The sequence below is a fragment of the Geobacter sp. SVR genome, from assembly GCF_016865365.1.
In the GTDB taxonomy this organism is placed as follows: Bacteria; Desulfobacterota; Desulfuromonadia; order Geobacterales; family Pseudopelobacteraceae; genus Pelotalea.
Map to the genome: position 1 here is coordinate 3158439 of NZ_AP024469.1, position 230686 is coordinate 3389124.

Here is a 230686-nt window from a genome sequence, read left to right on the forward strand (position 1 = left end):
CAGCTGGATCTGGGGTTGTGAGCTCCCCTCCCCCTGCGTTCGTTCAGATAGCTGCCGAGCGCTGTTCCGGCTGCGGTCGCTGTGTGGCCGCCTGCAGGCAGCGCATCTTCACGCTTGAGCCCCGGGGGCGCCGCAAGCTGGCGGTGATGATAAACCGGAAGCCGTGCGACCGCTGCAAACGCTGCATTGAAAATTGCCCGACCGGGGCGCTTTTCACCGCTCCCTCCTGAAATCCCTCCCCTGCCGGAGCTGCTCCATCCAGAGACAGCAGCCAGCCTCACCGGGGGTATACGAGCCATCCCTAGCACAACACATTCCGCTTGCCATCAACATCGTCACATGTTATAAAATAATGCTTTTTCAATTCACACGCCCCGAACGAACCGGCGGTGTCCCTTGTGACGTGCAGGGATTTAGCGGGGCGGAGGAAAACCAAAGGAGAACACCATGTCAAGCATCAGTATGAAGGAACTGCTGGAAGCCGGCGTCCACTTCGGACACCAGACCAAGCGCTGGAACCCCAAGATGAAGCCCTACATTTTCGGGGCTCGCAACGGCATCTACATCATCGACCTCCAGAAGACCGTCCGCTACTTCAAATCCGCTTACAACTTCGTCAAGGAATCTGCTCAGGAAGGCAGCACCGTGCTGTTCGTCGGCACCAAGAAGCAGGCCCAGGATTCGGTCGCCGAAGAGGCGCTGCGCTGCGGCCAGTTCTATGTCAACCAGCGCTGGCTGGGTGGCATGCTGACCAACTTTGCCACGGTCAAGCAGAGTATCGATCGCCTCAAAAGGATCGATACCATGTTCGAGGACGGCACCATCGAAGCCTATCCCAAAAAAGAGCGCATGCTGCTTGAGAAGGACCGCGAGAAGCTCCAGAAAACCCTGGGCGGCATCAAGGGCATGCACAAACTCCCCAGCGTCCTGTTCGTCATCGACCCCAAAAACGAAGAAATCGCCGTCCAGGAAGCCAACAAGCTCGGCATCCCGGTAGTCGCCATTGTCGATACCAACTGCGATCCCGATCCGATCGACCATGTCATCCCCGGCAACGACGATGCCATCCGCGCTATCCGCCTGCTGACCTCCAAGATCGCTGATGCGGTCCTCGAAGGGGGCCAGGCCCGCAACGCAGCTCTTCAGGCCGATACGGAAGGGGCCTCTGAAGAGGCTGTCGAAGCCGAAGCCGCAGTAGAAGCCTAAACCGGAATCGGACCGCAGGGCATCAGCGCCGGGCGCACCGGCTGCCACTGGCAGACAAGCGCCCGGCATTGCCGTCCTGCGGTTATTTACCCATATACATCCCCTAACAATGGGGAAGGAGGATATAATGGCCATCACAGCTACACAGATTAATGAACTGAGAAAATCAACCGGCGCCGGCATGCTGGACTGCAAAAAGGCTCTCGAGCAGAATGACGGCGATTTCGAAAAAGCGGTCGACTTCCTGCGTACCAAAGGCCTGGCCGCTGCCGCCAAAAAGGCCGGCCGCGCAGCAACCGAAGGTGTTGTTGCCGCCTTTGTGTCGGACGACCTGAAAAGCGGTGTGCTGGTGGAAGTCAACAGCGAGACCGACTTTGTTGCCAAAAACGACAAATTCCAGGCTTTCGTGGCAGATATCGGCCGCCACATCCTGGCCACCTCCCCGGCTGACTGCGCCGCCATGCTGGAGCAGCCTTTTGTCGGCGATACCAGCAAGAATGTCCAGGCCTATCTGAGCGAGTCAATCGCCGTGATCGGCGAAAACCTCCAGATCCGTCGTTTTGTCAAATTCGACGTTCAGGGCAGCGGCCTGATCGGCTCATACATCCATGCCGGTGGCAAGATCGGCGTGCTGGTGCAGATTGACAGCCCGGCTGTCAGTGATGCCAACCGCGAGACGCTGCAGGCATTTGTACGCGACATCGCGATGCACTCCGCTGCTGCCGCTCCCCAGTATGTCAGCCGCGACCAGGTTCCGGCCGACGTCCTTGAGCGCGAAAAGGAAATCTATCGCGTCAAGGCCAAGGAATCCGGCAAGCCGGACGCTATCATCGAGAAGATCCTCGACGGCCAGATCAACAAGTTCTACGCCGAGATCTGTCTGAACGAGCAGGTCTTTGTCAAGGACACCGACAAGGGCATCGGCCAGGTGGTCAAAGAGGTCGGCTCCGCAGTAGGGGGCCCGGTCTCCATCACCCGCTTCGAACGTTTCGTGCTCGGCGAAGGGCTCGAAAAGAAAGAATCGGACTTTGCCGCCGAGGTGGCGGCAGCGGCCGGCCTCCAATAATCACTCAGCCGGCCGACTTGGCCGGCTTTTTTTTTACGGCTCCTGCGCGGGACATCCTGTTTCCGCGCAGGGCGCTGAATGCAGGGCCTCAGTGGCCTATTCGGAGAGGCGAATTCATGAGCAGGCCATCATTTACAAGAGTTTTACTGAAGCTGTCCGGCGAGTCGCTGGCCGGTGAACAGGGCTACGGGATCGATCCGCACACCATCAACGCCATCGCCAGCGAAATCCGGGATGTGGTCAACCAGGGAGTGCAACTGGCCCTGGTAATCGGGGGGGGTAACATTTTCCGGGGGCTGGCTGCCTCTTCCAAGGGCATGGACCGGGCCAGTGCCGACTACATGGGCATGCTGGCCACCATGATCAACTCCCTGGCCATGCAGGACGCCCTGGAGAAGGTCGGGGTCGCCACCCGCGTTCAATCGGCCATTGCCATGCAAGAAGTGGCTGAGCCGTACATCCGCCGTCGCGCAATGCGCCACCTGGAAAAGGGGCGGGTCGTGATTTTCGGGGCCGGCACCGGCAATCCCTATTTCACCACCGATACGGCCGCCAGTCTGCGGGCAATGGAGATCAACGCCCAGGTGATCCTCAAGGGAACCAAGGTGGACGGGGTCTACTCGTCCGACCCCAAGAAGGACCCTACCGCGGTCAGATACTCCGAGCTGACCTATATCGACGTGCTCAACAAGGGGCTGCAGGTAATGGATGCTACCGCCACCTCGCTCTGCATGGATAACAAGCTGCCGATCATCATTTTCGATCTGACCACCGAGGGCAACATCAAGAAGGTTATCAGCGGTGAAACAATCGGAACCATAGTTCAAGGAGAATAGAGGCCATGCCAAGAACCGTACTCGATGACATGAAATTGCACATGGAGAAATCCGTGGCTGTCCTGAAGAACGAATTCCAGAAAATCCGCACGGGACGTGCCTCAACCTCCATCCTGGATGCCGTCAAGGTCGATTACTACGGCAACCCCTCCTCCTTGAGCCAGGTGGCCACCCTGGCGGTTCCGGAGCCGCGTACCATCACCATCGCTCCCTGGGAAGCCAAGATGGTTCCCCTGATCGAGAAGGCCATTCTCAACGCCAATATCGGCCTGACCCCTTCCAGCGACGGGCGTACGATTCGTCTGAACCTGCCGCCGCTGACCGAAGAACGGCGCAAGGAGATCGTCAAGGACCTGAAAAAGAAGGCCGAGGAGGACAAGGTTGCCCTGCGCAACATCCGCCGCGACGCCATCGACCGCCTCAAAAAGCTTGAAAAAGAAAAGGCGATTACCGAGGACGATCTGAAAAGACTGGAAAAAGAGGTCCAGGATACCACCAAAAGCTTCGAGACCAAGATCGACGAAGCGGTGGCCCACAAGGAAAAAGAGGTAATGGAAGTCTGATGAAAAAACTCGACCCGGACAAATTACCGGTCCATCTGGCAATCATTATGGACGGTAACGGACGCTGGGCTCAACAGCGAATGCTTAAACGCGTCATCGGTCATCAGCGAGGAGCCGAGACTGTCAACATGGTCGTCGAACAGGCCTGGCAGCTGGGCATCAAGTATCTGACCCTGTTCGCCTTCTCGTCCGAAAACTGGTCCCGGCCGGCTATCGAGGTGAGGGCGCTGATGTCGCTGCTCAAGAAATACATCCGCCAGGAAACGGCGCGGATGATGCGCAAGAACATCCGCTACAACGTCATCGGCAACCGCAGCGACCTGCCCGATGACGTCAACCAGACGCTTGACGATGCGATTGCGCAGACTGCCGGCAATACCGGCATGCTCCTGACCCTGGCGCTCTCCTATGGCGGACGCCAGGAGTTGAGTATGGCTGCCGCCCGGCTGGCACGCGACGTGATGGCAGGCACGCTTACCCCGGAGCAGATAACCGTCGATACCTTCGGCACCTATCTGGATACCGGGGGATTGCCTGATCCCGACTTCCTGATCCGGACCAGCGGTGAAATGCGCATCAGCAATTTCCTGCTCTGGCAATTGGCCTACACCGAGCTGTATTTTACCGAAACCAACTGGCCCGACTTCACCATCAACGAACTGCACAAGGCGCTGGCCGATTTCCAGTCGCGCGAGCGACGATTCGGAAAAACCAGCGATCAGCTAACCAGGGGATCTCATCATTAAACGGGTAATCTCTGCGATCATCCTCCTGCCTGTCGTCATCCTGACCATCGTTAAAGGCGGCCCGCTGCTTTTTGCCATGCTGTTGGGAGTTTTCACCTTCATCGGCACCCACGAGTTCTATCGCATGGCCCTGCCTGCCAGGAATGCGGAATCGTGGCTGGCTGCCTCCTGCAGTGGGCTGATCATCTTCCTTCCCCTTCTCGGCGACAATCGCCTCCTGTTGGGCGCCCTCACCGCCTTGTTCCTGGTTTTCGCGCTGCTGTTCCTGTTCCGCATCAGGGACATCAGCGTCGCTGCCACGGAAATTGCCCATGCTAGCCTGGCATTCATCTACATCCCCCTTCTTCTGGTGCACCTGGTCCTGCTGAGGCAGACAGCCTTCGGCATCCAGTGGCTGCTCCTGATCATGCTGATCGTGATGACCAACGATTCGGCCGCTTACTACACCGGCAGTGCCTTTGGAAAACGCCGGCTCTACGAGAAAGTCAGCCCGAAGAAGAGCATCGAAGGGTCGCTGGGAGGACTAGCCGGCAGCATAGGCGGCACGCTGGTGGCGAAGTTCTCCTTTTTCCCGCAGCTGACCCTGACCGACGCCCTGCTGACTGCGGTTCTGATCGGCATTCTCGGCCAGACCGGGGATCTGTTCGAGTCCCTGCTGAAACGCAGCTTCGGGGTCAAGGATTCCGGCTGCATCATCCCGGGGCACGGCGGCGTGCTGGACCGTCTCGACAGCATCATCTTCGCGGCCCCGGCCACGTATTATTATGCGGTGTACCTGTTCGGCAGATTTTGACATGCCCACGGAGACAGTGAGAGAAGGGGTTCCGCCACGTTCCATCCAAAAGCCTGGGTATCCGGTACATGGCTTGTAACATTTTTTCTCCCTGTCACTATGCCTTTCTAGCAGATTTTTTGTAGCAACTTCGAGGGAATACCAATGAAACACCTTTCCATACTTGGAGCAACCGGCTCCATCGGCGTCAGCACTCTGGAAATCGTGGCCGCCTACCCTGAACGCTTTCGTGTGGTTGCCATGACCGCAGGGAAAAACCTGGACCTCTTCGCGCAACAGATCCGGCAATTCTCTCCGCGCATTGCAGCGGTGGCATCTCCCGACGATGTCGGCCGCCTGAAGGAGCTCTGCAGCGGTCTGAAGGTGGAGATTCTGGGGGGTATCGAAGGCCTGATTGCCGCCGCCACGGCTGACGAGACCGAGATGGTTGTCGCGGCCATCGTCGGTGCCGCAGGGCTTGTGCCCACCGCAGCCGCAATCCGCTGCGGCAAGGACATCGCCCTGGCCAACAAGGAAACCCTGGTAACCGCAGGTCATCTTTTCATGGACATGGTCAAGGAGTACGGCGTCAGGCTGTATCCGGTCGACAGCGAACACAGCGCCGTGTTCCAGTCCATGGAAGGGCACCGCAGCCAGGACATCAGCAAGATCATCCTGACCGCCTCCGGTGGCCCCTTCCTGAATGCTCCGACAGAGACCCTCGCCGGCGTCACGGTCAAGGATGCCCTCAACCATCCCAACTGGAGCATGGGCAGAAAGATTTCGATCGATTCGGCCACCATGATGAACAAAGGGCTGGAGGTCATCGAGGCGCGCTGGCTGTTCGACGTGCCGGTGGAGAAGATCGACGTCAACATTCATCCCCAGAGCATCATTCATTCCATGGTAGAATATATCGACGGCTGCGTCATTGCCCAGCTCGGCTCCCCTGACATGAAGGCGCCGATCGCCTATGCCCTCTCCCATCCCGAACGCGTTGCCACCGGCGTCAAGCCGCTCGACCTGACCCTGTTCTCCGGCCTGACCTTTTTCAGGCCCGATATGGATAAGTTCAGGTGCCTGTCGCTGGCCTACCGCGCGATCAATGAGGGTGAGAGCATGCCCGCGGTCATGAATGCCGCCAATGAAGTCGCCGTGGAATATTTCCTGGAAGGAAACATCGGATTCACACAGATTGCCGAGGTCATCGAAGGCACCATGAATGCGCATCAGGCTCATCGGGTGACCTCGATCGAAGAGGTTCTGCAGGCAGATCTCTGGGGGCGCACCATCGCACGCGAGATCTGCCGGAAACGGATAGCCTGATATGATGATCGTCTACGCCGTGATTGCCTTGGGTGTGCTGATTTTCGTGCACGAACTGGGGCATTTTCTGGTTGCGAAACTGTTCAATGTCAAAGTAGAGAAGTTCTCGCTCGGGTTCGGTCCCAAGCTGCTCGGCAAGCGGATCGGAGAAACCGAATATCTGCTGTCGGCCTTCCCGCTGGGGGGCTATGTCAAGATGTTCGGAGAGACCGGCTTCATCGAAGGGAGCGACGCTCCGGCAGCCATCGACCAGGCTGGAGAGCAATTCAAGGAGCAGGAACCGCGCGAATTGACGGAAGAGGAAAAGAAACGTTCATTCTTCCACAAGCCTCCCTTGGCCAGAATCGCCATCGTGATTGCAGGGCCGACCTTCAACCTGCTGTTCGCCTGGCTGGCCTTCATCGTGCTCTGCATGCTGGGCGTGCCGACTGTCACCCCCCGCATCGGCGAGGTACTGAAGGACAAGCCTGCAGCCATGGCAGGCATCCTGAAAGGCGATGTCGTCACCGCCATAGACGGCAAACCGGTAACCCGCTGGGACGAGATCGCCGAAAAAATTACCGCCAGCAAGGGGCGGCCGATCAGCCTGACGGTCAAGCGGGGCGCCGAAGAGGTTGGCTTCACCGTCACTCCGCAGCCGCGCGTCGCCCAGAACCTGTTCGGTGAGAAGGTCGAAGGTTTCGCCATCGGTGTGGCCTCGGCCGGCGAGGTCGTCGTCGAAAAGTTCGGGCCGGTACAGGCGCTGTCCAAGGGAAGCGACCAGACCTGGAAAGTGATCGATCTGACCATCATGTCGCTGGTCAAGATGGCCCAGCGGGTCGTGCCGCTGGATACGGTGGGCGGGCCGATCATGATCGTCAAGATGGCCGGAGAGCAGGCCTCGGCCGGCGGCTCGAGCTTTCTGGCATTCATGGCGCTGCTCTCGATCAACCTGGGGGTGCTGAACCTCCTGCCGGTGCCGGTGCTCGATGGCGGGCATCTCTTCTTCTACTTCTGGGAGTTGATCTTCCGCCGACCGGTCAATCCAAAGGTGCGCGAATATGCCCAGCAGGTGGGGCTGATGCTGCTGCTGGGGCTGATGGCCCTGGCATTCTACAACGATATCGTCAGGTACTTCACCGGCCAGGGATAGTGCCGGAAAACACCTGCGCGGGAAAAAGAAAAAGAGATAGGGACATGCACGTCTCTATCTCTTTTCTATTTTATGGTCACATTTCTTCTGCTATGCGTGGGAAGGAAACTTCCTCGCCAGATCGTTATCGATGACATAGACGCAGACTTCCCGGGCCCCCTGCTTGGTGTAGTGGTACTTGGGGGCGCACAGGTTGCTGATCAGAAACGACACGTCGTCGCGGATCCGTTTATCGTAGGAATTGAAGGCGGCCGTGTCGTAGTCCTTGATGGCCCGGCGGAAGTTGACGTTGTCCAGGAACGGTTCCAACACCTTCTCCTTCAGGCTGTGAAGGTAGCGTTCGTGCAGCGACTGGTACAGTCCGGTCTGGCGGGGATCGATCCCCTCGGCCAGTATCTCCTGGGTCAGGGTGCGCGAGGCGTATTCCTTCTGGGTCTCCCGACGGAACGCCAGCCGGGCGTCCGCATCAACGGCCGGGCCGATCAACCGCCCCTCGATGGCGCTCAGAAACTCGTCCGTAATCTCCAGTTTATCGCCGGTGAAACGGCAGACCGCCACGGAACCGGACTCGAAGTTGACCGCAAACATGTAGTTCAGAAGATCCCGGCTAATCTGCTCCTCATTGTAGTAGTACAGCGATTCCTTCACCTCCTGCAGCACCGCATAGTCATAGTTCCTGATCAGCGAATCCAGGAAGCCGGGGGGCAACATCTCGTTCAGGTCGGTGCGCCACTTGGTGAAGAACGAATTGAGGTTGGACATGGAGATCAGCTTGTCCTTGCGGGCATAGGCAGCATAAAAGTCGCCGAAGATCCTGATCGAATCGCGGCCGGAAAAGCCGGTCACCCCTTCGTACTCGGACTCGTCGATGATCCGCCGCCGCCGTTTGGCGCTCAGGCGCTTGCGATCCTCTTCCGAGAGCCAGGAGGGGAGATACCCGGTATAGAGCTCCATCTTGAGAAGCTGCAGGTGCTCGTCGCAGTACTGCTCGTACTTGCGCGGGTCGCTGATCCAGTCCAGCATGGCGTCCGAATGGGTACCCATCCGGGTTGAAATGATCGTGCGGGCGAAGTTGTGCAGCACCCGGGGAATGAAGCTCTCGTCGATATGCTTGCCAAAGGTGTTGCGATAGATCTCCACCTCGGTGTTCAGGTCCATGACGTAGGGGATATTGATGAACTCGATCCGGTCGCTGAAGGACTGGAAACCTTCGATGTTCTTTTCGTCCTCCGGGTTCATCAGGGCGATGAACAGCGACTTGACGTTCTCCTCCACATCCTCGACCTTGTGAATCCCCTCGCTGATGATGTTGTGCAGTTCCAGCAGACGCTGGGCGTTGTGGGACTTGACATCCATCAGGGCATAGATGCCGTTGTTGGTCTTCGCCAGACTGGAATAGAGATACCTGACCGCATTGCTGTCCCCCAGCAGCGAGTCGATCTTGCGCTGGAGATGCTCGTTGCCGCTCACATCCTGTTTCATCTGCCGGTCACCCGGAGTGAACACCGTGATGCCCTCCCCCACCCGCCGATTAAAGCGGTAGGGGCGCGCATGGATCATGCGATAGATGTCGAGGGAAGTGGAGACGTTCCTGATCAGGGCATCGAACAGGGAACTGCAGATGGTGCAGGGGGTATCGCTCAGCACCCAGTCATATTCCTTGTGACTGAAGAGCCTTTCCCTGAACGCCTCGTTGTCATGGAACAGGTCGCTGAAAAAGGAATGCCGGTCCTTTTTGGGAATCAGCAACAAGGGATTGTCATGTGAGGGACAAGGCACATCGATATAATCCCCGCTGCGGCTCAGAGAGTTCTTTATCTCGGCCAGGTCGGCCTGCCCCAGTTCGTATTCGTCCAGAAGACTCGACAGCCGGTCCACGAATGAGGAAACCTGGGTGGCATTGATCCGCGCCAGGACCCGGCGATCCAGCCTCCACACCACTTCGTAGCGCGTACCCGCCTCGCTGTTCGAGTACTCTTCGAATTTCATGAGCAGATTGTTCAAAAAGGTGCTCTTGCCGGAACCGGGGGGACCTTCGAAGATATAGATCTTGTTCTGCCGCACGCTGCTCTTCATGGCCTCCACATGGTTAACCAGCCGGTTGGCGAACAACCGGTCCGCAAAGAAGGGGCGGTCGGTACCGTCGACAAACAGGCTGCGGCAATCGTAGCTGACGTAGTTGATCGACTCCGGGTCTTCCGGGTATTCGTCGCGGCCGATCCCCACATGGGAGCGGATCATGTCGTGAAAAGCCTGGAAGACATTGCGCACAACCGACTCAGGCCGCTCGGTCAGTACCTCCAGAAACTCGTCGAAGGAGATGCTCTGGCTCTGCTCGCGCTCGCTGATCTTGCGGTTGAGATTCGCTATGGCCCGCTCCACGTTGGTCATAATTCACCGATACAGGCTCAAGCCTGCCCAATTTTCTTTCTTGTCAGCACCTTTCCCTCCATCGAATAGATCACCCGTTCCCAGGTAATCGCCTCCTGCGGGACTTCCTCATGGCTTCCCGAGGGTTGCGGCACGAGTCTGGCGTCGGTGGTTTCCAGATGCACCGGCCGTCCCCACAGGTACTCGATGCCCATCATGGTATTGGCGATGTATTCCCGCACCAGTTGCTTGCCTTCGAAGGTGTGCTTCAGATGGAGCTCGCCATCCCCCTCTCCGGCCGGCTCCACGGTGATGACCGGGGGATGGTAGAGCGTATCCCTGACCATCCTGCTGTAATCCTGGGCCTTCCTGGACTTGACGTAGTATTGCCAGACCATGCGCTGACGGTCCAGGCGCTTGCCGGCCACAAAAAAACTGTGCCGGTCCAGAAACTCCTGGTCCAGGAAGTTGCTGACAAAGAGGTGGTCGCTCAGATTTTCCCGTACCCTGAAGATGGTTTCCAGTCCATCGGGACGCTTCTGGTCGTAATCCTCACGCTTCTTACGGTCCAGGACGCGCTCGAAATCATAGGAGAGTCGCCCCTTGTCCGCCTGTTCCTCGATGTAGCTGAAAAGCCGCATGCCCAGGGCATAGGGATTCATGCCCACCCTCGGCATGGAGGTGACGCCGGCGTGAACCCGGGCAAAATCGATCTCATGCCCCTTGATGCGGTCGTCCTGCAGAAACAGCTTTTCATGCCAGTAGCTGGCCCAGCCTTCATTGAGAATCTTCGTACGGATCTGGGGCTGGAAGAAGATCGAGGTTTTGCGGACTATTTCCACGATCGACTTCATCCACTTGTTCTCGTCCCGGTTCAGGAATTCGGACCGGTCCAGCAGATACCGGAGCAGGTCGCGCCGGGTGGTGGGGCGTACCTGCTGGTCCCTGACGAAATAGCTTTCCAACTCGGGAAAGCGCCGTTCGGCGTCGGCGAAAAAGGTCTTCTCCGCCAGGGGTGCGTCGAACCGCTTCAGACAGTCGTTGTAGCGGTTGACCTCCTTGATGTACTCGCTGATCGGCAGCTTCTTGACCACTTGCAGGAACTGGTCGAAATAGTAGTTGAGCCGGGGTGAGCAGCCCCCTTCCGACGGGGTGAACAGGGCCGACAGTTCGCCGTGAAAATCGACCAGGTTGTCGATGCCCCGGGCGAATTCGATCACGTAATCGACCCAGTGCCCCTTTTCGGCGCGCAGTTTGGCGATCACCCGCTTGTCCGACAAGGCCTCGCCGTTGAAGTCGTAGTCCCAGGTGTGGCGGAAATTGAGATTGTTCTGAAAAAAATCGATGTGCCCCAGCACGTGATAGAAAATCATCACGTTCAGCCAGTCGGGGTTGTTGTCGTTGTAAAACGAGATCGGCGGCCGGGTGTTGATCACCGTTTCATAGGGATTATGCGGATACAGTTCGTACTTGCCCTTCTCGCGCAGCACCTCGACGTCATGGACCCAGTAATCGTACAGGGTCGGAATCATCACCTTGGGTCCCAGCTCCAGCAGGTCGCGGTTGGTGACGATATACTCCAGGCTCTCGTCGGTGAAGCGCAGACCAGCCGCCCGGGCCCGCTCCTTGCAGCCTTCCATGATAGCTTTGGTATGCTGGTTAATCAGTTCCATACGAGTTATCCCGGTTTTCTTCTGGAGTGGTTATTTTTCGTCCTGGCCAGGCTGTCGAGGGATTGCGCGGAGGCGTAGCAGCGCTACGCCGCACAAGGGATCCCGAAGATTTACGCCGCCAGGGCGGAAAAGAGCCGCTCCTCTACGAGATCAACCTCTTGATCCCCTCTATCAGCCTCGGCTCATCCGCATCCTCCTGCATCACATCCATCCTGATCAGATTGGCCCGTTCCTTCAGCAACCCCGAGTCCTCCAGGTAGCGTGCCACCTCGGTAATACCGGGCTGGCCAAAGCCGTGCTCCGCGACGGTGACACCCACCCGGCTGACATAGGCAAGCATCTTCTCCAGCTCGGGAATGGCCAGTTGGCCGCGGGAATCCCAATCGTCGCCATCGGTGCCGTGGAAAACATAGATGTTGTAATCGTTGGCCAGGTTTCCCTTGGCCACCATCTCATTCACCAACTGATAGGCGCCAGCGACCTGGGTGCCCCCTGCCACGCGCGAATTGTAGTAGGTGTAAAAGTCCGGCACCTCCTTGGCCTCGGTGTCGTGGAGGATGAAGCGGCACTCCACCTGGCCGGCGTACTGGTACAGGAGCCAGCTGTAGATCAGGATATGCTGGGTGACCACCAGATCGGTCACCTTGCCGGCCATGGAGCCGGAATAGTCGCGCAGAAAGAAAACCATGGCCTGGGGCTCGTAGTCCTTTTCCTGCGAAAACACGCGGTAAACCTTGTCGCGCGGGGCAATCATGAAGCGTGACGGATCGATGTCTGCCACATCGGGAATGTTGCCCAAGGCGCTGTTGGTTTCGATGATCCTGCGCAGGGTCGCCTTCTTGTCGAGGATCTGACCCACGCCGCGGTTCCTGTCGGTCAAGTCGTAGGTATAACGGGTGAAGGAGACCTTCTTGCCCTTCTCCTTCAGGTTCGGCAACTGGAACTGTTCGGTCAGGGTCTTGCCCAGCTCGTAGGCCGAAGATTCGATCTCGTGTTTCTCCCCCTCCCCCTGCCCCGGGCCGGCACCCGGCTCTTCCCCTTCCTGCCGGGCCTGTTGTTCGCCGAACACCTCCCCTTCCTGTTCATCGCCGGTTCCCCCTGAAGCACGCCCCTCATCTTCTTCCGGCTGAACGCTGGGGTCATGGTAAAATTTCTCCTCCACCGTGGAGGGGACCACCACGGTGACCGCCCCCTGGGCGCCCCGTCTGGCCTTTACCAGCCGGCCGAGCTGGATCTTGCGCGGGAAACCGTCCTCTTCGCGCTGGCGGTCGCGCTCCAGCAGCTCATCCAGCGATTTCATCAGCCCCACGGTGCCGTACTGCGGGTTGTCGGCCTGGCGCAGCACCATCAGGTCGTTGAAGGCATAAACGCTGCGGTCGAAGCCGGAGAACGGGCTGTCCTGTTTCGCAACGGGGGGCGGAAGCACGTGGTCGACGCCTGCCGTTGCCAGTTCGGCCCGCAGCCGCACCTCCCGCTCGGGAGACAGCCCGGCTGCCTTCAGCTCTTCCAGGTTTTTTTTTAGATCTTTTTCCATAGAAAATCCGGACACTCAGAAAACGCAGATTCTCGTCCCGGCAAGGCTTTCGAGGGAGGCCACGGAGGCGCAGTACCCTAAAGCGCTACGCCGCACACGGCATCCCGAAGACTTACACAGCCAAGGCGGAAAAAGCCGCGTTTCCCATCAGGTTTCGTCTTCCTGGGTGCAGAAGTATTCAATCGTCTTCTGCGCACAGGTCCGGCAATACCCCAGCTTGTTCAGCATGGTGTTGATCATCCGATCGTACAGCTTCTGGTTTTCCTCATTGGTGCGGTTGGCCAGAGCCCCGATCAGGCTGCCGGCACCGGCGATATCCGATTTCAGGCGTACATCCGTGACCGCCTTGACCAGTTCCAGGTTATCCATGAAGTCGTAGTTGGGGTCCACGGAGATTTTCTGGCCGTAGATCTTGCGGATCGAGGTGCGGAACGAATCGCGCTGTTCCTCGGTCTTCAGGCCGATACGCTCTTCCACGCTCCTGACGTAGCGCTCGTCGATCTTGAGCGCCCGCAGCTCGCCGGACTGGGGGTCCTTGTACTTCCACATCCGGTCCGGCCCCAGGTTCTCCGCATCGATCCCGATGATCATGTTGACGTAGTTCATGACATCCTTGCGGATGGCAAAGGGCTCATCCATGTAGGCGTTGAACATCTCGGTCATGATCCGTTCGCGGTAGAGCCCCTTGGCGATCTTCAGATCCTCCAGGTATTTGGCCCGATCATTGGTGTCGACCACATAATCCAGCACCACCCGCTCCAGGGACTTGAAAATGTCGTAGGCCACCATGCAGCGCCCTTCGTTGGTCTCGGAATTCTCCACCAGCAGCTGGACCGCCCGTCCCAGACTGCGGTGCCCCAGCCCCTTCTGGCCGAAACGCTTGGTGATATCGGGCTCCTGTCCCAGGGTATCGATCACCTCCGCCAGGGCCTTGATGCTTTTCTCCCCGGCGATCTCGCCGGCCGAAAGCTTCATGATCTCGATCGGGGTCAGCTTTTCCGAGCGCGGGAAGCGGGTCAGCACCACCCCTACTGAGGCGGCGTAGTTCAGGTTGGGGTCCTGGTGCAGGTCTTCGTTGGTCAGAGTCGTCTTGGTGTCGCTGCCGATGGCGTAGGAGGTCAGCCCTTCCTGCAGGCGGTAGTTGGTGTTATGGGAGACATAGCAGATCCGGCAGCGGTCCACGATCGGCGCCTCCTCCCGCTCCGCCAGGAAGCGGTTGAATTCGGAGTTGTTGCTGGTGGCGATGATCAGGGAATCGATCGGCCATTTGTAGCCGTCGATCTCGATGGCACGGTTCTGGATCACGCCCAGATACACCTGGACCAGGTCTTTCTTGTTCTTGAAGATCTCGTCCGAAAAATGAATGCCGCCGCCTGCCACGCGGGCCAGGGCGCCACGGCGCAGGTCGAAGCGGTAGGGGTTGTTGGTGTCGCTGATGTGCAGCAGCCGCTGGATCGATTCCTCTCCCAGCAGATCCACCGAAGAGGAGGTGATCTTGTCTTTGGCCGGATACTTGCCGGTGATGGTGCCCAGGCTTTCGCTCATCGGTACCGGGATCACCTCGACGTGATTGAACATGCGCTCGGGATCGTTGTCGCAAAAGGCGCGGATCTCGCTCCAGATATAGCCGCTGCAGGCCCCCAGCGGCCGGTAGTTCTGATAGAGGGTATCCAGCTGCGCTTCGCTGAAACCGCCCTGCTCCGCCAGAAAGCGGCGATTCTCGTCGTTTGTTTCAAAGAGGTTCATAGCCAGGATCATCGGATCTTCGTAGGTCTGGGAATCGATCACGTCGATCTTGCCGTAATGCCCGAGCTGGCTCAGTCCGGTATAACGGAAAGTGTAGCGCCGGTTGCGCGGCGTTGTCAGAAAGCCTCGGTACTGGGAACAGAGAAATTCAACGAAAAAGGTCTTGCCGTTGCCGGGCTCTCCCACCAGGACATAGGCCATCTCCTTGCTGGAGCCCCCTTCGGCGGCATCCTTCACGTAGGAGACGAAACTGTTGATCTCGTCGAACATGCCGATGGTATGCTTCCTGCCGACGCGGAAGATCTTGAAGTCGTAGGTTGTTCGGCCGTTGACCACTACCTTTTCGAAGCCAGCGCCCAGGATCATGCGGGCCACTGACTGGAATGCATTCTCGAAGACCCGTGTATCCGCTTGTACCGCGCTGATATGCTGAATCAGCTTCTCGTAGGCAGCCATGATGGTCCTCCATGCGTGTCTGATATCTCGTTACACCTACAATTATTACCTCTCTGTTTCTTTTGGCAAGGAAATAAAGCCGACAAAAAAGGTCGTATAAAACCTAAACATACATGTCCGACGTGGCTGACATGTCCCCCCATGGTGGGCAGCTCCGAAGGATGATGCGCCTTGCCTCGGGGAAAATTTCGGGATACAGTGAGGACGCTTTCCCGACTCCCGCATCCGAAAGACATGCCATGTATATCCTGAGTATCGATACCTCGACCGCACTGGCCAGTGTGGCGCTTGCAACGGAAGAAAAGGTGCTGGCCGAATCCCTGCTGCCTGCCGAGCGGTGCCTGTCGGCGCGGCTCGTGCCGGAAATCGAGCGGCTTCTGGCGATGGCCGGAGTGACTATCGGCCAGATCGACCTGTTTGCAAGCGCCATCGGCCCCGGCTCCTTTACCGGGGTGCGCGCCGGTGTGGCCACCGTACAGGGCTTGGCGCTCTCCACCGGTAAACCGTGCGCAGGCTTCTCCACCCTGGCTGCCCTGGCCATGAACCTGAGCCTCGTCTCCCGGCCGGTCTGCGCCCTGCTCGATGCCCGCAAGCAGGAGGTCTACGGCGGGCTTTACGACTGTTCCCTCCCCCTTCCCACGGCACTGATCGAGGACTGCGTCATGCCTCCGGCCACTCTGGCCGAAATGATCTGCGCCCACACCGCCGAACCGGTCATCTTCCTCGGTGAGGGCGCCCTGCGCTACCGCGACCTGATCGCCTCCCGGATGGGGGCGCAGGCCATCTTCGCCCCCTCCTCCCACCACGCCGGCCGTGCCGCCAACGGCATCCTGCTGGCCCTGGCCACATACCATGCAGGACGAACCGTTCCACCGGACAGACTGCTGCCGGTCTACATCCGCCCCTCCGAGGCCGAACTGGCCCGCCAGAAGAAACAATAAAAATCAGATTGAGATTAAGGTGAGGTTTCTGCGCTTGGTAGGAACTGCCGCAACAGGTGCATGGCAGTTGTCTTGAGAGTGAGAAGAGAAAACAGGCAATGTTAAGGCTGAGGTCAAGGATGAAGTTTCTCAACCTCAACCTTAACCTCAGCCTGCTTTTCTTTATTTTGGCGTATACACCTTCAGCAGTGCCTGTGCCATATCGGCCGGGCTGGCTGCCACACTGATGCCGCATTCCTCCAAGACCGCCACCTTTTCAGCAGCAGTACCCTTGCCGCCCGAGATGATCGCGCCGGCATGGCCCATGCGCTTGCCCGGAGGGGCAGTGCGGCCGGCGATGAAGGCGGCTACCGGTTTGGTCATGTGTTCTTTGACGAAACGCGCTGCTTCCTCTTCGGCGTTGCCGCCGATTTCGCCGATCATGATGACCGCTTCGGTGTTGGGGTCTTCTTCGAACATGCGCAGGCAGTCGATGTGGCTGGTGCCGTTGACCGGGTCACCCCCGATGCCGACGCAGGTGGATTGGCCGATGCCCAGGCTGGTGAGCTGCCAGACAGCTTCGTAGGTGAGGGTGCCGGAGCGAGAGACAACGCCCACTTTGCCCGGTTTGTGGATGTAGCCGGGCATGATGCCGATTTTGCATTCGCCGGGGGTGATGATGCCGGGGCAGTTGGGACCGATCAGGCGGGTCCCTTTGCCGGCCATGTAGTGTTTGACTTTGACCATGTCCAGGACCGGGATGCCTTCCGTGATGCAGCAGACCAGTTCGATGCCGGCGTCGACCGCTTCCATGATGGCGTCGGCGGCGTAGGGGGGCGGGACGTAGATGACCGAGGCGGTGGCGCCGGCTTTGTCGACCGCTTCTTTGACGGTGTCGAAGACCGGGAAGCCGTCGATGCTGGTGCCCCCTTTGCCGGGGGTGACGCCCCCTACCATCTGCGTGCCGTATTCGCGAGCCCCTTGGGCGTGGAACAGACCGGTGGCGCCGGTGATGCCCTGGGTGATGACTCTGGTGTGTTTGTCGACGAGGATGCTCATCAGTTGGCTCCTTTCACGGCTGCGACGATTTTCTGAGCCGCGTCGGCCATGCCGTCGGCGGTGACTATGTTGAGGCCGCTTTCGGCCAGCATCTGTTTGCCCAGGGCGACGTTGGTGCCTTCCAGGCGGACCACCAGCGGGACTTTGATGCCGACCTGTTTGGCCGCTTCGACGACGCCGGTGGCGATGACGTCGCATTTCATGATGCCGCCGAAGATGTTGACCAGGATGCCTTTGACGTTGGCGTCCGAGAGGATGATTTTGAAGGCTTCGGTGACCCGTTCGATGGTGGCTCCGCCGCCGACGTCCAGAAAGTTGGCCGGGTCGCCGCCGTAGTGTTTGATGATGTCCATGGTGGCCATGGCCAGGCCTGCGCCGTTGACCAGGCAGCCGATGTTGCCGGTAAGCGAGATGTAGGAGAGGTCGTATTGGGAGGCTTCGATTTCGTTGTGGTCTTCTTCGTCGTAGTCGCGCAGGTCGGCGATTTTGGGATGGCGGAAGAGGGCGTTGTCGTCAAAGCCGAATTTGGCGTCCAGGGCCAGGAGGTTGTTTTCGGCGGTGACCACCAGGGGGTTGATTTCTAAAAGCGAGCAGTCGCAGGCGATGAAGGTGGTGTAGAGCCCTTCCAGCAGTTTGACCGCTTTGTTGATCAGTTTGCCGTCCAGGCCGAGGCTGAAGGCGATTTTGCGGCACTGGAAGGGGGTCAGGCCCACCAGGGGGTCAACCGCTTCCATGAAGATTTTCTCGGGAGTTTTGGCAGCCACTTCCTCGATGTCCATGCCCCCTTCGGTGGAGGCCATGACCGTGACTTTGGAGGTGGCGCGGTCCACCAGCAGGCTGACGTAGAGTTCGTTGGCGATGTTGCAGCCTTCTTCCACCAGGACCCGTTTGACCAGTTTGCCTTCCGGTCCGGTCTGGTGGGTGACCAGGGTCATGCCCAGCATTTCGCGGGCCAGGTCGCGCACTTCGTTGGGGGTGCGGGCCAGTTTGACTCCGCCACCTTTGCCGCGGCCGCCGGCATGGATCTGGGCCTTGACCACCCAGGGGCCTTCTCCCAGGCGCTTGGACCATTCACGCGCGCTGGCGCTGTTGTAGATGACATGACCGTCGGGAACGGGTACGCCGAAACTCCTCAATATCCCTTTCGCCTGATACTCGTGAATATTCATGGCAACTCCTTGTTCCGGCTCGCCGGAAATAATGGCATTTCAACCGCAAAGACGGCCAGGGCCGCAGCGTCTCTGCACCGGCTCCTGAATCCGTGAATCCTTCCAGCCTTGACTCTCTCTCCTGCCTGTAGTTCCCGTTTTCCGGTATGGGAGCCATTTCGTCGCGACAAGGCGGCCTCGCCGGTACTTAAGCGCAGCCCTCATGCCCCCACTTCCGCTTCACTGCCACAGATTCATGCCAGCTCTGGTGGAATCACGGTTCCATAGAAAAAAAGCGAATAAAAGTCGACCCACTCCTGATAAACACAGTAAAATTTTAGTGAAAATAAAAATACTCCGCATTACTACCATGTTTTTTAATTATTGCAAAACATTTTTCGCCTTTTTCGGAAACACGTTTCCCCTGGTGAAACCAGAATCCACATCATTTAAAATTATTCATACAATCATTGACTCTCACTCCCAACCTGTTATGTTTAATGAAGATCGACATTGCCGTTCTTATTCCGTCGCACATGGAGAACACGATGAATATCCATGAATACCAGGCCAAGGAGATTCTGAACAGTTTCGGCATCCCGATCCCGCGCAGCCGGGTTGCGCTGACCGCGGACCAGGTGGAGCGTGCCGCCAAGGAGATGGGTGGGCATTGCGTGATCAAGGCCCAGATCTATGCCGGCGGACGGGGCAAGGCCGGGGGGGTCAAGGTTGTCCACCATCCCGAGCAGGCCAATGACGTGGCCAAGGAGCTGTTCGGCAAGAAGCTTGTCACCATCCAGACCGGTCCTGAGGGACTCAAGGTGCGCCGGATCCTGATCGAGGAAGCGGTGGAGATCGCCCGCGAATTCTATGTTTCCATCACGCTTGATCGCGAATCGTCGCGCTACTGCCTGATCGCTTCGGCCGAAGGGGGGGTCGAGATCGAGGAAGTGGCCCGCCGCTCCCCCGAAAAGATCCAGGTGCTGGCCATCGACCCCTTTATCGGGCTGCGGCCGCACCAGGCCCGCAAGATTGCCCTGGAATTGGGCCTCAGTGGAGTTGTCTGCGAGGACTGCGTAGACTTGCTGCTCAACCTCTACCGCTGTTGTCTGGAAAAGGACTGTTTTCTGGTGGAGATCAATCCGTTGGTGGTCACCAAAGCGGGCTGGCTTCTGGCCATGGATGCCAAGATGACCTTTGACGACAACGCGGTGTACCGCCACCGCGAATATCCCGACATGATGGACTACTCCCAGCTCGACCCGCTGGAGATTACCGCCGGCAAGTACGACCTGGCCTATATCAAGCTGACCGGCTCGATCGGCTGCATGGTCAACGGCGCCGGACTGGCCATGGCGACCCTGGATGTGCTCAAGGAGTACGGCGGCGAGCCGGCCAACTTCCTGGACGTCGGCGGCGGAGCCACGCGCGAGAAAGTAGCCGAAGCCTTCAAGATCATCCTGGAGGACAGCGACGTAAAGGCGATCTTCGTCAACATCTTCGGCGGCATCATGCGCTGCGACGTGATTGCCCAGGGCATCATCGAGGCCGCCTCGGAGGTGCACTGCAGCCTGCCGATCGTGGTGCGCATGGACGGCAGCCACGTGGAGGAAGGCAAGGCGCTGCTGCTGGGATCCGGGCTGAATATACAGATCGGCGAAAACCTCGGCGACGGCGCAGACAAGATCGTAAGAATGCTGAAAAAAACAGGTCGAGACTAGGTCGGGATTAGGAAGCTTTTTCTCAACCTCAACCTTAACCTCGACCTGGTCGACTGCAAGGAGACCACCATGTCCATACTGATCGACAAAAACTCCCGGGTCATCGTCCAGGGGATTACCGGGCGCAGCGGGCTGTTCCACACCAAGCAGTGCCGGGCCTACGGCACCAATATCGTGGCAGGCGTCACCCCCGGCAAGGGGGGCATCCACATCGATGGCATCCCGGTTTTCAATACGGTGGAGGAGGCGGTGCGCTATACCCGGGCCAATGTCTCGATGATCTTCGTTCCTCCCCCCGCAGCGGCCGATGCCATCCTAGAGTCCTGCGCCGCGGGGCTGGACTTGGCAGTCTGCATAACCGAAGGCATTCCGGTGCGCGACATGGTGCTGGCCCGGGCGGTCCAGAAGGAGAGCAGCACCCGTCTGGTCGGTCCCAACTGCCCCGGCGTCATCACGCCGGGAGAATGCAAACTGGGCATCATGCCGGGCTACATCCACACCCCTGGCAGGATCGGGGTGGTGTCCCGCAGTGGCACCCTGACCTACGAAGCGGTCAAGCAGCTCACGGATCTGGGGTTGGGGCAGTCGACCTGCGTCGGCATCGGCGGCGACCCGATTATCGGCATGAAGTTCATCGACACGCTGCAGCTGTTCAACGATGATCCGCAGACCGAGGCGGTCTTCATGATCGGCGAGATCGGCGGCGGGGCAGAAGAAGAAGCGGCTTACTGGATAAAAGAAAATATGAAGAAGCCGGTGGCAGCGTTCATAGCCGGTGTAACCGCACCGCCGGGCAAGCGCATGGGGCATGCCGGCGCCATCATCACCGGCGGCAAAGGCAGGGCGGCAGACAAGATCCGCACCCTGCAGGAGTGCGGGGTGGTGGTGTCCCCCAGTCCGACACGCATCGGCGAGACCATGCGTGAGGCGCTGCAGGCGGCGGGAAAACCTGTTGTCAGCGCACCGGCCAGGACCGGCACAAAGCCGGCCGTGAAAAGGTCAAAGAAATAGGCTCGGAATCAGCTCGAATGCAAAAGCCCTGTCTTCCCGTGCGGAAGGCAGGGCTTTTACATGAACGCCACCGACAGTGTGCATCAGACAGCTGGCGGCTTTTTCCTTGAACACAAAAATCACCTGCACGACCCGCCAAACATGCTATAGTCTGCCGCGCATTTCATCCCCTATCTGGAGTGACCTTATGAAAATCGTGATTCTGGACGGCTTCACCATCAATCCCGGCGACAATCCCTGGGACAGCCTGGCTGAATTGGGAGAGCTGGTGATATACGACCGCACTCCGCCCGAACTGAAGATCGAACGCGCCGCCGATGCCGACATCCTGCTGACCAGCAAGGTAAAACTCACGGCGGAGGTGATCGCCGCCCTGCCGAAGCTCAAGTACATCTCGATGCTGGCCACCGGCTACAACAATGTCGATGTGGCTGCCGCCGGGGCACGCGGCATTCCGGTCTCCAACGTGCCGGCCTATTCCACCGAATCGGTGGTGCAGACCGCCTTTGCCCTGCTGCTGGAACTGACCACCGGCGCCGGGCTGCACGACCGGGCCGTGAAGGAGGGGGAATGGTGCCGCAATCCGGACCACTCCTTCTGGAAACGGCCGATTATCGAGCTGGACGGCCTGACCCTGGGCATCGTCGGTTACGGCACCATCGGACAGGCCGTGGCCCGGGTCGGGGCGGCCTTTGGCATGCGCATCATCGCCCATGCCCCGCGCATCCCGGCCGATCCCGGTCCCACCCCGGTCAGTTTCGTCTCCCTGGACGAGCTCTTCAGCACCGCCGACGTGATTTCCCTGAACTGCCCCCAGACCGCGGACAATGCCGATATGGTCAACAAGCACACCCTCGGGCTGATGAAGCGCAGCGCCTACCTGCTCAACCTGGCCCGCGGCGGACTGGTGAACGAGGCTGATCTGGCAACGGCGCTGAAAGAAGGCACCATTGCCGGAGCTGGCCTGGACGTGGTGGCTGCGGAGCCGATGCAGCCGGACAATCCGCTGCTCGATGCCCCCAACTGCATCATCACCCCCCACATCGCCTGGGCCTCGGTGGCCGCCCGCAAGCGGCTGATGGAGATCGTCACCGCCAACGTGGTCTCCTTCATCAAAGGTGCGCCGATCAACCTGGTCAACCGGCAGCACTTGAGCTGAGCCGCTACGTCCAAAAAACGAATAAAAGCGAATAAAAAACGGGAGCCGACATCGCTCCCGTTTTTTTATTGCAGGTGATCGCGCCCCTGCCCTCATGCCTCGATCCGGGGCAGCTCGGGACGCTTGCGATTGGCGAACATCCGCAGCGCCAGGTACACCACCGGCAGTATTCCCAAGATGAAGAGCAGGTCGCCCGGCAGGCGCAGCCACTCGAACAGACGCACCAGCGGCTGGTTGAAGAACTCCGGTTCGCGCCCCTGCCAGTAGGAGGTGGCCAGGATCTTGTTCAGCTGGATCATGCCCACCGGGAACAGGTTGACGAACAGCATCCAGGCCAGCCCCAGGTTGGTGCACCAGAAGGCCAGCCCCATGGCGCGGTTGCTGGCTTTATCCAGGGGCAGGAAGTAGCGCGCCACGAACATGAAGAAGCCCAGGGACAGCATGCCGTAGACCCCCATCATGGCCCCATGGCCGTGGTTGGCGGTCCATTGGGTGCCGATCTCGTAATAGCTGACGATCGGCAGGTTGATCAGGAACCCGAACACCCCGGCCCCCAGGAAGTTCCAGAAACCGACCGCTATCAGGAACATCACCGCCCACTTGTGCGGGAACATGGCTCCGGTGGTGCTCAGCATGGAGGTACCGGTCCGGGCGCCCAAGCGCATGAAGTTCCAGGCCTCGTAGGTCAAGAGCAACAGCGGCACGACCTCCATGGCGGAGAAAAACGCACCAAAGGCCATGTGCATCTCCGGCGTACCGCTGAAATAGAGATGATGCATGGTGCCGAGCACCCCGCCGATCGAATAGAGGATAATGTCGAGATAGACGATGGTGGTCGCCACCCTCACCCGCACGACCCTCAGCAGCACGAACACGTAGGCCACCATGATGGTGGTGAACAGTTCCAGGAAATCCTCTACCCAGAGGTGCACCACCCAGAACCGCCAGAATTCCGTCTGGACAAAGCTGGTGTTTTTTCCGTACAGCATGCCGGCTGCGTAGAAAAGCGGTATGGAAATGGCGCTGTAAATGAACAGCCACGGCAGGTTGCCGGGATGTTCACCTTTCAGCCGTTCCTTCATGCCGCGCATCAGGATCACCAGCCAGATGACCATCCCCGCGGTCAGCAGGATCTGCCAGAGCCGTCCCAGGTCGAGATACTCCCATCCCTGGGACCCGATCCAGAACCACGCTTCGCCTGGAATCAATCCCTTGAGGCTGCCCGCCTCCCCTGCCATGCTGCCGACCACCACCACGGTCAGCGCTCCCAGAAGGATCAGGGCCAGCTTATCCTGATGGCGGGGCTCATGCCCCGCGACCATGGGGGTCATGAAGATGCCCATGGCCAGAAAACTGGAGGCCACGAAAAAGAGCGCCAGTTGCACATGCCACATCCGGGACAGGTTATAGGGAAGCATCTCGGCCAGAGACAGCCCGTAGAAGCCAGCCCGTTCCACGTGGTAGTGGGCGTTGATTCCGCCGAGAAGCCCCTGGCAGAGAAACAGGCCCGCCACGACCAGGAAGTACCAGGCCACGGTCCGCTGGGATGGCGTCAGCGCAACCTCTTCCGGGGCGCGCCCCGCGCCGGCCGGCGGTTCGTCCGCGGCATGCCAGCCGAGCCACTGGTAGCGGCCGGAGATGAACAGGATGATGCCCGATCCTCCCAAGAGCGCCACCAAGCTGAGAACGCTCCACATGAGGGCGCCCGGGGTCGGCCGGTTGCCGGCCAGCTCATCGGGGGGCCAATTATTCGTGTAGGAGTGGTCGGTGCCGGGACGCTGGGCAGCACTCAGCCAGGCGGCCCACGAGAAGTAGGCGGTGATCCTGCGGACATCCTCGGGGTCCTTCAGGTGAGGCCGCCGCAAACCCTGTTGCGTTTCAGGCGGGCCGAACCACTCGCGGTAGAACGGAAGCATCTGGCGGTAGGCAGCGGCTTGACCCGGCGAAAACACCAGGACCGAGCTGCCGCTGTCGTAGGCGTTGGTCCGTGCCTCCCGCCGCACCGTTTCGGCAGCCTCGGCCGGCGACAGCCTTTGCCCGGAGTAGTAAGCAAGTGCTTTCTCGCCGCTCTTGTGCAGGTACTGGGCAGTGAAGTCCGGGCCCAGATAGGCCCCATGGCCGAACAGCGTGCCGTACTGCATCAGACCGTACTTCTGAAAGAGATGCTGGCCGGCCAGGATGTCCTCGCCGGTATACAGCAGTGCTCCATCTGCGGCCCGCACTTCCCGGGGGATGGGAGGCTGGTCGGTGCCGGTCCTGACCGCCAGGTAGATCAGGATGGAAAAGCCGAAAACAAAGGTGATGACAGCGGTAAGGAGCCAGGCGGGGGAAAGCAGCATAGTCTTCTCGCGCACGTTCATGGCAGCCTCCGGCACAGAAATTAGTATTATTTAAACCCTAGCCTAATTGAGCCCGATGTCAAAAAGGCCGGTACTGTGGCAATCCCCCTTCTTGGTCTTGATGCGTGGAGGCTCATAGGATCTGGTCTTCGAAAAATTTCCCACAGTTCCCAGCCAACGAAAAAAGCCCGCCAAAAGCGGGCTTTCCAGCCAGAATCGGAGCGCCGCCCTCCCACCATCACCCAACCCGTGCGGGTAAACGGTTTTGAGCGATATCGGCCCCTGTCCGAATGCCGCTACTCACTCCACCAGCCCGGCTTTTACGGCAAACGGGTCCCATGCCGGGTCACGATGCGCGCTGTATTCGGTGAATCGCTCCAGCCAGGCAGCGACATCCTTGCCATACAGCCGCCCGATGACCGCCAGGCTCATATCCATACCTGCCGAGATGCCCGACGATGTGACAATTGTGCCATCGTCTATCCACCTTGCTTTCTTGACCCACTTTACTTTCGGCCCAGGCTTGACGGAGTTATTCCAGAACATCTTGTTTGTGGTGGCGAGGCGGTTGTCCAGGATGCCGGCAGCGGCCAGAAGCGATGCACCGTTGCAGACCGACATGACAAGTTCCGCTTTCCCTACCCGCGTCCGAAGCCAAGTAATTGTTGCGTGGTCCTGCAACAGCGGAATGATTCCCAACCCGCCGGGTACCAGCAGGTAGTCTAACTGCGGGGCATCGTCATACCCGAATTCGGCTATGGTTTTCGGTCCCTGATTTGAGGGGACTTCGCCCCGTTTAGCGGAGATCGTGACAATCCGTACGCCGGTTTTCTTCTCTGCGCCTCCCCATACCTTTGCCGGTATATGCTTGAGGTTTCCCCACATCTCCATGGGGCCATAGGCATCCAGCATTTCAAAGCCGGGAAAAATCAGTACTCCGATAGTTTTCTGTGTGAGTGCCGGCGTGGGCTGCAAATCAATCAAAGGCTCTTGCGCTGCAGGCGATCTATTCTCACCGGCGATGACGGGTAACGCCGATGCAAGCAGCGACAGGATAAGGAGGCATAGCATGATGCTTCGCATAGTGAGTTGTTTCATAGGACTCTCCCTGGTCTGATGTTATCCGGTCTCCGACCGGAATCTGTCCCGGTACTGGCCGGGGCTAATCCCGAAGCGGCGGGCAAATGTCAGCCTGAAGTGTTCGCCGGACTGGAAGCCGCAATCCCGGGCGACGGTTTCCATTGACTGGCAGGTTTCCTCAAGGAGCTTGACCGCTGCTTCAAGGCGAATTTGTTCGATGAATCGGGCAGGCGTCGCACCGACTTCGCGCCTGAAGACTCGGGCAAAATTGCGCAGGCTCATGGCAGCGTGCGCGGCCAGGGTTTCGTTGTCCAGGCTGCCCCGGTAATTGTCGCGTATCCACTGTATGGTCGGAGCCAGGGAGCCGCCTTCGCGGAACTGGGCTGAAAGGGACGTGCTGAACTGGGATTGTCCACCATGCCGCTTGAAATACAACACCATCACCCGCGCTACGCTCAGTGCCAGTGTCCGGCCATGATCTTCCTCCAGGAGTGCCAGCGCCAGATCAATCCCTGCCGTTATCCCGGCCGAGGTGTAAATCGAACCATCCTTGGTATGAATGGCATCTTCATTGACATCGACATGCGGATAAAAACGGCGGAGTTCCTCTGCTCTGCTCCAATGGGTTGTTGCCCGGCGGCCATCCAGTAGCCCTGCCCGTGCCAGGATGAATGCGCCGGTGCAGATCGACCCGACCCGTCGCACACCGGTGGCTGCCTGGCGCAGCCAATCCACCAGGTCAGCCGGTGCCAGTTCCGCCGACGGGCCGCCCGCCACAAGGAGCGTATCCATGCCGGAACAATCGCACCAAGCCTTATCGGCCAGAAGTCTGATTCCGGACGAGGTGACTATTATGTCATTTTTTGCCCTGGCCGCTGTTTCGATACGATAGAGGGGCTCCGTGCCGCCATTCTCCTTATGGATGTCGTTTGCAAGGGCGAACACATCCAACGGTCCGGTTATATCCAGAACCTCGGCCCCCTCATAGGCGACCATCGTCACAAGTCGTGATTTTGAGTTCTTGGCAGGTGTGCACACGTCACAACGTTTCATGTTGTAAGCCTAACGTGATACCCTGTATGGCACAATGACAAATAACACGATATTTAGGCCAAATATCTATCAGGCAGTTGAAATCAGCCTATTTAAGCTTTGCTGACTCTTGCAGCTCGCTTTCACTCCTGAAAAAACCGATCACGTAATTTAGTACTGCTGTTGTAATGTGGCACGGTGCTGATTCCCTGCAGGTTCTACATCGATACTTCTCCCGAAATCTCCGTTGCAACGCACAAAATATAGGGTCGGCTCCATTCCCTTGACACCACATCTTGCCCTGAGGCATAATTCAGCCTTCATTGAATTGCAGGAGGCAGTAACCCCCATGGAAACCCCCAACAGCAGCGTCGCGAGCGATACCGGCTCCGCCCCCCCCTTTGTCCATCTCCATCTCCATACCCAGTATTCGCTGTTGGATGGCGCCATCCGCCTGGAAGACCTGATCGCCAAGGCCAAGGCCCACAACATGCCTGCCGTGGCGATCACCGACCACGGTAACATGTTCGGTGCGGTCGAATTCTACCTCAAGTGCAAGAAGGCGGGCATCAAGCCGATCATCGGCTGCGAGGTGTACCTGGCCCCGGACTCGCGCTTTGCCAGGGATTCCAAGGGCATCTCCGACGCAGCCTACCACCTGGTGCTCCTGTGCGAGAACCTGGTCGGTTACAAGAACCTCTCCTACCTGACCTCGGCCGGCTACAAGGAGGGCTTCTATTACCGCCCCCGCATCGATCGCGAGTTGCTGGAAAAGCATGCCGAGGGGCTGATCGCGTTGTCGGCCTGCCTGAAGGGCGAGGTGGCCATGCAGTGCGGCCGCGGCCGGATGGATGAGGCGCTGGAGACGGCACGCTGGTACAGCGAGCTGTTTCCCGGGCGTTATTACATCGAGCTGCAGGAGAACACCCTGCCGGAGCAGGATGTCGTCAACAAGCGCCTGCTGGAGGTGGCAACCGAGCTGAACCTGCCGCTGGTGGCGACCAACGACTGTCATTACCTGAACCGCGAGGACGCCCGCGCCCATGAAGTGCTGCTCTGCATCCAGACTGGCAAGACCATGAGCGACCCGACCCACATGAAGTTTTCGGCCGACGAGTTCTACGTCAAGACCCCGGGGGAGATGGCGGCCGCCTTCAGCTACGCCCCCCAGGCCATCGCCAATACGGTGGCCATTGCCGAGCGCTGCAACATCGAATTGCCGCTGGAGAAGGAATACTATTTCCCGCACTTCGAACCCCCTCCGGGCCAGAACCACGACGACATGCTGGAACAGCTGGCCACCGAAGGGCTCAAGGAGCGGATGAGTACCATCCTGGCCAAGTACCCGGACATGAGCCTGGAACAGCAGCAGTCCTACTTCGACCGCCTGCGGATAGAACTGGACTGCATCCGCGCCATGAAGTTCCCGGCCTACTTCCTGATCGTGTCCGACTTCATCACCTGGGCCAAGAACAAGGGCATCCCGGTCGGTCCGGGCAGGGGCTCCGCCGCCGGTTCTCTGGTGGCCTACGCCATCAAGATCACCGACCTGGACCCCCTGCCCTACAATCTGCTGTTCGAGCGTTTCCTCAATCCCGAACGTATCTCCATGCCCGATATCGACGTCGACTTCTGCCAGGACCGCCGCGAGGAGGTCATCCAGTACGTTGTCGAAAAGTACGGCCGCGAGCGGGTCTGCCAGATCATCACCTTCGGTACCATGAAGGCCAAGGCCGTGGTGCGCGACGTGGGACGGGCTCTGAATATGGCCTACGGCGACGTGGACAGGATCGCCAAGCTGGTGCCGGATGACCTGAAGATGACGCTGGAGAAGGCCATCAAGCAGGAGCCGCAACTGAAGGAACTGGCCGACGCCGACCCGCAGGTGAAGGATCTGCTGGATACGGCCCTGTGCCTGGAAGGGTTGACCCGGCACGCCTCGACCCACGCCGCCGGCGTAGTGGTGGCCCCCAACCAGATGGAGGAGTACCTGCCGGTCTACAAGGACCAGAAAACCGGATCGATCAACACCCAGTACTCCATGAAATATGTCGAGATGGTCGGACTGGTGAAGTTCGACTTCCTGGGACTCAAGAACCTGACCGTGATCCAGAATGCCGTGCGGCTGGTCAAGGAGAAGAACCCTGACTTCGACATCACCCGCCTCAGGGACGACGACCAGGCCAGTTACGACCTGATCACCGCCGGTAACACCACCGGCATCTTCCAGCTCGAATCGAGCGGCATGAAGGAGATGCTGGTCAAGCTCAAGCCCTCCTGCTTCGAGGATGTCATCGCGGCCTGCGCCCTGTACCGTCCCGGTCCGCTGGGCTGCGGCATGGTGGACGACTTCATCGAGCGCAAGCATGGCCGCCAGAAGGTGGTCTACGATCTGCCGCAACTGGAGCCGATCCTGAAGGACACCTACGGGGTCATCGTCTACCAGGAGCAGGTCATGCAGATCTCCCGTACCCTGGCCGGCTATTCGCTGGGGCGCGCCGACCTGCTGCGCCGCGCCATGGGCAAGAAGGACCCCCTGGTCATGGCCAAGGAAAAGGAGCCTTTCCTGGAGGGGGCCAAGGCCCAGGGTCTCGACCCCAAAAAGGCCGAGGCTATCTTCGACCAGATGGCCAAGTTCGCCGAGTACGGCTTCAACAAGTCGCACTCGGCCGCCTATGCCCTGATCGCCTACCAGACCGCCTATCTCAAGGCCCATTACCCGGTGGAGTTCATGGCGGCGCTTTTGACCTGCGATATGGACAGCACCGACAAGGTCATCAAGAACATCGCCGACTGCCGTGAACAGGGCATCGAAGTGCTGCCACCCGATATCAACAAGTCCGGGCTCTCCTTCACCGTGGTGGGCCACTCGATGCGCTTCGGTCTGGGAGCGGTCAAAGGGGTCGGTACCGGGGCCGTGGAGGCGATTCTGGAGGCCCGCGGTGATGAGCCGTTCAAGGATATCTTCGACTTCTGCGAACGGATCGACATGCGACGCGCCAACAAAAAGGTGCTGGAGGCGCTGATCAAGTGCGGCGCCTTCGACTCCACCAAGGCCCATCGCGCAGCACTGATGGAGGGGCTGGAAGCGGCCATGTCCTACGGCCAGAAGATACAGGAGGAAAAGGCCAGCGCCCAGGTTTCCCTGTTTGGGACCGCCGAGGTGGTCAAGAGCAACGGCAATGGCGGCATGAAACTGCCCAATGCAGCGGAGTGGCACGACAAGCAGAAGCTGGCCTTCGAGAAGGAGGCCCTCGGCTTCCTGATTACCGGCCACCCGCTCGACCGCTACATCGACGACATCAAGCGGCTGGCCAGCAGCGAAATTGCCAGGCTGACCGAACAGGCCGACGGCAGCGAGGTGCGCGTCTGCGGCATCGTCTCCAGCCTGAAGGAGATAATCACCAAAAAAGGGGACCGGATGGGCTTCGTCACCATCGAAGACCTGACCGGTTCGGTCGAGATAACGGTCTTCTCGGATATCTACACGACAGCGGTCAGTCTGCTGAAATCCGACGACCCCCTGCTGATCACCGGCAAGCTTGAGCGGGGCGAGAAAGGGGCTAAAATTCTGGTACAGGCAGCCAAAGAGGGGGGCAGCGAATGGCAGCAGAAGAACCGCGGTCCTGCCGGCGACATCAAGCTCCTGAGCGAAGCACGCTCCCAGACCACCAAACGGGTGCTGTTCACGCTTCGGCTGGACGAGACACCGGCAGACCGGCTCGACACCTTCAAGGAGATCATCTCGCGCCATCCCGGCAGTGTGCCGGCCTGCATCCAGTTCCTGATCCCGGAACGCAGCCGCTCCACCCTGCCGCTTTCTCCCGATCTGAACGTAGCTGCCAGCGACGATTTAAGACTGGAAGTAGAGCGATTGTTCGGCTATAATGCCGCGACTTTTGAGTGAGAATAAAAATATCAAAATCTGCCGCAGAGGCGCCGAGACGCGGATAAACCTCTATTTAACTGGGATGAACAGGATAGCTGCCGAATAAAACCGATCAAGCAGGCATCGGTTTGTCGTGGGTAACTTGTTTATCCTTGTTAAATTTCATTTTCGTTTTTCTCCGAGTCTCTGTGACAGAAACTAAATTGAGGTGTCATCATGGCAACCCCTGTGTATATGGACTTTGAAAAACCTATCGCCGATTTGGAAAAGAAGATCGATGAGCTGAACCGGCTGGCGCTTGACGGACTGGATATCGGCTCCGACGTAGCTGCACTGCAGGGACGCGTCGAGCAGATGCGCGCGGAGATTTTCTCGAATCTCTCCCGCTGGCAGACCGCACAGGTGGCACGCCACATCAACCGTCCCTTTACGCTGGACTACATCAATCTGATGTTCACCGAGTTCACCGAGCTGCATGGCGACCGTAATTTCGGCGATGACCACGCCATAGTCGGCGGCCTGGCCCGTTTCGACGGCCAGCCGGTAGTGGTGATCGGCCACCAGAAAGGGCGCGACACCAAGGAGAAGGTCTACCGCAACTTCGGCATGCCCAATCCCGAAGGCTATCGCAAGGCGTTGCGCCTGATGCAGATGGCCGAGCAGTTCAAGCTGCCGGTGATCACCTTCGTCGATACCCCGGGCGCCTATCCCGGCATCGGGGCCGAAGAGCGCGGTCAGGCAGAGGCCATTGCCCGCAACCTGCGCGAAATGGCCAGCTTGCAGACTCCCATCGTGGTCTGCATCACCGGTGAAGGGGGCTCAGGAGGGGCTCTGGCCATCGCGGTCGGCGACCGCATCCTGATGTTGGAGCATTCGGTCTATGCCGTCATCTCTCCGGAAGGGTGCGCCGCCATCCTCTGGTCCGACGGCACCAAGGGAGCTCAGGCTGCCGAGGCCCTCAAGCCGACCGCCAAGGATATCATCAAACTGGGTGTCATCGACGAGATCGTGCCCGAGCCGATGGGAGGCGCTCACCGCGACCACGAGGCCACGGCAGCCAATCTCAAGGCGGCCATTGCCCGCCACCTGGACGAATTGAAAGCTCTGTCGCCGGAAGAACTGGTGGAGAAACGATACGAGAAATTCCGGGCCATGACCCGCTGCGCAGAGTAGACTCGGTTGGAGCCGAATACCAAGGGGCGGAGTTAAATCTCTGCCCCTTTTGTGTTTAGGCTCTCCGGGCAAGCACCGGCCCGGCATTAAACTTGGGGCACACGCGGTAACCAGGACAGGGGGCTGATCTTCATGCAAGAACGTCTGCAAAAACTGATTTCACAGGCCGGCATCACCTCGCGCCGGGCCGCCGAGGAGTTGATCCTGGCCGGCCGGGTCACGGTCAACAATACGGTTGTCACGGAACTGGGCAGCAAGGCGGACCCTGTCAGCGACCGTATCGCCGTGGACGGCAAACCGCTCCGCTTTGCTGCCAAGCGTTTGTATATCCTGCTCAACAAGCCTGTCGGCTATATGACCACCCTGGACGACCCCGAGGGGCGGCCGGTAATCACCGACCTGTTGAAGGATGTGGGTGAGCGGGTGTATCCGGTGGGGCGGCTGGACTACAATACCGAAGGGCTGCTGTTGCTGACCAATGACGGGGAGTGGGCCAACAAGCTGATGCATCCGCGCCACGAGGTCGTCAAGGAATACCATATCCGGGTACGCGGCAAGGTGCACCAGAGCCAGCTCGACCAGCTTGCCGGCGGAGTGGTGATCGACGAACGAAAAACGGCGCCGGCCGTGGTGAGCTTGGTCAAATCGGGCGAGCAGAACGACTGGCTTTCGATAACGATTCACGAGGGGCGCAACCGGCAGGTGCGGCGCATGTGCGAGGCGGTCAGCCTTTCGGTGGTGCGGCTCAAGAGGGTGCGCTACGGAACCTTGACGGTGGGAACTTTGAAGCCGGGGGAATTTCGTCATCTCACCGATGACGAGGTACGGAAGCTCGCCCTTCCCGCGCCGGCAACGGTTCAGCGGAGTAATTCCGTGAAACGGACACCGCCCCCCCGCACAAACCGGGAGAAAGACAAGGGGCGCCGGAGCCCCCGATAAACATCGTCAGGTGCAGCAGTTGCAGGAGAGGGTAACGTATCAGGGACTGTGAACCTGACCGTCGTGCCGCAGACCGGCCTACCGTTTCCCTTGGGCCTTTCGCAGAGACTCCTGGAACGATTCCGGGTTGAAGCCCTTTACCACTACTTCATCCTTCCCGCTGCCGATGACTATTACCGGCACTCCCTGACTCTTGTACTTTCCGGTCAGCTCCGCCATCGCCCCGGCATCCTGCTCCACGTCCCTATTGACGAAGGGGATATTGTTTTTGGTGAAATACTCCTTGGCCTCACGGCAATGAGGGCACCAGGCGACCGAATAGAGCGTGATCCGCGGATACTTGCGCGATGCCTCGGCCTTGGCCGGATCCAGCCTGCTCTGCCCCGGTTCCTGCGCTATCGACAGGGTGCTCCCTGCGATGAGCATCATGGCCGGCACTACCAGCAGTACGAACTTCTTCATGGTTTCCCCCGAAACAGAGGCATCGTGATACGCCCCGTGATAGGTTCCTCCCAGGAGGAACAGAGTCCAATAATCCGGCTCAAACACGCCGTACAAAGGCATTGACTTCTTGCAACTATACTCATACTTCTGTAGGATAACACCACTTTTGTACACTAAAGTTTACATTGGGCTCTCCCGTAAAAGGAATCATGGTTTTGGGTCTCCGTTACGCACATGAATCGGCCGGATCAACTCGGCTCTGGCCGCAGGGTAAAGGTAGTTCGGTTTTATGAGCGATGTGCTTTCCTTTTACCTTGATGACTCCGTGGTTCAGGTTGTAAATGCATCCGTTTCGGATGGCATGGTCACTGCCGTACATGAATACGGGACTTTTCCGCGCGAACAACTGGAAGCATACCTGACGTCCTGCCGGACCAAGACCTGCATCATCTGCTGCAATCCCGACCTTTTCTATCAGAACACCTTCAATTTCCCTCCTGCCGCTTCCAAACATTACGAAAGCCTGATCCCGCTGGAAGTACGGAAAGCGCTTCCCGACCTGCAGGATTTCACCTTTTTCCACCGCATCGTCGGCGAGGCCACCGTCGATGGCGTTATCATGAACAAGGTGGCTGTCTTCAGCTATACCGACGAATCCCTCTCTGAAAGTATATCCCTGTTCAACCGGTGCGGGAAAACAATCTCCACCATCTATGCCGCACCCTACCCCATTTTCAGGCTGGCTGCCGCCTCCTGCCCGGATGATCCGGACACGACGCGTCTGATCGTCGCTTCGTTGCCGAATGAAAAAATGATCCTGCTGAGCCTGCAGGGAGAACTCGCCTTTATCCGCAAGATCCCTTCCAGCGATGCCGAACTGCGCTCGGCCGACATACACAACATCAACATGACCATTGATTACTGTTTCCAGTCTCTCAGGGTCCGCCCTTCGGAAGCACTGCTGGTCAACCTGTGCGAACCGTCCTCCGAGCCGTCCGGCACGGTCGGCATCCCGCTCCGCGTCTCCCCTCTCCCCTCCCTGGCGGCCATTTCCCCGGAACTGGCGGAAAGCTATATTGCTCCGTTGGCCGCTGCCCTGCATCATACAATCGCACCCGCGCTGAGCGACATCACTCCGCCCGAGTATACCGCTTTCAAGATAGAAAAGACCCATTACACCATAGCCATAGCGGTTATGGTTCTGCTCTCCGTGCTGCTTGGCTGCCTGGCCTATACGCAGCGCACGGCAATTACGGACCTGAAATCGGCGATCGGCACCACACGGGGGCAACTGGTCAGGGCCGATAAAGAACTGGCTGCCTACCGAACGCTGGAGAGCGAAGCAAAACAGTGCGGCCGCCCCATTGAAAGCCTGAACAGGCTCTGCGCTGCCATAAACCCCGCGGCGGCCCTGGCCACACTTTCACGCTTCAATTCGCCGGCATGCACGCTGAGACAGGTGGCTACCCAGAAGGGAGACGGATTCATCGGCTTGCACCTGGAAGGAGACTTCCGCTCCGGCAACCTGGGCGAAACCCAGAGAGCCTATGAGGAGGCGCTGGCCCGGCTGGTCAGGATTCCCGGCTATTCGATCGCCTCAAGCTCCCTGGACATCAACAAAAAGAGCTTCGTCATCGAAGCCCGCTTCAACGGCGGCACGGGACAGTCCAAGTGAACCGTTACCATACCAGCCTTACAACACCCAAAATAAATTTCGTGCTTGTGACCATCCTTTTTCTGGTCATTTCCACGGTATGCGCCCTTCAGGAGCGGGAACGCAGAGCGCTCGACAAACAGCAGAAGGAACTGGTACGCGCCACGGAAGGTTTGCAGAGGATCGAAACGGCGGCTCGGGATTATCGCACTGCACTGGCACTCCTCAGATCGCACTATAGCGGGGAAGCCGTCAAAACCACCCCGGCCGGCCAGATCTATTCCCGGCTCGACGAGATACAGGCCCGTTACAGGCCTGACAACACCGTTTTCGGTGCCATCGAGAAAAACGACGGCAATGCGTCCCTGACCTATACGCTGAGCTTCACCAACCGGGATTACAGCACCCTGCTCGACACGATCAGCCAGTTGCAGCGCAATGTCTTTCCCTTCACCTCGGTGGACTCGGTCACCATTTCACAAAAGGAGCAGCAGGGGAAAGGCGCCGTGGTCTGCGACATCAGCGGCAGGATCACCTCCCTGGAGGGAGTCAAGCCATGAGCCTCAACAAGAGCATGGCTGCCATGCTGCTGGTTCCGATTGTCGGTCTGACTCTTCCTGCTACCGTTCTTCTCTGGAAAACGCGGGGCAACGGCCTGACCCGAACGGAAGAGGAGGTGCTGAAATTCTCCAGCCAGCCGCTGGTCGTGGCACGGCTTTCAGATGCCACCACGTACCACGGGGCAGAAAATCCGATCCGCCCGCCAAAGCCCGATCAGGCAACTCCGGCAGCCTTCCCGCCGGGCCCCCTACCGAAAGCGGACGGGACCAAGTCGGCTGAAACAGCCAAACAGGCGCCCGGCCCACACCTCTCCATGATCTACAGCGACAACGGATCAAGAATGGCCATCATCGACGGACAGGTACTTCGGGAAGGGGCAGTCGTCAACGGGCACACGATCGTAAAAATTGAAAAGTCAAAGGTACTTGCAAGAATTGCCGGAAAGGATTTATGGCTCTCCATCGAGTGAAACCAGTTCTGACAAAGCTCGCCCGACTGCTCTGCACGGCTTTGCCGTTCATGGCATCCGGCTGTTCCTCCCAGCAGTACGCCGTGGATTCGCGCGAATCGCTGATCAAGGAAAACATCCCCCGTTACGACGCTCCTGCTCCGGCGAAAGCGTACCGTCCCCCTGAGTTCGTCCCTCCCACCGAGGAGATTGTGCCGATCAAGACCAGGATGGTGAACATCGTGGTCAGGAACAGCGCCCTGGGAGATGTGCTGCACGTGCTGGCCGAAGCGAGCGGCCTGAATCTCCTGATAGACCGTGATGTGGCGCTCGACCAGCCGGTAACGCTCAGCCTGCGTAACGTCTCGGCGCAGGAGGCACTGAAAAGCATCTTTTCCAGTGTGGACTGCTTCTATACGGTACAGGGCAATGTGCTGAAGGTCGAAGCGGTATCCACCAGGGTTTTCGAGCTGGGGCACCCGGCGCTGGTAAACAACTACACCATGGACCTGGGAGGGGATATTCTCGGCGGGGCCTTGGTGACTGCGTCGGGTAGCAGCTCCGGCTCCAGCAACGTCAAGGGAGCGGTCACAACCAGCAGCAAGGCCGATGTCAAGGCGCACGACTTCTGGGAATCCCTGGAAAAGTCCCTGGACAACATACTTGGCAAAAAGGATGGTTCAGCAGCTCGGCCGGCAGACAACAAACCGTCCGTACCGAACAGCACCGGCACTGTCGACCGCGGATCGGCAGTATCGGGGGGACCGCAACAGACCGTCACCATCAACCGGCTGACCGGTACGATCATGGTCACTGCCACCCGCAAAGGAATGGAACGGGTGGAGCGGTATCTTGACAACCTTCGGAAAGTACTCAGCAGGCAGGTGATGATCGAGGCCAGGATCATCGAAGTACAGCTCAACGAAGGGCTGAACTTCGGTATCGACTGGTCGTTCCTGGACAATGTGAAAGCCCTGGGAGGGCCGGTCAACGCCGGTTTCGGAGCGCTGAACATCGCCACCCGCAGCTTCACGGCAGCCACCGATGCTGCTGCCGGGGCATCCCAGTTCCAGGTCGGGCTCAGCCGGGCCAATTTTCAGGCACTTCTGACGGCCCTGAAGACGCAGGGGGATGTCAAGACCCTTTCGAACCCGAAGGTCAACGTCATGAACGGCCATGCATCGATACTGACCGTCGGCCGGAACACCAGCTACATCTCCAAGGTAACCTCCACCACCACCGCCACCAGCGGCGCCACGCCGCTTACCACCTTCAGCGTAGACACCGGCAGCATCCTCTCCGGGATGATCATCGGCATTGTCCCCTACATTTCCGACAATGGGGAAATTTCCCTGAATGTCACACCGATAACCTCGGACCTGGTGAGTCTCGATGAGAAAGCCGTGGGATCGATCGGTAACCAGACAACCATCTCGATTCCGACGGTCGACCTGCGAGAGATGACCACTACCGTAAAGATGCAGGATGGCCAATTGGTGATCATCGGCGGCCTGATCGCGAGGAAAACCACCACCCATGACGAGAAGGTGCCCATTATTGGCGACATTCCCCTGCTCGGCAAACTTTTCACCCGCGTCAAGAACAGCGAGGCACGTTCGGAACTGGTGCTGCTCCTGCGGCCCCAGGTCGTAAGCAGCGAAAACGGTTGGCAGCAGTAGCATAGAACAGTTGCGGGAGTGCAGCAAAGGCGCAAACGCGTTCGATGCTCCATACCCGACAGCATACTGAACGAAAGGCGTAACCTTCATGGCAGCGGCTCCGATACGCATAGGCGACCTCCTGATCTCCAAGGGGATGCTCACCGAGAAGCAGCTCAAGATCGCCCTGATCCAGCAGCGCGTCACCGGCGCGATACTGGGCGATACGCTGATTTCCCTCGGTTTCGTTACGGCGCGGGAATTCGCCGAAACCATTGCCCATCAGTCCGGAGTGGAGTACATCGACCTGCGCGGTTTCAGCATTGCCGATGAAGCGCTGCGGCTGGTCCCCAAGGAAACGGCCCGCAAGAGCGGCTTCATTCCGCTCGAAATCAAAGAGGACATTCTCTCCATCGGCGTCACCAACCCCAGCAACATCGTGGCCGTGGATACCGTCCGCCAGCTTACCGGAAACACGCCCAAAGTCTACCTCGTGGACCAGGACGCCTACGGTGACAGCATTGAAAGCGCCTACTACTTTGTTGAGCACCCCGTGCAGCAACGGCTGGAGGAGATCTCCTCCAACCTGAAGAGTGGCGCCGCCGTCCAGAGCTCGATCATCCCCGAGCTGACCGATCTGCTCCTGATGAACGGCATCCGGAAGAAGGCGACCGACATCCATCTGACCCCCTCAAAAGAGGTACTGCACGTCTTTTTCCGCATCGACGGCGTGCTGACCTATGGCCATTGCCTGCCGCGCGCATTCCAGAGCCCGCTGGCCTCGCGCATCAAAATCATGGCCCACCTGGACATCGCCGAGCAGCGCCTGCCTCAGGACGGCGCCTATACCCTCGATTTCCTGAACAAGCGGTATGATCTGCGTATCTCCACCGTGCCGTCGATCTATGGCGAGAACATCGTTATCCGCGTCCTCTCCACCAGCGGTTCGCTGCTCAGCATGGCGCAGCTCGGTCTGAACGAAAGCTTGGTGGCAACCATGCGCAGCCTGTTCAACAAGTCGCACGGCATCATCCTGATCACCGGCCCGACAGGCAGCGGCAAGACCACCACGCTGTACTCCTGCCTGCGGGATATCGATCTGCTGGAACGCAACGTCATCACCGTTGAAGATCCGGTCGAGTACCGCCTGAACTTCGTTCGCCAGACCGAAGTCAACGAAAAGGCGGGCTACACGTTTGCCTCCTCGGCCCGCACCTTCATGCGCCAGGACCCGGATGTCATGCTCCTGGGGGAGATCCGCGACTCGGAAACCGCCCAGATTGCCGTCCGCGCCTCCATTACCGGACACCTGGTGCTCTCCACCCTGCACACCAATGACGCCGTCACCTCCATTCCCCGCCTGCTCGATCTGGGCATGGACAAGCTGCTGCTCTCCTCGTCACTGCTGGCGGTCGTGGCGCAGCGTTTGGCCCGCAGGATCTGCCTGCACTGCAGGGAGTCCTATACTGTTTCCGAAGCGGAGAAGGCCATGTTCAAAAGAGCTGGCCTGGATATCGAGACAGCATATCGTGGAGCAGGCTGCGAACAGTGCGGCGGCAGCGGATATGCGGGCAGAACTTCCATTGCGGAAATCATGATCATCAAACCCGAGATCAGGGAGATGATCTACGCCGGAGCCTCAACCGGCACGATATATCAGGCCGCGGTCAGGGGGGGCATGGCGCCACTGATGGTGGATGGCCTGAGAAGAGCCGCCGCCGGCCACACCACCCTTCAGGAGATACAACGGGTGTGCGGATGAGTTTTTTCGCCTACAGCGCGGTCGATGCCAATGGTCAGATGGTCAAGGGGACGCTCGAATCGGACGATCTCGACACTGCCTCACGCGACGTCGTTGCCAAGGGGCTCTACCTCATTTCCATCAAGGCAACCTCCAGCCAATTGGGATGGCTCCACAAAACGATGGCCTCGTTTCAGGTCAAACGGATGGAGGTCATCGAATTCGCCCAGAGTCTTGCGGTCATGTTGAAAGCCGGGCTGCCGATCCTGACCTGCCTGGAGGACATAATAGCATCCACTTCCAACAAGGCTCTCAGGTCGGCTATCCAGGACATCAGGCAGAAGGTGGAGCAGGGAGGTTCGGTTTCGGGTGCCCTGGCGGCACAGGGCCCTATCTTTCCCGGCACGCTGAAGACGCTGATAACGGTGGGTGAGGGCACTGGGCGATTGGATGCCAGCCTGCAGGAAGCGGCTGACCACCTGCTGCGGGTCCAACATCTGGCGGATGCCATCAAGAAGGCCTTGATGTATCCGGCCTTTGCCATCACGACCACACTCTCGGCACTGGTATTCTGGCTGGCGTTCGTGCTGCCGAAGCTGACCGGCACCATGACCGGCATGGGTGTCAAGCTGCCGGCCCTCACCCGGGCCCTGATATCAGTCAGCGCGCTGTTTCAGGCCCACTGGGGCACGATGCTGCTGGCGCTGCTCCTTTTGCCTATCGCATTCTACCTGTTGGGAAAAAACAAAAAAGCGCGCTACTACCGGGACTGGGCTGCTATCAAAATACCCATTGTCAGATTGATCGTGTACAACAAGCTGCTCGCTTCCTTTGCAGAGCAATTCGGCATACTGGTGGCAGCCGGCATTGCCATGGACCGGCTTTTCGATCTGCTGATCCCGTCCCTGGGCAACGAATATTTCGCGGTACGGCTGTTGAAGGCCAAGGAAAACATCCTGAACGGCAGTCTGATATCGGAATCGCTGAAGGAGCAGGAGATCTTTCCGAACTTGGTGTTGCGTATGATCAGCATCGGCGAAACCAGCGGCACCCTGGACACGCAGCTCAGGTTCCTCTCCGGCTACTATGCCAAAAAGCTGAACGACGCCACCGAAAGCCTGGGCAAACTGATAGAACCACTGGTAATGCTCGTGATAGGCGCGCTGTTCGCCGTCATAATCATGGGATTGATGCTGCCGATCTACGATCTGGTATCAAAGATGGGCAAATAAGACCAGCAGAAGGAACAACCCGAGGATGTCATCCAATTATCTCGATTTTTTCAACCTGAACGACGATCCGTTCCGTCTCACGCCGGATATCGATTACTACTACAACTCGCCGGAACACTCCACTGCGCTGCTGTCGCTGGAATATTGCTTCAAGGAGAAGGAGGGGTTCTGCATTCTGACGGGCGAGCCGGGTACCGGCAAGACCACCCTGATGCGCCTGTTCGTCGAAAAATGGAAGGACCGCGCCGAGATCGCCCTGATTATGACCCCGCGGCTCTCCCCGGAAGAATTCTTCCTGGCGGTGCTGGAAGACTTCAAGATCCCGTTTTTGAGCACCAGCAAAAACGACCTGCTGAAAGCTTTCCGAGACTTCCTGCTGATGCACGCCGCCAACGACCGCCGGGTGGCCATCATCGTGGACGAGGCCCAGCAGTTGCCCGACTCCACACTTGAAGAACTGCGGCTGCTCTCGAACCTTGAGACGGAAAAGGAAAAACTGCTGCAGATCATCCTGATCGGCCAGCCGGAGCTGGGAACAAAGCTCGCGAGCCCGTCGCTCAGACAGCTGAATCAGCGCATCACGGTGCGCGTCAAGCTCGAGCCGCTGAACAGGGAAGAGACTGCCGACTACATCGGCATCAGGCTGCTCCGCGCCGGCAACAGCGGTCCCCTGAACCAGAAAGCCAAGGACCTGATCTTTGAGATGTCCGGCGGCAAGCCTCGAAAGATCAACATGATCGCGACCCGTGCACTGATGTCCGCTTTTCTGGATGAAAGCAAGGAGGTCACGGTGACGCACGTCCGAAAAGGGGCCGCGGATGTCCTGGCACAGGAAAAGAATGAGCGGGAGGATGCTCCGCCCAGGGGACGCAGGAAAAAGGGGGGCCTGTTTTCCGCCAATCCGCGAAAAATAAGTTCACCGGCGCGTACGGTAGCGATGGTCATGGGGGCTCTGGTACTCGTCGCTGCGGGGTGGATCGGATACTATTTCGACTTCGGCTCCAACCGCCCCGCCGCATCGGGCCAGACACCTCCTGAACGGGCAAATGCCGTAGCGCTTCCGTCGCCGGGCAATCCGGCGGCACTGGCGGCAGGCAGGATCTCGTCCGGCAGGCAGCCCGTACAAGCCGCCAGAAGCAGCGCAAGTCGCCCCTGACCCGCGTACATGTGGCCAAATACCACCAAAAGGATCGATTTGATATTTTTAAATTTTAAATATCGTTCCGGCATGATAAAAGAACGGGCGCTCCTGTTTCTGCTGCCGGTTCTGCTGCTTCCGTCGACGGCACGAGCATTCTGCTTCGATGCCGCAGGAAGGGAGTACGGAATCAATCCGCAACTGTTGCAGAGTATAGCGCAGGTGGAATCGAACCTGAATCCCGCTGCCATCAACCGCAATAAAAACGGTAGTGCGGACTACGGACTGATGCAGATCAACAGTTTCTGGCTGAAAACGTTAGGGACCACGACCGGGGAGCTGCTCGGCAACCCCTGCTACAACGTGATGGCAGGCGCCTTTGTGTTGCGCGGATGCCTCGACCGCCACGGTGAAAACTGGCAGGCGATCGGTTGTTACAATGCGGCCAGCCGCCATAAACAGGCTGCCTATTCCTGGAAGATTTACCGCCAGCTCCTGAAGGGGAGCACGGCCAAAGCACCGCCGGCCGGCACCATCGAGCCGCCAGGAAAAGACCGGCCCCGCCCGCCGGTTTCATCACTGTGGGTATCGGTTATCGATACGGATCCGAAATAATACTGCTTGGTGGATACATGAGCGTTCTGGCTGACCTGCTTTCAAAGACAAAAAAGGCCGATCCCCTTGACGGAAAGGGTGTGCCTCCTACCCTTGTGCGTGCACAAAAGGATGGTGCCGCGCCTTCCCGTCAGAAAAAGCGGTTCGTCATCATGTCGCTGCTTGCCGTGGTTTCAATCCTGGTAGGCTTGTTTCTCCCCACCCAGATCAAGCGCCTTTCACTGCTTCTGAATGTCAAAACTGCAGTTACAATGCCTCAGCCGGTAAAGATGCCGCTCCCGTCCAGAACATCCCCGTCCAACGCACCGGAACAGATTGTTGAAGAGGCGCAGAAGGCCGCTGCAGCAGCTCAGGCAATCGGCAACCAGGCAGCTGGTACCGCGCCGGCGGGCGTTGCGGAGCCGGCTAGAAACCCCGCCCCCACCAATCCTCCAATCACATCGGTTGCAAGCAGTAACGCCCCCAAACAGCAGCCCTCTGCCAGAAAAGCCGGTCCGCGGCCCGTGGCGGCCGCAATCCCCCGTAATCGCACAGTTCAGCATCAGGAGAAGCTGCTTTCCGCTGCACCAGCGCCTGCGGTCAAAAAGGGGGAGGAAACACCGGGCAAGGCTGACACGGATGCCCGAGGCGCCCTGCTGTATGCGGCGCGCTCATCGGAGCAGGCCGGTGACTGGCGGGGCGCTCTGGCCAGTTATCGCTCGGCGCTGGAGATCGATCCCGACAATTACCGAATCATGAGCAATAGCGCCGCTGCCTACAACAAGCTGGGCATGTACGCCGACGGCGAACGGGAGGCCCGCCGGGCATTGGCCCGCAAGCACGATTACATTCCGGCCCTGGTGAATGCGGCCATTGCCTGTTCATCCCAGGGCAACGACAAGGATGCGCTGAAGTTTTTCAGTGCCGCTTCTGCGGCCGATCCGGGCAACAAAAGCCTGCTCCTCAACCTGGGCGTCATGCAGGAGCGGGCCGGCAACCTGGACAAGGCGCTGGAGTCCTACCGCAGGGGGGCTGCATTGGGTGAGCCGCAAGCCCTGTACGGCATAGGCAGGATAAACGACCAGAAAGGCAACAAGAGCGAGGCCATCACTGCCTACAAGGCGATCATGTTGCAGAAGAACGTCGATCCCGCCCTGAAGCGAGAGGCCAGGGACAGGCTCATGAGACTGGAAGAGTAGAGTGGATTAGCTATGGACAGACGTGACACAGAAATGATAGTGTCGGCCCTTCCTATTCTCATTAAAATACGCCATCAACAGACACGTCATCGTCAACTCTAACCGCAACACGAACGAAAGGAGCGAAAAAGAATGAAAGCATTGAATCCGGCAAAGAGGAAGTTCGGCAACAATCAGGGCTTCACGCTGATCGAAATGGCGATCGTTCTGGTGATCATCGGCGTGATCATCGGCGCGGTGGTCAAGGGGCAGGATCTGGTGGAGAATGCAAAGGCAAAGCAGTTTGCCAGCAAGCTTCAGGCATGGCAGATTGCGATCAACACCTTTTATGACAGGAAGGGGAGATATCCGGGCGACAGCGACAGGGATGGGATAATTGCAAGTAGTGACACCCTCACCCCCTTGGATGATATCAATAGCGCCAGCTTTTCCTCACCGCCAGAGACCTCCTTTTCCATCGGTGGTGTCACATTCTATGCAAAGCTAGGGAATGGCAATGGGAAAAATTATCTGGCCGTTTGCAAAGATGATACTTGCAACGGCACCTACACCCCGACCAATTCCAGTGATGCAACCGCCCTGAAGTTCTTTGAGAGCTTTGACACCTCTATCGACGGTAAAGCCGATGCAATCAACGGGACGATTCTAGGGTTGACGGGGGCATCAGCGACCGCACAACAGGCTAAGATTACCGGTGTAACCACCTCAGCCTCGAATGCCGATTGGCTAAACAGCAGCAACACTTTAAAAGGGCTCGCATACCAGATCAAGTAGATGCAGGCCGCAAGTCTCCATGAGGGGGAGGGGGAGGCTCATGCCTCCCCTTTTTTTGGGCATTACAAAGGTTCAGTGGACTCGTGTTGCAGACGCGCTTTAGACGCCCCCATGAAACATAATAGACTCCATTATCCGTTCATCCAACACCTGCTGCTCTGCATTATCGTGGTAGTGATCTACAGTCCCGCTTTCTGGGCGGAACCGTGCCTGCTGGACGACGTAGCCCTGTTGGAGTGGCTGCAGGGGGGTGGCCGGCTCGACCTGAAAAGCCTCCTGTTTCCGAATTCTGCCCATTTCACCTACTACCGCCCCCTGATCGGACTCAGCTACTGGTTTGACCAGACCTTCTGGAATGCTGCACCGTACGCCATGCATGCGGAAAACGTTCTTTTCCATATGCTGAACGTTGTCCTGCTGTTCTGGCTGATCAGGCTTTCTCTCCCGGATCGGGCCGGTTCCAATCATTTTGTCCCCCTGCTCGGCGCGCTCCTGTTGGCGGTGCACCCGATCGCTACCGAATCGGTGAGCTGGATCTCCGGCCGAACGGACCTGCTTGCCGGAAGTTGCCTGCTCGGCGCCGGCATCGCGCTCGTGGCCCGGCAGCGCAACCGTGACAACCGCCTGCTCCTGTTTGCCCTGCCGATGCTGGCACTGGGAATCATGACCAAGGAGGTCGCCTGGGGTTTTCTGCTGACGCTCCCCTTGTTTCTGGCCGAACCGTACGATTCCCGCACCCATACGCTTGGCGAGCTGTACCGGCGCTTTTCCCGGCTGGAGCGGTTGGGTCTCCTGGCCGCCGTTGCCCTCTGTTTTCTGCTGGCCGGACTGCTGCTGTCGTTCTGGCCGGTCCTGTTCCTGAGCATCACCCTCGGACTGTTCGTATTCCACCACAAGCCCCGCCGACAGCCACTCTCACGCCGGACGTTTGCCCTTCTGGCGGCGCTGGTAATCGGAGTATCCGCAGCGATTCCCTGCCTGGTGAAGCTGGGTCGGAGCCTCGGAGCGGGCGACTTCCATTCCACGCTCAGCCGCACCATTCTGATCACATCCCTTGACCTCGATAACTCAATAACCCTTTTCAGCGGCGCACTGGCCTTCTACATCAGGAAATTCTTCCTGCCCCTGCCACTCAACTTTGCCATTACCGATATCGCGCCGGGATACCTTTTCGCCGGAATTGCGGTTCTGATCCTGGTGGTTTTTCTCTGTGCCTGGCGCTCCCGGGCTGCGATTCTGTTCCTGTCCGGCCTGGCCCTGCTCCTGCCGGCCCTGCCGCTGGTGCACGCTGAAATCGCCTGGACCCCCTATGCCGAACGGTACATCTACATCTCGTCGGCCTTCTGGATCGCCGCCCTGGCAGTCGGTTTCTGCGCTGTTCAGCGCCCGTTCCTTCGCATGGCAGGCGTGGCGCTCTGTCTGGTGCTCATTCCCCTGGCGTCCCTGGCCACCTTTGGGCGTGCGTGCGTTTGGCAACACAACGTGCCCCTGTTCGCGGACACGGTCCGACAGTCGCCGGGCCATATCAAGTCGCGGGTACTCTACATGGCTGCCCTCTCCCGGTCTGGAAAACCGGCGGAGGCTCTGGAGCAGTTCCGGATTATCCAGAAAGCCGGCAGAGCACCGGTGAGATACGTCAATGACTTGGCCGAGATTCTCTGCAGGGATGGCCTGAGGCGCGAGGCGTACGAAGTCTTGGACGCTAGCCTGTCAAAGCCTCTCTCGGGCGGAAAGAAACATCCGCTGGACAATCCGGAGTGGCGGAGGCTGTACGCATTGCACGACAGTTTAAAACGTGAGTTTTCTCCCTGAAGTCCAGTCCAGGACTGCCTAAGAAATGACTGAAGCGCTTGTCGCCGATTGTTGATGTATGGTAATGTCTGGGCAATTGTTCCGGAGTGATTTTGATGGATCTGAGACACGCCGCATAGATGCTTTTTGTTTCGGCAGCCCGCCAAGAGGATTGAAATGACCCAACTGCATCGGCCAGATAAAACTGAAACACAGGTTATCGCCCCCATGCGTAACACCAATGGTTTCACTCTGGTGGAGCTGGCCATCGTCATGATCATCGTCGGCCTTTTAGTTGGCATGGGGTCCAGCATGGTTGGGGTGCTGACATCGGCCATCAAGGTGCGGGAGAGCAAGGAAACCCTGGAGGGGGCATCACAGTCGCTGACCAGCTATGCCGCCGGGAGCAACAATCTTCCTTCCGGTGCAACTTTTACCTCAACAGTGAAAAACCCCCAAGATGCCTGGGGCCGCGACATACTTTATCTGTACGACCCCAACCTTAATGCCGTTTCCCCCGCATCCCTCACCAAAGACACCATCTGCGGCAGACGCACGACAACACTTACACTCCAGACGCTTGATCCGGCCGCAACCATTCCCAACGTGGCATTTGTCCTCCTCAGCGCAGGGAGCGATGCCTCCGTGCAGACAACATTAAACACCAATGGAACGGTAACGGCAAAACTCGACGGAATCAATGTTACTTCCGGCAGCACCATTCTCCTGGGCACCAAAGCCAGTGCAGCCGGGAAAATAACAGTCGATGCCAGAACCAGCGACGACATCGTCCGCTGGGTAACGTTGGACGAACTGCGCAGCAAGATGGGCTGCCAGGGCGGACAGCTTAAGATCATCAACAACGAAGTACCTTTTGGAAACTATTCGACCCAGTATCTGGCGGCTTTCACGCCGGATGGCGGTACAGGTGGGTATGAGTGGCGGATACTATCAAAACAATTGCCCAGGGGCATTGCGTCGGCTCCTGCCGTTGGATTAGGCTGGAACACCGGCACATTTGCCAACACCAGTTCCTCAACATGGGGGGCCGCAAATACTCTCACCCTGAGCGGGTGGCCCCGTCCGTCCGGCAGCTACAGCCTCACCGTCATGGTCAGGGACAACAGCGGCAACAGTGCCTCCAAACCCTTTGTCTTCACTGTCAACCCTAACTAAATCATCGCTTAGAGGCGTAACCATGCCATTTTTTGCATGTGCTCGAAACCGGCAAGGCCTAGCTCTCCTGAATGTGGTCTTTATCTTTATCTTTCTGGGGGTGCTGATAGGAGCAGGATTAAAAATATATGGACCGATGGTGATGCGGGCAAAAATAAAGGACACAAGGGGGAGACTGGAAGATAATGCTCGAACGATCACCGCTTGGGCGGTTCAAAATGGCAGGCTCCCCACTGTGGCAGACCTTCCTAGTGTTTTCGGTCCCAATGGTCTTGCAGATGCCTGGGGGAGACAGGTTCTCTATTATACCGACACGAATCTGACCAACCTAACCACCGGCGGACTCTGCGGCAGAACCTCCTCAAATCTGAGCGATAGCGCTGCCCCGGGCGTATCTACCGCCTTTGCCCTATTCAGTTTCGGGGAAGATGCGACCCCCCAAACCAGAGTCGGTGCCGCGACTATCAGCGCATCCACCGCAGTAGGTACCGCGACGGTCATCACCACAGATCAAAATGACCTGTTCAGAATAGTCTCACTTGAAGAATTGAAAAGCAAGGCTGGCTGTTACGGCCCCACCGGCGGGCGGCTGAGTATTGTCAATAACGAACTGCCAAGCGTTTGCAGCGGCAGTTCAACCTATACGGCCACATTGTTCGCAAGTGGCGGAGTACCACCTTATACCTGGAAACCCGATAACGCCCCCGATTGGCTTGCATGTAACGGAGCGGCGTGCAGTGGTTCATTTATAGGACAGACGCTTGCTCTTTCCGTGGCATCTGGAAAATCGGCAATGCCGCCGGTTTCTAATCTTACCTTTACCCTTAGTGATTCAAACACAGCTTCGTCTACAAGAGTATTACCCATCAAATCTCCCGCATCCGGCTGCGGAGGCGGTGGAACCAGCTTCGAGGAATGGGTAAAAAAGAACAATGTGTTCGTTTATGGCACCACTTTCGTTTTTCAGGGCAACACGGTAAACGGGCCAAATGCCACGGCAGTGCTTACGGGGGGCTCGACCGACGCAAACTTTAACGGTGGCGCCAGCGTAGCGGTCAACACGGTTTATGTTAATGGAAGCGCGAAATTAAGCGGCGGCCAGAGTCTGGGATCAGGTACGAATCCCGGTAAAATCTATATAAACGGCGATCTTACCCTGAACGGCGGAGCGAACGTCTCCGGCACGGAAATATACGTCAACGGAACCGTAACGATCATCAACGGCACCATTTGCTTGTGGGACAGTTCCAACAAGATGTGCTTGAGTGACAGATCCAGCAAGATTTACATCCAAAATGATTTGAATTTCCCGAATGGTTCGCTGTATGGCGAAGTGTATGTCGGCCGCGACTTGTACATGTCGAATGGCTCCTTATATGGAAATATTCATGTTTACCGCAATATTGCTTCACTGGATTGGACGCCCAAACTGCAAAGCGCTTCATATGTTTATTACAAAGGCAGTATTCTCAGTAAACCCGCCGCATATACTGCGGATAACGCAAGATACATACCTGATTCCACTGTTCAACCCGTTGTACTGCCGACCATGACGCCAGGCTATACCCTTCCCCCCTTGAGAGACCCTTTAAGCTGGTATACGGAGCATGGGTACTATGCAACCAAAGGTAAACTCGCTTCAGAGAAAGAGTTTACCGCCGACCGGAAAAAAATATTCGCTGATGAGGATTATGTTTCCGAGTGCGGTGGTTGGATGATAAAGCCAGATCAATACACGGTCACGAATGCAATAGTGGTAAGCTCAGGAAATATTACGATATCTGCGGGCAGTTGCAAACTTACGGGAGTTCTCTTTGCGCCTACCGGCAAAGTAACCTTCGGCGGGACTTCGTTTGAAGGGCTGGTCCTAGCCAGGGACGGCTTTGAAGTCAAAAGTGGAGGCACTACAGTGACATTCAAAAACATCAGCGATTACATCAGCAGTTATGATGAATATCCATTTTAACAGCGCAAGCCACCCAGTCCGATGCTCAAATATCTGTTATTCATCATATTTTTTACCATCATGCTGTTCGGCTACCTGACACTCGCCATTCCACCGGAAACTTGTTACGATGAAGTACTCACGCGGGTCTGGCAAGGAAATGCGATCGTCTTCATTTGCGGGATTGGCAGCCTGTTTTGCCTGCATAGAATTTCCCGATAATGTCCTGCCTGTAACAACTCATATACAAATTAGATATTTAGCTAGCCAATAGTACAGAGATTATACGCCCATCCGGCTTTGGATCGTCTTACGATGCGGTATAATGCAATAGAAGGAGACGAACGAAAATGAGAACGAGAGTCGCCGAAATTCTATCGACCGGCAAGACCGGTCATGAATATGCCATCGCGGGCTGGGTGCGCTCGGTGCGCGCCTCCAAGGAGGTGGTTTTCATCACCCTCAACGACGGTTCCAACCTTCCCGGAATTCAGGTGGTGGCCGGCAGCCGGCTCGAAAATTTCCAGGAGGTAACGAAGATCCCCACCGGCGCCGCGCTGCGCGTCACCGGGCACTTGGTGGAATCCCCCGCTGTGGGCCAGCAATGGGAGTTGGCAGCCGAAACGATCACGGTGATTGGCACATCCGACGAAAGCTATCCCCTTCAAAAAAAACGACACACCTTCGAATACCTGCGCAGCATTGCCCATCTGCGCCCGCGCAGCAACACGTTCGGTGCGGTTTTCCGGCTGCGCTCGCGCCTGGCCCAGGCCATTCACCGCTTCTTTGCCGACCGGAATTTCCTCTATGTGCACACCCCGATCATCACTGCCAGCGACTGCGAAGGGGCCGGCGAACTGTTCCGCGTCACTACGCTGGATGCCGACGAAACCGATTTCAGCGAGGACTTTTTCGCTCAAAAAACCGGCCTGACCGTCAGCGGCCAACTGGAGGGGGAACTCTTTGCCCAGGCTTTCACCGATGTCTACACCTTCGGTCCCACCTTCCGGGCCGAGAACTCCAATACCGCCCGCCATGCTTCCGAGTTCTGGATGATCGAGCCGGAATTGGCCTTTGCCGATCTGGCCGATGACGCTGATCTCGCTGAAGAATTCGTGCGCTACCTGTGCCGCTTTGCGTTGGAGGAGTGCGTCGAAGACATGGCCTTTTTCGACAAGCAGATCGAAAACGGGCTGCTGGAGAGGATCAGGCGGGTAGCCGAGGCGGACTTCGCCCGTCTGGAGTATGGCGAAGCCATCGAGCGGCTGCAGAAGTCGGGCGCATCCTTCAATTATCCGGTGCAATGGGGGCTCGATCTGCAAACCGAGCATGAACGCTACATCACGGAGCAGATCATCGGAGGGCCGGCCTTCATCCTCAACTACCCCAAAGACATCAAGGCTTTCTACATGCGCCGCAACGACGACGGCCGCACGGTGGCCGCCATGGATCTGCTGGTGCCCAAGGTGGGCGAGATCATCGGGGGCAGCCAGCGCGAGGAGCGCCTCGATCTGCTTGAAGACCGCATGGTGGAGCTGGGAATAGCCCGGGAGCCGCTCTGGTGGTATCTGGAAAGCCGCCGCTGGGGCAGCTGTCCCCATGCCGGCTTCGGCCTCGGCTTCGAGAGGCTGGTGATGTACCTTTCCGGCATGGAGAATATCCGCGACGTGATCCCCTTCCCCCGAACTCCCCGGCACTGCGAGTTCTAGCTGCCGTCACCGATGTTCATCTACTGCCTTGAAATCCACCTCGCCCTGCCCTGCTTCTCGCTCAAGGAAAAGCGCGGTATTGTCAAAAGCATCACCGGCCGCGCCAGGAACCGCTTCAACGTTTCCTGCGCCGAAGTGGCGCGCCAGGACAATCCCCGCGTGGCGGTGCTCGGCTTCGTGACGATCAGCCCGGACAAGGGACTGGCGCGAACAGCACTGGAACGGGTAGAGGATTGGATCTACGAGGAATGGCCGGATGTGGAGATCACTGGCGAGGATATTTCTCTGGTCTGATCGCAGACTTGAGAGGCATTTCAGTCTTCACTCGCTACCCCTGCCTCTGCTCCTGCGTTTCCGGCATAAGAAACATTTCGTCGTAGGTGAGGCGGCATTGCCAACTGAAACGGAGTCAGCGACGATCGCGCCCCGGCATGACGCTCGCTTCGACTTCCATGCCTCACGAATTCAGGCTGATGTGTGAGAACCGGCAGCGTCCGGCGGCCAAAATACGGTTGTATTGACACCGCATCGGATTAAGGATATATTTAAAACTTATTTTCAAACACTTAGCGTTTTTTTCAATATAAAACGACCCTCGAATCGCCCGACAGGATATGCCGGAACATAACAGTAACAAACCGGAACAACATACGCTCACCCACATGAGCAAGTTGGGATCAAATCTCTTCGATTCAATCGACAGAAGGTTTTCCAATCCACGTACAGCCCGTCGCAACAGGTTTATCCTCCTTATCGCCACTGCGCTTCTGCTGACGTTCATCGTACTCCCCAACCAGCATTTCTTTTTTCAGGAGTTCAAGGTCGGAGAGATCGCCACCTCCGATATTCGCGCCACGCGCGACTATCTGGTGGAAGATCATGCGCTGACCGAGCAGCGGCGCAAAGAGGTGAGTAACAATGCCCCGGTCATCTACAACCTCAACGACCGGGTGCCGTACTACCTGACCGAGAAACTTCAGCAGACCGTGGCAGCCATTCGTTCGCAGCAGTCCAAAAATCCGCGGACCGGTTCGGAAGAATGGCGCAAACTGCTGTCCCCGGTTCTGGATACGGAACTGAAGGACCCGGAAATCCTGGCCGTCACCCGCATCAAGGATGACCAGGCGTTTCTGGATGACGCCGAAAAATTGCTGAACGATCTGTACCAGCACAGGATCGTGCTGGACGGTAAATCCTTCCAGACCGATGCGCGCCGGGGCATCGAGATCATCGATAACAGCGGCCATCTCGTCAGTGACGGCAACGCAGCCTCCGGCTACACCGAAATAGGTGAAGCGCGCAGAATGGTTGCAGAGTGGAAGTTCACCGGCCTGGGCAACCCCGGCGATGCGAGCCGGATAGCGGGTATCATAGCCCGGACTCTGCTGCCGAGCCTCTTCTATAACCGCGAGGCTTCCGAAGCCCGCAGCCAGGCCGCCATGGAGGCGGTCCGCCCGGTGCTCTTCAAGGTGCAGAAGGGGGAGATGATCGTCCGCATCGGCGAACGCATCAGCCCCGAGCAAGCCCACAAACTGCGGATCATCTTCCATGAGGACAGCACTGACCACCGCATCTTCACAATCGCCGGCTGCTTCGCCATGATCCTGGTGCTGTTCTACTTCCCGTACCGTTTCGCCATCAAGAACATCCGCAAATTCAACCCCAGCAACAAGGACATCCTTGTCCTCTCGCTGATGATCATCGGCAGCTTCCTGGTGTTCCGGACCGCCCTCCAGATAACCAACAACATCGGCCCGGTCTTTCCGTATATCGACACCAGCAATTATTTCTACCTGTTCCCCTTTGCCGCCAGTGCAATGATCGTCCGGATGCTGATCAACTCCGAAGTGGCCCTGGTCTACTGTGCCATCCTGGCGCCGCTGTTGGGGATCATGTTCAACAACAACATGTTCGTGGTCATCTACGCCCTGCTGGGGAGCATTATCGGCGCCCACGGCATGCGGCAGTGCGCCGACCGCAGCACCATCTACGCCGCAGGGCTGAAAATATCGGTGGTCAACCTGGCCATGGGACTGGCCTTCCAGACCTTCAGCAACACGCTCTTCAGCATTCAGACCCTTTACGTGGCACTGTTCGCCCTGGTGAGCGGGATGATCAGCGCCGGATGCGTTTCTGGATTCATACCGATTCTGGAAACGCTCTTCCGCTACACCACTGACATGAAGCTCCTGGAACTGGCCAACCTGAACTCGCCCCTGCTGCGCGACCTGATGGTCCGGGCACCGGGCACCTATCATCACAGCGTGGTGGTCGGCAATCTGGTGGAGGCAGCGGCCGAAGCGACCAACGCCAATCCGCTTCTGGCACGGGTAGCGGCCTATTACCACGATATCGGCAAGGCATCCAAGCCCCAGTATTTCATCGAGAACCAGACCGGCGAAGAGAACCGCCACGACAAGCTCTCCCCCAGCATGAGCGCCCTGATTCTGATATCCCATATCAAGGAAGGGACGGAGCTGGCCCGCGAAAAGCACCTGGGACAGCCGATCATCGATATCATCCGCCAGCATCACGGCACCGGGCTGATCAAATTTTTCTACGAGCGGGCCAGAAATCAGGCCGAGACGACCGGACAGACGGTGGAGGAAAAGGATTTCCGCTATCCGGGCCCCAAGCCCCAGACCCGCGAGGCCGGTATCGTCATGCTGGCCGACTGCGTGGAGGCCGCCTCCCGCACCCTGGTCAATCCCACGCCCGACCGCATCCAGGGCATGGTGCAGAAGATCATCAACAACATCTTCATTGACGGGCAACTGGACGAATGCGAGCTGACGCTCAAAAACCTGCACGACATCGCCCGGAGCTTCAATCAGATCCTGAACGGGATTTTCCATCACCGCATCGATTATCCCGAACCGGTGCACAAATCGGGTAGCGGAGCCCGCAAGCCGGCTGCAACCGAACAGAAAACGGCGGTCGACCAGCTCACCCCGAACAATGGAGGCAAAATAAGTGGAGATTCTGCTGAACAACCGCCAGAGACGCCACCGGATCGAAACCCGCCAGCTAAAAAAGGTGGCGGCGAGGATCTTAAGCGCCTTGGGATGTCCTGAGGAAACTGAACTATCCATCTCCATCGTGAGCGATGCGGCCATCCGCCGTATCAACCGCGATTATCTGGCCAAGGACAGGCCCACCAATGTGATCTCCTTTTCCCAACAGGAAGGGGAATTCGCCGGCATCAATCCGCAGGTCCTGGGAGATGTGATCATTTCGGCCGATACCGCCCTGCGGGAGGCCGAAGAGGGGGGCAATTCCCATTTCGAAAGGCTCTGCTTTCTGCTCTTGCACGGCATCCTGCACCTGTGCGGATACGATCACGAGCGGAGCGGAGAAACCGAAGCGTCCCGCATGCAAAAAAAGGAGCAGGAACTATTCAGAATCCTGGCAAAGGAAGGGTTGTTAAACCCGTCCGCTTCATAGATTCGGCCAACTGCGCCATCGAAGGTATTCTGCATGCAGCCCGCGCCGAAAAGCACATGCGCAACCACTTCATCGCTGCTGCTGTGGTGCTGCTGGGAGCCCTGTTCCTGCGGGTGACACCGATCGAGTTCGGCCTGCTGGCGCTCTCGATTCTGTTCGTGCTGTTTGCCGAGCTGGTCAATACGGCGGTGGAGGCTGTGGTAGACCTGGTGTCGCCCGATTATCACCCGCTGGCAAAAATCGCCAAGGACACGGCCGCGGGCGCGGTGCTGACCACGGCGGTGGGTGCCGCGATTGTCGGCTATCTGGTGCTGGCAAAATATGTATTACCGATGTACGGAAAGGTGCTCGGCATGTTCGGATCACCGGCAGAATTGGGCATAATCGTTTCGGTGCTGGTGGTGGTGATCGTCGTCATCATGATCAAGACCCTGACCCACAAAGGTACGCCGCTTCAGGGGGGAGTGCCCAGCGGCCATTCTGCGATAGCATTCTCGATTGCCACGGCGGTTTCGCTCAATACGCGCGATCCGCTTACCTCCCTTTTATCGTTCGGACTGGCAATAATGGTCAGCCACTCCCGGCTCCTGATGAAGATCCACAGCATGCGCGAGGTGGTTTTCGGCTCGTTCCTGGGAACCGCCGTTACCCTGATCGTACTGCTGTTGTTCAAAATCCTTGCCTTTTAGCTCCAAATCCGCGAAATATACTCATTCTAATATAGTCACCAAGACCCATTGGGGAGGATGTCCAGCTTGGAAGAAGGCAGTAGAAAGTCAGGTTTCATCGAGCTGATCAGCAGGTTCGTGAACGGACGTAAAAAAGTCACCACGGACGAGATCCACGATCTCATCAAGGCCAGCGAGGAAGAGGGGCTCGTCAACGAAGACGAGAGCGAAATGATCCGCTCCATCTTTTCGCTGCGTTCCACGGTAGCGCGCGAAATCATGATTCCCCGCACTGACATGGCCTGCGTGGCAGTCAGTGCCTCGATCGGCGAAATCCTGGACACGATAATTTCCTGCGGCCATTCGCGCATCCCGGTCTACGAAAACAACATCGACAACATCATCGGACTGCTGTACGCCAAGGACCTGCTCAAATACTGGGGAAAACGGGAGGAGCAGATCCGGGTGCGCGAGATCGTCCGGGCTCCCTTCTTTATTCCTGAAACCAAGGATCTCGAGCAGCTTCTGCAGGAGTTCAAGCGCAAGCACGTGCACTTGGCCGTCGTGATCGATGAGTATGGCGGCACATCCGGGCTGATCACCATCGAAGACCTGCTGGAGCAGATCGTGGGGGACATCCAGGACGAGTACGACCGGGAAGAGGCGCTGTTCTCCGTCAACAAGGATGGTTCCATCACCGCCGACGCGCGCATGCCGGTCGACGATCTCGAGGAACAGTTCGAAATCGAGATCGAGCGCGATAAATTCGACACCGTCGGTGGGTTGATCATTCATCTGACCGGCAAGATACCCGAAACCGACGATATCGTCGAAGGCAGCGGGCTGCGCTTCACCATAATCGACGCGGACGAACGCAGGATCAAGAAGGTCTGCATCTGCCGTCTGGACAGCACGGAGCGTGACAGAGCGTGATAAGCCGTTTTCTGCGTACCGATCTGCCGGCCTGGTTCGATCAGGCGGGCATGCTGGCGATTCTGTCCGGTCTGATGATCGCCTGTTCCTTTCCGAACGTCGGATTGTCCTTTCTGGCCTGGATAGCGCTGATCCCCCTCCTGATCGCCCTCGAAGGATCTTCCCTGCGGACCGCCTTCCGCATCGGCTTCACCTGCGGTCTCAGTGCCTACGCCGTCATACTGTACTGGATCAATATCGTCATCACCCATTACGGCCATCTCCCCTGGGTAGCCAGTGTTCCGCTCTATGTACTGCTGATGGCGTGGCTGGCCATGTTTTTCGGACTGGCCACCCTGGTGGCGCGCGCCGGCGAACGGATCGGCATTAAAACCGCCTTTTCGCTGCCGGTGGCCTGGGTAGCGGGCGATTTCATCCGCACCTTCCTGCTGTCGGGATTCCCCTGGGCCATGCTGGGTCACTCCCAGTACAGAACGCTGCCCCTGATCCAGATCGCGGACATCACCGGGGTCTTCGGCATTACCCTGATCATCGTGCTGGCCAACGTGGTGCTGTATCGCGTTCTGCGCGCCATTGCCGGCGCCGGGGTTCCCTACCCCGTCAAAAGTGCGCTGGTGCTGCTCTGTCTGCTGATCGCCACACTCCTCTACGGTTTCAGCCGCCTGAATCTTCCCGAGGCGCGGGATGTGAAACCGCTGCGGGTCGCCTTAATTCAGGGCAACATCGCACAGGACGTCAAATGGAATCCCGCTTTCCAGGAGCAAACCCTGGTCAGCTACGAACGTCTGACCCGCGAGGCGCTCAAAAACGGGGCCGATCTGGTGGTCTGGCCGGAAAGCGCCCTCCCCTTCTTTTTCCAGGACGAACTGCGCCAGGCCGAGCGGATCAGGGGGCTGGCGCGGGAGCTGTCTACCACCTTGCTGGTGGGCAGTCCTGCCCATGAGCTGCGCAACGGCAAGCGCACCTTCCTGAACAGCGCCTTTGTCATTTCACCCAAAGGTGACACCATCGGCAGAAGCGACAAGATGCATCTGGTGCCGTTCGGGGAATTCGTGCCATTGGGACGCTTCTTCCCATTCATCAGTAAGCTTGTGGTGGGAATCGGGGATTTTTCCCCCGGCGAACGGGTTACGCCGCTGCCGGTTAACGACACCCAGGTCGGGACCCTGGTCTGCTTCGAGGGGATCTTCCCGGAACTTGCCAGAGACTATGTCCGGGCAGGGGCGCGCATTCTCGTCAACATTACCAATGACGCCTGGTTCGGCCGTTCGTCCGCTCCGTACCAGCACCTCTCTATCGCCGTCTTCAGGGCAGTCGAAACCCGCACGCCCCTGCTACGTGCCGCCAATACCGGCGTAACCGCCATCATCGATCATAACGGCCATATCCGCACCATGACCCCCTTGTTCGAGGAGGCCTACCGTACCGGCGAGATACATCCCGGTACCGGAGATTCGCTCTATCTCAGGATGGGCGACGCCCTGGCCTGGCTGTGCGTGGCAGCGAGTGCGGGGATCGCGGCACTGGCGTGGTTCCGGCTGAAGAAGAACACGTGAAACCTGAAGTCCGCCACTGAGACACGGAGACACAGAGGAAAGCCTTAACGCCGGGAAGTAAAACCTTCCGATTTCACAAATTCCGAGTTCTCTCCCTCCGTGCTTCGTGACTTTTAAATGCCTGCGCAGAGAACATTCAGGAATCCCAACAAGCACCCGTTTTATCCTGCCGGTAAGAGAATTGGAGCTGTACCAGCCTGATTTTCCTCTGTGCCTCCGTGTCTCTGTGGCAGAATAGTTTTATCAATCCAAACTATCGAGGAGTATTCATGTTTCGCGAAGAAATAGCCCGCATGCAGGATCTGGAAGAACGTATCGTCAAGCTCCGGGGGTCTCTTTGACGTCGACACCAAGCGCGAATCGATCCAGGAGATAGAGTCCAAGATTGCCGCCCCCGGTTTCTGGGATGCGGTCGAAACCTCCCAGAACATTCTCCGGGAACGCACGGCACTGGAAAAGATCGTCCAGATGTGGGACGGCCTCAATCGGCAACTGGACGATGTAAAGGTCATGATCGAACTGGGCGTGGAAGCCCAGGACGAAGAGACGCTGGCTGAAGTGGCCGTCATGAACGCCCGGCTGCAGGAAAGCGTCGAGGCGGCCGAGTTCCAGCGCATGCTCTCCGGCACCCACGACCGCAACTCGTGCTTCATCTCCATCAACCCCGGCGCCGGCGGCACCGAGTCGCAGGACTGGGCCGAGATGTTGCTGCGCATGTACCTGCGCTATTGCGAGAAAAAGGGCTGGAAGACCTCCATCACCGACTACCAGGCAGGCGATGAGGCGGGCATCAAATCGGCCACCTTCAGCGTAACCGGCGAGTACGCCTACGGCCATCTGAAAGCCGAGGTCGGTATCCACCGGCTCGTGCGCATTTCCCCCTTTGACAGCAATGCCCGCCGCCACACCTCGTTCGCTTCGGTCTACGCCTTCCCCGAGATCGAGGAAGAGGACATCGACATAAAGATCGCCGAGTCCGACCTGCGTGTGGACACCTATCGTTCCGGCGGCGCCGGGGGGCAGCATGTCAATACGACCGACTCGGCGGTGCGCATCACCCACCTGCCGACCAACATCGTCGTGGCCTGCCAGAGCGAACGCAGCCAGCATCTCAACAAGGCTACCGCCATGAAGGTCCTGAGGGCCAAACTGTATGAACGGGAGCTGGAAGAACGCACTGCCAAGGCCTCCGAAATCGCCGAGGAAAAAAAGGAGATCGGCTGGGGCAGCCAGATACGCTCCTATGTCCTGCATCCCTACAAGATGGTGAAGGACTTGAGGACCGGCGTGGAAACGGGCAATCCCGATGCCGTGCTGGATGGTGCCCTGGAAGATTTCGTGGTGGCGTTCCTGATGGGAGTACGGCGGCAGGTGGGGGATGTCGACTAGCGGCGTGAGCGGGGGCTTTGCCTACGCTGACCTGAATGGCCGCAGGTTCCGGCGCATCTGCAAAGACCGCTTTCTGGAACAGTGGGGACGGCAGTGGGCCTGCCTGCTGTTCCGCCATTTTCGGGTGGCTGCATTAGAGCAAACAATAAAGCCGTCTGCTGAGACAGATCAGCAGACGGCTTTTTTCATGCTCGGGGAAGCGCCGGAAACCGTCGTAACTACGTTCTGAAACTCACTGAAGTGTGGGTGGATGCGATGATCTCCGTCAGGCGCGAGAAGTAGAGGGGAGGCGTCTGGTACACCACGCTGTTGGTGCTGTCCATGAACCTGATTTGCAGGTTGCCGCGGAAGTTGTATGAAAACAGTATATTCTTCATTCCAGTCGGTTTTTCGTTCGTGTGGTTCGCCTGCTGCCCGGACTGCCGCTCTTTTCGCGTCAAGGTGACGATATCCTCGGACTCGGATGCCTTTATTTCCCCGGCATCGCGGCCATAGGCAGCAGCAGGAGAGTCCGGTGCAGGCCAGGTAATGGCCGGCACTGCCGCTTTGAGCGCCTGTGATGAGGAAACACCCGAATTGTCGGCAATTGACGCCACAGTCTCTCCCCTTTCCCGAGTGAGAGCCCAGCGGAGAATTAAAAAATCTTTTATATAATAGAGCATGTCACAGATTTGTAAAGCTTTTTAACTAAAATAAATCAGCGTTTCGGCTTGCCACCCTTGCGGTACCGCCATTCCCGGAATCCGGGCAAAAAGTTCTTTACTCCCGGTTTCAAATTACGGATACTGTGACACCATACCCGCTGGAATTATGAAAAAAGATTGCCCGTGAACATGCTCGCCTTGAAAAGATCCGTTGTAATCACCGTATGCTGCATTCTTTTAGCCGCCCCCTCCATGCCGGAAGCGTCGGATCCTTCGTCAGGCATACGCCGCCTGGGATACGCCATCCAAATGGGCGCCTTTGCAGATGTAAAAAACGCCGAACGCTTCACCACCGCTCTTCAGAAAAAAGGCATTGAAGCCTTCTATTTCCGCAAAGATAACGGCATTTACGCTGTCCGGTTCGGTGATTTTCCCAGCAGGGAAAAGGCTCGTGCCGCGGCTGCCAGGCTGGTGGCGGACCATCTGATCGACGGTTACTATGTCGCCCCCCCAAACGAAGTGGTCTTCAAGGCTCCCAAGGAACCGGGCCTGCAAAAGTCTCCTGTCGAAGAGATCCGGCAGACCAGGGAACCCAAACGCACCGAGCAGCCCAGGAGCCCTGAGTCGGCCATCAAGCAGGCCAGGCACGGCGACCGCGATATGGGGGCCATTGCCGCCCGCACCGCCGAGCGGTTCGTCGGCATCCCGTACCGCTGGGGGGGGGACACGGTAGTGGACGGCATGGATTGCAGCGGCTTCGTTCGCGCAGTCTACAATCTTTGCGGAGTCAGCATCCCCCGCACCTCCCGGGATCAATTCAAAGCAGGCGAAGCGGTGACCAGACCTGACCTGCAGGATGGCGATCTGGTATTTTTCGGTGCGGCGGATGACAAGATCAATCACGTCGGCATCTATGTCGGCAATGGCAAATTCGTTCACGCCCCCCGCAGGGGCGAGGAAATTCGCATCACCCCCATTGACGAGTCCTATTTTGAAAAGCGCTTCGTCGGGGCACGCAGATACTTCTAAAGGCAGGAGTTGTACATGGCAGTGATCAAACCCTTCAAGGGACTTCGTCCCCCCAGAAAACTCGCAGACAAGGTAGCGGCGCTGCCCTATGACGTGATGAATGTCGAGGAGGCCAGAGCCATGGCCGCCGGCAATTCCGACAGTTTCCTGCACATTTCCCGGCCCGAGATCGACCTGCCGGCGCACATCGACCCGCACGATGAACCGGTCTATGTCCAGGGGCAGCGCAACCTGCAGGAGTTCATCGACCGCGGGCTGCTCGTCCAGGACGACCAGGAATGCTTCTATGTCTACCGCCAGAAGATGGGCATCATCGTCCAGACCGGCTTGGTGGTGTGCGCCAGCGTCGATGACTACCAGTCCGGAGTGATCAAGAAGCACGAGCATACCCGAGCCGACAAGGAAGAAGACCGCGTCAAACACATCGATTACCTGGATGCCAATGATGAACCGGTTTTCTACCTCTCGCGCAGCTGCAGCGAAGTCGAGGAGATCATTGCCGGCGTGATCGCCGCCGAGCCCGAATACGATTTTACGACCGACGACGGCGTGTCGCACACCCTCTGGATCATCACTGATTCGGCGATGATCGATCGCCTGGTGGACCTGTTCGGCGCCATTCCCCGTCTGTACGTGGCGGACGGACATCACCGCAGCGCCGCTGCCGGCCGCGTGCGTGAACTGCGCCGAGAAAAAAATCCAGGGCACAACGGACAGGAGGAGTACAACTTTTTCCTGACAGTGATCTTCCCCGAGAACCAGCTCAACATCATGCCGTACAACCGGGCGGTCAAAGACCTGCACGGCCTGGATGCGGACGGTTTCCTCGCGCAGGTGGCATCGGCCTTCGAGATTGTGCCCTCCGCCACTCCGGTCATCCCCTGCAATCGCCATCACTTCGGCATGTACCTGTCGGGCAGCTGGTATCACCTGCATGCCGCCCCTGACCTGGTCAACGAGTCCGACACGGTGGAGCGCCTTGACGTATCGATTCTCCAGAACAGCCTGCTGGCTCCTATCCTGGGCATAGGCAATCCCCGCACCGACACCCGCATTCATTTCGTGGGAGGCATTCGCGGCAATGATGAGCTGGTGCGGCTGGTAGACTCACAGGAATATGCGGTGGCATTTTCCCTGTTCCCCACCTCGATCGGCGAACTGATCGACCTGGCCGACCAGGACCAGATCATGCCTCCCAAATCGACCTGGTTCGAACCCAAGCTGCGCAGCGGATTATTCGTGCATCTGCTGTCCTGAGGCGAACTGTGCTGGAACGCGCGGCCGAGATAATCAGGAATGCCGAAGCCTTCGTCATCACGGCCGGAGCCGGCATGGGGGTCGATTCGGGCCTGCCTGATTTCCGCGGCGACCAGGGCTTCTGGAAGGCCTATCCGATGTACGCCCGGCTCGGGCTCTCGTTTGCGGATGCCGCCAATCCACAGCACTTCGAGCGCGACCCGGCCTTTGGCTGGGGGTTTTACGGCCACCGCACCAATCTCTACCGGGCCACCATCCCCCATCAGGGGTTCCACATCATCAGACGCTGGATCGAGTTGAACCAGGCAGCTTATTTTGTGGTGACATCCAACGTGGATGGGCAGTTCGGCAAGGCGGGATTCGCCAATGACAGCATACTGGAGGTGCATGGTTCGATCCACCACCTCCAGTGCATCAAGCCCTGCACCCGGGACATCTGGGACAACCGGGAGAGGATCGTGGTCGATCCCGCTACCATGCGGACCTCCTCGCTCCCCCGCTGCCCGCACTGCGGCACCGTCAGCAGGCCCAACATTCTCATGTTCGGGGACTGGTCCTGGTTGCCGGACCGTACCAGCGGCCAGGAGGCGCGCTTCGAGCGGTTCATGGAAGCTCAGGCGGGCAAACCCATGGCGGTGATCGAAATGGGGGCAGGAACGGCAATTCCGACCATCCGGGCCACCTCCGAGCGCCTGGGCTGGCAGCATGCCGATACCACGGTCATACGCATCAATCCGCGTGAGCCTGACATCAAACCGCCGCACATTTCACTGGCCTGCGGCGCGCTGGAAGGGCTGCAAAAGCTGGATGAGGCATTGCAGCACCAGGGTGGCAGGCAGAACTTTGGGCATTGACAGACGCCGTTCAGTCAGGTATTAAATTATGGTTCTTCCCCGTCCGATGGACATTTCGAAAAACATCGCCGTTTTAGCTCAGTTGGTAGAGCACATCACTCGTAATGATGAGGTCGTCGGTTCGATTCCGACAAACGGCTCCAGAACAACATCCGGCCACGTCCGGTAAAGTGCGAAGCCCCCTGAATTCAGGGGGCTTTTTCTTTTTTTGTTGTCCGGTAATATCCGCTTTGGTATGGTGGCATCCGTGGCAGATGGGGGCATTATTTGGACGAATACCCCCGCCAATGCATCACGATACCCCCACAAGGAGCCAGCCCATGCCGCTTACTGATGCCAAGGTCCGCAATGCAAAACCGTCTGCCAAGCCCGTCAAGCTCTCCGACTCGGCGGGGATGTATCTCATGGTTACGCCGGCTGGCGGTAAATGTTGGCGCCTGAAGTATCGCTTCAACGGCAAGGAGAAGACTCTCGCTCTGGGTATGTATCCAGAGGTTACGCTCGGGGACGCTCGGGAAAAGCGGGATGCAGCGAGGAAACTCCTCGCGAACGATATTGATCCTGGAGAGCAGAAGAAGAATCGGCGGGCCGCTGCATCTTTGGCATCTGCGAATACCTTTGAGTCAATCGCTCTGGAGTGGCATGAGAAATTCAAGCATGAATGGACGGAGGAACATGCCACACGTCTTCTCAATCGACTGAAGGCGAACGCTTTTCCCTGGATTGGGGCGCGACCGATCACCGAGATCGAGGCACCGGATATTCTATCGATCATGAACCGGGCAGAGAAAAGAAGCCTGGAGGTTGCTCATCGGGTCAAGACGTGCTGTGGTCAGATCTTCCGCTATGCAATAGCGACGGGACGAGCAAAGCGGAATCCTATCCCGGATCTTCAAGGCGCTCTCCCACGGGTGAAAAATAAACACTATGCGGCACCAACAGACCCGAAGACAGTCGGGCCGATGCTCCGCGCCTTCGAGGATTATGACGGCTCCGCCATTGTCAAGGCTGCTCTGCTACTGGCCCCCCTGCTCTTCGTGCGTCCTGGCGAACTCAGGGCGGCGGAATGGTCTGAAATAGACCTTGACGCTGCTGAGTGGAACATCCCCGCGGAGAGGATGAAAATGAGGGTTGTTCATCTGGTCCCCCTCTCCTCTCAGACAATCGAGATCCTGAAGGGACTCCAGCCATTGACAGGCCGGGGGCGGTACGTGTTCACATCCCATCGTTCTCCGCTACGGTGCATGTCGGAGAACGCCGTCAATGCGGCGCTGCGACGTATGGGATTCGAGAGGGACGAGATTACCGGCCACGGTTTCAGGGCGACGGCGCGGACAATCCTCGATGAGATCCTCGGTTTCCGGCCCGACATCATCGAGCATCAACTCGCGCACAAGGTCAAGGACCCGAACGGCAGAGCCTACAACCGAACGGCACATATCGAAACGCGCCGGAAGATGATGCAGACCTGGGCGGATTACTTGGACGAGCTCAAGGCTGCAGGAACTTGAGCAATGCCTTTGCCCGTTCCTCTGGTAAATCCCTGATGATCGCCCATAGATTGCGTTTCGTGGCGGTGACATACGACATGTCTACTAGGCCGGGGGGGATCGGCGTGTCTTCTTCTTTGTCATTTCTCAGCCATGCGACAGTTTTGCCGTAAGCCTGCCCGATCAACTCCAGGCTTTTGTGTGACGGCTCGGTTCTCCCCTCGATGTAACCGGTGACGGTATTGTGAGAGAGTCCTGTTTTTCTCACGACGGCATTGACGCTGCCGGCCTGAACAGCATTTTCCAGCAAGAGTTTCGTAACCCTCGGAAACGTCTTCTTTTCCTTCACCGCTCTCTCCTCGTCTTTTCCTGATGTTCCTCGATGGTCAGCCATTGCAAGTTCTCCACTGAATCGCACCCGCCCCGATGCAGGGGGGTTATGTGGTCTATCTCGTATCCCGTCCGTCCGCCGTTATATCCGGTCTGCTGTTTGAACTGGCGAACCACTGCCGCGCTCCGCTTGATCCGGCCATAATCGTCGCGGGGGATCGAAGCGGCGGAGGTGTAGCAGAGGAAGGCGACCAGTAAACTGATATGTATTTTATAACCCATTATCAGATATCGCTTTTTCAACACAGGCTTTATCATCGATAAATATGGATGCAAGCCAGTTCTTGTCAAATAATTCTGAAATAGGGTTTTTTTCCTTTTTATCCACCTTTTTCATTGCTGCATACGATGATCTTGTTCTTCCATTCTCAGACATCCATTCTAAGTGAATTAACTTGCCAGGATAAGTGACGTTGTATTCTGGCTTACCCCATTCTTTTTTTAGTATTTCATGGATCGCATTTGCTTCTGAATATTCCAAAAGTGGCCACATAATTTCAACCCTACAAAATTTTTTGTTGTAAAAATGATAAGTAATCATTCCGTTGTCAATACTTGCTACTCTGTCTCTAAGTTGCCCCGACTTACTATAAACATCCATTCCATGTTCTTTTTTGAGATGCAACATGTCTGGCAAAGGAGCATCGCCCCAATAAATGTCACGAAAGCCATCCTTAGGACCTGGGCTTGCCGCCATTGCATTACAACATAGTAAGTTTATTAATATAACAACTACAATGATTCGCATTTCATACCTCCTGTATTCCCCGGCACACCCGAAGTAAAATAGCTTGTTCATTAGAAAATAAAATAATATATAAGCTCTCATCTCACAATTTAACCCTCAGCGGCCGCGCCAGGAACCGGAGACGGTTAACCGCTCGGAGGGAACCCTTCAACGTCGAGGCACCGGTCACCAGGACGCAATACTCTATTTCCTTATCAGGGGGTGTGTATGTGTCCGAAGTGCGCCAAATCTCGGAAAGCTGCAAAAAACAACGAAATCAACATTGAAGCCCCTCCAGAATTATCATCAGATGAAAAAGCCCTCCTCAATCTTTTCCGCTTGAATCCTCTCCGTGTGCAGTCAGCTCTTGAAGCAGCTTTGCTTTCTCGGGACCGGTAAGTTTCCGGTAGTTTTCCAAAAGCATTTTTTCATCCCACGGAAGGCCGGCATTAGTCGGTCTTTTGTCGTTTTCTGTGCTCATTTCTAACGCTTTTCGTTCAATGTGAGCAGGGACCCTTCCTTCTGGCCGAGTGCGCCACTTTGATATCGTTGACCTATCTTTTAAGCCGAAGTGTGGCGCTAGGTCCTGGTCTTCTATTACCCCCAATAACCTCTTTAAATCATCAACAGTCATAAAAAACCTCTGCGTGAAAAAAAATCACAAATATCTTTACAAGTGAAAACAATTCACTTATAGTCACACCATCACATTGCCACGGAGGCGTAAAAACGGCGCACCTGTAGCGGGGTCGCCAAAGAGGGGCTTTCACCATAAAAGAAGACCCTTCTTCGACAATTGAAGAATTAGAGCGGCCACACCTTACAACACGGCAACACGACAATGCAACAAAAAAAGGGAGGTGATTGACTTGGACGTAGAAGCTACACGGCGGAAAAAGCTGGAACCTACGCGGAGAAAGCTGGAGGGATCGGGGAGAAACATCGCGGGCTGGGCTCGATCAAAAGGCTTCGACCCGGAGAGAATGCGGAATGTCTTTCGCGGACGATTTCAGATCAAGCCGGAAGAAGAGGACGCCCTCAAGGCTGACGGTCTGTACGTGGAGGGCGGGCCGAGTAAAGAACGTCGCAGTAGCGAAAGGCGGCAGTCAGCATGAAAAAGCCCCGCAACCGGTCCAGGGTCAACGGGGCATACCAACGAATCGAGGATACTATAATGAAAAACAAATTTACTGTCAACGGCTGGCAGGTCCTTTCAACGGCTGGCATCAAGCGCAGAGGTATCACAGAAGTCAAACAGATAAGACAGGCTATCGCTGCTGCGAATCTGGTCGATGATAAAGATTACCATATTCTCCGTCATGCTCGGTACGCCAATAGCTACTACTTCACTGCTTCGGCATCCCTCCAGGTTATCAAACATCTGAAGGCAAGCCCCGTCTCCGAAGCTGCTCCTCCCCCTCAGTCATTGTCCGGAATTCTTCGCGATGCCGCAGCTTGTGCCGCGCGCCTTGAGTCCCGGAAATCTGAGCTTGCCGCCTTGCTCAACTCTGCGCTGCTGATGCTTGGAGGAGATAGTCATGCAACTGCCTGAGACCGGGTTCCTGAGACTGCCCCAAGTCCTCGAACTCATTCCTGTCTCTAAAACTACTTGGTGGCAGGGCATCAAGGACGGCAGGTATCCCAAGGGCGTGAAATTGGGGCAGCGGATTACCGCATGGCGGGTAGAAGACATCAAGGCTCTAATCGAGGGTGCCAATCATGGCTAAGTATCAGCGCGGCCCGATCATCCCCGATCTGCAGACGCTCGTGTTCTGCCTGGAACATGGCGACCATATCTACCACGGAACGGCGATCCTTCCATCCTGCCAGCTTTTCACATGGACGTTCAATAAAATGCGCGAGAAGGTCCAGGCCGGAAAGCTTTTCTTTGCGGAAGTGCGCTCATGAATAACTGTTTCTCTCTGTTGGTTGTTCTCTGCTCTTACTGTGGCTTTGAGTACAGCCGGAAAGATGGACAAGGCGTCACAGGCGTTTCTCACGGCTCTTGTTCAGTCTGCCATGAGAGAGAGATGAGGACTTTAGGGGTGACTTTGGCGGAACGGATGGAGATCACGAATCAATTCGGGGGACTCTGTGAACAAGCGAGATAGGCAGGATGCGGAAATCATGATTGGCGCTCTCATGCTCATAACAATCATCCTGGCCGGCGCCTTTGGGAACTGGCTGGATGCTCGGGCAAAGGAAAAAGCAAAGGAACGTGAACGGCAGGAAGCGGCAGAGATCGCAAATGCTGAATATCTCATATCTGTCATGAGTGGCGGGAAACCATAAATGGAGGATGAAAAAATGAATATTACAACGCAGTGGCTGCAAGAAAAACGTGCTTGTCAGAGCGATATGACGTGGTTCAAGGAGCATTTCCCCCAGGGTGAAGCCGATTATCAACAGGTCCTTGATGCGCTGGCACAGGAGAACCGCGCAGATTATGCAAGCTGGTTGATCAACCAGGTGGGTGCCACTGATTCAGTGTTGGAGGTTGAAGGTGACATAAACCTGGAGTTCGGTTTGTTCTTTGCCGGCACCATCAAGGCCACAGGCTCTATCAGTGCGAAGGTGATATTGGCTGGTTGGGGCATCGAGGCTGGTTGGGGCATCAAGGCTGGTTGGGGCATCAAGGCTGGTTCGGGCATCAAGGCTGGTTCGGGCATCAAGGCTGGTTGGGGCATCGAGGCTGGTTGGGGCATCGAGGCTGGTTCGGGCATCAAGGCTGGTTGGGGCATCGAGGCTGGTTGGGGCATCGAGGCTGGTTCGGGCATCAAGGCTGGTTCGGGCATCAAGGCTGGTTCGGGCATCAAGGCTGGTTGGGGCATCAAGGCTGGTTCGGGCATCGAGGCTGGTTCGGGCATCAAGGCTGGTTGGGGCATCGAGGCTGGTTGGGGCATCGAGGCTGGTTCGGGCATCAAGGCTGGTTGGGGCATCGAGGCTGGTTGGGGCATCGAGGCTGGTTCGGGCATCAAGGCTGGTTGGGGCATCGAGGCTGGTTGGGGCATCGAGGCTGGTTCGGGCATCAAGGCTGGTTGGGGCATCGAGGCTGGTTGGGGCATCGAGGCTGGTTCGGGCATCAAGGCTGGTTCGGGCATCAAGGCTGGTTCGGGCATCAAGGCTGGTTGGGGCATCAAGGCTGGTTCGGGCATCGAGGCTGGTTGGGGCATCGAGGCTGGTTCGGGCATCAAGGCTGGTTGGGGCATCGAGGCTGGTTGGGGCATCGAGGCTGGTTCGGGCATCAAGGCTGGTTGGGGCATCGAGGCTGGTTGGGGCATCGAGGCTGGTTCGGGCATCAAGGCTGGTTGGGGCATCGAGGCTGGTTGGGGCATCGAGGCTGGTTCGGGCATCAAGGCTGGTTCGGGCATCAAGGCTGGTTCGGGCATCAAGGCTGGTTGGGGCATCAAGGCTGGTTCGGGCATCGAGGCTGGTTGGGGCATCGAGGCTGGTTCGGGCATCAAGGCTGGTTGGGGCATCGAGGCTGGTTGGGGCATCGAGGCTGGTTCGGGCATCAAGGCTGGTTGGGGCATCGAGGCTGGTTGGGGCATCGAGGCTGGTTCGGGCATCAAGGCTGGTTCGGGCATCAAGGCTGGTTGGGGCATCGAGGCTGGTGAGGATTACGGCATCTACGCAGGACTGAATATCAGGATCTCAAAGAAGTCAAAGTTTGCCTTGGTAGTCGCTAAGGTAGCCCCGAAAAACCTCTTGCTCGGCATATTCAAGGCTATCGAAGGGGGCGAGTGATGATACTTCAACCGAGCGTCGTGATGGCACGCGAAATAGTGCAGAAGATGTACCCTGGAATGATGGTGGCGGCAAGCTGTAACATTCTCGACGACAGCAATATTGTTTTCTGGTCGATTATAGTTTCGCGGATGGAGAAAGTCTCGTGTGACCGTTGTCAAAAAGCTAGGAAAGAAATGCTTGCTTCGACATATATCCCCCAGACTTTTGCAGATGCAGTAGAAGAGATCAACAAGCAGATGGCTAACCACAGCATTTTGCCGGATGAAATACACGAATTGGAGGTGTAGATAATGGCCTTACTACGTGAAGCATCAAATGAAATAGCATACGGCAAAGTCGGTATTATGGGATTTGCTGCCGCTGGGAAGACCCGTACCGCTACTGAAATTGCAATTGGGCTTCACAAGATGATCGGGAGCCAAAAACCAGTTGCTTTTCTCGATACTGAAACTGGTTCTGACTTTGTTCTGCCGTTGTTCCAAGCAGCCGGGATCAAAGTTCTTGTAGCGAAAGCCAAAACCTTTACCTCACTGATAGAGTTCATGCAGGAGGCGCAGCAAGCCGCTGATATCGCAATTGTTGACTCCATTACTCACATATGGGTCGAGATTCAGCAGGCTTTCCTGGACAAGATCAACAAGGACCGGCAGGCAAAAGGATACCGTAAAGTTTTTCGTCTGGAGTTTCAACACTGGAACCAGATCAAACCGGAATGGCGGCGATTCACTGACCTGTTTTTGAACTGTCCCATGCATGTCATCCTCTGCGGACGTGCTGGGTTCGAATATGACTACGAAGAGTTGGAACAAGGGGGAAAAAAGGAGCTCATCAAGGTCGGAACTAAAATGAAAGCCGAAGGAGAAATGGCTTACGAACCTTCTCTGTTGATCGAAATGGAGCGGTTCCAGATCAATCCTGAATACCAGAAAGAAGCAAAGACTCGGCAAGTAATCAACCGGGCCTTTGTTCTCAAGGACCGTAGCGATCTCTTGGACGGTCGGTCCTTTGACAATCCCACCTTTGATACTTTCCGCTCACATTTCGAGTTCCTGAACATTGGCGGTAATCATCGTCCAATAGACACAGCCGCTTCATCTGAAAACCTTTTTGACAACGAAGGCCGGTCTGATTGGGACCGAGAGAAGCACGAGAAGACAAAGGCGCTGGAGGAAATACAAGGATTGCTCACTTCGAAATGGCCAGGGCAATCTGCAGCAGAAAAGAAGGCAAAGGTAGATATGTTGGAATCGATTTTTGGCACTCGGAGTTGGACCACCATTGAGGACATGAAACTGAATCAACTCCTTGATGGAGTAGTTGCCCTCGAACAGAAGGTCCAAGAGGTGGAGTAATGCTGCAAAAAGTGAAGCCTATTCGGGATAAAGCCTATCTGGATTTTATCCGTAACCTGCCCTGCATCATTTGCGGCCATGTTGGTTCCGAGGCGCATCACGAGGCAACTATGGGCAATGGCACAATGGGTGGAAAGCCGGGTGATGATCGTACCTTGCCCCTCTGTTACAGACATCATGCTTTCGGCGGTACGGCAAGATACCCCGGCAGCAGGCATGGGATGGGTAAACTCGCGGGGCGTAGTTTTTGGGGACTTTATGACATCGATCCAGAAGCCTGGATAATTCGTCTTAACTCAGCTTTTCAAAAATCTATGGGCCGCGCAGTCGGGCAAAAATAGGGAGGGATAGCATTCTTGCTCGCTCCTGCCATAGCAAGGCGCGAAGCTGGCTGTCCGGATTGCGGTTTCTTCTTCGCATGCCCGAAATGTTCGCACACGATGGATCTGATAAATCAGGATCTCAATAAAAGAGAGGGCAATGGAAATGGAAACTGAGACGACTGTAACAACCGTGACTGAGAAGCATCCTCCGTGTGAAGAATGTCCTGACACCTGTTTCAACACGAACTGCGAAATGTTTTCAAAGGATGCCGATAGAGGCTGCACCCGCGAGTGGTTGGATGAATATATTCCCCTGGGCGCAGTCTGCGAAGACTTTGTAGGTATGACGGATGCCTCCGACTCGATCCCTGAGGCTTCGGAGGCGGTCAACACAGATCTTCCGACGTCGAAACCTTTCGAGTTCTCACTCCCTGTCTTCCTCACTGACGTAGAACTTGGCTGCTATTCGAAACTCCAGGCTGAACTATGGACCGAATGGGGCCGGCTCAACCAGGCGAAGAAGGATTCCGCCGCAGTCTACAAGAAGAAGATCGACGATGTTGAATCTCAGCTCGACGAAATCACCAGAATCGTCGAAGAGGGCAGCGAGGAGCGGCCGGTCATGTGCCTGTGGATGTATGACTACCCACAGAATGAGAAGATCCTCGTCCGCCTTGACTTCAACGAGATCGTCGAGCGAAAGACTCTCACGAAGGAGGAAATCGAGCGTTATCAGAATCCCGAGTTATTCGGCTCTGAGACAGGCGACCAAGCCATTGAAGCGGGGGATGTATTGCCGGATTCGAGTTCGGCCTCTGAGGGTGCCAAAATGAAAGCCGAGAGTATTGTTTCTTTATCTGGTTCTTCTACGCTTGGAGAAGAATCATTAAAAACATCGAGAGACATGGACGAAGATAAATGGCCTGCCCCCCCTGTTCAGAAAGAGTGCTGTCTCCCCAAAGACCGGCGCTTCCACCGGGACGGAGACATCCGAATCATGTACTGCACCATCTGTCAACGCGTGATCCTGAAAGTGGACATGTCAGTTGCACCTCCTCAACGGCTTCCGGTTGAGGATGGGGAACTCTTCGAGGGAGAAATAGCATGATCCTCGACTTCTTCGTACCGGGGGCGCCGGTCCCGAAAGGCAGCGCGAAGGCGTTTGTCGTCAAGAGCAAGGGCAGCGGCAAGCCTCGGGCGGTCGTGACCCAGGACAACGGCGACAAGCAAAAGCCGTGGGCGAGCGTGATCAGTTACTCGGCGCTTCAGGAAATGCGATCCGAGAAGCCAGCCTCTGGTCCGATCAGGCTGACGCTTTACTTCGTCATGCCGCGGGTAAAGGGTCATTACCGGACGGGGAAGAATGCTCATCTCCTGCGCGACGAGGCTCCCCTCTGGCACGTATCGAAGCCCGACCTGGACAAGCTCGTCCGCTGCGTAAAGGATGCTCTCACTGGTGTTGTCTGGAACGATGATAGTCAGGTCTGTGACATGCCCCATGTTCTTAAACGGTACGGGGATTACCCGGGCGTGAGAATCACTGTTGAAACGATATGACATCGGGCGCCGTGTGACAGGCGGTGTCCCTCTCAAGGAGCGGACATGAAACTCATCGACATCATACGGGACCGTATTCCCAGTGGGACATTCTGGATCGGTGCTTGTCCAATTATGCGGACGCGGGACGAGGCTCCTAATTTATGAGCCGTCCTTTCTTTTACAAGATAGAAGCTTCTGAATTCTTCGCGGAAACTTTGAAGTTTAAGTCCGACAAAGAACTCGGAAAATTCATACGACAGTTTGCAATTGATTTAGTGACTTGTTCGTCCAGTTCCCCATATAGCGATCGTATCATCCTGGAAGCTGTCGATTATATTGAAAAAAAGAGACGCGCAGGGAGCAAAGGGGGCAAGCAAAAGGCTAGCAGTGCTAAAGCATCGCTAGAGCAAACGGATAGCACTGGTCTAGCCAGTAGCAGTAACAATAGCAATACAGAAGCAAAAGAAGAAAACCATAACCTTTCTTCATCTGACGATGAAGGTAGCACATTCCTGTTTTCCGATCAGGAGCAAATCATTACCCGGAAGAAGCGGACTCTCAAGGGTGCACGCCTGGAGGCCTTCATGCAGTTCTGGAATGCCTTCAACTACAAGCACGGCCGGGCAGAGGCTGCAGACGCCTGGATCGATATTCCTCAACTGACCCGGACGTTGGTGGAAAAGATCGTAGACGCAGCAAAGAAGGAGTCCGCGAATCGACCGGATATGATCAGGCAGGGGAGAACTCCGAAGATGGCACAGGGGTGGATTTCTGCGCGTCGATGGGAGGATGAGGCTTCCGTTCTCAATGATACCGAAGAGAACGACTTCACCAGGGCGCTGCAGGCTTCGATGTCAGGGAGGGTATCGGCATGACAGAGAAATTTGCACGCGAAGGACTGAAGCATATTGGACTCTCCCATTTCGGATCTGAATGGCCGGAGACGGCAATCGCCAGTGTCCTGTCCGACCTCGAATCTCTGCCCGAGGAGGCAATGATCCAGGCTACCAAACGCGCCTTTCAGGAGCTTCCTCCTAAATTCCTGCCGGCGATCAAGAAGGTTGTCGATTTGGTGCATGAAGAGGCATCCAAGTTATTCGCAGCTCAAGGGGCAAAGGCTGAAGAACATTGGTCGAAGAACAAGGAACGCCGCGGCGAAGAGACAATTTTGAGCCGAAATCCGAATAGCAAGTTTATGGAGCATGCTCAAAAGGCTGTGTTGGTCATGATGGATCCTGACAAGACACGGGAGGAAAAGCTCGAAGTTTTTAGGGTTATGGAGCGGGCATATCCGGGCATTGGTTACGCTCATGAAGGTGCCAGACTACAAGCTCATTGGCAGACTGCGGAGGGGATATGAAAGGGCGCCATGCTCTCGCCTATATGCTCATCGAAGATGGGCGAATAGTGGCAATCCGCGATAAGGAACGTCGTAACCGGATCGATTATGACGACTGGGCCGAACTTGCCGTCACGATGATGATCTGCCCTCAAATTTATGCCACTGACGGATGGGAGATCGGGACGGAATGCCCGGTCTGCGAGGGTACAGAGACGACATCTGTCCGTTGCAGGGGAACGAGCCTATCGAATACTGCTTTGAATCACAATCCATGCTGTAACGGCTATGACGAGCGCCCATGCGGCGCATGCGAAAGGGGGATTAAGTGGGAAACGGAGTATTGAAACGCTATGTCGTTGGTTTTGTGTTCACGGAGAACCGGCAGGAGGTCGCGCTCATCCAGAAAGCTCGCTCCAGATCTGGATTTGAGTGGCAGATCGGCAAGCTCAATGGGCTCGGGGGAAAGATCCGAGACAATGAAGCGCCCCGCGACGCAATGGTACGGGAGTTCGAAGAGGAGTCCGGGATTCACATCATGTGGGACGAATGGGAGTTGTGCGGGAAGTCCGGAGACAGGCGGACTTATGAGGTTGTCGTCTTCAGGGCTTTCTCCGACTCGATTCTCGGTAAACTGGCGACGACTGACGAGGGGGAAGTCGCTCTCTACCGAGTGGTAGACCTTCCAGGTCTGCCGATTGTTCGGGCGCTTTCATGGCTCATTCCCTTGGTGCTTTATCAGGATCTCAAAATATTCAACGTGGAGGAGACATGAAAGAACTGATGACGACAACAGGAGATATAATCACCCAGGCTTATGACGCTGAAGGTTTAGCGCCTGAAGAGGGATGGTTTAAGCCGGTAAAGAACCCTTTCGTTCACGGTTGCTGCGACTGTGGCCTTGTCCATCAAGTGGAGTTCTGCTTCGTAGATAAAGGGGGTCATGAGATAGTTCTCGCGGAAGGCGATGGGATTGCACTTCGTTTTGCCAGGGATGCGGTAGAGACGGCGAACCTTCGTGCTCAAAAGGCAATGATTGAAGCCCGGAACGTATCACTCCCATTGGCCGCTGTCTCTGAGTTTCTTCACAATGAAGTGCCTATGGAGGCGGTTGAAATGACAACTTTCGACGGCGTTTTTATAACGGAGCTAGGTCGGATCGAACTTCTCAAACTGGTTGCTCTCTTGGCGGCTCAGGGGGGAACCGAGAAATGACATTTGACGCCAACAGAACCGGAACTGGCACGGCAGAGTGGGCTGAGGTTACGGAGAACATCTGTCGTGGTTGCCGGAACAACTGTCTGTACTGCTACGCGGCCCACAATGCCAACAGATTCAACCAGCGGGCACGGGCAGAATGGGGCCGCGAGGAGCTTACTAAACGCGCTGCCATGACCTCCTACCCTGCTCGTGAGGGTGTCGTGATGTTTCCGAGTAGCCACGATATAACCCCATTCAACGTGGAGCATTACTGTCGAGTAGCTGAATTGATCTTGAAGAAGGGCAACAAGCTACTGATCGTGTCAAAACCGAGTCGGGACTGCATCAGGCGTGTCATGGATGCACTGGAAAAGTGGCAAGAGCAAATCATGTTCCGCTTCACTATCGGTGCGACAACTCCTGCACTCATATCGTTCTGGGAACCTGGAGCACCGTCAGGCCTGCAGCGTCTGGGAGCATTGTCAGATGCCGCACATCGAGGATTCAGCACGTCCGTTTCGATTGAACCGATGCTGGGGGGCGTAGAAGAGACGCTGCGGGTAGTTGACGCAGTGCGGGTCTATGATCCTGAGACCATCTGGATCGGTAAGATGAACAAGATAAGATCGAGGGTGGATCTTGAGCACAGATGGGCAGTGTTGGAAGTTGAGCGGTTGCAAAGCGATACGGAAATCATGCGGTTGTATCAACTTCTTGACGGTCAACCGGATATACGCTGGAAAGACAGCATCAAGGAAGTCGTAGCAAAACACCTGGAGGTGCCGGAGATATGAGTAAGTTTCGGCTAATAAATGACCACTTCCAGAACTACAAACCCTATGCAATTCCAAAGGCGCAATTGGTTATTGCTGATATTCCTTACAACATTGGCAAAAACGCCTATGGCTCTAATCCTTCCTGGTACATCGATGGCGACAACGCCAACGGAGAGAGCGACAAGGCCGGAAAAGAGTTCTTTGATACTTAGCACTATAACGGGCCGCGTTTCAGCGGTGAGCGGAGCGATCCGCTGGTAACGTTGGTTAAATGAGCGAAAGGGAGGAAACAATGGGAATCAGGATGACGATAAAAGATACGGATGCAGTCACTTTAGAGGATCTACTGACACAGTTGCCGCACTCGGCAGCAGCGAAAGAAGCACGGGGCTATTCAAGGGAAATTGAACTGCTCAGGGATTTGGAGCGGAATTACTCGCATCAGTTGGCAGAGTTGGCCCGACTCTCCGATATCATCTGCTCTCATCTCTATACGGCAGGTACAGGCGGAGATGCCGAGGTCATGGAGGCTGTCACTGAGATCATGCAGTACGTTGATGCAGTTCGCCCTGGCAAGGGAGAAAAGGAAACCGCATGGGTCATGCACATCATTGGCCCTGACGATGTCATCCCGTGCAGAGGCGAATTTGACGCACTGCGAAAGGCGAACCAGCATAACAAGGCATTTGCAAAACTGATGGAAACCGACTCTTCGTCAAACGACCCGTACTGCGTTGCACTGGCAGAGTCCATTTAACAGATCAGCAGATGACCCGCCTTGGCTGTGTCCATCTGTCTGGTTAGTCAGGGGAATAAAAATGATACGAGTAGTTATGGCACCATTTGAGACATTTGCAGACCACCACGCACGATCAACCCACGATGATCCGTACAACGATGCTTTTATTTCTCATTGCCGGGAAAAAGCTGCTGAATACTCTGGGCTGTGCGGACCAACTCGTACCGCGCTATTGAGGGAGCTGAGGGAATCTCTCCCGTATCATTTTCGCAGCGTAGTTTTTGTCTGACTAACGGCCAGGGCGGTGAACCGCCGTCTTTTGGGCGGCTTCCAGCGTCCTGGTTATAGTGCGCTGCCAACTACGGAGTGAGGAGGAATATCATGCAAATGGCAAAGGCTACTAAAAAGGATATGGAAGTGATAGCAAGCCTCGCGGCCCTGCTGAACAGTGTTAACCGTGGCTCTTTTCCCCCTGGTGAAGATGGGGAATATCTGGAGAGTGACCCGGAAGATTTTGACGAGGATGACCCGGAGCATCACAAGGTATTTTATGACCGTATCATGGGGATGCTCGGCAGGAATCCGGGGACGGTGAACCGGGTGGTATTGGGCTTTCACACGCTCATGCACAACAATTTGGTTGACCCCGGCAAAGATCATCTTGCGCTGCATCCTGACCTGATCCGGGCAAAAGAGGTGCTGGCTGCCACGGAAACCGCAATCAGGGATTACCATTTTGCCTTGGACAGCCGGGAGCATGGCGGGGTGGCACAGGATAAGGCAATCAAGACCATTGAGGATGCGCTAAATCTTCCCTGGCGACAGGGTGAAGAGTTGGAGCGGCGGAAAGCACTATAACGGTTTTAGCTGTGCCGCCGCAGGGCGGTCAGCACCAGCGGTTTGTTAGAATCTGAATCGCGCTTGGCCGAAGGCCATGAGGTTGGTTATGACTGAACAACAATTGAAAACCTTATTTCTTCGTCAACGACAATCGCTTCCTCTGCGGATGGTCATTCAGATGTCGATCAGGCGTATTGTCGCATGGCGGGAATACTGGCAGGGTTTGGGCAAGGATGTCTATGTATCGCTGGGGGGGAAGGATTCTCATGCCCTGCTCAACTTGGTCCGCACCGTTTACCCAGACGTGCCGGGCGTGTTCGTGGACACCGGCTTGGAATACCCCGAAGTGCGGGAGCTGAACCGCAGAACACCGAATGTGATTATTCTTAAGCCGAAATTGACCTTTGCTCAAGTCGTGGAAATATACGGCTGGCCGGTGGTGTCGAAGAAAATGGCTCAGTATATCCATGAAATCCAGAATCCCACTGAGAGAAATAAAAACACAGTGAGGTTGAGAACTACAGGATTTCGAGCGAACGGTACTTTTTCACCCATGTCGAAGATCAGCGACAAGTGGCTGTACCTGAAAGACGCTCCTTTTAAAATCAGTAACGCATGTTGCCACATTATGAAAGTCAATCCGCTACGCAAATTTGCAAAAGAAGCAAACCTGATTCCGATCATTGGTACTACTTCCGATGAGTCAGACACGAGGGAGCACAATTACATCAGGTATGGATGTAACGCCTACAACACCAAATTCCCGGTATCAACCCCCATTATCTTTTGGACTGAGCAGCATGTCCTCCAGTATCTGCGGGAAAACGATATTGAAGTGGCGAGTTGTTACGGGCAACAGGTCCAGCGTACAGAATGCAAATGGATATTTACTGGAGTACAGCGCACCGGATGTATGCCGTGTGGTTTTGGGGGACATTTGGAACCCCGACCGAATCGGTTCGAAAGGATGGAGCAGACACACCCGAACATGCACAAGTACATCATGTACGGGCTTAACGGCAAAGAGGTATTTGATTATTGCGGGATACCTTGGAGGCAAGAACAAAGCTGTTTCGCCTTTTAGCGCGATTCAGATTCTAACGGGCCGGGAGTCCACCAGCGGGCAGAAAGGATAAAGAGATGAGCAATACAATGTTCCCCATCAATCATGCGCTGAACGGAGGCGATGACTGCCCGACTGAGTGCGGAGACTGGTTAAGCGACGTTGGTGCCGAAATTCACGCGAACAAACTCCGGCATGGCTGGAAAGTTACCACTTCGGAGGATTGGGAAGATCAGCACGAAATCCCCGCTGTTCTGGCCCTGATCCACTCCGAGGTTTCTGAGGCGCTGGAAGCGTTCCGCAAGAATGACCGTGCCAACTTTGAAGAAGAGCTTGCCGACATCGGCATTCGTTTGATCGGTCTTTCTCATGGCATGGGGATTGACCTCAAGACGGCAATTTTCGAGAAGGTGCGGCGGAATCGGGTTAGAGAGTATCGGCACGGCGGCAAGCGGGTATAGTCGCTTAACGGGCTACCAGTCACCAGCCAGGCCGTATGGTCTGGTGGAGTGGTCTGGTTAGAATCTTAAATCGACGCTGGCCGCAAGGCCATAGCCTCAAGGGGTGCAATCGAGGACATATATGGACAAACGAGATGTTACAGCCGAACTGGCTCCTCTGGAGGTTGTCGGGGTGAGAATAGCGCAAATACTCATGAGCCGTGCATACTGCGCGTGGGTGCCACAGTGGGCGTGGGAAATGTACCGCAACGACGCGCAGGCAATCGCCTCTGAATTGAGAAAGATCGGGATCACGGACGATATGGTCAGAGTGGAAGTAATGAGGCAAGCAGGGCGATAACGGCCATGGCGCTGACCCGTCCACCGGGCAGTTTCGGCGGTCGGTGGCCGGCGTCCTGGTTATATTTCGTAGGAGGGTGACGATGGAACCTAAAATGCAACTTTTCCATGACGAATGCCAGAAACCTTTTTCTGAGTTGCCCGAATTAAAAGCTGATGAAAGTGGGCGCACATGGTCATTCCAAGAGGGTGGCCGGGGTTTAGAGCGGGGGCAGTGGTCTATTTCTGTTTTCCGTGGCGAGATTACGGATATTTACCCGCTGCCGGAATCAATCAACTCCATTATCAATCTGGTGGAGAAGTGGGGGCAGGACAAGGCGAGAAACGCCATGAAAGCGGCGTTAGGATTATAACGGTTGACGGGTGTGCGGGGACCGCAGGCCCTCCACACCAACCGTCTGTTAAGCGCGATTTTAAGGGGGAAATATGAAGGTTGAAAAGAACACAAGCTACGTATTCAAATTTATGCTGTCGTCGGGTGATGGTGATGATTATCCAGGGTGTAAACTGACGGTTGCTTTCTGGCGCTGGCTCATTGTTTTTGGCCTGCCGCCGATCATTAAGCCGGACGTGTTCAAGGTTCGTGGGCAGTACAACTATGACCAGTACATCGAGCGCCGTTACGGGGTGTACCTGTTTGAGAACCATTTTAACATCTGCTACGGCAGGGGCGACGCCAATTTTCACAGGGATGAATTTGGACCGGAACAGCGGTGGAGTTGTTTTCTACCATGGAATGAATTGCGTTTTGTACGTCACAGCGTCTATGGCCTCCAGGGTGAGCATGTGCGAACGTTAGGCAAAGGAGAGCACACGTATGAAATGGGCGATGTAATCCCACGGGTTGTATTTCCATTTCGGGATTACGATGGCGAAGCGTTGAATGCAACAACATTCATCGAAGAACGTGAGTGGCACCGGGGAGAAAAGTGGTTCAAATGGTTGTCGTTGTTTTTCAAGCCAATGATCCGCCGCAGCCTTGATATTCAATTCAGTGGGGAAATAGGGCCGCGCAAAGGATCGTGGAAGGGTGGCACTATCGGCCACAGTATTGACTTGGAACCGGGGGAACTTCACGAGTCGGCTTTCCGGCGCTACTGCCAAACCCACAATATGACGTTTGACACTTAATGGTTAGCGGTTCACCCACGATCAATCCAACCATTGCAGTTTTTCAAATAGTTCATCAAAAGCGGCGCAACGATCAGCTTTGATTTGCTGGTTATCGCAATCGAGGTCAACCATGGAGAAACGAGCTGTGCGCGATACCCCCTGGCCCACAGCCCCTGCAACCAGTCGAAAGCCAGGTCAGGCGCCACATCAGAGAGTATGGGGACGAGTAGCAAATATCTCAGTTGCAAAAAACATCTTGACAATTTCTTATATTATAGTAGATGCTCAGCGCATAATTCTTCTATTGTAGAAGAAAAAGAAAATTCCTGCTGTTGCGTATGCCAAGAGGTGGCAACCATGAAACCTTCAAATGGGTAGAGACGTTAAGGCAGGTAATTAAGTAACCACTCCCGCAACGGGCGGGGTGTCCAAGACCGATAGCCACAATGGAGCGCATCGGCAATGAAAGAGCAAAAGCAGCAGACCACAAATCGACGTGGCAACAAGCAGGGGACTATCTCGGAAGAGGTGTCCCCTTCTGTCGTTGGTGCTCTTCCTCTGGAGAATGAGGGGCATGAGCGCTTCTGTCTGGAGATCCTGAACCGCAAACCGAACGTCCGTGCTTATAAACTCGCCTATCCTGATGCTGCTTATATGTCGGCTGCTGCTGCATCATCCGTCCTCTTAAAAGATCATAAAATACAAGAGCGCATTGCTTACCTCAAAGAAGAGCAGCGATCACGGCTCAGAATGTCCGCTGATGATGTCCTCATGGGCCTTGAGATGGCGGCTCGTCTCGACCCTGCGGATCTCTACAAAGATGACGGCTCACTCATCAATATCAAAGATATGCCCTACGAGGTGCGAATCTGTATTGAAAAGTTTGAGAGCGACTCGATCTTAGTTGGGGAAGGCAAGAACAAGAAGAACATAGGTCGCACGTCAAAGGTCCATTTCATCAGCAAAAAGTCTGCTCTTGAACTCCTCGCGCGTCATCACAAGCTCCTCACTGACAAGTTAGAGGTGAAGGTAACTAAATCCCTGGAAGATCTGCTGACTGAGAGTGAGAGGGAGGGCGAAGAATGACTCCAGCCGCCTCTCGTCTCCGGACTTGGAGAGAGAACCCTGTACAGTTCGTGTGGGACAACTTCAGGGTTGAGCCTGACGCATGGCAAAAGGAGGCGCTTGAGTATGTCGGAGGGGATTATAACCCTTGCCGGCGCTTGGGAATGAAGGCCTGCACAGGTCCAGGGAAGACAGCCGTGCTTGCTTGGATCGGTTGGCAGCGGCTCGCATGTTTCGGCCGGAAGAATGAACATCCCAAAGGGGCCGCGCTGTCAGAAACAAAGGACAATCTCAGGGATAACCTCTGGCCGGAGCTTTCACACTGGCAGAAGCGCAGCGAGTTCCTTATGTCTCAATTCACTTGGGGCAAGGAGCGTATATCATCAAATGACCATCCTGAGGACTGGTTTCTTTCCGCCCGATCCTTCGCTAAGGATGCCGACGAGAAGGCAATCGGTAATTCCCTTTCTGGTCTGCATGGATCTTTCCCCTTCATTTTGCTCGACGAGACAGGCGATCAGCCTCCCGCGGTAATCAAGAAAGCATCACAGATATTCACCGGAAATCCAGTTGATGCTCTGCTCGCGGCGGCAGGAAACCCGACGAGCATAGCAGGGCTCCTTTACGAGATATGCACTCACTCACGAGAGCAATGGAAGATCATCACCATCACGGCCGATCCTGATGACCCAAAGCGTACTCCTCGCGTGTCCGTAGAGCATGCTCGTGAAGAGATCCGTCTCAATGGCAGGGATAATCCGTGGGTAATGGCGACGATCCTGGGGTTATTCCCTCCCTGCGGGTTCAATGCCTTGGTAGGTGCCGAAGACATCGAGGCAGCGTTTAAGCGGCACTATCGACCAGATCAATACGATTTTGCAGCGAAGATTATCGGCGTTGATGTAGCACGAGAGGGGAATGACCGCTCTACGTTCTGTCCGCGACAAGGGCTTGTTGCCTTCAAGCCGCGGGAATTCCGCAACGCACGAAGCAATGTCTTGGGTACGTCTCTCGCTCAGGCTGAAGACAAGTGGAGCGCCGACGGAGTGATCGTTGACGGTACTGGCGGATACGGCTCAGGAGTGATCGACTTCGGTTCCAACATGGGGCGGACTTGGTTTGATTGCCAGTTTGCTGGCAAGTCTCCTGATCCGAAGTTCTTCAACATGAGAGCTTATATCCTATGGCAGTTCGCAGAGTGGATCAAGAACGGTGGAGCGCTCCCCTATATCCCGCAACTCCTCAAGGAAGCGCCGGCGATTACCTACACCTACTCAGGGGACAAGATCCTCATGAAGCCAAAAGAGATCATCAAGAAAGAAATTGGTGTTTCTCCTGATTACTTTGACGGGTATGCAACGACCTTCGCCTATCCGATCCAACCGAAACCGCGAATTCCGTCGAACATCCACGTCGGCTCCGCTGGCGACTACGATCCCGTTGCTCGTGCCGAAGAGTTGATGAAGCGATCCTCCGGCCGTGGCGACTACAACCCTTTTAACGAGAGGAGATGACGATGAAGTTCATCACAGGCGTCGCAATTGTAACCTGCTCCGGGGGAGCCCCCTCTCCTCCTCCGCCCCCTGCTCCTCCTCCTGAAGCTCAGGACGCAGGAGTCACGGCATCACGTGACAAAGAGCGTCGTCTCCGCCGTGCAGCTGCGAGCAATACCTTTTTGACATCTGGCACAACGACGACTCCGGCTGTTATCGGAACGAAGACCTTACTCGGGCAGTAATCAGGGGTGAATCATGGCAAAGACTGAAGATCAAATCATCCTTGAAAAATGCAACTCCCGTAACGCCGCTCTGAAACTGGAGCAGTCGTCTTTTATCACTCATTGGGAAGAGATCACACGATTTATATCACCACGATCAGCGCGGTATCTGCGGAGCGACAGGAACAAGGGCGAGAAGGTCAACCAGAACATCATCAACGAGACGGCGACGATTTCCTCCCGGACGCTTCAGTCTGGACTGATGGCCGGAATGTCGTCTCCCGCCCGCCCGTGGTTTGTACTCAGCCCTCCAGATCCGGGGATGAAAGAGTTCGGTCCGGTTAAGGATTGGCTCGACACGGTTACTCGCCTGATGCGCGACGTCTTCACTCGTAGCAACATCTATTCAGTGCTCCCTCGTGCCTATGGGCCCCTTGGCGATTACGGGACGGCAGCGTTCGGACTGCTGGAAGACGAGAAGGAAGTCGTCCGCGGGTACAACTTCCCCGTTGGTAGCTTCAAGATCGACTGCAGCTCTCGGGGCAACGTAGACACGCTTTACAGGGAATATTCAATGACCGTGCGTCAATTGGTCGAGACCTACGGGCTGGAGAACGTTTCGGTCGCTGTCCGTAACCTGTGGGACCGCAGCAGCTACGGCTCGTGGATTCCGGTTATCCACGCCGTTGAGCCCAACTTCGCACGGGAGACCGGGAAGCTCAACTCCAGGGACAAGCCTTTCATCTCTGTTTACTACGAAGAGGGAGCGGACCAGGGCAAGGCGCTGAGGATCTCGGGCTTCGACGAGTTCTCCGCTCTGGCACCGCGGTGGGCAGTCAACGGTGAAGATATCTACGGCTCGAACTGTCCGGGGATGCTGGCGCTCGGGTCGGTCAAGGCACTGCAGTTGGAGGAACGTCGCAAGTATCAGGCGCTCGACAAGTTCGTCAATGGCGCAGTCGAAGCAGACGCGATGCTTCGTAATTCGGGAGTTGACCTTCTTCCAGGTGGTGTGACCTGGCGGGCAAATATGGGGAACTCCCCTCATCCCGGCGTTCGTCGGATAGAGGAGATTAATCCGAACATTTTCGTCGTGTTAGGCGAGGACATCAAGGAAGTCGAGAATCGCATCCGGCGCTGTTACTACGAGGATCTGATGCTGATGATGGCTCAGTCCGACAATCCCCAAATGACGGCGCGGGAAGTGGAAGAGCGGCATCAAGAGAAGCTCCTTGTCCTCGGGCCAATGATGGAGCAGCAGAACGATGACCTCTTCGATCCGCTCATCGACCGGACCTTCAACATTATGCTTCGAAGGGGAATGTTCCCTCCTCCTCCTAAAGAGCTTCAAGGACAGCGTCTCCGCGTCGAGTACACCTCAATCATGGCCCAGGCTCAGAAGCTCATCGGTGTGGCGGCTGTCGAGCGTTTCGTCGGCTTTGTGGGTCAAGTCGCTCAGTACGACCCGACTGTTCTCGACAAGGTCGATCTTGACCAGACCGTCGATGAATACGGCGAGATGACCGGCGTCTCCTCAAAGATCATCGTTCCGGATGACGTCGTCCAGTCGAAGCGGGAGCAACGGGCGAAGGCTGAACAGGCACAACAGGCGATGGCAGCAATGCCGGCAGTCGCACAAGGCGCGAACGCGGTGAAGACTCTCGGGGAGACTGACACGGCAGAAGTAAGCTCGCTGATGAGGCTTATGACCGGGGGCGGGGCATGACCAGGGACGAGACAATCAACTTCCTTCGCAGGGAGCAGCAGATTGATGACATGAAGGCCGTCATGAGCACTCCAGAAGGTAGGCGTTTCATATGGCGGCAACTCGGAGAGGCGGGGGTTTTTCGTCCCTCATTCGTAGCAGGATCACCAGACACAACATCTTTCAACGAGGGTTCCAGAAACTGCGGGCTTCTCCTCCTGGCGGAGATCATGTCCGAAGCACCGGAGAATTTCCTCATCATGCAAAAGGAGGCAATTGAAAATGAGCGCAGAAACAAGAAGGAAACTGATCGTAACATTGGCCGCGGCGATTTTGACAACTGAGCCTGTTGTTGATCCACCTGCGGCAACAGATCCTCCGGTGACTGACCCGCCTGTAACTGATCCCCCGGCCGATGATCTGACGGCTCTCTTTACTCCCGAAGACATCCAGGCGAAGAAGAATCTCATCGCTGCGAACAAGGCAGAAGAAGAGCGTCTGGCGGCACTGACCGACGAGCAGCGAGCCGAAGAGGACCGCATCAAGGCGGAAGAGACGGCGAAAGATCAGGCTCCTGAGCAATACGCAGACTTCAAGGTTCCCGAAGGCATCGTCCTCGATCCGGCCATGATGGAGAAATTCGCTCCCCTGGCTAAGTCACTCAACCTGTCGCAAGAAAAGGCTCAGGGGCTCATCGACCTCGCTACAGAAATGCAACAGAGGACAATGGACGGAATTTTTGAGGCTCACGAGACCAGAAAGGCGACATGGCTTCAGGAGGCTCAGAATGATCCTGAGATCGGCGCGGACATCAAGCTGGGTCATGAAGGTTCGGCAGCCTATCGGGCGTTCAATACCATCGCCGCAAGTCATCCAGACATGAAGGCAATGGTCGATGAGACCGGAATCGGCAATCATCCGGCGTTTCTCCGTGTGTTCTTCCACCTCAGCAAGCATCTGAGGGAGGACACCTTCGAGATACCTTCAGGCGGCGGTGAAGGCGCGAAGGGATCGATCGCAAACTCGCTATGGCCGGGGATGAAATGAGAACGGTGTCCAATTCAAGAAAGGAGGGGGAGTCGCGGCGACCGGCCGCTTTGTAGCACAGGAGGACCGAAACCATTCACTATCGAAAGGAGTATCAAATGAAAAAGATGTTTATCAATGGGGCGGCAATCCTGACAACTGCAGCCGCCGGAGCAACAGCACTGACCCTTGCGGATTGGGCGAAACGCCTTGATCCGAATGGCAATGTCCCGAAGGTCGTCGAGATGCTGTCGCAGAAAAACGAGATCCTCGATGACATGCTCTTCGTCGAAGGCAACCTCCCGACAGGGCATCGCTCGACGATCAGAACCGGACTCCCGGACGTCGCCTGGAGGAAACTGAACTATGGCGTCCCTCAGTCCAAATCGCAGACCGTCACCGTTGACGACAACTGTGGGATGCTGGAAGCTCGCGGTCAGGTCGATTGCAAGCTGGCAAGCTTGAATGGTAATTCAGCAGCCTTCCGCCTGTCGGAAAACTCCGCCTTTTTGGAGGCAATGAATCAGGAAATGGCAAATACCGTCATCTATGGCGATACCGACGTAGATCCTGAGAAGTTCCTCGGGCTGATCCCCCGCTTCTCCGACATCGGCGCCGGAGCCCCTGCCAACGCGATGAACATCATCGACGGCGGCGGTACTGGCTCGGATAACACCTCGATCCTGATTGTTGCCTGGGGCGAAGACACCTGTCACGGGATTTTCCCGAAGGGCAGCAAGGCCGGTATCGTTCACCAGGATCTCGGAGAAGGCGACGCCTTCGACGCAGCCGGGAACCGTTTCCGCGCTCTGATGGACCTCTGGCAGTGGGACTGTGGGCTCGTTCTTCGAGACTGGAGATATGTCTCCCGTATCTGTAACATCGACGTCCCTTCGATCCGTACCGATGTTACCGCTATGAAACTGCTTCTCCGTAACCTGGTTGACGCTGAAGAGCGTATCCAGGACATGAACACCGGCAAGGTGGCGATCTACTGCAACCGCACCGTTCGCGCTGCTCTGCGTAACGCGATCATCGAGAAGATCTCAAACAACCTGACCAATGAAACCGTCGCCGGAAAGCGTGTGACCATGTGGAACGGAATCCCCGTCCGCTGCGTTGACAAGCTTCTTTTGACCGAAGCTCGTGTCGTTTAAACAGGCGCACAGCTTCTACGCTTGTTGTTGAAAGATGGCCACTCTTTCGAGGGTGGCCGAAATCAAAAAACCAGAAGGGAGCACTATCATGTTGAAAAAACTCAAGCTCTTCCTCGCGGGAGCAATCATCACAACAATCATCGACAAGTTCAATGAGTTCTCGGACTCCCAGGCGTTCACCACCGGGGCCAATACCTCGACCTTCTCCTTCGACACGAATGGCGCCGACATAGGTTCGGGGGAGGATCTTTATCTGGTGATCCAGGTTGACACTACCGTCACTTCCAACGGTAACGCGACCGTAAAATTCGGTTATGTCGAGGATGACAATGCTGATCTCTCCACAGCGACCGTCCTGCACGAGACGGCGGCTATTGGTAAAGCTACGCTTGTCGCCGGCTATCAAGTGCTCAAGATGAAGATCCCGGCCAATACGAAGCGCTATGTGGGCGTGGTCTACACCGTGGCGACTGCCGATCTGACCGCAGGCAAGTTCTCTGCCTTCCTGTGCAAAGACATCACCGATGCGAAAACCCGGATCTATCCGGCTGGTTACTCAATCTAAGCGTCTCATCACTTCAAGGAGAGGAGGTAGGTCATGCCGTTATACAAGGCAATCAAGGAGGGATGGGACGGCCGGAAGATCATCAAGCCGGGGACTATCTTTCCGTTCGACGGGCCGAAAGGGTCATGGATGGTGGAATGTGACTCGTCCGGCAAAGTAAAGGCTGGCGAAAAGGATCTTATTCCTGATCGTCCTGTCCGGGCTGGAGCTTCTCAGCCGAAGGGCTTAACCCGCGACGATCTCCGGAAGCAACTGAAGGATGCGGGGGTGAAGTTTCCCGCGACTGCCGGCGCTCCTGCTCTGGCGGAGCTTCTCAGAACTCATCAGGAGAAGGTTGCGGAGGCCGATTTCGAAAAGCAGAGTGCTGGCAAGTCATCTGAAAATCCTGACGGCGGCGCTCCAGGCGTAGGCAATCAGGACGTTATTTAACCGCTTCGGCGGTAACACTTCTGTAAAGGAGAGCATCATGAAAAAGCTGGCCTTTTTTACATTCCTGATAGTCCTGGCGGTGGCTGCGACTGTCTGCGCTCAGGGGAGAGTTGAGCATGACTTTGACAACGGTAATCCCATTGACGGCTTCGCCCCGCGGAGCATTACGGCTTACACCCACACTAAGGCTGCGATCACCATCCCGCTCACTGCTACCGGCGCGACGGCCGTCGCAAAATATTGCCTAAGTTCGACCGCTGCCGGAACCATCCAGATCAATGGTTCCGGGGATACAAAGGCGATTGCCGTCAATACCGATTACTGCCGCACGGTGCGTAAGGGGGTTACCTCTCTCGTCTTCACCGGGGCATCGTCGGCGGCAAAGACGATTACAGTCGAGCGACAGTATTGACCATTTTCACCTGTTGACCGGGTCCCGGAGGGCAACTTCCGGGGCTTCACTGAGCAGATGAATATCTACCGGAGGGGGCGAAATGGAGCATAAATGCGATAAGGAGAGGGAATTCGGGGAGATCACAACCACGCTCCAGTTTTTCCAGAAAGCAGAACAGCGCCGGGAGGCGAGAGAAGTGGAAATGGTCTCCACTATGAAGCAGATCGCTAGCCAGGGTGCAACCATCGCGGCTCATGCCGACACACTCGGCAAACATGACAAGTGTTTCGATGACCTCTTTGGTCGTGTTCATGTTCTGGAGACATCACCCACGGTTACACCTCTTCCGCAAGGCCCACCCGAAGACGACTCCATAGTGGTCCGGGTCTACAAGTCGAAAGCTGGCCCCTACATACTGGCGGTGCTAGTTGCCGGCTTCCTTGTCGGTGTGGGTACGAACATCGAAGCAGTCACAAAGATCGCGCTGAAGATCATTCCAGGTTAAAGAGGAGATCCCGATGAAGATGACGAGCATGGTTATGAAGGCAGAGAAAGAGGGCAAGTCGGATTGCTGCTGTTGTTCCGGTCCCTGTGGCTGCGAAGAGGGCAAGCCTCGTTATCCATGGGGGCTTCAGCTTACCCTTCAGAACGAGCAGCTTCAGGCGCTCGGATTGCCTGACATGCAGAAGGTAGGGGATACAATGACTATCCAGGCGATCGTAAAGGTCACAGGCTGTAGCGAGAATGAGCGCGAAGGCGCCGATCCTGAGCGTTCCGTCTCTCTTCAGATTACGGATCTCGGTCTCGAAGTGCCAGAGCAGAAAAAGTCACCGATCGACAAGGCAGCAACCGCGGCTGCTCTCTATGGTGGTAGCATGAAGGGCGGAGAGGGGGCTTAATCCCATGGCAAATGACGAAGTTGCAATCTGTAACAGGGCGCTCTCCCGAATCGGAGTCACAACGAAGATTCCCTCTCTTGACGTCCGGACGAAGGAAGCGATCGAGCTGAACGCCGTCTTTGAGGATGTCCGGGACGCTGTCCTTGCGGCTGCTCACTGGCCGTTTGCCCGGAAGATCATCGCGCTTCAGAAGACCGGAGAAGCTCCCTTCCGCTGGCTTTACCGATATGAGTATCCGAACGACTGCGTCGCTATTCGTTTCCTTTATCCTCCGATTTCGGGCGGCAGGGATGCCGAAGGTTTCAGGCTCGCTCTCCAGGAAAACCCAATCAAGTATGAAATCGGGCTCGACGAGAACAACGCTCAGACCATTTGCACGGATACAGACCTTGCGGTCATCGAGTACACGGCTCGCGTCAAGAACCCGCGCCAGTTCGACGCGAAGTTTTCCTCGGCCTTAGCTTGGGCTCTGGCTGCAGAAGTGGCGCTCCCCCTGGCGAAGACGCTCGATCACTCACGCAACGCCTTGGCTATGTATGAGAAGGAAATAAGCGAGGCTATTGCAAAGGCTCTGAACGAGGAGAGGAGCGATCCTCCCCCTGAATCGGAGTTTGTCCTGGCGCGACTTTAAACCGGGAGGGATTCAATGACTGCAGTAGCGCAACCGAGTTTCACCACGGGAGAGTTGACTCCAACGCTATATGGTCGGGTAGACCTGGCTCGATATTACACGGCGCTTAAAACCTGCCGGAACTTTGTTGTCATGCCGTTCGGTGGCGTCATCAATCGAGCGGGGACTCGGTTCATCGCCGAAGTGCTCGACTCGACAAAGGCGTCGCGACTGATACCGTTCGAGTTCTCATCAAGTCAATCCTATGCGCTGGAATTTGGTCATCTGAAGGAGCGGATCATCAAGGACGGCGGTCTTGTTCTCTGGCCGAGTGGTCCCTCTGAAGGAGATCCGGTCGAGGTAACTACCATTTGGCCGAGTACGGAGCTTTTCTTCCTCAAATACTCGCAGTCAGTTGACGTAATGACGCTCTGTCATCCCTCCTATCCCATTCAACAGTTATCGCGTACCGCACATCACCTGTGGGCGTTCAGTTCATTCAACAACGTCGATGGACCGTTTCAGGACATCAACATCACCCTTTCGAAAACCGTCAGGGTAAACGCCGTGACCGGGAACGTGACCATTACCGCTGCTGAGTCGATCTTCAACTCCGCGATGGTCGGGCAGATGTTTTACATCGAGCAGTCTCCGGAAGTGCAGATAAAGAAATGGGAGGTAAGTAAGGATGTCATGGTCAACGACGTCAAGCGAGCCGGCTCCCACTACTACCAGGCCTTGACGACCGGCACGACCGGGACCGTGCGGCCTGACCACACTGACGGGGCGGCATATGACGGCGATCCGGGCGTCTCCTGGCAGTATCTCCATTCCGGCTTCGGGATCATCCTCCTGACCGGCTTCACGACTGACAAGATCATGACGGGGACCGTGCTAAAACGGCTCCCTGAATCTGTCATGACGGGAACATCGTCCCGGAACATAACCGGCGCCACTACCGGGAGCGCTCCGATTCCGGGATCTGAGGGGGGGCCTGACACTCCGGCTGTTGATGCAGTAATTACCTGTCCCGCTCACGGCTTCTCGACGGGCGACACGGTCACAATCACGGGGCTCGTCGGCATAGCCGAATTGAACACGACAGCACAGATCATTGTATTGAACACCAACTCCTTTCAGTTTGTCGGCGTCTACGGTACGGGCGCGTATGTCTCGGGCGGAGTAGCTGCCAAAACAGTTACCGGCCAGGACTCTTATAAATGGGCGCTGGAAGCCTGGGGCGGTGATCAAGGCTATCCAGCCACAAATATCTATTACCAGCAGCGGCAGATGTTCGGGGCGACAACCAGGCAACCGCAAACCTCATGGATGTCACAGTCGGCTGGATTCACCGATTTCGGTCAATCGATCCCGCTGCTCGATGACGACGCGATCAGTTTCAGGTTGGTGGCCGACAAGATGCACGAGATCCGCCACTTCATTAGACTGAAGAGCTTGATCGCGCTTACCTCCGAAGGTGCTTGGGTCATCAACAAGGAGCAGGGTTCGCCTATCCCTGCGACCGATCCTCAAGAACAGGGGGGCTCCTCGCATGTCCGTCCGCTGAAGATCGGGAAGTCCGCGATCTACGTCGAGGAGAAGGGGGGCGCGATTCGCTCACTCGGGTACGAGTTCAACTCCGACTCATACGAGGGGAAGGATCTCACGCTGACTGGCTCTCACCTTCTGGAAGGAAAGCAGATTGTCGATTGGGCCTATCAAAAGGTGCCTTTCCGTTGCGTCTGGATTGTTCTCAGTGACGGCGGGCTCCTTGGGTTGACCTACCTCCCGGATCAGGATGTCGTCGGCTGGCATCGTCACGACACGGACGGGGCGGTCGAATCGATCTGTTGTGTCTCCGAAGGACAGGAAGACGCGATCTATGTCATCGTGCGGCGGATCATAAACGGCGTGTCGAAGCGGTATATCGAGCGGTTCGCCTCAAGATCATTCGAATCTATCGAGGATGCCTTCTTCGTAGATTGCGGTCTCACCTATGACGGGCGCGAAGCAGGAGCCGGCGTCGCCTTCACCCTCTCGGGTGGAGATGAGTGGAGCTACGAGGAAACCTTGACCTTTGAGACGACAACCGACTTCTTCGCCGGGGTTTCTGACGTGGGGGATGCAATAGTCCTACATGAGACACCAGACGAGGAAACATTGCTGGTGAATCCGGACGCTGTCGGACAGGCGCTCCGGCTGACGATACTCGAATACGTCTCCGCCCGAGAGGTGACTGTGCTTGCTGACCGTACCGTCCCGGCTGAGTTCCGCGATACTGCGACAACCGGCTTTCAGGTGGCACGGAATACCTTCTCCGGCCTCGATCACCTCCAGGGAAAGACAGTCGCGATCCTGGCGGACGGGAACGTTGAGGATCGGGCCGTCGTTGGAGCAGTGACAGGGGGCGTCGGGTTCGTGCTTGAGAATCCGGCGGTCGTCGTTCATGCGGGGCTCCCGATTGAGGCGGACGTCGAGACGCTCGACATCAACGTTCAGGGTCAGTCGATACAAGACAAGGTCAAATCGGTTCGCAGTGTCACGCTGCTGGTGAGAGACACCAGGGGGCTCCAGGCGGGACCGGATGCAAACAACCTGCTGGAACTGAATCCGCTTATGTCCGGGGGGTACGATCAGCCGGTTGCTACGGAGACGGGGCCGGTCAAGGCGAATATCATCTCGGATTGGTCGGACGGGGGACGGGTGCTCGTCAGGCAGTCGAACCCGCTTCCCGCGACGATACTCGCAGCAATCCCGGAGGTTGTCATCGGTGGAGCATAATATTCCAAAAAATATTCCGGTAATTATTCCGGCCTTGCCCGAACACGTCCGTTGCATCGCTGCGAACATGCGGCCGGCGGACGTTGCGGAGATAAGGGCGCTTGCCTGGGAGCCGGAGTCAGCGCTTCGGATCTCGCTGAGAACGTCTCTCGCTGCCTGGACGGGGACCGTTGACGGCGTTCCCGTCTGCATGTTCGGCGTCTGTGACGGAGAGATGGGCGAAGGGCGTCCGTGGATGATCGGGACGGCAGATCTAGAACGGTATGCGGTGATATTTCTTCGCCGCTGCCGCAAGCAGGTTGAGCGGATGCTCGACATCCGGCCGGTCCTGGCAAATTACGTCTCAGTCGATAACAATCGGGCTATTCAGTGGCTCACATGGCTTGGCTTCACTATCGATGCTCCGCTTCCGTGGGGAGCGCGTCGTCAACTCTTTCACCGTTTCGAGCTTAGGAGAACGACATGAGAGAGATCGCTCGGGAAGAGTGGAACTTCCCGGTCAGCGGCCGGGGCTTTGACAATCGCTATTTCGTGGCGGAAGGTGCAGGCGCGGAGATACACCTCCATATCCAATTCATCGACGGGAAGGACTTCGTTCAGTTGCATCTCTACGCTACTGGCAACAACCGGGAGGCGATCAGGATCATGCGTCGCGACCGGCCAGAGTTCATGACGATGCTCCGCTCCTGGGGGATTAAGACCTTCACCGCCATTCGGCCCGATACCGACGACATCAAGAAATGGATCAAGTTCCTCCTGCTCTCTCTGGAAAAGGACTTCAAGGTCGCGGACTTCAAGTGGAAGCAGAAGAATTACAAGGTAATCAGCGTGGAGGTGGACGATGGGGCTTGAAACAGCAACTCTTATGACGATCGCGGCAGTCTCGGCGGTGGCAGGAGCGGGAGTCTCCGCATACTCGATGTATGCGTCTGGAGAAAACCAGAAGGAAGCGGCTGACTACAACGCTGAAATGAGCAAACTGAAGGCCCAAGACGCCCTCCAGCGCGGGGCGATTGAGGCATCGGCAAAGCGGGAAAAAGCAAAGAGGGTCGCCGGGGCCCAGGCTGAAAGCATGGCGATGTCAGGCGTCGCAATCGATACCGGGACTCCTCTCGCTCTTCTGACTGAGACAGCCGGACTCGGGGAGCTTGACGCGCTGAGATCCGTGAATAATGCCACTCGGGAGGCGTGGGGGTATAAGGCCCAGTCCTCGCTTGACGAGTATCAGGGGAGATCGGCAGCTTCGGCCGGTCTGCTCAACGCAGGGGGAACGTTCCTCGGCGGCGCTTCAAATGCTTATTTCGGTTATCGCGCCGGCATGAAAGCAGCGGCGTAAGGGGGAGCGATGAAAAGGTTTATTCAAGGGGCTGCAATAATTACCACTCCGGAAGTTCCGCGGTATGACAGCGGACGCATTGAGCCGACCCAAGGCTTCAACACTCCCCGCGCTCAGGGTCTCGGGCCGGAAGCGTTCGGGGCGGGCATCGGACAAGGGCTCCAGCAATCGAGCAAAACCATGTTCGCAGTCGCCTCGGAAGAACGGGCAAAGGCTGACCGCACGGCAACGATTCAAGCACGCACAGCGCTCGACCAGGCGGAAGTTGATCTCCTTTATCATCCTCAAACGGGGGCGTTGGCGAAGCGCGGGAAAGACGCTTTCTCTTTGGAGGAGCCGACACTCAAGTCGTTTGATGAGAAGACAGCAGAAATAGAGGGGGGGCTTGCTACTCCTGAACAAAAATCCACCTTCAAGCTTCTGGCGGGACAGCGCCGCGTCGAGGTCGATAAGCAGATACAGCGGCACGTTTTCAGCGAGATCAAGACCTATGCCGATGAAGCGAATAAGGCGAGTCTGCAATCAACACTTGAGAACGTTGTCCGCAATTACCAAGATCCCGAGAGGATCGAACAGGAGCGCAAGTTCGGGCTGGCCGTCATCATGTCCGATACTGACAACAAGGGCCTCCCTCCTGAAGTCGTCAAGGCGAAAGTAGCCTCCTGGGAGTCGATGGTTCACAAGGGCGTAATTGAACGGATGTCGGTAGACAATCCTGTCAAGGCTCAGGAATATTTCGACGTGAACCGGGACAACATCATCCCCACGGATGCCGTCAAGATCGAGCACGCCTTGAAGCCGCTCGTTAAGGAGGTTGAAGTCAACGCGGCGGCCGATGATATCTTCCAGACAAACCCGACTGCGTCACGTGCGGATCTCGTCTCTGCAATTCGGGAGAGGTACAAGGGGAAGCCGTGGCTTCAGGAGGCGGAGGCAGAGGTCCGGCGCCTGTACGAAGATCGTGAGACGGCGACGAAGAAGGTTAAGAACGACGCAGAGGAAGCGGTCTATTCCTACATCGCGAGGGCGAAACTCGATGGGCGGGTTCCGAAGCTGAGCGACATCCCAGGTGACGTATGGGCAAATCTGGCAAAGGTTAATCCGGAGAAGGTAGGGAAGATCGCGGACGAGATCCGCTCGGCTCAGGAACACGCGACGGACCGGACTCGGGCGGAGCAGGACCGGCGGGACACGAAGGCCACAGTTGACAATCTGACGACCTGGGGACTGCTGAAGACCAATCCGGCGACGCTGCGAAGTACCAATCTCGACGCGCTACTCGCGCAAGGGAAGATCTCAAAGAGCCAGTATCAGGATCTCACGACCGATCAGCTCGCAATCAGGCAGGGCAAGGGAGAACACGAGGCGCTGCTCCTGAGCAACAAGGCGGCGGTTGACGGCGTTCTTCATTCGGTAGGTATCCGTGACGATCCGAAGAGCGAAGGGAAGTCAGAGAGGTACATGAAATTTTATGATGCTCTCAATAACCGGATGAAGGTTTTCGAGTTGGAGAACCAGCGCCGACCGAAACAAGATGAAGTCAAGACAATGGCGCGGGGGCTGCTGGCGGAGGTTTCTCAGGACGTCAACTTCTGGCCGATCGACAAGACAGTTCGGACATTTGAAGTTGATATTTCCAGAGTTCGGGTTCCTTCGATTGACCGGATTGAAATCATTCGTGCAATTAGGGCCAATCAATTGGGAATATCACACACCGTCCCAATATCTGAAGAACAGATCCGGAGAGTCTACCTCGAAAAACAGGCTCTCTCAGGAGGTAAAAAATAATGGCCGACGATCTCTTCTCCGTCTATGACGACATCATCAAGAGTGCTGCCAGAAGAACGAACCCGCAACTCAAGGGTTCGCTATATTCCTCCGTTGACACGAACCCAGATGAGGAGGCAGGGCTCCACAAGCTGTCTCAGAAGGTAAAAATTCCGGTCGAGGCATTAAGAGCAGATCGGGGCGCCGAAGCGCGTCGGCTGGCTGCAGTCCAGGGGCGCGACGATCTTCCGACAGCGTCTACAAACTTCCTCTCCTCTCCTGATAATGCGAAGCTCGCTCACGATGACGTTGACAACCTATCCCTGACTGAGAGGCTTCTGACATCCGCGGGTAATTTCCTGAGAAACGATGTCCCTGCCATTGCTACAACCTACGGGGCAAGGATCGGCGCCGGACTTCAGAAGGGCCTCGGGGGGCTTCAGAGGTTTATGGGCGAAGCGGTTCCGAACGAAAACGGTTTCTCGATTTATGCCGATGATCCTGAGCTTATCCGCAAGGGGACGGAGCGCTATCAAGAGGGGAAGATGATCTCCGAAACGATAGACGCGGAGAAGCCTCTCAAATCCTACGCCGGGAAGATCGTATCCAGCGCTCTGGAGAGTATCGGCTTCATGGCTCCGGGGCTTGCCTTGGGTGCTGTATCTGGTCCGGCAGCTCCAGTTACTGCCTTGGGGACGATGGGGCTCCTGACGGGCGGTCAGGCTTACGGAGAGGCACGGGACAAGGGAATCACACGGCAGGACGCCACCGACAGCGCGGCGATTCAGGGGGCAACGGAGGTAGCAACCGAACTGCTCCCCTTCATGGCGCTGGCTAAGTTCTTCAAGCCGGGGAAGTTGACGACCAAGCTCGCTCATTATTACCTGGCAGAAGTGCCGGGAGAGCACATCGCGACGGCTGTCCAGAACACGACTGGGAAGGTGTTCGAGGAGGCAGATCCGGAGAAGCGGAAACAGGCGGCAATCGATTACTTCTTCTCGTCGGAACATGCTCAAGACCAGATTGATACCTTCTTCACGACCATCGTCCAGGGCGCAATCCTCGGCGGCACGGCTGCGGGGGTCCACAAGGTCGGCAGTAGAAGCGATAAACAGATCCAGGCAGACGAAACGGCCGGCTCCCTGGCTACGGCCGCTGCTCGTACCAATGCAACCAGTAAGCTGATGACATCGCTCGGGGAGATGGCGTCCTCTTCAAAGCTGAGAGAGCGGCTTCCCGAAAAGTTTCAGGAGTTCATGCAGCAGGCGAAGGCGGAGGGCGGGGTCGATAACGTATATATTCCGGCGGACCGTTTCTCCACCTTCTTCCAAGAGCAGGGCAAAAGCCCGGTGGAAATGGCCCAGGAATTGACCGGGGACCGTGCGGCATACATGGAGGCTATTGCTACTGGCGGAGACGTGGTCATTCCCCTGGAGGTTTACACGACGATCATCGCCCCTTCGGAATATCACCAGGAGCTTGCGAAGGACGTCCGCCTTCATCCTGGCGACATGACTCAAAGAGAGCTTGAGGAATGGTCGGGGAAGATGCCGGAGGAATTCGATGCGATCTTCAAGGATCTGGAGACTGAGGGGAAGAACGTCCCCGGTGATCAGAAGGTTTATGACGCTGTTCTCGGGGAATTGATGGGTGTCGGGCGCGTCCGTGGCACGGCGGAGCGTGAGGCTATGCTCTGGCAGTCACGGTACAGGACCAGGGCAGAGCGCCTCGGGAAAGATGCCTGGGCGCTGTACGAAGAGAATCCGCTCAGAGTTCGCCGCCCGATGCCGGAGTTCATGACACGGCGAGATTTCGTCGATACTTCGATCGATCCATTCCTCGACCGGATCAGGGCGAACGATGTTCCAACTGAATCTCAGGCGTTCGGTGAATCTCTCGGGGACTTCCTGAGAATGAGAGGCGTTCAGGACTCAGGCGGGGAACTCGCTTCAATAGGCGTCGATGAAGGCATCAAACCGTTTCAGCGGAAGATGGTTCAGGAAAACGGTCTCGCTCTGGATGAGGCTCGGGATTCTGCGATCAAAGCTGGCTATCTGCCGGAAGGTGCGACGACCAGAGACTTCATCGATGCGGTTGATAAGGAGGCACGGGGCAAGTCGGTATATTCTGCGGCGAACCAGAACGAGAAGGCCGTAGGGCTGAAAATGGATCTGGAGCAGCTTCAGCAGTTCCTCAGCTCCCTCGACCTGGACGTCTCGATGATGACGAACGAAGAGATTCGGAAGGCGATTCAGGGTCAGTCGTTCGATCAGTCTGACGATCAGACCTACCTCGAAGTAAAGCGAGGCTCGATCACCTTCGTGCCTGGGTTCCGCAATATTGCCCTGCTGGAGAAGGCAGATCTCTCGACCTTCCTCCATGAATCCGGCCACGCTTGGCTTGAGGAAATGAAGCAGGACGCAACGATCAAAGAGGCGCCTGAACAACTCCGGCAGGATTGGGAGACTCTCGCCTCCTGGGGTGGCTTTGCGCCTGATACGTCTACGATACCTGTCGAAGCTCACGAGAAATTTGCTCGCGCTGTCGAAGCATACCTCATGGAAGGGAAAGCCCCATCGGTTGAGCTGCAACCGGCTTTCCAGCGCTTCAAGGCGTGGCTGTTCAGGATCTACCGCTCGATCAAGGGTCTTGATGTCGAGCTGACCGACGAGGTCAGACGTGTGCTAGACCGGATGCTCGCCACGGATGAGGAGATCAAACGGGCGGAAGATCTGCAATCCTTCCATCCACTCTTTGCCGATGCGGAAGCGGCCGGCATGACGGAGCGGGAGTTCAAGGCTTACCGGGCGGAGATCGAACGGGCCCACACAGAGGCGGAAACGCAGCTTCAGCAGAAGCTTATGAAGGAGATCACCAGGGAGCAAGAGGCGTGGTGGAAAGAGGAACGGGCAAAGTTGCTGACCGAAGTCCAGGCAGAAGCGCAGCAAGAGCCGGTTTATCAGGCTTTCAAGGCTCTGACCGATGGGACGGACTTTGAAGGCAACGCAGCGCCGGAAGGTTTTAAGCTCTCGAAGGACGATCTCGTCCGCATGTACGGGAAGGAGTTCGTCAAGAAGCTTCCCCGCTCCTTCCGTTACCTCTATGCAAAAGAGGGGGGTCTCCATCCTGACGCAGTGGCTGAAGTCTTCGGCTTCTCCTCTGGCGACGAAATGATCCGCAAGATGGCGAACACTCCGCCGATGAAGAAGTTCGTCGAGGCGGAGACCGACGTCAGGATGCGGCAGAAATACGGCGACATGCTGAATGACGGCACGGTCGCTGACGAGGCGCTGAAGGCTGTCCATTCCGACTATCAAGGGCAAGTCCTCCGGGCTGAATTGCGGGCGCTCAGGCGCAAGCAGAGAGAGGTTGCCCCCTTCGTCAAGGCCGAGAAAGACCAGGCGGCGGAGGCGCTCAAGCGGGAGAAGACGGAAAGGGAATATGAACGGCGGTGGCTGGATGCCGAAAAGAAACTCGCTCTTGAGATAGAACGGGGTGCGGCGGCTGAAGAACTGCGGAAGATTCGGGAGGAGATCCGCACCAATCGGGAGGGCGCTCGCCGGGCTCGTCTTGAGATGGAGGCGGGTATCCCTCCGCTTGAAGCCTTCAAGATGTGGGCGGCTCAGGCAATCGGCGCGAAGGCTCTCAAGGACATTACTCCAGGTGTCTATGCTCGGGCAGAGCAAAAAGCAGGAAAAGCGGCTTTTGAGGCAGCGTCAAAGGGAAAATTCGAGAAGGCAGGGGAAGAAAAACAGAAACAGCTACTCAACCATTACCTCTATATGGAGGCAGTCAAGGCAAAAGAGGACGCCGACAAGATCTACGATTATGCGAAGCGCCTTGAAAAGCCGGCGACTCAACAGAGGATCGGCAAGGCTGGCGGGGATTACCTCGAACAGATCAACGCAATACTGGAGCGGTACGAGTTTAAGCGGGTAACGCTGGAAACGCTGACGAAGCGGCGCTCTCTGCTGGAGTGGGCTCAGGAACAAGAGGAAATGGGGCTTGAGCCTTCCATTCCCGATGAGCTTCTCAATGAGTCGAGCAAGCGCAATTACAAGGAGCTGACGATCGACGAGCTTCGGGCGATCAGGGATGCCCTGAAGAATATCGAGCATCTCTCCAAAGAGGTCAACCGGATAAGAATCGACAATGAGGAGTTTGAGCTTGAGGAGGCGCTCAATGAATTGACAGCTTCGGTCACCCAAAACTTCGATGTGAAGAAGCTCCCGATTGACAAGGAAACGCTGTCCTGGATCGAGAAGCAGGGGGAGAAGCTCTCCCGCCTCGACGCCTCGCTCATCAAAACGGAGCAGTTGATCGAATGGATGGACGGCGGAAAGATAGATGGCCCCTGGTCGCGGATGATCTTCCAGCCAATAGCGAAGGCAGAGTCCAACGAGCACAACATGACGCTGAAATATACAGCGAAGCTCGCAGACCTGGTTGAAGCATACGGAAAAGAGAAGAAAGCGGGTCTGATGGAGAAGGTCTTCATCTCCTCCCTGAATGAGTCCCTCACCAGACAGGCAGTGATTGCCGTCGCTCTGAACACGGGTAACGAATCGAACCAGAAGAAACTGATGACCGGATACGGCTGGACCGATTACCAGCTTGACGAGATTCTCTCTCATCTCGACGCGCACGACTGGGACTTCGTGCAGCGGATATGGGACACGATTGAGGAGCTTTGGCCGGAGATCGCGGCAATGGAAAAGCGGATGACGGGTGTCGCGCCTGACAAGGTTCTCCCGCGGGAAGTGACCAACGAGTTTGGTTCCTGGCGCGGCGGCTACTATCCGGTTGTGTACGACTCGCTCCATTCGGCTGCAGGAGAAAAGCAGACCGACGCGAAAGGTGACCGGCTCTTCGAGAACACCTATGTCCGGGCAACCACGGAGAAGGGCCACACGAAGGCAAGGATAGAGGAGGCGGCTTTCCCGATTCTGCTCTCTCTGGAAGTCCTCCCTCAGCACATGGCGCAAGTCATCCATGACCTGACGCACCGGGAGGCGGTCGTCGCGGCGAATCGCCTACTCGCGAACAGAGACATGAGGAGTACGCTTAATGCTACGATAGGCGCTCCCTATTACAAGATGCTGAAACAGTGGCTCGCGAACGTGGCAAACGATAGGAACATCGACCGGACCGGGAATGAGTTCTGGACGCGTTTCATGGGTACACTACGGACGAATGCGACCATCGTCGGGATGGGCTTCAGGATGACAACCATGTTCTCTCAGCTCGCCGGCCTCTCTCAGTCGCTCGACATGGTCAAGGGGAAGTATCTCGGTACGGCTCTTCTCCGCTTCACACGACATCCCTTTGAATCGGCGGCATGGGTGGCGGAGAAGTCGGGGGAGATGAAGCACCGCCGGAACTCTCTCGACCGTGACATCCGCGACGGGGTCCGGAAGCTCATGGGCAAGCACGGTGCGAAGCAATGGATTCAAGCGAAGGCATTCGCCGGGGTAGCGCTCTTTGACGCGATGGTCTCGGTCCCTACCTGGATGGGAGCCTATGAACAAGCGAAGGCGGAGGGGCTCTCCGAAGGCGACTCGATCGCGGCGGCAGACCGGGCGGTCAGGCTCTCGCAGGGCTCCGGCGGAGCGAAGGACCTCGCTGCCGTTCAGCGGTCAAACGAGATGATGAAGCTCTTCACAATGTTCTACAGTTATTTCTCCGTGCTTTACAACCGGCTCCGCAACATGGGGCGGCTCAAGTCAATCGGAGAGATCGGCTTTATGGATGTCGCATGGAAGAGCTTCGTCATGGTCATGGTCCCGGCGATTATGGGCGATCTGCTCGCCGGACGCGGTCCTGACGATGACGAAGACAAGGCTCTTTGGGCGCTGCGGAAGATTCTGGTTTACCCGTCCCTGACGGTTCCGATCGTGAGAGACATCGGAAACAGTTTCGAATCGGGCCGGCCGTATAGTCTGACACCGATGAGTCGTCTTCTGGAGATGACGGCGAAGCTCCCGGCGCAAGTCGAGGCGGTCGCTGAAAACAGGAAAGATCTCGACGACCTCATCTTCCAGAACTTCGACCTTTTGGGATACGCCTTCGGGCTCCCCACGGGGCAACCAAGAACAACGACAAAGTACATTTGGGATCTCACTGAAGGCGATGTCCGGGCTGAAGACCTCGGGGACGTCCTGAAAGGGCTCGCCTTCGGACACAAAAAGGAGGGGCATAAGCGATGACAGTCATGGTCACGGATAATTTCAAACGGTTTCACGGCTCAGGGGGGACCGGTCCTTTCACCTGGACCTGGCGCTTCCTGGCGAACGCAGACATTCAAGTCTATCTCATCGCAGAACCGGACGAGGATCACCCCTCTCTTGAGGAGAAAACCCTACTTGTCGAGGGTGATGATTACTCTCTGACCGGCGCCGGGGGCTATGTCGGCGGAACCCTCACCCTGATCTCTGCCCTGGAAGTGGGCGCGGATCTCCTTGTCGAGCGCAACACTGAGCCGGTTCAGCGGGTATCGATCAGGAACCAGGGGAATAACTTCATCCCTTCGGTCCACGAGAACGTGTTCGATCGGCTCGCGATGATGAATCAGGATCAGTTGCGGCGAATTGTTGGCTTTGAGGAAATAGCCGCTGACCTGCGGGGCAGGGCGACAGATCTCGAAGATCGGGTCACAGCTACAGAGGGGGACATTGCGACACTGTTCGCAAGAGTGACAACGGTGATCGTCACGCCTCCAGCCGGAGAATCGGGGGATGTGGTCGTCCATCAGTCTGCTTTTGCTGGTGACACTTACATTGATGTAGTGGCCGCGAATGATCCAACGGCGCGGACGATGGTCATTGGTAAAACGGACACAAGTGCAAATCTGGTCATCTTCCGTCCTACAGCCGGTAACGTGATGGGACTGACAGAGTACCCGATTGACGGTCAGAATGTTTATCGTCGGTTCATACCTCGCGCATCAGATAACACCTGGATCGTGAGCAACTAAAATGAAATGGGAGGAGGTGAACGGGATGAAGAGAATAACAGGGTTTACGGTGTTTCTGTCCCTGTCGATTGTGTCGGCTTCAGCAATGGCGGACACGGCGGCGGATCAACTGCTCAACACGGCGCTTCGCAATACAGGCAACCTGCAGGACGGCAAGCTCGATAAATCGGCAGTGGCGACAACGATATCCTCCCCAGGTTCGGATTTGAAAGTCCCTTCTGAAAAGGCAGCTCGGTCAGCAATAAATCTGCTTGTGCCGAAAACAACGACTGTGAACGGTCATGGGCTTAGTGGCAATGTTACCGTGAATAAGGCAGATGTCGGACTCGGTAACGTCGATAACACGTCAGATGCAGCCAAGCCAATCAGCACGGCGACGCAGGCGGCGCTTGATGGAAAGGTAACTGGAAACGTGGCTATCACAGGGGCTACTAAAACTAAAATCACTTATGATGCAAAAGGCTTAGTCACTGCCGGGGCTGATGCTACAACTGCCGACATTGCCGACTCGACGAATAAGCGGTACGTGTCCGATGCCCAACTCGTAGTGATTGGTAATACGTCCGGCACAAACACCGGAGACGTGACAATCGGCACTGCCAACGGTCTGTCGCTCTCTGGCCAGCAGATCTCCCTACAAATTGCGACCGATAGTGTGCCGGGGGCGCTGACAGCGGCGGATCATGCGACTTTCGCCGCCAAGGCGGCAACCGCACTGGAGGCCATCACAGCGCCAGCGTTGCTGAACTCTTGGACGAATGTTGGTGGAGGTGAACAGCCAGCCCAGTATTATAAAGATAACTTCGGCATCGTTCACGTCGAGGGGTTGCTATCGACCAGCGGAACAAGCAGCGCAACGGTCGCCTTTAATTTGCCCGTGGGGTATCGGCCCGCTTCCAATCGTTATTTTTCTGGTTTTGTTGATGGTTCGTCACTTGGCAGTGGGAATATAGGAGTAACACCTGCGGGAGACGTATATGTATTTTATCCAGCAGGTGCCGGGAGTGTGGGTATTGAGTTTTCATTTAGACCATAAAGAAAGGAGATAAATAATGATCATTCTGACTTTAAAATCCGGTGCTGTATACGCAAAAGCTACCATTACTGCACTCAACACGGATGCAGATGTCGCGAACGCAGCGAGGGTTGAGATCACCAGTAACTATGCCATCAGCGACAATATGACACAGCGTAACGACGGCCCCCCCTGGACGTTCACAAAGGGTGGGGTGCTTACGGTTGCAAGCGGGAAAATTTTTACTTTCGCTGCTCAGCCTGACATACCCGGCAATTATCAAGTGTTTGCAGGAAGCGGGGCCGTTACAGGGCTTAAAGAGGCAAAAATAGATTGGTGGGGAACAAACACGACCCCTGGCAGCACGGACATGTCTGGAGCCATGTCAAAAGCCCTTGAGTCTGGCGCGTCCATAGTTATCCCTCCTAACACTACATACTATTTTGGCAGTACGGTAACTCACACAGGCCGAGTTACTGTTATAGGTTCAGGGGTAACATCTCGAATTAAATCCGATGTTATGGCCTTGCGGATCATAAACGGGTCTGGTTCCCTGATTGATAATATTGATTTTAGTAACGTCACTGCCCCCTATCTTATCATCCGCGACCCTGCTAACTGGACTGCTTCGCCAACATTCTCAACAACCAGCGCCGAGATTGGTTGGCAACCAACTGTAAATGATTATGACATTTGGAGTTCTTTAACTCTTGCTCAACAAAACCAGAATATCGGCCCTGAAATTAATTTTACCGGGAATGCTTCGGATATCACCGTTAGCCGAATAACCGGAAACTTTGTGAATATAGTTCTGGAGTCGGCCACTAATTCAGTTGTGCGGGATTGTAATATACGCGGTGGTAAAGGGTACGCGGGAACTATCGTGTTTTGGAATATCGATGGGCAGCAGGGAAATTCTAACCGCGCCATTAACAACGTGGTGCGCTTTCCTAGTTATTCGGGCATAGCCTTCAGCCGAAACTTCGATGGGCAGGTGGAGGGTAACTTAGTAAACAATGCAGGCGAAAGTGGGATCAAGCTCTGGTCGTTCAGTGCGAACAATGGGCACTGGGACACCCCAGATGGTCCAGACGTGTACTGCTATAATATGTCGATTGTAAATAACCGGACACAATTTGTATGGTTTGATGGGTTTGACTTGGGTTCATCATACGCACAAGTGACCCTCCGAGAGTCCAGGCACATGATCACAGGCAATAAAACGCTGGGTAATGCCAGAACCGGTATGGTGTCCGAAGGCATACACAACACTATCGTAGGGAATAGTGCCAAGAACTGCGGCACATTCGGGATGGCGTTTTACCGCACTGATAACAGCTTGATTAGCGATAATATGATGGAGAACAATGGTCTATTACCTGATACTCCAAATGTTTGGCATGAATTAGTGTTGGTAGGTAGCGGTAATACTGTTACCGGCAACCGTATCGAACGCGGATCAGTCTACTCTGGCGCGGCCATATATGAGGAACTTAGCGTCAGCCCGACCAATTATATCGCACACAACCACGCGATAAACGCATCTTTTGCGTTTGCCGATGCTTCGGGTTTACACTCATCTGTACTGGTTGGTAATCACTCTTCTATTTCACCCAATATGGAGTTTGGGAATTACCTTATTTCAGCGTCTACACCAACTCCACAAGAATCTGATATCCCGGCAGGGACTAGCTACCCTTATGACGCTGTGGTGTGGACATATGATGACGTGGGTAATAATTTGATAGGCCGTGTCAAATACCGCAACGGGCAGGTGCGACGGGCTGTTGTTCCGTTAGTTTATCCATAAATGCGGAGCTATTTATATTTTAGCAGCAGTAGGAGGGGATGAAATGGATCAGACCAGGCTATTAGATACACTGAAGCAGGATGAGGGCTTTTCCTCAAAATCCTATTGGGACAAGAAGCAATGGACCTATGGCTATGGCTGCAAGGCACCAGGCGAAGGCGCGACAATTACTAGAGAGGCGGCGAAACCGCTTCTGGAAGAACATCTCGACACGGCAATCGCCGGATTCAAGCGCATGTTTCGCGGCCACGAGTACAAATTCAACGAGGTGAGGGAAGAGGCGTTCATTCAGCTCATTTTCAACATGGGGACCGGCCGGCCGGATGGGAACGAAGGACTTTATTCGTTCAAGAACACGCTTGGCTTCATCTTTAAGAATAGCGACGTCCCATGGGCTTCCGTAGCTGATGGGCTTCAGCGGTCGCTCTGGTTCCGACAGGTCGGCAAGTCGGGAGATCCTGACGGTCCAGGGCCGAAAGAAGGGCGCGGAGAGCGGATTGTGCGGCAGGTTCGTACAGGTGTTTTTTGATCGTAATTTCTACAACTGCCATAGGAGGTTACAAGTCACCTCCTGCATTCAGAGAAGGAGGGTATGCGATGAAGGTTGAAAAGATCAAATACCGAGACGGGTATAAGTATCAGCTTGCATCAGGCTACTCGATACAGGTCTCAGTATTCCCTACGAAGCACATCGCGACGGAATACATTGTTCTCAGTATGACCGGAGTTCTGATCATCAATGAAGGCTACGCCTGGGACGGTCCTTCAGGGCCCACTATCGACAGTAAGAATTTCATGCGGGGAAGTCTTGTCCATGATGCGCTTTACCAGCTCATGCGGGGTGGGCTTATATCTGAGCGATGGAGAGAACAGGCGGACAAGGAGCTTCAGAGGATCTGCATCGAGGATGGCATGTGGAAGATCAGGGCATGGTGGGTATATCGAGCCGTGCGCGACTTTGGCGGCAGTTCGGCCGCTCGCTGTAAAACCCAAATATTGGAGGCACCATGAAAAAGGTATTTCTGCTGTGTTCTGTTCTTCTGGCCGGCTGCAGTACAGTCAACTGCAATTTCCACGGCGACAACAACAAGGTGACAATCGAGCAGCCGAAAACGATCTCTACATCACCGTCTGTAACTGCGTCAGGGAACACGGTTCCGGTTCTACCTTAGGGGGTACTTATGGGGGCATTTCATAAAAAATAAATATGATAATTTATATAAAACAACAAATAGTTATGCCTATAAATAGATTCCGACAAACGGCTCCACACCATTTTTCCAAGACGCCCCAATCTCTGCGAGGTTAGGGCGTTTTCCATTTCCGTCTTCACCACTACCCGCTGAATCCCCGCGACTGTCCCTGCATTATGTACGGTGCGACTGTGACCGGGCTTACAGTTTCCCGCACATCAATCTGGTAGGTTCGTCTGGCCATAAATACCTGGTCACCACTACCCAAACCACCTCCCCCGGTAGAGGCTCTTGGAGAACATCATGAAAAATTTGAAGCTGGGAACGAAGTTGATCATAAGTTACGTCATCGTAGCCTTGGTTGCCGGAATCGTCGGAATGGTCGGTGTCATAAAGATTCACCAAGTCAACGAAGCCGATACGGAACTCTACGAGAAGATCACCCTGCCCTTGGGCGAACTTGCCGGTATATCGGTGGACTTCCAGCGGGTGCGCATCAACCTGCGCGACGCCACTGAAACCAATGATCCGGCTGAAGTGAAAGCCGCCTGGGACACCATCACCACGCTGCGCAGCGAAATCAGTGCACGCGCCGAACGATTCGAGAAGACCATTCTGACCGATGAGGGGCGCAAACAGTTCGCCGAATTCAAGGAGGCCCGCAAGGCCTATGTCGGCTACATGGACCGGATTCGGGAGCTGGATCAGACAGGCAAGCATGACGAGGCTATGGCACTGATCCATGGCGACGCAAAAAAGGCGGCCCTGCATTACCAGGGGGTACTGAACAAGCTGATGGAATCGAAGCAGGCGCAAGCCAAGCAGACCTCCGACAGCAACGACAGGCAGGCCCGCACCGCATCCGCCATCATGATTGCGCTGAGCGTGATCGGCATCATCATGGCTGTCGGCTTTGGCCTGCTCGTCACCCGCACGATAACCGGGCCATTGAACGCGGCTGTTTCAGTAGCCGACCGGCTGGCCGCAGGGGATCTGTCCGTCACGGTCCAGGTGACCGGAACGGATGAAACCGGCCACTTGATGGCTGCCATGAAGAATATGGTCGCCAGCCTGCGCGATATCATCACCCGCACGGCGGATATCTCCAGCGGCATTGCCTCAGCATCCAATCAGCTCCACTCGACTGCCAGCCAGATCGCCACCGGCACTGAGGAGGTGGCTGCCCAGACAAATACCGTGGCTACCGCCAGCGAGGAGATGTCCGCGACCTCCAGCGACATCGCCCGCAACTGCTCCATGGCTGCCGACGCTTCCCGGTCCACGACCGAATCGGCCAATATCGGGGCCGCAGTCGTGCAGGAGACCATCACCGGTATGAACGTCATCGCCAACCGGGTACGCCAGACATCCAAGACCGTCGAGGCGCTCGGCACCCGCTCGGAACAGATCGGCGCCATCATCGGCACCATCGAGGACATCGCCGATCAGACCAACCTGCTGGCCCTGAATGCCGCCATTGAGGCAGCCCGCGCCGGGGAGCAGGGACGCGGCTTTGCGGTGGTTGCGGACGAAGTGCGCGCCCTGGCGGAGCGGACCACCAAGGCCACCCGCGAGATCGGCGAGATGATCAAGGCCATCCAGGGCGAGACCCGCGAGGCGGTCAAGGCCATGGAAGAGGGGGTTTACGAAGTGGAGAAGGGCGCGGTTTCCTCCCAGAAGTCAGGCCAGGCCCTGGAAGAGATCCTCAACCGGATCAACGAGGTCTCCATGCAGATCAATCAGATTGCCACGGCAGCTGAAGAGCAGACCGCCACAACGAACGAAGTGACCGGCAATATCCAGCAGATTACCGAGGTGGTGCATCAGACCGCCCAGGGTGCGGATGAGACGGCAAGCGCTGCGGCCCAGCTGGCGCGGCAGGCCCAGGATCTGCAGAGCCTCGTCAGCCGTTTCAGACTGACATAGGGAGAGAGAGGACGATCATGAGCAATCTGCCTGTTGTTAAAAAAGAAGGTCAACGATCCAACGAAATCATACAGTTGGTCAGCTTCGAACTGGGTGGTGAGGAATATGGCGTTGACGTGCTGACGGTGCGGGAAATCATCCGCATGCCCTCCATCACCAAAATGCCCAATACCCCCGATTATGTGGACGGCATCATCAATCTACGGGGCATGGTGGTGCCGATCATCTCGCTGCGCAGGCGCTTCGCCCTGTCGGAGCGGGGGGAAGACCGCGACAGCCGTATCCTGGTAATGGAGGTGGGCTCGGGCCTGACCGGTTTCGTGGTTGACGCGGTGGCCGAGGTGATCAGGATATCTGCCGCAGAAATCCAGCCATCCCCACCTGTCGTGCAGGGTAATGCGGCCCAGGAATGCATCACCGGCGTAATCAACCATGGTGAGCGGCTGCTGATCGTGCTGGACATGGAGCGGCTGTTTACCGACGAGGAAAAACAACGCTTCGTGGCGCTGGAGTAGCACCATCCTGCTGCCTTATCACGAGCGCACGTCATTATTGCCGGGTTCCTGCTCCATCTGTCGGCAGAAGCCCCCTCTTCCTCCCCATGACCGGCAGAGGAGATGCCCGCAAAGGCATCTTCTTCTGCCGGGCTCTCCTTACCTGATAGTGATCTTCTTGACCTTTTCCCTGGCTTCCCGGCTCTTCGGAATCCGGATTTCCAGAATACCATCCTTGAAGGTTGCCGATGCCTGATCGGAATCCACCTCGGCCGGCAGCTGAATCATCCGGCTGAATGAGCCGTACGACCGCTCAAGACGATAATAATCCTTGTTTTCGACCCTCTCTTCCTTTCTCTTTTCCCCGGAGATGCGGATGGTATTGTCACTGAACGTTACCTCCACATCCTCTTTCCGTATTCCGGGGATTTCCGCCTTGACAACGACATCCTCCTGTTCTTCATACACATCCACGCTCGGAATCGCAGGCTCCTCGAATTCCGGAAATGTCCGCAGCCAGCGGGCCGGGCTCAGAAAGGCATAGGGGCGTCTCCAGAAATCTTCGAACATTCTCTCCATTCTTTCCATTTCATGCAGGGGGGACAAGGGACGATGCGGCTCCTGCCTGGCCAGTTCCCGTGATTCTTTCTGCGCCATTCTGCACCTCCTCGATGAAGGTTGTTGCCGCCTTCAACAAGCGGGATCGCATCCGGCGGCATGATCTCGTGCCATTCCTCTCCTGCTGCAGTGGAGGCCATCAGGAAAGATATATACTTCAAGTCTACGTTTGGGCCGGGAAGAGTCAAGAATGTGCGGGAGTGTTTCCGGCGGGAACGACGGACATGCGGGCATTTATTGCGGAGGTCCTCCAGGCGGAGTTTCCGACACAGGGGCCGAAATGGTACAATGAAAGGGGAAAGAGGTGACCACCAATGAGGGAAACGAGTTGCGGCAGCATGAAGCACTACGAGCACATGTGTTCGCTCACACTGAACGGGTGCGCCATCGAGAAACTGCTCGCAACTGGAGATGCTGACATCGCTCCGTGCGGGGGACAGGGCTCATAATCACCGATTCATCTGCACTCCCAGCCTGATCGGAACATGACATTCGCACCGGCATCCTTAAGACGCCAGGGCCAGGAAGCAGAGCGAGGGGGCTGCGCAGCCGCAGGCGCGGCCCTTTTCGCAGCCCCGCATCGGTAACCGCTACGGTACCCTGCGGTTCTCCTGCGCGACAGGTGGGCCGGGAGCCGGCGGTGATTGCTGCGGAAGATCGCCGCAAACCACCCTGGACAGACTCTCCGGCAGTGATGCCGGCTGAATGTTCTTCCAGTCGCTCCCGTGATAGCTGATCGTTATGGCCAGGGAATTGTCCGTCGGGTAGGTTACCGTCAGAACCGCCCGATAGGCATGCCGGGCACAATCGAATTCGGTCAGGGTCCGCACCTCGAAAATGCCCTTTGCCATATCCTCCCTGGTACCCAGGGTTCTTTCCCATACCTTGGCCATATCCCCATTGATGACGATACTTTGGGGACTGTAAAAGTTCCTGGCGCCATCACTGCCGTTTGCATGGTATTCCCAGCGGGAGGCGTGTGCGGGAGAGACCACCATCCACGCCACGGCGGCCGAGACAAGCCATAATACCGTTTTCATCCCCCCTCCCCGCATCGTCAGCTGTCCCCGTTCCTGCCCAGCCAATACCTGAGCCGTACAAAGGGGTTGTCCACCGCCTGCTTGCAGACCGTCGCCCGATCGTCGATCAGGGTCGCCAGGTTGGAGATGTTTCCGGTCACTTTTTCCGTCATCTCCCTGAGCGAGGTTTCAACCCTTGCTTCCACAGTTGCCTTGCCCCCCATCATCAATGAATACTCCAGGGCCCGTTCGCGGGCATCCAGGGCCAGTGCATTTTCCGGGGCCGCGGCATCGTCGCGCTGGAGTGCCCAGTAGCAGACGGCATAATAGGCCGCACAATCGGCCAGCTCCAAGGCCTGGAGGCCCAGGGCGCGCTCGTAGTCGAGAGCCGGCGCGGCCGTTGCTGTCATGAACATCGAAGCCACCGCCATGGTCACGATGGTTTTCATACATCCTCCAGTGTAAGCGCTCTATATTAAACACGATTCTAGCAGCTATTGTTCCGCTGTCCAGCGACGGGCATTACCATGACCCGGCATCAGGTCAGGCGGCTCTTGACAAAGGGGCTTTTGCTGGAAAGATTAGTGTAACGACGAAATCGGGAAAACGAATATGCGCATCATCTTTTCAATCATCCTGGCGGCCTTTCTGCTGACGGGCTGCGCCTCGGTCATCAGCAACAAGTCTCAGCGCCTCGTTGACCGAAACATTTCCTTCACCCAGCTGCAGAAGGACCCGGAACGCTATAACGGGCATTTCGTCATGTTCGGCGGAGTCATCGTCTCCCTGTGGAACAAGAGCAATGGAGCGGACGAACTGGAGATGGTGCAGCTCAAGACAAACGAGCAGGGCGAAATCATCGATACGACCTCATCGGAGGGGCGCTTCTTCGCCATGAGCCCGACCTTCCTTGACCCGGCCATTTACCAGCCCGGCGTGATGGCGACACTGGTGGGAGAGGTACGGGGCACCAAGACCGTGCCGATCGGGGAGCGCGAATACATCTATCCGGTACTCCTCATCAAGGAGATCCATCTCTGGAAACCGGATCAGTCGCGCCCTCAGCCAACGTTCCAGTTCGGCGTCGGGATCGGTACCACCATCCATTGAGCCTGGGAATGTTTTTTCCTCCGGCACCCGTTCCGGGCGAGCCGGTTTCTTCACCCCACCAGCAGGCGAATGAAGCAAAAGACGGAATACTGTGCGGAACCGCGCTTCGGGCCCGGGTCGCGGCCGCCGGTTCGCAAAAGGGGTCCTGGCATGAAGTGCCTGATACAGTTGATGATCGTCTGCCTGATCCTGGTGCCGGCGCTCGCACCGGGGGCGGACGGGCAGTACGGGTACCCGATTCAGGACGCCTATGGGGCAACGATCCTGGGAACCCCGGCTAAACTCAAACCGGAGCTGCCCAAAAGCGTTCGCACGCGGGAACTGGTGCTGGACGTGGTTCCCGGCCGCCAGCGCCCCCCGATCTTCAATTACAACGACGGCCTGCGCTGTACCGTTGCTTATCACAAACGGCGGGCGCCACTGGTGTTCCTGATCGCCGGCACCGGCGCCGGGAATCAGGCCCCCCACCAGGTCACCCTGATGAAGGCCCTGTACGTGGCCGGCTTTCACGTCATCACCCTCCCCTCCCCCACCACCCCCAACTTTATCATCTCCGCCTCCCGGAGCTGCGTACCGGGCGTCCCCTTCGATGACGCCGTGGATCTGTACCGGGCCATGGAAACCGCCTGGAACGCCGTTGCAAAGGATGTCGAGGTCTCCGACTTCTACCTTTCCGGCTACAGCCTGGGCGGCAGCCAAGCCGCCTTTGTGGCCAGGCTGGACGAGGAGCGCAAGGTGTTCAACTTCCGCAAGGTCCTGATGATCAACCCGGTCGTCAGCACCTACACGGCCGCCCAAAAGATCGAAGAGCTGTTGATGGCGATCCCCGGGGGGCCTTCTAAGGTGGGTTATTTTTTCAACCGGATGCTGGACAAGTTCAGCGAATACTACATCTACGGCAGCTTTGTCGCCATCAACGACGAATTCATATACGAAGTCTACAAGGAGAAACTGTTCTCCCGGGAAGAGGCCGGAGGACTGATCGGCCTCGTCTTTCGGCTCAATTCGGCCGGCATGATCTTCACCTCCGACGTCATGACCAACAGCGGATATGTGGTCCCCAGAAACCGCGTCCTGACAACCACCGATTCCCTGTACGACTACTTCCAGGTTTCCACCCATCTCAGCCTTTTCAATTACCTGGACGAACTCCTGTTCCCCTGGGTTCACCAGCAAAAACCTGAGATCGGCAGGCAGGCCTTCATCGACTCCCTGAGCCTGAAAAGCATCGGCGACTACCTGAAATCGTCGGCCAAATTCGGTCTGATGACCAATGCCGACGACTTTTTGCTGACGCCGGACGATCTCGATTTCTTCAAAAGGACATTTTCCGAGCGTGCGACGATCTACCCCCGCGGGGGACATCTCGGCAACATTGAATACCGGGAGAACGTGGCCCACATGGTGGAGTTCTTCAAACGGTAAGGAGGGGGCATGAAATCGGGGGAACCTTGCAGTCCCGCCCTTCGCGGCCGGTTGCTGTCCCTGCTGCTCGGGCCGTGCCTGGCAGCGGTGGTGGCCGGATGCGCCACAACCGCGCCCGTTACCGCCGAGGAAAAGCCGATGCACACGGTAAGCGAGTTCCGGGACCAGCGCTTCGGTTACGTGGACGACCCCTGGGAGTCCTTCAACCGCAGCATGTACAATTTCAACTACTACTTCGACAAATACTTTTTTCTTCCGGTCATAAGCGGTTACGAATTCATCACCCCCACCATTCTCCAGACCGGTATCTCGAACCTCTTCAGCAACCTGGGAGAGGTCCGCAATTTCACCAACAATCTCCTGCAGGGAAAACCGGTAGATTCCCTGGCAACCCTCGGCCGTTTCGTGACCAACAGCACCATCGGGCTCGGAGGTCTGTTCGATCCTGCCACCCCGCTCGGGCTGGAGCGCCGGTACAATGACTTCGGATTGACCCTGGGCCACTGGGGCGCCGGTTCCGGTCCGTATCTGGTCATGCCGATCCTGGGTCCATCCACCCTGCGCGATACCACCGGCTGGGCCGTGGACAGCGGCATGCGTTACGGGATCTACCACGCCATCGATCCCTTTGAAAGCACCAACCACGAGTTCGCCATCTCAGCCGGCATCGTCCTGCTGGAGGCGGTCGACAAGCGCCATCAGGAAAGCTTCCGCTACTACCAGAGCGACAATCCCTTCGAGTACTACATGGTGCGCTTCTTTTATCATCAGAAGCGCAATCTCGATGTCCTCAAGGGGCTGAAAAAGCCCGAGGAGGGGGAAGAGGAGAAGCGCGGAGCTGAATGACACGGAGAAACGACAACTCCTTCCCTTCTCCTTTATGCCCTCTGGCCTCTCTTATGCCAAGAAGGGGGCGCACTGCATGGGCTTGTGCAAGAAATTACGACGATAGCATTCCCAGCAGCACTCGTGACCGCGGGGATTCGAGAGCGGCTATCCATGAATCCGTGAAGCATGGAAGCCGGAGCGAGCGTCATGCCGGGGCTCCATCGTCGCCGGCTCCGCTTCATGCCGGCATTGCCGCCCCACCGTCGACGAAATGCTGCCCATACGGAAATGCAAGAGCAGAGGCATGGGTAGCGAGTGCAGGCTGGAAGGCTTCACGGATTCAGCCCCACCGGCAAATCCATCCCTGAATCCGTGAGGCATGGGTAGCGAGTGCGAAGGCTTCGCGGATTCAGCTCATGCCTGCACTGAAGGGTTCTGCCCCGACCGCTTTTACCATTGCCGGAGCAACGAAAATCGAGGATAATGCCCCCTCATCGAAGGGGAACTCGCATGCGAACCTTGGTCGACCTGTTTGAGACATTCGCTTCCCGGGGCGATACAACAGCCTTTGTCAACCGCACCGGTGTGCGCCGCCAGGAGGTGTCCTACCGGCAGTTCAGCGAGCTGTCGCTGAAAATGGCCCGACTGCTGGCGGACAACGGCGTTCAGCCGGGTGACCGGGTGCTGCTCTGGGGTCCCAACTCATCCTGGTGGGGCATTGCCTACTTCGGCATCATCCTGAGCGGAGCGGTCGCCGTTCCGGTGGATTTCATGTCAGGGCCGGAACGGGCGGATACCATCCGCACCCTCACCGAGGCACGCCTCGTCGTCCAGAGCAGATTCAAGGCCGAACGGCTCTCCTTTTCCCCCTCGCTGCTGCTGGAAGACCTGCACTTCCTGCTGGAGAACGTCGTCCCCCTCTCCAGCCCCCATCATCCGGCGCCCGGCGATATGGCCCAGCTGATCTACACCTCCGGCACCACCGGTAATCCCAAGGGGGTCATACTGACCCACGCCAACCTGACCGCCAACATGATCCAGATCAACCAGGCGGTGCCGATCATCACCCCCTCCTTCACCTTTCTGTCGCTCCTGCCGCTCTCACACATGTTCGAGCAGATGGGGGGCTTTTTCACCCCGCTCTACCGCGGGGCAGGCATCGTCTATCTGCGCACCCTCAAGCCATCGGCCATCATGGAGGCGCTGGCCGAGGAAGACATCTACGTCATTATGTCGGTCCCCCGGCTGATGCAGCTTCTCAGAACCTCGATCGAGCAGGGGCTGGCCGAAAAGCATCTGGACGGAGCGGCACGCAGGCTCTTGCAACTGGCCCCGCACCTGCCCCCTGCCCTGCGCCGGCTGCTCTTCTTTCCGGTCCACAAGGCCTTTGGCCGTCATTTCAGGCTCTTCGTCTCCGGCGGTGCGCCGCTCGACCCGGAGCTGCACTCCTTCTGGGACCGGCTCGGATTCACCCTGCTGGAGGGCTATGGACTGACCGAATGCTCGCCGGTCCTGACCGTCAACCGGATGGAGCGCCAGGTGCCCGGCTCGGTCGGCCCGGCCCTGCCGGGGGTTGAGCTGAAAATGGAACACCAGGAGGTCGTGGCCCGGGGAGACAATGTCTTTCCCGGTTATTACCGGAACGAGCAGGCCACCAGGGCCGCCTTCACCGCCGAGGGCTGGTTCAGGACCGGCGATCTGGGGGAGCTTGCCCCGGACGGCTGGCTGACCATCAAGGGACGTGAAAAGGAGCTGATCGTCACCGGCGCCGGGGTCAACGTCTATCCCGACGAGATCGAGGCCATCCTCAACAGGGTCGCCGGTGTCAGGGAATCATGCGTGATCGGCATGGACCGCGGCGGAGGGGAAGAGGTGCACGCGGTCCTGCTGCTGGATGGCGCCGGACAGTCCCCGGATGAGATCGTGCGCCAGGCCAACCTGCAGCTCGATACGCTGCACCAGATCAGCGGCGCCACGGTCTGGGACGAGGCGGAGTTTCCCAAGACCACCACCCTCAAGATCCAGAAGTTCCTGGTAAAGGAGCGGATCAGCAAAGGGCGGGAGCTGGGAGGAGGGACTGTTTCCGGTGACCGGCTGCTGGCCCTGCTGGCACGGATCACCGGCACTCCGGCCGCAGAGATCGGGGAGGATGCGCTGCTGGTGGCGGACCTGGGGCTGACCTCCATCGGCCGGGTGGAACTGGTCAATTACCTGGAACAGGACTACCGCCTCGACATCGAGGACTCCCGCATCGGGCCGCAGACGCGAGTCCGGGACCTGCGCCAGATCATTTCCAAACGCGAACGGGTGCAGAGCCGCGACCGTTTCAGGTTCTGGACCAACAGCACCCCGGTCAGGGGGCTCAGGATGCTGTGGGACGCCATCGTCCACTACCCGCTCTTCCGCAGCTTCGTCACCCTGGAGACGCGCGGTGCGGAGCTGCTCGAAAACCTGGAAGGGCCGGTCTTCTTCGTATCCAACCACCTGAGTTACTTTGACCAGCCCTCCATCATGTTCTCCCTGCCGCGTCGGCTGCGGTACCGCACCGCCAGCGCCGCCTACGAGGAATTCTTTTCCAGCCCCTCCGCAGGTCCCCTGATGAGGATCTGGAAACGATTCACTTACGAATACGGCACCTGGCTGCTCAATCTCTTTCCCCTGCCCCAGACGCGCGGATTCGGCGGCTCGATGCGCTTCATGGGTAGACTGGTCGATCACGGCGTCAACATCCTGATCTTCCCGGAAGGGCAGCACTCCCGCGACGGCATGATGCTGCCCTTCAAGCCGGGGCTGGGGATCATGGTGAAGGAGCTGGGCATCCCGGTGGTGCCGGTCAAGATCAGCGGCACCTATCAGATCCTGCCGCACCACGCCAGCCGGCCGAAGCGGGGCACCGTGACCGTGACCTTCGGCGCGCCGCTGCGCTTCCGCTTCGAGGAACCGGCCGAGATCGTCAAAACGGCGCAAGCCGCAGTGGAGCGGCTGTAGAAGACGCCATGATAATAGAACGCGGATGACGCGGACCGAGCGGATAACGCGGGTAAAAAACCGATCAGAACACGAATCCCGGCCGGCCCCATAGGCGCGGAGATAAGCACAAACTTTTATGGATAACTTCTTTCAAACCACTCCGCGAAAATCCCGCCCAATCGCGTCATCCGCGGCCCATTGCCTTTTGATTTTTGATTTGAAGTTTCAGGGATATTCATGACTACCGACACAACTTCACCTAACTATCGCCGCTACGCCCTGTCCATGCTGCTGGCGGTCAATCTGCTGAACTACATCGACCGCCAGGTGCTGTTCGCCGTGTTCCCGCTGCTCAAATCGGACCTGCAGTTGTCGGACACGGCCCTGGGTTTTCTGGGGAGCGTCTTCATGCTCAGCTACCTGATGACCGCCCCGCTGTTCGGCTGGCTGGGGGACCACTGGAGCCGGCTGCGGCTGGCGGCCGGCGGCCTGGTGGTCTGGAGCCTGGCAACGGCCCTGGCCGGATTCGCCCCCGGCTACCGGACCCTGCTGGCGGCCCGGGCCGTGGTGGGGGTCGGCGAAGCCAGCTTCGGCACGGTCTCCCCCGGCCTGATCTCCGACTTTTTTCCGCGCGAACGGCGGGGGCGGGTGCTCTCCTGGTTCTACGTGGCCATCCCGGTCGGAAGCGCCCTGGGCTACCTGCTGGGGGGGATGCTGGGACACCGCTTCGGCTGGCACGCAGCCTTTCTGGTGGTCGGCGTGCCGGGACTGCTGCTGGCGCTGCCGATCGCGCTCATGAGGGAACCGCCCCGCGGGGGCCAGGATGCTGCACCGGACGATGAGCAGGAGGTGAAGACCGGCGGGTATGCGGCCCTGTTCAGAAACCGCTCCTTCGTGCTCAACACCCTGGCCATGGCAGCCATGACCTTCGCCATCGGAGGGCTGGCCCAGTGGATACCCTCCTTCCTCTACCGCACCCACGCCCTGGATGTGGAAAAGGCCAATACCCTCTTCGGCGCCGTAACCGTGCTGGCCGGCATTGCCGGGACCCTGACCGGCGGCTGGCTCGGCGACCGCTGGCAGAAGCGCACCCCCCGGGGCTACCTGCTGGTATCGGGATGGGGATTCGTGATCGGCGCACCGCTGGCAGCCGCCGCCTTTCTCTCCACCAGCCTGCCCGGCTGCATGACCGCCATTTTTCTGGCCGAATTCTTCCTGTTTCTCAACACCGGCCCCCTCAACACCGTCATCGTCAACGTCACCAACCCCGGCGTGCGTGCCATGGCCTTTGCGGTCAACATCTTCTTCATCCACGCCCTGGGGGATGCCATTTCCCCCTCGATTCTCGGTTGGCTCTCGGACCAATGGGGGCTGCGCCAGGCGCTTCTGGTCACTCCACTGGCAATGGGGCTGGCAGCCCTGTTCTGCTTCGCGTGCGGCAGACAGGTTGCGGCAGACATGTCCGTATCCAGTGATCGGGGACCAGGAACCGGTGATCAGTAAAACCTTTAACACCAGAAACAAGACAAGATTTTGATGTTGCCGGCCCCTGATCCCCAGTCCCCACCCCAAGTTTACCCGCCCCTCACCCTCAGGCCGTTGTGCTATAATGATGTCGTAGTATCCTTTGAAAAAGGGGGTGGCGTCCCGCGCCGCAGGCAGGCTCATCCGGGGCCGGACATGGCCGATGGATGCAATGCGATGCCACATCAGTCGGGGATGCGATCATGGCTGATAAAAAACAGCAGGATCAGGAATCTGTCGTAATCCCGGGCGCCGGTGCCAAGGCTGCGGTCAGCGACGAGCAGCTCCGATCCATGGTCCAGAACGTCACCAACCATGCCCTCTACATTATCGACCCCGAGGGGCGGATCATTTCCTGGAACGCCGGTGCTGAAAGGATCATCGGTTACCGGGCCGATGAAATCATGGGCCGGCACTTCTCGATCCTGTTTCCCAAGGAAGATATACGGGCCGGGACCCCGCAGCGGGAGCTGAAACGGGCCCTGGCGCACGGCAGGATCGAGGTCGAGGGCTGGCGCGTACGCAAGGACGGCAGTCGCTACTGGGCCAATGTCACCAGCATTCCGCTGCTCGACGAGCAGGGGGGGGTGACCGGTTTCGGCAAGATAGTCCGCGATGCGACCGAGCAACGCAACCATGACGAACAACTTCACAAGAGCCGCAACATGTTCGAGCGGCTTTTCGAACATGCGCCGGATGCCGTGGTGGTGGTAGATAACCGCGGAACGATCCGCAAGGTCAATCTGCAGGTCGAAACCATATTCGGCTACCAGCGCGACGAACTGATCGGACATCGCGTGGAAAAACTGATCCCCGCGCGTTTCCATACGATTCACCGGCAGCACCGCAAGACCTACTTCGCCGATCCGCGCACCCGCAAGATGGGGGCAGGCCTCGATCTGTACGGTCGCACCCGCAACGGCGACGAAGTGCCGGTCGACATCATGCTCAGTCCGGTTGAAACCGAGAATGGCACCTGGGCTTTTGCCGTCATACGGGATGTCACCCAGCGCAAGCAGGACGAACGGGCCATTACGGAGCTGAACGACCTGCTCAAACGGCAGGTCGGCCAACTGGCCGCCACCAACCGGGAGCTGGAGGCCTTTTCCTATTCGGTATCCCATGACCTGCGCGCTCCCTTGCGCGCCCTGGACGGCATCAGCCTGGCGCTGCTGGAGGACTACGCCGAAAAGCTGGACAAGACCGGCCGGGACTTCCTGCATCGCATCAGGAGCGCCGCCCAGGCCATGGGGGAATTGATCGACCATCTGCTGACCTTGTCGCGGCTGGCGCGCACCGAGTTGCTGATCGAGCGGGTCGACCTGAGCGAAATGGCGCACCAGGTAGCCGAGGAACTCCGCCAGCAGGATCCCGGCCGCACCGTGGAGTTCGTGATCACCCCCGACATGATCGACAGCGGTGACAGCAACCTGCTGAGGGTGGCGATCACCAACCTGCTCGGCAATGCCTGGAAATTCACCTCCAAAAAGGACACCGCCAGGATCGAATTCGGCGTGCAGCAGGATCAGGAGGGGAAAATCTATTTTGTCAGGGACAACGGCGCCGGTTTCAACCAGGCGTATGCCGAAAACCTTTTCAAACCTTTCCAGCGCCTGCACGCCGTGGGAGAATTTCCGGGTACGGGCATCGGGCTGGCAACGGTGCACCGGGTCATCAGCCGCCACGGGGGAAGCATCTGGGCCGAAGGGGGCGACCAGGGGGCCACCTTCTATTTCCGGCTTGCCGCGGCCTGAGCCGTCACCGCAGAGGAGAAAATGAATGAAAGATAAAATGATTCTGCTGGTGGAAGACAATCCCGACGATGAATTGCTGGTCCTGCGCGCACTGAAAAAGGCCAATGTCCTCAACCAGGTCATTGTGGCGCACGACGGGGCCGAGGCGCTCGATTACCTTTTCGGCACCGGCGTCTATGCCGGCCGCGACATCAACGACACACCGGCCATTACGCTGCTCGATCTCAAACTGCCCAAGATCGACGGTCTGGGGGTGCTGCGCAGGATCCGGGCCGATGAACGGCTTGGAAGGCTGCCGGTAGTGGTCCTGACCTCCTCGCGGGAGCAGGAGGACATACTCAAGAGTTACGAACTCGGCGCCAACAGTTATGTGCGTAAACCGGTGGAGTTCAACAGTTTTGCCGATGCGGTGCGTCAGCTCGGCCTGTACTGGCTGGTACTGAACGAACCGCTCCCCCTCCAACGTTGATCGACCGGGAGGACTGACATGGCAAACACTGCCGAAAAGGAGTCATTTGCCGGACCGGCTGCCGCAGATGCCGGCGACGAACTGCGGGATCTGCAGCAACGACTGCAGGCGGCCGAGCTGCATGCCAGTGAAGTCGACCGGGAAATGGACCAGCTCAGCTATGCCATCTCCCACGATCTGCGTGCCCCTTTGCGCGCCGTGGACGGCTTTTCGGAGATACTCCTGGAGGATTATGCCGACAGGCTCGACGACCAGGGCAAACACTACCTGCAGGTGATACGGAACAATGCCCGCACGCTGGGTGCAGGCATCGAGGCACTGCTCGCCCTGGCACGGGTCGGCCGGCGCGCACTGCAGCGCGTGGATCTCGATATGAACCTGCTCTTCTCCCAGGTCCGCACCGAACTCATGGCAGCCGATCCGGAGCGCAGCCTTGCATTCGAGATCGGCAGCCTGCCCCACGCCTTCGGAGACCGGGATATGGTGCACGATGTCATTCGCGAGCTGGCAGGCAATTCTGTCAAGTTCACCCGCCCCAGGGAAACGGGGGTCGTCACGATTTCCGGGGAGAGCGACGGCAGGGAATGCCGGTATACCATCAGCGACAATGGCATCGGATTCGACATGCAGTATGCGGACAGGCTGTTCGGCCTGTTTCAGAGGCTGAACGGCTCCGAGAGTTTCGAAGGCCAGGGGACCGGGCTGGCCCGGGTCCGGCGGATACTGGACCGGCTCGGGGGAAAAATATGGGCCCAGGGGGAGGACACAGGAGCGGTGTTCTCTTTTACCCTGCCCGCCGCCGGCGGCACACCGGGGACTGGGGACCGGTGATCGGGGACCGGTGACTTCCAAAACCTCAGGCTCAGCCGTTTTCCCCTTTGCCGTGTGCAGGCGAAGGGCAATGCAACCGGAACTTTTACATGGACACTGAACTGCGTATCCTCATCCTGGAAGACAGTGCCACCGATGCCGAGCTGGTGCAGCATGCCCTGCGCAGGGAAGGCTTCACGTTCGACATGCGCCGGGTCGAAACCGGGGAGGAGTTCGGCGCCGCCCTCCTGGACTACGGACCGGGCCTGATTCTCTCCGATTACTCCCTGCCCTCCTTCGACGGCCTGACGGCGCTCAGGCTGGCCCAGGAGACCCTGCCGGACGTTCCCTTCATTTTCATCAGCGGCACCCTCGGCGAGGAGCGGGCCATAGAAATACTCAAGATGGGGGCCACCGACTACGTGCTGAAGGACCGGCTGTCGCGTCTGGCACCGATCGTTCACAGGGCCCTTCAGGAGGCACGGGAACGGATAGTCCACAGGAGAACGCAGGAAGCGCTCAGAAAAAGCGAAGAGATCTACCGCCGGATCGTGGAGACGGCCCAGGAGGGAGTCTGGATCGTCAATACCGAGGGGGAGACGATTTTCGTGAACAGCCGCATGTCGGAGATTCTCGGCTATACCGACATGGAATTCAGGGGATTCCGGATGGTCGAGCTGATGGATGCCTCGGCGCGGCATAGGGCGTCGATCGACCTGGAACGGCAGGCGGGACGGGTGGAACACGAGCTCAGACTGCGGCATCGCGACGGCTCCCTGCGCTGGGTTTCCATGGCGACCAGCCCACTTTTCGACGACAGGAACCGGCAGATCGGCGTGCTTTCGATGATCAATGACGTCACGGCCAGAAAACAGGCCGAGGATGAGCGCAACAAGCTGTGGGCCGCGGTGGAGACGGGGGGTGACTGGGTGCTGATCACCGATATCCGTGGCACTGTGGAATACGCGAATCGCGCGGTGGAGCATATCTCGGGGTACGGCAAGGACGAAATACTCGGCCGGAACACCAGGATGTTCAAATCGGAGAAACAGGATGACTCGCTCTACCGCCAGATGTGGAAAGATATCCTGGCCGGCAAATCCTTCAGATCAATGGTCGTCAACCGCAAGAAGGACAACAACGTCTTTCACCTGGATCTGACCATAACACCGCTCATGGACGAGAGCGGCACCATCGTCAACTTTGTGGCCACCGGCAAGGACATCAGCGAAAAAAAACTGATGGAAGAACGCCTGAACTACCTGGCCTACAACGACCTGCTCACCGGCCTGGCAAACAGGAGCCTGTTCTTCGACCGCCTTCAGCAGGCCATCACCATCACAAACCCCGGCAAAAAACTGGTCTTTGCCGCCATTATCGACCTGCAGCGCTTCAAGTACATAAACGAAACCTTCGGTGTCAGCGCCGGCGACGAAATCCTGAAGGAAGTTGCCAGACGGCTGACCGATGCGGTGCGGCCCGGAGATACCGTTGCCCGTTACGGCGGTAATTCGTTCGGGGTGATCCTGCCCGAAATCGGCGAAACGCGCGACGGCATCCTGATCATCGAGAGAGTGATCACCCACCTGTCCAGGCCCTATCAGTGCGGCCACGAAGAGCTGATCAACACCTTCAGCGTGGGCATAGCCATCGCTCCCACCGACAGCAACGCGCCCCAGGTGCTCATGCGGCATGCCGAGGCGGCGCTCTTCAGGGCCAAGGACAAGAAGGGGAACAGCTATCGCTTCTACACTCCGGGCATGAACATCATTGCCACCGATTTCCTGGCAATGGAGAAGAACCTCTATCACGCCCTGGAAGCCAACGAGTTCGTTCTGCAGTATCAACCCTATTTCGACATACGCAGCGGCGAGCTGAAAGGCATGGAGGCACTGATCAGATGGCGTCAGAAGGACGGCAGCCTGATCCTGCCCGGCGACTTCATCCCGATCCTGGAGGAAACCGGCCAGATTGTGGCTGTCGGCGACTGGGTCATAAAAACCGCCTGCGAGCAGATCGCTGCCTGGCGCAGCGCAGGCATCCCCCTGGCACCGGTGTCGGTGAACCTCTCGCCGACCCAGTTCCGGCAGGAAAACCTGGTTTCCCAGATAATAGCCCATCTGGCCGCCTACGATGTGCCCACCGGACTCATAACGATAGAAATCACCGAAAACATCTTCATCCGGGACATCGACTATACCCGCCAGATCTTCGAACAGTTCCGGGCACTGGGCATACACCTCTCCATCGACGACTTCGGCACCGGCTACTCTTCGCTCAGCTACCTGGCCCGCTTGCCCCTCGACAACCTCAAGATCGACATCTCCTTCATCGTCAATCTCGTCAGGGACCCCAAGGCCTTTTCCATCGCCAAGGTCATCATCACCATGGCCCATGAGCTGGGGATGAAAACCATAGCCGAAGGAGTCGAAACCGCCGAGCAGCTGGCCATTCTGAAGCAGCTCGGCTGTGACCTGGTGCAGGGTTTCTTTCACCACAGGAGTCTGACCGGGGACGAGATGGGGGCCCTGCTGCGGGAAGGGCGCAGCGCACACCTGCCGACAAACCCATGACGGACGGAAAGGCGGCACCTGAGATGCAGCACCTCGAACAGCACACAACAGTCGGCCTGATCGTCGTACTGACCGGGAACGGCAAGGGTAAAACCAGCTCGGCCCTGGGGATGGCGCTACGGGCCAGCGGTCACAGGAAGCGGGTCTGCATCATCCAGTTCATGAAGGGGGATCTCTACAGCGGGGAGATCGACGGCCTGAAATCGCTGCGCACCCTGGTCGAGTTCCATCAGACCGGCAAGGGTTTCTGCGGCATCCAGGGCAATCCCTACCCCTACCACGAGCATCGCGCCAATGCCCAGACCGCCATCGAACTCTCCCGAGAGAAGATCCGCTCGGGCCACTTCGATATCGTCATCCTGGATGAGATCAACAACGCCCTGAAACTCAGGCTGGTGGACCTGCCCCAGGTGCTGGAACTGATCGACAACAAGCCGCCGGAACTGCACCTGGTGCTTACCGGCAGGGACGCCCACCCGGAGGTCTGCGAGCGGGCCCATACCGTGACCGAAATGCGGGAAATTAAGCATGCCTATCGGGAGGGGATCGAACCGCAGGCTGGTATCGATTACTAGAAGGTTGTTGAAAAACGGGCATCTCGCCGCCGTCCTCGTCAGCCCTCTTGTGCGGCGTAGCGCTGCTACGCCTCCGCGGGACTTTCTGCGGGTGCGACGATCTACCCATTTTTGAACAACCCGAGAATTTCAACAGTCTGCTAAGAGGCTGTTTTTTTGCGCGACAGCAGGTTCAGGTAACTGTGCCGGAATCCGTGGCGCCGGACTGCCGGGGCGCCTGAAAGAAGCCGGGGCCCCAACGTCGCCGGGATGCCTGGGTTATCGTAACGGCAGGCCCTCCGCCGAAATGTTCCAAACCGGCCGAAGAGCAAGGGCAGAGGCCTTTCAGGCGCTCCGGCGGGGAGGCGTCGCGGATTCCGGCGCGCCGGGAAAAAGCCGAGAGAGATCTTTCAAGCCCCGGCCTTCAGGCACAGTGCTGCATAGATCCGGGCCGCCGCAACCACCTCCTCGAATACCACCTGCTCATCAGGCGTATGGGCCGTCTCCAGTGATCCCGGCCCCAGGATCAGTGGCTTGACTCCGGCCGCATGGAACAGGTTGCCGTCCGAATGGGAACGGAAGGCGTCCAGACGCAGGGGCAGTTCCAGCTGGGAATAGATATCGCCCAGGACCCGCGCCAGCAGGTTGTCCGTGCCCAGGCTGTAGCCGCGGGATGCGAAATCGAAGCTGACCTTCAGATCGAGGCCGGGGATGTGGTTGCCCGCTGTGGCGGCGATATCGGCAACGTCTCTCTGGAATGCCAGCGGATCCCTGTCCGGGGGCAGATGCAGATCGATCCAGGCCTCGCAGCGGTCCGGCACAACAAAACCTCCCCGCGACGAACTCAGCTCGCGGATCGAATAGACCACCTCCGATCGCTCCCGGTCGAACATGGCATGACGTCCGACATGCAGAAGCACCCTCAGCATCGATTCCACCGCATTGTGCCCCAGCTCGGGCAGGGATGAGTGGCTGCGGCGGCCCCGGGTAACAAAGCCGGCCTCCAGGTAGCCGTAATGGGCGAAACAGGCTGCCAGGCCGGTGGGTTCGCCGATCACAACGCAGGGGGGGCGGCAGGCCTGCAGAAAGGTGGCGCTGCCGTCGCCGTTCTCCTCCTCCCCCACCACCAGCAGAAGACCCACCGAAGGAAGCTCGTGCGCGGGGAGAGCCTCTGCCAGCGCCAGCCAGGCCTCCACCATGGCGGCGCAGCCCCCCTTCATGTCGCAACTGCCCAATCCGCGAACAAGGCCGTTTTCCTCACGGGGACCGAGCTCGTCCAGATCCCAGGCGGTCACCGTATCCACATGCCCCACCAGGTAAAGCCGCGGCTCCCCCTGCCCCATGGTCACCTGCAGATTGTAGCGGCCCTGTTCCACCTCCTGGCGTTCCACCCGGAAGCCCGCCCCGGTCAGCAGCGTCTCCAGGTAGAGCTGGACATCCTCCTCCTTACCCGAGGGGGAATAGATCTCCAGCATCTCCAGCAGGGTTTTCCTGAGCCTGCCCGGATCGACCGCTCCCCACAGTTTTTCGAGTTCGGCTGTCACGCCCGTTTTTCCGACCGTTTCTTGGGTTTCAGAGACAGGTTGAGAGTCATGTAGACATGTTCCTGGATATGCCCGAATCCCTGTTTCTCGAAGAAATTGATGGCAGGCCGGTTGTCGGCCGACGTATCGATGATAATCATCCGCACCCCCTGCTCTTTCATGCGGCGCTTGATCTCCCGGAACAGCCGGCTGCCCACCTGCCCCTTCTGGATGTCCGGGCGCACGCCCAGCCAGATCAGGTAGCCGTACTTCCAGGAGGAGCGCTGTTTTTTCACGGTGGTGCCCAGAGCGAATCCGAGAATCATGTCACCGGCTTCGGCCACGACACACAGTTCGTTGTCCGTATTGAACAGCGTGGTGATCTCGTACTCGTCCCAGGTGCGGTAGAGGCTTTGGGAGTAGTTGGCGGTAAAAACCTGCTCCCCTATGTGGAACACCTCCGGGATGTCGTCGATCGACATCTCACGGATGCGGGTGGTCTCGTCCCCCGCTGACAGCGCATCTGCCATGGCATGACCTCGTCGGATGAATTGTGCCTTTGGCCCGCATCTGCGAATCCATTCTACAAGTATACCCTCTGATCGACCGCTGTCATGGCGTCAGAGCATTCCGGCCGGCGATCTGCGGCACGGCAGCCGTACCCCATCCATGGCCGGAGGCTTTCCACTTCCGGGCGGCACAGCTCCGGAATACCGGCCAATTCCGCCTTTTTGCATGCATGGTCTCTGCCACCCCTCTCCTTGACCATAGCGCGGAAGTTGGTACCATTTGGATAGAGGTGAAGACTGCGACCGGCGGCGTCAGCAATTACCGGAGCTGTCACCACGGCCGTTGCCGGCATGCTGTCCCGATACATCCGCACCACATGCCATGTACAAGGAGACCGTCATGAAACTCACCCGTCCGCAATCGCTGCTGATCCTGCTTCTCGCCGCCGCCCTGACCGTCACTGCCCCAGCGGGCATGCGTGCTCAGGAGCAGTCCGCCCCGGGAGGAGCCGTTCAGGATGAGTATACCCCGACCCAACCGCCGGAAGAGTCCGCGCCGGGCTCACTCATGGAAGAGCCCGGGCAGGCGCCCTCCATCAACGAACCGCCCCTGGCACCCACCCCCATACCTCCCTCGGAGGAATCGGCGCCCGGGTCCCCGCTGAACGAACCGGCTCCTGCTCCGCTTGCACCTGTCCCGGAACCGGCACCGGTGCCTGCACCGGCCCCTCTCACCCCTGCGCCCGGCTCCATGGATGAGGCAGCACCCGGGTCCGCCGTGCCGGAGGAAACCAAGGAAGAGTCGCCGCACCGGCCGAAACCGACCAGCTACCTGCTGCTCAAGGGTGGCTTCTACGCCCCCAAGCATGGGGTGGCAATGGACAAACTGGGTGGTGCGGGTGAACTTGCGGTCGGTCAGTACATCCTGCCGGCACTGGCCGTGGAACTCGGTGCCGGTTACTTCCAAACCAAGAACTCACCGGCTGCGCCTCAAGGCACGCTGCTGCGGATCGTGCCGGTCGTGGCGACCGGCAAGGCGATCCTGCCGCTCGGCGCCTTCGAACCGTACGGCCTGTTCGGCATCGGCGCTTACATCGCGGACCTGGATGTACACGGAACTGTAAACAATTTTTCAGGATCGACCGAAGTCGCCTTCGGCCTGCACGCCGGCGGCGGTTTCAACCTCGACGTCGCCAGGAACATGTTCGTGGGTGCAGAAGGCAAATACCTCTGGTCCAAGCCTGAATTCGGAGGCCGGGACATCAGGCTGGACGGCTTCATCAGCACGCTGAACGTCGGATTCAGGTTCTGATGAACAGCCCGTCCGGCAGCATGGAGGCGGCTCGCCGTAAAACCATCGGGCCGCCGGAAAGGAGAATCACATGTTGTGGACCATTGTCGTAGTACTGCTGGTCCTGTGGGCAATCGGGCTGGTGACGAGCTACACCATGGGCGGCTTGATTCATATCCTGCTGGTGGTTGCCATCATCGTGGTGCTGCTCAACGTTATCCAGGGAAGACGCCCTTTGTGACGCACCTTCCCGCTCTTTCGCTCCGGGGAGCATTCCCCCCGGAGCCATCAAGGCATGAAGGCAATAGCCAGCGGGCTCACGACCGCTGGACGGCCATGAAAGACATCGCATGCGCGGCAGCGGCTGCAGTGGTGCTGGGGGCGGCCTCCGGGCCGGCGGCCGTCCCCGGCGGATTCCCCACCCCGGATGCCGGCCGCTCGATACGGCAGCCGGCACTTTATGCATACGAAGCCTACAGCAGCGGAAGCAGGTATTACATCGACCACAGGGGAATAGCGCCTGGAACCGGGAGCGTCCCCGACGCCACGGATTCGGGGACGCTGCCGCACCAGGAGCCCCTGCCCCACCAGGAACCGCTGCCCCGCCAGGCGCCGCTGCCGTCCCAGGCACCGCTGCCCTCCCAACCGCAGACACAGCCACCCGGGCCACCCGGCGGCGGATACCCACCACGCGGGCAGTAGCCTTTTTTTGTCCCCGGCATGGGGCAGCCTCCTGAAGGAGCCATTATGCATGGCCAACACGGTAACCGACGATGAAGCTCTCCGGTATGGCGCGGGAAAACCGTTCCGGTGCGGCGAGCGGAAAAACGACAGCGGTTCCCTATGTGAGGCGTCGCTGTCGCCTGCTCGCCTATGGAGCGGTACTGTTGGCGCAGGTTACCGCGGTTTCTGCCATGGATCGCTCCATCTGCGCTCCGGATTCGGGAGTCACGCTGCATCCGGACGGGCAGCTCAATTCCTGCGTTGCCCGGGAGCCGGTCACCGTAAAGGATGTCAAATGCAACAGCTACTCCCTGATCAGTTTTCATGAGAACGGCCAGCTCAGGCATTGCGTCCTGCGTGAGAACTACTCCTACGGCCCGATCGTCTGCAACCAGCCCGCCACCATCAGTTTCTACAGCTCCGGCCAGCTGGAAACCTGCGACCTGGCCAAGCCGGTGCAGATCGAGGGGGTCGACTGCAACCAGGGTGAAACCATCTCGTTTTTCGAAAACGGAACGTTGCGATCGTGCGGCCGGCCTTTATGATTCGGTACAATGCAGCAGGTGGGAACGGACTGAGGGGCTATATCGCCTGGAGCACCTTTGACGACAGGAATACCCGTACGACCTGTGGATCGAAATGGATACCCGCCAGCGAACGGAGATGCGCCCTGACCTTTTTGACCGGCCAGGTATCCCGGTAGGGACGGTCGGACCGGAGGGCGTCCCAGGCATCCACCACCGAAAAGATGCGGGCGGCCAGCGGGATCTGCTCCCCCTTGAGGCCAAAGGGATAGCCGCTCCCGTCCCACCGTTCGTGATGGTGATAGGGGATGTCCAGCGCCGATCGAAGGTAGCGGATCGGAGCCAGCATCTCGTAGGCCAATATGGGATGGCGTTTCATCACTTCCCACTCCTCCTCGGTCAATTTGCCGGGCTTGAGCAGGATTCCATCAGGAATGCCCATCTTGCCGATATCGTGTAAAAGAGCGCCCCAGCGGACATGCACCAGCTCGGCCTCGGTCATTCCGAAACCGCGCGCCAATTCGACGGTGATATTGGTCACCCGCTGCGAATGCCCCTCGGTTTCCCGATCGCGCATATCCAGGGCGCGCGACCACCCCTCGATGGTGGCGTCATAGGCCAGGGCAAGCTCGGTGTTGGAACGCTGCAGGTGGTCGAACATCAGGGCGTTGTCTATGGCAATGGCTGCCTGTTCCGCCAGGGCACCGAGGTATTCGAACCAGTCCTCGTGGCGCCCCAGGTGAGTACGGTGGAAAATTTCCAGCACCCCCTTGACCTCTCCTTTTGCTATCAGCGGCACGCCGAAATAGCTGGTGAAGTTCTCTTCGGCCAGCTCGCGCTTGCTGAAGAGATCCTCCCCCGATTCGTTCAGATCGGGCACGTTCACGATTTCGCGTTCCAGTGCCGCCACCCCGGCGTAGCCCTCCCCCAGCCGTAATTTGGACTGTTCATAGCCGGTGGTGTGAAATCCGCGCCCTGCGGCGTACTCCAGGGTCTGGGAGGTGGGTTTGAACAGCAGCACGCCGGCCGCATCCACCCGCAGCTGGGCTAACAGATGGGTGAGCAGGGTGGAAAGGCTGATACGCATGTCAAAGCTGGAGGTGATGGCCCGGTCGATCTCGCTCAAGGCCTTCAGATATTCCACCTGGCGCCGGACCCTTTTTTCAGCCCTTTTCAAACTGCTGATATCGGCATACGTCACCACCACCTGCCGCAACTGGTCTTCTTCTCCGTACAGCGGGTAAGCGTTCACCAGCATCCAGTGGTCCTCACTTTCGCCGCTGTCCAGCCCCATGATAAAATTTTTCAGCACCTCGCCGCTGGTGGCCACCCTGTTGACCGGCAGTTCCCTAGCCGGCATTGGGGTGCCGTCTTCGCGCAGGAAATGCCAGGCAGGATCGTCGGCGTCTCTGCCCAGCATCTGGTCCGGCGTAAATCCCAGCAGCAGCGAAGCCTCGGGGTTGCACAGCCGGATGCTGGAATCGGCCGCATGCACGACCACGCCCACCGGAAGGTGCTCGAACAACAGCCAGTGTTCCTTTTCGCGGGCCCACAGGGCCGCCTCGGCCAGCTTCCGGTCGGTGATGTCGCGGATGTTGCACTGGATGACCTTTTCGTCACCCACCCGATAGACGTTGCTGACGAACTCCACCTGCACCAGATGGCCGTCCCTGGCCCTGAGGGGGAGGTTGTCGTAGCGGAGGTAACCCTCTTTCCTGAGCTTTTCAAAGGCCAGGTTGCATGCCTCGACATCCTCGAAAGGGCCGATCTCGCACAAGTGCTTGTGCAAGACCTCGTCGAGCGTATAGCCCAACAGCTCCAGCAGGTAGGGATTGGCGTCGGTGATGGTGCTCGTGTCGGGGTCGAGAATCAGGATGCCGTCCTGCGCCGTCTCGAACAGGCGGCGATACCTGAGCTCCGACCACTCCAGGGCCTGCTCCGGCGTGGGTCCTTTGCCGCTCCGTTTCAACGCCGGAGAGGCCGGCTGTTCGTGTTCCTTGCCCCCCCTGCCCGGCGTCTGGCTCCTGCCGGAGGACCTGCCAGTGCGAGTGGAACGTACTGGTCGCTTCATGCTTTCTCCCGGTTCCTGCTCGTTCGGGTGGCCCGAAGGAGATCACCCTTCGGGCCGCTATCGGCATCAGCGGGTGAGCTCGCTTCTGGCCCGTACCCTCACCACCCAGGCGTGTCCGGTCTCTTTCCGGTGATTGGTTCCGGCCTGGTCCGCCACGGTCTTGCTCTGCAGCCAGTCAGTCAGCGCCCCGCATCCGTCCGTGCACTCGGGAAGGTATTCATGATCGGTATTATCGAGATCCATGATTTCGCTCCTGCAGATCCGAACCGGCCATCCGTTTTCACGGTTCGCCGCGGGGGTTGCTCATGTTCGAAGATTTGATCGGTTCCAGGGGATTGCTGTCGTCCTCCTGGGGCCAGCGCCGCAGGCAGTAGAGACACTCCTTGGCCCCGTGCGGAATGGTGTCCCGCAGCTGCTCGTGTTCCCTGAGCTCTCCGCATCGCTTCGGCACCGGATACTGATGGACAGTGCCGTTCTTGACGAAATACATCATGGTGGCCTCCTGGGTATCGCCGTTGTGCCATGTACCACTCCGGATCCGGTCCGCCATACCGGCAGACCGTCCTGGTGCGCGGCAGAAAGACAAAGGGGGCAGAAAATGCCCCCGATGTTCCAGACCTCACATCAGCTGTAAAGGTGAGTCATGGCAGCAATGGCGGGAGAAGAAACGTCTGCAGATGATCGGTCGCTGTTCACCCGGCCGCTCCGCTCTCAGCGGAAGTATTCCCGAGCCACATCGCTCAGCGCATTGACGATGGGCTGGGCGTAACGGTTGGTCGGACGTGCCTGGCGGGTGACGGAACCCAGCAGGAGGCCTACACCCAGTCCGGTTCCCAGGGCAATCAGCGTTGTTTTGCCCGGATTTTCGCGACTGTACACCATCAACTGGTCGTACCTTCCGCTTACCTCGCGGGAGGTCTTTTCATAGGCTTCACTCACGGCCCGTCTGGTTTTATCGTACATGTCCGATGCCTGCTGCTGCACCCTCTGTCCAGCTTCCATGGTTTCCTCCTTGGTGGGGAATGGTGATGGGGATCTCTGTTCAGTTTCCATGGTTTCTCCTTATGAAAGGAAGGTAGCTCTTCGGGCCGAGAGAGCCCGAGAGAGGTTACGCGGCGTCCTCCGGCAGATCGGAGTGCGCCCGTGATCCAGCGGCTTGACCTCTGGTGGCAACCGCCTCGGAAACCGCATTTTCCAACCAGGCCGTCGCTACCCTGGCGGTAGCGCCGAACAGGATAGTTTTGATGAGACTTTGTTCCTGGGCCTTCCGCAACGGTTTTCTGGCAGACTTCACCAGGCGCTCCACCGGCGTGCTCTTCCTGAACAGGGCCGAGGCAAGCAGTCCGATTCCGGCCGCCGCACCAAGGGCCATGTAGGGGGAACGCCGTATGTAACTGCGCCATTCGAGCTTTTCCTGCAAACGCGTGCCGAGTTGGTCGACCGTCTCGGCGAGCATCTGCCGTTCGGTGACGATATCCAGCCTGATCTCGTCCGAACTGCGCCGGACCGGTAGTGCGCCGTGGGGGGTCAGACCCTCTCTTTCAGCCATTGCTTGCCCTCCTTGAGTGTCTGAATCGTCTTGCGCGGCTTCAGGCTTGTTTTTTTGAGGCGGGCAACGCCGGCCACGGCCAGAAGTCCCCCTGCCAGAGCGAGCGCCAGGCCGGTCACCAGCGCGGCCACACCCGGCGGCATGCGGGAAGCGAGGGCAAAGACCACGGCCAGGCAGAGGATCAGAAAAGCGCAAAAACCGACCACCGCGCCTATGGCGATCAGGAGCGATCCGCCGGCAACGGCTGTCAGCGACTCGCGCGCTTCCTGCTTTGCCAGCTCGATTTCATCCCTCATCAGGGTGGCGGATTTGGTGGCCAGTTGCCCCAGCAATTCCCCCAGCGTTTCATTGGGCATGGGATACCCCCGTCGATGGATGGGTTCACTATCTGCTGCGGCGCAGGATGACGCCGATAATCAGGCCGGCTGCCCCGGCCATCAATATGCTGCGCCCCGGGCTCTGCCTGACATAATCGCGGAATTTCGCATCAGTGGCGGCATAGTCGAATGTACGCACGCATTCGGCCGATTTTTCCAACCACTCCGATGCCTGACCGGCATAATGGGAAACCTTGGGCTGCCCCTCCAGCTCCGCAGCCTTGCGGGCCAGCGTCTCCGCCGTACCGTGCAGCGTATCGGCAATGACATTCCTGATATTCTCGATACAGCACTTTACATCGGCGCATGCCTCCTGCGCTGTCCTGCCGGGATTGTTCGCAGCCAGATTCTCGGTTTCCATATGTATCCCTCCGTGTCGTATATGGCCATGACGCATACGCTGGCGCCAGGTGCGGCTCGCCTCATCCCCAAGCAGCATTCATGCCGTTTGCCGCGCACCTTCCGGCTGCTTGATTTTCAACATCTTGAGCTGCTTATCGAAACCGGCCCCTTCCGGAAACGGTAAATTTATTCACCCCAAGGGGAGCCCTGCCAGGAACAATCGCCGCAGAATCCGCGGCCATGCGCCTGCCGCTCCCCCTCCATTTTTTTGCCCGCGGCAATTTTTTTGCGGTCCCGCCTGTAACCGCACATCAACCTACATCCCGATCAATTTAAGCGTTTCGCGCAGGAAATCAGGCAGATCAGCAGGCTCACGGGAGGTCACCAGGTTGCCGTCCACCACCACCGGGCTGTCCTCATACTGCACGCCCGCCTCGCGCAGCTCGCCGGCTACCTCCTTGTAACAGGTTGCCCGGCGCCCCCGGATGACACCGGCGCTGATCAGGATCTGTGGACCGTGACATATGGCGGCGACCGGCTTTTTCCGTTCGAAGAAACTCCTGGCGATCTCCAGTGCCTTGGGTTCCTGACGGACTTTCTGCGGCGCCTTGCCCCCCGGCAGCACCAGCAGGCCGTATTCGTCCGGGTTGACACTGTCCAGCGCCCTGTTCACGCTTATCTCGTAGCCATGTTTGCCCTTGATGGCACCTGACTGGGCCGAAGCGACATCTATGTCGAGACCGGCTTCCTTCAACCGGTAGAACGGCACCAGCAGCTCCAGATCTTCGAAACCGTCCGCGCTGATGAACAATGCCTTCATATAGTTTCTCCTCTCTGCGCCGGAATTGACGGCAGCCGCCAGATGCCGGCACCTGCAGCCGATCTTCGGGCAGGGTCCGCCCATGATGGCTGAAAATGCTGACGCCCTAATACCCGGGGCGGGATGAGCCGGTGGCCGCACGGCAGGTGCAGCAGTTGTATACCGGGGAGTCCGCTGCAGAAGCGCTCCATGCGCCGGAAGGACTGTCGTCGCGGCACGCTGTCATGGAGGCGTCGCTGATTCGGTACTTATTTCAAGTATAAAACCGGGCGATGAGGTGTCAACGCCGCCTCCTGCCGCGCCGGGACCGGCCTGCTTGCAAAAACGACTCCCCCTTTTATACTTAAACATGTCCAAAACGTGTGTTACAGCCGCTCAGCGCACCTCCGGCAACCGGCAGCGGCAGACCAGGCGGAGACGACCAGATGAATGAGGCCAATTGCACTCCACAGGCGGCGGCAGCTCCCCAGGCGGAGGAACCTCTTCAGACGGCCACGGCAGAGGTGCCGGCGCCCTCGCGGGAGTCCGAAATGCAGTGCTTCTACCCCGAACTCCAGGTTCATCAGCCCCCACCGGAGGCGGATGACGGGGAGTTGAGCTGGATCAGGACCGGGCTGTTCCCCTCCGGCGACCGGTACTTCGCCCTGTTCGACCAGGCCCCCACCGGATATGTGGCCTTCGATTCCTGCGGCATCGTCACCGAGATAAATTCCGTTGCCGCGCGGATGCTGGGCAGCGAGCAGCGCTTGCTGCTGAACACCCCTTTCGGCGACCGTGTGGCAGGGGGAGAGGGGGGGAAGATCTTCTCGAACCATCTGGCCCGGGTACTTGAGCAGAAATGCCTGCTGAAGTGCGAGATCGACCTGGCACGAATCGACGGCGGTGTGGTCCGCGTCCAGTTCCAGAGCGTTGTCCTGCATGATGGCGCTGACGCCGTCGGCATCCTGACCTCCCTCACCGATGTTACTGTCCGCCGGCAAGAGGAGGAATCGCTGCTGGAGCTGGACCTGCGTCTGAAGGAACGTTCGGAGGAGCTTGCACGGGAAGCGGAGGGTCGCAGATGCGCGGAGCAGGCGCTCGAAGAGGCACGGGCCGAGATCAGGAGCCTGAAGGAACGCTTTCAGGCCGAAGAGATCTGCCTGCATCGGGACATGGACCGGGAGCATGATTTCGGGGAGATCGTCGGCAACAGCGCTGCCATCAAATATGTCTTTTTCAAGATCGAGCAGGTGGCGCCCCAGGACACGACCATTCTGCTGCTGGGGGAGACCGGCACCGGCAAGGGGGTGGTGGCCCACGCCGTGCATGGCCGGAGTTCCCGCAGAAACCGGCCGCTGGTCACGGTCAACTGTACCTCGCTGCCCTCGAACCTGATCGAGAGCGAGCTTTTCGGACGCGAGAAAGGGGCCTTTACCGGATCCACCATCCGGCAGATGGGGCGCTTCGAGCTTGCCGACGGCGGCACGATCTTTCTCGACGAGATCGGCGACATGCCGCTGGAGCTGCAGACCAAGCTGCTGCGCGTGATTCAGGACGGCGAGTTCGAGCGTCTGGGCAGCCCCCGCACCATCAAGGTCAATGTCCGGATCATTGCCGCCTCCAACCGCAACCTGGAGGAAGAGATCCGTGCCGGCCGATTCCGGGAGGACCTGTTCTACCGACTGAACGTATTCCCGATCACCATCCCGCCGCTGCGCAAGCGCAGGGAGGACATACCGCTGCTGGTCGATTATTTCGTGACCAAGTTCAACAAAAAAACCGGCAAGAAGATCGAAACGGTGTCAAAAGGCACCCTGGACGCACTGCATGCATACCACTGGCCCGGCAATGTTCGCGAACTGGAGAGCGTCATAGAGCGGGCGGTGATTACCAGCCAGGGAAGCATGCTGCAGGTGCTGGATCATTTCGAGGCCGTGCCGGACCCGGTGGAAGCGGAGCGCGATATCAAGGCGCTGGACGATCTTGAACGCGATCATATTCTTCAGGTGCTTCGGAAAACCGGCTGGCGCATAGAAGGGGAGCATGGAGCGGCACGGCTTCTGGGGCTCAACTCCAGTACCCTGCGCGGCCGGATGAGAAAATTCGGCATAAAACGACAAAACATGAACGACGCTTCGTTTGCCTGATGCCCTTCCTCTCCGGCAGGAGACGATCGATAGCTGCACGAACAAGAGGCACGCTTAACCGACGCATCAGGCTCCGCTGCTCGTCGCAGGAGCCGTTATCATGAACATACTGCTGATATATCCGCGCTATCCCGATTCTTTCTGGAGCTTCAGGCACGCCATGAGATTCATCGGCCGCAAGGCCAGCTTCCCCCCTCTCGGGCTGCTGACGGTGGCGGCCATGCTTCCGCAATCCTGGCAAAAACGGCTCGTGGATCTGAATGTGCGTCCCCTGACCGACCAGGACCTCGCCTGGGCCGACTGCGTATTCATCAGCGCCATGACGATACAGCGGGGCTCGGCCCGGGAAGTGATCGCCCGCTGCCGGGAGCTGGGGATCAGAACCGTGGCCGGCGGACCGCTGTTCACCACCTTCCACCAGGATTTCCCCGAGGTGGACCACCTGGTGCTGGGAGAGGGTGAGATCACGCTGCCCCTGTTCCTGCGGGACCTGGAGCTGGGGCGGCCGCAACGCCTGTATGAGGCCGAGCAGCGGGCTCACCTGCGCGACAGCCCGACTCCCCTGTGGGAACTGATCGATCCCCGTTCCTACGCGGCCATGAATATCCAGTATTCGCGGGGATGCCCCTTTGACTGCGAGTTCTGCGACATCACGGTCCTGTTCGGACGCAAGCCGCGCACCAAACCGCTCGGCCAGCTGATCGCCGAACTCGACAGCCTGTACCGCCTGGGGTGGCGCGGGGCGGTTTTCTTCGTGGACGACAATTTCATCGGCGACCGCCGGAAATTGAAAGAGGAGGTCCTGCCGGTGCTGATCGAGTGGATGGAAGCCAGGAAGCATCCTTTTTACTTTTACACCGAGGCCTCCATCGACCTGGCCGACGACGACCGCCTGATGGAGCAGATGGTCAGGGCCGGCTTCGAAGAGGTCTTCATCGGCATCGAGACACCTCACGAAGAGGGGTTGGCCGAGACCGGCAAGATGCAGAACATAAACCGCAATCTGCTGGTTTCGGTCAGGCGGATCCAGCGGGCAGGCCTGCAGGTGCACGGCGGTTTCATCGTCGGCTTCGACAGCGACACGCCGGCGATCTTCGGCACGCAGATGCGTTTCATCCAGGAGAGCGGCATCGTCACCGCCATGGTGGGGGTGCTGTCAGCCATGCGCGGAACGCGGCTCCACCAGCGCCTGGAGCGCGAAGGGCGGCTCCTGGGAGAGGCATCGGGCAGCAATACCTCCGTTGACCTCAACTTCGTCCCCCGCATGGACAGCGAACTGCTGATCAGCGGCTACCGCGAAATCCTGTCTTTCATCTACGCCCCCCGGGAGTACTATCAGCGGGTGATGCACCTGCTCCGGGAGTACCGCCCCCGTGCCAAGGCCCGCTTCCACCTGCAGCCCGGCTATGTGGGCGCTCTGGTCAAATCGATGCTGTTCCTGGGGGTGATCGGCAGGGAGCGCCTGCATTACTGGAAGCTCTTCATCTGGACCCTTCTCCGCAAACCGCGGCTGTTCCCCCTGGCCATCACCTACGCCATCTACGGCTTCCACTTCAGGAAGGTTTCGGAAAAGATCTGATCCAAGGAACGGACACCGGAATGGATCCGGAACGGTGATGCCTCCCTGCCGGAGCGCCTGAAAGGCCTCTGCCCTTGCATCGCTGCGGTTTGGAGCATTTCGACGGAGGGCCGGCAGATGCAGCGGCCGCAGCATCCTGGCGACGTTGGGGCCCCGGCTTCTTTCAGACACTCCGACAGTCCGGCATCACCGTTCCGGATCCCCACTATTGACGCGCAACCGCACCTTGTGCCGTAAGGCTTGATTTCGCCCTCAATTACCGGCAAAGTAGGCGACCAACCGACAAGGCACGAGGAGACACCGTGGCGCTCTACAGCAGCATCAATCTGTTCTTCATCTCACTCTTCACCAGACTGGTGCCGCGCTGCCTTCACGCCCCCTTCGCCCTCTTCACCGGCGGGCTGTTCTACCTGCTGAAACGGGAACAACGACGGGGAGTCAGGGCCAACCTGCGGGTGGTGACCGGGCAGGAACGGGTCGAACTCCTGGTGCTGAAAACCTTCTACAAATTCGCCCGCAACTGGACCGACATCATGCTGACCATGCGGCTACGGGGGGAACGGCTGTTCTCCCTGATCGGCCGGACCTCGGACGACCGGCCGCTGGTGGAGGCGCTGGCCCGCGGCAACGGCGCCATCCTGTGCGCCCCCCACCTCGGCAACTGGGAACTGGGGGGGCTGGGGCTGGCGGATCGCGGCTATCCGATCAACGTGCTCACCTTCCGCGAGCCGGATGAGAAGGTCAATGCCCAGCGGGAGCTGCTGCGCCGCGAACGGGGCATCCGCTTCATCTACGTGGATCGCGACGACACCTCGCCCCTGGCCATCATCGAAGCGGTCAACGCCCTGCGCCGCAACGAGGTGCTGGCGATCCTGGGGGACCGGGACGGTTCCTCGCACACCCGCACCATGGAATTTTTCGGCCGTCCCACCCCCATTCCCCTGGGAGCGTCCTACCTGGCCCTGGCCAGCGGGGCGCCGGTCATCCCGGTCTTCGTGCTGCTGGAAGGGGGGCGCTACGCCACCATCATGGAGAAAGCGATCAGCTTCGGCAACGGCTCCGGCCGGGACGAAGCCATCCGCACCGGTATGGAGCGGCTGCTGCGGGTGTTCGAAGACTACATCCGGCGCTATCCCGACCAGTGGTACAACTTTTTCGATTACTGGGGCAAACAGGCCGCGAACGGGAGGAAAACCGAATGAAACCGACCGCCGCTCCCGGGCAGGCCGCCCCCCGCTTGCTCCTGATCTATCCCGCCACCCACCGGCTCGGCTGGGAACGGCACTTCCAACTGCCCAATCACTCCCTGCAGCAGGTCGCCGCGGCAACGCCCCCTCCCTGGCAGGTAACCCTGATCGACGAACTGCAGGACGAGATCCCCTTCGGCACCGGGTACGACCTGGTCGGCATCACCTCCATGACCCACCAGGCTGCCCGGGCCTACCGGATCGCCGACCGTTTCCGGTCCCTGGGAGTGCCGGTCATCCTGGGGGGCATGCATCCCACCGTACTGCCCGAGGAGGCCCTGGAACATGCCGATGCGGTGGTGATCGGCGAAGCGGAGCCGGTCATGGCCACCCTGCTGGAGGATTTTCTGGCCGGTCGCCTAGCCCCCTTCTACCGCTCGACGCTTCCGGCCGGGGACCTGCTCTCGGTCCCCTGGGCCCGCCGCGACATCCTGGAGGGCAAACGCTACCTGACCACGCAGACCATCCAGGCCACCCGCGGCTGCCCCTACAACTGCGACTTCTGCACCGTTACCCCCTATTTCGGCAACCGCTTCCGCTACCGCGACCCGGCCGACATTCTGGCCCAGATCCGCTCCTTCCCGCGCAAGCTGGTGGTGTTCCTGGACGACAATCTGCTGGGGGACCCGCACCGGGCGCGGCCGATCCTGGAAGGGATGGCCGACATGGACATCCGCTGGGGCTCCCAGACCAGCCTGCGCTTTGCCGAGGACCCGGAGCTGCTCAGGCTGGTGGCCCGCTCCGGCTGCATCGGCCTGTTCGTGGGGATCGAGTCCATCACCGGCGCCTATGCCCGCATCGCCAAATCGTCGGGCCGCTCCAACCAGACCGACCTGATCAAGCGGGTCTGCGATGCCGGCATAATGCTGGAGGCATCCTTTGTCTTCGGCTTCGACGACCACGACCGGAGCGTTTTCGAGCGGACCCTGGCCTTTGTCAGGGACTGTTCCCCCTGCGTGCCGACCTTCAACCTGCTGACCCCCTATCCCGGTACCGCGGTCTTCCGGCAGTTCGAGGAACAGGGACGCCTGCTGCACCGCGACTGGAGCCGCTACAATCATGCAGAAGTGGTCTTCCACCCCCGCCTGATGTCTCCGGAACAGCTCAAGGCAGGCTGGCAGGAGGCACGCCGGGAGGCATACCGCTGGCCGCCCATTCTCGACCGGGTCTGGAAATCTCCCGGCAGCCGCCTCACCCGCCTGGCCTACAACGTCCTGCGTAAAGGGCCGAACAGCCGTTCCGGGGCGGCATCCTGAACAGCCCGCTCCCCCGGCTGCCGAGGACCCGGGTGAAGACCGGCCGCCGGCTTACCACCGTTGCGCGGAAAAGTACGGGTTACCCGTCGCATGCAACGGTTCCGTTAAATACGGCGCCCCCCGTGGCGGGTTCCCGGTACTGCGGGCGGGATGCCTTCCCGGCTGCTCCCGAATTGCCGCGGTTTGCGGCGCATTGCCCGTCCGTCCTCCGCTGGCACGCACTTTGAAAACAAGGGAGCAGGGGGAGTTGTCCGGCAGCGGCCGACAGCCCGAACAGGGATCACGGAGGACAATAAGTTTTCGTTTATATTGAGGTTGTGGTACAAGCTATCGTGTGGACAAACCCAAAAAGGAGGACTCGATCATGAAAAAGCTTATTGCACTGGCCGGCCTGGCGGCACTCCTGTCCATATCAGCCGGTACAGCCACGGCTGACAGCATCAGGGGAAAACTCGCACTGACCGGTAAAATCGGTATAATCAACCCCGGCGACAGCGATGTGGCGGACTTCAGGGTCGAGCCGGATATCGGCCTGATCGGCGGCGGCGGTTTACTGTACGGCATCGATGACTATTGGGCGGCAGAATTCGATATCACCCGCGCGACCTACGGGTCCGAGACACCCAGCCATAGAGATACGGGCGATTTCGGCATCACCAACATCTCCTTCGGCGGGCAATACCGTTTCCATCTGCCCCAGAACCCCAAACTGGTGCCGTACGCCGGAGCGGGCCTCGACATCCTGCTCAACAGCTACGACCACGGCGACGTCGACACGGTGGTGGGTGTCCATGCCAGCGGCGGTGTGGATTACTTCTTTTACAAGCAACTGGCCCTGACCGCGGAGATCAAAGGGGTGCTGGCACCGGATGCCGATATCAAAAACAGCGGTGGAAAAATCGGAAACTTCAATCCATCCAGCTTCTCCTCGACCGTGGGGGTTCGCTTTTTCTTCTTCTGACACGCGCCCGCAGCACCGGAGCGCCGTAACGGAACGTCGGAGCTGACCGCCGCCCATGCCGGAATCTGCCGGCAGCGACGGTCGCCTCCGTTGTTCTGTCTCATAGTCCCGGAAGCGCGTGATAACGCCGGGCTTCCGGCAACAACATGCAGGCAGGGTTCCCGAAGCCCGCCTGTATGCGCTTTTTTATTCAGGCAGCCTTCCCGGAGAATTCCGGGCAGTGAAGGCCCGGGGCAGAAGCCGCTCGGGCCTGCACGGCATGTGGCGCCGCCCATTCGGGAATCCATTGAAACAGGGGGGACAAGAATCCGATGGACAAGAAGATTTACCTGAGCATCGTCGCGGCTCTCGCAACCGCAGCCGCGGTCTGGCTGCTGGCCCTTCTGGCCGAACCGATCGCGCTGCCGCTGGCCTGGGCCCTGATCATCGGCATCGCCACCCTGCCGCATCACGAGCGGCTGGTACGAAGATTCCCCGACCGGCCCGGCCGGGCAGCCGGGCTGATGGTGCTGGCAGTGACGGTCTGCTTCATCCTGCCGGTGGCGGGCCTGGCGGTCGCCATTGCCCAGAACGCCCCCCAATGGTTCCACGAGGCCCAGGGGCTGGTACGGTCGTTCGCGGAGGACGGGAGTGCCACGCTTAGCCGCATCCCCTATTTCAACAAGTTTGCCGGACTGGCCGACAGGGCCGGCGTCGATCTGGCGGGCTATGCCCAGAAGTTCGCCGGAGCGGCCTCGGGCCTGATCATCCAGGCAGCCACCAATACCGCCAAAGGGCTGGCGCAGCTGATGTTCATCCTGGTACTGGCGCTGTTCATCCTGTTTTTCATCTATCGCGACGGCGAACGCATGGTCTCCCGGGGACTTGAACGCTTTGCCGGCGACCGCCCCCGCATCCGCCGCTACCTTTCCGGGATACGCTCGACCATCACGGCCGTCACGGTCGGCACGATCTACACCTGTATCGCCCAGGGCATCACCGCCGGTGTCGGCTACTTTTTCGCCGGCGTCCCCGCCGCGGTCCTGTGGGGGGCCCTGACCGCCCTGGCCGCGCTGGTGCCGGTGGTGGGCACCGCCATCATCTGGGTGCCGCTGGTGATCTTCGTGGCCCTGCAGGGCACCTACCTCAAAGCGGGACTGCTCGCCCTGTGGTGCATCCTGTTCGTCGGCCTGGCCGACAACGCCATACGGCCGCTGGCCGTGGGCGCCCAGGCGGATATCCCCGTTGCGGCGATCGTGCTGGGTGCGATCTGCGGGGTGACCGCCATGGGGGTGCTGGGGCTGATTCTCGGGCCGGTGGTGTTCGCCTCCCTGATCACCTTCTGGCACGAGATCACCGAACAGCCGCTGGAACAACCGGAAAACAGCACATCCCGCCCGGAATGATTCCTTAACCCCCATGAGGCGCAACCATGCCTGATCGAACCCTGCATCCGTGATGCCTTTCCCTCCCCGTCTGCCCGGCATGACAGCCGGACTGCGTTTGATGATCTGGGCCCTGCTGGCGCTGGCCTGGCCCCTTTCTCCCTGCGCGGCCGCAGAACCGGTCACCGTCGTGGTGGAGGGCATCGAAGGGGATCCCCTCAAAAACGTGACCCAAGCGGTTACCCTGCCGCCGGGACTGGTGCACGACGGCAGCGTGGACCGGCTCTGGCTGGAACGCTTCGCCCGCCAGTCGGAGGAAAAGGTCCGGACCGCGCTGGAACCCTTCGGCTATTACAATGCCCGCATCGGCACAAGGCTTGAAACCGTCGCCCCGGGCGTCTATCGCTTGCTGGTCACAATCGAGCCCGGCGAACCGGTGCGGGTGACCGCAGTGCAGGTGACGGTTCAGGGCGCTGGCCGGCAGGAGGAACAGCTGCAGGAACAGGTGCGCGCCTTCCCGCTGCAGGAAGGGGACATACTCCTGCAGCCTGCCTACGATCATGCCAGGGACAACCTCAGGGCCCGCGCCCGGGAGCTGGGCTACCTGGATGCCGAGTTCTCGCGGCACGAGATCCGCGTGGACCCCGAGGCAGCCAGCGCCAGGATCGAACTGGTCCTGGAAACCGGCGAGCAGTACCGTTTCGACGGGGTGACCATCAGCGGGGCCCCCGACTATCCCGAGCCCTTCCTGCGGCGCTACCTGTCCTTCAAGACCGGCGAAACCTTCTCCTACGCCAAGCTGGGTGAAACGCAGCTCAACTTCACCAACTCCGAACGCTTCAAGGAAGTCGTCATCGTCCCGGACAAACAGCAGGCCGAAGAGCTCAAGGTCCCGGTACGGGTCCAGCTGAAGCCGGCCCCGCGCAGAAGTCTGCGTCCCGGCATCGGATACGGCACCGACACCGGCGCCCGTTTTTCCATCCGCTACCGCGACCTGAACCTGTTCCACCTGGGGCATGAATTGAACATGCAGCTGTATATCGCCGAGCGCCTGCAGGGGCTGGCCAGCGGCTACATCATGCCGGACACCAGGGACATGAAGAGCGCCACCAGCCTGCAGTTGAACCTTCAGCGGGAGGAGATCACCACCTATTTCAGCCGGCTGGGAGCCCTGGAGCTGGCCCGGCACCGCAGCTTTGGCACAGGGCAGCTGGGCACGGTCTACCTGCGGCTGCAGCACGAGGAATTCACCATTGCGGATCAGACATCCATTTCGCGGCTGGTGCTGCCCGGCCTGCGCTTCGTGGAGAACCGCTACGAAAACCTGATTCGCCCCACCCATGGCTACCGTTACGGGCTCGAAGTGCGGGGCACCAGCCATGTGTTCGGTTCGGACACCGGCTTTCTGCAGGTGATTGCCGAAGGGAGCCACCTGCAGCCGTTGCCGTGGCGGTTCTCGCTGTACACCAGGGTCAACACGGGCCTCACCATGCTGAGCGGCCTGAGCGAACTGCCCCCCTCGGTCCGTTTTTTCGCCGGCGGCGACCAGAGCGTGCGCGGCTATGACTACAAATCCCTGGGCCCGCGCGATGCCAACGGCAATGTGGTGGGGGGCAAGAACCTGATGACCGGCAGCATCGAACTGGAGCGGGCGCTGTTCGCCAAGTGGGGGCTGTCGCTGTTTTACGATGCGGGCAACGCCTTCAACACCTTCGACGAGTTCAAGGTTTTCCAGGGGATGGGGATCGGCCTGCACTATTACACTCCGGTGGGGGGGCTGAATCTGGCCGTGGCCCGCCAGATCGGGGTGGAGCATCCCGGTTACCACATCCATTTCACGGTGGGGTTCGAGCTGTGAAGCGTACCGTTGCCATACTGCTGGCAGTTCTCCTTGCGGCTCTGCTGGTGCTGGCGGCAGCCCTGGCCTGGGTCGCCGGCACCACCGCCGGAACGCGCTGGCTGTTGGATACGGCTTCCCGCCACGCCCCGCTGCAGATCGGGGAGGTCCGGGGACGCCTGGCTGACCGGCTGCGTCTCGACCGGGTCAAGGTCTCACAGGCGCAGCAGACCGTGGAGCTGGAAAGTCTGGAACTGAGCTGGAAGCCGCTGCTCCTGCTGACCGGCACGGTCGGAATCCGAGAGATCTCCCTGAAGGGGCTGCGCATCCACGCTCTCTCCCCCCCCTCGGCGCAGCCCCTCTCCCTGGCCTGGCCCCGGATGCCGGTCCGGGCCTCCCTGCTGGATGTCTCCATTGCACGCCTGAGCATCGATCACCTGAGCTACCGCCGCAGGGAGGACAAGCCGCAGGAGTTGGGGCCCCTGACCGCGGCCGTGGAATGGCACGACGGGCAGCTTTCGCTGCGGGATCTGGATCTGGCCACCCCGACCGGCAGGATTGCCGGCAGCCTGGACGCCGGATTCCGGCTTCCCTCCCTGGCGAGCAACCTGACCGTCACCATGCCGCAACCGCTGGCAGGCATGCAGCACTTCAGCCTGACCACCCGGCTGTTTCCCGCCAAAAGCCCCGAACAGCTGGCAGGTGCCGTCGCCCTGCACGGCTCCGGAAAAACAGCCGGCGCGGCGCCGCGTCTGGAGCTGTCAGGGGTGCTGGGGGTGACCCGCAGCGGTTTCAATCTGCGCAACCTGGTCCTGACCAGGCCGGGGCGGAGCGGCCGGATCACTGCCGACGGTTCCCTCGATCTGGCGGCGCGGGAACCGCGGCTGACGCTGCAGATGCGGGTCGCGGACCTGAACCTGGCGCCTGAGGTGAACCTGCCGACCGATCTGACCGGTCACCTGAACCTGAGCGGCAGCCTGGACAGCTACCGCGGCAATTTCGCCTTCAGCAACCGGGACAAGGGCTGGCGGGCCATCACCCTGGCAGCCGACTACCAGGGCAGCCGCACCGCCATAAAACTGACCCGCCTGAACGGAGCGCTGCTGGACGGCACTCTGCAGGGGGAACTGGAGGCCGGGTGGAGCGAAGGACTGGCGCTGAGCGGAGAGCTGCACGGCAGACGCCTTAACCCGGCCCGGATCACACCCCAGTGGCAGGGCTCGGCCAACTTCGATCTGTCCGGCACGCTGACCCGCTCCCGCACCGGAACACTGCAGGGGAAGATCGGCGCTATCCTGCTGGAAAGCCGGCTGCACGGCCAGCCCCTGACCGGAGAGCTGCAGGCCGATCTTTCGGGCGACAACCTGCGGATCGGCCGGCTGCTCCTGCACGGCAGGGGCTTTGACCTGGAAGGATCGGGGCAGCTGGATTCGCGGCTCAACCTCTCCGCACGGATCAGCGATCTCTCCCGCCTGCTGCCGGGCACGGCCGGGGAACTGCAGGCCACCGGGTGGCTGCGCCGTCGACAGGGGCAGTTGGCTGGCGCCCTCACGGCCCGCGGACGCGGGCTGGCCGGTGGCGGCGCCGGCGCCTCCTCGGCAGCCGTGGAGGCCAGCATCGCGGAAGGTGCCGGTCATCCGCTGCACCTGGCCCTGAACCTGGCCGGGGTAGCGTATGGTTCCCTACGGAGCGACGCGGTCGTCCTGGAGGGGGATGGCACCCTTGCACGCCACACGCTCCGGGCCACCCTGCGCGCCAATGGGGACGAGGCGCATCTGGGGCTTTCCGGCGGATACGCCGAGGGCGCCTGGCAGGGGGCGATCACGCACCTGTCGGGGGGGGACGGCATCGGGCCCTGGTCACTGGCCAAGCCGGCGCCGCTGACAATGACGAGCGATCAGGTCACGCTGGCGCCGCTGGTCCTTGCCGGTGCGGCGGGCGAACGGATCGAGGTGGCCGGCCGGCTGGCGCGTCAACCTCTGGGGGGCACGCTGCGGGCCGAGTGGGACCGGCTGAACCTGGCACGGGCCAATGCCTGGCTGCCTGACATGAAGCTTTCAGGCACCACCGGCGGCACCATCAGGGGCGAACTGGAGGCACCGGATCGCCTGACCCTGACCGGCAAGGCCACCATGCAGGGCACGGTCGCCGCCCAGGGGCGCACGCTGTCGGTGCGGCAAAGCGAGCTGAGCCTGGATAGCGGACGGCAGGGGGGACGAGCGACCATGGAGGTGCAATTGACGGACGGCACCCAGGTACGGGGCAGCTTCGTTTCGAACGCCCCCCTTCGGCCGGCGCTGCCGGAATCAGGCGATTTTTCCGCGGAATGGAATCTGCCGGACCTGTCGCTCCTCAGCGCCTGGGTGCCGGCTGAAAACCTGCAGGGGCAACTGGCCGGGCAGATCGACGGCCGCCTCCTGCCGGGCCGGCAGGTTGAGATGAAGGGGCGCGCCTCCCTGACGCAGGCCAGACTCGGCCTGAAAAGGCCGGAGGGGGAGCTGGACCTGACCCCGCTCACGGCGGCGCTCTCCTTTGACTGGCGCCGGGAAAAACTGACACTGAACGGCCAGGCCACCACCCGGGGAACGGTCATTGCCAAGGGGCGGAAACTGACGGTGCAGCAGGCTGAGCTGAGCCTGGATGGCGGGCGGCAGGGCATGCAGGCAGCGGTGGAAGTGCAGCTGACGGACGGTTCCCGCGTGCGGACCCGCTTTGCTTCGACCTCCCCTCTCCGGCCGACCGTTCCCGAAACAGGCCGTTTTTCAGCCGAGTGGCACCTGCCGGACCTGTCGCTCCTCAGTCCCTGGCTGCCGGCTGAAAACCTGCAGGGGCAACTTGACGGGCAGATCGACGGCCGCCTCCTGCCGAACCGGCAGTTCGAGCTGAAGGGGCGCACTGGTTTGTCGCAGGCCAGACTCACGCTGAAAAAGCCGGAAGGGGAGCTGAACTTCAATCTGCGCAAGGCTGCGCTCACCCTTGACTGGCACGGGCAGGAGCTGAAGGGGGACCTGGATCTGGCCCTGGCCGAACAGGGCCAGGCCCGCGCCCGGCTCCAACTGCCGCTGCCGGCGCGCATTCCTGTGGCCTTCGATCCCAAAGGGGAACTCAAGGGGTCCATTACCGGCAAAGTGCAGGAAAAAGGGGTTCTGACAGCACTCTTTCCCGGCATGCTGCAGGAGAGCCACGGCGAGCTGACCACGGACCTGCGGGTGGGGGGCACGTGGGAGCAGCCGCGCTTCGAAGGGCTGCTGCAGCTGGCCGGTGCCGGAGCCTACCTGCCGACCGCCGGCATCCGCCTCAGGGATCTCCAGCTCACCGCGCATCTCGAAAAAGACCTGATCAGGATCGACACCTTCCGGGCCGCCTCCGGGCCCGGCCATATCGAAGGAAGCGGCCTGCTGCGCCTGAAGGGATGGCAGCCGGTGAGCTACAGCGGCCGCATCGACGGTGAGAACTTCCAGACGGTCCACTTCCCGGAGATCGAGATCCAGAGCACGCCCAAGCTCACCTTCGAAGGGACGCCGGAAAAGCTGTCCGTGCAGGGGGAGGTGCGTCTGCCGGTACTGCGCATCACCGCGCCGCCGTTGCAGGCCCCCATTGGGCCCAGCAAGGACGTGATCGTGGTGGGGCGCCGGCCCGCGCCGGAAAAGGGGCTCCCGCTGGCCGTGGACGCCCGCATCCGCCTGGTGCTGGGGGACCGGGTGCTGGTCAAGATGTCGGGGATCGATGCGCAGTTGGGAGGGGCCATGGACCTGACCATGCGGGGCATGGACAAGATCACCAGCAGCGGGGAGATCCGGGTGGTCAAGGGGCGCTACCAGACCTACGGGGTCACGCTGGACATCGTCCGCGGCCGTCTGTATTACGGAGGGGGCCCCATCAACCAGCCGACCCTGGACATCCTGGCCCTGCGCACGTCGGGTGACGTGAAGGCCGGCGTAACCATCGGCGGCACGCTCCAGGCGCCGGTAACCAAGCTCTATTCGGAGCCCCCCATGCCGGACGTGGATATCCTGGCCTATGTGGTGCTGGGGCATCCGCTGGGGAGCAGCGGTGAGCAGGCAGGCCTGCTGGCCCAGGCGGCCGGGGCGCTGCTCTCGGCCGGCCAGTCCGCCTCGCTGCAGGATCAGATCAAGAGCCGGCTGGGGCTGAGCACCCTGGAGATCCAGTCCGCACCCGGAGCGACAACCGGCCACATGGGCTACAAACCGATGACATCCACGCCCCCCGGCACCGCGCCGACTGTCCAGCCGGGAGGCCTGTCCCAGACCATGGTGACCATCGGCAAGTACCTGACCCCGCAGATCTACGTCAGCTACGGCCGTTCGCTCTTCACCAACAACAACCTGTTCCTGCTGCGCTACGACATCACCCGGCGCTGGCAGATCGAAACCCAGACCGGCGAGGCCAGCGGTCTCGACGTGTATTACAAGATCGAGTTCAATTGAACGGCGGAACAACCGCCCAAGCCCTGCCAGCCCATCCTCGCATGCCCCGCCCCGGCCGCCCGCCCGGGAAAAGAGCACTCACATACCGGCCGATCTTCCGCGATCCATCCTTCCCCGGTGATCAGGCGTCTGGATAGCGGGAAACCGGCACCCGTCCAAAGAAGGGGGGCGCCCCGTTCCGGCCGGGATGGCTCCGGCAGCGGCTTCGCAATTCGGGCTTGATCTTGTGAGCATGGTCTGGAGTACAATTCGTACCTCGTGCCGGGCCTGGGGGCCGCCGCGCTTTTCCGCCGACAGGGAACTGAAAGGGACTGACTGACACATGGTACAGGACATATCTTCAAACCATTGCCACCTGGAGCGGCACAACGAGTTCGAACGATTCTTCGGCCTGATCGGCGATCCGGCATGCATTGCCTCGACCGAAGGGTATTTCCTCAAGGTAAACCCCGCCTGGGAAACCACCCTGGGTTACAGCATGGACGAACTCAGCGGGGTACGGTTCGAGACGTTCATTCACCCTGATGACCGGGAAACCTCAAGGAAGGGGCTCACGCTGCAGCGCGCCGGCACCGCCACGACCAACTTCATCAACCGGTTCCGCCACAAAAACGGCTCCTACCGCTGGTTCGAATGGAATACGACTCCGGCTGCGGATGAAAAACTGCTGTTCGCCACTGCCCGGGACATTACCGAACGGAGACTGGTCGAATTCGAGCGCGAAATCACCATCGCCTTTCTCAGCCTTGTCAACACCAGCAAAAACCTGACGGAACTCCTCACCGGCGCGGCAGCCTTTTTCCGGAAGCAATCCGGCTGCAGGGCCATCGGGGTCCGGACCGTGGAAGGGGACCGGTTCCCCTTTACCACGCTGATCGGCCCCGACGAAAGTTTCCGGATATGCCGCCTCGAGGACGGCGCCGTGAAAACGTGCCTGTGCGGCACCATCGCCAGTGGCAGCCATGACGGCACAAGGCCGCGCTTTGTCGGGGCAGGATCATTCTGGACCAACAGCGTGCCCGAACCGGGGAGTACCGCCTGCTGCCCGGCCGATGAAACCGACGGGCCGATTCCGGAATGCTGCCAACGGGAGGGGCACCGGTCCATGGCGATTATCCCCCTGCGGAACAGGGGGGCCTGCATTGGGTTGCTCCACATAAGCGACCGCGCAGCCGGAAGATTCTCCGTGGAGCTGATCGGCGCCTGGGAACGCATTGCCGGGCATCTGGCCATCGCCATGGCAAAGCTGTCGGCAAAAGAACAGCTGCACACAAGCCGGGAGCTGATGCAGGCGCTCTATGACTCGACTCCGGACATCATATTCGTCATCGACGCCGATAACCGTTTCATTACGGTGAACAGAGCCATGGCAGCCTTTGCCGGCCGGGAGGCGGGCGATTTCCCGGGCAAACCGCTCGATTTCTGTTTTCCGGCGCATCCACCCCTGTTTCTGGAAGAGAACAGGCAGATCATGGCTTCCGGGAAGATGACCACCGTTACCCAGCAGGTGGCAAGCCATACCGGCGACGTGCTGACGTTCCGCACGACCAAGGGCCCGCTCTACGATTCCAGCGGCGGCATAACCGGACTCTTTGGCGTGGCACGGAACATCACGGGAGCGATCCGGGCCAGGGAGACGTTCTCGAAGTATGAGGAGCAACTGTCCTCCCTTGCCGTCCAACTCTGCCGCGTCGAGGAGAAAGAGCGGAGACGGATAGCCTCCCAGCTCCATGACCACATAGGGCAGAACCTGGCCTTTGCCCGGATGCAGCTCGGACGGGTGGACACGGAGCAACCGCTGCCGGATTGCAGAAAAATGCTGCGGTCGGTCGCGGCATTGCTTGACGAGGCGATCCGGCAGGTCCGCACCCTGACATTCGAACTGATTCCGCCGTTGCTGCACGAAGTCGGTCTCGGGGCCGCCCTCGAGTGGCTGGGTGAGCATTTCAGGGAAAGACACCAGGCGCAAATCAGCGTCTCCCGGAACGACGATCTGCAGGACCTGTGCGAGGAGGCCAGGGGAACCCTGTTCCAGGCGGCACGGGAACTGCTGACGAACGTGATCAAGCACGCGGATGCGAAAGAGGCGTCCGTTACGATAGTCAGGGGCACAGAGGGCCTGGTTCTCAGCGTAGCCGACCGCGGAGCCGGTTTCGACGCCGATGCGGAAAAAAAGAGGCCGGGCGGGAACGGGTTCGGGCTGTTCAACATTCAGCAGCGGATAATGCACCTGGGCGGAACGGTCGCCATACGGTCCGCGCCGGGAGCAGGGACCACGGTAACGATCACCGTGCCGCTCCCGGACCCGGAAACGGAAGAAGGGCGGACGGACCGATGAGGGTGATCATAGCCGACGACCACCGGATAGTGCGCGACGGGATCAGGCAGATCCTCGAAGCGGAGGCGGACATCACCGTGGTGGCGGATGCCGACAATGGCGCGGCCGCCGTGGAGCTGGCCGGTTCGCTGGCCCCGGATGTCATCGTGATGGACATGACCATGCCGGGCATGAACGGTATCCATGCCACGCGAAAGATCCTCGAAGGCCCCTTGAAAACGCGGGTACTGATCCTTTCGATGCATTCGGACCGCCGGTTCGTCATCCAGGCGCTGCAGGCGGGCGCCAACGGCTACATCCTCAAGGATTGCCCGGCCGATGAGCTGGTACGGGCGGTCCGGACGGTCGCGGACGCGGAATTGTACTTCTGCAGGGAGATCATCCGCATCATTGTCAGTGATTATATGAAGAGGATCGCAGTGGAGTTCCGCACTTACGATCTGTCGCCCAGGGAGCTGGAAACCCTGCGCCTGATCGCAAACGGCAGAAACACGAAGGAAATAGCTTTTGAAATGGGTCTCAATCCCAAAACCGTGGAGTCTCACCGCCGCAACATCATGAACAAGCTGAAGCTGCACACCGTCGCCGAACTCACCAGATTCGCGGTCCGGGAAGGTTTCACTTCCCTGAACTGATCACACCCCGCATTTTCCCGCATTGGCATTTCCCTTATTCCCGTCTCAGGATCTTACCAATAAAAATTATCTTCCGTGTCTGTTATCTATAGCGAACGGCCGGTGTCTCATTAAGGCACGATTGCGCGGTCGGAAGCCGCCATCAGATCGGAAGACAGAATGAATTGCCGCATAATACTCGCGGACCGGCATGTCATGGTCAGGGCCGGCCTGCGAAAAATCCTGGAGGCATCGGGGATATCCGTCATTGCGGAAGCCTACAGGGGCGAAGAGGTGGTCGACCTTGCACGCAGGCTCAAGCCCGACCTGGTCGTGACCGAGGTGGACCTGGTCGGAAAGAGCGGAATAGAGGCGACCCGGGACATCCTGTCGCACAAGGCTGGGATCAAGGTTCTGGTGCTCTCGGCTCATGCGGGTGCCCGGCACAGGGCCGAGGCGATCGGAGCGGGCGCCGTGGGATACCTGTCCAAGGAATGTTCGTCGGAGGCGCTTGTGGCGGCCATAGCGAAAGCCCGCGAAGTGGGACGGGAGACAGCAAGCGACGACGCCGACGGATGCGATCGGGGCAAACGGAAAATACCGGGCCTCACGGCGCGCGAGGTTCAGATACTCCGGCTTCTGGCAGAGGGAAAAACGACGGGGGAGATCGCCTCGACCTCGCGCATCTCGGCCAAAACCGTGATAGCCCACCGGGCCAATATCATGAAAAAGCTTTCCATCACGGAAATAGCCACCTTGACGAAATACGCCATCAGGGAAGGTTTCATCCCGCTCATGTGGTCGGCGACCGTCTCTTTGTATGACGCACTGTCAGTCTCGACCCCCAATCCCTTCACATAACCTTCTGACGTTCCACACGACAGATATTCAGGTTCAGGGCCGTCACGTACCGCCGGTCTTTCCGCAGGCTGCCGGCCCGGAAAAGGGGATTTTCGCCCCGGAACAGGGAAATCCACATCGGAAGAGGAGAGCATATGGCAAACGGACAGGCAGATTCCCGTCAGTATCTCACGTTCATGCTGGGCGAAGAGGTTTTCGCCCTGGACATCGAAAAAGTACGCGAGGTGATCGACTACACCACGGTGACCAAGGTCCCGCAGACCCCCGACTTCATGCGCGGGGTGATCAACCTGCGCGGAAACGTCGTGCCGGTGGTGGATCTACGGCTCAAGTTCGGGATGTCCATGACGGAAAAGACGGTCAATACCTGCGTGATATTCACCGAGGTGGCGCTGGGGGGCGAAACCGTGCTTCTGGGAGCCATGGCGGACTCGGTGCGGGAAGTGCTGGACCTCGAATCGGAGGAGATCGAGCCTCCGCCGCACTTCGGCGCCCGGCTGAGCACCGAGTTCATCCGCGGGATGGGCAAACACGAAGACCAGTTCATCATCATCCTCGACATAGACAAGATCTTCGCAACCGGTGAATTGGACCTCATGGCCGACGCCGCCTGAGGCTCGTTTCAACCTGCCGATGAAATCTGCGCTCAATTACGCCAACGCAAGGAGAGCATCATGGAATTTTTCAGGAATTTCACCATCAGCAAAAAGTTGACCATTTCCTTCCTGATTCTGGCTGCCATAACCGCAACCGTGGGTTTTGTCGGCATCACGAACATGTCCAGGATCAGCGACCTGGCCGATCAGATGTATCAAAAGGAGTTGATGGGCCTTTCGTACATCAAGGAGGCCAATATCGATCTTCTGTACGTGGCACGGGCCGAAAAGAACATTGTACTTGCCACGACCAAAGCGGACCGGGAAAAATTCCTCAAACTGCATGCGGAAGGGATCAAGCTGTTGCAGGAGAATATTGACAAGGCCAAGCCGCTGTTTCACTCGGAAAAGGGCAAGGCGGCGCTGGCAAAGCTCGAAAAGGCCCTGGACGAATACCGGCCCGTGACGCAGAAGGTCGTTGAAACGGCCCTGTCGGAGGAACTTTCCAAGAGCAAGGCCTCCATCGAGCTGTCCATGGGGCTGGCCCGGGAAAAGATCGGCGTGGCCGACGACCTGATGACCGAGCTGTCGAAGTTCAAAGAAGAAAACTCCCGGGATCTCTCCAACCTGACCACCAAGATGTACGACCAGAGCAAGATCTTCATGATCTCCCTGATGATCGGCTCCGTTCTTTTCGGCGTAGGCATCGGCATCTACCTGGCCCGCAACATCGGCAGCATCCTGAAGGCCCTGCTGAGTGAGACCGCGCGCCTCAGCGAGGCGGCGGTCAACGGCCAGTGGAGCGTGCGCGGCGAGGTCGACAAGATCAATTTCGAGTTCCGCGACATCCTGGCCGGAATGAACAAGACCCTCGATGCGGTCATAGGTCCCCTGAGCGTGACCTCCACCTACCTCGACCGGATCAGCAGGGGGGATGTCCCGCCCAAGATCACGGAGGAATACCGTGGCGACTTCAACACCATCAAGGTCAGCGTCAACGACTGCATCGACACCATGCAGTCGCTGCTGGAACAGACCGAGGTGGTGATCCAGGCGGCAGCCAACGGAGAACTGGACCGCCGGGCCAATGCTGCCGTCTTCCAGGGCGCCTGGGGCAAGGTCATAATCGGCCTGAATCAGGCGCTCGACGCCATCGTCGGTCCCCTGGGCGTGACGTCGGAGTACCTGTCCAAGGTGGCCTCCGGAAACATTCCCCCCGAGATCACCACCCAGTACAAAGGGGATTTCGAGAAGATCAAGAACGACATCAACAACATGGTCCGCAAACTGGCCGAGGTCATCATCGAGGTCAAAGCCGCGGCCGACAACGTTGCCTCGGGAAGCCAGGAGCTTTCCACCAGTTCGGCGCAGATGTCCCAGGGGGCAACGGAACAGGCGGCGGCAGCCGAAGAGGCCTCCGCCAGCATGGAGCAGATGAGCGCAAACATCCGCCAGAATGCCGACAACGCCCTGCAGACCGAAAAAATAGCCATAAAGTCGGCGGACGATGCCCGGCAGGGGGGCACAGCGGTTGAGGAAACGGTTCATGCCATGAAGGAGATCGCCGGCAAGATCTCGATCATCGAGGAGATCGCGCGCCAGACCAACCTGCTGGCCCTGAACGCCGCCATCGAGGCGGCCCGGGCCGGAGAGCACGGCAAGGGGTTTGCCGTAGTGGCCTCCGAGGTTCGCAAGCTGGCGGAACGTTCCCAGAAGGCGGCCGCCGAGATCAGCAACCTATCCTCGACCAGCGTGGAGGTTGCGGTCAAGGCAGGTGACCTGCTGTCGAAGATGGTGCCGGATATCCAGAAAACAGCGGAGCTGGTCCAGGAGATCTCGGCCGCTTCGCGCGAGCAGGATACCGGCGCGGAACAGATCAACAAGGCGATCCAGCAGTTGGATTCCGTCATCCAGCAGAACGCCTCGGCCAGCGAGCAGATGTCGGCCACCGCGGAGGAGCTTGCCTCCCAGGCGGACCAGTTGCAGCAGAGCATCGAGTTCTTCAGGATCGACGACCGCCTCCAGGGCAGGCGGCTGGCTGACAGCCCGCAACCCCGGCAGAAGATGCAGCCGAAAAAAACGGTTGCCCATATCCCCCTGACAAACGGACACCACCAGCCCCAGAAGCTCACCAGCGGCGTGCAGATGGACATGGGGCGGGACACCCTGGATATGGAATTCGAGCACTACTGATCGAAACGGCACCGCCTTATCTCCAGGGTATGGCGGTGCCTCGCAGGGAGGGCATATGAACGGCTTTGCCGGAATAATCTCGGGAACCGGTTCCGACAGGGTCCTGGAGTTGACGGGGCACCTGACGATCGAGTTCGGCCAGGAGATCCTGAACCAGTTGCGGGAGGCCTTTGACGGAGCCGAAAGAATCTGGTGCGAGGTCGGCCGGGTCACGGAAATCGACCTGATCGGCCTGCAGCTCCTGTGCGCCGCCCATCGGACAGCAATGAAGCAGAACAAGTTCTTCGGCATCTGCGGAGACAAGCCCGGGGCAATCAGGTCATCCATGGATGCGGCAGGATTGACGCGGCACACCGGCTGCAGCTTCGACAGGGACAGGACCTGCATCTGGACCGATCCGCCCCGTGCCGGCGAACACCAGCCGGGCACCACAGGGGCGCCGAGATGATGGATCACCACGTGCAACTCTTCAAGGAGGAGGCCCACGAACGGCTTGCGGAACTGGAGACCTCGCTGCTGGCCCTGGAGGACAACCCCACGGACCATGAAACCGTCAGCAGGGTGTTCAGGGCCATGCACACCATCAAGGGCTCCGGGGCCATGTTCGGCTTCGACGAGATCGCCCGGTTCACCCACGAGGTCGAGACCGTCTTCGATCTGGTGAGAAACGGCGCAATCGCGGTTACCGGAGAGCTGATAAACCTGGCCCTTCAGTCGCGGGACCACATCAGGAACATGCTGGACGCATCGGACGGAGCGCCGCCGGTCGACGCCGCGGTCACGGAAGCACTCATTGCCGGATTCAGAATGTTTCTGGCCAAAGATCACACGCCTGCCGGAGAGTCCCGCAGCCTACCGCCCCCCGCGCTGGTCCGCCCGGAAGAGGGCTCTGCCACCTACAGAATCCGCTTCAGTCCGGCACCGGGGATCATCGCCAACGGCACGAATCCGCTCACCCTTATCAGGGAGCTGTCCGAACTGGGCGAATACCGGGTAACTGCCCGGACCTGCGAAATTCCCTGCCTGGACGAGATCACGCCCGAACAGTGTCATCTGTCGTGGGATATCACCCTGACTACCGACCGCGGCCTGAATGCCGTTCAGGATGTATTCATCTTCGTCATGGATGACGGTGACATTGCAATAGAGGAAATCGGCTGCGGCGGGATTTCCACGGAAACCGGCGATCCGGCGCGGGAAGAGGTGAACTGCGCGCTGCTGCAGCGCTCCCCCGACGAACCGGGCCGGGCTGCGGCTCCCGGCGGCGTGTCAACAGGGGCTGCCGGGCAGGATCAGGCACAGGAGAACCGGCAGGGCCGGCAGCCGCAGGATGCGGCGGGCAACAGCATCAGGGTGCCGGCCGGCAAGCTCGATACCCTGGTCAACCTGGTGGGCGAACTGGTCACGGTCCAGGCGCGGCTGACCCAGACGGCGCTGCTGCGGGATGACGACGAGCTGATGGCCATTGCGGAGGATGTGGAACGGCTGTCGTCCGAACTGCGGGACAATGCGCTGAATATCAGGATGCTCCCCATCGGCATGACCTTCAGCAAATTCCAGCGCCTTGTACGCGACCTCTCCTGCGAGCTCGGCAAAGAAATCGAAATGACCACTGCGGGGGCTGAAACCGAACTCGACAAAACCGTAATCGAGCGTCTGGGCGACCCTCTGGTGCATATCATTCGCAACAGCATCGATCACGGCATCGAGTTCCCGGATGAGCGGGAAGCGGCCGGCAAACCGGGCAAAGGGACCATACACCTGTCCGCCGTCCATGCGGGGGAAAACGTCGTCATCTCCATTGCCGATAACGGGGCCGGCCTCGACAGCGAGGCGATCCGCGTCAGGGGGATTGAACGGGGGCTGATCCAGCACACGGCCGAGCTTTCGGAAAAGGAGATCCATGCCCTGATCTTTGCCCCCGGATTTTCCACGGCCAAGCGCATCACCAGCGTCTCCGGTCGGGGTGTCGGCATGGATGTGGTCAAGCGCTCCATCGAGGCATTACGGGGAAGCATCGAGATAGCCAGCCGCCGCGGTGTCGGCACCACCATCACGATCAGGATACCGTTGACCCTGGCGATTATCGAAAGTCTGCTGGTCAAGGTCGATGGCGACTGTTTCGTGATCCCGCTTTCCGTGGTGAACGAGTGCATCGAGCTGACCCCCGCCGACATCGACCGGTCCCATGGCAGGCATTTCGCCAATGTCCGTGGAAGGCTCGTCCCCTACATCCCGCTCCGCGAGCGGTTCGACCGGTCCGGAGATCCGCCGGAGATCCAGCAGATCGTGGTCACCGAGGTCAACGGCATGATGGTCGGTTTTGTGGTCGATCATGTCATCGGCGAACATCAGACGGTCATCAAGTCGCTGGGCAAGGCATACCGAAGTGCCGAGGGTGTTTCCGGGGCAACAATTCTGGGCGACGGCAGCGTGGCTCTTATTCTCGATACGCAGCACCTTGTCCGGGAAGTGGCCTCCACGCCGCAATAACAGGGCCGCTGCCCATATCCGGCAGAGGCACGGCATGGACCCCACACTGACACAGACGGAACCCTGTTCACCCGCACCCGCCATCCTGGTGGCCGAGGACGACACGGATGTGAGGACGGTGATTTCGAAGATCCTGTCCTATGGGGGCTACCGGGTTATCGAGGCGGAAAACGGCGAAGAAGCCGTGGCGAAATTCATACAGCATAAAGATGCCGTTCGCCTGGTTGTCATGGACGTGATCATGCCGAAGAAGAACGGCGATGACGCCTATTTGCAGATGCGCCGGCAGGCCCCGGACGTCAGGGTCCTTTTTGTCACCGGTTATCCGGATCATGTCATCTCCGGACATGCCGTGCCCGGGGACAGGATCAATCTCATGAAAAAGCCGTTTACAACGGATGAGCTGCTGCAGCAGGTCGGGAAGATGCTGCCTGGCGAAGGTCGGGAGGATGATTGCGTATGCAGGAAGAATTATCGGGGAGCGCAGGATGTCAAAAGTGATCATGACAGCGGACGATTCGGCCAGTGTGCGGCAGATGGTGGTCTTTACGCTGAGGCAGAGCGGATATGAAGTTATCGAGGCAACAGACGGCAGGGATGCACTGACCAAGCTGGGCAAGCAGAAGGTCGACATGCTGATCACCGACTTGAACATGCCCCATCTGGACGGCATCGGACTCATCAAGGGCGTCCGGTCAGGCGCTCACAACCGCTTCATCCCGATCATCATGCTGACCACGGAATCCCAGGAGTCGCGCAAGGCCGCCGGAGCAACGGGATGGATCGTCAAGCCGTTCAAGCCGGAACAGTTGCTGGCGGTTGCGAGGAAGGTGCTGGGGTAGCGGATCGCCGGGTGGTACTCGAAACTTATCAATGTCCGCACGGTCTCTATCGCCGCCAGTCCCGGAGACTGACGGATCGACATTCTTTACAATTTTCATGGGGCTATGACCAGACGTTTCAATCCACGCCAGTCCTGGAGAACTGGCGGATCGCTGCAGAACGCCTGCGGGACGGGCGCTTTACGGTGTTCCAATCCACGTCAGTCCCGAAGAACTGACGGATCCCGGTGGGGTCGCTCCAGGTTTTGCCCATGACCAGGTTTCAATCCACGTCAGTTCCGGAGAACTGACGGATCCGATGCCTGGATGCAGGGCTGGCGCAATCTGAAGGTTTCAATCCACGTCAGTCCCGGAGAACTGACGGATCAAATTGACGATATCTGCCTCTTCCCGCCGCTTCCTCTCTGGTTTCAATCCACGTCAGTCCCGAAGAACTGACGGATCAATACGCAGTGATGTTCGAGTCCGACCTGAACAAGTTTCAATCCACGTCAACCCCGAAGAACTGACGGATTTCGATGGGCTACACGATCCACATCCAGGACTACACCGTTTCAATCCACATCAGTTCCGGAGAACTGGCGGATCGCCGCTTTACTTTCAGGGCGGCCAATAGTTTCTCGTTTCAATCCACGTCAGTCCCGAAGAACTAACGGATCCGCTGCAGCCGGGGGAGCGTCCGCGGGATCTGCCTGTTTCAATCCACGTCAGTTCCGGAGAACTGACGGATCGAACCAGCGACAGGCTCGATGTGATGCCATTCAGGTTTCAATCCACGTCAGTCCCGGAGAACTGACGAATCGGAAATGGTGATGTCGCTGCTCGGGGCGTTCATGTTTCAATCCACGTCAGTTCCGGAGAACTGAGGGATCCTAACGAAATAGGTAACAATTGGGACGTGTCACCGTTTCAATCCACGTCAGTTCCGGAGAACTGACGGATCATCATGGGCACGTATTCCTCGACCGCCACGGTCGTGTTTCAATCCACGTCAGTTCCGGAGAACTGACGGATCGCGGCATTCTGTGCGGCAGTCTCGGCGGCTGATTTGTTTCAATCCGCGTCAGTTCCGGAGAACTGACGGATCAGCCGACTGGTAACCCTGCACCGCCACGCCATTGCTGTTTCAATCCACGTCAGTTCCGGAGAACTGACGGATCCGGTGACGATATCCCCCGTGTCGTCGGTCAGGTTGGTTTCAATCCACGTCAGTCCCGAAGAACTGACGGATCGATCGGGATGCTCTGCGGCATTCTGGCCCATCATCTCGTTTCAATCCACGTCAGTCCCGAAGAACTGACGGATCGGAGCGCAAGGCCACGATGGACAGCAGGATGGATGTTTCAATCCACGTCAGTCCCGGAGAACTGACGGATCCACAGTCGGTGTCCCCGTACCTGGACGAAATCGTTTCAATCCACGTCAGTCCCGGAGAACTGACGGATCTTCGTCCAGTCCGAGGCGGCCTTGTACCCGGTCAAGTTTCAATCCACGTCAGTCCCGGAGAACTGACGGATCAGTTTCGAGTCAAACCATCAGCACCCGCGTGCTTATAGTTTCAATCCACGTCAGTCCCGGAGAACTGACGGATCTCCAGGTCGCAATCCTTCGAGTTGGCCCACAGGCTGTTTCAATCCACGTCAGTCCCGGAGAACTGACGGATCGGTATCTGCTTTATCGCCTTGCCAGCTTCACAGCAGTTTCAATCCACGTCAGTCCCGGAGAACTGACGGATCGGCTGATGTATAAAGTATTCCATGGCGACACCTCGTTTCAATCCACGTCAGTCCCGGAGAACTGACGGATCGACCCGAACGCCGAACCGGATGAAACCTATGATGGTGTTTCAATCCACGTCAGTCCCGGAGAACTGACGGATCAGCTTTTTCCCAATGCTCCTGGTTATGGTCAAGGTTTCAATCCACGTCAGTCCCGGAGAACTGACGGATCAACCTTCCGGTAGATTCTTTCCGGTTGCGTCCATGTTTCAATCCACGTCAGTCCCGGAGAACTGACGGATCGTTGACGGTGGGTCCGGTCACGCCATTGCCCAGGGCGTTTCAATCCACGTCAGTCCCGGAGAACTGACGGATCAAGCTTCCATGCGTTCTTGCGCCGTTAATGGCCGTGTTTCAATCCACGTCAGTCCCGGAGAACTGACGGATCATGTTCGACAAGGTTTTGACTCACAAAGATCTGGTGTTTCAATCCACGTCAGTCCCGGAGAACTGACGGATCTGCTGTCCTTTGAAATCATAATTCCTGACTCTTTAGTTTCAATCCACGTCAGTCCCGGAGAACTGACGGATCGCAGTTGCAGGCTGACTGGCAGACGGCCAAGGAGTTTCAATCCACGTCAGTCCCGGAGAACTGACGGATCCAGCACGGCATGCGCGGTAATTCTCCGCCGAGCAGAGTTTCAATCCACGTCAGTCCCGGAGAACTGACGGATCCTGCTGCCTCGTTGGATCACTTCGACCGAGTAGTTGTTTCAATCCACGTCAGTCCCGGAGAACTGACGGATCCACCAACCTACTGCTGGATCGTACGAAGAGTCCAGTTTCAATCCACGTCAGTCCCGGAGAACTGACGGATCTGGTTCCGCCTCATGATTGAAGATGAGGACCTCATGTTTCAATCCACGTCAGTCCCGGAGAACTGACGGATCACCAACAGCCTCTTGGAGGATATGCCCTTCAAGGTTTCAATCCACGTCAGTCCCGGAGAACTGACGGATCGCCTGGAAGCTCTGAAAGCCTTCATAGATTCGTACTGTTTCAATCCACGCCAGTCCCGGAGAACTGGCGGATCGTTCTACCTTAATCCCTGACGCCTCTTTGATCTCTCGTTTCAATCCACGCCAGTCCCGGAGAACTGGCGGATCAATACATACAGGATTTCGAGGCGGATTCGGTAGTGCAGTTTCAATCCACGCCAGTCCCGGAGAACTGGCGGATCTTTAACCAGGGCCTTGATATCCGGCTTCTTGATCAGGTTTCAATCCACGCCAGTCCCGGAGAACTGGCGGATCGGGCGATGGGCTGTTGATGCCGATGCGGCCATAAATGTTTCAATCCACGCCAGTCCCGGAGAACTGGCGGATCCCGTCGTCATTGACTGATGGCGTCAGCAGGTAAACGTTTCAATCCACGCCAGTCCCGGAGAACTGGCGGATCGAGGCCATGGCCGTCAAAGTCACCGACATTCTCAAGTTTCAATCCACGCCAGTCCCGGAGAACTGGCGGATCGCGGGCGGTGCGGCAGGAACAGAACGGAATCGAAAGGTTTCAATCCACGCCAGTCCCGGAGAACTGGCGGATCCCGGCGGTCTGCTCGTTTTCCCTGGCGACCTCTGAGTTTCAATCCACGCCAGTCCCGGAGAACTGGCGGATCGCACTACAGACTGAATGCACTACTGACATTACATTGGTTTCAATCCACGCCAGTCCCGGAGAACTGGCGGATCTTTACCGTCACAAGGTGTCAAAATTGCAGATACCAGAGTTTCAATCCACGCCAGTCCCGGAGAACTGGCGGATCAGTCCTCTACGGGCTTTTGTCTGTGGTAGTGATGGCTGGTTTCAATCCACGCCAGTCCCGGAGAACTGGCGGATCTATATCCTACTCACAAACTGTACTTAATAGTAGACGTTTCAATCCACGCCAGTCCCGGAGAACTGGCGGATCACGGGCCGTATTTCTTGTTGTCAACGGTTATAGTGTTTCAATCCACGCCAGTCCCGGAGAACTGGCGGATCTCCGGCAACCATGCTGCTTAACCGGACGCACCGGAGAGTTTCAATCCACGCCAGTCCCGGAGAACTGGCGGATCGAGGGGAGGAAGAGAGAAGACCAGTAAGCAATGAAGTTTCAATCCACGCCAGTCCCGGAGAACTGGCGGATCTTATCTCCCAAAGGTGAACGGGTAGCCCCGGTGTTGTTTCAATCCACGCCAGTCCCGGAGAACTGGCGGATCCGATGTCGCCCTTGTGATCCGCCACCAGTTCGTCAAGTTTCAATCCACGCCAGTCCCGGAGAACTGGCGGATCCCGAGTACAGCAGAATGCCCATCAGGTACACCGATGTTTCAATCCACGCCAGTCCCGGAGAACTGGCGGATCGCCGAGTACAGCAGAATGCCCATCAGGTACACCGATGTTTCAATCCACGCCAGTCCCGGAGAACTGGCGGATCCTTTGACGGTATGACCTTGACCATGATTGTGCTTGTTTCAATCCACGCCAGTCCCGGAGAACTGGCGGATCCGTGGCACAAATCCCCAATGCTTTGTGTTGATTTGGTTTCAATCCACGCCAGTCCCGGAGAACTGGCGGATCGCCTGACCGCGTGTAAAAATCAGCATATGCTCATTGTTTCAATCCACGCCAGTCCCGGAGAACTGGCGGATCGCAAAAGGGGAATAGCCCATGAACCGCGATAATTTGTTTCAATCCACGCCAGTCCCGGAGAACTGGCGGATCGGGGATCGTATTGAGACAGAACACACCGGAAACCTGTTTCAATCCACGCCAGTCCCGGAGAACTGGCGGATCCAGAGGTGATGCAGGCCCTTGATGAAGGGATAAAGTTTCAATCCACGCCAGTCCCGGAGAACTGGCGGATCGCCACACTGAAAGATGAATGCGAACGCCTACAAAAAGTTTCAATCCACGCCAGTCCCGGAGAACTGGCGGATCATCCCTGAGAAGTGGCAGATGGACGCAGAGAAGAAGTTTCAATCCACGCCAGTCCCGGAGAACTGGCGGATCAACGAGTACACTGTTCTTTTCGGTTATACTAAGCGTTTCAATCCACGCCAGTCCCGGAGAACTGGCGGATCACTTTGCGGAGCTATGCAGTGTTCAATCATTTCTCGTTTCAATCCACGCCAGTCCCGGAGAACTGGCGGATCCCGCCCGTCCTTATCCTCACAGGCCCCAACGTTGTTGCGGTTTCAATCCACGCCAGTCCCGGAGAACTGGCGGATCGGCGGGGGGCAGGAGCTATCAACGGCGTTGATCGTGTTTCAATCCACGCCAGTCCCGGAGAACTGGCGGATCGGGGGTAGTTGTCCCCATGCCCTTCGGCACCGTTGTTTCAATCCACGCCAGTCCCGGAGAACTGGCGGATCGCTTGGCTCCGGGGTAAGCTGTTCACGATTATCGATGTTTCAATCCACGCCAGTCCCGGAGAACTGGCGGATCATTGCGCCGTATCCTGTGCTACCCCAGGTGGACATGTTTCAATCCACGCCAGTCCCGGAGAACTGGCGGATCGTCATACCCCCGAGTCGCCCAATACCAGAGATATTTGTTTCAATCCACGCCAGTCCCGGAGAACTGGCGGATCTCCGGTTTCCATCCGCAATGCGGGCAGGCAGGATGTTTCAATCCACGCCAGTCCCGGAGAACTGGCGGATCCGGTTCCGTGAGTATGGAAGCTCAGTTCCCTGAACTGTTTCAATCCACGCCAGTCCCGGAGAACTGGCGGATCCCCACCAACTTCTCACCGGAGGATTACCTGGAATATGTTTCAATCCACGCCAGTCCCGGAGAACTGGCGGATCGCAAGTCGTGTCGGCAGTGCTGCGGGATCCTGGTCGTTTCAATCCACGCCAGTCCCGGAGAACTGGCGGATCGCTGGACGAAGTGAAGCAGATCACCCTGGAGTGGGGTTTCAATCCACGCCAGTCCCGGAGAACTGGCGGATCGCGATCTGACCACGCGCTTGAATGTGGCTTGGCAGTTTCAATCCACGCCAGTCCCGGAGAACTGGCGGATCATGATCTCCAGCGTCTGGTCGGGGGGAAGCTGGTTTCAATCCACGCCAGTCCCGGAGAACTGGCGGATCTGCCCCCTCAAATTAGGGACAGATTACAACATGTTACATATGGAATTTCACGAACCGTCACTTTCGTTGTTTGAGCACGCCGCATGCCATCCCCCCACCTCCTATTTTCCCTAATGATTCCAATCATCGCGAAAGTTCCGCGTTTTTGAATGAGCACTAGGTTCGCGCGGCTCATACCACCAACGTTTCTTCATCGAAAAACAACGTCCTGGTAGCACCATATTCCTCGACCCTCTGCTCTCTCGGTTCGGTCAGGCGATATAGCCGCAGATTGTCCAGTTCCAGCTTGACCTCTTTGAGCAATTTTTTACGCAATTGTTCGTACTTCATCTCATCCACTTGGCACTCGAAAACTGATTTCTGCACGCGCTGGCCGAAGTTTTTACAGACTTGCGCCACCCGCCGGAGCCGTTTGCGCCCCTCCCGTGTTTCAGTATTGACGTCATAGCAGACAACTACCCACATGGTTAGTGTCCTGAGTTATTGGAGTTGATAGAGTTATTGGAGTTGCTGGAGTTTGAGTGATTGCAGAGATACCGGGAAAACGCCATGATCATTTTAGATACCTCGTCGGCCAATCGGTACAAGTCATCGAACTCGGTCGTAGCCAAATACCCCTGATCAAGCGCAACGTAGAGCGCGGATTGAACTTCCGCTGCTGAACCATGGGCAATTATGAGAAACTGACTGAACTCCCGCTTCGTTTTTCTGGCAAACCCCTCGGCAATGTTGAGCATGATGGAGACCGCTGCCCGCCGTATCTGATCGCGCAGGCCGAAATCCCTGGTAAACGAACCAGAATTGCTGATGGAATACACATGCTTCACCAGCATCCGCGCCTTTTGCCACGCCTGAATATCCTCAAACCGCTCAATCTTAGCCATATCTGCCCCCAACTCTATGAACTCTCTAACTCTATAACTCATTAACTATAGACGTATGGAATGTATGCTTCCAGGTCCCCCCTCAGATGCCGGGCCAGAAGACGGGCCTGTAGATGGGGTAACAGGCCTATCGGGGTCTTTTCTGAGAGCAGAGAATGATTTGCCTCTTCCTGCTTGCGTTTCTGGTAGGCTGCCACCACCTCCTTACGCCCCTTTTCGTTCAGGTAGACCGCCCCACCCGGGCGGGGCTCAAAATGCTCGATTGTTATCTGCTTGCGATTGATGAGCGTGATCGCCAGCCGGTCTGCCAGAAACGCACGAAACTCCTCCATCAGATCCAGCCCCAGCGACGGCCGGCCCGGTCGGGGCACATGCAGAAACCCCAGTTGAGGATCGAGCCCTACCCCCTCCAGAGCGCTGATGCAGTCGTTCAACAGCAGGGTATAGAGAAAAGAGATCAATGCATTGACAGGGTCCAGCGGCGGACGGCGATTCCGGCCATTCATGGGAAGCGAATCCCGCTCCGACGGTTTCATCATCAAGGTGAAAACATCGAAATATGCGGCGGCCGCCTCACCTTCGAGCCCGCGTATATGGTCGGTATTGCGCGGGGTCTTCAAACGGAAGAGAGCGTCAGCCAGAACATCCGCCGACTTGCGCAACCGCCTTTCATCGTCCGGCGATGCAGCTTCGCGAGCACTGCGCATCAGCACATTGCGGGCATTCTTGACCTTGCCGGCCGTCATGGCGGCAGCAATCGCTATTGTTCGGGCATCATCCCGCACGGCATCATGCTGGGTCTGGCGCAGCAGGATATTGCCGCTGGTCTTGCCGACCATACGGCACTTGAAACGGCCGTTGCGGTCGAGAATCACCACGGCCCGCCCGTCATCGGCGCATTTACCCAGGAAAAACGGGCTGATCATGACGTTGCCCATGGTCACTATCGAACCAAGATGATGCAACGGCATCTGAAGCCTCAGATCTCCCCCCACCTCCACCCGCACGGTTTCGTGGTCCAGCGACAGGTATGCTCCCTGGGTCATGACATACAGCGTATTGAGGAGTTGCTTCATGATCACTCCTTTTCAAAGAGTTTGGCGGCTGTCCGGTGAAAGCGCTGCCGCTCGGCCACCACGGTGGGCAGGCACGATTCGCGGAGCGAGCAGTGCTCACATCGTTGATCATTCACCGGAGACGGGGTAATGCGTTGTTCCAGCATCCCACGCACCGATGCCGTCACCCCCTCCACCTGTCCTCGCATGGCATCCGTGAACACGATCTCCCGGCGTTCACGCGAAGCGTGCCAGAAGATAGCACCGGCGGATACCGGCACGCCGAACATCTCCTCCAGGCACATGGCTTGGGCACAGAGCTGCAACGTTTCCGGCGCGCCCCGTTTGCGACGGCCCGATTTGTACTCCACCGGGTAGGGAATATCATCATGGAATTCAACCAAGTCTGCCTTACCGACAAGACTCAGCTTGCTACACCAGATGGGAAGCGCCCGCTCATAGCGGACGCCTCCCACATCATGTCCCGAGATTTCGTCCACCCGCTCGTGCACATCCCGGCCGCGCATGGTGTACAGGTTTTCATCCCACACCTGCTCCACATGGATCAGCGCGCACTGGCGCGGGCAGTAGGCGTAATGTTCCAAGGCAGAAATGGGGATGGGGTCGGTGGGATCAGCCATTCTTTTTCCCTTTCCGGTTTGATTCGATCTGCTTCACCGCTTCCAGGAAATCCCGTTCCGCACGGGATGGCTCCTTCAACTGTTCCCGTCGGTACCGTTCATACTCGGCATGGGCCTTTGACACTGCCTCCTCATGACTGACTCTGCCGGAGTGGATCAGAATATCCCGGCCGGAAAGTTTCAGAAAATCATCCAGCTTGGCTATCCAATCGAGCATGTACATCGGCCTACGGGAAAGTGCCTGCAATTCGGCGAATTCCAGGTACGAGTTCACAATCCTGTTGAGGACGTCCAGTTCCTGCTGGTCAAGATAGTTTTTAGCCACCACGGCATCGGCCTTACGCGGCGTATCGCCTTCCCACACAGTAAGTCCCATATTGGGCTTGGCGGCATCGGCACGACCGTGGATAATCTCGGCGGCGGTCTGTCCGTGGGTGGCCCAGTGCATCTTGTTCTGGATGGTGGCGAAGAACTGGTGCGACGCATCGGCAGAGGGATCGTAATCGATGCTGGTGACGTAAATGTCCAGCACCTTTCGCCAGAAGACCTTTTCAGACGAGCGGATGTCGCGGATACGGGCCAGCAGCTCATCAAAGTAGTTGCCACCTCCGCCCCGCTTCAGCCGCTCGTCGTCCATGGCAAAACCCTTGATGATGTACTCCCGCAACCGCTGGGTGGCCCAGATACGGAACTGGGTGCCGCGCAGGCTATTGACCCGGTAACCGACGGATATGATGGCATCGAGGTTATAGTGATCTACTTGATAGGTCTTGCCGTCGGCGGCAGTTGTTGCAAAATTTGCAACAACTGACTCTGCCTGTAATTCTCCGGTATCGAAGATGTTTTTCAGGTGACGGCTGATGCCGGATTTATCCACCTGAAACAGCTCGGCCATTTGATTGAGCGACAGCCAGACTGTTTCATCCCGGAGCCGTACCTCAATTTTGGTGTTCCCGTCCTCGGTCTGGTAGAGGAGGAAGTCGCCGGGGGGGGGAGTAAGGTTTTTCTGTTTTTTCATGTTGGGGCCTTTGGTGGGGCGGCCATGGCAGAGGCCGCCCGTGCTGATTTCGGATTACAATTTCTCGATAATTTCCACTCCTTCAGGTGCCGCACCAATAGTGACGACGTAATCCTTGAAGGAACGCGCGGGACCTTCCGAGCCATTCTTGCGCGTGATATCGATCAGCTCAAAAAGCTTGTGGGCCGGAGCGTTACCGAGCTTATCCCGGTGTTTGAAAACATAAAGTTTCTGACTGCTCATCATTCCACGGGCGGCCGAGCGGTCATGCTCGAACATATTGATCAATGCATTCCAGAGCAAGTCCAAATCCGCTTCACCAAAACCGGTTCTTTCCGCCAGCGATGCGGAGACAAAGCCGTGGGCCACATATAGACCGTACGGGACGATGTGCTTGCGCCCCATGGTTCTCTCTTTTTCCAGATCCCTCTCGTTGGTCACCGCCATGCGGGTGATGCTGACTTCCTGCGACATGATCGGCTCGATACTCTTGGAGAACGCCAACTGCACCGGCCCGCGCACCTGCCCACAATTCACCTCCGTGGTCATGACCGCGCCAAAGCTGCGGATATCGTAAAAGTTCGCGCACATCCAGCCGGTGACGTTCCGGGCATCCGCCTCGGACTTGGGCAGCTTCTTGGCTTCAGGTTTCAGTTCAAATGCCTTGTAAGCCATCTCGTTGGTCTGGTTGAGCACCGACTTTTCCTGCACGTAAATATTGAAGCCTTCGGCCCCTTCCTTGGTGAGCGCCACATGATTGCGGATTTTCCGTTTCAGGCAGACATCGGTCACCAAGCCATGGCCGGTTTCGGGATCGACGCGCGGCATGTTGCCAGCATCGGGGTCGCCGTTGGGGTTGCCGTTTTGGACATCGAACAACAGAGCAAATTCGTAACGATTGGCGATAGCAGTCATGGCTTAAACCTCCTGAGTTTTCTTGGTATAGAAGTCTTTGCGCTGATGATAGTAACCGATCATGAACAGCCCCTGCTCCTCGGCTTTCATGGTTTTGGGATAATCGGCAAACCCGGCGATGATGTCCTGGGTCATGGCCTCGTAATAAAAGGCCCTGCCTTTCTTTTCCGGATCTTTCTTCAGCTTGGCGATGTGGTTAGTAGAATTCTTCTGCAGCATATGGAAAACCAAGCCCGGCGTGGCCGCTGCCGCCGCCAGATATCGATCCTTGATGGTGGCATTGGCACCGGGTATGGCTTCTTCCTGGGCCTTTTCAAGCACGGCAAAAAGCCGCCCCAGCAGGTAAGGCCGGTCGGTCCGGTTGGGGTCGAGAGACACGGGAACCTCCTTTTGTTTATTGCGCATCAGATACGCTTTCAACAGCGCGGCGCGGTAATAGGTGACGTTGTGCTCGGCCCGAATACGATCCAGCACCACGGGTAACAGATTCTGGGGATAGTAAGCTCCGGTCAGAATGGCGCGAGCCATGGCGCCGGCCAAAACCGGCGAGACGTTCTCCGGTTTGCTCAGCGTTGCGGTTTGACAGAGCAGACGCCAGAGTGGGGGGAAATCCGGCTCATTGTCGAACTGACGCACGATGTTGAGTTGTTCGTAGTGTTTGCCAACGCGTTCCAGCAGGGCTCCCAGACTGTTTGCCTCCCAGAAGCGGATCGACAGGCGGGCGGCATTGGGGGCAAGCCCGAGAATGTAAAACTGGACGTCGTCATCCAGATCAGGCAGAAAGTCGGCAGCCTTGCGGCCGTCACGGATCGCTTTCAGAAGTCCCCGAAGTGCAGTTGTTGTCTGTTGGTCGTCCTGCGTTGCAGCGGCTTCCGCCGTTTCCGCGGGTGGGTCGAAGAGATCGGCAAAAAAGGTTTCCACCGGATTGCTGCACGCGGCCCAGAAAACATAAGTGGCATCGCCAATGACGATCTTCTGGCGGCTTTCACTGGTCAGCAATGCATTCAAGGCCGTCGTGTAGGCAAAGGCGGAGGATTCGGCAACGGATGCCTTATCCTGGTCGTAGGAGACAAAGGCCGAGGCATTGAACGACACGATATACCCGCCCGAGGTCTGCCCGCCGCGAACCCCCTTGATCGGCGTATGCACCCGCGCCAACGGAGCATCGTGTTCGCCGGTAATCAAGCACTGGACCAGAGGTGTATCAGTGGCGCGCTGGCCATATGCGAGCCAGGCATGCTGTACCGGCTGACGGTCGTGGATATAGCCGGGAATGCCATCCAGGCGAAAAACCAGGTTGGCGCCACAGACTTCCTCCCACGGCAGATAACGAGCAATCACTTCTTGGGAGCGCTCACAATCCCACGTCTGAACAAACCGTTGGACCGCCCGGAAGCCTGGATCTTCCAGGTCCTTACCGACATCGTGCAGAAAATCTCCAAAGGCGGTGAAACGTTGCCGGTTCGCATCGGTCGGGCCATCTCCATCGGCGCCGAACACATAGGAAGCCTTGTCCCAAAGGAAGTTGGCCTTTATCCCCGATGTTCGGGTAACAGCAGCCGGAACCGGCATTTTACGGGGTCGCGGCTTCTTGCCGTCCAGCTCATAAAGCGGCTCCACTCCCCGCAACGAGCCGTCTTCGCCAAGCACAAGAGCAAACGAGATATTTTCGATACTGGTGCCGAAAGCAGGCATTCCGGAATCGGGGGTGGTGAGCATTCGTTCGTAATAGCTGTTGAGGGCATGCAGAATCATGCGCGAACCTCCGGCGAGAGAGGCGACGGAGGCGAAATGATGCCGTTCTCCATCTGAGCCCGGAAAAAAAGCGGGGTCATGTTGTTGGCAAAATCGATGTCCAGCAGCATGTACCCCAAATCCTTGTTTTGTCCGGCGTAGCAGGAAACTGGCGGCGCATCCTCGACCAGTTCGAAGGAGGCCGGAAACTCGCGGCATCCCAGCGAGGGCTGATGAAAGAATTGCCCCTTCCTGGCCCGCCGCCCGAAAATATCCATGTGCTTTGCCCGGTTGTCATCGGGTCCGGCTTTGTCGGTCAACTCGAAATGCGCCTCGATGACATACTCCACATCGCGCAGCAGGGTGGCAGCCCGCTGCTGGCGGTTGTTACCGTCATCCACCAGGAAATAGAGCGGCTTTTTGTCCCGCATGGCAGTTGCAGGATTCGGCTTCGGGATTTTGGAACTTACTTCGTTGCGCCGCACGTTGTCGAACCTGATGGGACGCAACACATGAATCCGGTCGACCACCCAGCGGATCGCGGGCTTCCAATGGATGGCCTCCAGGATGCCCCGTGCTGCCGAGGGGGTCATCACGTCGTAGGAAACCCTCTCGACCTTCATTTCTGGCCGGGTGAAGCAGGCATAATCGCCCCATACCCGCAGTTTGATACCATTCGCCATAGGCTCCTCCTTGTTGTGCACAACACACAAAACGTCACTAGCAGATCAGATCTTCGGCTTGCCAGATATCACCTCCTTCAATGCAGATACCCACATCTTCTCGATATGCAGCCACATTGCGCAGAACCGGGAACTCGCCTCGCACCATCTCAAGCGCTCCGGCACCTTCGAGAGCGGCAAACTCCCTGCTGCGAAGCGCTACGCTGTATTGCTGCAGCTTCCGTTGCGTGGTACGCGGATATTCCGTATGACGCAACTCCTCCACCAACTTTTTCGCCGCCGGTTCGACAGGCACGATGACCCCAATGGTTTCGTCCTCGATAAACCGGAATTCGCCGGCAACCTCCCGAAACGGGAAATAGAGATCTTTGGTAAGTTGATTCAGACGCGACACAAGTTGTTTTTTGTCCAGTTCCTGAACGTCGTACAGCAATTCGAAATAGCGCCGCATCGCTTCCAACCCCAAGGGATCGGCATCCGGCAATGCCCGCAAGGTTTCCGCAGCACGGGACATACAGCGCTTGAGCCAGGGCATGCGGGGCGACTTTTCCGGTTCATAGACATAGACCTGGCCAAGCTTTCCCTGATCGTTCATTTTCCCTTCTCGGTTGCACCGTCCCGCTGCTTGGGCGATGGAGTCAAGACCGGCCATGGCTCGATAAACCACCGGAAAGTCGAGATCCACACCGGCTTCCACCAATGAAGTCGCGATAACCCGGCAACACATTCCAGCTTTCAGTCTGGCACGTATTTCGCTCAGCGCCCGCCGACGATGTTCCGGGTACATGTTGGTTGACAGGTGGTATGTTCCGTCACGTTGGCTGAGTTGTTCGAACAGAGCGCGGGCCTGCGGCTTGGTGGGCACGATGCAGAGAACGTGTGGTTCCGCATCTATTTTTGCACCGAGGGCGCTATCGGTGAGCTTACCGGTGAAATGCACCTGGGTACGGATCAAATCGTCATAGAACTGCTGCGGGTTTATGATGATTTCGTGGATATCATGCAAAGCGGTGCGCAACTTGGCATTGTCCAGCGCCGGTTGGGTAGCGGTGCAGAGCACCACCGAGCAGTTGTAATGGGCAACCAGCTCGCGTAAGGCTGCCAGGCATGGTTCAAGGTATTCGGTCGGAATTGCCTGTGCCTCGTCGAGTACGATTACGCTTCCGGCAATGTTGTGCAGTTTACGGCAGCGGGATGGTTTGTTGCTGAAGAGCGATTCGAAAAACTGCACATTGGTGGTGACCACGAGAGGGGCATCCCAGTTCTCCGCCGCCAGCCCCCGTCTTCGGTTGTAAGCCGCCTCTTCGGGGTCATTGCTCTCTTTGTAATTGCAGTGATGCTCCAACACCTGATCGTTACCAAGGATTTCCTGAAACACCCTGGCGTTCTGCTCGATGATCGAGGTAAAGGGTATGGCGTAAATCACCCGGCGCAGCTTGTTGGCAACCGCATGATCAAGGGCGAAGGCGAGAGAAGAGAGAGTCTTGCCCCCGCCGGTTGGAACCGTCAGGGAAAAGATTTGTGGTGGCAGCCCGGCCTTGGCACGACATTGCGTCAATATTGCCTGCCGTACGCGATTGACCTTGGTTGGCTCGGCCTGCTCCAGTAACGCGGCAAGATGGGTGTCAAGCGATGCCTTGAGTCCGGACATTTGTTCCGGGTTAGTCGTCAGCCGTTCCGACTTCTTTATCGGTGATACGAAACCTTCGGTATCGAGAAAATCCGCGTCGACCAGACACGAGTACACCATGCGCGTAAAGAACGACAGACTGAACCCGCCTAAATCCCTGTCCAGCGTGAATGGCAGGGCAAGATCCTGTTTGATCTCGGCTTCAGGAAGTAACATTACATCCGGCGGAATCTTGCCGTGTTTGAGCCGATGGTGAAGTTCGCCCTCCTGCGAACCGCCGTCCGGCAATCCGCCATGATGCCCGGCAATAACGTAGGACAGCAGCAGGCCAAGCCGGCCAGCCCTCTCCTGGGCCAAACGCGCCCCGAATGTCGAGTGGTCGACCCTTATGTGACTCCCTTCGAGCCGCTTGATAAAATCCATGGTTGCTTTCCCGGCATCGTGCAGTAGAGCGGCAACGCGCCCCCAGTCTCCAGCCTCGAAAGTCGCCGCAAATTCACTCGCCATCCGGGCAACTTCCTGCAAGTGCTCGCTAAGTGGTTGCCAGTTGGATTTGTCTGGTACATGTGTCGAATGCGCGTAAAATTCCATCGTCTCCTCTCCCCTCGACAATCCCTGATACAGCCTCAGTTAATCTCGTGGCCGCAGGCACGCAGAATACAGCAACAGCAAATCCAGGTAACTATTTTTAATAATTATTTGCATATATTTCATTTCCCCTTTGAATCGTCGTCAATGCATCTTCATTTTTTGGTCGCCACCCTACCATAGACTCATGACACAATAAGTCGTTCCAATTAAAACCGGATACATTCTATTGTCGAAAAGCCGCGGCTTCGATTTGACAATTACAGACTGCACATTAAACTCTGATGTGAATCCGGGATATTCCATGCCCGATACATTGCACGACAGGAGGCCTCCCGTGAACAAGATCTCACACCTGTTGACCACACTGCTCCTCGTCTTATGCTTCGCCTCGGCTGCCCTGGCCGAAATACGCCCCGGTTCGTTCACCCTTTCCGGCATCCTTGGAGGCTACACCTTCGACGGCAGGCAGCACCTGGAGACGCGGCCGGTGATCGGGCTGCGGGGAGGCTACAACTTCACCAAGTATCTCGGATTCGAAGCGCTGTTCGACTACGTTCCGACCGAAGGGACCACTGATGCCGGGGATACCAACGTTTTCCGCTACGGTGGCGAAATGCTGCTGCACCTCCTGCCCGACAACCGGCTGGTCCCCTACCTGGCGGCCGGCTACGGCGGCATCACGCTCGATCGGGACAACGGGGGCAGCACGACCCGCGGCATTTTCAGCGCCGGTCCGGGCGTCGAATATTTCCTCAAGGACAATGTGAGCCTGCGCGGGGACTTTCGGGTGCTATTGTCGGATGATCAAAAGACCAATGCGGATTACGAGTACACCGCCGGAATCACCTACCATTTCGGCGGCGTCCGGCCGGCTGCCGCGCCGGTCGCTGCACCGGCAGCTCCGGCCAACGTGACTCCTGTCCCTCCGCCACCACCGGCAGAAACTGAAAAGCAGGCTCCCGGAGGCGAGGTCGGAGAAGGCGGCCCCGGAGGCAAAATCGAGGAAGAGGCCCCGCTGGAAGAGCCGCCCGCGGCGGAACCGGCACCGGGCAAATACAAATACTGCGTTACCCTGCACCTGGAGTTCGACATCAACAGAGCCGAGATTCGCCCGGAGTTTCATGACGAGGTCGCCAAGGTCGGCACGTTCATGAAGGAGAATCCCTCCACATCGGCGGTGTTCGAGGGACACACCGACGAGGTCGGCAGCGACGAGTACAATATGGAGCTGTCCAAGAAACGCGCCGAGGCCGTGGCGGCATATCTCCAGCGCGAGTTCGGCATCGATCCGGGGCGCATGACCACCAAGGGGTACGGCAAGACCAAGCCGATCGCCGACAATTCCACCGATGCTGGCAAGCAGAAAAACCGCCGGATCGAGGCCGCGATCGATTGCGTCTTCGACGTGAAGGAACACAAGCCCCCCGAGCGGCTCTGCGTGTCGCTGCAACTGGAATTCGACACCAATTCGGCCAAAATCAAGCCCGAATTCAAGGATGAAATCGCGAAGGTAGGCGACTACATGAAGAAATATCCCTCCACGACTGCCTTGATCGAAGGGCATACCGACAATACCGGCACCCCGGAGGTCAACCGGCGGCTCTCCCAGCAGCGGGCCGAAAGCGTGGTGAACTACCTGGTCGAGAATTTCGGTATCGACCGCGCACGCCTGACTGCCAAGGGCTATGGTTCATCCCGGCGCATCGCCTACAACAGCACACCGGAAGGGAGACATGCGAACCGTCGGATCAATGCGGTGATCGACTGCGTGGCGGCACCCTAGCCGCCCTTCTTCCCCATACCGAACGATGAGGCGTGCCGTTGCTGCGGCACGCCTCTTTTTTTGTGCCGGCCACGTTCCGGTGCCCACGGTTCTCCCCGTCTCTGTCGCATATGACGGTTCCGTTGAATACGATGGCAGCCACGACGGCCGTTCCGGCCGGTTTTTCATTATTGATGGCCGTTCTTCGCGCAATATCGGCAATTTAAGGCGATCTTCCTCCCCGCAGAGGGCTGGCATGCTAGTTGAACCGGTACGCTTGTGACATCCGCCCGTCGAACAGCCGGGAATACGATTCCCGGCGGCCCGCTGCCGGCATGACAGCGCCTGCCGCGGACGCGAGGAGTCCCGCCATGGTCAACGCCACCATCAGAATGATAGTGCCCCGCGGGAAGCGCAAGGAAGTCCTGCAGACGATCGGGGACATGCTTGATTCGATCCGGCGGGAGCGTGGCTGCATCGGCTGCAACTACTACATGGATGTGGAAGACGAAAACGTGTTCTGCCTCAAGGAGCAATGGATGACCCGTGAGGATCTGGACAACCACCTGAGATCCGAGTCCTTCGACGTGCTGATCGGGGCCATGAGCCTGCTCAGCTCCGAGCCGGACTTCATGATCAGCACGGTCCAGTCCACGACCGGGTTCGGGGCCATAAAGGGGGTGCGGCCACGCACTGCCTGAACGGTTCGATGACATGCATGCGGCAGCCCGGCCGCTGCCTTCCGGAGTCCGGCTACCGCGCATACCCAGGAAGGAGAATCAAGCCATGAAACATATCGTGACGTTTCTGCTGCTCTGCGGCCTGGCGGTCGTGATCCTCGGGGGCTGCGCCGCCACCCAGGTCACTTCGGACTGGAAGGATCCGACCTACCAGGCCCCCCCCCGCAAGATCCTGGTGGTCGCCATAACCAAAAATCCGGGCAACCGCAGGATTTTCGAGGATGAGTTCGTCAGCCGCCTCAAGGAGCATGGCACCGATGCCGTGGCCGGATACAAGCGCATCCCCGACCAGCAGCAGGGTAACCGCCAGAACATTGCGGATACCATGAAGGCTGAACAGGCCGATGCGGTTCTGATCGTCAGGCTGATCAACAGGAAGATCGTGCAGACCTATGTCCCCGGCACCGTGGCCCCCTACGGCGCCTGGTACGACCGCTACCCCTCCTACTACGGCACCTGGCCCGATTATTACGGCTACGGCTGGCAGGCCATGTACTCTCCCGGTTACGTGGCCGAGGACGAATACGCCTTTATCGAAACCAACCTGTATCAGGCGGGCAACGAGAAACTGGTCTGGTCGGCCACGTCCGAGACCGAGGTCAGGGGATCGGATCCGAAGTTCATCAAGTCGTATGTGGATGCCATGATCGATTCACTGATCAAGCACAACCTGGTGAGCAAGTAGAGGCGGGGCATGCCCCGCCCGTTCACCCGGGCTTTTCCGGCGCTGCCCGAAATACGACACCCTCATAATCGTTTGCCATTCTCCATGCTCTTCTTCCTGCTGCGTTTGTGCCCTGTCAGCCCTGCGCGGCAGGTACGCCGGCAACATTCCGCACCACTCCCCGCCAGCATAACCCACTGATAAACCAAACAAACCACTCTGGCATCAAAACTGAAAACTACCGTAAAGCCGGAACAAGAAGCCTGAAACCCACAAAGGAGGCGTTATGAGAAGGATTGCGCTGGTCGTTCACCTGTGTGCCCTGTTGGCTTCATGCATGTTGGCCTCATGCGGCGGCAACACCGCCCCTGACACGAGCTCCGTCGCCAGCTCGGCCCTGGTTGCGGATGGGGGACCGGATCAGAATGTCTCGGTCAACCAGGTGGTGACGCTGGATGGCAGCTACAGCTACGACCCCCAGGGGCGCACCCTGAACTGCTCCTGGTCATTGGCCTCCAAACCGGTGGGGAGCAATGCCGCGCTTTCCGATCCAGCCTCCCCCACCCCGAGCTTCACCCCCGATGTCAGCGGGTATTACCTGATCGATCTGAAGGTGAACTACGGCAACGCCACCTCCGAGTCCAAACAGATCACCGTGATCGCCTATCCCGATTCCAGCCAGCTCTTTTCCACCGAACAGTCGGCGACCAGAAAAGGGAGCGCCGGCTTCGTTCTGGCCGGATCGGTCTTTACGTCGGCAGTGGCCAACAACTCCGGGAGGCAGTTCACCCTGGACCGCTACGAACTGGTCAACAGCCGCGGGGTGATATTCTGGACAACCGCCGCCAAGGACCTGAACAACAACATCCTGGACAGCGGATATAAGATCACGATAGAGGCCACCCTGGGGTTCTTCCAGATCGACAGCGGCTTCAGGTCGATCTATTATTTCACCGACCCGTCCAACGGACGCAAATACATCGCCACGGCGACCTACAACTGACCTGCGGCACCCTGACGCGCCCGGCGGTGCCCCTTCCGGGGCCAAACCGCGGCGCATCTCAGGTCGTGACAACGCACACCGGGAATGCTATAGTGCGCCAATTATCGGACGATCATTCGCCAACGATACCGGTGGCCCGGGCATGTCGCGTCGTTCGGAGCGGTGTCCGGGATGCGCGAGGAGATTTGCCATGCTGAAGCTCAAAGACTCCACCCTGCTGAAACAGCTCTGCTATCTGGACGGCCGCTGGCAACCGGCCGACAGCGGCGCCGCGATCGACGTGACCAACCCCGCCACCGGTGAGACACTGGGTACCATACCGCGCATGGGGAGCGAAGAGACCCGCCGCGCCATAGAGGCGGCCGACCGGGCCCTGCCGGCCTGGCGTGCCAGGACCGCCAAGGAGCGGGCCGTCATTCTGCGCCGCTGGTACGAACTGATGATGGCCAATCAGGAGGACCTGGCCATCATCATGACCGCCGAGCAGGGCAAACCCCTGGCCGAATCCCGGGGTGAGATCGCCTATGCAGCCTCGTTCATCGAGTGGTTTGCCGAAGAGGGCAAACGGATCTACGGCGACACCATCCCGGCCCACGCGGCGGACAAGCGCATCGTGGTGATCAAGGAACCGATCGGCGTTTGCGCGGCCATCACCCCCTGGAATTTTCCGGCCGCCATGATCACCCGCAAGGCAGGCCCGGCCCTGGCCGCCGGCTGCACCATGGTGGTCAAGCCCGCCACCGCCACCCCCTTCTCGGCCCTGGCCCTGGCTGAACTGGGGGAACGGGCCGGCATTCCCGCCGGGGTGTTCAGTGTCGTGACCGGCTCGGCTTCGGCCATCGGCAACGAGATGAGCGCCAACCCGATCGTGCGCAAGCTGACCTTCACCGGCTCTACCGAAATCGGCAAGCAGTTGATGGCCCAGTGCGCCGCCACGGTCAAAAAGGTGTCACTGGAGCTGGGGGGCAATGCCCCGTTCATCGTGTTCGACGATGCCGATCTGGATGCGGCCGTGGAGGGGGCTATTGCCTCCAAGTACCGCAATACCGGCCAGACCTGCGTCTGCACCAATCGCCTGCTGGTACAGGCCGGGGTGTACGACGCCTTTGTGGGGAAACTGGTGGCGGCCGTGGCCAGGATGAAGGTGGGCGACGGCCTGGCGGGCGATTTCCAGCAGGGGCCGCTGATCGATATGGCTGCCGTGGAAAAGATGGAAGAGCATATCTCCGATGCCGTCGGCAAGGGGGCGAAAATAGTCCTGGGGGGCAAGCGGCATGCGCTGGGGGGCAGTTTCTTCGAGCCGACCGTCATTACCGACGCCACCGCGGAGATGCTGGTGGCGCGGGAAGAGACCTTCGGTCCGCTGGCGCCGGTCTTCAAATTCACCGACGACGACGAAGCCATCCGTCTGGCCAATGACACCGAATTCGGACTGGCATCCTACTTCTACAGCCGCGACATCGGCCGGGTCTGGAAGGTGGCCGAGGCGTTGGAATACGGCATGGTCGGCATCAATACCGGGCTGATTTCAACGGAGATAGCCCCCTTTGGGGGTATGAAGGAATCGGGCATCGGCCGGGAAGGTTCCAAGTACGGCATCGAGGAATTCATCGAGGTCAAGTATCTGTGCATGGGCACTATCCCGTGAAAGGCGCATCCATGATCCGCACGTTCTCCTCCCCCCTCCCCTCTCCTCCCGGGTGCCGTCCCTGCCCGCTGCGGGAAGCGATATGACGGTCCTGCGTCTCGAAAGCCTGAACCCGGGCATGGTGCTGAGCCGGGACGTGTGCGACCGGAAAGGCCGCGTTCTGCTGCCGGCCGGCGCTGAACTGACCGAAAAGCACCTGCGGATCTTCCAGACCTGGGGTGTGGTCGAGGCTGACATCACCGGCGACGGGGGGGATGATCAGGACCCGGCCCCGTTTGCGGACGACATCGATCAGGCCGCCCTGGCCGAGGCCGGTGCCGCCGTGGAGCGGCTCTTCATTCACTGTGATCCCGAGCTGCCCGTAATCAAAGAACTCAAACATGCCTGCCTGCTCCGCAAGGTCTCCGATGCCTCCTGATTCCTCCCCCCCTACCCTTGAGAGCCTGCTGCACGGCGTTGGCGCCGTTCCTTCGCTCCCGCTGTTCCACGAGCGGCTGGACGAGGCGATCAATCACCCGCGCAGCTCGATTACCGACATTTCAAAGATCATCTCCGAAGATCAGGGGCTGACCGCCCGGATTCTCAAGCTGGCCAACAGCCCTTTTTACGGGTACTTTTCAAAGATCGACACGATCTCGCAGGCGGTCACCATCATCGGCGTCCAGCAGGTCCGGGACCTGGCGCTGGCCGTGTCGGTAATGGGGCTGTTCAAGGGCATCCCCGAAGACCTGATAACCATGGAGCTGTTCTGGAAGCACAGCATCGGCTGCGGCCTGACGGCGCGCGCCCTGGCTACCACCCTGCGGGAAGCGAACCTGGAACGCTTTTTCGTGGGCGGCATCCTGCACGATATCGGCCGGCTGGTCATGTTCATCACCATCCCCGAGCTGTGCCGCGAGATGATCGAAACCTGCCGCAACGAAGGGCGCCTGCTGTACGAGGTGGAGCGCGAACGCCTGGGATTCGATCATGGCGCCGTAGGGGGCATGCTGCTGCGCAACTGGAAGATCCCCTTCCGCATTTCCGAACCGGCGGAATTCCACCATTACTGCCAACGGGCCTGCCAGTACCCGCGGGAAACGGCCATACTGCACGTTGCCGATCTGATCGCCCATGCCCTGGAGTTCGGCAACAGCGGGGAACTGCTGGTGCCCTCCCTCGACACCGCCGCCTGGAACGGGCTGGCACTCTCGCACAACCAGCTCCCCATGATCATCAAGCAGGTCGACATCCAGTTCGCCGACACGATTGCCGTACTCCAGGGGGATGCCGGTGAGTGACAGGATCTCCGACCAGATCATGCACCTGCAGGAGCGGGTCCGCTTTCTGGAGGAAACCAACCTGCACTATGTCACCACGCTCGACGTACTGGCCGTCTGCAGCAGCCTGCAGTCGGACGTGGCCAGCGAGCAGAGCGTCTCACGCATCGTGCGGAACGCCTTTGCCCAGATCAAGCGACTGATCCCCTTCACGGTGATGGCCTTCTTTCCGGCCGATGACGAAGGGAGCTTCGAGCTGGAATACTGCGATCCCGAGCCCGCCAGAGAGGATATCCGGCACCTGGTCGATGGCAAGATCATGGACGGCACCTTTGCCTGGGCCCTGAACCAGTCGCACCCGGTCATTTCCGCTGCCGAAGGTACCCGTTCCCTGACCCTGCATGCCGTGGCCACCCATTCCCGGGTTCAGGGCATGTTTGCCGGGATCCTGCCCGGCCGGCACGACAACATCGAAGTCTCCACCCTCAACCCCCTTTCGGTCATCCTGGCCTACACCGCCTACGCCATCGAAAACGTCCTGCTGTACGACATGCTGCGCGATTACATGCATAACCTGGAGCGCAGGGTGCAGGAACGGACCATCGAACTGGAGGCGGCCCGCGTTCAGGCTGAGGCGGCCACACGGGCCAAGAGTGAATTCCTGGCCACCATGAGCCACGAGATCCGCACCCCCATGAACGGCGTCATAGGCATGGCCGAGCTTCTGGCAGATACGCCGCTTTCCGACGAACAGCGCACCTATCTCAACACCATTTCCAGCTCGGCCGAAAACCTGCTGGCCGTTATCAACGACATCCTCGACTTTTCCAAGATCGAAGCGGGCCGCATGCAGCTGGACACGCACTGTTTCAACCTGCGGGAACTGCTCCGGAACTTGCTTCTGCCGTTCCAGGTGGAGTCGAACCGGAAAGGGGTGCCGCTGACCATGTCGGTGTCGGAGGACACTCCGGCCGTGATCGCCTGCGACAGCGTAAAGATCCGCCAGATCCTGATCAACCTGGTGGGCAACGCCATCAAGTTCACCAGCCGGGGGAGCATCACCGTAACCGTGAAGCGTCTGACAGGCGACAGCACAACGGCGGTCCTGCAACTGGCGGTTGCCGATACCGGCATCGGCATACCCTCCGAGGTCTTCAGCCGGATTTTCCAGCCTTTTACCCAGGCGGACACCTCGACCACGCGGGCCTTCGGCGGCACCGGACTGGGACTGGCGATCTGCGAGCGCCTGGCGCAACTCATGGGGGGCAGCATCCACGTCGACAGCCGGGAAGGGGTCGGCAGCACCTTTATGCTGCAGCTGCCCGTGGAAATTCCGGTCGATGGAGTCGCGGCCCTGCCTGCCGAAACACCGCAACAGCCCGAGCAGCAGGGACGTTCGCTGAAAATTCTGCTGGCCGAGGATGTGGACGTCAACCAGCAGGTGGCCGGCCTGATACTGGAAAAGATGGGGCACCGGGTCACCTTTGCCTCCAACGGCAAAGAGGCGCTGGACACCTGGCAGAAACAGCCTTTCGACCTGATCCTGATGGACATCCAGATGCCGGAAATGGACGGCTACACCGCGACCGCCCACATACGCAGCCATGAACGTGGCCAGCAGATCCCGATCATTGCGATGACCGCCTTTGCCCTGAAGGGGGACGCCGAGAAATGCCTCGCTTCCGGCATGGACGATTACATCTCCAAACCGATTAAGCGCGGCGAAATTGCGGCCGCCATCGCGCGGGCCATGTCACGGCGCGCTGCCCCTCCCGTCCGCCGCGTGCTGCTGGTGGATGATGTGGAGATCAACCGGGAAGTGGCCCGGATCACCCTGGAGCGGTGCGGCCACCAGGTAAGCATGGCCGCCAACGGCGCCGAGGCGCTGCAATGCTTTCTCGACGGGCACATCGACATCATCTTCATGGACCTGCACATGCCGGTTATGGACGGTTTTCAGGCCACCCGCGCCATCCGGGACGAGGAACGGCGGCGTGGCCGCGGCAGCCGCATCCCGATCGTTGCCATGACCGCCTGCACGGTCGATGACAGCCAGCAGAAATGCCAGGAAGCCGGCATGGACGACTTCATTCCCAAGCCGCTCAAACAGGATGCGATCATTGCCACCATTACCCGCCTCACCGGCGACGCCCTTTCGTCGTCTGCGCCCGGACCGGGCCCGGGTGCGGCCGGAGAGCAGCCGGTATTCGACCGGGAAGGACTGGTGGACCGGCTCTGCGGCAAGACCGAGATGCTGCCCGTCTTTACCGGCCTGTTCCTGAATACCGCCACGACCGCCATCGAACATCTGCATGCCGCGCTGGCAGCGGCAAATGCCGAAGAAATCCATCGCCAGTCGCACACCATCAAGGGAGCTGCCGCCAACATCGGTGCGATCCGCATCCTCCATCTGGCAACTGAACTGAACGAATTGGAAGATCCCTTCGGTGATTCCGGTACTGCGGCCCTGCTGGAAAAGCTGACCGCGGAGCTGGAACTCTTCAGACAGACTATCCAGCCTCAGGAGTGACAGTCCCCCGCACCGAAAGCTGCGGGTCTGATCCGGCCAGGTTCCGCATGAAGCGCCATTTATCCTGTTGACAGTGCCGAGAGACTAATGCTAGCCTGACCCGGTCTTACAGAACCAAAGCAGTTCACATACATTTCTTATCGAGAGCGACTGAGGGACTGGCCCTGTGATGTCGCGGCAACCTCCCGTCGGGGAAGGTGCCAATTCCAGCGGGATCGACGATCCCGGGAGATAAGGAAGAGACGATACCTCTCGAGGAATCCTCTTCCGCACCCCGGAAGGGGATTTTTTCATTGTGGGAGGAACAGATGAACATCAGCACTCAGGCAGTTCAGATCGGACTTGAATGGGACACGCGCACCGGGGCTGTGACCGTGCCGATTTACCAGACCGCCACTTTCCGGCATCCGGGATTGGGACAGAGCACCGGTTTCGACTACAGCCGTTCGGGCAACCCGACCCGCATGGCCCTGGAAGAGGGCATCGCCCGGCTGGACAACGGGGCGCGCGGCTTTGCCTATGCATCGGGCATGGCCGCCATCACCAACCTGCTGCTGCTCTTCAAGAGCGGCGATCACCTGGTGGTGACCGAGGACCTGTACGGCGGGACCTGCCGTCTGTTCGACCGGGTCTTCAACCAGTTCGGCCTGACCTTCACCTATGTGGACACCAGTGACATCGAAGCCGTACGGGCCGCTGTCACACACGCCACCCGGGCCGTTTTCGTGGAAACCCTCACCAACCCCTTGCTGAAATTCGCCGACCTGCCGGCCCTGTCAGACCTCTGCCAACAGCACGGTCTGCTGCTGATCGCCGACAATACATTCCTGACCCCCTATCTGCAACGCCCCCTGGACCTGGGGGCCGACATCACCGTGTACAGCGCCACCAAATACCTGGCCGGCCACAACGACACCGTGGCGGGACTGGTGGTGGTCAAGGATCCGCAGTTGGCCGAGCAGGTTTATTTCCATCAGAACGCCGCCGGTGCGGTGCTGGGGCCGCAGGACGCTTGGCTGGTGATCAGGGGCATGAAGACCCTGGCGGTGCGCCTGGACCGCCACCAGCACAATGCCCTGGCCATTGCCCACTGGCTGAAGCAGCACCCCCGCGTTACCCGGGTATTCTATCCCGGCTTGCCAGAGCATCCGCACCACGAGCTGATGCAGCGCGACGTGCGCGGTTTCGGCGCCATGATTGCCTTCGAGGTCGACAGCCATTCCCTGGTGGAGCAGTTGCTGTTGAAGACGCAGTTGATCTCCTTTGCCGAAAGCCTGGGAGGGGTCGAGAGCCTGATGACCTTCCCCGAGGTGCAGACCCACGCCGACATCCCGCCCGACCTGCGTGCCCGGCTGGGGATCAACGACGTGCTGCTGAGGCTTTCGGTCGGCATCGAGGACGCCGAGGACCTGATCGAGGACCTGCGCCAGGCCTTCGAGGCGTAAGAAGTCAAGTCCCCCTTTGATAAAGGGGGATTCAGGGGGATTTCGACGGAGGAACAATCAGAGGCGAAATCCCCCCCTGCCCCCCTTTCTCAAAGGGGGGAGAAAAACCCAGAGTGAGCTATCTTCACATTTGAGGACACACCTTATATCCTAACGGACCAGGAGGGTGTGTCATGAGAATGAACCGAAAATACGATGCCGAGTTTAAAGCTGAAGCGGTGAAGCTGGTTTTGGAAGACAACCGCACCATTCGCGAAGTTGAAAGCAGTCTCGGGATCACGCATGGAGTCTTAAAAGGATGGATCCGGAAACACCGTGACCAGCAGGATCCGGCTATAGCCAGTCAAATATCTGCCGAAGCAGAGCTTAAGCAACTCCGCAAAGAGAACGAGCAACTCCGTCGGGAGCGTGAAATCCTAAAAAAAGCTGTGGCCATCTTCTCAACGGATCCGCATCGTTATTCGGGTTCATAACCGAGCACCGCTCCGAATTCGGAGTGAAGGAGATGTGCCGAGTTCTGGGAGTGACTCGGAGTTGGTACTACGCCCATGCGGCCGGCCGAGTAACGAATCGGCAGCGCGAAGACCAGGCGTTGTTGCCAACGATCAAATCAGCCTTCGAAGAGAGCGACAAAACATATGGCGCGAAACGGATTACCCATAACCTACGGCAGTTAGGGCGGCGCGTCGGTAAAAACCGCATCTGGCGCCTGATGCGAGAAAACGGCCTTAAAGTCAAGACGACGCGGAAGTTCAAGGTTACAACGAATTCAGATCACAAGCGTCCTGTAGCGGACAATCTGGTGAAGCGTCAATTCTCCGCTGACGCTCCCAATCGGCTCTGGACCGGCGACATAACGTACATTGAAACGGTCCAGGGCTGGCTGTACTTGGCAGTGGTCCTCGATGTATTCTCCCGCCGGATCGTGGGCTGGAGCATGAACAAACGCATGACGGATGATCTTGTTATAGCTGCCCTTACCAATGCGATAGTCAGGCGTCGGCCGTCACCAGGATTCATCTTTCACACGGATCGTGGTTCGCAATATTGCAGCAAACGGTTTCGTGCCGTGGTCGGGAAAGCAGCTGGCATCCAAAGCATGAGCGGAACCGGATGCTGCTATGACAATGCAATTACGGAGACCTTTTTCTCCACATTGAAGAGAGAACTGATTTACCACTGCTCCTTCACGACCCGGCAAGAAGCACAGAGCCGGATATTTCGTTACATCGAAGGTTTCTACAACCGCAAGAGGATTCACTCTGCGATTGGCTATCTCACTCCTGAACAGTTTGAGCAGCAGGAGCTAAAGATGGCAGCATAGAATTTTGAGTGTGTCCTCTATTGCGAAGACAGGTCAAGGAGGTTTTTATGAAATTCGCCACCAAGCTGATCCACAGCGGCCAGACCATCGATCCCCGCACCGGCGCGCTGGGCATGCCGATCTACCAGACCTCCACCTTCCGCCAGCAGTCGGTGGACAACTTCGGCAAGTACGACTATGCCCGCTCCGACAACCCTTCCCGTGAAGCGCTGGAGGAGGCGGTAGCCGAGCTGGAGGGGGGCACGCGCGGCTTTGCCTTTGCCTCGGGCATGGCTGCCATCTCTTCGACTCTGCTGATCTTTTCTCCCGGCGATCATCTGGTGGTGTGCGACGATGTCTACGGCGGCGCCTACCGCGTGCTGACCGGGATCTTTGCCCGGCTGGGGATCACGTCGACCTTTGTGGACGCCACCAGCCTGGAGGCCATCGAGGGCGCCATTCGCCCCGAAACCAAGGGCATCTACCTGGAAACCCCCTCCAATCCGCTGCTCAAGGTGACCGATCTTGCTGCCGTGGCGCGGCTGGCACGGGCCCGCAACATCATCACCCTGGTGGACAACACCTTCATGACCCCCTATCTGCAGCGTCCGCTGGAGCTCGGCTGCGACATCGTCCTGCACAGCGGCACCAAGTTCATGAACGGGCACAGCGATGTGATCTGCGGCTTTGCCGTGGTGAAGGACGCCGACCTGGGACAGCGGATACGCTTCATCCAGAACGGCTTCGGTGCGATTCTGGGACCCCAGGACTCGTTTCTCACCATGCGGGGGCTGAAAACGCTCAAGATCAGGATGGATCAGAGCCAGCAGAGTGCAATGGCCATTGTGGAGTGGCTCTCCCGGCAGGAGCAGGTCACCCGGATCCATTATCCGGGATGCCCCGAGCACCCCGGCCATGCCGTGCACATGACCCAGGCCGACGGGCCGGGCGCGGTCTTCTCCTTCGAACTGGACAGCTTCGAAACCACCCGCCGGCTCCTGGAAGGGGCCCGCTATTCCGCCTTTGCCGTCAGCCTGGGAGGGGTGGAAAGCATCCTCTCCTACCCTGCCCGCATGTCGCACGCGGCGGTCCCCCCCGAAGAACGCCTGCGCAAGGGGATCACCGACACCCTGGTCCGGCTTTCCGTCGGCCTGGAAGACCCCGACGACCTGATCGCGGACCTGGCAGCGGCCTTTGATCGGCGCTCCTGACTCATCCCCTGTGCCCGGAGACCGGACAGCAGATCGCGCCTTGACTCGCTTCCCGGATTATTTTACTCTTTCAAAATCCGGTTATGAATATCCTGAATCGTGAGGGTGGACTGCCGGAGCGCCTGAAAGAGCCGGGGCCCGAACGTCGCCCGGCTGCTGCGGTAGTCGAATAGGCTGGTCCTCCGCCGGAATGCCCCATACCGCGAAAATGCAAAGGCAGAGGCCTTTCAGGCGCGCAGGCTGGGAGGCCTCACGGATTCAGGAATACGTATAAATTTCAGGGGTAAGGTTCGACGCTGCTCAACCTTAACCTCAACCTAGGGTACAACATGACAGCAGGGGTGCAGAATTTCAGGTTGGATGGCATCTACCAGCAGCGCCAGGAGGGGTTCCTGATGCAGCGGGTGAAGCTGCCGGCGGGTGTCATCTCGTCGCTCCAGGCCAGGGTGGTCTGCGAGGCAGCCGAACGGTTCGGGAAAGGCAGCATACACCTGACCACACGCGGCAGCATGGAACTGCACTGGCTGCGCGAAAGCGATCTTCCTGCGGTCAGGAGGCTTTTGACCTCGGCCGGACTCACCTCGCGCGGAGCCTGCGGCGGTGCCGTACGGGGCATAACCTGCGGCAGCGGTCATGGCAGCCTGCACTTCCCGCTGATCGAAGACCTCGCCCGCCGGCTGCAGCGTCACTTTGCCGGCAATCCGCGCTTCGAAAGGCTCCCGAAGAAATTCAAGATCGGCATTGAGGCTGACGTCTCCGGCAAAAGGCACCTGATCCAGGATGTGGGGCTGGTGCTGAACCCTGGCGGGGAAGGGCAGCTCTGTTACGATATGTATGTGGCCGGCGGACTGGGGCGCGAACCCCGCGCCGGTTTTCTGCTGGCCGCCGCGCTGACGGAAGAGCGCATCATTCCGATGATCGAGGCGGTGGTGCGCGTCTATGCGGCTGGCACCCCGGCCGGCAAGCGCCTCAAGCACCTGCTGGCCGCCATTGGCGAGCAGGAGTTCCGCCGCAGGGTCGCGGAGGACCTCGCTGCCGCCGAGGAGCTGCCACCCCGCCTGGGGCTTTCCGAAAACATTCTTGCGCCGGTCGCTGCCCCGCGGGAATGGGCGGAAGCCTTTTTTTTCGCCGGCCAGCTTTCCAGCGACGATCTCAGAAACGTGGCGAACCTGGCCGACGAGTACTCCGATGGGGTCATGCTGGTCACCGCCGAACAGAACATAGCCCTGCCGGTGGCGCAACCGGGCGACCCGGGGCAGGCCCGTCAGGCGCTCGCACAGGCCGGCTTCATCCCGGACAGGCACGTCACCCTGCGGGTCTGTCCCGGCAGCCACGAATGCCGCATGGGGCTCGCCCCTACCCGCGATATCGCCCGTTCGATACTCGCAGCAATGGGGCCGGCCGGAGAAGGCCTGACCTGGGGCATTTCGGGCTGCAACAACTCCTGCAGTCAGCCGCAGCTGGCCGATGTGGGCATCGTCATCGCGCGGCTTGCCGCTGAAGAGGATGGACAGCGCACACCCCGCTTCGATCTGTACCGCTCGGTGCCGACCGGCCTGGGAGAAAAGGTTGCCGCCTCGTTGAACCTGACGGAGCTGCTGGAACAGATTGCAAGCGTCTGCTGAACGCCGCTTCTGTCTTCAGTTTTCGTCATACGGATAGCCGGGAAAAGTATGAATATCGACAAACATCAATGGAATGACCTGGTGGGCGGCGTGAGAGCTGCATCCCTTGTGGCGCTGCTGACCGCCGGTGCGATCGCCGGCATGGCCATGTCTGCCCAGGCTGCCCCCGACAAGCCGGCAGCCGAACAGTGCCGGAAGCCCCGCCAGACTGCCGGAGATCTGGAGCTGGTGGCCGAATATGCCGAAGATATTTTTTATCTGGCACGCATCAATGCTTGGCACCGCATCGACAAAAAGGCACGCCTGTTCAAGCTGCAGCCGGCCGCAGCATCCTCCCCCAAGGATGCGAGCACGCCGGACATGGCCAAAACCATTGCCGATCTGGAACAGTCGATCAGTGCCAGGGACAGATACAAGACGATGCACGACGCCAACAAGCTGCTGCTCATGGCAGCCTCCCTCGTCGAGCCCTACCTTTCGGTCATCCCCCGCAACGTTCTGTTGCTCGGATACTGCGGCCGCAGACTGGAGATACTGTCGGAATCGGGCCAGACCGCCAAGATGCCGGACATCATCGCCAAAATGCACCTGATCTGGCAAAACCTGATCATTCAACTGGTTGAACGGGGGGCCACCAAGGATGTCAAACGGTTTGCCGAGATACTGAAACAGCTCGACCAGGCCAAATCCCCCGAAGAAATCAGAAAACTGGCCAAGTCGGTGCAAGACGAGGTCGACAACCTCGAAAAACTCTTTCTGAAATGAATCCGGCAGGCTTGCCTGTTGTTCTTCTCCGTCCCGCCTGACCCACAACCTTATAGGCGCCTCTCCCGCTTTTCCGAAACGCTCACGGCCGCCTGAATTGACAGGGGGAACTTCCATGAAGCATCTCATTCCTGCATTGGGCCTGCTGTTCTTGTCAGGCACTGCTGCCATGGCTGAAAACAGGTCGATCACCTATTTCCGCGACGGAGCGGTGGTTGAGGTCGAAGCCAGGGCCAGCAGGGGCATCGCCCGGATTGCCGTATCAGCCGACGCGATGGAGAATACCCTGCGCATCAAGCCGCTGCCCGGAACCGGCATCCGGCAGGTCGACATCCTGCCCGGCCGGACCGCAAACAAGGGAGCCGCTGAGCTTGAACGGCTGCAGGAGCGGAAGGGCCGGCTGGAAGACCGGCTCAAGGCCCTTGCCACCCGCGAGGAGATTTTCACGTCAGCCGCCAAATCCCAGAGCGGCAAGGCGCCGCGCAGGACCAAAACCAACCCTGATCCGGTGCAGTCGATCCGCCAGGGCACGGAGTTCGCCATTGCCCAGCTGGAAGCGGTCTACACGGCCAGGCGTACGGCGGAACAGGAGATCCGGCACATCAACGAGCGTATGGCGGCTGTCCGCAGCACGCCGGCAGGAGCGGACAGGATTGCCCGGGTGGCGGTCACGCCGCATGATGGCCGGATCCGGGTCAGGTACGCCCTGGCTGGGCCGGGATGGCTGCCGCGCTACGATTTCCGCCTGAATGGCGGCGCCTCGGCCCACATCACGCTCTACGGCCAACTGCCCGCTGCGATGGCCGGCTATCGGCTTCTGGCCGCTCCGGGCTCCATCGACGACCCGGATGATGCACATGCCGTCCCGGTTGCCGCCGGTTCCCTCGCCCGACTGGCCGAATACACCCTGCCCGTGGGCAGGGAAGAGCCCGGGGCCGGTCTGCGCACATCGTTTTCCTGCCTGCTCACGAATCCGCAGGCATCCTCTCTGCCGGCCGGCGAAGCCGATCTTTTCCGGAATGGGGAGTACCTGGGAAAGGTGAGATTCCAAGGCATCTCCTCGGGAGGCAGCAGACAGGTTTCACTGCAATAACCGTTGCGGACCGGAGACATTACGAGCCCCTTCGTTTTTCGAGAAGATACTTGCTTTTCAAGCCACAATCGCCTATCGTTCACCACATGAACAAGACCGATAGCGGCACTTTGGACGATATCAAGGCTTTTCAACTGCTCTCGGAAGTCGCCGATGAGCAGCCGATTTCCCAGCGGGAACTTGCCAGCCGCCTGGGCATCGCCCTGGGACTGGTCAACTCCTACATCAAAAATTTCGTAGCCAAAGGCTATATCCGCATCAAGAACTACCCCCACAATCGCTACGCCTATCTGCTGACGCCGAATGGCATGGCCGAAAAGGCCCGATTGGCCTATCAACATGTCCACTACTTCACCAGCCTGTACACCGTAACCCGACAGAACTACCTGCAGCTTTTCAGATTCTTGTCGGAACGTGGTATTAACCGCGTCGCCTTCTGCGGTGTCGATGAGGTTACGGAAATCGCCTGGCTGTCCCTGTGCGAGGCGGGACTGGAGCTGGCGGAGGTGATGGACGACCGGAATGTGGGCACCTCCTTCATGGGCAGGACGGTTGTCAGCCTCAACCACGGGCTGCTGTCGGTGAATCACTGGATCGTGGTCACCTCGGTGAAGCGATCCCAAGAACTCAAGGAATCCCTGCGCAACCACGGGGTCAGCGATGAGATGATCCTGGCACTGGATGCTCATATGCATCCGACACCGGCGGCACCATAAAATTCATAATTCGAGGATGGGATAGTAATGGATAAAGGGGCAAAAATATTCGTGGCAGGCCACCGGGGAATGGTTGGTTCAGCCATTGTGCGCACGTTGGAAGCAGGCGGCTTCGGCAACCTGATCGTAAGAACCAGCCGGGAGCTGGATCTGCGCAACCAGCAGGCGGTCGAGGATTTTTTCCGGGCCGAGCAACCGGACTATGTCTTCCTGGCCGCAGCCACGGTGGGGGGCATTGTCGCCAACAGCACCTACCCGGCCGAATTCATCTACGACAATCTGCAGATCCAGACCAACGTGATTCACCAGGCCTGGCAGACCGGGGTCAAGCGTCTGCTGTTCCTGGGAAGCACCTGCATCTATCCCAAGCTGGCACCCCAGCCGCTCAAGGAGGAATACCTGCTGACCGGTCCGCTGGAGCCGACCAACGATGCCTATGCCGTGGCCAAGATCGCCGGCATCTGCCAGTGCCGCTCCTACAACCGCCAGTACGGCACCCGCTTCCTGGCAGCCATGCCCAACAACCTCTACGGCCCCAACGACAACTTCGACCTGGAAAAGTCCCACGTATTGCCGGCCCTGATCAGGAAATGCCACGAGGCCAAAGCCTCGAACGCCGCCAGCGTCACCATCTGGGGAACCGGCACACCGCTGCGCGAATTTCTCCACGTGGACGACCTGGCGGAAGCCTGCCTGTTCCTGATGAAACTGGACGAGCAGCGTTACGAAGAACTATTGAACTATCCTGCTGCGCCGGCACTGATCAATGTCGGTTCGGGACAAGAGCTTTCCATCCGGGATCTGGCACTGCTGGTGAAACGGGTGGTCGGATTCGCAGGGGAACTGGTCTTCGATGCCGGCAAGCCGGACGGAACGCCGCGCAAGCTGGCCGACGCAAGCCGTATCCACGCCCTGGGCTGGCGGCACCGGATCGGCATGGAGGCGGGGATCGCTGCGACGTACGAGTGGTGGCAACGGTCTCTAAAGGTGCATAAATAATGACAGGGGGCGCATCAAGAGGGATGAAAGCGCGGGAATCTGGCCGATGGGCAATCCCCGGTCTCCGGCCGAGCGATCCTGCTGTGGCTGAATGTGCGACCAGCAGGCACATTTCGCCATGACACTCCCTCCAGTCGACCGCACCTGGGTACGCTACATCCCCTCATTCCTGCGCAAACGTTTTGAAAACCGGCACGTTTTTCAGGAAGCGGTGGAGAACAGCGGCTGGCTCTTTGCCGATCGCATCTTCCGCATGGGCGTCGGCCTTGTTGTCGGGGTCTGGATCGCCCGGTACCTCGGCCCTTCCGAATATGGGCTGCTCAGTTACGCTGCTTCCATCATCGGCATGTTTTCGGCAGTGGCTCTATTGGGACTGGAGGCGATCGTCGTCAGGGACCTGGTCCGTAATCCCGAACGGGAGCAGGAGATACTCGGCACGACGTTCCGCCTTCGGTTTCTGGCAGGCGCGATTTCCTATGGGGTGGCCATCGCCACCGTGATGTGTCTGAGATTCAACGATCCAAAGGCGCACCTTCTGGTGGGCGTCATGGGATGGGTGCTGATTTTCGGGGCCTTCGATACCATCGATCTTTGGTTCCAGTCACGGGTGCGGTCCAAATTTGTCGTTTATGCGAAAAATGCCGCATTCGTCGCTGCATCGCTCCTGCGTGTCGGTTTCGTGGTCTTCAAGACTCCTGTGGTGGCTTTCGCCGCTGCAAACGCCATCGAATATGCACTGGCTGCCATTGGGCTACTCGTCGTTTATCGACACTGCGGGGAGAGGTTCGGGAGTTGGAAGGGGAACCTTTCCCTCGCGCGCGAGATGTTCCGGGAAAGCTGGCCGTTGCTCCTTTCGGGGATCGTCTTCATGGTATACCTCCGGATTGACCAGGTGTTCCTCGGGCAGATGGCGGACTCACGTGAGGTGGGAGTTTATGCCGCGGCGGTGAAGATCGCCGAAATCTGGTTTTTCATCCCCACGGTGGTGGTGAATTCTGTCTTTCCCAATATCATCAAGACAAAGGAAAACGACGAGGAGGAGTTTTACCGGAGATTGCAGAAACTCTACAACCTCATGGCGTTCATCGGTTATGCCATTGCAATACCGACAACCCTTCTTGCGGGATTCGTGGTGACGCTCCTCTACGGCAAGGCCTATGCCGCTGCAGCACCGATGCTCATCCTGCTCGTCTGGAGCGATGTCTTTGCAATCCTTGCGGTAGCGCGCAATGCGTACCTGCTGGCGATGAACTGGTCCCGGGTACTGTTCTGGATGGTTTTGATCGGAGCGGTCTCAAACGTGCTCCTCAATATGGTGTTGATCCCCAGGTACGGGGGGATCGGAGCTGCTGCCGCGTCCCTCATCTCGTACTGGATCGCAGGGCATGGAGCATGCTACCTCCACAAACCCTTGCGCAGAACGTCAAACATGATGACGAGAGCGCTCATGTATCCCAAGTTCTGGTGAAGAAAGGCGAACGAATGGAGCATCCGCCCCGGTCCGCTACATGGACTCCGGAAACAATCAGAAGGTTCTGGAACTATACGAGCCAAAAGAAGAGTATCGAAGGCGAGTATTTTTCTTTCCAGGTTGGCGATGCCCTTGTCAGCCTTCTGCAGAGGGTCAATGCGATCAAGGGCGGAGCGCGGGTCCTCGATTTCGGATGCGGGCCCGGTTTCCTGCTCGAGAAGTTCCTGAGAGCCGGCTCTTTCTGTTGCGGATTCGATTTCTCCGACGATAGCGTCACGAGTGTCAATCAGCGTTTCAAAAATCTCAAAAACTGGGAAGGCGCTGTCTCCTCGACCACCTTGCCGACACCATTTGACGGAGCGCTTTTCGACATTGTTACCTGCATCGAGACGTTGGAACATCTGCTTGACGAGATGATTCCCCCGACGCTGGGGGAGATTGCCAGACTCTTGAAGCAGGATGGAATTGTGCTTTTCACAACCCCCTACACTGAGGACATTGAAGCACGATCCGTCTATTGTCCTTTTTGCGACAATGTATTTCATCCGGTACAACATGTACGATCCTTCGATGAAAACACTCTTCGACAACTGCTGGAGCAGCATGGTTTCGAAGTTCTCATGTGCCGTTCCATGGATCTGTTCGAGCTGCAACGGAACAAAACGTCCGGACGGCCGGGTATCAAAAGCCTGGGGCGCTATTGGTTCAACCGGATTGTCGATGTGGTATTTCCCGTCAGAATCGATGGGACCGGATACCATGCGCCCCGGGTCTCAGGCGGCCCGAACCTTTGCGCAATCGCGCGGAAGAGGAATCGATGACGATGCGGGAAAACGTTGTAACATTGACGGCCCAAAGCGGCGCTCCCTCTTACGAAATCGCCGGCCTTACCCAACGGGTAAGGCACATGCTCCATGAGGCGGCACCAGGCTCTCATCCCGAGGCCCCGTTCAGTAGCATCATTCAGCCGGGAATGACGGTCCTCCTCAAGCCGAACTGGGTCCTTCACCGGAATTACAGCGGCCAGGGCAACGACTGTCTCGTGACGCACCCGAACCTGATCGAGGCCGTCCTGCGGGAGGTGCTGAAGGCCAAGCCCGGCAGGGTGATTATCGGCGATTCGCCGATTCAGGAGTGTGACTTTGATGCACTGGTACCCCACGAGTGGCGCAGGAAAATGAGGCACCTTGCCACGTGCCCCGTCGACATCATCGACTTTCGGCGTACCGTGCTCCGGAAGGGGGGATTCGGCGAAGGCCAGGAACGGGAAGTCCGGGGGGAGGAACGATACATTCTTTTCGACCTCGGGAAGGAGAGTCTGCTGGAGCCGGTTTCCACACCCGACAGCCGTTTCCGCATTACCTGCTACGATCCCGACCTGATGGCCCGGCGCCACCTGCCGGGAAAGCACCAGTACTTGTTGGCCAAAGAGCCGTTTGAGTCGGACGTCATCATCAACCTGCCGAAGCTGAAGTCCCACAAAAAGGCGGGAATGACTGCAGCACTGAAAAACATGGTGGGCATCAACGGCAACAAGGAGTTCCTCCCCCACCACCGAACCGGCGGGAGCGCCGACGGCGGCGACTGCTACCCCGGTAAATCCCTGTTGAAAAGGATGGCGGAGCGGTGCTACGACGAGGCAAACCGAACAATCGGAAGCCCTCAGTGTGAGCGCTGGTTGAAGAAGTCCGGGCATCTGCTGCGTCTGCAGCACTTCATGGGCAACCCCGAGATTGAGGGTGGCTGGCACGGTAACGACACGGTCTGGCGGATGACTCTTGACCTGAACCGACTGCTCCTGTACGGAAGGGCCGACGGAACGATCTCCGACACACCGCTCCGGAAGGTTTACTCTCTCACGGACGCCATCATCGCGGGGGAGGGAGAAGGCCCCTTGGCTCCGCGGCCGATACCACTGGGCATACTCACGTTCGCTGCATCGTCGGTTTTTGCGGATCTGGTCGGCGCCGCTCTGATGCATTTCGACTACCGCAAAATCCCTACTCTCCGTGAGGCCTTCGATGATTTCAGGTATCCGCTTGCAGAACAGAGCCGGGAGAGCTGCCGGGTCGTATGCGATGGCAAGGAGATATCGCCGGAAGAAGCGGGGCGGCTTTTTGGGAAGCCCTTCGCACCGTCGGCCGGCTGGCTGGGCCATATAGAACGGGAACGGAGCAGGGAATGAGGATCGGTATCCATCCGGATCACATGTGGGGATGCAGTTTCTCCGACAAATGGAGCCAGCTTCTTAAAGAACGCGGGGTGGAAATTCTTGAGCTGAACCTGCTCTCCAAGAACGCGCTTGAGCAGGCCAAGGAATGCGACGGCGTCATGTGGCGCTGGTTCCATATCCAGGATCATAAGCAATCGGCCCGCGTCATCCTGCATACCATCGAGAATCACCTGGACATTCCCGTCTTCCCTTCCTCAAGGACCTCCTGGCATTTCGACGATAAGATTGCTCAATATTATCTTCTCCAGGCCATCGGTGCTCCGCAGCCCGAGGCGTGGATCTTTTGGAATCGAGAGGAGGCGCTGAAATGGGTGGAAACGGCGCCATATCCGGTGATCTTCAAGCTTACATCCGGTGCGGGTTCCTCGAACGTCCTGAAAGTCGACCATCCAATAGAGGCTCGCAAACTTATTCAACGCATGTTCTGCAGGGGAATTTTTCCCATGACAATGAATGAATACCGCCCCCCCCTTCTGCCGCGGACGCGCCGCGAGCTGCGGGAACGGTTTTCACGTGTGGTCGATGCCGCTGGATATGCGGCAACGGGAGAATATCCCCGATTGCGTGAATTTTGGTGGAAGCCGGAAATGGGATATGCATATTTTCAGGAGTTTCTTCCCGACAACACCTGCGATACCCGTGTGACCGTAATCGGCAACCGGGCCTTTGCCTTTCGCCGGATGAATCGCCCCGGCGACTTCCGTGCCTCAGGGAGCGGGAACATCGACTGGAATCCGGCGAAAATAGATCCTGCGTGTCTGAGAATTGCCTTTGACGTTTCTGCGAAAGCCGGTTTTCAGACCATGGCGTACGATTTCCTTTACCGCGAGGGAAAGCCGGTGATCTGCGAGATCAGTTATACCTTTGTCGATTCTGCGGTCTTCAACTGCCCCGGCCAATGGGACCCCGAATTGAACTGGCACGAAGGACACCGTTGGCCTGAAGAGGCGCAGATAGAGGATTTCATGGTCGAGGTTTTGAAAAGGTCAAAACGGTAATGCAGAGCATGATCCCTCTCCACCATGCACGGATTATTTTCGTTTTCGGCAGTCTCGACCTGGGAGGGGCGGAGCGACAGGGGCTTTTGCTGGCGGAATCGCTACGGAATGACTACGGTGCGGAGGTTGAAGTCTGGGGGCTCAAAAACAGCCCGGGCCGGCTGTCCGAACTGTGTGAGGAGAAGGGCCTCCCATGGCGTGGCGTAAAATGCGGATGGGGACGATACGCCCTGACGCGGCTGGCAAAGCTCGGGAAATTCGCCCTGACGCTTCGGAAAAGACAGCCTGATGCAATTCTTGCATATACCCGCCTTCCGAATCTGGTATGCGGGATTGCCTGGCATTTTACGGGCGCCAGAATCATGGTGTGGAACCAGCGCGATGAGGGGCTGCTCCTGAAAGATGGATTCTGGGAGCGCCTGGCAGTAAGAAATGCGTCCTGCTTCATCTCAAATTCGCTTGCAGGCAAGGTTTTTCTGGAAAAGCTGTATCGAGTACCGTCAAGAAAGATCTCCGTGATACATAACGGAATCCTTCTTTCTGCTCGAGCTCCGGAAGCAACGGCGTGGCGCAAAAAATTGCAGATACCGGAGGGTACCCCCACTGCCTGCATGATAGCCAACATCCATCACTACAAGGATCACCACACGCTGTTACGCGCCTGGGCATTGGTGACGTTGAAAGACTCGCCCCCTCCGGTCCTGCTTCTGGCCGGCCGGATCGACGAAGGGGGCGATGAACTGCTGACCCTGGCCGAACAGCTTGGAATTTCCGAAAGGGTGAAACTGTTGGGACAGGTGGATGACGTGGGGGGGCTTCTCCGTTCCGTCGACGTCTGTGTTCACAGCTCAGTCAGCGAAGGCCTTCCGAATGCGGTTTTGGAGGCCATGGCAGCCGGGATAGCAGTCGCCGGTACCGACATCCCCGGCATCCGGGAGGCCGTGGGACCCGATGGGTACCGCTTCCTTGCACCTGTCCGCGATGTAGAGCGTCTTGCATCATCCCTGGCGGAACTTTTACAGGACAAGCTGCTTCGGGAAAGGGTCGGGGCCCTGATGCTGGAGCGAGCCAAAGCCGAGTTCGACGTAGGGGAACTGTGCGCTCGGACCGCAGCTCTGCTGGCCCGGGAGATGACTGCCGATGAATCCTTATGATGCAGACCTGCATAAGGGGGTAATGCGTTTGCTGGTTCGCGCCGGCAGCCTCATCTCACATGTCATGCCCTCCTGTAGCGGTACGCGACTTTACTTTTTCTTCCCGTCGTTTCATGTCGGCGGAGCGGAAAGGGTTCATGCCGATATCGTGAAGTGCGTGTCACAGGGAGATACCGCTGTCTTCTTCACTCACCGTTCACGGGACAGGAAACTTCTTCACGAGTTCAGGAGAAGTGCACGATGTTTTACGGTATGGCCACTGCTCAAATATCTTTTGCCGGTTTCCACAGGCTTTATTGCCGGCATCATCAATAAAAATTCCCGGGCTATCGTTTTTGGCTGCAACAGCAGGTTCTTTTACAAATTGGTGCCCTTTCTGTCGGATTCGGTAAAAACGATCGATTTGATGCATGCATTCGGCGGGGGGTCCGAGTTTTTCAGTCTTGAAGCAGTTCCATCTCTGGATCAGCGCATTGTAATCACCGCCAGGACAAGGGAAGATTTCCGGTGCCTCTATTCCGAAGCAGGCATCGATCCACTGCATCTGGGACGCATTGTCCTTATCGAGAATGCGGTGGATGTTCCCGAGATCTATCCGCGGAAAAACAGAACCGGACGGCTCAAAGTCTTATATGTCGGCCGAGGATCAGAGGAAAAACGGGTGCATCTGGCAGGCAAAGCCGCAGCCGTATGTGCCCGGCAGGAAATGCCGGTTGATTTTGTTTTTGTTGGCAATGTCGAACATGCCATCGCACGCGAAGACCGGCACTGGTGCAGATTTATGGGAGAACTGGCGAACCCTTCGGAAATGGCTGCCTTGTACGCCTCGGCGGATGTGCTTGTTCTCACGTCGAGCAGGGAAGGTTTTCCGATGGCCGTAATGGAGGCAATGGCACATGGCATGGTGCCGGTCGTAACCCCGGTTGGAGGAATCCCCGACCACGTGCGCAACGGCGAGAATGGCATTCTGCTGTCACACGACGAGTCACAGCTTCCTGCCGAGATTGCTGCAAGACTGTCGGAACTTTGTGCTTCTCCCGATCTCCTGGACCTGATATCCAGAAATGCCTATGACTACGCTGCCTCATCCTTCTCCAGAAGCAGATTTTGCGGGGCTTACCGGGAGTTGTTCGGATGCTGAATGAATATGTTTCCGTCATCATACCGGCCTATAATGCCGAACGTCATCTCGCGGAAACCATCGACAGCGTTATTTCCCAAACCTATCCGTATGTCGAGTGCATCATAATCGATGATGGTTCCACCGACGAAACCGCTGCGGTTGCCCAAAGGTATGGCAACAGGGTAATTCTCGTCCGTCAGGAGAACAGGAAACTTCCCGAAGCCCGAAATGCCGGAATGCGCCTCGCCAAAGGCGATTACGTGACCTTTCTTGACGCGGACGACCTGATAACTCCCACAAAGATCGAGCACCAGGTGGCCTACCTTCGGAAACATCAGGGAGCAGATGCCGTGTATTGCAAAGTACGGTATTTCTCGGATGAAAAGCCGGGAGAATTTTATTCTCTGAAGCGGCCGACACCGGAGGGGGATATCCTCCCCGCACTCGTGTACGGGAATTTTATTCCTGTCCATTCAACACTTATCCGGAAACGGATGATCGACGCTCTCTGCGTTCCGTTCAGGAATTTTCCCGCGCTCGAAGACTGGGATTTCCTGCTTCGACTTTCGCTCTCCGGATGCCGGTTCGGTTTTTTGGATGAGGAGCTGGCAGATTACCGCATGCATGCCGGCGGTATGAGCCGCAACGAAACCCTGATGTTCGAGGCAAAACTGAAGGTCATAGAAACGATTGCGGAGGAATCACGGGAAGCGCTGCTGAAGCGGGAACTATCGCCCGACAGCGTCGTCTCGTACCATCGCGCTGATCTCGGAAAGGCCCTTATCATCAATGGCAGGAAGGATCAAGGAATCGCCGAAATTTCGGAAGCGAGCCTGCATTCCTTTCGGCGTAAAAGTAGTTACGTATTGTTTTCCCTGGCAGCCAGGGTAGTTGGGACAGGGCTGCTTCGATGCATCCACCACCTGACCAACAGTTGCAGGAAACGACAGTGAACGATTCCCGCCCCCTTGTTTCCGTCATCATCCTGAACTGGAACGGTCGCGCCTACCTCAAGGAATGCCTCGACTCCCTGGCGGCCCAGACCTTTAGGGACTTCGAGACGATTCTGGTGGATAACGGCTCAAAGGATGAGTCGGCTGGTTATGTGAGAAACACCTATCCGTGGGTACGGCTCGTGGAGTTGACGGAGAACACCGGCTTTGCCGCGGGAAACAACCGGGGTCTGGCAGAGGCGCACGGCGTCCAGCATATTGTCACCCTGAACAATGACACCAAGATTGTACCGGAGTTCCTGGCGGAGCTGGTGCGTGCAGTGAACGCAGATTCAGGCATCGGCATGGTAGCCGCAAAGATGCTGAATTTTTTTCAGCAGGGCAGGATCGATTCGGTCGGCGTGCGGCCGACGAAGGCGGGGCTCGGCGAGAATATTGGCGTTGGGAAAACCGATGAAGGACAGTTCGATAAGCCGGAAGAGGTCTTCGGCCCCTGTGCCGGAGCGGCCCTTTATCGACGGAAGATGTTGGAGGACGTCGGTTTTTTTGATGCCGATTTCTTTGCCTATTACGAGGACTTGGATTTGGCCTGGCGGGGAAGGCTGGCTGGCTGGAAAGCAGTGACCGCCCCCCGGGCTGTGGCGTATCATGTCCACTCCGCCACCGGCGGGCGTATGAGTCCTTTTACCGTGTATCAGGTTCAGCGCAACAAATGGTATGTGCTGCTGAAAAACTGGCCAGCAATATTGCTGCTGCGACATCTAGCCCGGATTCTCGGTTACGATGCGGCGGCCCTGTTTCTGGCGCTTCTGCGGGGACGTTTTGTACAGGCCCTGCGTGCTCGGTTGTGTGTGCTGCGCGATTTTCCGGTTCTGATGCGTAAACGACGTGAAGTGGCGCGCCTGCGCCGGCTGAATGATGATCAGACAGCGAGACTGCTGGTGAGTGGAAACTCGGCATTAAGAACGTTCATACGCAAGATGGGGAGCGGGATATGAAGATCGTCTTTCTCGCTCCTTTCGGTATTCGCCCCAAAGGGACAGTCATCGCCCGCATGCTGCCACTGGCTGCAGAACTACAAAAAATCGGCCATGTGTTGACCATCATCGCCCCCCCCTATACCAATCCGGAGGACTCGGGGAGGAGCGAAACCGTACGCGGAGTACGGCTGGTGAATGTGGTACTGCCGACAAAAGGCAAAGCCCTGTCTGCTCTTCCCCTGGCCTGGCGCATGTTCCGGGCCGCCCTGGCCGAGAAACCGGATGTGATGCATCTATTCAAGCCCAAGGGATATGGCGGTCTGGCCGCCATGCTGCACCTGTGGCTGCAGCGCCTGGGAGTGCGGCTGCCCCCCCTGTTCGTTGATAGCGACGATTGGGAGGGCACGGGGGGCATGAACGAGTTGCATGGCTACTCATCGATGGAAAAACGGTTGTTTGCCTTTCAGGAACAGTGGCTATCGAGGCATGCATGGGGGATGACGGTAGCCAGCAGGACATTGGAGGCTCTCACCTGCGAGATGAGGAGCACTTCGCAGCGCATCCTCTACCTGCCCAATTGTGTAACTGCAACCCCGCCGGGAAATGGCAGGCGCATTCGGGAAAAGCTGGGTATCGCTGCCGACGTGCCGCTGGTATTACTCTACACACGGTTCTTCGAATTTTCCCAGGAGCGCCTGTACCGGATTCTTGACGGGATACACCGGCGGGTGCCGGGTGTCCGTTATCTGGTGGTTGGCAAGGGAAGACATCAGGAAGAGGAAAGCCTGCTGCTTGCGTCCCGTAAATTAGGTTTTGACAACGCGCTAGCGTTGGCTGGCTGGATAGAGCCGCACGACCTTCCTGACTATCTGGCTACCGCCGATGTGGCGATTTACCCCCTCGACGACACGCTGGTCAACCGGGCCAAATGTCCGGCCAAGCTGACCGAATTGCTGCTGGCCGCTGTACCAGTGGTGGCCGATCGGGTGGGACAGGCAAGAGAGTATATAGCGGACACCATCTCGGGTATATTGAGCGATCCGAACGACCCGGAGTCGATGGTCGTTGGTACTGTACGACTGCTCCGGGAACCTGATATGAGAAATAAACTTGCTGCGGAGGGGCGGCGTTACCTTATCCAGCACTTTAACTGGCAGGAAGCTGCTCAAACGCTTGACCAATTCTACAGGAGTTCGACAATTTCATGACCGATCGCAAAAAGGCACTGCTGTTTCTTGTTGGGCTTCTCGGCCTCTTGATCCTTTTTTACTCTCGCATCCTCTTCACCGACAAGATCATCAGGGCACCTGATATCATTGCCGAATTCTATTGGGGGATCAAGGACATGGGAAGCCTGTCGTTCCGGCAGCTTTTCCCGGCCAGCCTGCAGGCATCCTGGAGCCCCTATGTGAACAGCGGCTACTCTGTTGAGGGAGGCGACATATCGCTCTCCTTCCTGCTGTGGAAAAACCTGGTTTTCTGGGCGATTCCGGCTCCGGCCAGCGTAGCCTGGTTCATCGTGCTGCAACTTTTCTTCGGCGGGGCCGGCACCTACCTCTGCTGCCGCGTCATCGGCGCGAGCCGTCTCGCATCCTTTGCTGGCGGGATGATCTTTGCCCTGTCGCCGGAAATCGCCTCGCTGATCAACGCCGGCCATGTCATGAAGATCGCCACCATATCCTATGCCCCGTGGGCCTTTTACTTCCTGGAACGGGGCTTCCAGTCCCGGCGGCCCATCTTCTTTCTCACCACGGCCCTTGTCCTCGCCTTCCAGTTCTTCAACACCCACTGGCAGGTTGCCTTTTACACCTGCCTGTGTGTCGGTGCTTATGGTGTCTTTCGCCTGATCGGCATTGCCCTCGCCAAGAAGGACGACGCGAAAAGCCCGCTCCTCCGGCTGCTGGGTCTGAATGTGGCACTGCTGGCATTCTTCCTGGCCACAGTCTCGATCTCACTCCTGCCGCTGGCCAACTGGTCCAAGGATACCAACCGCGGCGTGCAGAGCGGCTCGAATCAAGGTGGCGGAGCCGTTCTGCAGGGTGGGCTGAATGTGGATGAGGCCATGTCCTGGTCGCTGCCCCCCGAGGAACTGGCCACCTTCGTCGTCCCCGGGATGTTTGGACTCTCTCGCCAGGAAGCGGGCGAAAACCCGAAAAACATCGCCTCCTATTACTGGGGGCGCATGCGATTTACCCAGACCACCGATTACATGGGGCTGCTGCCTTGGCTGCTCCTGCCGCTGCCGTTGATCTTCCGGCGTGACCGCTATACCTGGCTTGCGCTGGGGGGGATCATCGGCGGAATTCTGTTTTCCATGGGCAAGTACACCCCGTTCTACTGGCTGCTGTACAAGTTCTTCCCCGGCATAAACCATTTCCGGGTGCCGAAGATGATGATGTTCATCCCGGTGCTGGGGCTGGCGATCCTCGCGGCGCGGGGACTGGACCTGCTTTGCGACGGGGAGACGAGAAGAACTCCCGCCTTCCGGCGTTACCTGATCGGCATCTGCGCCTTACCCGCGGCACTCCTGCTGCTGCTCGGGATTGAAACGGCTGCTGCCGGGCAATGGCTTGAGGCACTGGGGGACATTCTCTCCCAGCCGACCCGTTACGAGCAGGGGGCCTACCTGGTGGCTCAGCGCTGGCGAAACCTGGTAGGTGAAACAGCCATAGCTGCCGGCTTCGCCGCCCTGTACGCCGCTATTATCATGGCCGCCACAAGAATATCGCTGGCCCTGGCCGTCCCCTGGTTGCTCCTCTTGCTGTTTGTCGGCGATACATGGCGCATCAACGACAAGTTCCTGTTTCTGACCGACGCACCCGCACAGGCCAGGGGGGGCGAAACCGCTCCGCCGGTGGCGCAGTTTCTCGCCTCCATGCCGAAAACCTACCGGGTCGCTCCGTTTGATGGCAATGACCCGATGCAGTATGCCTCACGCAACATTCCGGTGTTTTTCACCTCCAACGCGGTCCAACAGGTACGCTGGCAGCAGTTCCTGGATGCATTTACCATCGGAAGCGTCATGCCGGATATCATCAATGTCAAATACCTGATTGTCCGGAATCAGGACTACCAGCAGCAGAAGGAGCGGATGGGAGACAGATTCACCCTGGCATTTTCCTCCCCGGACGGCGGTTCTGTTGTGCTGGAAAACCGCCGGGTGCTCCCCAAAGCCTGGCTGGTGCCGTCAGCCGCCCTGATTACCGATCCGGCCCAGCGCCTGTCGATCCTACAGAACCCGCAATTTGATCCGGCAACGGTGGCCCTGGTAGAGTCTCCCCCTCCGATAGCGCTGGCGGACCCGATCAGCCAGCACAAGCCCCTGCCTTCCCAAAATGTTGCGGTACCGCTCTATCAGGGGGAACGTATCGTCGCCGAAGCAGCGGTTCCGGCCAACGCCCTGCTGGTGCTCGGCGAAAAGTACTATCGCGGATGGAAAGCCACTGTGGACGGAAAGCCGGCCGAGATCGTGCCGGTCGACCACATCCTGCGCGGGGTCTACCTGACGCCGGGAAAACACCGGATCGAATTCCGTTTCGACCCGCTCCCCTTCAAAATTGGCAAATACCTGACCCTGGCCTCTTTTGCGTTTTTCGCCGCAATGCTGATCCGGGAATGGCTGATCCGCAGCAAAAAGCGGGAGCTGGAAGGATGAAGCCGGCGTGACCCTCGACGACCTGAAGCTGTTCGATCTGCAGCTGTTCCAGCTCCGGCGCGGCTATCGCTACTCACTGGACCCGCTGCTGCTGGCGCGCTTCTGCCCCCCGCTGCAGGCCGGCGCACGCATTGCCGATCTGGGAGCCGGATGCGGCATCATTGCCCTGGTGCTGGCCCGGATCCATTCCGCGGCTTCGGTGGTGGCAATCGAGAACAACCCCGAAATGTCGGCACTGGCCGAGCGGAATGTCCGGCACAATGGTCTTGCGGAGCGGATTTCCGTACGGACCAAAGATGTCATTGACATACGAAAAGGCTTTACCGATTCCACCTTCGATCTGGTGGTATTCAATCCCCCCTACCGGGTACCCCGCAGCGGCAAGATCAGCCCCCGTACGGGGCGGGATACCGCACGCCATGAATCGACCGCCGGCCTGGCCGATTTCCTCGCTGCGGCCAAGTTCATGGTAAAACCATCAGGCAGGATCTGCTTCATCCAGCTACCGTCCCGGCTGGCAGAGTTCATGGCGTTGGCAGCGCAGATGAAGCTGGCTGTGCTGCGGCTGCGCATGGTTCATAACAATCAGAAATCGCCGGCCGTCATGTTCATGGCAGAACTGGTCAAGGGGAGACGCAGCGCCCCGGTGGTGGAAGCGCCGCTGTTCGTGCGGGATATGGACGGGGAGTATACGGACGAGGTCTGGCGGTAACGCCCGTGTGGTGGATATAGGACATACCAATAAAAAAGGCATCCGCACGAAATGAGGATGCCTTTTTTACTCGAGTATTATTCCGGGGCCACTCAGTTTTTTATCAACAGAATCAGCTCCATCTTTTCCCCTTCGCCCACGTAGATGGGGAAGCTGAGTGCCGTATGTCCACCCGGCACCGGCAGCCCGGCCGCGGGGGGATGAATGGTGACCGGCGGACTGATGTTCATGATCGTGCCCATCTGCGAAGCCTTGGCAGCCACATTCCCGCAGACCACGTTCACGAACTCCATTACCGTGTCTTCCAGGACCTCGGCCGGTTCGTTCTCAACGGTTTCCTCACGCAGGATAGCACGTGCAATCGTCTTCTGGAGCCCCTCAGATACCGAGATCAGGTATCGGGCTGCGACGTCTCCGCTGAAGTCCATGGCCGCCATCATGAAATTGGAGGATACTTCCTTCACAACCTCGCATTTCCCCGGTCTGTGTGCAAGAGCCAGCACGCGGGTGATCATTTTGAAGGTCAGATCGGCGGTCATCTCCCAGATGGCGCTGTTGGCCAAACCGGCGGGCAGCTCGATCCTGTCCGACACGTACTGGGCCTGGTCGGCCTTGAATGCCTCAAGATGCTGCTGCAACTGGCCTTCGGTAATGGCTCCGATCAGCACCAGCGCCTCGCCGATGTACAGGTGGGTGTTCTTCTGGCGGGTAACTATTTCATTGAGCTGATCCGGGGTCAGGATGCCCTGCTCGACCAGGATGTCGCCCAGTTTGGCATCCTTGGAAAACTGGGCGGCGTGTGCCCGCTCGATATCGTCGCGGGTGACGTATCCCATTTCCACGGCCATTTCGCCGAATTTGAGGTTTTTGCTTTCCTGAAGCTCTATTGCTCTAAGCAGCGCTTCCCGTGTGACGATGCCTTTTTCCACCAGGAATTGCCCGAAAAATTTGACGGCCATCAGCTTTTCCCCTTATGTTCGTTGAGGTATCGAGGAACTAGAGTGCGCGCAGTATCTCCAGCACACCCGCCGCTTCGAATGGTTTGGAAATGACGTTTTTGGCGCCCATCTTGAGTGCCTCGGTGAATTTGTCGCCCACGCCCCCCAGAGAGGTGATCATCACCACCTTGACCTCCTTGTCGAGTACGACCAGGCTGCGTAGGGCGGTCAGGCCGTCCATGCCGGGCATGTTCATGTCCATGCAGATGATGTCGGGGTTCTCCGAATGGTTCAACTTGATCGCCTCGGCACCGTTTTTGGCATGGCCGACGCAGACGAAATCGCCAGACTCCTTGATGATCTTCTCCAGTTGACGCGCAACCGAAAGACTGTCGTCAACAACCAGCACCTTTTGCATCTCAATCTCCTCCTCGTACTTGAAGCGCAACGAATCGAGAAAAACCGGTGTCGTCCCGACTGCGAACGTGGTGTTTGTAACCCAAACCGGGTCAAAAGTCAAAATATGTTTACCTTTCCAGGGTGGCTCAAAGATGCTATAAGGCTGAAGTTGTCCATCTCGGGTATACTTGAATGCATCAGCGCTGGATGGCTGCAGACTCCGCACGGTCAGCCGGCGCGGATCGTCATGTCCGGCAGCCGGTCCGTCATCGAAAAATCTTTCGCCCCTTTGCCCCCCTTATGCACGGTGAACAATGGCATCCATCAACGAAGCGGTACTCGATATCAAACGCCTGGATCTGATGGCCTGCGGCGATTCCGGCATCCATCGCCTGGATGCGCGCGTCAAGGTGCTCGTAACGGCGATTTTTATCGTTGCGGTCGTATCCTTCGATAGATACGAGCTGGCAGCCCTGCTCCCGTTTTTCCTCTTTCCGGCAGTCATGATCTCCCGCAGCAACCTCCCGCTGCGGTTCATACTGGGCAAGATGGCCCTGCTCTGCCCTTTTGTCCTGGTCGTCGGCATATTCAATCCCCTTTTTGATCGTGGGACAATGATCCAGGCCGGGGGTATCGGCATTTCCGGCGGCTGGGTCTCGTTTGCCTCGATTCTGGTCAAGACGCTGCTTACCGTGGGCGCCACCCTGATCCTGATCGGTGTCACCGGTTTTACCGCCGTGTGCCGTTCTCTCAGGGCATTCGGGATGCCGGGGGTTTTTGCCGTGCAACTGCTGTTTCTGTACCGCTACATTTTCGTGCTTGCCGAGGAGGTGGCGCGTGCCGCGCGGGCACGGGAATTCAGATCCTTCAACAGGAAGGGGCTGGGGATCACCAGTTTCAGCGTGATGATCGGGCACCTGCTGCTGCGGACCTGGCAGCGGGCGGAACGTATTCACATGGCCATGCTGGCCCGCGGCTTCACCGGAGCGCTCCACACCCGCCGGACAAGCCGCTTCGGCCGGGAAGAACTCTGCTTTTTACTCGGCTGGTCCTCGCTGTTCATCTTCCTGAGATTTCAGAACGGCCCGCATTTGCTCGGGTCACTCGTCACACGGATATTCCCATGAGCCATCATATCGTCGAAGTGAAAAAACTCCGTCACGCCTACACCGACGGCGCCGTGGCGCTGAAGGATGTCTCCTTCCGCATCACCCACGGCGAATCGGTAGCCATAATCGGCGCCAATGGCGCCGGCAAATCGACGCTCCTGCTCCATCTCAACGGCTACCTGACCCCCAGCGCCGGAGAAATCAGGATCGGAGACATGCCCATCACCAAAGCGACCGTGCCTGACATCCGGCGCACCGTGGGGGTCGTCTTCCAGGATCCCAACGATCAGCTCTTCATGCCCACGGTTTTCGACGACGTCGCCTTTGGCCCGTACAACCTGGGGCTTTCAGGGACCGAGGTCGAACGGCGCGTGACCGAGGCACTCGCATTGGTGGGTGTGGGGCATCTGAAGGAGAAGCCCTCCTACCATCTCTCCACCGGCGAAAAGAAACGCGTGGCCATTGCCACAGTGGTCTCCATGTCGCCCGATATCCTTGTCATGGACGAGCCGACCAGCGGGCTCGACCCGCACGCCAGACGGCAGCTCATGGCGTTGCTGCGCGATTTCAAACATACCCGGATCATCGCCAGCCACGACCTGGACATGGTGCTGGAGCTGTGCGACCGGGTAATAGTGCTGCATGAGGGGGAAGTGCGGGGGGATGGTCCGGCGCACGAGATTTTAAGCAATGAAACCCTGCTGGCTGAATGTCGCCTGGAGAAACCGTTCTCCATGCAGGGTTGTCCGGTATGCGGGAAACTTTCTGCGGGTCACCCATAGCGGCCATTCGTTCATCATCCCAGCGGCAATCGTAGCCTGCCCAACCCACACCTACTCGACCTTTTCTACAACTGTCAGCAACCTCCCCCCAACCCCTTCCAGCGCAGTGTAGCGCGCTCGTGCTCCGTGCATCGAAACGAACACGAAAAACGAGCCGAATCAAGGCATCAAGGCAAGTGAGCCGAGCGGTCGCAACGCTGTTCAAGGTGGTGCAGAAGCACGTCCCCCCCCGCCAAGCCGCAGCTTATCAATGGCTTTCCCTTTGCCGTTCTCCCAAAGGATGATCGGGGTCAGCGGCCAGATCACTTATGGTCATGGTGCCGAGAGACGCTGACAAGCAATCATCCAGGCGGGATAGTATGGCGTCTACCTCGGGAATCTTGCCATCGGCTGCTCTCCGACCGTTGCCGACGGCATCGAGGATTTCCTGCAGTGTCAAGCTATCCGGATCGACGGCGGGCACGTAGGTTGGCGGATGCGCCGATCCTTCCACAAGCAACCGTTGATGAACCAGCCTGGAGAGAACCGGTTGAGCCGTCGCAGGCGGTAAACCCAGATGCTCAACGATGTCTTTCAGGGTCAAGGGCTGCCGAAGTTTGAAATTCCGGGTGGCTAGAAACATGATGAGCAGGGCGATCTTTTCATTTTCGCGGGTTGCAAAAGTTCTATTCCGATCGTGTGGCGGGCCCGGGTACTGGTGATGGAATGAAAGGCGTGCCCCTGCCAGCAGAATGAGCCAGCTCAACTGGAGCCAGATCAGGAACAGGATCGAAAAGGCAAAGCCGGAATAGATGGCCGGATATTGGGCGGATGTCACGGTGAAGGTAGCAAAGGCCAGTCCGGCCAGCTCCCATAAAACCCCGGCAAAAGCTCCACCTGCAAGGGCCGAAAGAAAATGAACCTTCCTGTTCGGCAGGAGTTCGTAGACAAAGGTGAACGCAGCAATTGCCATTGCATAGGGAAGCAGCTCGCCGGCAAGAACAATAGCAGTGCTGAATGGCTCGAATTGCTGAAGCCATACGATAAAAGTGGTACTCATGAAGGAAACGGTAATGCCGGTGGCGGTGAGGACAAGAACCGGCCCCACCAGCAGGATAATCAGATAATCACCCAATCTTCGTCCCGGGCCCTTGGTGTTTCTGGCTGCCCAGATGTAGTTGAGAGTACCCTCCAGCTCGTACATGAGAGCAATGGCCTTGTAGAGCAAAAGAGCGAAACCGATGGACCCGAGGACACCGAGATTGAGGTTGTCGACGAACTGCGTTATCTGCATCGCCAGGTTTTTTCCTTCCGGCCCCAGTGGGGCGAGGAAGCCGATCAGAAAATCCTCGAGCATGGCATGGGCGCCAAACGCCTTGAGCATGGAAAAGCTGACGGCCAAAAGCGGAATGAGCGACAAGAGGGTCGTATATACCAGGCCGGTGGCCTGCAGCGACAGTTCCCTGTCGGTAAATGCCAGGTACACCAGATATAAAAATCTGAGCAATCTGATCCCCAGTGTCCTCATCGTGCTCATATTCCGAGGATCGAGAGTCCAGAGCCGGTTCTCCAGAAAATCATTTATTTTGGACAAGAGAGATTCCATTACTTATCGGGAAAGGCGGTGAATTGTGGGAAGATATTGCGCCCTGGCTCTGTCACTAAAACGTATCAAATTACGTGTTGTTGTAAAGGTTCACCCCCGCATGACTCTTACCCCGGGAACTCCATGCCTGTTCGGGTAATACTTCCCGAACGGCTGACGGCTCAGGTCCTCAGTTTTCAGGAGAGAGTCGAGTTATTACGCCAAAGAAGGAGCATGGTTTGAATTCGGCCGGGGTGAGGCTTCCGTTGACAGGCATGGGGGGCGAGGTAGAATTTGCTAAAACCTTTTTGGGAGGCCAGACCATGACGACGAGAATAGTATTGTGCCTGCTTGTGCTGACAACGGCTGCAGCGGCCGGTGCTGCGGAAAGCGGAAAATCGGCCACGGCGAAGATTATCGATTCGCTGGGCAAGACACTGGGCACCGCACATTTTTCAGAGAAAAACGAAGGCGTGGAAGTGACGGTGAAGGTTTCGGGATTGCCGCCGGGGAAGCACGGCATCCATCTGCATGAACAGGGAAAATGTGATCCTCCCGGTTTCAGTACGGCTGGAGGTCATTTCAATCCGTCCGCCAAGCAGCACGGATCTATGAACCCGGGAGGAAAGCACGCAGGTGACCTGCCGAATCTGATGGTCAAGGCTGATGGCACGGCAGAGTTCACCGCAACTGCAAAGGGAGCCACTCTGGGGGACGGTGGCGGATCTCTTCTCAAAAAGGGGGGCACTTCCATAATTATTCACGCCGGGCCGGACGATGAGAAGACGGATCCAAGCGGTAATTCCGGTGGTCGGATCGCCTGCGGAGTGGTTACTGCACAATAGGGACAAAAAAGGCCGCTGCAGTGAGCGGCCCAGCTAATTCTTCCTCGCTGATGGATCGTGAACTGGCCGGCGGCTCAGGTCGCCAGCGTCATGTTTCCAGACGAGAGAATTGAACGAGGTCGGGGCATTCCCATCCCCCTTCCGGGTAGTGATAAGCAAAACGGGCCGCGAGGGAGCACCCCCTGCGGCCCGTATGCTTCTGTTTGCCGAAAGCCTGCCGGTTATTTCAGATACCCGAACTTCTTCATCCTGTACCGGAAGGCATCGATACCGAGATTCAGCTTCTTGGCCGCTTTCGATTGGTTCCATTCCGTGATGTCCAGGGCCTGCCTGATGAGTTCCTTTTCGACCTCCTCGATGTCGATTCCTTCGGGAGGCAGGCGGAAGGAGGACATGGGCGCCCCCACCTTGGGGGAGGCCTTGGCAACGATCTCCAACGGCAGGTGTTCCAGCAGCAGGGTCTCGTCGTTGCCGAGAATGATCGCACGTTCGATCACGTTCTTCAGCTCCCGTACGTTCCCCGGCCAGGAGTAGTCCAGCATCACGCGCTCAGCCATGGCGGCGATACCCTGTATCTTCTTGTTGAAATCCTTGTTGTAGCCCTCGATGAAGTGGTTGGCCAGGGGGATGATGTCTTCGCGCCGCTCCCTCAGAGCGGGAAGGAAGATCGGGATGACCTGCAGGCGGTAATACAGGTCGTTGCGGAAGGACTTTTCTTCGATGGAGCGCTGCAGGTCTTTGTTGGTGGCGGAAATGATGCGCACATCCACGGTAAAGACCCTGCTGCCGCCGATGCGCCTGAAGGAACGATCCTCAAGGAAGCGCAGCAGCTTGGCCTGCATGCCCATTTCCATGTCGCCGATCTCGTCCAGAAAGACGGTGCCACCATCAGCAAGCTCGAACAGCCCCTTTTTGGTCGCTTTGGCGTCGGTGAAAGCCCCCTTTTCGTGCCCGAACAGCTCGCTTTCCAGCAGTGTCGCCGGAACCGCGGCACAGTTGATGGCAATGAAGGGCTTTTCGGCCCTGCTGGAGCTGTAGTGCACCCATTTGGCCACCAGTTCCTTGCCGGTGCCCGATTCCCCCTGGACCAGCACCGTGGAGGCCTCGCTCTTGGCCACCTTGTCCAGTACCTCCAGCAGGTATTGCATGTGCCTGCTGTTCCCGATGATATTGGGGGCGGTCCTCTTCGTCTCCGAGCGCAGCCGGGCCACTTCCCGCCTCAGGTCGGAGGTCTCCAGCGCCTTCCTGATGATGATCGAGAGTTCATCCAGATTGAAGGGCTTGCTGACATAATCGTAGGCCCCCAGCCGCATGGCGTTGACCGCTGTCTCTAGCCCGCCGTGAGCCGTAACCATGATGACGATCGTTTCATCATCCTGGTCCTTGATCTTTTCGAGCACCTCGATGCCGCTGATTCCCGGAAGCTGGATATCAAGCAGCACCAGGTCCGGTTGTTCCTCCCGGGCAAGCCGCAGCGCGTCCTCGCCGGTTCCAGCGGTGAAAACCTCGAACCCCTGTTTTTTGAGGTTCTGCTCCAACGACCAGCGAATCAGATGTTCATCATCAACAACCAGTATCTTGTTGCGCTTCATCGCTTCTCCTCATCTCGTGAGTTTCGATACTGCAGGCCGGCAATTCTATAACGAATACGGTTCCATGCATGTCATCGCTGCGGACACTGATCTCGCCGTTATGCAGATGGACCAGCTTGCAGCAGATCGCCAGTCCGAGCCCTGTTCCCTGCGCCTTGGTGGTAAAGAACGGAGTGAAGATCTTTTCAAGGATCTGGGGGGGGATGCCCGATCCGGTATCAGCCACCTCGACTTTGACCAGGTCGCGCGTCTGGCTGGTTGAGCGGCTGGTGGAAATGGTGAGGGTGCCCCCCTCGGGCATGGCCTGAACGGCGTTCAGTATGATATTGAGAAAGACTTGCTGCATCTGCTTGGCGTCCGCGTACACCGGGGGCAGATCCGGGGCCAGGATGAGTCGTTTCTCGAAATTCGCGACTGAACGGTGTTGTGAGGCGAAGTTCAGCGTCTTGGAAATGATGCTGTTCAGGTCGATGCAGGCGAACTCCGGCATGGAGGGCTTCCCGAAAAACAGCAGGTCATTGACCGTCTTGTCCAGCCGCTGCACCTGCTGAAGCACTTCCCCCAGGATCTCGGCCCGGGGATCGGCCCCTTCGAGATCGTCCTTGATGATACTGATGGCGGCCGATATGCCTGCCAGCGGATTCTTGATCTCGTGGGCTATGCCGGCCGCCATTTCGCCGATGGAGGCCAGCCGGTCCGCCCGCTCCAACTGCTGGAAGTGCATTTGTTCCAGTTCGTGTTTGGCGGCGTCCAGGCGGTCGACCATCGAGTTGAAACTCTTGATAAGCCGGCCGATCTCGTCCCGTCCCCGGTATTCGATGCGGACGCTCAGATCCCCCTGTTCGACCCGCGACATGTTATCGATGATGCTGACGAGCGGGCGTTTGACGAACTTGAGCAGGATCAGCGAAATGGTGACGGCCAGAAAGGCGGTGATCGCGATGGAGGAAAAGATGAAGATGCGCGAGGAGGCCAGCATCTGCATCTTGGTGCGGTTGAGGGAATAATTGATGTTCAGGATACCGATCACCCTGGCCTTGTTGCCATGGCAGGCATGGCAGGCCGGTTCGTTGTAGATCGGCTTGACCATGGACAGCACCTCGCCGTGGGGCGCCAGGTCGAAAATGCCGTAATTTTTGGTGCTCTGGTACAGATTGTAGTCGTTCACGTTCACCGTGCGCCCCACCTCGGCAGAATTAGCCGAGCGCAGGATGATGCCGTGGGGGTGGAAGATACGCACGCCCACCAGTTGGTTGTGCTGCCCCACCAGGGCCAGGATCGAGCCGACGTTCTGGACGTTGCCCAGGTGCATGGTGTTGTAGATACTGCTCTCGACCGTGTGCAGCAGCAGCTCGGTGCTCTCCCGCGCCATTTCGATAAACTGGGACTGCTGGTACCGCACGTTGAAGAAGGTATAGGTATAAATGCCGCATATCAGCAGGGTGATGGTGGTGGCGATTATGCGGGTGGTCAGGCTTTTGAACACTCGGGGGTCTCCAAAATCTTGCTCAACGTGTTGTGAGGCATCACGTTCCGGGGAGTTTCAGATGCCGAAAATCGACACGCAGGCGCCGGACCGGCGACGGCACATGCCCCGGAATGGGATGTTGATCAGTGAAGCGGCTGCAGTGATGTAGGAGAATCGTGGACAGATGATGGTGAAAGATGAGCGGCAACGGAATCATCAGCAGGCCGGAACCTTCTACAGCGTTTTTCCGGACGGAAAGGCCCGGTCGTCGAACTCACCGGATTTGAGACGCCGCATCATCTCCTTGTGCTGCTCCTTCATCAATTCCTCGACTACCGCGTGAAGGTTTTCGGTCTTGAGGATGTCGGCGTAGCTGGTCTTTTTCGAGCACAGTATGACGCCCCCTTTGAAGAGCAGCGTGATGAAATGGGGATGGTCGATCCCGCTGTCCTCGGTTTGGACATGGAAAATCTCATCCCTGTACCTGACGTTGTGATTGAACCCCAAGACCATCAGCCGGATCCGCCCGTGAAATAACGTAATTGGTTCACGCTAGCACAAAAGCAGTAATAATCGCAATGCGTTGTTGCGAACGCCCCCCGGGCAAGCCGGTATGGGGGTGATAGTTCCGTGGTCTCTGGTCTCCAGGCTTTACCAGTCCCCAGTCTCTAATCTCCGGTCCCCAGCAGTTGCTTGATCTTGGCCACTGCTTCCATGGCGTCGCGGGCGTACAGATCCGCACCGATTTTATCGGCATAATCCTGGGTGACTACTGCCCCACCCACCATGGTAAAGGTTTTGATCCCCGCACTTTTGAGTTTCCGGACCACATTGTCCATTTCCGCCATGGTGGTGGTCATCAGCGCCGAAAGGCCAACGGCGTCGACCGCCAGTTCGCCCGCCTTAGCAACGATGGTGGCGGCCGAAACATTCTTGCCGATATCGAACACTTCGAAACCGTGGTTTTCCAGCAGGGTGCTCACGATGTTCTTGCCGATATCGTGGATGTCCCCTTCCACGGTTGCCATCAGGATACGGCCGCGGCTCTCGAAGGCCTGCCCCGCCATCTCGGTCTTGAGGCGGGCAAAGCCGGCCTGCATGGTATCGGCCGATTGCATTACCTGGGGCAGAAAGAAGATATTCTTCTCGAACCGCCTCCCCACCTCTTCCAGTCCCGGCAGGAATCCCTCGCTGCTGACCTCCATCGGGGTCAGCCCCTGGGTCAGGGCTTCCTCAACCAGGGTAACGATACCGTCGCGGTCCCCGCTGATAACGGCCTGCGCCAGGCGCTCCCGGATCGACAGCGGAACATCCGAAATCGGAGCAGCAGGAACGGCGCCGGCCTGCTCCCCCCGGTAAGCCTCGATATACCCGGAGGCCTGCAGATCGCGGTTCAGCAGTACCTGGGCCGAGCGCCAGGCATCCATCATGGCCTTTTCCCGGGGATTGATGATGGCTGCATCCAGTCCCGCCGCCATGGCCATGGCAAAGAAAGCCGAGGAGATCAACGGACGCTGCGGCAGACCGAAGGAGATGTTGCTGACCCCCAGCACCGTGGAGAGCCCCAGCTTGTCCTTGACCAGCCTGATGGTCTTCAGGGTCTCAGCGGCCCGCTTCTGCTCGGCGCTGACGGTCAGGGTCAGGCAATCGATGATAACGTCCTGATCGGGAATGCCGTGGCGCCGGGCAGCGTTGCGGATGCGCCGGGCAATGGCCAGCCGCCCCTCGGCCGTGTCGGGAATACCGTTATTGTCGAGGGTCAGACCAATCACCGCTGCGCCGTACTTGCGGGCCAGCGGCAATACAGCGCGCAAACTTTTGGCTTCTCCGGAAACCGAGTTGATCAGCACCTTCCCGTCGGCCGCCTTCAGGCCCCGTTCCAAGGCTGCCGGGCTGGAAGAATCCAACACCAGCGGAACCGAGGCGGCGCCGCAGACGCAGAACACGGCCCGCTCCATGGCGGCGGGTTCATCGATGCCCGGCGCGCCGACATTCACATCCAGAAGCGTGGCTCCGGCCTGCACCTGTTCCAGGGCTTCGCGGCGGATATAGGCGACCGTGCCCTCCTGCAGCTCCTGGGAATACAGCTTTTTTCCAGTCGGATTGATGCGCTCGCCGATGATGGCGGTCTTGTTTTCTCCGCCGACAGCGGTCCAGTCGCTCCTGCTGGAAAGAAATGTGACACCACCGGTATTGCGACGCGGCTGCCAGGGCTGCTGGCGCTGTTCCAGGGCAGTCTTCATGGCGCGGATATGAGCCGGCGTCGTGCCGCAGCAGCCGCCGATCACGCGCACTCCCAGGGCGATCAGGCGATCGTGGTAGGCGGTCATTTCCTCCGGCGTACCGGGAAAGATGGTGACCCCGTCGACCAGGACCGGCAATCCGGCATTGGCCTGCGAGATCAACGGCAGCGGCGTTACCCGGCGCATGGCGGCCAGGATGTCATGGATGCCGTCCACGCCGAGCCCGCAGTTGGAGCCGACCAGATCGGCACCGGCCGCGGTCAGGGTTATGGCGGCCGCCTCGGGGGAGGTGCCCAGTACCGAACGGCCGTTATCGTCAAAGGTCAGCATGGCGATCACCGGGATGGTGGCCGAAACCTCGCGCACGGCGATCAGGGCTGCCCGGCACTCCTTGATGTCCAGGAAGGTTTCCAGGCTGATCAGATCGGCGCCGGCCGTGATCAGCGCTTCGGCCTGCTCGCGGAAGGCTGATTTCATGTCGTCGAAGGACACCTCGCCCAACGGCTCTACGAACTGGCCGGTGGGTCCCATGGAAGCCCCGACATACACGGCATCGCCGGCAACGCTGCGCGCGATCTCGACCGCACGGGCATTGATCTCCGCCAGGCGCCCCTCCAAACCGTAATGGGCCAGTTTGAAGCGGGTGCCGCCAAAGGTGTTGGTGATGATGATATCGGCGCCGGCCGCAACGTAATCACGATGAACCGAAGCCACCACATCCGGCATGGTAAGGTTGAGTTCCTCGGGTGACTGGCCGGGCTTGAGCCCCCGTTCCTGGAGCATGGTGCCCATGGCGCCGTCCAGTATCAGAATGCGTTCCTGAATGGCGGTACGAAAAGATATCATGTATGTTCCTTTGCTGCGTCCGGTACGGTTGAAGCGGGCTCTGCCCGGCGCTCCAGGCTGTAGTCGGGAGCCAGCGGAGCCGAAAGATCGAGATGCTTCAGATGCGCTCCCCCGATATTCAGCTTCACCTGAGTGATCTGGGGAAAGTTGACGCACAGGGTATTGACGATTGAATAGACCGCCATCATTTCAGCCGAGCTGCCGGATGGCATTTGGTCCGCAAAGGCACGATCGAGATCGACCACCGCGGTATTGCCGGAAAAATGCACATCCTGCGGCACCGCCCCTTCGGGGAAGGCATCATCCAGCTCTCCCACCGGTCCATAGAAAAGCTCTTCCAGAACCTCCCGGGCACATGCCTCCGCATCTTCGCAGGGGTCCAACTGACGGGCCTCACGTGCCAAGCTGGTTCCGTCGGCCACGAAAAACAGTACGGCAGTATGCAGCCCTGAAGGCTGCTGGATATGGGGGGGCGTTATCGTTTGACGGCTGGCGCGGTACCTCTGCCAGATCAGCAGGCCGAAGACCAGCGCCACCACCAGGAAAGGAATCAGCAGACTGATGTTGGACCGTTTGCGCAGCGGCATATCTCAATCCCCCGCGGACTCTTCGTCCAGATTGACCTGATAGACATCCCCCAGCCGTCCCCCCAGAAAGCGGTTGCCCACCCTGATGAACCCGGCTGGAATGTCGCTCACGTAATAGTGATGGTTGCCCTGCTCTGAAGGCGGCCGCATCATCTTCTTTTTGGAAAGGATTTCGGCAACGGTGCGGGCGGTTTCCTCGGCCGAATCCACCAGCACGACATCCGGTCCCATTGTCTCGGCTATGACGGTTTTCAGGAGCGGATAGTGGGTACAGCCCAGAACGAGCGTATCCACCCGGGCCTCCCTCAACTCCTGCAGATAGGTCTGCGCAGTGAGCCGGGCCACCTGGTTGTCGGTCCATCCCTCTTCGGCCAGAGGCACAAACAGCGGACAAGCGCGGGTAATCACCTCGGCGGCCGGATTGAGCCGCTTGATGGCACGGGAATAGGCGCTGCTCTTGATCGTGCCGGCCGTACCGATCACCCCGACCCGGCCCGAGCGCGTCACCTCGACCGCCCGCCGGGCTCCCGGTTCGATCACCCCGACGACCGGGATCGGGAATTCGCGCTTCAATGCGTTGAGCGCCACAGCCGAGGCGGTGTTGCAGGCCACCACCAGCAGCTTGATATCGCGTTTTGCCAGAAATGTGGTAATTTCATGGGCATATCTGGTGACCGTCTCGGGCGACTTGGTGCCGTAAGGAACCCGGGCCGTATCGCCGAAATAAATGGTATCCTCCTGCGGTAAGGCTCGGAAGATCTCGCGCAGGACCGTCAGTCCGCCGACGCCGGAGTCGAATATGCCGATAGCCTGCCAGGACACTGTTTTCTTATGCTCCCGTTGATCTTGGAACTAAATTTTGCGGCTGTTAAGAATCTAAAACTATATACCCATTTATCCTGGCGGCGCAAGCCATTTGACGTGCTTTTCCGGCGCTGCGCGGAGGTGAAATCCCCTTGACAAACCAGGGGGTACTGATTAAATTTGAGAGTGAATTAGCACTCTACAGACATGAGTGCTATTTTTTTGAGGTCCGATCATGAATTTGGAACTCCCTCAGAGAAGCAGACAGATACTCGAAGCCATCGTTGAGGACTACATCGCTACGGCCGAGCCGGTCGGCAGCAGTGCGGTCGCCCGCCGCCATGCCATGACGCTCTCGCCGGCAACGGTACGCAACGTCATGGCCCGGCTCGAGGAGCAGGGGCTGCTGATATCGCCGCACACGTCGGCCGGCAGGGTTCCCACGGAAAAGGCCTATCGCCTGTACGTCGACTCGATGGTAGCCTTGCGCCAGGTCAGCCGCGACGAAAAAAGGCAGATCATCCGGCGCTGCCGGCAGGCCGGGGCAGGGTTGCCCGAGATCCTCAAGGAAACCAGCCGTACCCTGTCTTCCCTGTCGAACTACATGGCCTTCGTCGTGGCGCCCAGCTTCACCTCCGACGAATTTCGGCACATTGAATTCCTCGCCCTGGGTCCCCGCAAGGTACTGGCCATCCTGGTCTCGCGCAACGGCATCGTACAGAACAGGCTGGTTGAGACGGAACGGGACTTTTCTCCGGACGAGTTGATCCGGATGGGTAATTACCTGAAGGAACTCATGGAGGGGCTCTCCATCTCCCAATCCCGAGAGCGGATCCTGGCGGAGATGAAGAAGGAGAAGGTGCAGTTCGACACCTTCCTGTCCCAGGCGCTCCATTTGAGCGAAAAAGCGGTCACCCTGGAAGGGGGCGATATCTTTGTCGAAGGCCAGGCCCGCATACTCGATCACCCCGAATTCAGCGACGTCCGCCGGATGCAGGATATTTTCCGGGCCTTCGAGCAGAAAGCCGAACTGCTGCAACTACTTGAATGCTGCATGTCCGCCGAGGGAGTACAGATCTACATCGGTTCCGAGTCGCCCATGAGCCGTACGACAGGGGTCAGCCTGATCACCTCGCGTTTCGTCACCGGCAGCAACACCATCGGCATGCTGGGGGTGATCGGTCCCACCCGCATGGGTTACTCCAGCGTGATTCCGATCGTGGATTACACCGCACGGCTGGTCAGCCGGCTGCTGAACAGCATGTGACAGGCTTCACCGCACTTCTTTATCCCAATTCCACTTTCCAGAAGGAATACGAATCATGAAAAATGACAGCGTTGATCTCACCTCAGAGGCCAAATCGGCCGCTGATGCAGAAAACCAGGTTTCCGAAGCCGCCGAGACCGCAGCATCGCAGGCCCCCGCCACGCCCGAGGAACGCATTGGCCAGCTGGAAGGGCTGCTGGCCGCCAAGGAAACGGAGTGCCGCGAAAACTGGGACCGCTTCCTGCGCGAAAGAGCCGATCTGGAAAATTTCCGCAAACGGGTCAGCCGCGAAAAAGAGGAACTGCTGAATTACGGCACAAAATCCTTGATCGAGGAGATCCTGCCGGTTCTGGACAACATGGAGCGCGCCCTGTCGCATGTTGACGAGCAGGGCTGTTCACCGGTCTTCGAAGGGATTCGCATGACCCACGGCATGCTGCTGACCGCCCTGAAGAAATTCGGCGTCACCCCTGTGGAAGCAGCCGGTGCCCCCTTTGACCCGGCCTTCCATCAGGCCATGACCCAGGTGGAAACCGACCAGCATCCCCCCAATACCGTCGTGGAACAGTTCCAGAAGGGATACCTGCTCAAGGAAAGGCTGCTCCGCCCGGCCATGGTCTCGGTCGCAACGCCTCCGAAATAGCCGGGGATGGGACTTTTTTTCTCCCTGCCCTTGTTTTTTGAAAAAGGATGACTAACTTACACAATAGATAGATCGACAAGGAGGATGTACATTATGAGCAAAGTAATCGGAATCGACCTGGGAACAACCAACTCCTGTGTCGCCATCATGGAGGGGGGGGAACCGGTCGTTATAGCCAACTCCGAGGGGAGCCGCACAACCCCTTCGATGGTGGCCTTTGCGGAAAACGGCGAGCGCCTGGTCGGACAGCAGGCCAAACGGCAGGCCGTCACAAACCCGGAAAACACCCTGTACGCTATCAAGCGCCTGATCGGCCGCAAGTATGAATCCGAGGCGGTCAAAAAGGACATCGCCATCTCTCCCTTCAAGATCGTCAAGGCAGACAACGGCGACGCCTGGGTGGAAGTACGCAACAAGCGCTATTCAGCCCCCGAGATTTCGGCCATCGTGCTGCAGAAAATGAAGAAAACGGCTGAAGACTACCTGGGCGCGACCGTCACCGACGCCGTGATTACCGTGCCGGCTTATTTCGACGACTCCCAGCGCCAGGCCACCAAGGACGCCGGCAAGATCGCCGGCCTGAACGTCCTGCGCATCATCAACGAGCCGACCGCTGCGGCCCTGGCCTATGGCCTCGACAAGAAGAAGGAAGAAAAGGTTGCGGTATTCGACCTGGGGGGCGGTACCTTCGATATCTCCATCCTCGAACTGGGTGATGGCGTCTTTGAAGTAAAATCCACCAACGGCGACACCTTCCTGGGGGGCGAGGACTTCGACCAGCTGGTGATCGACTGGATCGCCGACGAGTTCAAGAAGGATCAAGGCATTGATCTGCGGGGCGATAAGATGGCCCTCCAGCGCCTGAAAGAGGCTGCCGAGAAGGCCAAGTGCGAGCTCTCCTCCTCGATGGAGACCGACATCAATCTGCCCTTCATCACTGCCGATGCTTCCGGTCCCAAGCACCTGACCATGAAGCTCTCCCGCGCCAAGCTCGAGTCGATCTGCGCCTCGCTGCTGGCCAAACTGGAAGGTCCGTGCCGCACCGCTCTCAGGGATGCGGGCCTGTCGGCCTCCGACATCGATGAAGTCATCCTGGTTGGTGGCATGACGCGCATGCCGGCCGTGCAGAAAAAGGTCGAAGACATCTTCGGCAAAACCCCCAACAAAGGGGTCAACCCCGACGAGGTGGTTGCCATCGGCGCAGGCATTCAGGGGGGCGTACTCAAGGGTGATGTCAAGGACGTGCTACTGCTGGACGTGACTCCGCTTTCACTGGGCATCGAGACGCTCGGTGGCGTGATGACCAGGCTGATCGAAAAGAACACCACTATTCCCTGCCGCAAGAGTCAGGTCTTCTCGACTGCGGCGGACAACCAGCCGGCCGTGTCGATCCACGTTCTGCAGGGCGAGCGCGAGATGTCCCGCGACAACAAGACCCTCGGCAACTTCGAGCTGACCGGCCTGCCGCCTGCGCCGCGCGGCGTGCCGCAAATCGAAGTCACCTTCGACATCGATGCCAACGGCATCGTGCATGTCTCGGCCAAGGACCTGGGCACCGGCAAGGAGCAGTCGATCCGCATCACCGCCTCCTCGGGCCTTTCCAAGGAGGAGATCGACAAGATGGTCCGTGACGCCGAGGCCCATGCCGAGGAAGACAAGCGCAAGCGTGAGGCGATCGAGGCCCGCAACCATGCCGACAGCATGGTCTACAGCACCGAAAAGTCCCTCAAGGAACATGGCGACAAGATCGATGCAGTGGAAAAAGGGAACATCGAGAACAAAATTGCCGACCTGAAGAAGACCATGGAAGGGGAAGACGCCGAGGCCATCAAAAAGGCCACCGACGAACTGGCCCAGGCGGCCCACAAGCTGGCCGAAGCCATGTATGCCCAGAAGGCGGCTGAAGAGGGTGCCGCCCCGGGCGAGGAACAACCCGGTGCCGGCACATCCTCCCGCAGCGACGAAAAAGTGGTCGACGCGGACTTCGAAGAAGTCAAGGACGACAAGAAGAAATAGCATCCTGCCACAGAATACGGTACATTCGTAGGGGCGACCAGCCGGTCGCCCCTACACGTATTACGGGAAAAAAGGATATCATTTTGGCAAACGGTGAAAAACGCGATTATTACGAGGTGCTCGAGATACATCGAAACGCCTCCGAGACAGAGATCAAGAAGGCTTTCCGCAAACAGGCGATCCAGTACCATCCGGATAAAAATCCCGGTGACAAGGCAGCAGAAGACAAATTCAAGGAAGTGACCGAGGCGTACGAGGTGCTTTCCGATGCCCAGAAGCGCGCCCAGTACGACCAGTTCGGCCATGCCGGCATGTCGGGAGGCGGTTTCTCCAGCGGAGGATTCGGGGCAGGCACACCCTTTGGGGACATTTTCGGAGATATTTTCGGAGACATCTTCGGAGGGGGGTCCAGTCGTGGACGCACCCAGGGGCGGCGGGGCGACGACCTGCTCTACAACCTGGAAATCACCTTTGAAGAGGCCGCCTTCGGCGTCGAAAAGAAGATCGAGGTTCCCTACGCCAAGCGTTGCGGCACCTGCAACGGCTCCGGATCAAAGCCCGGCACCGAACCGAAGGTCTGCCCCTCCTGCCGCGGGGCGGGTCAGGTCCGTTATCAGCAGGGTTTTTTCAGTGTCAGCAAAACCTGCGGTCAATGCAACGGCGAGGGCAAGATCGTCAGCGATCCCTGCCCGGATTGCCGCGGCAAAGGGAGCGTCAAGGACAGCAAGACGCTTTCGATCAAGATACCCGGCGGGGTGGAGACCGGCTCGCGCCTGAAATCCACCGGAGACGGCGGCCAGGGTCTCAAAGGGGGCCCCAACGGCGATCTGTACGTGGCCATCAGCGTCCAGCCTCATTCTCTCTTTCAGCGTGAAGACAACAACGTTGTCTGCGAGTTTCCGATAAGCTTCATCCAGGCCTCGCTGGGGTGCGAGATCGAAGTCCCGACCCTGGACGGCAAAGTTGCCATGAAGATTCCCGAGGGGACTCAGTCGGGCAGAATTTACCGCCTGCGGGGCAAGGGGATTCCCTCGCTGCAGGGGTACGGCCGCGGCGACCAGTTGGTCGTGATCAAGGTGGAAACCCCCTCGAACCTCAACAAGAAACAGAAGGAACTGCTGGAGGAATTTGCCAGGATCAGCGGCGAAGAAGTGCACCCGTTGAAGAAGAGTTTTCTCGACCAAGTGAAGGATTTCCTGAGTTGAACCACGTAACCGAAGCCCGCACCACCGTATGCGGGCTTTCATTTTTCTTGCCCAAGCGGATGCTTTATTCTACTATTTCCCATCACGCAACCATGACGGATCAGGACAATGGATAAGCAACAGCTCGTTGAAAAAGCAACCGAAGCACTTCGCCCGTTTGAAACCGCCAATCTGCTGACCAGCATACAGAATCTGAGCCTGAAGCAGATATTCAGCCACCCGGCCGTATTGGCCGCAGTAGCGGCAGTATTCTTTTTCGGTGTTGTGAAAAAGTCGAAAACCGTCCTGCTGACCCTCTTCTTCCTGCTCGGCCTGATCGTACTCCTGCGTTTCGCCATGCCTGTTCCCGGCGAGGAACTCTCCCTCAAGTCCCTGATCCCCTTCGGAGTGGGAGGCCTGGTGATCGGAGGCGTGATCATTTACTTCGCTCTGATAAAATCCGACTGAACTGACGAAAGAGACCTGAAATGAAAATTGACAAACGCGACTGGTTTTTTGTGGGCTTGGTGGTTGCAGTGCTGGCGATCTTCTTTGCGCTGACCGGCAGGGAGAAGACAAAGCATGTGCCGTTCGATGCCACCCACCGCATCGTCTACGATACCGCGTTCAAAAATGCGCCCGGCCCGGATGCCCCGATCTTCAAACGTGCCTTTTTCAAGCCGGATAAAAAAGGAGCCGAAGTTTTCTGCGAACCGTGCCACCGCGAAAAAGGGGTCCCCTTCCCTCCCAACCACCCCTCCAAGAATCGCTGCCTGTTCTGTCACAAACTGGTCAAGTCCTGAGCGGGGCCGGCCATCAGGCACGGACAAGCATCGGGTGCGGTTCCCGCACCCCGGCATGATCGGCAGAAATGCGTGCTGAGCGTTCTCTTTCCATTATCCCGTTTTTCTCCATTCACACTCCGACAGCCTCTTTCGGTCGATGCAGGGGTAGCGATAGCACAGTCAGGACCTGCCCTCTGCATCACCCTGCACCGCATACCCGGAACACCGGGGTACCTATCGGTACCGGTGGCCTCACATCCCAACGTTCAACGACGAACCTGCAGTACCACGGACAGATGATTCAGTGTCCCGCCATCGCCTGGGCGCGGTGGACGGTTGGCCTGTCACTTTCGACTGTCAGATCTCATTCAGGAGGCATCCATGGATAGAAGAGGATTCATCAAGACAGTGGGGCTCTCGTCGCTCTTTCTGAACGGGTGGCTACGCGATCTTTTCGCTGCCCAGCCACCCGTGCTCGCAGTGGGGCAGGGAACCAACCACGGCACAATTACCCGCGAAACCCTCGCCGTGCTGGGGGGCATGCAGCGCTTCGTCAAGCCGGGCCAGACTGTGGTGGTGAAACCGAACATCGGCTGGGATCGGGCCCCGGAATATGCGGCCACTACAAACCCAATCGTTGTCAGGACGGTGGTGGAGGAATGCCTCAAGGCGGGCGCGAAGCGGGTGAAGGTCTTTGACCGGACCTGCAACGATGCGCGGCGCTGCTACGTTAGCAGCGGGATCGAGGCGGCCTTGAAGGACCTCAAAAATGTAGAGGTGAAGCACCTGGAGGAGGAACGCTTCAAGATGGTGTCGCTGAACGGCAAGGCACTGAAGGAGTGGGAGCTGTACGGCGAGGCCTTGTCGGCAGACGTGTACATCAATGTGCCGGTGGCAAAGCACCACGGCTTGAGCGGACTGACCCTGGGGCTGAAGAACGTCATGGGGATCATGGGAGGAAACCGGGGTTCCCTCCACAAGCATCTCCCCGAGGCCCTGGCCGACGTCAATGCCGTCTTCCGCAGCCACCTCACCATCATCGATGCCACCCGGGTACTCACTGCCCATGGCCCTCAGGGGGGCAACCTGGCGGACGTGAAGGTCCTGAACACCGTCATCGCATCCACGGATATCGTTGCGGCCGATGCCTACGCCACGACCCTCTTCGGACGCAAGCCCGCGGACATCGCCGTCACCGTTGCGGCCTACCGGCGAGGTCTGGGAGAGATGAACCTTGAAAAAATGAAGATCGTGAAGGTGTAACCAGGATGCTGTCAAGTGGGCGCGGATTGGGACAACGGCAGAGGCTTCACTATGTCCGGGGAACCGCAGACAATCCTGCGCAGAAAGCGCCATGATCCGGAATTAACTACGCCGAGGTTACCGTGAAGAAACTTGTCTCAGCCCGGGTTTCGCAACTGCTCTTTCTCGCCCTGTTCCTGCTCCTGTTCCTGATGACCGAGTACCGGGGCAGCGACCGGATCGTGGCCGCGGCCAACGGTTTTTTCCGGGCAAACGCCCTCACCGCCGCCAGCACGCTGCTGGCCGTAAAGACCTATGTGCCGCTCCTGCTGCCCGGGCTTCTGATGCTGGTCTTGACGGTGTTCCTCGGACGTTTTTTCTGCGGCTGGATCTGCCCGCTGGGGACGATCCTGGACCTGGCTACCGGCAGAATCCGCAAAGTGGGGCCGATCAGGAGCCTGCAGGGCAACGCCAAATACTGGCTTCTGGTGCCGCTCCTGACCGCCTCCCTGTTCAAGATCAACCTGGCGGGGCTGCTGGACCCCATTGCCCTGCTGCAGCGGGCCCTGACCTTTTTCTTCCATCCGCTCCTGGGCGAGACCGTGCGCGGCGGCTGGAGGTCCCTCTACGGGCTGGTCGGCGAGCGGCGCGACCTGCTCGACCCCGGCTACCGTCTCATTGCGAACTACCTGCTCCCTTTCCGGGAAACCCTCTACCCCCTTGCCTTTCTCTCGGCCGCGCTCTTCTTTCTGATCCTGTTCCTGGAGCGCTACGAGGAGCGCGCCTGGTGCCGCCGGCTCTGCCCCTTGGGCACCCTCCTGGGACTGGCCACCCGTCTCGGCCCCCTGCGGCGCGTTCCGACCAAGCTCTGTCCCGACTGCCGGGCATGCCAGGATCTCTGCCCCACTTCCTTTGATCGGGAACTGCTGCAAATGGAGGAGTGTATCCTCTGCATGAAGTGCGCGGTAGGGTGCCCCTCCCGACGGGTGCGTTTCAGCCTCGGTTTCCGCGGCCGGCGCCCCGACCAGGGGCCGGTGATGGAACGGCGGGTGCTGCTGGGTGGCATGCTCTCCGGCTTCGTCTTGGTGAAGACCCTGGGGTTCCGGAACCCGGAGCGGCAGAACCGATTACTGCGCCCGCCAGGGGTCCGCAGTGAAGGGGAATTCCTGGAGAAGTGCGTCCGCTGCGGGGAATGCATGAAGGTCTGCCTGCGGAGCGCCCTGTATCCGGCCTTTCTGCAGGCGGGGGTGGAGGGGATGTACACGCCGATGCTGGTGCCGCGCCTCGGCTACTGCGAGTACAACTGCACCCTGTGCGGTCAGGTCTGTCCCACCGGGGCCATTCCGGATCTGCCCCCGGCCCAGAAGAAGCGGGAAGTGATCGGCAAGGCGGTCCTGGACAAGAACCGCTGCATCCCCTTTGCGCGGCGCATCGACTGCATCGTCTGCGAGGAGCACTGCCCCATACCCCAGAAGGCGATCCGGTCCGAGGTAGTGGAAATCGCCGGCTTCGACGGAAAAACAGTACAGGTGAAGCAGCCCTATGTGGTGGAGGAGCTGTGCAACGGCTGCGGCATCTGCGAGAATGTCTGCCCCTTGGAGGGCAAGGCGGGCATCGATGTCTTCGCGGTCACCACCAGAACACCTCTGGCGGAGCCGGGATACGGAGCGCCGGATCAGCCCGCCAACCAGCCTGCCGATCCTTATGCCGGGGGAAACTCATGATCGTTCTTTGGTAGTGCACTGCAGCGGCGAGCGGGGCCTTCCAGGGGATATCGAAATCAGTACAACTCGTACTTCAAAAGCCGGCATTCGATCGGCCCGTTGAACAGGACGAAGCGGCGCGAAGCCTTGAGGCCGATGTACTTGGCCAGTTCGAGATTGCCGGTAATGACGAAACCGGTCCAGCCCCGGCAGCGCTGCTTCATGATATCGCCGATCTGGCAGTAAAGCTCTTTCAACTCTTCTTCCTCTCCCAGCCGCTTGCCGTACGGCGGGTTGATGATCACCACCCCGCGCTCCGCCTCGGGCCGGAAGGCCTCCAGGGCTGCATGAAAGAAATGAAGCTGGCCCTGAAATCCTGCCTTGGCGGCATTTTTCGTCGCGCGCGCCAAAGACTGGCTGTCCTGATCATACCCGGTCACCAAACCGACCGGTATTTGCCGCACGCCGTTATCAGCCTCTTTCAGCAGCCTGTCCCATACGTTCCTGTCATACCCGAGCCATCGCTGGAACCCGAATGGGCGCTGCAGGCCCGGGGGTATGCGGGCCGCCATCAGGGCCGCCTCAATCGGGATCGTCCCGGAACCGCACATCGGGTCGACCAGGGGGATCGAGCCATCCCACCCGGTCAGGGCAACTATGGTGGCAGCCAGTGTCTCCCTGAGCGGCGCCTCGGTCCGTTCGAGACGATAGCCGCGGCGGTCCAGCGCATCACCTGAGCTGTCAAGGCTGACGGTGCAGACGTTCTTCAGCAGATGCACGTTGATGCGCACATCCGGCGAGGAGGTGTCGACACTGGGGCGTGAGCCGCACGCCTCCCGGATGCGGTCAACAATGGCATCCTTGGTCTTGAGCGCCACGAAGCCCGAATGCGTCAGGCTGGAATCGCGCAGGCTGCAGTCCACCGCCAGAGTCATGGCAGGGGTGATCAGTCCGGCCCAGCCCAAAGCGTGTACTCCCTGGTAGAGCTCTTCGGGGCTCGAGCAGGGAAAAACGGCCAGCTGCACCAGGATGCGGCTGGCCGTGCGCAGCCACAGGTTGGCCCGGTACAGCCCTTCCCGGTTGGTGACGAAGGACACACCGCCCCGACCGACCTTCGCCCCCTCGATGCCCAGCGCTTCGAGCTCGCGGGCGGCGACTTCCTCGGCGCCGCGCGGCACGGCTGCAAAACAGTCCAAGGGGATATCAGGCTTTGCTGCCGGCCGGTTCCCTTTTCTGATGACGTGTGTCAGTTCCTTCATAGTTCGCTACCTATCTCCTTCAGCCAGATATCCTTCACCAGGCGCTGCGTCTCTGCCGGTGGGCCACTGTTATCGATCACGATCCTGCCATGGCGTGCCTTTTCGCCTAACGGCATCTGGCAGGCAGTGATGCGCAAGGCTTCTTCCCGAGTAATCCCATCCCTGAGCATCAGCCGTTCCAACTGCACTTCCGGATCGACCGTCACCACCCATATCTCATCCACCAGCTCGCTGGCGCCGGCCTCGATCAGCAGCGGCGCCATGTAGAAGACCGTGCGGTGCCCCTCGTCCGCTGCGGCAGCAATCCGTTCAGCCGCCAGGCGTCTGATTTCCGGATGCACGATCTGCTCGAGTCGGCGACGCTGTTCGTCGTCGACGAAAACGACTCTTCCCAGCCGCTTGCGGTCAAGACTGCCGTCCGGCAACAGCATCTCCTCGCCGAAAACGGCCACCAGCCGTTCCAGTCCGGGACTACCGGGACTGACCACCTGGCGCGAGAGCTCGTCCGCATCGATAACAGCGCCACCCAGCTCCGCGATGAAACGGGCCACACTGCTCTTCCCGGTGGCAATGCCTCCGGTGAGGCCTATCACGCGAATTCCGGGGAATGTTGAGGTCATTCCATCTCCTTCCCGAAAGAAAAACCGCTTGAAACACAACGGATCATCAACGGCAAAACAATGCGGGGCATGCATCAGGACGGTGTTGTGCCGGACAGTGTAGCAAACGCCCCTCCAAAATGACAGATTTTTGGCTTGAGTTAGAAGCATAATTAGTGTAAATTTTTATGACGGCCTGAGCTTGGATCTGGTCCGTCATATGCGGGCGGTTAGCTCAGTTGGATAGAGTACAGGCCTCCGAAGCCTGGGGTCGCTGGTTCGAATCCAGTACCGCCCGCCATAGCAAAATCAGGCACTTAGCTAAAAACTAGGTGCCTTTTTTCTTTTGATCACGCCTTGTTTTGTTTCTTCGTTCGAGCCCCCCTCAGGAGTCACCCCTATTGACAGCGGCATCCCCTTTTCGAGGAATTAAACTCTGATTTCTTCTGAAAACTAGAGCCTCAAGTAGAAAATGCATTTTGAGGCTTTTCCTGCACGCCTTTTTATCTCATAGACGACAGGCCGGGAATGCCTGGGTCGTGGTTAGGAGCCAACAATGTTCGCCTATAAATCCAAAGACTTAAGTAAATTCA

The 230686-nt window shown here is 58.4% G+C and carries 208 protein-coding genes, 2 tRNA genes, 2 pseudogenes, 1 CRISPR repeat array and 1 riboswitch (1 of these 214 running past the window's edge); of the genes and pseudogenes, 162 read left to right on the plus strand and 50 right to left on the minus strand.

Going from position 1 to position 230686, the window contains the following annotated elements:
- The 10 genes from GSVR_RS14870 to rseP form a co-directional block, all read left to right on the plus strand.
- Nucleotides 1-21, plus strand: the end of a protein-coding gene (locus GSVR_RS14870; protein WP_173202322.1) for a hypothetical protein. It extends 153 nt beyond the left edge of the window; the window shows 21 of its 174 coding nt (coding positions 154-174); its start codon lies off the left edge, out of view; it ends in the stop codon at nt 19-21.
- A complete protein-coding gene (locus tag GSVR_RS14875; protein WP_173202346.1) occupies nt 18-230 on the plus strand; it encodes an ATP-binding protein in 213 nt (70 codons plus the stop codon). The genes GSVR_RS14870 and GSVR_RS14875 overlap by 4 nt, the downstream gene beginning before the upstream one ends.
- Before the next feature lie 217 nt (nt 231-447).
- On the plus strand, nt 448-1206 hold the full coding sequence (gene rpsB / locus GSVR_RS14880) for a 30S ribosomal protein S2 (RefSeq protein ID WP_173202347.1): 759 nt from the start codon (nt 448-450) through the stop codon (nt 1204-1206).
- A 127-nt stretch (nt 1207-1333) separates the two neighbouring features.
- Entirely contained in the window at nt 1334-2272 is a 939-nt protein-coding gene (tsf, locus tag GSVR_RS14885) for a translation elongation factor Ts (protein ID WP_173202348.1), read from the plus strand.
- A 116-nt stretch (nt 2273-2388) separates the two neighbouring features.
- Nucleotides 2389-3108, plus strand: coding sequence for a UMP kinase (gene pyrH, locus GSVR_RS14890; RefSeq protein WP_173202349.1), 720 nt, complete (start codon nt 2389-2391; stop codon nt 3106-3108).
- Between the two features lie 29 nt (nt 3109-3137).
- Nucleotides 3138-3671 carry a ribosome recycling factor gene (frr, locus tag GSVR_RS14895; RefSeq protein ID WP_370552084.1) on the plus strand — a complete coding sequence of 178 codons (534 nt, stop codon included), beginning with the start codon at nt 3138-3140 and terminating at the stop codon, nt 3669-3671.
- Nucleotides 3671-4417 carry an isoprenyl transferase gene (locus GSVR_RS14900; protein ID WP_173202351.1) on the plus strand — a complete coding sequence of 249 codons (747 nt, stop codon included), beginning with the start codon at nt 3671-3673 and terminating at the stop codon, nt 4415-4417. Before frr ends, GSVR_RS14900 begins: the two co-directional genes overlap by 1 nt.
- Before the next feature lie 7 nt (nt 4418-4424).
- Entirely contained in the window at nt 4425-5210 is a 786-nt protein-coding gene (locus GSVR_RS14905; protein WP_308936478.1) for a phosphatidate cytidylyltransferase, read from the plus strand.
- A 144-nt stretch (nt 5211-5354) separates the two neighbouring features.
- Nucleotides 5355-6515, plus strand: a complete 1161-nt coding sequence (locus GSVR_RS14910) for a 1-deoxy-D-xylulose-5-phosphate reductoisomerase (protein WP_173202352.1) — start codon at nt 5355-5357, stop codon at nt 6513-6515.
- Between the two features lies 1 nt (nt 6516).
- Entirely contained in the window at nt 6517-7647 is a 1131-nt protein-coding gene (gene rseP / locus GSVR_RS14915) for an RIP metalloprotease RseP (RefSeq protein ID WP_173202353.1), read from the plus strand.
- 90 nt (nt 7648-7737) lie between these two features.
- Here rseP and GSVR_RS14920 read toward each other — a convergent pair whose 3' ends face one another.
- The 4 genes from GSVR_RS14920 to GSVR_RS14935 all read right to left on the minus strand — a co-directional run bounded on the left by GSVR_RS14920 (nt 7738) and on the right by GSVR_RS14935 (nt 15426).
- Nucleotides 7738-10038, minus strand: coding sequence for a serine protein kinase PrkA (locus tag GSVR_RS14920; RefSeq protein ID WP_173202354.1), 2301 nt, complete (start codon nt 10036-10038; stop codon nt 7738-7740).
- A 17-nt stretch (nt 10039-10055) separates the two neighbouring features.
- On the minus strand, nt 10056-11690 hold the full coding sequence (locus GSVR_RS14925) for a SpoVR family protein (protein WP_173202355.1): 1635 nt from the start codon (nt 11688-11690) through the stop codon (nt 10056-10058).
- Between the two features lie 142 nt (nt 11691-11832).
- Nucleotides 11833-13224: a DUF444 family protein gene (locus tag GSVR_RS14930; RefSeq protein ID WP_173202356.1), complete on the minus strand. Its 1392-nt coding sequence runs from the start codon at nt 13222-13224 to the stop codon at nt 11833-11835.
- 147 nt (nt 13225-13371) lie between these two features.
- Nucleotides 13372-15426, minus strand: coding sequence for a serine protein kinase PrkA (locus tag GSVR_RS14935; protein ID WP_173202357.1), 2055 nt, complete (start codon nt 15424-15426; stop codon nt 13372-13374).
- 239 nt (nt 15427-15665) lie between these two features.
- On the opposite strand from GSVR_RS14935, the gene tsaB reads away from it, so the two are divergent.
- The gene (gene tsaB, locus GSVR_RS14940) at nt 15666-16367 is read left to right on the plus strand and encodes a tRNA (adenosine(37)-N6)-threonylcarbamoyltransferase complex dimerization subunit type 1 TsaB (protein ID WP_173202358.1); all 702 of its coding nucleotides are present in this window, start codon (nt 15666-15668) and stop codon (nt 16365-16367) included.
- Nucleotides 16368-16529: 162 nt separating this feature from the next.
- Here tsaB and sucD (GSVR_RS14945) read toward each other — a convergent pair whose 3' ends face one another.
- Together sucD (GSVR_RS14945) and sucC (GSVR_RS14950) are read right to left on the minus strand one after the other, a co-directional pair.
- A complete protein-coding gene (sucD, locus tag GSVR_RS14945; RefSeq protein ID WP_203978685.1) occupies nt 16530-17405 on the minus strand; it encodes a succinate--CoA ligase subunit alpha in 876 nt (291 codons plus the stop codon).
- A complete protein-coding gene (gene sucC / locus GSVR_RS14950; protein WP_203978687.1) occupies nt 17405-18574 on the minus strand; it encodes an ADP-forming succinate--CoA ligase subunit beta in 1170 nt (389 codons plus the stop codon). Before sucC (GSVR_RS14950) ends, sucD (GSVR_RS14945) begins: the two co-directional genes overlap by 1 nt.
- 527 nt (nt 18575-19101) lie before the next feature.
- Here sucC (GSVR_RS14950) and sucC (GSVR_RS14955) point away from each other — a divergent pair.
- The 3 genes from sucC (GSVR_RS14955) (at nt 19102) to GSVR_RS14965 (ending at nt 22444) form a co-directional block, all read left to right on the plus strand.
- On the plus strand, nt 19102-20274 hold the full coding sequence (gene sucC / locus GSVR_RS14955; RefSeq protein ID WP_173200939.1) for an ADP-forming succinate--CoA ligase subunit beta: 1173 nt from the start codon (nt 19102-19104) through the stop codon (nt 20272-20274).
- A gap of 69 nt (nt 20275-20343) precedes the next feature.
- A complete protein-coding gene (gene sucD, locus GSVR_RS14960) occupies nt 20344-21285 on the plus strand; it encodes a succinate--CoA ligase subunit alpha (protein WP_173200937.1) in 942 nt (313 codons plus the stop codon).
- Nucleotides 21286-21472: 187 nt separating this feature from the next.
- Nucleotides 21473-22444 (plus strand): D-2-hydroxyacid dehydrogenase, encoded by a 972-nt coding sequence (locus tag GSVR_RS14965; RefSeq protein ID WP_173200935.1) that lies wholly within the window; start codon nt 21473-21475, stop codon nt 22442-22444.
- A gap of 92 nt (nt 22445-22536) precedes the next feature.
- On the opposite strand, the gene GSVR_RS14970 is transcribed toward GSVR_RS14965, so the two are convergent.
- The 3 genes from GSVR_RS14970 to GSVR_RS14980 all read right to left on the minus strand — a co-directional run bounded on the left by GSVR_RS14970 (nt 22537) and on the right by GSVR_RS14980 (nt 26916).
- Complete coding sequence (locus GSVR_RS14970; protein ID WP_173200933.1) at nt 22537-24804, minus strand: nitric-oxide reductase large subunit; 2268 nt, start codon at nt 24802-24804, stop codon at nt 22537-22539.
- 279 nt (nt 24805-25083) lie between these two features.
- A complete protein-coding gene (locus GSVR_RS14975) occupies nt 25084-25881 on the minus strand; it encodes a DJ-1/PfpI family protein (RefSeq protein ID WP_173200931.1) in 798 nt (265 codons plus the stop codon).
- 21 nt (nt 25882-25902) lie between these two features.
- A complete protein-coding gene (locus GSVR_RS14980) occupies nt 25903-26916 on the minus strand; it encodes a GlxA family transcriptional regulator (RefSeq protein ID WP_173200929.1) in 1014 nt (337 codons plus the stop codon).
- A 328-nt stretch (nt 26917-27244) separates the two neighbouring features.
- On the opposite strand from GSVR_RS14980, the gene dnaE reads away from it, so the two are divergent.
- From dnaE to GSVR_RS14995, 3 genes are all read left to right on the plus strand, one after another.
- A complete protein-coding gene (gene dnaE, locus GSVR_RS14985) occupies nt 27245-30802 on the plus strand; it encodes a DNA polymerase III subunit alpha (RefSeq protein ID WP_173200927.1) in 3558 nt (1185 codons plus the stop codon).
- 198 nt (nt 30803-31000) lie between these two features.
- Nucleotides 31001-31957: an acetyl-CoA carboxylase carboxyltransferase subunit alpha gene (locus GSVR_RS14990; RefSeq protein ID WP_173200925.1), complete on the plus strand. Its 957-nt coding sequence runs from the start codon at nt 31001-31003 to the stop codon at nt 31955-31957.
- 132 nt (nt 31958-32089) lie between these two features.
- A complete protein-coding gene (locus GSVR_RS14995) occupies nt 32090-32896 on the plus strand; it encodes a pseudouridine synthase (protein WP_173200923.1) in 807 nt (268 codons plus the stop codon).
- 78 nt (nt 32897-32974) lie between these two features.
- Here GSVR_RS14995 and GSVR_RS15000 read toward each other — a convergent pair whose 3' ends face one another.
- Nucleotides 32975-33358, minus strand: a complete 384-nt coding sequence (locus GSVR_RS15000) for a glutaredoxin domain-containing protein (RefSeq protein WP_173200921.1) — start codon at nt 33356-33358, stop codon at nt 32975-32977.
- Between the two features lie 343 nt (nt 33359-33701).
- Here GSVR_RS15000 and GSVR_RS15005 point away from each other — a divergent pair, with 343 nt between their 5' ends.
- The 13 genes from GSVR_RS15005 to GSVR_RS15065 all read left to right on the plus strand — a co-directional run bounded on the left by GSVR_RS15005 (nt 33702) and on the right by GSVR_RS15065 (nt 49272).
- A complete protein-coding gene (locus GSVR_RS15005; RefSeq protein WP_203978688.1) occupies nt 33702-35015 on the plus strand; it encodes a hypothetical protein in 1314 nt (437 codons plus the stop codon).
- Nucleotides 35012-35554 (plus strand): hypothetical protein, encoded by a 543-nt coding sequence (locus tag GSVR_RS15010; RefSeq protein ID WP_173200917.1) that lies wholly within the window; start codon nt 35012-35014, stop codon nt 35552-35554. Before GSVR_RS15005 ends, GSVR_RS15010 begins: the two co-directional genes overlap by 4 nt.
- Entirely contained in the window at nt 35551-36024 is a 474-nt protein-coding gene (locus tag GSVR_RS15015; protein ID WP_173200915.1) for a hypothetical protein, read from the plus strand. Before GSVR_RS15010 ends, GSVR_RS15015 begins: the two co-directional genes overlap by 4 nt.
- Nucleotides 36006-37682 carry a pilus (MSHA type) biogenesis protein MshL gene (gene mshL, locus GSVR_RS15020; protein ID WP_173200913.1) on the plus strand — a complete coding sequence of 559 codons (1677 nt, stop codon included), beginning with the start codon at nt 36006-36008 and terminating at the stop codon, nt 37680-37682. Before GSVR_RS15015 ends, mshL begins: the two co-directional genes overlap by 19 nt.
- Nucleotides 37683-37770: 88 nt before the next feature.
- The gene (locus GSVR_RS15025) at nt 37771-39423 is read left to right on the plus strand and encodes a GspE/PulE family protein (RefSeq protein ID WP_173200911.1); all 1653 of its coding nucleotides are present in this window, start codon (nt 37771-37773) and stop codon (nt 39421-39423) included.
- Nucleotides 39420-40634, plus strand: a complete 1215-nt coding sequence (locus tag GSVR_RS15030; protein WP_239077549.1) for a type II secretion system F family protein — start codon at nt 39420-39422, stop codon at nt 40632-40634. Before GSVR_RS15025 ends, GSVR_RS15030 begins: the two co-directional genes overlap by 4 nt.
- A 25-nt stretch (nt 40635-40659) precedes the next feature.
- The gene (locus GSVR_RS15035; protein ID WP_173200906.1) at nt 40660-41790 is read left to right on the plus strand and encodes an ExeA family protein; all 1131 of its coding nucleotides are present in this window, start codon (nt 40660-40662) and stop codon (nt 41788-41790) included.
- A gap of 72 nt (nt 41791-41862) precedes the next feature.
- Nucleotides 41863-42387, plus strand: a complete 525-nt coding sequence (locus GSVR_RS15040; protein ID WP_173200904.1) for a lytic transglycosylase domain-containing protein — start codon at nt 41863-41865, stop codon at nt 42385-42387.
- 17 nt (nt 42388-42404) lie between these two features.
- On the plus strand, nt 42405-43565 hold the full coding sequence (locus tag GSVR_RS15045; RefSeq protein WP_173200902.1) for a tetratricopeptide repeat protein: 1161 nt from the start codon (nt 42405-42407) through the stop codon (nt 43563-43565).
- Between the two features lie 132 nt (nt 43566-43697).
- Nucleotides 43698-44339 carry a type II secretion system protein gene (locus tag GSVR_RS15050; protein ID WP_173200900.1) on the plus strand — a complete coding sequence of 214 codons (642 nt, stop codon included), beginning with the start codon at nt 43698-43700 and terminating at the stop codon, nt 44337-44339.
- A 111-nt stretch (nt 44340-44450) separates the two neighbouring features.
- Nucleotides 44451-46151: a hypothetical protein gene (locus GSVR_RS15055; protein ID WP_173200898.1), complete on the plus strand. Its 1701-nt coding sequence runs from the start codon at nt 44451-44453 to the stop codon at nt 46149-46151.
- A 207-nt stretch (nt 46152-46358) separates the two neighbouring features.
- Nucleotides 46359-47306, plus strand: coding sequence for a prepilin-type N-terminal cleavage/methylation domain-containing protein (locus GSVR_RS15060; protein ID WP_173200896.1), 948 nt, complete (start codon nt 46359-46361; stop codon nt 47304-47306).
- 22 nt (nt 47307-47328) lie between these two features.
- Nucleotides 47329-49272 carry a hypothetical protein gene (locus GSVR_RS15065; RefSeq protein WP_173200894.1) on the plus strand — a complete coding sequence of 648 codons (1944 nt, stop codon included), beginning with the start codon at nt 47329-47331 and terminating at the stop codon, nt 49270-49272.
- A 36-nt stretch (nt 49273-49308) separates the two neighbouring features.
- Here GSVR_RS15065 and GSVR_RS15070 read toward each other — a convergent pair whose 3' ends face one another.
- The gene (locus tag GSVR_RS15070) at nt 49309-49458 is read right to left on the minus strand and encodes a hypothetical protein (protein ID WP_173200892.1); all 150 of its coding nucleotides are present in this window, start codon (nt 49456-49458) and stop codon (nt 49309-49311) included.
- Nucleotides 49459-49601: 143 nt separating this feature from the next.
- Between GSVR_RS15070 and asnS the strand changes: the two genes are divergently transcribed.
- The 9 genes from asnS (at nt 49602) to GSVR_RS15115 (ending at nt 59179) form a co-directional block, all read left to right on the plus strand.
- Nucleotides 49602-50960 carry an asparagine--tRNA ligase gene (gene asnS, locus GSVR_RS15075; RefSeq protein ID WP_173200890.1) on the plus strand — a complete coding sequence of 453 codons (1359 nt, stop codon included), beginning with the start codon at nt 49602-49604 and terminating at the stop codon, nt 50958-50960.
- A 12-nt stretch (nt 50961-50972) separates the two neighbouring features.
- A complete protein-coding gene (locus GSVR_RS15080; protein WP_173200888.1) occupies nt 50973-51254 on the plus strand; it encodes a DUF503 domain-containing protein in 282 nt (93 codons plus the stop codon).
- Between the two features lie 320 nt (nt 51255-51574).
- Nucleotides 51575-54034, plus strand: coding sequence for an HD family phosphohydrolase (locus tag GSVR_RS15085; protein WP_173200886.1), 2460 nt, complete (start codon nt 51575-51577; stop codon nt 54032-54034).
- Nucleotides 54021-54404, plus strand: coding sequence for an rRNA maturation RNase YbeY (gene ybeY, locus GSVR_RS15090; protein ID WP_239077344.1), 384 nt, complete (start codon nt 54021-54023; stop codon nt 54402-54404). The genes GSVR_RS15085 and ybeY overlap by 14 nt, the downstream gene beginning before the upstream one ends.
- A 17-nt stretch (nt 54405-54421) precedes the next feature.
- Entirely contained in the window at nt 54422-55093 is a 672-nt protein-coding gene (locus GSVR_RS15095) for a diacylglycerol kinase (protein ID WP_305040953.1), read from the plus strand.
- A 66-nt stretch (nt 55094-55159) separates the two neighbouring features.
- Nucleotides 55160-56005, plus strand: coding sequence for a hemolysin family protein (locus GSVR_RS15100; RefSeq protein ID WP_173200880.1), 846 nt, complete (start codon nt 55160-55162; stop codon nt 56003-56005).
- 50 nt (nt 56006-56055) lie between these two features.
- On the plus strand, nt 56056-57561 hold the full coding sequence (lnt, locus tag GSVR_RS15105; protein ID WP_173200953.1) for an apolipoprotein N-acyltransferase: 1506 nt from the start codon (nt 56056-56058) through the stop codon (nt 57559-57561).
- Nucleotides 57562-57830: 269 nt separating this feature from the next.
- Nucleotides 57831-58950 (plus strand): peptide chain release factor 2 gene (prfB, locus tag GSVR_RS15110; protein WP_203978689.1). Its coding sequence is split into 2 segments (ribosomal slippage): nt 57831-57899 and nt 57901-58950, totalling 1119 coding nucleotides; the frame shifts between segments, so codons are not numbered across the junction.
- The gene (locus GSVR_RS15115) at nt 58940-59179 is read left to right on the plus strand and encodes a hypothetical protein (RefSeq protein WP_173200878.1); all 240 of its coding nucleotides are present in this window, start codon (nt 58940-58942) and stop codon (nt 59177-59179) included. The genes prfB and GSVR_RS15115 overlap by 11 nt, the downstream gene beginning before the upstream one ends.
- On the opposite strand, the gene GSVR_RS15120 is transcribed toward GSVR_RS15115, so the two are convergent.
- Complete coding sequence (locus GSVR_RS15120; RefSeq protein ID WP_173200876.1) at nt 59169-59546, minus strand: hypothetical protein; 378 nt, start codon at nt 59544-59546, stop codon at nt 59169-59171. The genes GSVR_RS15115 and GSVR_RS15120 overlap by 11 nt on opposite strands.
- A gap of 246 nt (nt 59547-59792) precedes the next feature.
- On the opposite strand from GSVR_RS15120, the gene GSVR_RS15125 reads away from it, so the two are divergent.
- The 5 genes from GSVR_RS15125 (at nt 59793) to GSVR_RS15145 (ending at nt 64245) form a co-directional block, all read left to right on the plus strand.
- Nucleotides 59793-60623 (plus strand): NlpC/P60 family protein, encoded by an 831-nt coding sequence (locus GSVR_RS15125; protein WP_370552040.1) that lies wholly within the window; start codon nt 59793-59795, stop codon nt 60621-60623.
- Between the two features lie 15 nt (nt 60624-60638).
- Nucleotides 60639-61880, plus strand: coding sequence for a DUF1015 domain-containing protein (locus tag GSVR_RS15130; protein ID WP_173200872.1), 1242 nt, complete (start codon nt 60639-60641; stop codon nt 61878-61880).
- An 8-nt stretch (nt 61881-61888) separates the two neighbouring features.
- The gene (locus GSVR_RS15135; protein ID WP_239077346.1) at nt 61889-62734 is read left to right on the plus strand and encodes a Sir2 family NAD-dependent protein deacetylase; all 846 of its coding nucleotides are present in this window, start codon (nt 61889-61891) and stop codon (nt 62732-62734) included.
- 67 nt (nt 62735-62801) lie between these two features.
- Nucleotides 62802-62877 (plus strand) — tRNA-Thr (locus GSVR_RS15140).
- Nucleotides 62878-63054: 177 nt separating this feature from the next.
- Nucleotides 63055-64245, plus strand: a complete 1191-nt coding sequence (locus GSVR_RS15145; RefSeq protein WP_173200870.1) for an integrase arm-type DNA-binding domain-containing protein — start codon at nt 63055-63057, stop codon at nt 64243-64245.
- Here GSVR_RS15145 and GSVR_RS15150 read toward each other — a convergent pair.
- The 4 genes from GSVR_RS15150 to GSVR_RS15165 all read right to left on the minus strand — a co-directional run bounded on the left by GSVR_RS15150 (nt 64226) and on the right by GSVR_RS15165 (nt 65975).
- Nucleotides 64226-64573 (minus strand): helix-turn-helix transcriptional regulator, encoded by a 348-nt coding sequence (locus tag GSVR_RS15150; protein ID WP_173200868.1) that lies wholly within the window; start codon nt 64571-64573, stop codon nt 64226-64228. The genes GSVR_RS15145 and GSVR_RS15150 overlap by 20 nt on opposite strands.
- Complete coding sequence (locus GSVR_RS15155; RefSeq protein WP_203978690.1) at nt 64570-64836, minus strand: HNH endonuclease signature motif containing protein; 267 nt, start codon at nt 64834-64836, stop codon at nt 64570-64572. Before GSVR_RS15155 ends, GSVR_RS15150 begins: the two co-directional genes overlap by 4 nt.
- Complete coding sequence (locus GSVR_RS15160; RefSeq protein ID WP_173200866.1) at nt 64826-65362, minus strand: hypothetical protein; 537 nt, start codon at nt 65360-65362, stop codon at nt 64826-64828. The genes GSVR_RS15155 and GSVR_RS15160 overlap by 11 nt, the downstream gene beginning before the upstream one ends.
- A 304-nt stretch (nt 65363-65666) precedes the next feature.
- Complete coding sequence (locus GSVR_RS15165) at nt 65667-65975, minus strand: hypothetical protein (protein WP_173200864.1); 309 nt, start codon at nt 65973-65975, stop codon at nt 65667-65669.
- Nucleotides 65976-66515: 540 nt separating this feature from the next.
- Here GSVR_RS15165 and GSVR_RS15170 point away from each other — a divergent pair.
- From GSVR_RS15170 to GSVR_RS15400, 47 genes and pseudogenes are all read left to right on the plus strand, one after another.
- Nucleotides 66516-66893, plus strand: coding sequence for a hypothetical protein (locus GSVR_RS15170; protein WP_173200862.1), 378 nt, complete (start codon nt 66516-66518; stop codon nt 66891-66893).
- Nucleotides 66880-67068 (plus strand): AlpA family transcriptional regulator, encoded by a 189-nt coding sequence (locus GSVR_RS15175; protein WP_173200860.1) that lies wholly within the window; start codon nt 66880-66882, stop codon nt 67066-67068. The genes GSVR_RS15170 and GSVR_RS15175 overlap by 14 nt, the downstream gene beginning before the upstream one ends.
- Nucleotides 67061-67249, plus strand: coding sequence for a hypothetical protein (locus GSVR_RS15180; protein ID WP_173200858.1), 189 nt, complete (start codon nt 67061-67063; stop codon nt 67247-67249). The genes GSVR_RS15175 and GSVR_RS15180 overlap by 8 nt, the downstream gene beginning before the upstream one ends.
- A 186-nt stretch (nt 67250-67435) precedes the next feature.
- Nucleotides 67436-67633, plus strand: a complete 198-nt coding sequence (locus GSVR_RS15185) for a hypothetical protein (protein WP_173200856.1) — start codon at nt 67436-67438, stop codon at nt 67631-67633.
- A 15-nt stretch (nt 67634-67648) separates the two neighbouring features.
- Nucleotides 67649-69088, plus strand: a complete 1440-nt coding sequence (locus GSVR_RS15190) for a hypothetical protein (protein WP_239077347.1) — start codon at nt 67649-67651, stop codon at nt 69086-69088.
- Nucleotides 69088-69378: a hypothetical protein gene (locus tag GSVR_RS15195; RefSeq protein WP_173200852.1), complete on the plus strand. Its 291-nt coding sequence runs from the start codon at nt 69088-69090 to the stop codon at nt 69376-69378. The genes GSVR_RS15190 and GSVR_RS15195 overlap by 1 nt, the downstream gene beginning before the upstream one ends.
- A 3-nt stretch (nt 69379-69381) precedes the next feature.
- A complete protein-coding gene (locus GSVR_RS15200) occupies nt 69382-70443 on the plus strand; it encodes an AAA family ATPase (protein WP_173200850.1) in 1062 nt (353 codons plus the stop codon).
- On the plus strand, nt 70443-70784 hold the full coding sequence (locus GSVR_RS15205; protein ID WP_173200848.1) for a DUF968 domain-containing protein: 342 nt from the start codon (nt 70443-70445) through the stop codon (nt 70782-70784). The genes GSVR_RS15200 and GSVR_RS15205 overlap by 1 nt, the downstream gene beginning before the upstream one ends.
- A 139-nt stretch (nt 70785-70923) precedes the next feature.
- Entirely contained in the window at nt 70924-71874 is a 951-nt protein-coding gene (locus tag GSVR_RS15210; protein WP_173200846.1) for a hypothetical protein, read from the plus strand.
- Entirely contained in the window at nt 71871-72323 is a 453-nt protein-coding gene (locus tag GSVR_RS15215; protein WP_173200844.1) for a RusA family crossover junction endodeoxyribonuclease, read from the plus strand. The genes GSVR_RS15210 and GSVR_RS15215 overlap by 4 nt, the downstream gene beginning before the upstream one ends.
- 143 nt (nt 72324-72466) lie before the next feature.
- Complete coding sequence (locus GSVR_RS15220) at nt 72467-73180, plus strand: hypothetical protein (protein WP_173200842.1); 714 nt, start codon at nt 72467-72469, stop codon at nt 73178-73180.
- On the plus strand, nt 73177-73665 hold the full coding sequence (locus tag GSVR_RS15225; protein WP_173200840.1) for a hypothetical protein: 489 nt from the start codon (nt 73177-73179) through the stop codon (nt 73663-73665). The genes GSVR_RS15220 and GSVR_RS15225 overlap by 4 nt, the downstream gene beginning before the upstream one ends.
- A gap of 307 nt (nt 73666-73972) precedes the next feature.
- Nucleotides 73973-74419, plus strand: a complete 447-nt coding sequence (locus GSVR_RS15230) for an NUDIX domain-containing protein (protein ID WP_203978691.1) — start codon at nt 73973-73975, stop codon at nt 74417-74419.
- Nucleotides 74416-74859 (plus strand): hypothetical protein, encoded by a 444-nt coding sequence (locus GSVR_RS15235; protein ID WP_173200837.1) that lies wholly within the window; start codon nt 74416-74418, stop codon nt 74857-74859. The genes GSVR_RS15230 and GSVR_RS15235 overlap by 4 nt, the downstream gene beginning before the upstream one ends.
- A complete protein-coding gene (locus GSVR_RS15240; RefSeq protein WP_173200835.1) occupies nt 74856-75638 on the plus strand; it encodes a hypothetical protein in 783 nt (260 codons plus the stop codon). Before GSVR_RS15235 ends, GSVR_RS15240 begins: the two co-directional genes overlap by 4 nt.
- Nucleotides 75635-75829: pseudogene (locus tag GSVR_RS15245) on the plus strand (site-specific DNA-methyltransferase); the annotation flags it as partial. The gene GSVR_RS15240 and the pseudogene GSVR_RS15245, both read left to right, overlap by 4 nt.
- Nucleotides 75830-75912: 83 nt before the next feature.
- Nucleotides 75913-76377 (plus strand): hypothetical protein, encoded by a 465-nt coding sequence (locus GSVR_RS15250; RefSeq protein WP_173200833.1) that lies wholly within the window; start codon nt 75913-75915, stop codon nt 76375-76377.
- 363 nt (nt 76378-76740) lie between these two features.
- Nucleotides 76741-77217, plus strand: coding sequence for a hypothetical protein (locus GSVR_RS15255; RefSeq protein WP_173200831.1), 477 nt, complete (start codon nt 76741-76743; stop codon nt 77215-77217).
- A gap of 88 nt (nt 77218-77305) precedes the next feature.
- Nucleotides 77306-78283 (plus strand): phosphoadenosine phosphosulfate reductase family protein, encoded by a 978-nt coding sequence (locus GSVR_RS15260; protein WP_173200829.1) that lies wholly within the window; start codon nt 77306-77308, stop codon nt 78281-78283.
- Between the two features lie 56 nt (nt 78284-78339).
- The gene (locus tag GSVR_RS15265; RefSeq protein WP_173200827.1) at nt 78340-78723 is read left to right on the plus strand and encodes a MazG nucleotide pyrophosphohydrolase domain-containing protein; all 384 of its coding nucleotides are present in this window, start codon (nt 78340-78342) and stop codon (nt 78721-78723) included.
- A gap of 422 nt (nt 78724-79145) precedes the next feature.
- Nucleotides 79146-79415: a hypothetical protein gene (locus GSVR_RS15270; protein WP_173200825.1), complete on the plus strand. Its 270-nt coding sequence runs from the start codon at nt 79146-79148 to the stop codon at nt 79413-79415.
- A gap of 73 nt (nt 79416-79488) precedes the next feature.
- Nucleotides 79489-80193: a hypothetical protein gene (locus GSVR_RS15275; RefSeq protein WP_173200823.1), complete on the plus strand. Its 705-nt coding sequence runs from the start codon at nt 79489-79491 to the stop codon at nt 80191-80193.
- 444 nt (nt 80194-80637) lie between these two features.
- Entirely contained in the window at nt 80638-81261 is a 624-nt protein-coding gene (locus GSVR_RS15280; protein WP_173200822.1) for a terminase small subunit, read from the plus strand.
- A gap of 176 nt (nt 81262-81437) precedes the next feature.
- The gene (locus tag GSVR_RS15285; protein WP_173200820.1) at nt 81438-82754 is read left to right on the plus strand and encodes a hypothetical protein; all 1317 of its coding nucleotides are present in this window, start codon (nt 81438-81440) and stop codon (nt 82752-82754) included.
- Between the two features lie 237 nt (nt 82755-82991).
- The gene (locus GSVR_RS15290; RefSeq protein WP_173200818.1) at nt 82992-84683 is read left to right on the plus strand and encodes a portal protein; all 1692 of its coding nucleotides are present in this window, start codon (nt 82992-82994) and stop codon (nt 84681-84683) included.
- Nucleotides 84680-85006, plus strand: coding sequence for a hypothetical protein (locus GSVR_RS15295; protein ID WP_173200816.1), 327 nt, complete (start codon nt 84680-84682; stop codon nt 85004-85006). The genes GSVR_RS15290 and GSVR_RS15295 overlap by 4 nt, the downstream gene beginning before the upstream one ends.
- A complete protein-coding gene (locus GSVR_RS15300) occupies nt 84945-85709 on the plus strand; it encodes a hypothetical protein (RefSeq protein ID WP_173200815.1) in 765 nt (254 codons plus the stop codon). Before GSVR_RS15295 ends, GSVR_RS15300 begins: the two co-directional genes overlap by 62 nt.
- A gap of 107 nt (nt 85710-85816) precedes the next feature.
- Entirely contained in the window at nt 85817-86845 is a 1029-nt protein-coding gene (locus GSVR_RS15305) for a major capsid protein (RefSeq protein WP_173200945.1), read from the plus strand.
- An 88-nt stretch (nt 86846-86933) separates the two neighbouring features.
- Entirely contained in the window at nt 86934-87410 is a 477-nt protein-coding gene (locus GSVR_RS15310) for a Bbp16 family capsid cement protein (RefSeq protein ID WP_173200814.1), read from the plus strand.
- A 33-nt stretch (nt 87411-87443) separates the two neighbouring features.
- Nucleotides 87444-87839, plus strand: a complete 396-nt coding sequence (locus GSVR_RS15315) for a hypothetical protein (RefSeq protein ID WP_173200813.1) — start codon at nt 87444-87446, stop codon at nt 87837-87839.
- A gap of 37 nt (nt 87840-87876) precedes the next feature.
- Nucleotides 87877-88251 (plus strand): hypothetical protein, encoded by a 375-nt coding sequence (locus tag GSVR_RS15320; RefSeq protein WP_173200812.1) that lies wholly within the window; start codon nt 87877-87879, stop codon nt 88249-88251.
- 82 nt (nt 88252-88333) lie between these two features.
- The gene (locus GSVR_RS15325; RefSeq protein WP_173200811.1) at nt 88334-88738 is read left to right on the plus strand and encodes a hypothetical protein; all 405 of its coding nucleotides are present in this window, start codon (nt 88334-88336) and stop codon (nt 88736-88738) included.
- 13 nt (nt 88739-88751) lie between these two features.
- Nucleotides 88752-89132, plus strand: a complete 381-nt coding sequence (gene gp10 / locus GSVR_RS15330; protein ID WP_173200809.1) for a capsid staple protein — start codon at nt 88752-88754, stop codon at nt 89130-89132.
- Nucleotides 89133-89136: 4 nt separating this feature from the next.
- A complete protein-coding gene (locus GSVR_RS15335; RefSeq protein WP_173200807.1) occupies nt 89137-89763 on the plus strand; it encodes a hypothetical protein in 627 nt (208 codons plus the stop codon).
- A gap of 15 nt (nt 89764-89778) precedes the next feature.
- Complete coding sequence (locus GSVR_RS15340; protein ID WP_173200805.1) at nt 89779-92523, plus strand: ubiquitin-activating E1 FCCH domain-containing protein; 2745 nt, start codon at nt 89779-89781, stop codon at nt 92521-92523.
- Nucleotides 92513-92989, plus strand: coding sequence for a hypothetical protein (locus tag GSVR_RS15345; RefSeq protein WP_173200803.1), 477 nt, complete (start codon nt 92513-92515; stop codon nt 92987-92989). Before GSVR_RS15340 ends, GSVR_RS15345 begins: the two co-directional genes overlap by 11 nt.
- The gene (locus tag GSVR_RS15350; RefSeq protein WP_173200801.1) at nt 92986-93375 is read left to right on the plus strand and encodes a hypothetical protein; all 390 of its coding nucleotides are present in this window, start codon (nt 92986-92988) and stop codon (nt 93373-93375) included. The genes GSVR_RS15345 and GSVR_RS15350 overlap by 4 nt, the downstream gene beginning before the upstream one ends.
- Nucleotides 93365-93859 carry a hypothetical protein gene (locus tag GSVR_RS15355; protein WP_173200799.1) on the plus strand — a complete coding sequence of 165 codons (495 nt, stop codon included), beginning with the start codon at nt 93365-93367 and terminating at the stop codon, nt 93857-93859. The genes GSVR_RS15350 and GSVR_RS15355 overlap by 11 nt, the downstream gene beginning before the upstream one ends.
- Nucleotides 93860-93868: 9 nt before the next feature.
- Complete coding sequence (locus GSVR_RS15360; RefSeq protein WP_173200797.1) at nt 93869-95647, plus strand: hypothetical protein; 1779 nt, start codon at nt 93869-93871, stop codon at nt 95645-95647.
- On the plus strand, nt 95647-101832 hold the full coding sequence (locus tag GSVR_RS15365; RefSeq protein WP_173200796.1) for a hypothetical protein: 6186 nt from the start codon (nt 95647-95649) through the stop codon (nt 101830-101832). The genes GSVR_RS15360 and GSVR_RS15365 overlap by 1 nt, the downstream gene beginning before the upstream one ends.
- Entirely contained in the window at nt 101829-102599 is a 771-nt protein-coding gene (locus GSVR_RS15370; RefSeq protein ID WP_173200794.1) for a hypothetical protein, read from the plus strand. Before GSVR_RS15365 ends, GSVR_RS15370 begins: the two co-directional genes overlap by 4 nt.
- Before the next feature lie 25 nt (nt 102600-102624).
- On the plus strand, nt 102625-103635 hold the full coding sequence (locus GSVR_RS15375) for a hypothetical protein (RefSeq protein WP_173200664.1): 1011 nt from the start codon (nt 102625-102627) through the stop codon (nt 103633-103635).
- A gap of 16 nt (nt 103636-103651) precedes the next feature.
- Nucleotides 103652-105424 (plus strand): tail spike protein, encoded by a 1773-nt coding sequence (locus GSVR_RS15380; protein WP_173200792.1) that lies wholly within the window; start codon nt 103652-103654, stop codon nt 105422-105424.
- Between the two features lie 43 nt (nt 105425-105467).
- Nucleotides 105468-105953 carry a hypothetical protein gene (locus GSVR_RS15385; protein ID WP_173200790.1) on the plus strand — a complete coding sequence of 162 codons (486 nt, stop codon included), beginning with the start codon at nt 105468-105470 and terminating at the stop codon, nt 105951-105953.
- Between the two features lie 68 nt (nt 105954-106021).
- Entirely contained in the window at nt 106022-106435 is a 414-nt protein-coding gene (locus tag GSVR_RS15390) for a hypothetical protein (RefSeq protein WP_173200788.1), read from the plus strand.
- A 485-nt stretch (nt 106436-106920) separates the two neighbouring features.
- Nucleotides 106921-108543 carry a methyl-accepting chemotaxis protein gene (locus GSVR_RS15395; RefSeq protein WP_173200786.1) on the plus strand — a complete coding sequence of 541 codons (1623 nt, stop codon included), beginning with the start codon at nt 106921-106923 and terminating at the stop codon, nt 108541-108543.
- 17 nt (nt 108544-108560) lie between these two features.
- Complete coding sequence (locus tag GSVR_RS15400) at nt 108561-109058, plus strand: chemotaxis protein CheW (RefSeq protein ID WP_173200784.1); 498 nt, start codon at nt 108561-108563, stop codon at nt 109056-109058.
- A gap of 138 nt (nt 109059-109196) precedes the next feature.
- Here the strand turns inward: GSVR_RS15400 and GSVR_RS15405 are convergent, their stop codons facing one another.
- The 3 genes from GSVR_RS15405 to GSVR_RS15415 form a co-directional block, all read right to left on the minus strand.
- Complete coding sequence (locus tag GSVR_RS15405) at nt 109197-109694, minus strand: Hsp20/alpha crystallin family protein (protein WP_173200782.1); 498 nt, start codon at nt 109692-109694, stop codon at nt 109197-109199.
- Nucleotides 109695-110245: 551 nt separating this feature from the next.
- Complete coding sequence (locus tag GSVR_RS15410) at nt 110246-110695, minus strand: surface-adhesin E family protein (RefSeq protein ID WP_173200780.1); 450 nt, start codon at nt 110693-110695, stop codon at nt 110246-110248.
- 17 nt (nt 110696-110712) lie between these two features.
- Complete coding sequence (locus GSVR_RS15415; protein ID WP_173200778.1) at nt 110713-111123, minus strand: hypothetical protein; 411 nt, start codon at nt 111121-111123, stop codon at nt 110713-110715.
- Nucleotides 111124-111286: 163 nt separating this feature from the next.
- Between GSVR_RS15415 and GSVR_RS15420 the strand changes: the two genes are divergently transcribed.
- From GSVR_RS15420 to GSVR_RS15465, 10 genes are all read left to right on the plus strand, one after another.
- Nucleotides 111287-111784 (plus strand): Slp family lipoprotein, encoded by a 498-nt coding sequence (locus GSVR_RS15420; RefSeq protein WP_173200776.1) that lies wholly within the window; start codon nt 111287-111289, stop codon nt 111782-111784.
- 150 nt (nt 111785-111934) lie between these two features.
- The gene (locus tag GSVR_RS15425; protein ID WP_173200775.1) at nt 111935-113209 is read left to right on the plus strand and encodes an alpha/beta hydrolase; all 1275 of its coding nucleotides are present in this window, start codon (nt 111935-111937) and stop codon (nt 113207-113209) included.
- 9 nt (nt 113210-113218) lie between these two features.
- Nucleotides 113219-114055 (plus strand): VacJ family lipoprotein, encoded by an 837-nt coding sequence (locus GSVR_RS15430; RefSeq protein ID WP_173200773.1) that lies wholly within the window; start codon nt 113219-113221, stop codon nt 114053-114055.
- A 492-nt stretch (nt 114056-114547) separates the two neighbouring features.
- Nucleotides 114548-117025, plus strand: coding sequence for an AMP-binding protein (locus GSVR_RS15435; RefSeq protein WP_173200771.1), 2478 nt, complete (start codon nt 114548-114550; stop codon nt 117023-117025).
- Between the two features lie 219 nt (nt 117026-117244).
- Nucleotides 117245-118510, plus strand: coding sequence for an MFS transporter (locus tag GSVR_RS15440; RefSeq protein WP_173200769.1), 1266 nt, complete (start codon nt 117245-117247; stop codon nt 118508-118510).
- 224 nt (nt 118511-118734) lie between these two features.
- Nucleotides 118735-120285, plus strand: coding sequence for a PAS domain S-box protein (locus GSVR_RS15445; protein WP_173200767.1), 1551 nt, complete (start codon nt 118735-118737; stop codon nt 120283-120285).
- 25 nt (nt 120286-120310) lie between these two features.
- On the plus strand, nt 120311-120754 hold the full coding sequence (locus GSVR_RS15450; RefSeq protein ID WP_173200765.1) for a response regulator: 444 nt from the start codon (nt 120311-120313) through the stop codon (nt 120752-120754).
- Between the two features lie 18 nt (nt 120755-120772).
- A complete protein-coding gene (locus tag GSVR_RS15455; protein ID WP_173200763.1) occupies nt 120773-121585 on the plus strand; it encodes an ATP-binding protein in 813 nt (270 codons plus the stop codon).
- A gap of 89 nt (nt 121586-121674) precedes the next feature.
- Nucleotides 121675-124137, plus strand: a complete 2463-nt coding sequence (locus tag GSVR_RS15460) for an EAL domain-containing protein (RefSeq protein ID WP_173200761.1) — start codon at nt 121675-121677, stop codon at nt 124135-124137.
- Nucleotides 124134-124712: a cob(I)yrinic acid a,c-diamide adenosyltransferase gene (locus GSVR_RS15465; protein ID WP_173200759.1), complete on the plus strand. Its 579-nt coding sequence runs from the start codon at nt 124134-124136 to the stop codon at nt 124710-124712. Before GSVR_RS15460 ends, GSVR_RS15465 begins: the two co-directional genes overlap by 4 nt.
- 389 nt (nt 124713-125101) lie before the next feature.
- Here the strand turns inward: GSVR_RS15465 and GSVR_RS15470 are convergent, their stop codons facing one another.
- Nucleotides 125102-126235 carry a M20 family metallopeptidase gene (locus GSVR_RS15470; protein WP_173200757.1) on the minus strand — a complete coding sequence of 378 codons (1134 nt, stop codon included), beginning with the start codon at nt 126233-126235 and terminating at the stop codon, nt 125102-125104.
- On the minus strand, nt 126232-126744 hold the full coding sequence (locus tag GSVR_RS15475) for a GNAT family N-acetyltransferase (RefSeq protein WP_173200755.1): 513 nt from the start codon (nt 126742-126744) through the stop codon (nt 126232-126234). Before GSVR_RS15475 ends, GSVR_RS15470 begins: the two co-directional genes overlap by 4 nt.
- 379 nt (nt 126745-127123) lie before the next feature.
- On the opposite strand from GSVR_RS15475, the gene GSVR_RS22245 reads away from it, so the two are divergent.
- The 4 genes from GSVR_RS22245 to GSVR_RS15495 all read left to right on the plus strand — a co-directional run bounded on the left by GSVR_RS22245 (nt 127124) and on the right by GSVR_RS15495 (nt 129282).
- Complete coding sequence (locus GSVR_RS22245; protein WP_173200753.1) at nt 127124-128035, plus strand: outer membrane beta-barrel protein; 912 nt, start codon at nt 127124-127126, stop codon at nt 128033-128035.
- A gap of 70 nt (nt 128036-128105) precedes the next feature.
- The gene (locus GSVR_RS15485; RefSeq protein WP_173200751.1) at nt 128106-128255 is read left to right on the plus strand and encodes a lmo0937 family membrane protein; all 150 of its coding nucleotides are present in this window, start codon (nt 128106-128108) and stop codon (nt 128253-128255) included.
- Between the two features lie 95 nt (nt 128256-128350).
- Nucleotides 128351-128716, plus strand: a complete 366-nt coding sequence (locus tag GSVR_RS15490) for a hypothetical protein (RefSeq protein ID WP_173200749.1) — start codon at nt 128351-128353, stop codon at nt 128714-128716.
- 71 nt (nt 128717-128787) lie between these two features.
- Nucleotides 128788-129282 (plus strand): hypothetical protein, encoded by a 495-nt coding sequence (locus GSVR_RS15495; protein WP_173200747.1) that lies wholly within the window; start codon nt 128788-128790, stop codon nt 129280-129282.
- Between the two features lie 37 nt (nt 129283-129319).
- Here GSVR_RS15495 and GSVR_RS15500 read toward each other — a convergent pair whose 3' ends face one another.
- From GSVR_RS15500 to GSVR_RS15535, 8 genes are all read right to left on the minus strand, one after another.
- Nucleotides 129320-131332, minus strand: a complete 2013-nt coding sequence (locus tag GSVR_RS15500) for an HD domain-containing phosphohydrolase (protein ID WP_173200745.1) — start codon at nt 131330-131332, stop codon at nt 129320-129322.
- A gap of 66 nt (nt 131333-131398) precedes the next feature.
- On the minus strand, nt 131399-131575 hold the full coding sequence (locus GSVR_RS15505; RefSeq protein ID WP_173200743.1) for a hypothetical protein: 177 nt from the start codon (nt 131573-131575) through the stop codon (nt 131399-131401).
- Nucleotides 131576-131612: 37 nt separating this feature from the next.
- Nucleotides 131613-131882, minus strand: a complete 270-nt coding sequence (locus tag GSVR_RS15510; protein WP_239077348.1) for a hypothetical protein — start codon at nt 131880-131882, stop codon at nt 131613-131615.
- A gap of 161 nt (nt 131883-132043) precedes the next feature.
- A complete protein-coding gene (locus GSVR_RS15515) occupies nt 132044-132385 on the minus strand; it encodes a hypothetical protein (protein ID WP_173200741.1) in 342 nt (113 codons plus the stop codon).
- Between the two features lie 55 nt (nt 132386-132440).
- The gene (locus GSVR_RS15520) at nt 132441-132881 is read right to left on the minus strand and encodes a DUF3618 domain-containing protein (RefSeq protein WP_173200739.1); all 441 of its coding nucleotides are present in this window, start codon (nt 132879-132881) and stop codon (nt 132441-132443) included.
- Entirely contained in the window at nt 132860-133237 is a 378-nt protein-coding gene (locus GSVR_RS15525; protein ID WP_173200737.1) for a phage holin family protein, read from the minus strand. Before GSVR_RS15525 ends, GSVR_RS15520 begins: the two co-directional genes overlap by 22 nt.
- Nucleotides 133238-133265: 28 nt before the next feature.
- Nucleotides 133266-133619, minus strand: coding sequence for a hypothetical protein (locus tag GSVR_RS15530; protein WP_173200735.1), 354 nt, complete (start codon nt 133617-133619; stop codon nt 133266-133268).
- 297 nt (nt 133620-133916) lie between these two features.
- Nucleotides 133917-134420 carry a type 1 glutamine amidotransferase domain-containing protein gene (locus GSVR_RS15535; protein WP_173200733.1) on the minus strand — a complete coding sequence of 168 codons (504 nt, stop codon included), beginning with the start codon at nt 134418-134420 and terminating at the stop codon, nt 133917-133919.
- Nucleotides 134421-134845: 425 nt separating this feature from the next.
- Between GSVR_RS15535 and GSVR_RS15540 the strand changes: the two genes are divergently transcribed.
- The 17 genes from GSVR_RS15540 to GSVR_RS15620 all read left to right on the plus strand — a co-directional run bounded on the left by GSVR_RS15540 (nt 134846) and on the right by GSVR_RS15620 (nt 159175).
- A complete protein-coding gene (locus GSVR_RS15540; RefSeq protein ID WP_203978696.1) occupies nt 134846-136546 on the plus strand; it encodes a sigma-54-dependent Fis family transcriptional regulator in 1701 nt (566 codons plus the stop codon).
- A 100-nt stretch (nt 136547-136646) separates the two neighbouring features.
- Nucleotides 136647-138125: a B12-binding domain-containing radical SAM protein gene (locus GSVR_RS15545; RefSeq protein WP_173200731.1), complete on the plus strand. Its 1479-nt coding sequence runs from the start codon at nt 136647-136649 to the stop codon at nt 138123-138125.
- A gap of 302 nt (nt 138126-138427) precedes the next feature.
- Nucleotides 138428-139327 carry a lysophospholipid acyltransferase family protein gene (locus GSVR_RS15550; protein WP_173200729.1) on the plus strand — a complete coding sequence of 300 codons (900 nt, stop codon included), beginning with the start codon at nt 138428-138430 and terminating at the stop codon, nt 139325-139327.
- Nucleotides 139324-140628 (plus strand): B12-binding domain-containing radical SAM protein, encoded by a 1305-nt coding sequence (locus tag GSVR_RS15555; RefSeq protein WP_173200727.1) that lies wholly within the window; start codon nt 139324-139326, stop codon nt 140626-140628. The genes GSVR_RS15550 and GSVR_RS15555 overlap by 4 nt, the downstream gene beginning before the upstream one ends.
- 364 nt (nt 140629-140992) lie before the next feature.
- Nucleotides 140993-141589, plus strand: coding sequence for an outer membrane beta-barrel protein (locus GSVR_RS15560; protein ID WP_173200725.1), 597 nt, complete (start codon nt 140993-140995; stop codon nt 141587-141589).
- 311 nt (nt 141590-141900) lie between these two features.
- Nucleotides 141901-142974: an AI-2E family transporter gene (locus GSVR_RS15565; protein WP_173200723.1), complete on the plus strand. Its 1074-nt coding sequence runs from the start codon at nt 141901-141903 to the stop codon at nt 142972-142974.
- A 100-nt stretch (nt 142975-143074) separates the two neighbouring features.
- Nucleotides 143075-144811 (plus strand): autotransporter assembly complex family protein, encoded by a 1737-nt coding sequence (locus GSVR_RS15570; RefSeq protein WP_239077349.1) that lies wholly within the window; start codon nt 143075-143077, stop codon nt 144809-144811.
- Nucleotides 144808-149238 (plus strand): translocation/assembly module TamB domain-containing protein, encoded by a 4431-nt coding sequence (locus GSVR_RS15575; RefSeq protein WP_173200719.1) that lies wholly within the window; start codon nt 144808-144810, stop codon nt 149236-149238. Before GSVR_RS15570 ends, GSVR_RS15575 begins: the two co-directional genes overlap by 4 nt.
- 322 nt (nt 149239-149560) lie before the next feature.
- The gene (locus tag GSVR_RS15580; RefSeq protein ID WP_173200717.1) at nt 149561-151576 is read left to right on the plus strand and encodes a PAS domain S-box protein; all 2016 of its coding nucleotides are present in this window, start codon (nt 149561-149563) and stop codon (nt 151574-151576) included.
- Complete coding sequence (locus tag GSVR_RS15585; RefSeq protein ID WP_173200715.1) at nt 151573-152211, plus strand: response regulator transcription factor; 639 nt, start codon at nt 151573-151575, stop codon at nt 152209-152211. The genes GSVR_RS15580 and GSVR_RS15585 overlap by 4 nt, the downstream gene beginning before the upstream one ends.
- A gap of 159 nt (nt 152212-152370) precedes the next feature.
- Nucleotides 152371-153051, plus strand: coding sequence for a response regulator transcription factor (locus tag GSVR_RS15590; protein ID WP_173200713.1), 681 nt, complete (start codon nt 152371-152373; stop codon nt 153049-153051).
- A gap of 134 nt (nt 153052-153185) precedes the next feature.
- Nucleotides 153186-153665: a chemotaxis protein CheW gene (locus GSVR_RS15595; RefSeq protein ID WP_173200711.1), complete on the plus strand. Its 480-nt coding sequence runs from the start codon at nt 153186-153188 to the stop codon at nt 153663-153665.
- A 60-nt stretch (nt 153666-153725) separates the two neighbouring features.
- Nucleotides 153726-155840, plus strand: coding sequence for a methyl-accepting chemotaxis protein (locus GSVR_RS15600; RefSeq protein WP_173200709.1), 2115 nt, complete (start codon nt 153726-153728; stop codon nt 155838-155840).
- Nucleotides 155841-155895: 55 nt separating this feature from the next.
- Nucleotides 155896-156288 (plus strand): STAS domain-containing protein, encoded by a 393-nt coding sequence (locus GSVR_RS15605; RefSeq protein ID WP_173200707.1) that lies wholly within the window; start codon nt 155896-155898, stop codon nt 156286-156288.
- Nucleotides 156285-158333: a chemotaxis protein CheA gene (locus GSVR_RS15610; protein WP_173200705.1), complete on the plus strand. Its 2049-nt coding sequence runs from the start codon at nt 156285-156287 to the stop codon at nt 158331-158333. The genes GSVR_RS15605 and GSVR_RS15610 overlap by 4 nt, the downstream gene beginning before the upstream one ends.
- Before the next feature lie 34 nt (nt 158334-158367).
- Nucleotides 158368-158904, plus strand: a complete 537-nt coding sequence (locus tag GSVR_RS15615; RefSeq protein ID WP_173200703.1) for a response regulator — start codon at nt 158368-158370, stop codon at nt 158902-158904.
- Nucleotides 158822-159175, plus strand: coding sequence for a response regulator (locus GSVR_RS15620; RefSeq protein ID WP_173200701.1), 354 nt, complete (start codon nt 158822-158824; stop codon nt 159173-159175). Before GSVR_RS15615 ends, GSVR_RS15620 begins: the two co-directional genes overlap by 83 nt.
- Before the next feature lie 42 nt (nt 159176-159217).
- A CRISPR array of direct repeats spans nt 159218-165025; the repeat unit is 37 nt; unit sequence GTTTCAATCCACGCCAGTCCCGGAGAACTGGCGGATC.
- Between the two features lie 171 nt (nt 165026-165196).
- Here GSVR_RS15620 and cas2 read toward each other — a convergent pair.
- From cas2 to cas3, 9 genes are read right to left on the minus strand one after another with little or no spacing between them, the layout of a single operon-like run.
- Nucleotides 165197-165490, minus strand: a complete 294-nt coding sequence (cas2, locus tag GSVR_RS15625) for a CRISPR-associated endonuclease Cas2 (RefSeq protein ID WP_173200699.1) — start codon at nt 165488-165490, stop codon at nt 165197-165199.
- 2 nt (nt 165491-165492) lie between these two features.
- Complete coding sequence (locus GSVR_RS15630; protein ID WP_173200697.1) at nt 165493-165909, minus strand: four helix bundle protein; 417 nt, start codon at nt 165907-165909, stop codon at nt 165493-165495.
- A gap of 41 nt (nt 165910-165950) precedes the next feature.
- Entirely contained in the window at nt 165951-166985 is a 1035-nt protein-coding gene (gene cas1c, locus GSVR_RS15635; RefSeq protein ID WP_173200695.1) for a type I-C CRISPR-associated endonuclease Cas1c, read from the minus strand.
- Nucleotides 166986-166987: 2 nt separating this feature from the next.
- Entirely contained in the window at nt 166988-167605 is a 618-nt protein-coding gene (gene cas4, locus GSVR_RS15640) for a CRISPR-associated protein Cas4 (RefSeq protein ID WP_173200693.1), read from the minus strand.
- A complete protein-coding gene (locus GSVR_RS15645; RefSeq protein ID WP_173200691.1) occupies nt 167598-168623 on the minus strand; it encodes a virulence RhuM family protein in 1026 nt (341 codons plus the stop codon). The genes cas4 and GSVR_RS15645 overlap by 8 nt, the downstream gene beginning before the upstream one ends.
- 54 nt (nt 168624-168677) lie before the next feature.
- Nucleotides 168678-169538, minus strand: a complete 861-nt coding sequence (gene cas7c, locus GSVR_RS15650; RefSeq protein WP_173200689.1) for a type I-C CRISPR-associated protein Cas7/Csd2 — start codon at nt 169536-169538, stop codon at nt 168678-168680.
- Between the two features lie 3 nt (nt 169539-169541).
- Nucleotides 169542-171293 carry a type I-C CRISPR-associated protein Cas8c/Csd1 gene (gene cas8c / locus GSVR_RS15655; RefSeq protein WP_173200687.1) on the minus strand — a complete coding sequence of 584 codons (1752 nt, stop codon included), beginning with the start codon at nt 171291-171293 and terminating at the stop codon, nt 169542-169544.
- Nucleotides 171290-171955, minus strand: a complete 666-nt coding sequence (gene cas5c / locus GSVR_RS15660; protein WP_173200685.1) for a type I-C CRISPR-associated protein Cas5c — start codon at nt 171953-171955, stop codon at nt 171290-171292. The genes cas8c and cas5c overlap by 4 nt, the downstream gene beginning before the upstream one ends.
- Before the next feature lie 37 nt (nt 171956-171992).
- Complete coding sequence (cas3, locus tag GSVR_RS15665; protein ID WP_173200683.1) at nt 171993-174176, minus strand: CRISPR-associated helicase Cas3'; 2184 nt, start codon at nt 174174-174176, stop codon at nt 171993-171995.
- A 334-nt stretch (nt 174177-174510) separates the two neighbouring features.
- On the opposite strand from cas3, the gene GSVR_RS15670 reads away from it, so the two are divergent.
- The 22 genes from GSVR_RS15670 (at nt 174511) to GSVR_RS15775 (ending at nt 198795) form a co-directional block, all read left to right on the plus strand.
- Complete coding sequence (locus GSVR_RS15670; protein ID WP_239077350.1) at nt 174511-175959, plus strand: OmpA family protein; 1449 nt, start codon at nt 174511-174513, stop codon at nt 175957-175959.
- A 350-nt stretch (nt 175960-176309) separates the two neighbouring features.
- Nucleotides 176310-176639: a putative quinol monooxygenase gene (locus GSVR_RS15675; RefSeq protein WP_173200679.1), complete on the plus strand. Its 330-nt coding sequence runs from the start codon at nt 176310-176312 to the stop codon at nt 176637-176639.
- Between the two features lie 85 nt (nt 176640-176724).
- On the plus strand, nt 176725-177363 hold the full coding sequence (locus GSVR_RS15680) for a hypothetical protein (protein ID WP_173200678.1): 639 nt from the start codon (nt 176725-176727) through the stop codon (nt 177361-177363).
- A 265-nt stretch (nt 177364-177628) separates the two neighbouring features.
- Nucleotides 177629-178345, plus strand: coding sequence for a hypothetical protein (locus GSVR_RS15685; RefSeq protein WP_173200676.1), 717 nt, complete (start codon nt 177629-177631; stop codon nt 178343-178345).
- 190 nt (nt 178346-178535) lie between these two features.
- The gene (gene gabD / locus GSVR_RS15690; protein WP_173200674.1) at nt 178536-179993 is read left to right on the plus strand and encodes an NADP-dependent succinate-semialdehyde dehydrogenase; all 1458 of its coding nucleotides are present in this window, start codon (nt 178536-178538) and stop codon (nt 179991-179993) included.
- Nucleotides 179994-180075: 82 nt separating this feature from the next.
- Nucleotides 180076-180411: a hypothetical protein gene (locus GSVR_RS15695; protein WP_173200672.1), complete on the plus strand. Its 336-nt coding sequence runs from the start codon at nt 180076-180078 to the stop codon at nt 180409-180411.
- A complete protein-coding gene (locus GSVR_RS15700; RefSeq protein ID WP_173200670.1) occupies nt 180401-181273 on the plus strand; it encodes an HDOD domain-containing protein in 873 nt (290 codons plus the stop codon). Before GSVR_RS15695 ends, GSVR_RS15700 begins: the two co-directional genes overlap by 11 nt.
- Entirely contained in the window at nt 181266-183782 is a 2517-nt protein-coding gene (locus GSVR_RS15705; RefSeq protein ID WP_173200668.1) for a response regulator, read from the plus strand. Before GSVR_RS15700 ends, GSVR_RS15705 begins: the two co-directional genes overlap by 8 nt.
- A 134-nt stretch (nt 183783-183916) precedes the next feature.
- Nucleotides 183917-184020, plus strand: a riboswitch (SAM riboswitch).
- A gap of 70 nt (nt 184021-184090) precedes the next feature.
- Nucleotides 184091-185227, plus strand: a complete 1137-nt coding sequence (locus tag GSVR_RS15710) for a PLP-dependent aspartate aminotransferase family protein (protein WP_173200666.1) — start codon at nt 184091-184093, stop codon at nt 185225-185227.
- 173 nt (nt 185228-185400) lie between these two features.
- Entirely contained in the window at nt 185401-185700 is a 300-nt protein-coding gene (locus GSVR_RS15715) for a transposase (RefSeq protein ID WP_173202482.1), read from the plus strand.
- Nucleotides 185697-186551 carry an IS3 family transposase gene (locus GSVR_RS15720; RefSeq protein ID WP_203978876.1) on the plus strand — a complete coding sequence of 285 codons (855 nt, stop codon included), beginning with the start codon at nt 185697-185699 and terminating at the stop codon, nt 186549-186551. Before GSVR_RS15715 ends, GSVR_RS15720 begins: the two co-directional genes overlap by 4 nt.
- A 47-nt stretch (nt 186552-186598) precedes the next feature.
- On the plus strand, nt 186599-187741 hold the full coding sequence (locus tag GSVR_RS15725) for a PLP-dependent aspartate aminotransferase family protein (protein WP_173202113.1): 1143 nt from the start codon (nt 186599-186601) through the stop codon (nt 187739-187741).
- A 329-nt stretch (nt 187742-188070) separates the two neighbouring features.
- Nucleotides 188071-189366, plus strand: a complete 1296-nt coding sequence (locus tag GSVR_RS15730; RefSeq protein ID WP_173202114.1) for a nitrite/sulfite reductase — start codon at nt 188071-188073, stop codon at nt 189364-189366.
- 48 nt (nt 189367-189414) lie between these two features.
- On the plus strand, nt 189415-190131 hold the full coding sequence (locus tag GSVR_RS15735) for a hypothetical protein (RefSeq protein ID WP_173202115.1): 717 nt from the start codon (nt 189415-189417) through the stop codon (nt 190129-190131).
- Between the two features lie 115 nt (nt 190132-190246).
- Nucleotides 190247-191224, plus strand: a complete 978-nt coding sequence (locus tag GSVR_RS15740) for a hypothetical protein (protein WP_173202116.1) — start codon at nt 190247-190249, stop codon at nt 191222-191224.
- A gap of 86 nt (nt 191225-191310) precedes the next feature.
- Nucleotides 191311-191940, plus strand: coding sequence for a winged helix-turn-helix transcriptional regulator (locus GSVR_RS15745; protein ID WP_173202117.1), 630 nt, complete (start codon nt 191311-191313; stop codon nt 191938-191940).
- Between the two features lie 27 nt (nt 191941-191967).
- Nucleotides 191968-192939, plus strand: coding sequence for a GDP-L-fucose synthase (locus tag GSVR_RS15750; RefSeq protein WP_173202118.1), 972 nt, complete (start codon nt 191968-191970; stop codon nt 192937-192939).
- Nucleotides 192940-193057: 118 nt separating this feature from the next.
- Nucleotides 193058-194407, plus strand: coding sequence for a flippase (locus GSVR_RS15755; protein WP_173202119.1), 1350 nt, complete (start codon nt 193058-193060; stop codon nt 194405-194407).
- A 14-nt stretch (nt 194408-194421) separates the two neighbouring features.
- The gene (locus tag GSVR_RS15760) at nt 194422-195231 is read left to right on the plus strand and encodes a class I SAM-dependent methyltransferase (RefSeq protein ID WP_203978697.1); all 810 of its coding nucleotides are present in this window, start codon (nt 194422-194424) and stop codon (nt 195229-195231) included.
- Nucleotides 195228-196595: a DUF362 domain-containing protein gene (locus GSVR_RS15765; protein WP_173202121.1), complete on the plus strand. Its 1368-nt coding sequence runs from the start codon at nt 195228-195230 to the stop codon at nt 196593-196595. Before GSVR_RS15760 ends, GSVR_RS15765 begins: the two co-directional genes overlap by 4 nt.
- The gene (locus GSVR_RS15770; protein WP_173202122.1) at nt 196592-197641 is read left to right on the plus strand and encodes a RimK family alpha-L-glutamate ligase; all 1050 of its coding nucleotides are present in this window, start codon (nt 196592-196594) and stop codon (nt 197639-197641) included. Before GSVR_RS15765 ends, GSVR_RS15770 begins: the two co-directional genes overlap by 4 nt.
- On the plus strand, nt 197641-198795 hold the full coding sequence (locus tag GSVR_RS15775) for a glycosyltransferase (RefSeq protein WP_173202123.1): 1155 nt from the start codon (nt 197641-197643) through the stop codon (nt 198793-198795). Before GSVR_RS15770 ends, GSVR_RS15775 begins: the two co-directional genes overlap by 1 nt.
- A 196-nt stretch (nt 198796-198991) precedes the next feature.
- Here GSVR_RS15775 and GSVR_RS15780 read toward each other — a convergent pair whose 3' ends face one another.
- Nucleotides 198992-199339 carry a hypothetical protein gene (locus GSVR_RS15780; protein WP_173202124.1) on the minus strand — a complete coding sequence of 116 codons (348 nt, stop codon included), beginning with the start codon at nt 199337-199339 and terminating at the stop codon, nt 198992-198994.
- A gap of 30 nt (nt 199340-199369) precedes the next feature.
- On the opposite strand from GSVR_RS15780, the gene GSVR_RS15785 reads away from it, so the two are divergent.
- Genes GSVR_RS15785 through GSVR_RS15810 form a run of 6 tightly spaced genes read left to right on the plus strand, consistent with a single transcriptional unit; the run spans nt 199370 to nt 206218 of the window.
- Nucleotides 199370-199936 carry a glycosyltransferase family 4 protein gene (locus GSVR_RS15785; RefSeq protein WP_173202125.1) on the plus strand — a complete coding sequence of 189 codons (567 nt, stop codon included), beginning with the start codon at nt 199370-199372 and terminating at the stop codon, nt 199934-199936.
- Nucleotides 199930-200871, plus strand: a complete 942-nt coding sequence (locus tag GSVR_RS15790) for a glycosyltransferase (RefSeq protein WP_173202126.1) — start codon at nt 199930-199932, stop codon at nt 200869-200871. Before GSVR_RS15785 ends, GSVR_RS15790 begins: the two co-directional genes overlap by 7 nt.
- The gene (locus GSVR_RS15795; protein ID WP_173202127.1) at nt 200868-201869 is read left to right on the plus strand and encodes a glycosyltransferase family 2 protein; all 1002 of its coding nucleotides are present in this window, start codon (nt 200868-200870) and stop codon (nt 201867-201869) included. Before GSVR_RS15790 ends, GSVR_RS15795 begins: the two co-directional genes overlap by 4 nt.
- Nucleotides 201866-203059: a glycosyltransferase family 4 protein gene (locus GSVR_RS15800; protein WP_173202128.1), complete on the plus strand. Its 1194-nt coding sequence runs from the start codon at nt 201866-201868 to the stop codon at nt 203057-203059. The genes GSVR_RS15795 and GSVR_RS15800 overlap by 4 nt, the downstream gene beginning before the upstream one ends.
- Nucleotides 203056-205506, plus strand: coding sequence for a YfhO family protein (locus GSVR_RS15805; RefSeq protein WP_173202129.1), 2451 nt, complete (start codon nt 203056-203058; stop codon nt 205504-205506). Before GSVR_RS15800 ends, GSVR_RS15805 begins: the two co-directional genes overlap by 4 nt.
- Before the next feature lie 7 nt (nt 205507-205513).
- The gene (locus tag GSVR_RS15810) at nt 205514-206218 is read left to right on the plus strand and encodes a tRNA1(Val) (adenine(37)-N6)-methyltransferase (RefSeq protein WP_173202130.1); all 705 of its coding nucleotides are present in this window, start codon (nt 205514-205516) and stop codon (nt 206216-206218) included.
- A gap of 92 nt (nt 206219-206310) precedes the next feature.
- Here GSVR_RS15810 and GSVR_RS15815 read toward each other — a convergent pair whose 3' ends face one another.
- Both GSVR_RS15815 and GSVR_RS15820 read right to left on the minus strand, forming a co-directional pair.
- The gene (locus GSVR_RS15815) at nt 206311-207177 is read right to left on the minus strand and encodes a chemotaxis protein CheX (protein ID WP_173202131.1); all 867 of its coding nucleotides are present in this window, start codon (nt 207175-207177) and stop codon (nt 206311-206313) included.
- 37 nt (nt 207178-207214) lie between these two features.
- Nucleotides 207215-207574: a response regulator gene (locus GSVR_RS15820; protein ID WP_173202132.1), complete on the minus strand. Its 360-nt coding sequence runs from the start codon at nt 207572-207574 to the stop codon at nt 207215-207217.
- A gap of 295 nt (nt 207575-207869) precedes the next feature.
- On the opposite strand from GSVR_RS15820, the gene cbiQ reads away from it, so the two are divergent.
- Together cbiQ and GSVR_RS15830 are read left to right on the plus strand one after the other, a co-directional pair.
- On the plus strand, nt 207870-208682 hold the full coding sequence (gene cbiQ / locus GSVR_RS15825; protein WP_173202133.1) for a cobalt ECF transporter T component CbiQ: 813 nt from the start codon (nt 207870-207872) through the stop codon (nt 208680-208682).
- Nucleotides 208679-209446 carry an energy-coupling factor ABC transporter ATP-binding protein gene (locus GSVR_RS15830; RefSeq protein ID WP_173202134.1) on the plus strand — a complete coding sequence of 256 codons (768 nt, stop codon included), beginning with the start codon at nt 208679-208681 and terminating at the stop codon, nt 209444-209446. The genes cbiQ and GSVR_RS15830 overlap by 4 nt, the downstream gene beginning before the upstream one ends.
- Before the next feature lie 247 nt (nt 209447-209693).
- On the opposite strand, the gene GSVR_RS15835 is transcribed toward GSVR_RS15830, so the two are convergent.
- Nucleotides 209694-210932, minus strand: a complete 1239-nt coding sequence (locus GSVR_RS15835) for a YhjD/YihY/BrkB family envelope integrity protein (protein ID WP_173202135.1) — start codon at nt 210930-210932, stop codon at nt 209694-209696.
- Between the two features lie 401 nt (nt 210933-211333).
- Here GSVR_RS15835 and GSVR_RS15840 point away from each other — a divergent pair, with 401 nt between their 5' ends.
- Entirely contained in the window at nt 211334-211855 is a 522-nt protein-coding gene (locus GSVR_RS15840) for a superoxide dismutase family protein (RefSeq protein ID WP_173202136.1), read from the plus strand.
- 221 nt (nt 211856-212076) lie between these two features.
- On the opposite strand, the gene GSVR_RS15845 is transcribed toward GSVR_RS15840, so the two are convergent.
- From GSVR_RS15845 to murI, 6 genes and pseudogenes are all read right to left on the minus strand, one after another.
- A complete protein-coding gene (locus GSVR_RS15845) occupies nt 212077-213447 on the minus strand; it encodes a sigma-54 dependent transcriptional regulator (protein WP_173202137.1) in 1371 nt (456 codons plus the stop codon).
- Nucleotides 213419-214933 carry a PAS domain-containing sensor histidine kinase gene (locus tag GSVR_RS15850; protein WP_173202138.1) on the minus strand — a complete coding sequence of 505 codons (1515 nt, stop codon included), beginning with the start codon at nt 214931-214933 and terminating at the stop codon, nt 213419-213421. The genes GSVR_RS15845 and GSVR_RS15850 overlap by 29 nt, the downstream gene beginning before the upstream one ends.
- Nucleotides 214934-215164: 231 nt before the next feature.
- Nucleotides 215165-215428, minus strand: a pseudogene (locus GSVR_RS15855) (hypothetical protein); the annotation flags it as partial.
- A 155-nt stretch (nt 215429-215583) separates the two neighbouring features.
- Complete coding sequence (locus GSVR_RS15860) at nt 215584-218004, minus strand: homocysteine S-methyltransferase family protein (RefSeq protein WP_173202139.1); 2421 nt, start codon at nt 218002-218004, stop codon at nt 215584-215586.
- On the minus strand, nt 218001-218591 hold the full coding sequence (locus GSVR_RS15865; protein WP_173202140.1) for a GerMN domain-containing protein: 591 nt from the start codon (nt 218589-218591) through the stop codon (nt 218001-218003). Before GSVR_RS15865 ends, GSVR_RS15860 begins: the two co-directional genes overlap by 4 nt.
- A gap of 3 nt (nt 218592-218594) precedes the next feature.
- Nucleotides 218595-219413 (minus strand): glutamate racemase, encoded by an 819-nt coding sequence (gene murI, locus GSVR_RS15870; protein WP_173202141.1) that lies wholly within the window; start codon nt 219411-219413, stop codon nt 218595-218597.
- Nucleotides 219414-219630: 217 nt separating this feature from the next.
- On the opposite strand from murI, the gene hrcA reads away from it, so the two are divergent.
- From hrcA to GSVR_RS15910, 8 genes are all read left to right on the plus strand, one after another.
- Entirely contained in the window at nt 219631-220662 is a 1032-nt protein-coding gene (gene hrcA, locus GSVR_RS15875) for a heat-inducible transcriptional repressor HrcA (RefSeq protein ID WP_173202142.1), read from the plus strand.
- A gap of 55 nt (nt 220663-220717) precedes the next feature.
- Nucleotides 220718-221305, plus strand: coding sequence for a nucleotide exchange factor GrpE (grpE, locus tag GSVR_RS15880; RefSeq protein WP_173202143.1), 588 nt, complete (start codon nt 220718-220720; stop codon nt 221303-221305).
- A 93-nt stretch (nt 221306-221398) separates the two neighbouring features.
- Nucleotides 221399-223321, plus strand: a complete 1923-nt coding sequence (gene dnaK, locus GSVR_RS15885) for a molecular chaperone DnaK (RefSeq protein WP_173202144.1) — start codon at nt 221399-221401, stop codon at nt 223319-223321.
- Nucleotides 223322-223404: 83 nt separating this feature from the next.
- Nucleotides 223405-224526, plus strand: coding sequence for a molecular chaperone DnaJ (gene dnaJ / locus GSVR_RS15890; RefSeq protein ID WP_173202145.1), 1122 nt, complete (start codon nt 223405-223407; stop codon nt 224524-224526).
- A gap of 108 nt (nt 224527-224634) precedes the next feature.
- On the plus strand, nt 224635-224973 hold the full coding sequence (locus tag GSVR_RS15895) for a hypothetical protein (RefSeq protein WP_173202146.1): 339 nt from the start codon (nt 224635-224637) through the stop codon (nt 224971-224973).
- A gap of 20 nt (nt 224974-224993) precedes the next feature.
- On the plus strand, nt 224994-225308 hold the full coding sequence (locus GSVR_RS15900) for a cytochrome C (RefSeq protein WP_173202147.1): 315 nt from the start codon (nt 224994-224996) through the stop codon (nt 225306-225308).
- Between the two features lie 363 nt (nt 225309-225671).
- On the plus strand, nt 225672-226553 hold the full coding sequence (locus GSVR_RS15905; RefSeq protein WP_173202148.1) for a DUF362 domain-containing protein: 882 nt from the start codon (nt 225672-225674) through the stop codon (nt 226551-226553).
- Nucleotides 226554-226675: 122 nt separating this feature from the next.
- Entirely contained in the window at nt 226676-228256 is a 1581-nt protein-coding gene (locus GSVR_RS15910) for a 4Fe-4S binding protein (protein WP_173202149.1), read from the plus strand.
- 56 nt (nt 228257-228312) lie between these two features.
- On the opposite strand, the gene GSVR_RS15915 is transcribed toward GSVR_RS15910, so the two are convergent.
- Nucleotides 228313-229494, minus strand: a complete 1182-nt coding sequence (locus GSVR_RS15915; protein ID WP_173202150.1) for a class I SAM-dependent RNA methyltransferase — start codon at nt 229492-229494, stop codon at nt 228313-228315.
- Nucleotides 229491-230093 (minus strand): dephospho-CoA kinase, encoded by a 603-nt coding sequence (gene coaE / locus GSVR_RS15920; protein WP_173202160.1) that lies wholly within the window; start codon nt 230091-230093, stop codon nt 229491-229493. The genes GSVR_RS15915 and coaE overlap by 4 nt, the downstream gene beginning before the upstream one ends.
- Before the next feature lie 224 nt (nt 230094-230317).
- On the opposite strand from coaE, the gene GSVR_RS15925 reads away from it, so the two are divergent.
- Nucleotides 230318-230394: transfer RNA gene (locus GSVR_RS15925), tRNA-Arg, on the plus strand.
- Nucleotides 230395-230686: the final 292 nt, after the last annotated feature.

Excerpts from the sequence above, each read along its gene's own strand:
- rpsB (WP_173202347.1), top strand. The coding sequence starts at position 448 with ATGTCAAGCATCAGTATGAAGGAACTGCTGGAAGCCGGCGTCCACTTC.
- tsf (WP_173202348.1), top strand. The coding sequence starts at position 1,334 with ATGGCCATCACAGCTACACAGATTAATGAACTGAGAAAATCAACCGGC.
- pyrH (WP_173202349.1), top strand. The coding sequence starts at position 2,389 with ATGAGCAGGCCATCATTTACAAGAGTTTTACTGAAGCTGTCCGGCGAG.
- frr (WP_370552084.1), top strand. The coding sequence starts at position 3,138 with ATGAAATTGCACATGGAGAAATCCGTGGCTGTCCTGAAGAACGAATTC.
- GSVR_RS14900 (WP_173202351.1), top strand. The coding sequence starts at position 3,671 with ATGAAAAAACTCGACCCGGACAAATTACCGGTCCATCTGGCAATCATT.
- GSVR_RS14910 (WP_173202352.1), top strand. The coding sequence starts at position 5,355 with ATGAAACACCTTTCCATACTTGGAGCAACCGGCTCCATCGGCGTCAGC.
- rseP (WP_173202353.1), top strand. The coding sequence starts at position 6,517 with ATGATGATCGTCTACGCCGTGATTGCCTTGGGTGTGCTGATTTTCGTG.
- GSVR_RS14920 (WP_173202354.1), bottom strand. The coding sequence starts at position 10,038 with ATGACCAACGTGGAGCGGGCCATAGCGAATCTCAACCGCAAGATCAGC.
- GSVR_RS14925 (WP_173202355.1), bottom strand. The coding sequence starts at position 11,690 with ATGGAACTGATTAACCAGCATACCAAAGCTATCATGGAAGGCTGCAAG.
- GSVR_RS14930 (WP_173202356.1), bottom strand. The coding sequence starts at position 13,224 with ATGGAAAAAGATCTAAAAAAAAACCTGGAAGAGCTGAAGGCAGCCGGG.
- GSVR_RS14935 (WP_173202357.1), bottom strand. The coding sequence starts at position 15,426 with ATGGCTGCCTACGAGAAGCTGATTCAGCATATCAGCGCGGTACAAGCG.
- tsaB (WP_173202358.1), top strand. The coding sequence starts at position 15,666 with ATGTATATCCTGAGTATCGATACCTCGACCGCACTGGCCAGTGTGGCG.
- sucD (WP_203978685.1), bottom strand. The coding sequence starts at position 17,405 with ATGAGCATCCTCGTCGACAAACACACCAGAGTCATCACCCAGGGCATC.
- sucC (WP_203978687.1), bottom strand. The coding sequence starts at position 18,574 with ATGAATATTCACGAGTATCAGGCGAAAGGGATATTGAGGAGTTTCGGC.
- sucC (WP_173200939.1), top strand. The coding sequence starts at position 19,102 with ATGAATATCCATGAATACCAGGCCAAGGAGATTCTGAACAGTTTCGGC.
- sucD (WP_173200937.1), top strand. The coding sequence starts at position 20,344 with ATGTCCATACTGATCGACAAAAACTCCCGGGTCATCGTCCAGGGGATT.
- GSVR_RS14965 (WP_173200935.1), top strand. The coding sequence starts at position 21,473 with ATGAAAATCGTGATTCTGGACGGCTTCACCATCAATCCCGGCGACAAT.
- GSVR_RS14970 (WP_173200933.1), bottom strand. The coding sequence starts at position 24,804 with ATGAACGTGCGCGAGAAGACTATGCTGCTTTCCCCCGCCTGGCTCCTT.
- GSVR_RS14975 (WP_173200931.1), bottom strand. The coding sequence starts at position 25,881 with ATGAAACAACTCACTATGCGAAGCATCATGCTATGCCTCCTTATCCTG.
- GSVR_RS14980 (WP_173200929.1), bottom strand. The coding sequence starts at position 26,916 with ATGAAACGTTGTGACGTGTGCACACCTGCCAAGAACTCAAAATCACGA.
- dnaE (WP_173200927.1), top strand. The coding sequence starts at position 27,245 with ATGGAAACCCCCAACAGCAGCGTCGCGAGCGATACCGGCTCCGCCCCC.
- GSVR_RS14990 (WP_173200925.1), top strand. The coding sequence starts at position 31,001 with ATGGCAACCCCTGTGTATATGGACTTTGAAAAACCTATCGCCGATTTG.
- GSVR_RS14995 (WP_173200923.1), top strand. The coding sequence starts at position 32,090 with ATGCAAGAACGTCTGCAAAAACTGATTTCACAGGCCGGCATCACCTCG.
- GSVR_RS15000 (WP_173200921.1), bottom strand. The coding sequence starts at position 33,358 with ATGAAGAAGTTCGTACTGCTGGTAGTGCCGGCCATGATGCTCATCGCA.
- GSVR_RS15005 (WP_203978688.1), top strand. The coding sequence starts at position 33,702 with ATGGTCACTGCCGTACATGAATACGGGACTTTTCCGCGCGAACAACTG.
- GSVR_RS15015 (WP_173200915.1), top strand. The coding sequence starts at position 35,551 with ATGAGCCTCAACAAGAGCATGGCTGCCATGCTGCTGGTTCCGATTGTC.
- mshL (WP_173200913.1), top strand. The coding sequence starts at position 36,006 with ATGGCTCTCCATCGAGTGAAACCAGTTCTGACAAAGCTCGCCCGACTG.
- GSVR_RS15025 (WP_173200911.1), top strand. The coding sequence starts at position 37,771 with ATGGCAGCGGCTCCGATACGCATAGGCGACCTCCTGATCTCCAAGGGG.
- GSVR_RS15030 (WP_239077549.1), top strand. The coding sequence starts at position 39,420 with ATGAGTTTTTTCGCCTACAGCGCGGTCGATGCCAATGGTCAGATGGTC.
- GSVR_RS15035 (WP_173200906.1), top strand. The coding sequence starts at position 40,660 with ATGTCATCCAATTATCTCGATTTTTTCAACCTGAACGACGATCCGTTC.
- GSVR_RS15040 (WP_173200904.1), top strand. The coding sequence starts at position 41,863 with ATGATAAAAGAACGGGCGCTCCTGTTTCTGCTGCCGGTTCTGCTGCTT.
- GSVR_RS15045 (WP_173200902.1), top strand. The coding sequence starts at position 42,405 with ATGAGCGTTCTGGCTGACCTGCTTTCAAAGACAAAAAAGGCCGATCCC.
- GSVR_RS15050 (WP_173200900.1), top strand. The coding sequence starts at position 43,698 with ATGAAAGCATTGAATCCGGCAAAGAGGAAGTTCGGCAACAATCAGGGC.
- GSVR_RS15055 (WP_173200898.1), top strand. The coding sequence starts at position 44,451 with ATGAAACATAATAGACTCCATTATCCGTTCATCCAACACCTGCTGCTC.
- GSVR_RS15060 (WP_173200896.1), top strand. The coding sequence starts at position 46,359 with ATGCGTAACACCAATGGTTTCACTCTGGTGGAGCTGGCCATCGTCATG.
- GSVR_RS15065 (WP_173200894.1), top strand. The coding sequence starts at position 47,329 with ATGCCATTTTTTGCATGTGCTCGAAACCGGCAAGGCCTAGCTCTCCTG.
- GSVR_RS15070 (WP_173200892.1), bottom strand. The coding sequence starts at position 49,458 with ATGCAGGCAAAACAGGCTGCCAATCCCGCAAATGAAGACGATCGCATT.
- asnS (WP_173200890.1), top strand. The coding sequence starts at position 49,602 with ATGAGAACGAGAGTCGCCGAAATTCTATCGACCGGCAAGACCGGTCAT.
- GSVR_RS15080 (WP_173200888.1), top strand. The coding sequence starts at position 50,973 with ATGTTCATCTACTGCCTTGAAATCCACCTCGCCCTGCCCTGCTTCTCG.
- GSVR_RS15085 (WP_173200886.1), top strand. The coding sequence starts at position 51,575 with ATGCCGGAACATAACAGTAACAAACCGGAACAACATACGCTCACCCAC.
- lnt (WP_173200953.1), top strand. The coding sequence starts at position 56,056 with ATGCTGGCGATTCTGTCCGGTCTGATGATCGCCTGTTCCTTTCCGAAC.
- GSVR_RS15115 (WP_173200878.1), top strand. The coding sequence starts at position 58,940 with ATGTCGACTAGCGGCGTGAGCGGGGGCTTTGCCTACGCTGACCTGAAT.
- GSVR_RS15130 (WP_173200872.1), top strand. The coding sequence starts at position 60,639 with ATGGCAGTGATCAAACCCTTCAAGGGACTTCGTCCCCCCAGAAAACTC.
- GSVR_RS15145 (WP_173200870.1), top strand. The coding sequence starts at position 63,055 with ATGCCGCTTACTGATGCCAAGGTCCGCAATGCAAAACCGTCTGCCAAG.
- GSVR_RS15155 (WP_203978690.1), bottom strand. The coding sequence starts at position 64,836 with ATGGGTTATAAAATACATATCAGTTTACTGGTCGCCTTCCTCTGCTAC.
- GSVR_RS15160 (WP_173200866.1), bottom strand. The coding sequence starts at position 65,362 with ATGCGAATCATTGTAGTTGTTATATTAATAAACTTACTATGTTGTAAT.
- GSVR_RS15165 (WP_173200864.1), bottom strand. The coding sequence starts at position 65,975 with ATGACTGTTGATGATTTAAAGAGGTTATTGGGGGTAATAGAAGACCAG.
- GSVR_RS15170 (WP_173200862.1), top strand. The coding sequence starts at position 66,516 with ATGAAAAACAAATTTACTGTCAACGGCTGGCAGGTCCTTTCAACGGCT.
- GSVR_RS15175 (WP_173200860.1), top strand. The coding sequence starts at position 66,880 with ATGCAACTGCCTGAGACCGGGTTCCTGAGACTGCCCCAAGTCCTCGAA.
- GSVR_RS15180 (WP_173200858.1), top strand. The coding sequence starts at position 67,061 with ATGGCTAAGTATCAGCGCGGCCCGATCATCCCCGATCTGCAGACGCTC.
- GSVR_RS15190 (WP_239077347.1), top strand. The coding sequence starts at position 67,649 with ATGAATATTACAACGCAGTGGCTGCAAGAAAAACGTGCTTGTCAGAGC.
- GSVR_RS15195 (WP_173200852.1), top strand. The coding sequence starts at position 69,088 with ATGATACTTCAACCGAGCGTCGTGATGGCACGCGAAATAGTGCAGAAG.
- GSVR_RS15200 (WP_173200850.1), top strand. The coding sequence starts at position 69,382 with ATGGCCTTACTACGTGAAGCATCAAATGAAATAGCATACGGCAAAGTC.
- GSVR_RS15205 (WP_173200848.1), top strand. The coding sequence starts at position 70,443 with ATGCTGCAAAAAGTGAAGCCTATTCGGGATAAAGCCTATCTGGATTTT.
- GSVR_RS15210 (WP_173200846.1), top strand. The coding sequence starts at position 70,924 with ATGGAAATGGAAACTGAGACGACTGTAACAACCGTGACTGAGAAGCAT.
- GSVR_RS15215 (WP_173200844.1), top strand. The coding sequence starts at position 71,871 with ATGATCCTCGACTTCTTCGTACCGGGGGCGCCGGTCCCGAAAGGCAGC.
- GSVR_RS15220 (WP_173200842.1), top strand. The coding sequence starts at position 72,467 with ATGAGCCGTCCTTTCTTTTACAAGATAGAAGCTTCTGAATTCTTCGCG.
- GSVR_RS15225 (WP_173200840.1), top strand. The coding sequence starts at position 73,177 with ATGACAGAGAAATTTGCACGCGAAGGACTGAAGCATATTGGACTCTCC.
- GSVR_RS15235 (WP_173200837.1), top strand. The coding sequence starts at position 74,416 with ATGAAAGAACTGATGACGACAACAGGAGATATAATCACCCAGGCTTAT.
- GSVR_RS15240 (WP_173200835.1), top strand. The coding sequence starts at position 74,856 with ATGACATTTGACGCCAACAGAACCGGAACTGGCACGGCAGAGTGGGCT.
- GSVR_RS15250 (WP_173200833.1), top strand. The coding sequence starts at position 75,913 with ATGGGAATCAGGATGACGATAAAAGATACGGATGCAGTCACTTTAGAG.
- GSVR_RS15255 (WP_173200831.1), top strand. The coding sequence starts at position 76,741 with ATGCAAATGGCAAAGGCTACTAAAAAGGATATGGAAGTGATAGCAAGC.
- GSVR_RS15260 (WP_173200829.1), top strand. The coding sequence starts at position 77,306 with ATGACTGAACAACAATTGAAAACCTTATTTCTTCGTCAACGACAATCG.
- GSVR_RS15265 (WP_173200827.1), top strand. The coding sequence starts at position 78,340 with ATGAGCAATACAATGTTCCCCATCAATCATGCGCTGAACGGAGGCGAT.
- GSVR_RS15270 (WP_173200825.1), top strand. The coding sequence starts at position 79,146 with ATGGAACCTAAAATGCAACTTTTCCATGACGAATGCCAGAAACCTTTT.
- GSVR_RS15275 (WP_173200823.1), top strand. The coding sequence starts at position 79,489 with ATGAAGGTTGAAAAGAACACAAGCTACGTATTCAAATTTATGCTGTCG.
- GSVR_RS15280 (WP_173200822.1), top strand. The coding sequence starts at position 80,638 with ATGAAAGAGCAAAAGCAGCAGACCACAAATCGACGTGGCAACAAGCAG.
- GSVR_RS15290 (WP_173200818.1), top strand. The coding sequence starts at position 82,992 with ATGGCAAAGACTGAAGATCAAATCATCCTTGAAAAATGCAACTCCCGT.
- GSVR_RS15295 (WP_173200816.1), top strand. The coding sequence starts at position 84,680 with ATGACCAGGGACGAGACAATCAACTTCCTTCGCAGGGAGCAGCAGATT.
- GSVR_RS15300 (WP_173200815.1), top strand. The coding sequence starts at position 84,945 with ATGAGCGCAGAAACAAGAAGGAAACTGATCGTAACATTGGCCGCGGCG.
- GSVR_RS15305 (WP_173200945.1), top strand. The coding sequence starts at position 85,817 with ATGTTTATCAATGGGGCGGCAATCCTGACAACTGCAGCCGCCGGAGCA.
- GSVR_RS15310 (WP_173200814.1), top strand. The coding sequence starts at position 86,934 with ATGTTGAAAAAACTCAAGCTCTTCCTCGCGGGAGCAATCATCACAACA.
- GSVR_RS15315 (WP_173200813.1), top strand. The coding sequence starts at position 87,444 with ATGCCGTTATACAAGGCAATCAAGGAGGGATGGGACGGCCGGAAGATC.
- GSVR_RS15320 (WP_173200812.1), top strand. The coding sequence starts at position 87,877 with ATGAAAAAGCTGGCCTTTTTTACATTCCTGATAGTCCTGGCGGTGGCT.
- GSVR_RS15325 (WP_173200811.1), top strand. The coding sequence starts at position 88,334 with ATGGAGCATAAATGCGATAAGGAGAGGGAATTCGGGGAGATCACAACC.
- gp10 (WP_173200809.1), top strand. The coding sequence starts at position 88,752 with ATGAAGATGACGAGCATGGTTATGAAGGCAGAGAAAGAGGGCAAGTCG.
- GSVR_RS15335 (WP_173200807.1), top strand. The coding sequence starts at position 89,137 with ATGGCAAATGACGAAGTTGCAATCTGTAACAGGGCGCTCTCCCGAATC.
- GSVR_RS15340 (WP_173200805.1), top strand. The coding sequence starts at position 89,779 with ATGACTGCAGTAGCGCAACCGAGTTTCACCACGGGAGAGTTGACTCCA.
- GSVR_RS15350 (WP_173200801.1), top strand. The coding sequence starts at position 92,986 with ATGAGAGAGATCGCTCGGGAAGAGTGGAACTTCCCGGTCAGCGGCCGG.
- GSVR_RS15355 (WP_173200799.1), top strand. The coding sequence starts at position 93,365 with ATGGGGCTTGAAACAGCAACTCTTATGACGATCGCGGCAGTCTCGGCG.
- GSVR_RS15360 (WP_173200797.1), top strand. The coding sequence starts at position 93,869 with ATGAAAAGGTTTATTCAAGGGGCTGCAATAATTACCACTCCGGAAGTT.
- GSVR_RS15365 (WP_173200796.1), top strand. The coding sequence starts at position 95,647 with ATGGCCGACGATCTCTTCTCCGTCTATGACGACATCATCAAGAGTGCT.
- GSVR_RS15370 (WP_173200794.1), top strand. The coding sequence starts at position 101,829 with ATGACAGTCATGGTCACGGATAATTTCAAACGGTTTCACGGCTCAGGG.
- GSVR_RS15375 (WP_173200664.1), top strand. The coding sequence starts at position 102,625 with ATGAAGAGAATAACAGGGTTTACGGTGTTTCTGTCCCTGTCGATTGTG.
- GSVR_RS15380 (WP_173200792.1), top strand. The coding sequence starts at position 103,652 with ATGATCATTCTGACTTTAAAATCCGGTGCTGTATACGCAAAAGCTACC.
- GSVR_RS15385 (WP_173200790.1), top strand. The coding sequence starts at position 105,468 with ATGGATCAGACCAGGCTATTAGATACACTGAAGCAGGATGAGGGCTTT.
- GSVR_RS15390 (WP_173200788.1), top strand. The coding sequence starts at position 106,022 with ATGAAGGTTGAAAAGATCAAATACCGAGACGGGTATAAGTATCAGCTT.
- GSVR_RS15395 (WP_173200786.1), top strand. The coding sequence starts at position 106,921 with ATGAAAAATTTGAAGCTGGGAACGAAGTTGATCATAAGTTACGTCATC.
- GSVR_RS15400 (WP_173200784.1), top strand. The coding sequence starts at position 108,561 with ATGAGCAATCTGCCTGTTGTTAAAAAAGAAGGTCAACGATCCAACGAA.
- GSVR_RS15405 (WP_173200782.1), bottom strand. The coding sequence starts at position 109,694 with ATGGCGCAGAAAGAATCACGGGAACTGGCCAGGCAGGAGCCGCATCGT.
- GSVR_RS15410 (WP_173200780.1), bottom strand. The coding sequence starts at position 110,695 with ATGAAAACGGTATTATGGCTTGTCTCGGCCGCCGTGGCGTGGATGGTG.
- GSVR_RS15415 (WP_173200778.1), bottom strand. The coding sequence starts at position 111,123 with ATGAAAACCATCGTGACCATGGCGGTGGCTTCGATGTTCATGACAGCA.
- GSVR_RS15420 (WP_173200776.1), top strand. The coding sequence starts at position 111,287 with ATGCGCATCATCTTTTCAATCATCCTGGCGGCCTTTCTGCTGACGGGC.
- GSVR_RS15425 (WP_173200775.1), top strand. The coding sequence starts at position 111,935 with ATGAAGTGCCTGATACAGTTGATGATCGTCTGCCTGATCCTGGTGCCG.
- GSVR_RS15430 (WP_173200773.1), top strand. The coding sequence starts at position 113,219 with ATGAAATCGGGGGAACCTTGCAGTCCCGCCCTTCGCGGCCGGTTGCTG.
- GSVR_RS15435 (WP_173200771.1), top strand. The coding sequence starts at position 114,548 with ATGCGAACCTTGGTCGACCTGTTTGAGACATTCGCTTCCCGGGGCGAT.
- GSVR_RS15440 (WP_173200769.1), top strand. The coding sequence starts at position 117,245 with ATGACTACCGACACAACTTCACCTAACTATCGCCGCTACGCCCTGTCC.
- GSVR_RS15445 (WP_173200767.1), top strand. The coding sequence starts at position 118,735 with ATGGCTGATAAAAAACAGCAGGATCAGGAATCTGTCGTAATCCCGGGC.
- GSVR_RS15450 (WP_173200765.1), top strand. The coding sequence starts at position 120,311 with ATGAAAGATAAAATGATTCTGCTGGTGGAAGACAATCCCGACGATGAA.
- GSVR_RS15455 (WP_173200763.1), top strand. The coding sequence starts at position 120,773 with ATGGCAAACACTGCCGAAAAGGAGTCATTTGCCGGACCGGCTGCCGCA.
- GSVR_RS15460 (WP_173200761.1), top strand. The coding sequence starts at position 121,675 with ATGGACACTGAACTGCGTATCCTCATCCTGGAAGACAGTGCCACCGAT.
- GSVR_RS15465 (WP_173200759.1), top strand. The coding sequence starts at position 124,134 with ATGACGGACGGAAAGGCGGCACCTGAGATGCAGCACCTCGAACAGCAC.
- GSVR_RS15475 (WP_173200755.1), bottom strand. The coding sequence starts at position 126,744 with ATGGCAGATGCGCTGTCAGCGGGGGACGAGACCACCCGCATCCGTGAG.
- GSVR_RS22245 (WP_173200753.1), top strand. The coding sequence starts at position 127,124 with ATGAAACTCACCCGTCCGCAATCGCTGCTGATCCTGCTTCTCGCCGCC.
- GSVR_RS15485 (WP_173200751.1), top strand. The coding sequence starts at position 128,106 with ATGTTGTGGACCATTGTCGTAGTACTGCTGGTCCTGTGGGCAATCGGG.
- GSVR_RS15490 (WP_173200749.1), top strand. The coding sequence starts at position 128,351 with ATGAAAGACATCGCATGCGCGGCAGCGGCTGCAGTGGTGCTGGGGGCG.
- GSVR_RS15495 (WP_173200747.1), top strand. The coding sequence starts at position 128,788 with ATGAAGCTCTCCGGTATGGCGCGGGAAAACCGTTCCGGTGCGGCGAGC.
- GSVR_RS15500 (WP_173200745.1), bottom strand. The coding sequence starts at position 131,332 with ATGAAGCGACCAGTACGTTCCACTCGCACTGGCAGGTCCTCCGGCAGG.
- GSVR_RS15505 (WP_173200743.1), bottom strand. The coding sequence starts at position 131,575 with ATGGATCTCGATAATACCGATCATGAATACCTTCCCGAGTGCACGGAC.
- GSVR_RS15510 (WP_239077348.1), bottom strand. The coding sequence starts at position 131,882 with ATGGCGGACCGGATCCGGAGTGGTACATGGCACAACGGCGATACCCAG.
- GSVR_RS15515 (WP_173200741.1), bottom strand. The coding sequence starts at position 132,385 with ATGGAAACTGAACAGAGATCCCCATCACCATTCCCCACCAAGGAGGAA.
- GSVR_RS15520 (WP_173200739.1), bottom strand. The coding sequence starts at position 132,881 with ATGGCTGAAAGAGAGGGTCTGACCCCCCACGGCGCACTACCGGTCCGG.
- GSVR_RS15525 (WP_173200737.1), bottom strand. The coding sequence starts at position 133,237 with ATGCCCAATGAAACGCTGGGGGAATTGCTGGGGCAACTGGCCACCAAA.
- GSVR_RS15530 (WP_173200735.1), bottom strand. The coding sequence starts at position 133,619 with ATGGAAACCGAGAATCTGGCTGCGAACAATCCCGGCAGGACAGCGCAG.
- GSVR_RS15535 (WP_173200733.1), bottom strand. The coding sequence starts at position 134,420 with ATGAAGGCATTGTTCATCAGCGCGGACGGTTTCGAAGATCTGGAGCTG.
- GSVR_RS15540 (WP_203978696.1), top strand. The coding sequence starts at position 134,846 with ATGAATGAGGCCAATTGCACTCCACAGGCGGCGGCAGCTCCCCAGGCG.
- GSVR_RS15545 (WP_173200731.1), top strand. The coding sequence starts at position 136,647 with ATGAACATACTGCTGATATATCCGCGCTATCCCGATTCTTTCTGGAGC.
- GSVR_RS15555 (WP_173200727.1), top strand. The coding sequence starts at position 139,324 with ATGAAACCGACCGCCGCTCCCGGGCAGGCCGCCCCCCGCTTGCTCCTG.
- GSVR_RS15560 (WP_173200725.1), top strand. The coding sequence starts at position 140,993 with ATGAAAAAGCTTATTGCACTGGCCGGCCTGGCGGCACTCCTGTCCATA.
- GSVR_RS15565 (WP_173200723.1), top strand. The coding sequence starts at position 141,901 with ATGGACAAGAAGATTTACCTGAGCATCGTCGCGGCTCTCGCAACCGCA.
- GSVR_RS15570 (WP_239077349.1), top strand. The coding sequence starts at position 143,075 with ATGATCTGGGCCCTGCTGGCGCTGGCCTGGCCCCTTTCTCCCTGCGCG.
- GSVR_RS15580 (WP_173200717.1), top strand. The coding sequence starts at position 149,561 with ATGGTACAGGACATATCTTCAAACCATTGCCACCTGGAGCGGCACAAC.
- GSVR_RS15585 (WP_173200715.1), top strand. The coding sequence starts at position 151,573 with ATGAGGGTGATCATAGCCGACGACCACCGGATAGTGCGCGACGGGATC.
- GSVR_RS15590 (WP_173200713.1), top strand. The coding sequence starts at position 152,371 with ATGAATTGCCGCATAATACTCGCGGACCGGCATGTCATGGTCAGGGCC.
- GSVR_RS15595 (WP_173200711.1), top strand. The coding sequence starts at position 153,186 with ATGGCAAACGGACAGGCAGATTCCCGTCAGTATCTCACGTTCATGCTG.
- GSVR_RS15600 (WP_173200709.1), top strand. The coding sequence starts at position 153,726 with ATGGAATTTTTCAGGAATTTCACCATCAGCAAAAAGTTGACCATTTCC.
- GSVR_RS15605 (WP_173200707.1), top strand. The coding sequence starts at position 155,896 with ATGAACGGCTTTGCCGGAATAATCTCGGGAACCGGTTCCGACAGGGTC.
- GSVR_RS15610 (WP_173200705.1), top strand. The coding sequence starts at position 156,285 with ATGATGGATCACCACGTGCAACTCTTCAAGGAGGAGGCCCACGAACGG.
- GSVR_RS15615 (WP_173200703.1), top strand. The coding sequence starts at position 158,368 with ATGGACCCCACACTGACACAGACGGAACCCTGTTCACCCGCACCCGCC.
- GSVR_RS15620 (WP_173200701.1), top strand. The coding sequence starts at position 158,822 with ATGTCAAAAGTGATCATGACAGCGGACGATTCGGCCAGTGTGCGGCAG.
- cas2 (WP_173200699.1), bottom strand. The coding sequence starts at position 165,490 with ATGTGGGTAGTTGTCTGCTATGACGTCAATACTGAAACACGGGAGGGG.
- GSVR_RS15630 (WP_173200697.1), bottom strand. The coding sequence starts at position 165,909 with ATGGCTAAGATTGAGCGGTTTGAGGATATTCAGGCGTGGCAAAAGGCG.
- cas1c (WP_173200695.1), bottom strand. The coding sequence starts at position 166,985 with ATGAAGCAACTCCTCAATACGCTGTATGTCATGACCCAGGGAGCATAC.
- cas4 (WP_173200693.1), bottom strand. The coding sequence starts at position 167,605 with ATGGCTGATCCCACCGACCCCATCCCCATTTCTGCCTTGGAACATTAC.
- GSVR_RS15645 (WP_173200691.1), bottom strand. The coding sequence starts at position 168,623 with ATGAAAAAACAGAAAAACCTTACTCCCCCCCCCGGCGACTTCCTCCTC.
- cas7c (WP_173200689.1), bottom strand. The coding sequence starts at position 169,538 with ATGACTGCTATCGCCAATCGTTACGAATTTGCTCTGTTGTTCGATGTC.
- cas8c (WP_173200687.1), bottom strand. The coding sequence starts at position 171,293 with ATGATTCTGCATGCCCTCAACAGCTATTACGAACGAATGCTCACCACC.
- cas5c (WP_173200685.1), bottom strand. The coding sequence starts at position 171,955 with ATGGCGAATGGTATCAAACTGCGGGTATGGGGCGATTATGCCTGCTTC.
- cas3 (WP_173200683.1), bottom strand. The coding sequence starts at position 174,176 with ATGGAATTTTACGCGCATTCGACACATGTACCAGACAAATCCAACTGG.
- GSVR_RS15675 (WP_173200679.1), top strand. The coding sequence starts at position 176,310 with ATGGTCAACGCCACCATCAGAATGATAGTGCCCCGCGGGAAGCGCAAG.
- GSVR_RS15680 (WP_173200678.1), top strand. The coding sequence starts at position 176,725 with ATGAAACATATCGTGACGTTTCTGCTGCTCTGCGGCCTGGCGGTCGTG.
- GSVR_RS15685 (WP_173200676.1), top strand. The coding sequence starts at position 177,629 with ATGAGAAGGATTGCGCTGGTCGTTCACCTGTGTGCCCTGTTGGCTTCA.
- gabD (WP_173200674.1), top strand. The coding sequence starts at position 178,536 with ATGCTGAAGCTCAAAGACTCCACCCTGCTGAAACAGCTCTGCTATCTG.
- GSVR_RS15695 (WP_173200672.1), top strand. The coding sequence starts at position 180,076 with ATGACGGTCCTGCGTCTCGAAAGCCTGAACCCGGGCATGGTGCTGAGC.
- GSVR_RS15700 (WP_173200670.1), top strand. The coding sequence starts at position 180,401 with ATGCCTCCTGATTCCTCCCCCCCTACCCTTGAGAGCCTGCTGCACGGC.
- GSVR_RS15710 (WP_173200666.1), top strand. The coding sequence starts at position 184,091 with ATGAACATCAGCACTCAGGCAGTTCAGATCGGACTTGAATGGGACACG.
- GSVR_RS15715 (WP_173202482.1), top strand. The coding sequence starts at position 185,401 with ATGAGAATGAACCGAAAATACGATGCCGAGTTTAAAGCTGAAGCGGTG.
- GSVR_RS15725 (WP_173202113.1), top strand. The coding sequence starts at position 186,599 with ATGAAATTCGCCACCAAGCTGATCCACAGCGGCCAGACCATCGATCCC.
- GSVR_RS15730 (WP_173202114.1), top strand. The coding sequence starts at position 188,071 with ATGACAGCAGGGGTGCAGAATTTCAGGTTGGATGGCATCTACCAGCAG.
- GSVR_RS15735 (WP_173202115.1), top strand. The coding sequence starts at position 189,415 with ATGAATATCGACAAACATCAATGGAATGACCTGGTGGGCGGCGTGAGA.
- GSVR_RS15740 (WP_173202116.1), top strand. The coding sequence starts at position 190,247 with ATGAAGCATCTCATTCCTGCATTGGGCCTGCTGTTCTTGTCAGGCACT.
- GSVR_RS15745 (WP_173202117.1), top strand. The coding sequence starts at position 191,311 with ATGAACAAGACCGATAGCGGCACTTTGGACGATATCAAGGCTTTTCAA.
- GSVR_RS15750 (WP_173202118.1), top strand. The coding sequence starts at position 191,968 with ATGGATAAAGGGGCAAAAATATTCGTGGCAGGCCACCGGGGAATGGTT.
- GSVR_RS15755 (WP_173202119.1), top strand. The coding sequence starts at position 193,058 with ATGACACTCCCTCCAGTCGACCGCACCTGGGTACGCTACATCCCCTCA.
- GSVR_RS15760 (WP_203978697.1), top strand. The coding sequence starts at position 194,422 with ATGGAGCATCCGCCCCGGTCCGCTACATGGACTCCGGAAACAATCAGA.
- GSVR_RS15765 (WP_173202121.1), top strand. The coding sequence starts at position 195,228 with ATGACGATGCGGGAAAACGTTGTAACATTGACGGCCCAAAGCGGCGCT.
- GSVR_RS15770 (WP_173202122.1), top strand. The coding sequence starts at position 196,592 with ATGAGGATCGGTATCCATCCGGATCACATGTGGGGATGCAGTTTCTCC.
- GSVR_RS15775 (WP_173202123.1), top strand. The coding sequence starts at position 197,641 with ATGCAGAGCATGATCCCTCTCCACCATGCACGGATTATTTTCGTTTTC.
- GSVR_RS15780 (WP_173202124.1), bottom strand. The coding sequence starts at position 199,339 with ATGCAGTGGATCGATGCCTGCTTCGGAATAGAGGCACCGGAAATCTTC.
- GSVR_RS15790 (WP_173202126.1), top strand. The coding sequence starts at position 199,930 with ATGCTGAATGAATATGTTTCCGTCATCATACCGGCCTATAATGCCGAA.
- GSVR_RS15800 (WP_173202128.1), top strand. The coding sequence starts at position 201,866 with ATGAAGATCGTCTTTCTCGCTCCTTTCGGTATTCGCCCCAAAGGGACA.
- GSVR_RS15805 (WP_173202129.1), top strand. The coding sequence starts at position 203,056 with ATGACCGATCGCAAAAAGGCACTGCTGTTTCTTGTTGGGCTTCTCGGC.
- GSVR_RS15815 (WP_173202131.1), bottom strand. The coding sequence starts at position 207,177 with ATGGCCGTCAAATTTTTCGGGCAATTCCTGGTGGAAAAAGGCATCGTC.
- GSVR_RS15820 (WP_173202132.1), bottom strand. The coding sequence starts at position 207,574 with ATGCAAAAGGTGCTGGTTGTTGACGACAGTCTTTCGGTTGCGCGTCAA.
- cbiQ (WP_173202133.1), top strand. The coding sequence starts at position 207,870 with ATGGCATCCATCAACGAAGCGGTACTCGATATCAAACGCCTGGATCTG.
- GSVR_RS15830 (WP_173202134.1), top strand. The coding sequence starts at position 208,679 with ATGAGCCATCATATCGTCGAAGTGAAAAAACTCCGTCACGCCTACACC.
- GSVR_RS15840 (WP_173202136.1), top strand. The coding sequence starts at position 211,334 with ATGACGACGAGAATAGTATTGTGCCTGCTTGTGCTGACAACGGCTGCA.
- GSVR_RS15845 (WP_173202137.1), bottom strand. The coding sequence starts at position 213,447 with ATGAAGCGCAACAAGATACTGGTTGTTGATGATGAACATCTGATTCGC.
- GSVR_RS15860 (WP_173202139.1), bottom strand. The coding sequence starts at position 218,004 with ATGATATCTTTTCGTACCGCCATTCAGGAACGCATTCTGATACTGGAC.
- GSVR_RS15865 (WP_173202140.1), bottom strand. The coding sequence starts at position 218,591 with ATGCCGCTGCGCAAACGGTCCAACATCAGTCTGCTGATTCCTTTCCTG.
- hrcA (WP_173202142.1), top strand. The coding sequence starts at position 219,631 with ATGAATTTGGAACTCCCTCAGAGAAGCAGACAGATACTCGAAGCCATC.
- grpE (WP_173202143.1), top strand. The coding sequence starts at position 220,718 with ATGAAAAATGACAGCGTTGATCTCACCTCAGAGGCCAAATCGGCCGCT.
- dnaK (WP_173202144.1), top strand. The coding sequence starts at position 221,399 with ATGAGCAAAGTAATCGGAATCGACCTGGGAACAACCAACTCCTGTGTC.
- GSVR_RS15895 (WP_173202146.1), top strand. The coding sequence starts at position 224,635 with ATGGATAAGCAACAGCTCGTTGAAAAAGCAACCGAAGCACTTCGCCCG.
- GSVR_RS15900 (WP_173202147.1), top strand. The coding sequence starts at position 224,994 with ATGAAAATTGACAAACGCGACTGGTTTTTTGTGGGCTTGGTGGTTGCA.
- GSVR_RS15905 (WP_173202148.1), top strand. The coding sequence starts at position 225,672 with ATGGATAGAAGAGGATTCATCAAGACAGTGGGGCTCTCGTCGCTCTTT.
- GSVR_RS15915 (WP_173202150.1), bottom strand. The coding sequence starts at position 229,494 with ATGAAGGAACTGACACACGTCATCAGAAAAGGGAACCGGCCGGCAGCA.